Raw genomic sequence first — 178,191 nt, 5'->3', positions numbered from 1 at the left:
CGTTCGCTGGACTTCTCCGATCGATACGCCGGTGACTTCACCCTCAGTGAGCAGATCTCGCAACGGGATCGCGACGGCGTGCGGAAGACCTTCTCCGGCTTGATGAAGCTGATCCACCCCGGCGGCGGTACCGGTACCGGTGCTCCCGCGGGTGGTTTCCGCGGTCGTCCCGGTGGCGGCGGCGGTCGTGGCCGTCCCGGCGGCACCGCGGGTGCCTTCGGTCGTCCCGGTGGCGCCCCGCGTCGTGGCCGTAAGTCGAAGCGGGCGAAACGCGCCGAGTACGAAAGCATGCAGGCGCCGATCGCCGGTGGCGTCCGGTTGCCACGCGGCGCCGGTGAGACGATCCGTCTCGCCCGCGGCGCGTCGCTGAGCGACTTCGCCGAGAAGATCGACGCGAACCCGGCATCGCTGGTCCAGGCCCTGTTCAACCTGGGCGAGATGGTCACCGCCACCCAGTCGGTGAACGAGGAGACTCTCGTGCTGCTGGGCGAGGAGATGAACTACGTCGTCCAGGTCGTCAGCCCCGAGGACGAGGACCGCGAGCTGCTCGACAGCTTCGACCTCACCTACGGCGAGGACGAGGGCGGCGAGGACGATCTCGAGCAGCGTCCGCCGGTGGTCACCGTCATGGGCCACGTCGATCACGGTAAGACCCGACTGCTCGACACGATCCGCAAGGCCAATGTCCGCGAGGGCGAGGCCGGCGGCATCACGCAGCACATCGGCGCCTACCAGGTGCTCACCGAGCTCGAGGGCAACGAGCGCCTGATCACGTTCATCGACACCCCGGGTCACGAGGCGTTCACCGCCATGCGTGCCCGCGGTGCCAAGGCCACCGACCTCGCGATCCTCGTGGTCGCGGCCGACGACGGCGTCATGCCGCAGACGGTGGAGGCCATCAACCACGCGCAGGCGGCCGACGTGCCGATCGTCGTGGCGGTGAACAAGATCGACAAGGAGGGCGCGCAGCCGGAGAAGATCCGCGGCCAGCTCACCGAGTACGGCCTGGTTCCCGAGGAGTACGGCGGCGACACGATGTTCGTCGACATCTCCGCGAAGCAGGGCACGAACGTCGACACGCTGCTCGAAGCGGTGCTACTGACGGCCGACGCCTCGCTGGACCTGCGGGCGAACCCCGACATGGACGCGCAGGGCGTGGCCATCGAGGCGCACCTCGACCGCGGCCGCGGTCCCGTGGCCACCGTGCTCATCCAGCGCGGCACCCTGCGGGTCGGCGACTCGATCGTGGCCGGCGACGCGTACGGTCGCGTCCGCCGCATGGTCGACGAGAACGGCGATGACATCACCGAGGCGTTCCCGTCGCGTCCGGTGCAGGTCATCGGCTTCACGTCGGTGCCCGGCGCGGGCGACAACCTGCTCGTCGTCGACGAGGACCGCATCGCCCGGCAGATCGCCGACCGGCGCGCGGCGCGCAAGCGCAACGCCCTGGCGGCTCGGTCGCGCAAGCGTGTCTCGCTGGAGGACCTGGACGCCGCGCTCAAGGAGACGAGCCAGCTCAACCTCATCCTCAAGGGCGACAACTCGGGCACCGTCGAGGCGCTCGAGGAGGCCCTGCTGGGCATCGAGATCGACGACGAGGTGCAGCTGCGGGTCATCGACCGCGGTGTCGGTGGCGTCACCGAGACCAACGTCAACCTGGCGTCGGCGTCGAACGCGATCATCATCGCCTTCAACGTGCGGGCCGAGGGCAAGGCCACCGAGCTCGCCAACCGCGAGGGCGTGGAGATCCGGTACTACTCGGTGATCTACCAGGCGATCGACGAGGTCGAGGCCGCGCTCAAGGGCATGCTCAAGCCGGTCTACGAGGAGAAGGAGCTCGGCCAGGCCGAGATCCGCGCGATCTTCAAGTCGTCCAAGGTGGGCAACATCGCGGGTTGCATGGTCCAGTCCGGCATCATGCGCCGCAACGCCAAGGCGCGGCTGCTGCGCGACTCCACCGTCGTGGCCGAGAACCTCACCGTCACCTCGCTCAAGCGGGAGAAGGACGACGCGACCGAGGTGCGCGAGGGCTACGAATGCGGTCTCACGCTCTCGTACTCCGACATCAAGGTCGGCGACGTGATCGAGACCTACGAGCTGGTCGAGAGGGCCCGCGATTAGTCACGGGGTCACCGTCCGGGCGTCGAAGCGCCCGGACGGTGACTCCTCGAGCCCCTGGGCCGGGTGGCCCGCACGATGTTCATAGGAGCTCTGGAATTCGATCTCCTGCTGGGTGATGTCCATTCGCTCAAGCAGAAGCGATCCGTCATCAGGCCCGTCCTCGCCGAGCTGCGGAGGTTCTCCGTCAGCGCCGCCGAGGTGGGCGAACACGACCTGCACCGCCGGTCGATGCTCGGCGTCGGCGTGGTCGGACCCGACCACGAGCACGTCGTCGAGATCCTCGATCGCTGCGAGCGCACCGTCGCCGCACATCCTGAGACCCAACTGCTCTCGGTGCGCCGGAGACTGTTCGGCCCGGAGGATTAACGGGGCTCGGCGGGCTATGCTCGCAGTTCACCGATCGATGACGGAGCCGCTGCGCCGTCGTCGATCGTCAGATGTTTTCAAGGGAGGGAGTGGTCATGGCTGACCCGGCACGGGCCGCTCGGCTCGCCAAGCGGATCGGGACGATCGTCGCGACGGCGATCGAGCACGACATCAAGGATCCGCGGCTGGACCACGTGACCGTCACCGATACTCGGGTGACGAACGACCTGCACGACGCGACGGTGTTCTACACCGTGATGGGCCCGACGCTCGACGTCGAGCCGGACTACGAGGCCGCCGCGGCGGGCCTGGAGAAGGCCCGCGGCCAGCTCCGCAGCAAGGTCGGCGCGGGCACGGGCGTGCGATTCACGCCCACTCTCCGGTTCGAGCTCGACGGGGTGCCCGCCGCGGTCGCGAACATGGAGGCGCTGCTGGCGAAGGCCCGCGAGCAGGACGAGCGGGTGGCCGCCGTGGCGGCCACCGCGAAGCCGGCGGGCGACGCCGATCCGTACAAGCACGACGAGGACCCGGACGGCGAGCCGGACGAGGACCCGCGGTGAGCGGAGCCCTCGCGGCCGTCGCGGCGGCGCTCGACGGGGCGCCCCGCGTCGCGGTGTACTGCCACGTGCGGCCCGACGCCGACACGCTGGGCTCCGGCCTGGCGCTGGCGCGGGTGCTCCGTGCCCGCGGCGCCGAGGTCTCGGTGAGCCACCCCGGCCCGGACCTGCCGTCCGGCATCGGCGGCTTGGCCGGCGCCGACGGCTTCTCGGCCCCGATCGACGCCGGGGTCGCGGTCGCCGTCGACTGCGCCAGCGCGGAGCGGCTCGCCGGGCTGGAGGACTCGTTCCGGGCGCACCCGGTGCGGGTCGTGATCGACCACCACGCCACGAACGGCGGGTTCGGCACCGTCGACCTGATCGATGCGACGGCCAACAGCACCACGGAACTGGTGCTGGCGGTGATCGACGCGCTCGGTGCCGAGGTCGACGCGGGGACCGCGGACTGCCTGTACGCCGGCCTGGTCACCGACACCGGCTCGTTCCGCTGGGCCTCGCCCGCGGGACACCGGATGGCCGCCCGGCTGCTCGACGCGGGCGCCCGCGGCCGCGGCCTCTCGAGGGACCTGCTCGACAGTCATCCCCGTGCCTGGTTCCCGATGGTCGCGGCGGTGCTCGGCTCCGCGACGGCCGTGCCGGAGGCCTTCGGCGGCCGCGGCGCGGTCTACGCCGTGTGCCGGGCCGTCGACCGCGGCCCGCTCGGCTGGGACGCCGCCGAATCCCTCATCGACCTGCTCCGCACGGCCGACGACTGCGAGGTCGCCGCGCTGTTCAAGGAGGCCGACAACGGCGAGTGGTCCGCGTCGCTGCGGGCGCGCACCGATGTCGATGTCTCGGCCCTGGCCCGCGCCTTCGGCGGCGGCGGGCACCGGCTGGCGGCGGGCTACTCGGCCACCGGCACCGCCCAGGACGTGGTGTCCGCCTTCCTCGCCCGGGCATGACCGAGGCGGTCGGCGCCGTCCCGTCCGGCCTCGGCCGGCGGATCGTCGGGCAGGCATTGCCCGCGCTGGGCGTGCTCGCCGCGGAACCGCTGTACCTGCTGTGGGACACGGCGATCATCGGGCGACTGGGTGCGCTCCCGCTGGCGGGCCTCGCCGTGGGCGGGCTCATCCTGGCGACGGTGTCGACGCAGCTGACCTTCCTCTCGTACGGCACGACCTCGCGGTCGGCGCGCCGGTACGGAGCGGGGGATCCCGACGGTGCCGTCACCGAGGGGGTGCAGGCCACGTGGCTCGCGCTCGGGGGCGGCGGTGTCCTGCTGGCTCTGGTGCAGATCTTCGCGGCGCCGGTGACGCGGGCGCTCGCGGGTCGCGACGAGATCGCCGTCGCCGCCGAGTCGTGGCTGCGGGTGGCGGCGTTCGGCATCCCGCTCATCCTGGTCACGATGGCGGGCAACGGCTGGTTGCGCGGCGTGCAGCGGCCGCGGGCCCCGCTGGTGTTCGTGCTGGCGGGCCTGGGCTTGTCGACGGTGCTGTGCCCCGTGCTGGTGCACGGCTGGCTCGGTGCACCCGCCCTCGGCCTGGTCGGCTCGGCGTGGGCGAACCTCGCCGGGCAGGTCGTCAGTGGCCTGCTCTTCCTGGGCGCGGTGATCCGCGCCGCGCCGGCGGGCGGACTCCGGCTCCGGCCCGCCCTGGTGCGGGCGCAGCTCGTGCTGGGCCGCGACCTGATCGTGCGCAGCCTGTCCTTCCAGATCTGCTTCATCTCCGCCGGGGCGGTGGCGGCCCGCGCGGGTGCGCCGTTCGTGGGCGCGCATCAGATCGCCATGCAGCTGTGGAACTTCGTGGCCCTCGTCCTCGATTCGCTCGCGATCGCCGCGCAGACCTTGGTGGGTGCCGCGCTGGGCGCCGGGGACACGTCCGCCGCGCGGTCCCTGGGGCGCCGGGTCACGGCGTGGTCCACGGCCTTCGCGATCGGGATCGCCGCGCTCCTCGCGGCGCTGGCCGGCACCCTGCCGCACGCCTTCACCTCCGATGCGCAGGTCCTCGACGCGCTGACGGTGCCGTGGTGGTTCCTCGTCGGCATGGTGCCGGTCGCCGGGGTCGTCTTCGCCCTCGACGGCGTGCTGCTCGGCGCCTCGGACGCGGCCTACCTGCGCACGGCGACGATGGTGTCGGCGCTGGTCGGGTTCCTCCCGCTGATCTGGCTCGCCTACGCCTTCGGCTGGGGGCTCACGGGCATCTGGTCGGGTCTGGCGGTGTTCATGGCGCTGCGCTGTGCCGCCGTGGTGTCCCGGTTCCTGGGCCACCGGTGGGAGCGGGTGGGTACCGCACCCGGTTGATCGGGCGGATCGGGTGCCGGCCCCGCGATCCGGCTTGCAATGCGGCCGTGAATACGGTCCTATGTTGCATATGGCATTCACTGTGATTGCGCGCACGCCCGCGTTCCGCCGGATCCTGGCCGGTACGGCCGTCGTCGCCGGGCTCGGAGCGATGGTGGCGTGTGCACCGTCCGATTCGGGTTCGGTGCCGTCGTTCACCGTGAACCCGAGCGCGGGCTCGGGCCCGTCGTCGGCGCATTCCTCCGCGCCGTCCGCGAGCGGCTCGTCCTCGGCCGCCGCGACCACGACGACCGCGCCGGGCCAGGCCACCACGCCCGAGCAGCCCTATGTCGCCCCGTACACGCCCGACACCACCGCGGCGTACCCGACGACCACGACGACCTACCCGACGGGGACGCAGCAGCAGACGACGCAGCCCTACCCGACGACCGTCGTGATCCCGCCGGGCATCGACGTGCCGCCGGGCGTGCCGCGCACCATCACCATCCCGCCGAACCTGCCCTTCCCGCGCTGACCCGGGCCCCGGCACGGCCGGGCCCGGGGGCGCCGGTCAGCGCGCCGCGCGCGGCGCGCCCTGACCCGGATCGATCCGAACCGGTCCGTCCTTGCCGGGCGTCACGTCGAAGTCGAAGATCGACGTCGGGATGTACACGGTGGCACAGGAGTTCGGGATGTCGACGACGCCCGAGAGGCGGCCCTCGATCGGCGCGGCGCCGAGCAACAGGTAGGCCTGTTCCGGGCTGTAGCCGAACTTGGTGAGGTAGTCGATCGCGTGCAGGCAGGCCCGCTGGTAGGCGAGGTGGCTGTCCAGGTAGCGCTGCTCGTCGTCCAGGGTCACCGAGGTGCCCGAGAAGGCGAGGAACTGCTCGTACCGCGGGCCCACGTCGCCGCCGGGCAGGAAGATCGCGTTCTCGCTGACGCCGTAGGTCTCCATGCCGCCGGAGATGATGTCGACGTGCAGGTCGATGAAGCCGCCCATCTCGATGGCGCCGCAGAAGGTGATCTCGCCGTCGCCCTGGCTGAAATGCAGGTCGCCCACGGACAGGTTCGCCCCGTCCACGAACACCGGGTAGAACACGCGGGTGCCGCGGGTGAGGTTCTTGATGTCCTGGTTGCCGCCGTTCTCGCGCGGCGGTGCGGTGCGCGCGGCATCCGCCGCGGCGGCGGTGAAGGCGTCGCCGGTCAGGCTGCCGAGGATCGCGTCGTTCGGCTCGGGCGGCAGCGCGAGCGGCGGGACGCGGTCGGGATCGGTGGCGATGAGCGCGGCCTCGCGGGCGTTCCAGCGGGCCAACAGGTCCTTCGACGGTGCCGTGCCCATGAGCCCGGGATGGATGATGCCGGTGAAGCTCACGTGCGGGACGTGCCGTGAGGTGGCGGTGTGGCCGGTGAAGTCCCAGATGGCCTTGTAGGCGTCGGGGAACTGGTCGGTGAGGAAGCCGCCGCCGTTCTCCTTGGCGAAGATGCCCGTGTAGCCCCAGCCCTGGCCGGCCAGGGGGCCGGTGTCCTCCTGGGGGATCGGGCCCACGTCGACGATGTCGACGATGAGCAGGTCGCCCGGCTTCGCGCCCTCCACCGCGATCGGCCCGGACAGGGTGTGCACCGTGGTCAGCGGTGCGTTCAGGATGTCCTCGGCCGAATCGTCGTTGTGGATCGCACCGTCGAACCACTCCCGGCAGTGCACCCGGAAGGTGTCGCCCGGCTTGACGGTGACGGCCGGCGGGATGGCGTAGTGCCACCGGTTGTGGCCGATCTTCTCCTGATCGGTGAACTTCCTACTGGAATCGAGCGGAAAGACGACATCGGGCATGGAACTGGCCTTTCTTCTGCGGTGGACGATCGGGAGGATTCAGGGGCGGGGGAGTGCCGCGTGCCGGGGGTTCGACGGTGCGCCGCCCCCGCCGCCGCGCGCCCGCCCGGTCGGGGCGGAGACGACGGCCGGGTTCTCGGCGGTGGCCCTGGTGGCGTCCAGCAGCTTCATCGCGGCGGACGCGCCGCTGCCCAACCGGGGCGCGGTGATCCCGCGACGCGCCGGGGACCCGCAGCGGCACTCCGTCGACTCCGGGACCTCGCGCATGCTGAAGACGGCGTCGAAGGGTCCGCAACTGCTGCAGCGGAATTCATAGGTGGGCATGACTGGACCGTATTCCTTTCGTCCGGTTCCCGGGCGGAAACTACCGTATCGGTATCGCTTTTGATGGGTACCGTGTGCGCGTGCCCCCGAAGTCGACTGCGCCGCGCGCGCAGACCCGCAAGGCCCGGGTCGCCCGCCGCCGCGCGCGGCGCGTGGCCGCCGCCGACAACGACCTCACCGCCGCCGAGTGGACCGAGCTGGTGGACCTGTGGGGCGTGTGCGCGTACTGCGGCGGGCCCGGCCCGTTCCAGAAGGACTGCGTCCTGCCGATCTCGCGGGGCGGCCGGTACACGCAGACCAACGTGGTGCCCGCGTGCCGCTCGTGCAACGCCAGCAAGTGCAACTCCGAGGTCACGGGGTGGATGCGCCGCAAGAAGCTCGATGAGCGGGCCTTCCTGCAGGGGCACGCCGAGATCCTGCTGCACCTGCGGGAGCGGACCGCGGACGACGGCGCGCCGGCCCCTGAGGGCGGCGCACCGTCGGATCCGGTGGGGTGAGGGACGCGCCTACCGCACCGGCGGGTCCGCGGGCAGGAGGTGCGCGCCGGACTTGTCCGTCGACAGAGCCAGCGAGCTGATGTACCGCTTCTCGCCCTCGGGGCCGGGCACCGCGGAGGCGAGCATGTCGGGCCGCTCGAACTCGACGCCGGTCACGCAGCACAGGAGCTTCTCGCCCGACGGGTTGCCGTACTCGTCGAACATCGGCAGGTCGATGCCGTCGTCGGAGCGGCGCAGGTAGTACTTGCCCCGGGTGGCGACCGCGAGGACCGGCGGTAGCACGAGGGCGAGGACCAGGGCCACCAGCGGCGAGTAGGGCTGCAGGCCCGAGCCGAGGAGCCCGAAGAACGCGGCGATGGACAGGCCGGCCGCCACGATCACCGAGACGAAGCCGACGGGGTTGATGTCGTAGAGCATGCCGCGGCGGAACTCGGGGACCTTCGGCGAGATCTTGAGCAGGTACTTGTTGATCGCGATGTCGCTGGCCACGGCCACGATCCACGCGATGCCGCAGTTGGCGTAGAAGTTCAGCAGGTTGTTGAGGAAGCTGAACATGTCGGCCTCCATCAGCACGATCGCGATGACGACGTTGAACACCAGGAACACCAGGCGGCCCGGGTAGGTCTTGGTGACGCGGGTGAAGCTGTTGGTCCACGCGAGCGAGCCCGAGTAGGCGTTGGTGACGTTGATCTTGATCTGGCTGATCACCACGAGGATCACGGCGAGCGTGAGCGCGAGCCAGTGCGGCAGGAAGTCCTGGTAGATCTCCACGAACTGGTGCACCGGCTGGTTGGCGATGCCGGCGTTGTCGATCGTGATGCCGATCAGGTAGACGGCCAGGAAGAGGCCGACGATCTGCTTGACGGCGCCGAAGAAGACCCAGCCGGGGCCGGCCGTGATCACGGCGGTCCACCAGCGGCGCGAGTTCTCCGGCGTCTTGGGCGGCATGAAGCGCAGGTAGTCGATCTGCTCGGCGATCTGGGCGATGAGCGAGAGGCACACGCCCGCGGCCAGCATGGTGCCGGCGAAGCTGACGCCCTTGTGCAGGGGCTCACCGGTCGCGGTGTCGATGCCGCCGAAGGCGAAGAAGTCGCCGATCGCGTCGGGGTGCTTGAACAGCAGATATCCGAAGGGCAGCACCATCATCACCAGCCACAGCGGGGTCGTCCACACCTGCAGCTTGGCGAGCGTGTTCATGCCGTAGATCACCAGCGGGATGATCAGTACCGACGAGAGCAGGTATCCGAGCCACAGGTCGATGCCGAGGCCGAGCTTGAGGCCCTGCGCCATGATCGATCCCTCGAGGGCGAAGAAGATGAACGTGAAGGACGCGAAGATCACGTTCGTCAGCACCGAGCCGTAGTAGCCGAAGCCGCTGCCCCGGGTGATGAGGTCGAGGTCGATGTTGTACCGCGCGGCGTAGTAGGCGAGCGGGTAGCCGGTCAGCACGATGACCAGCGCGAAGAAGCCGATGCCCCAGAGCGCGTTTCCGGTGCCGTTCGCGATGCCGATGTTCGCGCCGATCGCGAAATCGGCGAGGTAGGCGATGCCGCCGAGGGCGGACGTCGCGACCACCGCGGGGCCCCACTTGCGGTAGCTGCGCGGCGCGAACCGCAGGGTGTAGTCCTCGAGCGTCTCGCGGGAGGCGCTGTCGCGGGGAGAGGTCGACGGTGCGCTCGTCGCCTCCGGGGGTTGCAATGCGGTCACGGGAGATTCCTTCCGGCCCGGCCGTGCGGCGCGGGGTTGGATGGAATCGTGCTGCGGGCGCGTTGGCGGGCGGTGTCCGCGCCGTAACGGGGCGGTTACGGGGCCGGGCGCGCTGTGACGGCCGTGTTGCCCGGCACCGTCGGCGCGGCGGCGTCCGCCTTGCGCCGCACCGAGTCTCGGATCTGGTCGATGTTCTCGCGCAGCATGTCGGAGACCAACTCGTCGGTCCGCTCGTCGGCGAGCACCTGCAGCACCATCCGGAACGAGGTGTCCACGATCAGCTGGATGATCTCGTCGTGGAAGGGGACGTACTTGACCGCCTTGGTCTGCGGATCGTTCTTGACCATCTCCAGGATCATCCCGCTCATCTCGGGGCGGTTCTCCTCCAGGGCCAGGGCGATGTTCTTGGTGTAGTGGCCGGACTTGAGGACCTCCGCCACCTCGTCGAGCACGGCGACGGTGATCGGCCGTTTCACGGCGTCGACCACGGCGTCCGTCGCACGTCCCACGATGACCGCGGTGATCCGGTCGCCGTAGGCGCGGTCGATCGCGGCGGCGAGCCGCGCGAGCACCAGCACCAGGCGGAGGAACTTGAAGCTGGACGGCAGCGCCATCGTGACCACGAACGCGGGCACCATGCCGAGCAGCTCGTACCAGTTGAGCAGCAGGAACCTGCGCGACCAATGGGTGGCGCGCCAGCGGGCCAGGAACTCCAGGATGAAGATCAGGCAGATCCCGGCGTCGATGCACAGCACGGTGATGTAGAGCTCGCGCGGCAGGTGCACGAAGGTCATCACCGTGATCAGGACGAGCGAGACGATCGCCAGGGCGATCATGGCCCAGTCCATCCAGTCGACGGGGCGACGGCGGCCGGTGGCCGCGGGGGCAGTGAGCTCAGTCATCGCCCTTGAGACTACTGAGCCGCGCCGGACGCACCCCGGATTCGGCCCTTCGGGGGCGGTGCGATCGCGGCCGCCCGGTAGCGTGGAGGGGTGGTGAACCTCTGGGCGATCAGTGACCTGCACGTCGGGCACCGGGGGAACGAGGGCGTCGTCGACAAGGTGCGGCCCACGTCCCCGGACGACTGGCTGATCCTGGCCGGCGATGTCTGCGAGCGCACGGACCAGCTCGACGAGGTGCTCAGCGCGCTCGTGCCGCAGTTCTCGACGGTGATCTGGGTCCCGGGCAACCACGAGCTGTACACCACCTCCAAGGACCCGATGCAGGTCTTCGGCGAGGCCCGCTACGACCACCTGGTGGAGATCTGCCGGCATCACGGCGTGCTCACCCCGGAGGACCCGTACCCGGTGTTCGAGGACCCGGACGACCCCGACACGGCGCCGGTCACGATCGTTCCCATGTTCCTGCTCTACGACTACAGCTTCCGCGACGAGGGCATGACCACGCTGCAGGCGCTGGCCCGCGCGAAGGAGAAGAGCGTCGTCGCCACCGACGAGTTCCTGCTCTCGCCCGAGCCCTACGCGACCCGCGACGCGTGGTGCCGGGCGCGCCTGGAGTACACGCGCCGCCGACTCGCCGCGCTGCCGGCCGGCACCCGGACGGTGCTCGTGAACCACTGGCCGCTGCGCCGCGAGCCCACCGAGGTGCTCTTCTACCCGGACTTCGCGCTGTGGTGCGGCACCGTCGAGACCCGCGACTGGCACGTGCGCTACAACGCCGAGGCCGCCGTGTACGGGCACCTGCACATTCCGCGCACCACCTGGTACGACGGCGTCCGGTTCGAGGAGGTGTCGGTGGGCTACCCGCGGGAGTGGCAGGAGCGGGGCCTGCCCGAGCCGCTGCTGCGGCGGATCCTCCCGGCGCCGGACTACACGGAGGAGTCGCTGGGGCACTACGGCGTCCACTTCGCGGTGGACCCGAAGTACCGGGACGATCCGGAGCGGTTCGCGGCGGAACGTGCTGCCGCGCAGGAGCGCCTGAGCGACCGGCGCGTCGCCGCGCGGGAACGCATCGCCGAGCGTCGTGCCGCTCGGGAGAAGGAGTCGGAGAAGTGATCCTGCAGTCCATGCTCCCGCGCGGACTGGTCGCGCGCGAGGCGCGCGGCGATGTCGACGCGCAGCTGCACCCGCGCGAGGCGGCGCAGATCGCGCGGGCCGTGCCCAAGCGACAGGCGGAGTACGCGACGGTGCGCCAGCTCGCGCGGGAGGCGCTGGGGGAGTTGGGCATCGACGATGCCGTGCTCGTCAAGGGCGAGAGCGGCGGGGTGGACTGGCCGCGCAACGTGGTGGGCGCGCTCACGCACTGCGACGGTTACCGCGGCGCGGTCGTGGGCTACCGGATGGGGGTGCGCACCGTCGGGATCGACGCCGAGCCGCACCTGCCCCTGCCGGACAAGGTCCTGCCCACCGTCTCGGTGGCGTCCGAGCGGGAGGTGCTCGCCTCCCGCGAGGAGGACGGGCTGCATTGGGACCGACTCCTGTTCTGCGCCAAGGAGGCGACGTACAAGGCGTGGAACCCGATCACGGGCCGGTGGCTCGGTTTCGAGGACGCGGAGATCGGCTTCGACCTCACCTCCCGCACGGACGATTCCGCCGAGGGCACCTTCCGATCGCGCATCCTCATCGACGGGAGGGCCACCGATGGCGGCCCGCCGGTCGCGTCCTTCGCCGGCCGGTGGCGGATCACCGGCGGCCTCATCGTGACCTCGATCGCGGAGGTGTGAGATGACCACTCCCCACAGGGGTTTCCTGGAGCCCGACGGGGCCGGGCTCGTCATCGTCGACAAGCCCGCCGGCCTGACCAGTCACGATGTCGTCGCGCGGTGCCGCCGCGCGATGGGCACCCGCAAGGTCGGCCACGCCGGCACGCTCGACCCGATGGCCACCGGCGTGCTGGTCATCGGGATCGAGCGCGCCACCAAGCTGCTCGGTCACCTCGCCCTGACGACGAAGGCCTATTCGGCCACCGTCCGGCTCGGCGCCGCCACGACGACCGACGACGCCGAGGGCGAGATCACCGGCGGCGCCTCCGCCGCAGGGCTTTCCGACGATGCCGTCCGCGCCGCCATGCTCCCCCTGACGGGGGCGATCGAGCAGGTCCCGTCGACGGTGAGCGCCATCAAGGTCGACGGTAAGCGCGCCCACCAGTTGGTCCGCGAGGGCGCCGAGGTCGCGCTCAAGGCGCGCCCGGTCACCGTCGACGAGTTCGCGGCGCACGCCTTCCGGCGCGAGGGCGAGTACCTCGACCTCGACGTGACCGTCGAGTGCTCGTCGGGCACGTACGTGCGCGCGCTGGCCCGGGACCTCGGCGCGGCGCTCGGCGTGGGCGGGCACCTGACGGCCCTGCGTCGCACGCGGGTCGGGCCCTACGGACTCGACCATGCGATCACGCTCGACGAGCTCTTCGAGAGTCCGCGCCTGTCGTACGGCATCGACGAGGCGATCGCGGCGGGTTTCACCACCCGCGAGGTGACCGCGGAACAGGCCGTCGACCTCTCGCTCGGCCGCTGGCTGGATCCGGTGGGGATCCCCGGCGTCTACGCCGCGGCCGCCCCGGACGGGCGCGTCTTCGCGCTCCTACGGGAGAACGGCAACCGCGCGAGCTCGGTCTTCGTGGTGCGGCCGTCGGCCTGAGCGGCGCTCACCACGCCAGGAGGCGGGTCCAGCTCTCGCGGGGCGTGGACTCGTCGCCGAGCGTCGGCAGGGCCGTGCCCTCGGACACGAAGCCCAGCGCGGTCAGATCGGCGACGGCGCCCGCGTGGCGGTCGGCCAGCGCGATCGTGAGCCGCCGGGTCTGCTGAGCGTCCGCGGCGGCCCGGCACGCGGCGACGACGGCTGCGGTCGCGGCGTCGGGGTCCGCATCGCGGTGCAGGCGCTCGATGATCTCGGTCGTCGAGCTGCCGCCGTCGACGTGCACGCCGATGGACCCGATGGGCCGGCCGGCGACGGTCACGGTGTCGACGGCGGTGTCCGCCGTCGGGGTGGCGCGCGCGGCACGCACCCGGGCGCGCACCCGGCGGACCCCGAGCCGGGCCAGCCCGAGGGCCGCGCCGGTGGACGGGCGGGCCGCGGGCCGCGGCGGCAGCGGTTCGGCGCCGATCGAGGCGATGACCGCGGCCAGTTCCGCCCGCGCCTCCTCGGTGTTGTGGCGGACGTGGATCGAGTGGTCGGCCGGCCGGCCCTCGTACTCGCGCAGTCCGCGGAGCGTCTGCTGGTAGGTGAAGCCGACCGACTCGGCGAGGGCGATCGGCGGCCGATTGTGCACGGCCATCGGCCCGACGGCGAAGGGCAGGTCGGGATGGGCGGTGAAGGCGTCGAGGAGACAGGCGGCGGTGAAGAACATGGCCACCTTCAACGATCGCGGCAGGCCCGCGATCCACGTGGAGGCCTCGGCGTGGCCGGTGCGCGGATCCCGGCCCGCCCACACCTGGTAGCCGACCACTCGTTCCTCCGCGCCGTCCTCGACCGTGAGCACGCGCGCGATCCGCACGTCGGGGTCGTGGGTCGCCGCCCACCAGGTCTCGGCCCAGGCGGCGAGGGAGTGCTCCGCGTCCCAATCGGTGTCGGGGCTGCCGAACGCGGGCCGCAGCCGGCTCTCGTGCTCGAGGTTGGTGCGGCGCCACGATTCGGCGTCGGCGAGCCGTGGTGCGCGCAGCTGCACGACGTGCTCCCCGATGCGGTAGCGGCCGGCGTTCGACGGTGTGGTCACCGATCCGATGCTACTGCAAAAGATCTCCGACGTAGCGCGCCGACGGTCGGATGATCTTGCCCTGGCGGACCTGCTCGAGGACGTTCGCCGACCAGCCGACGACGCGGGCCACGCCGAAAGTGGGCGTGAACATCGACGGGGGCAGTCCCACCTCGCTCATCAGCACGCCCGCGTAGTACTCGACGTTCGCGTACAGCCGCCGGCCCGGTTTGAGCTCGTTGATCGCCGCCTCGATCTCTGATTCCACCGCGAGCGCCTGCCGGACCAGCGGCGAGTCGTACCGCCGCGCAACACCCTTGAGCAGCTCCGACCGCGGGTCGTGGGTGCGGTACACCGCGTGCCCGAAGCCCATGATCTTCTCGTCGCGGGAGATCTTGCCGCGCACCCACTCCCGGGTGTTCGCCGGGTCGCCGATCTCCGCGAGGGCGGCCAGCGCCCGACTGGGCGCGCCGCCGTGCAGCGGCCCGAGGAAGGCGCCCAGGGCTCCGAGCAGGCACGAGGCCATGTCGGACCCGGTGGAGGCGATCACCCGGCCCGCGAAGGTCGAGGCGTTGAAGCCGTGGTCGATGGTCGCGACCAGATAGATCTGCAGCGCCGCGGCGTCGTCGGGATCGGTGTCGCCCGTGGCCATTCGGAGGTAGTCGGCGGCGTGACCGGCGTCCGGGTCGGCCTCGATGGGCGCCTCGCCCCGGGCCAGACGGTGCGCCGTCGCCAGGATGGTCGGGGTCACCGCCGCGGACCGCAGCGCCGCCGCGGTCCGCTCCTCCTCGGACAGGTCCATCAGCGGACGGTCGCCGACGCCCAGCGCGGCGAGCGCCACGCGCAGCGCGTGCATCGGCTCGGTCCCGGGCCGGACCGTCGCCCGCAGCAGGTCGACGGTCCGCCCGTCGAGGGCGCGGAGCGCGCCCACCCGCGCACGGAAGGCCGCGGCATCGTCGGCCCCGGGGAGCGAACCGAACAGCACGAGGTGCCAGGCGTCCTCGAAGCTCACGGTGGCGGCCAGGCGCGCGGCGTCGTGGCCGCGGTAGTGGTAGTAGCCCTCCTCACCTCGGACATCGCCGAGTTCGGTATCGGTCACGATGACGTTCTTGAGCCCCTCCGGGGCGACGAGCGGTGTGGTCATGACCCGAGTGTGAGCGATGTTGATCAATGTCCGCAATGTTGATTGAATCAAGTCGTGGACAGATGGATCACGACCTCCGAGGCGGCGGAACGGCTCGGCGTCAAACGCGGGACGCTCTACTCGTACGTCAGTCGGGGAGTGCTGCATTCGCGGCGCATGCCGGGGCGTGCCGAGTCGCTGTTCGACCGCACCCAGGTGGACTCCTTGGCGGCCGCCAAACACGACGGCCGGCGCGAGGCCGACCGTCTCCTCCGGTTCCGGGCGGTCACCACCCGCGTCTCGGTGCTCCGCGGCGACTCGCTGTTCGTGCGCGGCCGGTCGATCGCGGACCTGTGCGCCGAGATGGACTTCGCCGCCGCGGCGCGCTTCGCCCTCGAGGTCGACGGTGCCGTGCCCCCGCCCCGGGTCGACCTCGCCCCGGCGCGCGGCGTGGCGCTCGAGCGCCGGATCCCGCTCGCGATGGCGCTGCTCGCGGCGCAGGATCCGCTGCGCGCGGACCGATCCCACATCGGGGAGCGAGCGCTGGGGCTACTCCCGGTCCTCGCCGAGCTGGTGCCCGAGGTGCGGCTCGAGCACCCGTGGGTGCAGGCCCAGGCGACGTGCCTCATCGACAACGGGCTCGCCGCGTCGACCACCGCCGCGCGCGTCGCGGCGTCGGCGCGGGCCGGGCTTTACGACGCGCTGCTCGCCGGGTACGGCGCCCTCACCGGGCCGCTGCACGGCGGTGCTCCCGCGGCCGCGTACGAGCTGCTGGGCCGCGTGCTCGACGGGGTCGGTCTCGATCGCGCGATCGCCGACGCGTCCTCGGGCGGGTACCTCGCGGGCTTCGGGCACATCGTGTACACGGGCGAGGATCCGCGGGCCTCCGTCGTGCTGGGCCTCCTGCGCGCCGACCGTCCGGATGCGCCTGCGCTGCAAGCGGTGTCGGCGCTCGCCGACCGGGTCGGGCGGGCGGTGAACATCGACCTCGCCGGCGCCGCGGTCGCGCACGAGCTGGGGTTACCCGCCCGCGCGACGGAGGTGCTGTTCCAGTACGGGCGCACCGTCGGGATGGCGGCGCACATCGCCGAGGAGTACGAGGAGGCGCCGTTGCGCTGGCGCGGCGCGAACAGCGCAGCGGTGCGATGAGGGCCCTGGTCGACGGGATCCGGGCCCGTCAGCTCCTGACCCAGATCGCCTGCGCGGCCACGTCACCCAGGTCGAGCGGCGCACCGTCGTCGACGGTGACGGCGACGGTCCCGAGGAACCGGCGCAGCTCCACGACCTCGATCCGGGCGTCGGGTGCGATGCCGACCTCCTGGAAGTAGCGCAGCATCTCGGGGTCGGAGTCGGAGATCCGGGCGACGGTGCCGGACTGTCCGGCCTCGAGCTCGGAGAGCAGGCACGCGTCCGGAGCGGGGACGGTGCCGTCGGGCTGGGGGATCGGATCGCCGTGCGGATCGCGGTCGGGGAAGCCGAGCCGCTCGTCGAGGCGGGCCAGGAAGCGTTCGGAGACCGCGTGCTCGAGGACCTCCGCCTCGTCGTGCACCTCGTCCCAGCCGTAGCCGAGCTCGGAGACGAGGAAGGTCTCCAGGAGCCGGTGGCGGCGCACCATCGCGGTGGCGGCGGCGCGCCCGTCGTCGGTGAGCGTGACCGCGCCGTACTTCTCGTGGTCGACCAGGCCCTGGTCGGCGAGCTTGCGGATGGCCTCGGAGGCGGTGGACGCGGAGACGCCGAGCGCATCGGCGAGCGACTTCGTGGTGACCTTCACATCGGACCACTCCTGCGCGGTCCAGATCTGCTTGAGGTAGTCCTGCGTGACCGCGGACAGCTCGCTCACGGGGCGCGGCGAATCGGGCAGGGGAGGCTTACTCACGCACCCACCATAGGCCGTCCGATAGGGTGAGTGCGTGCTTCGCTGGCGAGGGCTCGATGACGTTCCCGCGGACTGGGGACGCTGTGTGGTGACGATCGGCGTGTTCGACGGTGTACACCGTGGACACGCCCAATTGATCGCACGCGCGACCGCGGAGGCCCATGAACGCGGGCTCCCCGCAGTCCTGATGACCTTCGATCCGCATCCCGCCGAGGTGGTGCGCCCCGGTTCGCATCCTCCGCAGCTCACGACGCTGACCCGGCGCGCCGAGCTGGCCGAGGAACTGGGCATCGACGTCTTCTGCGTGATGCCCTTCACCGCGACCGTGATGGCCCAGCCGGCCGAGGATTTCGTGCACTCCGTGCTGGTGGAGCGGCTGCACGCCGCCGCCGTCGTCGTGGGCGACAACTTCACCTTCGGCTACCGCGCCCTCGGCAATGTCGAGATGCTCGCGCAGCTCGGCCAGAAGTTCGGCTTCTCCGTGGACTCGGTGCCGCTGCTCACCGAGCACGCGGTCACGTACTCGTCGACCTACATCCGCTCGTGCGTGGACGCGGGCGATGTGAGCGCGGCCGCGGAGGCGCTCGGCCGGCCCCACCGGGTCGAGGGCGTCGTCGTGCGCGGCGACGGCCGCGGTCGTGAGCTGGGCTTCCCGACGGCGAACGTCGCGCCGCCGATGTTCGCCGCGATCCCCGCCGACGGCGTGTACGCCGCGTGGTTCACCGTCCTCGGTCCCGGTCCGGTCGTCGGGCAGGTGACGCCGGGGGAGCGGTACCCGGCCGCGGTCTCGGTGGGCAGCAACCCCACCTTCTCGGGCCGCACGCGCACCGTCGAGGCCTTCGTGCTCGACACCTCCGCCGATCTGTACGGCCAGCACGTGGCCGTGGACTTCGTCGACCGGGTGCGCGGGATGGAGCGGTTCGACTCGATCGAGGACCTGCTCAAGGCCATGGACGGCGACGTCGACAAGACCCGCGCGATTCTGGGAATCGCCTGACTCCTGGTAATGTGGCCTCTCGTGCCTGCTGCGGTTCGCGGCGGCGGCACGGATTCATGACCTCGCGATACTGAGAAGGAGCCTATCCATGTCGCTCACCACCGAGCAGAAGAAGTCCATCCTCGCCGAGTACGGCCTCCACGAGACCGACACGGGTTCGCCCGAGGCGCAGGTCGCGATGCTCACCAAGCGCATCACCGACCTCACCGAGCACCTCAAGCAGCACAAGCACGATCACCACAGCCGCCGCGGCCTGCTGCTGCTGGTCGGCCGCCGGCGTCGTCTGCTGAAGTACGTCGCCTCGGTCGACATCAACCGCTACCGTTCGCTCATCGAGCGCCTCGGCCTGCGTCGCTAAGAGCTTTCGCCAGCGGCCCGCTCCCGGACTTCCGGGGGCGGGCCGCTCGCGTTCGTCGGGGTTCGACGGTGCGCCGCCCGCCGGCGGGACTCGCGGGTGCGGGGTGTGTCGCCTCCGCGAGCGATGCGTGCGGCGCATACCCCTCTGAACTGCGACGATGATGCGGGGTTATGCGCCCCGCGTATACCCCGTCATCGTTCGAATGTCTCACGATATCGGGCGGGTCGCACGACGAGGTCTCCGAGGAGCTCAGCGGTCCTGGGGTTTGACGAAGGGGAAGGCGAGGGTGGCGCGGATGTTCACGCCGGCGAGCAGCATGATGATCCGATCCACGCCGATGCCGAGGCCGCCGGTGGGCGGCATGGCGTAGGACAGCGCGTCGAGGAAGGACTCGTCGAGCTCCATCGCCTCCGGGTCGCCCGCGGCCGCGGCCATGGACTGCTTCGTCAGCCGCTCGCGCTGATCGATCGGGTCGGTCAGCTCGGTGTACGCGGTCCCCAGCTCGGCGCCGAAGCCGACCAGGTCCCACTGCTCCGTCAGCCGCGGATCCGACCGGTGCCGCCGCGCCAGCGGTGAGACCTCGACCGGGAAATCGCAGTAGAACGTGGGGAACTCGGTCTGCTTCTCGACCAGCGCCTCGTACAGCTCCATCACCAGCTTGCCCGCCGTCGCACCGCGGGGAATGGCGACGTGCCACCGCTCGCACACCGCGGCGACCTCCTCGAGCGTCGACTCCGAGGTCAGCTCCACCCCCGCCGCCTTCGAGACCGCGGAGTGCACGGTGACCACCGGCCACTCGGCGGTGAGGTCGATCTCCCGGGTCCCCCCGGCACCGTCGGGCCGCACGGCCACCGGTCGACCGTTCACGGCGACCGCGGCGGACAGGATCACCTCGCGCGTGAGGGTCCGCATGGTGGTGTAGTCGCCGTAGGCCTCGTACGCCTCGAGCGCGGTGAACTCGGGGTTGTGCGTGGCGTCGGCGCCCTCGTTGCGGAAGTTCCGGTTGATCTCGAAGACGCGCCCCATGCCGCCCACGGCCAGCCGCTTGAGGTACAGCTCGGGTGCGATCCGCAGGTAGAGGTCCATGTCGTAGGCGTTGATGTGCGTGGTGAAGGGCCGCGCGGCGGCGCCGCCGTGCACCGACTGCAGCATCGGTGTCTCGACCTCGGTGTACCCGCGGCCCACGAAGGCCTCGCGCATCGCGGCGACGGCCCGGGAGCGCCGGTACAGGAGGTCGACGGCACCGTCGTCGGTGATGAGCTCGAGGACGCGGTTGCGGGCCCGCGTCTCGTCGCCCAGGCGCACCCAGCGCTTGGGAACGGGGGACAGGCACTTGCCGGCCATCGCCCAGGACGCGAGGAGCGCCGAGGGCTCGCCCGTGCGCGAGCGCACCAGCTCGCCGGTGACCGACACCAGGTCGCCCATGTCGATCGACGTGCGCCACAGGGCCCGGGCGTCGTCGGGGGTGCGCGAGCGTTCCGCGATGACCTGCAGCGTCGCGCCGTCCTCGTGCAGATCGACGAAGGTGACGCCGCCGTAATCGCGCATCGCGCGCACCCGGCCGGTCACGGAGACGACGGTGCCCGACGCACCGTCGGGCGGGAGGACGGAGCACTGCTCCCGGGCGGAGGCCAGGGTGCAGGTGCGCGGCACCGACGGGGGATAGCCGGGCATGCCCGCGGCCTCGAGGGCCTCGAGCTTGCGGCGGCGGACGCGCTGCTGCTCCGACAGGCGCACGGGCGGCGCCTTGCGGCGCAGCAGCCGTTCCTCGTCGGCCAGGAGGCGGTCGACGAACTCGGGGTCGCGGGGCGTCTGTTCGGGGATCGACGGTCCCGCCAAGAACTTCGGCCCGATCTGCGGTAGGAAGCCCTCGGCCGTGCCGACCGCGATGCCGGCTCGCACCGCGGTGAGCACGGGGTCGTAGCAGAGGATCCGGGGCACCCACTCCGGGCGGTACTTGTCGTTGGACCGGTAGAGCGTCTCGAGCTGGTAGAACTTCGACGCGAAGCTGAGCACGGAGTCGACGAGCCGGGTGATCGGGCCGGCGCCGACGCGGTCGGCCTCGGAGAACACCGAACGGAAGACCGCGAAGTTCAACGAGATCCGGCGGATGCCGACCTCGCCGCACTGCTCGATGAGCTTGGCGACCATGAACTCGTTGAGGCCGTTCTCGGCGTCGCGGTCGCGGCGCATGAGGTCGAGCGAGAGTCCGCGGGTGCCCCAGGGCACGAAGCTGAGCAGGCCGCGGACCACCCCCTCCGCGTCGTGCGCCGAGACGAGCACGCAGCGGCCGTCCACGGGATCGCCGATGCGGTTGAGCGCCATGGAGAAGCCGCGCTCGGTCTCCTCGCCGCGCCACTTCTCGGCGAGCTCGGCGAGGCGCTTGAGCTCCTCGGCGGTGAGATCGCCGTGGCGCCGTACCTGCAGCGTGTATCCGGCCCCGCTCACGCGCGTGACCGCCTGCCGGACCGCGCGCATGTCGCGGCCCTTGAGTGTGAACCGGTCGACGTGGATGATCGCCTCGTCGCCGATCGTCAGCGTGCGCAGGCCCGCCGCCTCGTAGACCTGCGCGCCGTCGGCGCTCGCGGCCAGCACGGCGGGGTACAGGCTGTGCCGGCGACAGTCCGCGATCCACGCGTCGACCGCCCCGGGCCAGGAGTCTCGCTGGCCGATGGGATCGGCGCTGGCCATCGACACCGGGCCGACGGCGCGGCAGGTCACCACCGCCTTGCGGTCGGGCGCGGCGATCACCGCCTTGTCGCGGCGGGTGGCGAAGTAGCCGAGCGAGTCGTCCTCGCCGTACTCGAGCAGCAGGCGCCGGACCTCGAGCTCCTCCGGCTCGGTCATCAGCTCGTCGCCGCGACCGGCCCGCCAGAACGCCATGAGGGCCAGGATCAGCACCGACGCCGACATCACGCCGGCGAGCGAGTAGATCCACAGCGGGCCGGAGTGGCCGCTGAGCGCCACGTCGATCTGGCGCGGCACCGCGACGCCGAAGGTCGAGCGCAGCGACCACAGCAGGATCTCGACGGTGCCGTGCAGCCGCGAGGCGCCTCGCCCCGGGAAGGTCGACGCGAGGCCCACCACGATCACGTACACGGCGACGAAGCCGCCGATGAGGACCCCGATCGCCGCGCGGCGCGAGCCGTGGGCGAGCCGGGCCGGGAACCGCGGGCGGGCGGCGATGACGAGCCCCAGCACCACGAGGCTGATCGCCGCCGCCAACGCCGCGCCGGCCATCGAGTAGCGGATGGAGACGTACGCCTCCATGAACGCCGGGAGGTGGCGCACGTCGTCGGGGTCGACCTGGTCGGTAGCGATGATCACCAGCGTGGAGGCGTTGACCAGCACCTGCAGCGACATCAGGATCACGGTGACGGTGTGTGCGGCGCGCAGCCGGCGGCGCAGCGCGCCGCTGAGCACCGTCAACGCCGCGACCAGCAGCAGGCTGGGATGCGAGGGGATGCCGAGGATGCCGAGCGCGTCGGAGACCAGCGGCAGCACGCGATCGCCGCGGATCACGGCCATGAGCAGCGACACGAACGCCGCCACCAGCATCATCCGTGCGATCCACACGGCGGTGTACCCCTGCGTCCGCTCCCGAGCGGTCTGCGACATCCCGTCCCCCTCCGCCTGAGTACGGCGTGTGCGAATGACCTGGAAAAGACTCCCGATGATAGCCTTGATGGCGGTCCGTCCGACGTCGGCGCCGGTAGATCCGGTGGCCGACATCTGCGGTGCGCCTTCTCGGTGTCACTCCCCGCGGGGTGGTCCTCGGTAGTGGTCGCCGGAACGTTGATCTGCGTGAGGCAGAGACGAGTCCGGCGGCTTCGATCGATGACCGCGCCAGAGCGCCCGCCGCCAACGTCGAACGACGGGGCCACGCGCAGTATGCGCGCCGCCCGGTGAGGACGAGCCGCACGACAGAGAAGGTCACTTCACACTTCATGACTGATAACAACCAGGTCGAGTTCGACGACGACATCACCGAAGCCGTCGCCGTCATAGACAACGGTTCCTTCGGCACGCGCACCATCCGGTTCGAGACCGGCCGGTTCGCGCAGCAGGCCGCGGGCTCCGTCGCCGCGTACCTCGACGACGAGACCATGCTGCTGTCGGCCACGTCGCACAGCAAGCACCCCAAGGAGCACTTCGACTTCTTCCCGCTGACGGTGGACGTCGAGGAGCGCATGTACGCCGCGGGCCGCATCCCCGGCTCGTTCTTCCGCCGCGAGGGCCGCCCGTCGACCGACGCGATCCTCACCTGCCGCCTGATCGACCGGCCGCTGCGCCCGTCGTTCGTCGACGGCCTCCGCAACGAGATCCAGGTCGTCGTGACCGTCCTCTCGCTCGATCCCAAGGACCTGTACGACGTGGTCGCGATCAACGCCGCCTCGGCGTCGACGCAGATCGCCGGTCTGCCCTTCTCCGGCCCCGTCGGCGGCGTGCGCGTCGCCCTGATCGACGGCCAGTGGGTCGCCTTCCCGACCGTCGAGCAGCTCGAGCGCGCCGTCTTCGACATGGTCGTCGCCGGCCGCATCGTCTCGGGCTCCGGCAAGGACGCCGATGTCGCGATCATGATGGTCGAGGCCGAGGCCACCGAGAACGTCATCGAGCTCATCGCGGGCGGCGCCACCGCGCCCACCGAGGCCGTCGTGGCCGAGGGCCTCGAGGCCGCCAAGCCCTTCATCGCCGTCCTCTGCGAGGCGCAGAAGCAGCTGGCCGCGGGCGCGGCGAAGCCGACCGGCGAGTTCCCGCTGTTCCCGGCCTACCAGGACGATGTCTTCGCCGCCGTCGAGGCCGCGGGTGCCGCGAAGCTGGGCGACGCGCTGTCGATCGCCGGCAAGCAGGAGCGCGACAACGCGACCGATGTCGTCAAGGCCGAGGTGCTCGAGGCCGTGGGCCCGCAGTTCGAGGGCCGCGAGGGCGAGATCGGCGCGGCGTTCCGCTCGCTGACCAAGAAGCTCGTGCGCCAGCGCATCCTCACCGACCACTTCCGCATCGACGGCCGTGGCATCACCGACATCCGCTCGCTCAGCGCCGAGATCGCCGTGATCCCGCGCGCCCACGGCAGCGCGCTGTTCGAGCGCGGGGAGACCCAGATCCTGGGCGTCACCACGCTGGACATGGTGAAGATGGCGCAGCAGATCGACTCGCTCGGACCCGAGAAGTCGAAGCGCTACATGCACCACTACAACTTCCCGCCGTACTCGACCGGTGAGACCGGCCGCGTCGGCTCGCCGAAGCGCCGCGAGATCGGCCACGGTGCGCTCGCCGAGCGTGCCCTCGTGCCGGTGCTGCCCTCGGTGGAGGAGTTCCCCTACGCCATCCGTCAGGTCTCGGAGGCGCTGAGCTCGAACGGCTCCACGTCCATGGGCTCGGTGTGCGCCTCGACGATGTCGCTGCTCAACGCCGGTGTCCCGCTCAAGGCCCCCGTCGCGGGCATCGCCATGGGCCTCGTCTCCGACGAGATCGACGGCCAGGCCCGCTACGTGGCCCTGACCGACATCCTCGGTGCCGAGGACGCCTTCGGCGACATGGACTTCAAGGTCGCCGGCACGTCCGACTTCGTCACCGCCCTGCAGCTGGACACCAAGCTCGACGGCATCCCGTCGCAGGTCCTGGCCGGCGCGCTGGGCCAGGCGAAGGACGCCCGCACCACGATCCTCGAGGTCATGGCCGAGGCGATCGACGCTCCCGACGAGATGAGCCCGTACGCCCCGCGGATCACCACCATCAAGGTGCCCGTGGACAAGATCGGCGAGGTCATCGGACCCAAGGGCAAGACGATCAACTCGATCACCGAGGAGACCGGCGCCAACATCTCGATCGAGGATGACGGCACGGTGTTCGTCGGTGCCGCCGACGGCCCGTCGGCGCAGGCGGCGATCGATCGCATCAATGCGATCGCGAACCCGCAGCTGCCCAAGGTGGGCGAGCGCTTCCTGGGCACCGTGGTCAAGACCACGGCGTTCGGCGCCTTCGTCTCGCTGGTTCCCGGCCGCGACGGCCTGGTGCACATCAGCAAGCTGGGCAACGGCAAGCGCGTGAACAAGGTCGAGGACGTGGTCAACGTCGGCAGCAAGCTGCAGGTCGAGATCGCCGACATCGACGAGCGCGGCAAGATCAGCCTGATCCCCGTCGTCGAGGAGAAGGCGGACGAGTCCGCCGCCGCTCCCGCGGGCGAGGAGTAGGAACTGAGCAGCCTGACATCCCGGGCTGCACGGACGGGGGCATCCGGATCGGGTGCCCCCGTTCGTCGTAGCGTGCTGCCGGGCGGCCTGCGGGTCGTCACGGAGACGGTGCCCGGTTCCCGGTCCGCGGCGGTCGGCCTGTGGGTCGCCGTCGGCTCGCGCGACGAGCACCCCGCCTCGGCGGGTTCCGCGCACTTCCTCGAGCACCTGCTGTTCAAGGCGACGCCCCACCGCGACGCGGCCTCCCTGGCCGCCGAGGTGGATGCCGTGGGCGGCGAGATCAACGCCTTCACGTCGAAGGAGCACACGTGCTACTACGCGCACGTGCTCGACGTCGATCTGGAGCTCGCCGTCGACGTGGTGACGGACGTGGTGCTCAGCGGCCTGTGCCGCCCCGAGGACGTCGATGTCGAGCGGGAGGTGGTGCTCGAAGAGCTCGCCATGCGCGACGACGATCCGGAGGACCTGGTCAACGAGGCGGCCACCGGGGCCCTGCTCGGCGATCATCCGCTCGCGCGACCGGTCCTGGGCACGGAGGAGTCCGTCTCCGCCATGACGGCGGCGCGCCTGCGGGGCTTCCATCGCCGGCGGTACACCCCGGAGCGGATGGTGCTCGCGGTCGCCGGGAACGTCACGCACGCGCAGGTGGTCAAGCTGGCGCGCAAGGCCTTCGCCGGCAGGCTCGACGGTGCCGCCGAGTCGGCTCCGATCCGGACCGGGATCCGGCGCGCCCCGGGCGCGCCGGCGCTTCAGGTCGTGAACCGCGACGGCGAGCAGTCGCACCTCGTCGCCGGCACCCGGGCGTACGGGCGGTTCCACCCGGACCGCTGGGCGCTGTCGGTGCTCAACACCGCGATCGGCGGCGGCCTGAGTTCGCGCCTGTTCCAGGAGATCCGGGAGCAGCGCGGCCTGGCGTACACCGTGTACTCGGCGGTCGACACCTACGCCGATACGGGACTGTTCTCCGTCTACGCGGGGTGCTCCCCGGAGCGGCTGGGCGAGGTAGCGACGGTCGCCCGGAAGGTGCTCGAGGACGTCCGGGATGACGGCCTCACCGGCGAGGAGCTGACGCGGGCCAAGGGCTCGCTCCGGGGCGGGTTGGTGCTCGGTCTCGAGGATGCGCAGTCCCGCATGCACCGGATCGGGCGGAGCGAGGTCAACTACCAGAACCAGCGGACGATCACGCGCACGCTCGCCGCGATCGACAAGGTCTCCGGGGCGGACGTGGACCGGGTCGCGCGGGATCTGCTGTCGCAGCCCTTCGGTGGTGCGGTCCTCGGCCCGCACCGTGGAAAACGCGGTGTCCCGGCCTCGGTGCGGAACTGGTTGGGCTGAGTCGGACGCGGTTTTGTCTCGTTTTGATATCGTTATAGAGTTTGCGAAGTCAAAACCTATCCGTCACGACCCAGAGGACCGCTCATGAACTCGTTCGCCCGTCGCGCGATCGCCGCCGCCGCCGTTGCCGGCGCCGCGATCACCTTCGTCCCGGCGGCGGCCAACGCCTCCGGTTCCGTGGTGTTCCGTGGCACCGTCACCGGCGGCACGTCCATCCGGACCGATGCCCCGAACGCCACGGCCACCTGGGTCGGCGACTACGACGACGCCGGCAACCTGGTGATCCGCACCAACTGCGTGATCGCGCGCCATGAGCTCGGGGTGATCGGTATCCCGCCGTCGCCGCTGCCCAAGGAGCGGTGCGAGTCGATCAAGGGCATCGACCTGTCCGACCGCCTCCTGGTGTGGGAGAACGCCACCACCGGCGCGCACGGCACCGCCCGCTCGGAGTACGACGGCACGTTCATCGTCAAGCCCGGCAAGGGCAGCGTCAACGTCGCCATCACCGGCATCGTCGGCACCGCGGTCGCGACCTACGTGGCCTGACGGCAACACGAGAGCGGCGGCCCACCGGATTCCCGGTGGGCCGCCGCTCTGCGTCTGCGGGTGCGGTACGGCTACTTCTTGTCCGCGTTCGGTGCGTCGTCGAGCGACCAGCTCGGGGCGAGGTCACCACCCGTGTGCTCGACGACCGCGGGCTTGACCGCGAACCAGCCGGCGACGAGGACGACGACGAAGACCGGGATACCGATCACGACCACGATGAAGTTGGTCTTGTCCCAGAACTCGGGCGCGCCCTTCCAGCCCGAGTACGCCATGCCGACGATGACGAGCAGCAGGAAGGCGAGTCCGACGTAGCTCATGAAGGGGGCGAGCGGGGCGCGGAACGGGCTCGTGCTGACGACGCCCGCATCGGAGAGGCGCCGGTAGCGGATGTGGCACAGGAAGATCAGCGACCACACGCCGACCACCGCGATGGCCGAGGCCTCCAGGGCGATGTCGAAGGCCTTGCCGGGCACGAGCACGTTGAGCACGGCGCCGAGGACGTAGAAGATCGACGTGACGAGGATGCCGTTCGCGGGGACGCCCGACTTGCTCATCTGCATGAACATCTTCGGTGCCTCGCGGCTGGCGGACAGGCTGCGCAGCATGCGGCCGGTGGTGTAGAGGCCGGCGTTGAGCGAACTCATGGCGGCCACGATCAGGACGGCGTTGATCAGGTTCGCCATCCACCCGATGCCCATCTTCTCGAAGACGGTCACGAACGGTGAGGTGTGGCCGGCCGCGTCGAACTCGGACGTCGGGAGCATGCACACCAGCAGGAAGATCGAGCCGCAGTAGAACACGCCGATACGCAGAATGACGGAGTTGACGGCCTTGGGGACCTCGCGCTGGGGGTTCTGCATCTCGCCCGCGGCGATGCCGACCATCTCGATGGCGGCGTAGGCGAAGACGACGCCGGACATCACGACGATCGGTGCGATCCAGCCGAAGGTGTCGCTGTGCGGCCAGAATCCGCCCGGGTTCTTCCACAGGTTGGAGATGCCGGCGCGGTGACCCTCGTCGCCGATCTTGATCTGGCCGACCACCATGACGATGCCGACGACGAGGAAGATCACGATGGCGGCGACCTTGAGCACCGAGGCCCAGAACTCGAACTCGCCGAAGGCGCGCGCCGAGAGCAGGTTGATCACCAGGACCACGGCGAGCGCGATGATCACGGACACGCCCTGCGGCAGGTCCCACCACTTGCGCACGTACAGCGCGACCGCGGAGAGCTCGGCGACGCCGGTGAGCGCCCAGAACACCCAGTACAGCCATCCGGCGGCGAACGCGGCGGCCTCGCCGAAGAATTCGCGGGCGTAGGAGACGAAGGCGCCCGAGCTCTGGCGGTAGAGCACCAGTTCGCCCAGGGCGCGCATGAGGAAGAAGGCGATGACGCCGACGAAGGCGTAGCTGAACAGCAGGGCGGGGCCGGTGCTGTGCAGGCGGCTGGCCGATCCGAGGAACAGGCCCGTGCCGATGGCGCCACCGATGGCGATCATCTGCACGTGTCGGCGTCCGAGGGTCTGCTTGTAGCCCTCCTGCTCGGCCGCGAACTTACTGGCGGGTTGAGTCATGGGTGAATCGTTCTCCTCAACGTGCTGGGGCGCGTGTGGGTTGTGCGCTGGATGGGAATGTAGACCTCGCAACGCTTCCGTGGACGTGTTACTGAGAGATGACTTGCGGATGTCGATCGGCGTGGACGTGTAAACATAGGTCCATGACCGACTTCTCGGACCTGGGGGAGCTGTTCACATTCCTGTCCGGCCACCCGCCCTTCGACGGCCTGCCCGACGATGTCCGTGCCCGTCTGGCTGCGGAATCGTCGGTCCGGGAGTTCGGCGAGGGCACCACGATCCTCGACGGTCTCTCCGCTTCTCCCGACCATGCCTTCGTCGTCCTGGCCGGCCGGGTCGGCGTCTGGAACTTCCCGGCCAAGGTCGTGACGGAACCCGGTGACGTCGACGAGGTGGTCGGTCCGGGTGGCGTGTTCGGGTACGTGGTGATCCTCGTGGGCGCGAAGGGCGGCCCCCGCGCGGTGGCGCTGACCGACGTGACGCTGCTGCGCCTTCCGGCGTGGGCCGTGGCCGACATGTTCTCCACTCCCGCGGGCGCCGCCTTCCTCGCGACGGAACTGGCGCGACCCGTCGCGCCGCTCGCGGCCGACGAGGTCCGCGAGCGCACCGCGGGGCAGATCGTGCGGCGCGCGCCGATCACGTGTCCGCCCACGGTCACGATCCAGGAGGCCGCCACCACGATGACGGAGGCGCGGGCCGGATACATCGTGGTGGAGAACGCCGCGCGCGAGCCCCTGGGCATCGTCACCGATCACGACCTGCGGGCCCGGGTGATCTCGATGGGGCGGCCGGTGACCGATCCGGTGTCGGCCGTGATGACCGCCCCGCTGGCGGCGGTGCCGGAGGCCGCGCTGTCGTCCGACGTGCTCATCGAGATGCTCGACCGCAAGCTGCACTACATGGCCGTGCTGGACGAGCAGGCGGCGGTGATGGGCGTGGTGCAGGACGTCGATTTCCTCACCGTCCCCACCACGTCCACCTTCGCGCTCCAGCGCCGGATCGAGCGCGCGGCCGCCTCCGAGCTGCCGGAGATCGGCGCGACGATCCGCTCGATCTTCCCCGTGCTGTGGGGGCAGCAGGCGCCGGTGCGGCACATCTCGGGCGTCGCGGCCGTCGCGATCGAGGGCATGGTGCGCCGGTGCATCGAACTCGAACTGCCGGTTCATCCGGAGCTGCACGAGGGCGACTTCACGTGGCTGTCGCTGGGCAGCGTGTCGCGTCGCGAGGTGGTGCCCAGTTCGGACGTCGACAGCGCGATCATCCTCAAGGACATGCCCGGTGCCTCGGCGGAGGAGATCGAGGTCCGACGGTCCGCCGCCCTCGCCCTTGCGGCCGCGGTCCATGCGCGCCTGGAGGAGTGCGGCATACCGTCGGACACCAACGGCGCGACGGCCGCCAAGCCGCGGTTCTGCCGGACCGAGTCCGAGTGGCTCTACGCGGCGAGCGAGTGGATCGACGCCCCGTTGTCGAACAACGCGATGATGATGGCCTCGCTGCTCGTCGACGGCCGCCCCGTGTGGGGCGACCTGACGCTGCAACCGGTGGCCGGTGTGTACCAGCATCTGTCGGAACATCCTCGGGCCTTCATCCTGATGCTGCGGGAGGCGCTCACGGCGAAGGCGCGGCTGCGCTCGGTGCGCGATGTCATCTCGCTGCGGGGCGGCACCTTCGACATCAAGGCGCACGCGCTGGTCCCGGTGGTCAACATCGCCCGGTGGGCGGCGCTGAGCCGGGGGTCGACGAAGCTGCAGACCCGCAACCGGCTCGCCGCCGGCGCGGATTCGCCCGTCCTGCCGGATGATTCGGCCGAGGTGCTGAGGGAGGCCTTCTCCGTCCTGGAGCGGATCCGGATGGAGCACCAGGTCGGGCAGATGGCGGCGGAGCGCCCCCCGAGCGATGTCGTCTCCATCCGGCGACTGTCGTCGCTGGACCGCGGCCTCCTCGAGCAGTGCGTGCGCGAGGTGGCCGCGGTGCAGCGGCGGATGGCCAACCTCGCCCAGTACCTCGACGCGGGCGAGTGGTGACGATCAGGCCAGGACGGAACCCGGCGCCTTCGACGGGATGTCCAGGGCGGCACCGACGCTGGCGTTGAGCAGCACGCCGTCGTGCGTGGACAGGCCGGCGGCGAGCGCGGGATCGGCGGCGCACGCGCCCTGCCAGCCCTGGTCGGCGATGCGCAGGACGTACGGCAGGGTCGCGCCGGTGAGCGCGAAGGTCGACGTGCGCGGCACGGCGCCGGGCATGTTCGCGACGCAGTAGAAGACGGTCTCGCCCACGGTGAAGGTCGGATCGTCGTGCGTGGTGGGGTGCGAGTCGGCGAAGCAGCCGCCCTGGTCGATGGCGATGTCGACGAGCACGGCGCCGGGGCGCATGCGGTGCACGAGCTCGGTCGAGACGAGCTTCGGTGCGGCGGCGCCGGGGATGAGGACGGCGCCGATCACCAGGTCGGACTCGACGATCGCCTCCTCGAGGGCGAGGGAGGTCGAGTAGCTGGTGTGCACGCGTCCGCCGAACTGCGCGTTGACGGCACGCATCTTGCGGACGTCGAGGTCGAAGACGGTGACGTCCGCCCCCATGCCCGCAGCGATCTGTGCGGCGTTGATGCCGGACACGCCGCCGCCGATCACCGTGACCTTCGCGGGCGAGGTTCCCGGGACGCCGCCCATGAGCACGCCGCGGCCGCCCTTGGAACGCATGAGGTGGTAGCTGCCGACCTGCGGGGCGAGGCGGCCCGCGACCTCGGACATCGGGGCGAGGAGGGGGAGCGAGCCGTCCTCGAGCTGGACCGTCTCGTAGGCGATCGAGGTGGTCTTCGACGCGAGGAGGGCGTCGGTGCACGGCCGCGAGGCGGCGAGGTGGAGGTAGGTGAAGATCGTCTGGTCGGCGCGCATGCGGCCGTACTCGGCCTCGATCGGCTCCTTCACCTTGAGCAGGAGATCGGCCTCGGCCCACACCTCGTCGGCGGTGGGGACGATGCGGGCGCCGGCGGCGACGAAGTCGTCGTTACTGATCGCGGAACCGACACCGGCGCCGTCCTCGATGAGGACGTCGTGGCCGCGGCGGGCGAGCTCGGCGACGCCGCCGGGCGTCATCGCGACGCGGTACTCGTTGTTCTTGATCTCGGTGGGGATTCCGACGCGCATCGTGTGCTCCTGTTCGGCGGTGGCTTGTGTCACATAGTGTGAAGAAACAGCGGAAGTCGATCAAGTCATCGGAAGAAGATTCTGTAGATTGACGATATGAATGTCGGAGATTCTGCAAAGTCGGCGTATCGGCCCGCGCCGACGAACGATCATCGCCCGTTGCTCGACGACGCCGACCGGCGCATCCTCCTGGTGCTGCAGCGCGACGGCCGCGTCTCGAACGCCGCGCTCGCGGAGGAGGTGGGGCTCGCACCGTCCACCGTGCACACCCGCGTGCGGCGCCTGACGGACGCCGGCGTGATCCGCGGGTTCTTCGCCGATGTCGATCCCGCGGCGGTCGGGCGGCCCCTGCGCGCGATGATCGCGGTCACGCTGCGTTCCACCGCGCGGCACCGGATCCGCCAGTTCGTGGAGTCGGTGATCGACCTGCCGCCCGTGATCGACGCGTACTTCCTGGCCGGTGGGGACGACTACCTGCTGCACATCGCCGCGATCGACACCGAGGACCTGCGGCACCTCGTCGAGTACCTCAGCGCGCGCGAGGAGGTCGCGGGCACCAACACCTCGCTCGTGTTCGAGCACGTGCGCGGCTCGGCGCCGCTGTAGTCGGGTCCCAGGCCGCCGGGGCGGTGCAACCCGCTGCAACGATGGTGGTGCAGGCGGACCGGGCCGACTGTGGGACAGGTCATACTCGTCCCACTCGGAGGATCCCATGCGCGCTGCCCGCTACTACGACCGCGAAGACGTTCGGATCGAAGACGTCCCGGAGCCCGAACTCGAGCCCGGCACCGTCGCGATCGATGTCGCCTGGTGCGGCATCTGCGGCACCGACCTGCACGAATACGTCGACGGCCCCATCTTCGTGCCGCCGCACGGCCACCCGAACCCCGTGAGCGGCGAGGCCGCGCCGCTGACCATCGGACATGAGATGTCCGGCGTCGTCGCCGCCGTGGGGGCGGGCGTCGACGACCTGGCCGTGGGCGATCACGTCGTGGTCGAGCCGTACATCATCGCCGACGATGTCGACACCGGGCCGGAGAGCCTGGACTACCACCTCTCGCCGAACATGAACTTCATCGGTCTCGGTGGCCGCGGCGGCGGGCTCGCGGAGAAGATCGTGGTGCAGCGCCGATGGGTGCATCGGATCTCCAAGGACGTGCCGCTCGATCAGGCTGCTCTCGTCGAGCCGCTCGCCGTCGGCTACCACGCGTTGCAGCGTTCCGGCGCGGGCGCGGGCGCCTTCGCGCTCATCACCGGCGCGGGCCCCATCGGCCTGCTGACCGCGGCGGTGTGCAAGGCGAAGGGCCTCACCGTGGCGATCAGCGAGCCCAGCTCCCTGCGGCGCGAGCGGGCCGCCGAGACGGGCGTGGCGGACCACGTCTTCGATCCGACCACGACGGATGTCATCGAATCGGTCCGTGCGCTGACCGGCGGCCGCGGCGCCGACGTCGGCTTCGAGTGCACCTCGGTGCAGCCCGCGCTGGACACCCTGTTCGACGCGCTGCGCCCGCAGGCCGTGCTGGTCGTCGTCTCGATCTGGGGGCACCCGGGCACCGTCGACATGCAGAAGCTCGTGCTCAAGGAGATCGACATGCGCGGCACCATCGCGTACGTCAACAACCACGCCGACACCATCGCGCTGGTCGAGAGCGGCACCGTCGACCTCGCCCCGTTCATCACGGGCAAGATCGGCCTGGACGACCTGGTCACCGTCGGCTACGACACGCTGCTGCACCACAACGAGACCGCGGTGAAGGTCCTCGTCTCGCCGTCCGGCGCGGGGCTGCCCACCGGAGTCTGACGGTGCGCCCCGGCCTACGCTGACCCCGTGAGCGAGAGCAGGATCATCCGGGCCGCGGATCGGACGCACTGGGAGGGCGAGGGGCTGTACACGCGGCAGTCCATGCCCTTCACCGGGAACTTCGACCTGGGTGCGAACGCGCACGGACAGCTGCTGGTGCACAACGACGACCTCATCGATCCCGGATCGGGCGTCGATCGGCACTTCCATCGCGACGCCGAGATCGTGACCTGGGTGATCGCGGGCGAGGTGCACCACGACGACTCGTCGGGGTCGACCGGCGTGGTGCGCGCGGGTCAGGTGCAGGCCATGAGCGCCGGCACCGGGGTGAACCACCGGGAGCAGAACCCGCGCGCCACGCGCACGCTCGCGCGGGTGATCCAGATGTGGCTCCCGCCCGACGAGCTCGGCGGCGAGCCCGAGTACCGCACCGCAGACGTGCCCCTCGACGGCCGCGGTGCGGTACTCGTGGCCTCGGGGGTCCCCGGTGATGAACCGGCGGTGGCGATCCGCAACGACGCGGCGGCCCTCTACGCCGCCCGCCTCGGCGCGGGCGAAGCCGTCACCCTCCCGGCGGCGCCCTACGGTCACCTGTTCGTCGTCACCGGCGCGATCGTCGCCGGCGCTCCCGGCTCCGACGGTGACTCGCTCGCCGAGGGCGACGCGCTGCGCACCGTCGGGCACGGGGAACTGCAGGTGCGCTCCGTGCAGGACGGCACCGAGATCCTGTACTGGGCGATGCGGGTGCAGGCGGCCTCTGCGCTGCGGCCGCCCGTATAGGAAGATTCTCGGGTGGAGCACACCGAGACGACAGCTGAACACCGCCGCCTCGCGGAGAGTCCGGGCCCCGACGGGGCCTGGCGCCTGTGGGGCCCGTACCTCTCGGGCCGGCAGTGGGGCACCGTCCGCGAGGACTACAGCGGCAACGGAGACGCGTGGGGGAGCTTCGGGTTCGAGCAGGCGCACCGTCGGGCCTACCGCTGGGGCGAGGACGGTCTCGGCGGCATCTGCGACCGGTACGGATTCCTCAATCTCTCGGTGGCGCTGTGGAATCACAACGACCCGATCCTCAAGGAGCGCCTGTTCGGTCTGACCAACGAGCAGGGCAACCACGGCGAGGACGTCAAGGAGTACTGGTGGCCCGTCGACGGCACCCCGACCCACAGCTGGATGCACTGGATGTACCGGTACCCGCAGGCGGAGTACCCCTACCAGCGGCTGCGTGAGGCGAACGCCGCCCGCGACCGTACCGAGCGCGAGTTCGAGCTCGCCGACACCGGCGTGCTCGCCGACAACCGGTTCTTCGACGTGCACGTGCGCTACGCCAAGGCCGCGCCCGACGATGTCTGCGTGGAGATCGAGGCGGTGAACAACGGGCCCTCGCCGGCGCCGCTGGATCTGCTGCCGCAGGTGTGGCTCCGGAACACGTGGGCCTGGGGCCACGACGGCCGCCGCGGCGCGATCACCCGGCTCGACGGTCCCGAGCTCGGCGCGGGCGGCATGCAGTCCGTGCGGGTGGACCACGCGTGGCTCGGCGAGTACCACCTGTCCGCGGAGGGATCCCCGGAGGTGCTGTTCTGCGACAACGAGACCGATGCGGTCGCGCTCTTCGGCAACGCCGAGAACGCCTCGCCCTACCCGAAGGACGGGATCGGCCGGCGCGTCGTGAACGGCGACGAGGCGGCGGTCAATCCGCAGGGGCGCGGCACGAAGGCCGCGTTCTGGTACCGGTTCGCGTCGGTGCCGGCTGGGGAGAGCGTCACCGTCCGGCTCCGGCTCTCGCGCCCCGCCCCGTCGCTCGACACCTTCGGCCCGGGCTTCGACGCGGTGTTCCGCGACCGGCGCGAGGAGGCGGATGAGTTCTACGGCACCGTCATTCACGAGGACGTGCCGGACGAGGACCGGACCGTGGCGCGGCGCGCCTACGCGGGCATGCTGTGGAACAAGCAGCTCTACCGCTACGACGTGGAGTCCTGGCTCGAGGGCGATCCCGCCGTGGACCCCGCGCCGCGCGAGCGTGCGGATCCGGGCCGGCGCAACACCACCTGGAAGCACTTCTCCCTGGCCGACGTGATCTCCATGCCCGACGAGTGGGAGTACCCCTGGTTCGCCGCCTGGGACCTCGCCTTCCACTGCATTCCGCTCGCGCGCGTGGACCCGGAGTTCGCCAAGGAGCAGCTCGTGCTCATGTGCCGGGAGTGGGCGATGCATCCGAACGGGCAGCTCCCCGCCTACGAGTGGGAGTTCAGTGATGTCAACCCGCCGGTGCACGCGTGGGCGGCGTGGCACGTGTACCGCATCGACGGCTGGCGCGACCAGGACTTCCTCATCCGCGTCTTCACCAAGCTCCTGCTCAACTTCTCGTGGTGGGTCAATCGCAAGGGCTCCGACGATGCCGGGGTGTTCGAGGGCGGCTTCCTCGGGATGGACAACATCGGCTTCTTCAACCGCTCGGCGCCGCTGCCGCCGGGCTATCGGCTCGAGCAGTCCGACGCCACCAGTTGGATGGCCTTCTACTGCCAGCAGATGTTCAAGATCGCCATCGAGCTGAGCCGGCACGACCCGGTGTGGCAGGACTGCGCGACCAAGTTCCTCGAGCACTTCCTCCAGATCTCCAAGGCCACCTACAACTTCGGCTCGCACAGCCTGTCGCTGTGGGACGAGCAGGACGGCTTCTTCTACGACGTCCTGGTGCGGCCCGACGGCAGCGCACAGCCGATGCGCGTGCGATCGATGGTGGGGCTACTGCCCCTGCTCGGTGCCACCGACGTGCCCGCCTGGGTCGCCGACAAGTGCCCCGACGTGACCGCCCGGCTGAACTGGTTGCGCTCGCGCCGCCCCGAGCTGGTCGAGCCCGTGCTCTCCGGCAGCGACGCCGACGGCGGGGGCCGTATGCTGCTCTCCCTGGTCGGTCCCGAGCGCCTGCGCCGCGTCCTGGAGCGGATGTTCGACCCCTCGGAGTTCCTGGCGCCCTACGGCATCCGTTCGCTGTCGAAGGCCGAGCAGCAGGTGACGGAGGACGTCGAGGGCAACACCGTCTCGATCCAGTACGAGCCCGGAGAGTCCACGACGGGCATGTTCGGCGGCAACTCCAATTGGCGTGGCCCCGTGTGGTTCCCGGTGAACGTGCTGCTCGCCGACAAGCTCCGCACCTACGGCCGGCACTTCGGCGACGACTTCACCATCGCCATCCCCACGGGCTCGGACAACCTGTGCACGCTGGAGGAGGCCGCGGACGTCATCGACGAGGGCCTCGTCGGGCTGTTCCGCCCGGTCTCCCGGCCCGACGGTGGCGGCACGCGCCGCCCGGCCGACGCCGCGCGGATCGAGGGCAGCGACAACCCGCTGTGGGCGCAGCACCCGACCTTCTACGAGTACTTCGACGGTGACACCGGCGAGGGCTTGGGCGCGACCCACCAGACCGGGTGGACCGGCCTCGTCGCGCACCTGCACAACCCGCGCCTGCCGCTGGAGCCGCCGGCGTAGGTCGGCGGTACCCGGTGCCGTTGTGGTCGGGGCCACGCGCGGATTCGCGAGCGTGAACCGGCGATCTCTGATCGTCAGCGATAGACCGCGCGGGTGAACCAGGAATCGCCGCTGATCAGCAGTCTCCGCGCCGCCGTGGCGGTGCGTCAGAGCCAGCCGCGGCGCTTGAACGCGGCGTACAGGCCGCCCGCGAGGGCGAGCATCATCAGCAGGCTCAACCAGAAGCCCCACTCCTTGCCGAACCCCGGGTACGGGACGTTCTGGCCGAAGTAGCCGGTGATCGCCGTGGGCACGGCGATGATCGCCGCCCAGCTGGTGAGCTTCTTCATCACCACGTTGAGCTGATTGTCGACGAGCGCGAGGTTGGTCGAGCGCACCGATTCCACTGCGTCGCGCAAGCCCTCGGTCCAGTCCGCGGCGCGCATCGTGTGGTCGTAGACGTCCTCGGCGTAGGGGAGCAGGTCGTGCTTCTCCATCGCCGCGGAGACGCGGCGCAGCAGCGAGCCCACCACATCGCGCATCGGGAGCACGATGCGGCGCAGCTCGCCGACGCTCTTGTGCAGCTCGAACGTGACCTGCGAGATGCGGTCGCTGGCGCGGTTGTCGAAGAGGATCGACTCCACGTCGTCGAGCTTCTCGTCGACCGCGGTGATGCGCGCGGTGTAGCCGTCGACCACCGCGTCGAGCAGCATGAGTTCCAGGGCGTGCGGGCCGAAGCGCAGCAGGTCGGCGTTCTCCTCGATGGCGTCGGCGACGCCGTCGACGTCGAAGCCGAGGCCCAGCCGGACGGTGAGCACGCCGTGCGCGAACAGGAACATCGAGATGCGGCTCGTCGAGCCGTCCTCCGTGATCGCGTAGGCCGTGACGAACAGGATCTCGCCGTAGCGCAGTGACTTCGGGCGCTCGTGTTCGGTGAGCGCGTCCTCCACGGCCAGTTTGTCCAGGCGCAGCGCCGAGGCGAGCGGCGCGAACTGCGCCTCCGTCGGATCCAGCACGTCCACCCAGGTCAGGCCGGAATCCCGCGCCAGCGCGTCCGCGGCGGTGCCGACCTCTGCGTGATCGGAGCGATCGAAGCAGGGCTCGTCGGTGGCGCCCTCGTTCCACGTGCGGATGGTCACGTCCATGCGGGCAACCCTAGGACCCGGCCACCGGCGGGCGCTCGACGCGTTCCGCGAGGGCCGCGGGCGCCTGCACGCAGTAGGAGTCGGTGAGGAGTTCGGCGACCTCGTCCCAGTCGGTGGACTCGTCGACGAGGATCCCGACGGTGCTCTCGCCCCAGTTCACCCGGAAGTACGGATCCCCGAGGTTCTCGAACGCCGGGACCTCGCCCGGTTCCGCGCGGAAGATCAGCCGGAACAGCTGGTCCTCCCCGCCGAAGACGTGGGCCACCGTCGAACCGCGGACGCGCCAGCGCGTGCCCACCCAGGCGCGGTCGGCGACGCACTCGGGGAAGGCCTCGAGGATGCCGGCGAGGCGGTCGATCCACGCGTCGGGAACGTCTGGTCGGGCGGTCACTGTGCCAGGGTATCGTCGGGCCCATGCTGAACGTGGGTGTGTTGGGGTCCGGTGGCAAGGTCGGGCGCGCGATGGTCGATGCAGTGGAGGCGGCCGACGATCTGTCGCTGAGCGCGGCGGTGGACGCCGGTGACATGCTCACCGGCCTCCTGGACTCGAACACGCAGGTCGTGATCGACTTCACCCACCCCGACGTGGTGATGGACAACCTGAAGTTCCTCATCGACAACGGGATCCACGCCGTGGTCGGCACCACCGGATTCACGGACGACCGCCTCGACACCGTGCGCGAGTGGCTCGCCGAGAAGCCCGAGGTGGGCGTGCTGATCGCCCCGAACTTCGCCATCGGCGCCGTGCTGTGCATGCGCTTCGCCGCGCAGGCCGCGAAGTACTTCGACTCCGTCGAGATCATCGAGCTGCACCATCCGCACAAGGCGGATGCCCCGTCGGGTACCGCCAGCCGCACCGCCGAGCTGATCGCCGAGGCGCGCGAGCAGGCGGGTCGCGGCAAGATGCCCGACGCCACCTCCGCCGAGTTCGACCGCGCGCGCGGCGCCCGGGTCGACGGTGTCCGGGTGCACTCCGTGCGTGTCGCCGGCCTCGTCGCCCACCAGGAGGTCCTGCTGGGCACCCAGGGCGAGACGCTGACCATCCGGCACGACTCGCTCGACCGCAGCTCGTTCGTCCCCGGCGTGCTGCTGGGCGTGCGCGGCATCTCGTCACGGCCCGGCCTCACGGTGGGCATCGAGCCGTTCATGGATCTGTGAGTGGCATGACGCAGCGCGAGCGCGGCAACCTGGGGCAGCTCCTGGTCATCGGGTTCCTGGCCGTCGCGATGCTCCTGTACATCGGGCTGATCGGCGTGTGGGCCTCGATGATCGCCGGCCGCGGCGGGGCGGCGAACATCGGCCTCGCGGTCGGGATGGTGCTCGTCGGCGTGATGGGCCTGTGGATCCTGTGGTCGGTGCTGCGCAACGGCTACGCGCACCAGCGACTGGCCGCGGCGGCGAAGGCTTTGGGGCGCGACCTGGACGTCTCGGACCTGCCGAAAATGCCCTCCGGCCGGGTCCAACGGGACGCCGCGGACGCGCTGTTCGCCGAGGTCAAGGCGGAGTACGAGGCCGATCCCGATTCCTGGGTGAACACCTACCGGCTGGCCCGCGCCTACGACTACGCCGGTGACCGGTCCCGGGCGCGGGACTGGATGACCAAGGCCGTCTCGCTGGAGAAGAAGTCCCGCTGATGCCGGTGCTCCTCGTGATCCACCACACGCCGTCTCCGCACTGCCAGGAGATGTTCGAGGCGGTGATCGCCGGGGCCACCGATCCCGAGATCGAGGGCGTGGAGGTGGTGCGCCGGGCGGCGCTATCCGTGACCGCGTCGGACGTGCTCGCGGCGGACGGGTTCGCACTCGGCACGCCCGCGAACCTCGGGTACATCTCGGGCGCGCTCAAGCACTTCAATGTCAAATACCCCTGTAATAGGGAGTCTGCCCATGTCAGCGCCTGATCCCGCCGCCCCACGCCGTCTCTTGATCGTGCACCACACGCCTTCGCCCCACTGCCAGGAGATGTTCGAGGCCGTGCTGGCGGGGGCGACCGATCCTGACATCGAGGGTGTGGAAGTCGTGCGGCGTGCCGCGCTCACGCTGTCGCCCGCCGACGCGCTGGAGGCCGACGGCTACGTGCTCGGCACCCCGGCGAACCTCGGGTACCTCAGCGGCGCGCTCAAGCACGGGCTCGACAACATCTACTACCCGTGCCTCGACTCCACGCGGGGGCGGCCGTGGGGCTTCTACGTCCACGGCAACGAGGGCACCGAGGGGGCCGAGCGGGCGGCCGATTCGATCACCGGCGGCCTCGGCTGGGAGAAGGTCACGCCCAACGTCGTCGTGTCCGGCAAGCCCTCGAAGGCCGATCTGGAGGCGTGCTGGAACCTCGGCGCGACGGTCGCTGCGCAGCTCATGGAGGGGTGATGCAGGGCGCGAGCGACGAGGGTATGAGCTGGAAGGCGAACTGGGCGGTGGAGCGGGAACAGCGGCTCGCCCACCTCGCGGCGTTGCCCGGCAGGGCGCACTTCGAGATGTTCGACTCGCTGAACCGCGTCTCGCGGCTGTTCTCGGCCAACGGCAACGAACTGGCGAACCACATCGGCCAGTTCGTCGGCAACCCCATGCACGTCAACGACCTGCCGGATGAGTTCGAGCACGAGGCAGTGCGGTACTTCCATAACTACATCGCCTCGGTCGCCACGCTGCGGGACGTTCAGCGATCCACCCACCGCCGCATCTGGCCGGAGCGGCTGCCGGAGGGGGAGAGGCGCGATAACGACGACCGTCGAACCGTGTGGGAGCGGGACGTGTACGAGTCGAAGGTGACCGAGCTGTTCGGTGACGACGACATCAAGTTCCTGTTCGATCTGCGGAACTTCACCGTCCACTACTCCGTCCCGGTCATGTCGATGGGAACCAAGATGCAGTGGTCAGGTGGCGGCCCCACGGTCTGGACCAACAGAGTCGAGTTGAAGCGTTCCGAGCTGGACAAGTACACGAGGTGGGGCGGCCCCGCCAAGCGGTTCCTGCGTACCCAGGACGACGACGTGGAGTTCCTGCCGCTGCTGGAGAAGTATGGCCAGCGGGCGGCCGTGTTCCACGATTGGTTCTGGCGGCAGGTTGAGGACGCTGTACGGATCGAACTGGGCGAGTACATCAGTAAGCGGAACGAGTTCGCCAGTTGGGAATACGAGGAGAACCCTCGTCCCGACTGGGACGAGAACGGCAATCCAGTGCCGGGCTCATACCGTCGCAAACGCTGCGAGGCGCATCGGCTCAGGGCCGAGCTCGGTACGACCGGGTGGGGCGGATTCACAGTCGATCCCGACGGTGTCGCGGTGGCAGGGGAGACCGACTGGCCCCCGTTGCCGTCGGTGAATAGGTACTAGCCGGAAGCGATCCAGTTGCGCCGTAGCTCAAGCGGCGTGAGGTCGTTCTAGCCCGACATGATGTTGCCGCCTGCGCCGCCGAGGGCTCCGATGGCGACCTGGTAGAGGGCGCCCTTGAGGGACATTCCGAGTTGCCGAGCTTTGCTCCGCTCCTCCTCCGGTTGGGCCTCGTCTGCCGCCACAGCCTCGATCGCAGCGATCAGCCGATCGAGCTGGGCCTCGGGCGTTGGCCATTGCCCGACTACGCGGAGGGCGTTCCCGGTCGGTGCCCCGACGATTACGTCTCCGCTGGCCACGTACATCACATCATCGAAGAACGGTTCGAGAGCGAGTGCTCGCAACGCTCGCTGCACGTCCTTCTCCTCGAACCCGGTTAGCTGTGCAAGCTCGTTCGCCATTGGGGAATGGCCGTGTTCGTCGTAGAACTCGACTGCTGCGCGAAGTACGGGAAGGTCTCGGGTGTTCCAGGTGTCAGCCATGCCCAGAGGGTATGGCCCACCACCGACACGCGATCTAGTCGCCGGTCTCGGGCTCGGCGTCGCGCAGGTCGCCGTACACCGTCCGGAACATCTCTCGGTGCGCGTAAGGGATGACCTTCCAGTGGAGATCCTGCGCGCTGTCCTCGGTCGCGGTGCCGAGGTCCTGCTTTCTGGTGTGGTCCTCGATCAAGGCCATCTCGGCGAGCTGTGCGACACGCTCCAGCTCGGCAGTCACGGGCTCCTTCTCGATGTCCAGCGGCGATGCGAATCCACCACCGTTGCGCTGCCTGTTCGCGACGTAGAACCCGGCTTGCTTGGCCTCGTCTACTTCCTTGGGGACGCGCGGCACGGGGCGCTCCTCGCCGGGTGCCCACCCGCTGTAGTCGCCCCAGAACGGCCCCAGGTTGAGCGCGTTCCGTTCCGCGTGCTCGATCTTGTCGCGGTGGGAGTTCGACACCGAAAGGTGCTTGCCGCCCTCCTCGGCGGGGGCGAGCTCCACGGTGTCCGCTTCGCCCTCCCAGGCCGTTAGGGATGCCCAGTACACGGCATCGGCGCGGGCCAACTCCTCCAGGGCGAGCACGAGCAGGGACTGTGCGCGGCCCGCCGAACCTGCGGCGAGCAGAGTCGCCGCGTCCTCGATGAGACCGACGGCGTTCGCCATCAGGGCGTGCCAGAACTCGCGAGCGCGCGCGGCGGACAACCTGAGCGTCATTCCGCCGACTCTGCCACCTCGCGGGGCGTGTCGTTAGCCCTTGTCGCGCAGCAACTCGAGCGGGTCGAGCTGGAGGGTGTCGGCGATCTTCTCGACGGAGCGCAAGGTGAGGTTCCGCTCGCCGCGCTCCAGCCCGCCCATGTAGGTCCGGTGGACGCCCAGCACGTCTGCGAAGGCTTCTTGGCTCAGCTCCCGCTCCGCGCGGTACGCACGCAAGTTACGCCCAAGCGCGCGCTGTAGTTCGCCTTCCATAGCGTCATCGACTCTGCCGACCTGCTACTTGTAGGTCTACAGACTGATAAGTAGCATCTCCGTCATGATCAAGAAGTCGGTTTTGTCCGCAGTCCTTGCCGTCGGCATCGCTGCCACAGTTGCCCCTGCTGCCAATGCGTTCACGCCAGCCGAGTCTGCATACCTCGGTGAGGTCAAGATGTTCGCCGGTCCGCTCCCCGCTGGTGCCAACGACGCCGCCCTCGTCCGTGTGGGCCACCAGGTGTGCACTGACATGCGTGGGGGCGCAACTGCGTGGGAGGCCGCATCGAAGTTCCAGGGCGGCAATCGGTTCCTGGTGACGATGGTCAGTTCGGCATCCGCGCGACTGTGTCCTGATCAGAAGGGCAAGACTGTGACTGAGGCACGACTGTCGTACTCGTTGTGGCAGGCGGCGGGCGGGCGGTAGAGCCCGCCTCGACACCAACCCACCAGACCAGCAGAGGACACCCATGAACACCAAGAACATCACCATCGCAGTGCTCACGGCGGGGATGGCCGCCGCGCTGACCGGTTGTGGCGACGGCACCGCCTCGGACACCGGGGCCACGTCAACCGCCCCGGTCCCGGCCGCTGCGTCAGAAGGTGCGCCGAACAAGAACGCTCGGGGCGCGATTGAGGCTGAATGGGGCCAACCGGTCGAGGTCAAGGATGCGAGCGGCAAGCGCATCGTCAAGATCACCCCGCTCAAGCTGGATGCGACTGGGTGCGACAGCATTTCAGCTTCCAAGCTCGCTGGCTCCGAAGGCCCCACAGACGTGATCGTCAACGCGGTCCGGTTCGTCGCGAAGGTCGAGACCGGCGACTACAAGAGTTCGCAGTGGCTCTGGCAGTCGAACATCGACCTGATTGCGAACAACGGCCAAGTGGTGACGAATCTTGACCTCTCCCAGGATCCTGCGCTCTCCGACATCGAATGCCACGGCGCAATGAATCCCCAGCTCATCGGGGTCCCGACGAACTCCAGCAAGGTGGGCGGACCGAACATCTACTTGCCAATCGGGAAGACGAACGGTGGACCGAAGGCAATCGGATACGCGGTGATGGCTGACGGCGTGCCGGAGGGGACGTACCGCGTCGAATGGACTCGTCCCGCTGACGGCTGGCAGCTCATCAAATAGGTACAAGTGAGCCCCGGGTGGGAGCGGACGGGCCTGTCATAGCTTCCACGCCGAGTCGCGAGAGATGACCTCGAAGGTGCCGGGCACCGACCCCGCGCGGATGGCGGCGAGGGCGTGCGCGCGTGCCTCAGGATCACGCTCGGCGTCGGGCAGCCCGAGGGCGGTGTCCACGTCGGGCTGGCCGATGGTGCCCTCGGTGTAGAGCTTCTTCGCGAGCCCATCAATCGACTGCCAGCAGGTCGAAATGATGCGCGGCACGTCGCTGGGCCGAGGGGCGCCAGCAGCGACGAGGGCGGCGTGGTCGCGAGTGTTCGCGAGCACGACGCGGCGCACGTGGGCCGGTGTCGGGGGGCCACCGTGGGCCGCGTAGGCCTCGGCGAAGCTGCCCCCATAGAAGTACGCCGCCTCCGCGTGCGGAGGGAGATTGGTGACATAGCACCGGCCGCCATCACTCGAAGGGTCGTCGTCAGGGAGCAGGTACGCCTTGGTCACGGTGCCACCGAGGACCGTGGCCACCACGGCGTGACCCGCCTCGTGATGAGCTAGGGCGCGCCGTCCAGGGTCGATCCTCGCCACCGTGGGTGCGGGTACCCCGCCGCTGTACTTTCGCGCCGTGGGGACGGTGCGCGCCGTGGTGCGAGGTGCAGCCCTGGTGCTCGACCCCGCCGCCGCGCTGGCGCGCAGGGACGCGCTACGGGGAGATGCGGCGCGGTAGGCGCGGCCAGTGGTGAATTGCATGATCTTCTCTCCTCATCGGGGCGATTGCGACACGTGACGTGCGATGCGGTGGCGGGTCGCTGTAGACGGGGAAGGGGTTGCGGGCGCGGGGGTCGGCGGTCGGTCCGAAACCAGCACCGCCCAGGTAGTGAGACCACCCCCGCGCCCGCTCTCGTCGGGCGCGCGCGAGCCGACCGGGTTTCCACGGGCCAGGCCGGTCGCGCGCTGCTCACGACAAGTCTGTGTGCGCCGTCCTACCCGACGGTGACCGCGCCGATGGCGTGCTCGTAGCCGATGAGCACGCTGCGTTCCGCGATGGCGGCGGCGATGTTGTCGCGCTGCACCTCCAGCGTCTTGAACTCGGCCGCCGCAGTGCGCCACCCCGCAGTGGGCGAGGTGGCCACGATGGTGTCGCCGAGCACCAGCGGGTAGCCCCCGCCGAACACCCAGGTGTGGCCCAGCGGGGTGACCAGCTTGGACCCGTTGCGGATGAGCAGGTTCTGCGATGCCGCATAGGCGGCCCAGCGCGGCGAGGCGTGCAGGTAGCCGAGGGTGTTGGTCGCGCCGAGAAGTTCCTCCAGCTTGCCGACAGCCTCCACGATGTTCGGGGCCGTGGTCGGCGTCCCCGCGTCGATCAGTGCCCGGCCCGCGAACTCGCGCTCGACCAGAAGTTCCTCGTGAAGCCGGAGGTTCTGGAGCACGCGCAGCTCGATCTCAGCCTGCGACTGCGCGGTCGGGTCGCACTCGTCGTAGGACCACACCACCACGGGGTCGTGGGGGTCGGGCTGCTCGGGCCGGTCGCCGTCCTTGAGTGCGTCGCCGGGGTCGCCACACCACGGAACATCCCACAGTCCGACGGCATCCCCGCCGCCGTAGTTGTGCTGGCGGAACCGGACACCAGACGCGAGCCAACGCGGTACGTCGGCGCTGGCGTCCGAAACCCACGTGGTCCCCGCGTAGAGGCCCGTGCTCGTCGGGTTGACCAGGGGCGCTTCGTACTCGACCGGGTTCAGGGTCTCGTTGGGGGCGGTCATCGGATACCTTCTCTCATTGAAAACTATTGGTGTACAACGTTATTCATGTCACGCGGTGAGGTCGTTGTGGGCGATTCCGAGGCGGTCGAGTTCGGCGATCACCCCGCTCATATCGCGACCTCGCGCGGCCTGGGACTGCTCGGGGTTCGGGCGGCTGGCGCGCCACCGGCGGGCGGCGGTGATCTTCCGTTCCAGTGACAGCACCGACCTATCGACCCCGCGCAGTGCGTCGATCACGGCATCGCTCTCGGCGGGCACCCGCGTGCGGTCCTGTGCGGCAGCGCCGAGGATGCGCGCGAGTGGTGCGGCCAGGGGTGCGACGAACTCGGTCAGCGCCCCCGCCCATGATCCGCCGCGCAGCTCGTCGTCGGTGATGGCGGGGACAGGGCGGCGAACCAGCTCGCGGACGGCGCTCCGAGCCGCGCCTCGGTCACCGACGGCGGCGGCACGGCTGCGGTGGTCGGCCACCATGTCGCCCACCTCGCGGGCGAGGGCGTCCACGGCGGCGGAGATGTTCTCCACCGCCTCGCGGGCCGCTCCGCTGGCGGGGTTCGGCTCGGCGGCGAGCGCGACGGCCACCGGTCCCACAACGGCGGCCACCTCGGTGCTCAGGTCGAACTCGCCGTCGAGCACGTGGAGCTGGTGGGTGCGGCGTCGTTGCCGCTGCTCGGTCTGTGTGAGCTTGGTGGGTGCGACCTTGAGCGGCATGGGTCGGCGGCGGCTGCCTCTGGTGATCTTCTTCATGGTGGTCCTCGTCTCTCGGGTCGGGGTGGGTCGTTACGCGACCAAGTACGCGCGGACGCGGGGCTGGTCCAGCGGCTTGACCAGCGGGTCTCCAACGATCACGGTCCTCGTGCCGACGTGGACGACCGAGAGGTGGCTGGCCCCGTGCAACCACGAGAGGGCCATGTCGAAGGCCGAGAACGCGCCGGGCTGTGCGGAAGCGGTCAACTCCTTCGAGAGCGTGCGGGCGAGGCAGGCGCGCTCGATGACGGACCCCGGCGCGGCGTCGAGGGCAGCGAGGACGGCGGCCTTCGCCTCGGTGACGAGGGCAGGGTCGGGATCGTTCAGGAACATCGAGGTGTCGATGTCGCTGGTGGTGTGGTTCGTGGTGCTGGTCATGGTGTTCTCCGAGTCTCCGAGGCCCAGAAAACGGAAGTGCTGGAACAGGTCGCGCAGTTGTGAACGCCACTGGCGGCCAGACACAAGGACGGCGGTCATGCTCGCCGCCTCGTGGGTTCTACCGCGATCATGAGAGCGTCGATGTCGGCCGTGCGGACGCGCAGATGCCCGGTGCCCCCACCCAACCGATAGCCGCAAAGGCGACCAGTTCGGATGTACTGCCGCACAGTCCATTCGCTCACGCGCGCACGTTCGGCGGCCTCGGCCGTCGTCAGCCAGACCGGTGGCGATTCTTGTGGGGAATCTTGGGCGTTCACGGGGCCATCGTTGCACGCGAGGGCGCGTTCACACTACTGGTAACAGTCGGTATTTTACTGTGGCGCAACGTGATTGCCTGCAACCGTCGGCCTTGTCGGTTCCCCGTTAAACGGGGCGCGAGGGCGCGGGTGTGGTGCCCCGCGCCCGAACCTGTGCCTACACGGCCTAGCTCTCCTTGAGTAAGCGGTACATCGTTGCCCGGCCGACGCCGAACGTCTTCGCGATCTCGGGCACCGGCTCGCCGCTCGCCTGCATGCGGGCCGCCATCGCGACCTGCTGCGGGGTCAGGGCCGGGGGACGACCGATGGGCAGGTTGCGGGCCTTACGCGCCGCCTTCGCAGCCGCCCGGCGTTCGCGCTGTATCTCCAGCTCCAGCTCAGCCAGCGAGGCCATGACGCCCATGACCATCCGGCCGGTCGCCGTGGAGCTGTCCACGCCCTCACGGAGCGCCTTGATCACCACCCCGCGCTGGTCGAGGTCGCGAATCGTGGTCATCACCTCGGCCACGCTGCGGCCGAGACGGTCGATGCCGATGACGACGATGGTGTCGCCCTCGCGCGCGTAGTCCAGCAGCGCGGACAGACCGGGCCGCTGCTCCTTAGTTGACGTACCGGTGAGCTTGTCGGTGTACACCCGGTCGGTCGGCACCCCCGCGTCTCGCAGGGCGTCGAGCTGCTGATCGAGCGACTGGTGGCCGGTGCTGACGCGGGCATATCCCAGCACCACGCCGGAGGTGGTGCCAGTGGTGGAGAGCGAGTCGGTGGTCATGGCCGAATACTATCCCGAAAGTCTCCCGCACGCCATTTCGATACAAGACAACTTTCGGGACTGGTGAGCTGGTGAGATGCTCGCGGTCCAGGTCGTGCGCTCGGGCATCCCAAAACTAAAGTTCTGAGACAGGGTGACAGGCGGCCATCATGGCGCGGTGGTGCCCAGGGTAACGCTCTACGACCTCAGCGCCCGCGCTGGTCGGTCAAATGCTCCGAGCTGCTGACGATCTCGATGGTGCCGCTGCCACGCGGTCGCCCCAGGGTGCCCATGAACCCCGCCCCGCGCCCATCGACGTAAGAATGCCCCTCGGGCATCCGGTACCGCGTCACCGACGGTGTGATCTGACCTACGACCTCGGGGCTGGGCTCGACTGCCTCGACCAGCTCGGCCTCGATCACCTCGACGCCGCCGTCGAAGGCGGCCGAGTCGCCGTCTGGCGCGTCGGTGCCGGTCAGGGGTCCGTGGGTAGCCCCCGCATCGGGATCGTCCAGCAGCGGCGCGCTGAGCGCCCGTGCGGGCGCGTAGGTGGTCGGTGTGCCGATATTGCTCCACTGAATCTTGTCGAGCAGTTCGATTTGCCCTCGCAGGTCGAGGGTTTCGAGATGGCGTCGGGCCACCTCGGCGTGCATCCGGCGAAGCCACCCGGGCCGGTCGGCACCGGTCGAGCCGAACAGTGCCGTCAGCTCTGTCGAGAGGTCGGTCTCGATCTGTTCGGGTGTCTGGGTACCCTCCGCGACGGCGATGTTCGACTCCAACCCCGCCGCAACCGTGTCCAATACCTGCTGCTCCAGGTCGCGTTCGGCTATCAATCGCGCGAGCCGGACGGCCTGCTGCATGACTGTCTTTCGCTGTTCGGTCGTCGTGCTCATTCGACGGTCCCTTCGATGACGTTGCTGAGTTCGTCCTGCAACCGGTCGAGCACGTCGCTCGTCGTGACCGCGACGAGGTGTTGGTGACGTTCGGGACTGTGCAATCCGTAGAGCCTCAAGGTGTCGACATCCTGCGTGGTCAGCGTCCGGTGCAAGCTCGCCCACCCCGCCAGGTCGCCCGACGCGGCCGCCCGCGCGAGCAGAGTTTCACCGTTGTGGGTTCGCCGCGCCCGCAGCGCCAAGATGTTGGTCAGGGTTTCCTCGGCGTCGGGAACCGGGTTTCGCGCCCGGTGTCGCTCAACTGCGCGTTGAACTGCGCCGTGAGATTTGTAGTCGAGCTTGCGTGCGATCTCGTTCCAGCTCAGGCCGCAGGCGCGCAGGACGTGTGCCTTCTCCGCGCGTTCACGGGAAAGTCGGGTCGGCATAACGGGAGCCATGCCGCAAGCTTGCCTCATGCACGTGTACATTTCCACATCGCCGACTCTGGTAGGCGTTGTGTTGCACGGGATTCCGCCACGCACGCTGACCCCGCCTCCACCACTGACCCCGCCATGCCAACTCGGGTCAGTGCCGCGTGCCACGGCGCGGATTACGGACTCCGAGCGGGGTAGATCACGACCACCTCCTGGCCGCCGTCGCTGTTCTTCGTCACCACCCACCGATGGGGGCTCTGTGACCGGTGCGGCACGTGTGCGGCAAGCGCGGTGTCCTATAGACACCGGACGCACTTGCTGCACTCACTTCCGATACTTGCCGCACTCGTGACGCACTTTCCCGAGAAACAGGTCTCTACCTGGTGGTTTAGTGCGGCAAGGTGATTTTTGCCGCACTCTGACGCACTGCCGCGTTGAATCCGGGAAGGAGCGATGCGAAAAGGGTGTTGGCGCAGGTAGAGCGGCATTTCCTGGGGAGCGCGCCAGTGCGGCAGCGATGCTTGCCGCACTGCGCCTCTGAGGGGGTGGCGCGGCAGGCGTGTTTGACACACTCTGACGCACGGCCGCAGCAGGACGTAGACCGTCTCCACAGGCTCGAACTCCTGGAGGTTCCGCCGGTGTGGACGGCGGCCGAGCGTGGGGTAGTACAACACCGACTCTGGTAGGGAATGTATGTCCCGCAACGGTATTCGGCGCGCCGGTGCTTGAACGAGAGCGGATGGGTCCTGTACGGTATTCAGTAGGTCGCCGGCTCCGCCCGGCATAGGGGTCCGCACCACGCGCCCCGGTTCCCGACCTCTTCACGCCACCGCTTCCGCCCACGTAGCAGCCCCGCGCCCGCTTCGAGGAACTCGTTTCCAGCGAGAGCGATTCATCGTGAGTTCTACTGCCCCCACCGAAGCGGCGAAGTCCGCGCTACCCGTCTACGAGACGATGGCCGAGGTCACCGCTCGCACCAAGCTCAGCCGCGACTTCTTCATGAACCGCGTGGCCGACGGCTCCCTGCGCGCATTCCGCGCCGGTCCCAGCTCCCGCGCGCCGATCCGGTTCCGGCCGGAGGACATCGACGGCCTCATGCGCCGGTACGACCCCGAGACCGTGCCCGAGGCGTTCACCGGGCCGCGACAGTGAGCGCGCCCGTGGCGGGGTCCACCCCGCTCCCTGCCAGCGACCGGGCCGGTTCCGCAGTGCGAGCGGGGGAGACCGGCTCGCGGGAGTGGCTGGCGGCCACCATGTCGGCGTTCACCGACGACGAGCTGCGCCGGGCCGGAGAACTGTTCCGCAGCCTCACGCGCCGGGCTGGCGCGGTGGGCGGCTGAGGCATCGGCCCCGGCCCACGCTCGCCCATCACGTGCCGCGCACCGTAGATCGCCCGTATGGCGTCGGTCGTGCGGAGCCGGAACACCTACCCCGACATGCAACAAGGCCCCGTTCTCGGGGAACGGGGCCTTGCTTCGGAGTTTCCAGCATCCGCGACCACTCGCCTCCACGACGAAGGAATGATCGTGTCTCAGAATACCAGCTCCACCACGGCCGATGGAGCCAGCGAGCCCGCCGAGTTTGTTCCCGGTGCGTTCGTGCGCGACCAGTACGACTCCGAGCTGGGGCTGTTCGACAACCGTGCGGCCGAGGCTCTCGGCGCGCTGGCCGCCGTGCGGGTCGCGGACCTGCGGCGTGCCGGGATGGACTTCCCGGCTCCGCCTACCAACGGTGAGGTGGTCGCGTGGTGTCGCGGACGTGGGCGCGTGTGGAATCCGCCGCAGCGGGCGGGGGCCGACCTGCACACCGTCCGCGCCGCGCTCGGCGGAGTGCACCCCGCTTACCGAGTCGCGCTGGTCGATCTGGTCGAGCACGAGCGGCACGGCGAGGCGTGGGAGGCAGTGGCCCGGGAACTCAACACCGTTGCGCGAGGGGCCAGGCGGGGCAGCGAGCGCCCGACCACGCTGACCCCCGGCCAGTTGATCGAGGCGGGCCTGACCGCCGACCAGATCAGGACCTTGCCACGGGCCACGAAGGCGGCGACGGCTCGCTCGGTCGAGCTGGTGGAGACCTGGGACGCCGAGGCCCGGCTCGTGGCCAGCGAGCGGGGGAGCGAGGCCAAGGCTGCCCGCGCGGCGTGCTCGCTGGCCATCCCCGAGCCGATCAACCTTGCCGAGTACGTCCGTCAGACACCCCGCCAGATCGTTCACGATCTGCTGCCGTACGGACTGGGGCTCGGTCTGTTCGCCGAGAAGAAGGCGGGCAAGTCCACCGCCGTCATGGAGCTGGTCCGCGCGCTGATCAGCGGCGACAAGTTCCTCGGCCAGTTCGACACCGAGCTGCCCGAGGACGCTCGCGTGGTGCTTCTGGACACCGAGATGGGCGTGGACCTGCTGCACGAGGAGTACGTCACGAACGGGGTGCTCGCGCCGGATGAGGCTGCGAGATTCGACGTGTTCGACCTGCTCGGTACTCCTGCGCTGGCCGACGTGCGTACCGAGGCTGTGCGGGCGCGCTGGCGCGAGCGGATCACGCCGGGGTCGTTCATCATCATCGACTGCTTGTACAAGGTGCTCGGTGCGCTCAGCATCGGGGAGAACGACGATGCAGTGGGCCGGGTCATCACGGGCTTCGAGCAGCTCGTCACCGACTGCGGCGCGGTCGGCTGGGTTCTCGTGCATCACCTGGGCAAAGACCCGACCAAGGGTGCTCGCGGCCACGGCTCCATCGAGGGTTCAATGGCGGTGCTGTCCTACCTGCGGCTGACCGGTTCGCTGACGGACCCGCGTGAGTTCTGGGCCTTCGGGCGCGGCGGGGTGAGCATCGAGCCTCTACTGCTGTCGTACGACGATCACCAACTCCGCGTGGACGAGTCCAGGTTGGTGCGAAAGGCCCGCGCCCGCGATGACAAGCAGCGCGACATCGACCTCAAGGTGCAGAAGCTCGTGCGCGAGAACCCCGGCATGTCGGTCAGGTTCTTCCAGGAACTGGAGAAGGACCAGCGTGGCGGCATCGGCAGCAAGGCGATTCGTGACTCCATCGCGCGGCAGCTACAGGCCACCCCGCCGACCATCAAGAACCTGGGAACCGAGCACAAGAGCGAGCTGCACCCTGCCGATCCGTACAACGCCTGATCTCCTCGCCGCCAGCGCGGACGGCGAGGAGGTTCACCCCGCGCCTGGGTGGCCCGCTTCGCCGACAACACACGGCCCCCTCGCCACGAACTGGGAGAGGGGGCCGTTCGGTGCGGTGCGTGCGAGCTGGCCGCCGCGCTCACCGACGCTGGGGCTCGATGGTGATTCCGGCGCGCTTGTCGTGCCACCGGCCGCGCCCGATCCGCTCGATGCGGATATGCAGGGTCGCCTTGATGAACTCGCGCTGGTCCGCCAGCGGCATACCGCGCCACTCTGCAACGGGGTCGGCGGCGGTGGCGAGGCTGCGCACGGCCGGGTCCGTGAACACCGGAGCTGCCGCCGCCTCGGCCTCCGCGATCAACGCCTCCAGCCGGGTCGCCGCACGCGCTCCGGTGGACGCGGGCATCCGCCCCTCGATGATCTCGGTCTCCACCGCGTCGAGCCTCGCGCGTAGCTCGGCCAGCCGGGCAGGGGCGGTGGTGTCGGCCTCGGGCGTCTCGGCCAGTGCGGCCAGGACGGCGGGGGAGGTCAGAATCTGTTCGACCACCTCGTGCACGGCCTCGTCCACCAGGTCCAGACGCCGGGCGGCGTGACGGCCGGGCCTGCACGTGTAGACCTCGTAGCGGCTGCCGTCCTTCTTGGTGCCGCCTCGGCCCCGCCACACCTTCTCGCCGCAGACCCCGCACTCAGCGATGCCGGACACCAGGTACTTGACCGGCACCCCGCGCGGGCCGCTCTGCCGGGCGGCGAACAGCGCCACCAGGTCGTTGTGCTGGTCCTCAGTGAGGATCGGCTCCCACGTGCCCCGGCCGTGGATCATGCGCGGCCCCCGCACGCCGTCCTTGACCTCGGTGTGCACGCGGAACCCCGCCAGCGTGGGGTTGATGAGCAGGCGGCGCAGCTTGGCCGCGTCCCAGCGCAACGAGTTGTCCTGCTCCGCGATCCATCGGACGACCGAGGCGAACGACTGGCCCGCGAGAACGCGCCGGGCCGCCTCCGCGATGAGCGGGGCCTGGCCGGGGTGCGGCTCGCGTCGTACGGGCTTGCCGGTCTCGGGGTCACGGATGATGCGGTACCCGTACGGCACGCGACCGTGCGGCTTGCCGTCAGCCAGGTTGGCGCGGTGTGCGCGGAGGATGCGGGTGCGGGTCTGTTCGGCCTCCTTCTCGGCCAGCAAGGCGTCCAGACCGGTGGAGAAGCGGTCGTCGCCGTCGCTGAGGTCGTAGAGGCGTCCGGAGTACGACCACCGCACTCCGCGACGGGCGCACAGATCGCGCAGTTCCACGTACCGCTTGAGGTCGCGTTGCGCGCGGCTCGCCTCCCACATCACGAGCACGTCGCCGGGCTGGAGCAGCGCCTGGAGCCGGGCGTACTCGGGCCGGTCCTTGGTGGCGTACCGGCTGGCGGATACGTCGTTGTCCACGAGCACGTCCGCGACCGGCCAGGCGTGCCGCTCGCACTCGGTCCGGCACTCGGAGACCTGCTCCTCGACCGAGCGCCCACCGGCGCGATCCGACGAGACGCGGGCGTAGATGACCGCCCGACCAGGGGCGGAGGCTGAGGTGCTCATAGTAGGGGAGTTTACGCCGAAATAACACGCCTTCGACACGGTCTACTACCCGTGCCTCGATGCCACCCGCGGCCGGCCCTTCGGGCTGTACCTGCATGCGAACGAGGGTGGCGAGGGTGCCGTGCGCGCCGTCGACTCCATCACCGCCGGACTCGGTTGGGAGAAGGCGACGCCGCACGTGGTGGTGTCGGGTAAGCCGGCGAAGACCGATCTCGAGGCGTGCTGGAATCTCGGTGCCACCGTCGCTGCACAGCTCATGCCGGTGTGACAACCGCTGGCTCGTACATTCGATGTGGGAATCGACATCGAAAACTTGTCGGTGGGTCCGGGTAGCGTCCTGGTATGGACGAAAAGCTTGCGGTAGAGGATGACCCGCCTCCTGATGGGGCGGTGGGTGTGGATGTGGTGGACCGGTTACGTTCGAGTGAACTCCGACGCTGCCGATTGGCGGTCGAGCAGTACGCACTCGCGGCGGACCTGCTCCGGCAACGGGTCTGCGAACGCGCCGCGGCGGGGGTGCCGCAGGACCGGTGGCAGCAGGGCGTCGCCGCCGAGGTCGCGCTCGCCCTGCACATCTCCCCGAACACCGCCGCCCGGTTCCTCGCCCGCGCGGTGCAGTTGGAGAAGTACATGCCGCACACCCGCGCCCGCCTCTACGACGGTGACCTGTCCCCGGAGGCGATCCCCACCCTCCTGGCCGGGCTATCGCATTTGGACCTCGCCCGCCGCCAGCAGGCCGACACGGAGCTGTGCGCCGACCCCGCTGTGTTGGCCGGGCTCGGGCTCAAGCAGTTGGCGGGGAAGGTGCAGCAGGTCGCCTACCGGCTCGATGCGCAGGCCACCGTGGACCGGAATGCGGCGGCGGAGAAGGACCGGTCGGTGACCCTCCGGCCCCTGCCGGAGGGCATGGCCCGGCTGTCGCTGCTGCTGCCGATGGCGCAGGCCGTCGGCGCCTACGCCGTGCTGCGCACCCACGCCGACACCCACGTCGGGCACGATCAGGAACTGCGGACCCGCCCGCAGCTCATGGCCGACACCGCGTTCACGCGTCTGACCGGCCGCGACACCGCCGACGGGCAACCCGTCACCGTCCACCTCACCGTCCCCGCCACGGTGCTCCTCGGTGACCGGCCCGGCACCGCCCACCTCGACGGCGGCGGCCCCCTGCCCGCGGAGATCGCCCGCAACCTCATCGGCAAAGCCACCGCCACCGGCGTCGCCTGGGTCAAACGACTCTTCGTCACGCCCGAGACGGGGGCCGTGGTCGCGATGGACTCCCGCCAACGCCTCTTCCCCGACGGACTGGCGGAGGTCATCCGGATACGGGACAGGTACTGCCGCACCCCCTACTGCGACGCGCCGATCGCGCACACCGACCACATCACCCCACACGCCGCCGGCGGCCCCACCAGCTACAGCAACGGGCAGGGCCTGTGCGCAGCATGCAACTACGCCAAAGAAGCCCCCGGCTGGCGCAGCGCAACCGTTGACGACCCGTCCGGGAGGCACACCGTCGAAACCCGAACCCCCACAGGGCATGTCCACCGATCCACCGCACCGAATCAAGCGGCGTAGTCGCGGGCGCGGATGCTGTGCGCAGGTCGCGACCAGTCCGCCGACGCGCCGGTGAGATCTCGGCCGTGAACGGACTTGTCGGTGGTCGCCTCTAGACTGAGGTTGTGATCGCGACGCCCTATGAAGACCTGCTCCGCGACGTGATGGAGAACGGCACGCACCGCCCGGACCGCACCGGCACCGGGACGCGCAGCGTGTTCGGTCGCCAGCTCCGGTACGACCTGTCCCAGGGCTTCCCGCTCATCACCACCAAGCGGGTGCACATGAAGTCCATCGCGTACGAGCTGTTGTGGTTCCTGCGCGGGGATTCGAACGTCAGGTGGCTCCAGGACAACGGCGTCACGATCTGGGACGAGTGGGCTGATGCGGATGGTGAGCTCGGCCCCGTCTACGGCGTGCAGTGGCGCAGCTGGCCCACCCCGGACGGCCGCCACATCGACCAGATCAGCACCGCGATCGAGACGCTCCGCACCAACCCGTCCAGCCGGCGCAACATCGTCTCGGCGTGGAACGTCGCGGAGATCGAGAACATGGCGCTGCCGCCCTGCCACGCCTTCTTCCAGTTCTACGCGGCGGACGGCAAGCTCAGCTGCCAGCTCTACCAGCGCAGCGCCGATCTGTTCCTCGGCGTGCCCTTCAACATCGCCAGCTACGCGCTGCTCACCCACATGGTCGCCGCGCAGGTGGGTCTCGAGCCGGGTGACTTCGTCTGGACCGGTGGTGACTGCCACATCTACGACAACCACGTCGAGCAGGTCACCGAGCAGCTGCGCCGCGAGCCGTACCCGTACCCGCGGCTCGAGCTCGCGGAGCGGCCCAGCATCTTCGACTACGAATACGGCGACATCACGGTTCACGACTACGTGCACCACCCCGCCATCAAGGCCCCGGTGGCCGTGTAGATGATCGGCCTCATCTGGGCGCAGGCACGCGGGGGAGTGATCGGCGCGGGCGGGGGGATCCCGTGGCACATCCCGGAGGACATGCGGTTCTTCCGCGAGACCACCGCGGGCGCCACGGTCCTCATGGGGCGCCGCACGTGGGACTCGCTCCCGCCGCGGTTCCGGCCCCTCCCGGGCCGCACGAACATCGTCGTCACTCGGGACCGGTCATGGCGGGCCGACGGTGCGGTGGTCCAGCACGATCTCACGCTCCCGGACGGTGACCTGTGGGTCATCGGCGGTGGCGAGATCTACACCGCCGCACTGCCTCTCGCCGATGTTCTGGCCGTCACCGAGGTCGACGCGACGATCGAAGGGGACACGAGGGCACCGTCGGTCCCGGAGGGATTCGCGCTCGACGACGAGCCGGGGTGGAGCGAGTCATCGTCGGGACTGCGTTACCGGCACCTGACCTACCGGCGCAAGCGCTAGCCAATAGCAGCTTTCGGCTACCGGGTGGGTAGCCTTAGCGCTTATGAGTGCGACCCCGGCGACCACAGCGCCCACCACCCCGTTCGGCACGATCTCCGTGGCGATGGTGACCCCGTTCAAGGCGGACGGCACGCTCGACCTCGAAGCCGGGCAGAAGCTGGCGTCGCACCTGGCCGATCAGGGCTGCGACGGACTGATCGTCGCGGGTACCACGGGCGAGTCGCCCACCACGCAGCCGTGGGAGAAGATCCAATTCCTCAAGGCCGTCATCGAGGCCGTCGGCGACCGCGTGAAGATCACCGCGGGCGTCGGCACGTACGACACCGACGAGTCCGCCGTCTTCGCGCGCGATGCCGCCGAGGCGGGCGCGCACGGCCTGCTCGTGGTGACCCCGTACTACTCGCGGCCGCCGCAGGCCGGGCTGCTCGCGCACTTCACCACGGTGGCCGACGCGACAGACCTGCCCGTGCTGCTCTACGACATCCCGCCGCGCTCCGTCGTCGCGATCGAGACCGATACGCTGCGGAAGCTGTCCGAGCACAAGAACATCATCGGCGTGAAGGACGCGAAGGGCGACCTCGGCGCCGGCGCGCGGCTCATCGCCGAGACCGATCTCCAGTTCCTCTCGGGCGACGACCCGCTGAACCTGCCGTGGCTGTCGGTGGGTGCGCTGGGCTTCGTCTCCGTCATCGGGCACGTCGTCGCGCCGCAGCTGCGCGCGATGCGCGACGCCTACTTCGCGGGCGACAACGCCCGCGCCAAGGACATCAACGCCTCCCTCGGGCCCGTCTACGAGGCCATGGCCGGCCTCGGCGGCGTGACCTTCTCGAAGGCGGCACTGGCCCTGCAGGGCCTTGATATGGGGGTACCGCGCCTGCCGCAGGTGCCGCCCACCGGTGAACAGCGCGACCGGCTCGCAGCGCTACTGACCCAAGCGGGGGTGCTCTAAACAATGACCGACGGTGCAGCAGGTGGAGCCAGACGGGGCCGTAAGGCCACCCGGCAGGCGGGTCCGCCTGCCGAGCCCAAGCCGGTGATCGCCACCTCGGCGGCGCGCGTCGTCGTCGAGGACAAGGCCCCGGCGGCGAAGGCCCAGGCCGGCCAGGCGTCCGAGGCGACGGCGGCGAAGGCCCCCGCGCAGCAGCCGCAGAAGGCCGCGGCGAAGGGCGGTGGCGGCCGGCGCGGTGGCGGGCGGCGCGGCAACGACCGGCAGAAGGCACCGTCGGCGCCCGTGGAGCGGTTGGGCGCCCCGCCCAAGCTGCCCAAGGGCGGCATGCGGATCGTCGCGCTCGGCGGCATCAAGGAGATCGGTCGCAACATGACCGTCTTCGAATACGACGGCAAGCTCCTCATCGTGGACTGCGGCGTGCTCTTCCCCGAGGACCAGCAGCCCGGCGTCGACCTGATCCTGCCGGACTTCCGGTACATCGAGGACCGGATCAAGGACGTCCAGGCGATCGTCCTCACGCACGGCCACGAGGACCACATCGGCGCCGTGCCCTTCCTGTTGCGGCTCCGCCCCGACATCCCCGTGGTCGGCGCGAAGTTCACGTTGGCGCTGGTCAAGGCCAAGTGCGACGAGCACCGTCTGCGGCCCAAGCTCGTCGAGGTCCGCGAGGGCGAGTCCACGAGCCACGGCCCCTTCGAGTGCGAGTACTTCGCGGTCAACCACTCGATCCCCGACGCGATCGCCGTCGCGATCCACGCCGGCGGCCAGGTGGCGCTGCACACCGGCGACATCAAGCTCGACCAGCTGCCGCTCGACGGCCGCCTCACCGACCTGGCGGGTTTCTCCCGACTCGGTGACGCCGGCGTCGACCTGTTCCTCGTGGACTCGACCAACGCCGAGGTGCCCGGCTTCGTGACCCCCGAGCGGGAGATCGGCCCCGTGCTCGACAACGTGATCGGCCGCGCGAAGGGACGCGTGATCGTGGCGTCCTTCGCCTCGCACGTGCACCGCATCCAGCAGATCGCCGAGGTGGCCGTCGCCCACAACCGGCGGATCGCGTTCGTCGGCCGCTCGATGGTCCGGAACATGGCGCTGGCGCAGGAGCTCGGCTACATGCACCTGCCGGAGGGCGTCGAGGTGGACCTCGACACCGCCGCGTCGCTGCCGGACGACCGGGTCGTGCTCATCTCCACGGGTTCGCAGGGCGAGCCGCTCGCGGCGCTGTCCCGGATGGCCCGCAGCGAGCACCGCAACATCACCATCTCGCCGAACGACCTGATCGTGCTCGCCAGCTCCCTGATCCCGGGCAACGAGAACTCGGTGTTCGCCGTGGTCAACGGGCTGTCGAAGCTGGGCGCCAAGGTGATCACCCAGCAGAACGCCAAGGTCCACGTGTCCGGCCACGCCAGCGCCGGTGAGCTGCTGTACCTGTACAACGCGGTGCGCCCGCGCAACGCCATGCCGGTGCACGGCGAGTGGCGGCATCTGCGCGCCAACGCCGCGCTGGCCGAGGCCACCGGTGTGCCGAAGGATCGCATCATGCTCGCCGAGGACGGCGTCGTGGTGGACCTGGTCAACGGTGTCGCGAAGATCGTCGGGCAGGTGCCCGTCGGCCACGTGTACGTGGACGGCAACTCGGTGGGCGACGTGGGCGAGTCCACGCTGTCCGACCGGCTGGTCCTGGGCGAGGGCGGCTTCATCTCGATCAGCGTCGCCATCGACAAGGAGGGCAACGCCGTCAGCAAGCCCGAGGTGTCGGGCCGCGGCTTCTCCGACGATCCGACCGCGCTCAAGGAGGCGGAGCAGCTCGTCGAGGACGTGCTCGCCGATCTGGCCGCCGAGGGTGTCAAGGAGGCCCACCGCATCGCCCAGGGTGTTCGACGGGCCGTGGGACGCTGGGTGGACAAGGCCTACCGTCGCCGGCCGATGATCGTGCCGACCGTGATGGTCGTGGGGGAGTAGCGAACATCTTCGTCAAGCGTTTGGTGCTAGGGCTGTTTCTCGACCTTGGCGATCTGCGCGCGGAACACCTGCCAGAACGTATCGAGGTTCAACGGCTTGTCATCCGGCGACGAGGCGATCACCCCCACCGTCGCACCGCGGACATCGGCCATGCCGGTGACTCGGTGGGCGTTCACCCGAAGGAGCACCGGATCGAGTCGTACCAGGTCGGCCGGGACCGGAAGTCTCGTGGCGTTGGCGGTCTCGCCGCACGCGGAATCCTGAGCTGTGAACTCCGCTGTCGCCGCGCGGCCGAACACGCTCGCGTAGAAGTGCGTGTCCCCGCGCCACGCGTCCGCCTCCACCGCTTGCGCACCCGCCACCGCTCTCTGCAGCGCGTAGGACGCCGTCTCGCACGGTGAGGACCTATTGGGACCGGGGCCGTTCGGGGCGGGCAATGCCGCGATCGGGAAGACCATGTAATCCTTGCTCCCGGAAGGGAGCTCCGCCGCGGTGAGCACGGCGCGGGCCGGGACGACGGGCGCAGCGGACGCGGTCGCCGGGAACGTCGACGCGATCACCGCGCCGACCACGACGGTTGCGAGGGCCCGGTGAGCGGTCATCGTTGCCTCTCGATCTTGGCGATCTGGGTGCGGAACAGTCGCCAGAACGTGTCGTAGTCAGGGGGATTCGGGCTCGCGTCCACCACCACCTGGACGGTGACCCCACGGACCTCGGCCCAGCCGTTCAGCTCTTTGCCGTGCGACGCCGCGCCGGCGATCAGCCGGTATCGGGTGAACTCCGCGGGTGTGCCGATCAATACCGGGATGTCGGCGTTCGGGGTGTTGCGGCAGGCGTCCATCGTGGCGCGGATGGGCGCCACCAGGGCACGGTCGGTCAGTTCCACCGATGCATAGGTCTTGCCCTGGAACGCCATCGCCTCGGTGGATCGCGATCCCGCGGCGGCGCTCATCATGCGCACACCGGCGAGTTCGCAGCCGTCGGTGGTGAGGCCCGATGCCCTGGTCGGCGCGCGATTGACGGTGTGCGTGACCCGGTACGACGCGTCGTTGCCGACGGGGAACTCGGCCGCGGACAGGATCGCTTGGGCCGGATCGACCGGCGCCGCGGCACTCAGTGCGGGAACGGCACCGGCGATCACGAGAGCGAGCGCGCCTGCGGCGGCGGACCGTCGGGCGATCACGGCTGCCGCTCGACCTTGGCAACCTGCGCACGCAGGGTCTGCCAGAAGGTCTCGGCATCGGCGGGACCGCGGTTCTTGGTGGTCGCCGTGACGTTGACGGAGATGCCCCGTAGGTCGACCCATGCCTGCATTTCGTCGGCGTCCCTGAAGACGAACGGACGCAGGCGCGTGAGATCACCTGGGGCGGCGAGCACCGTCGAACGAGCCCTCGGGTCGACCTGGGCCTCGCACGTGGGGAAGCCCTCGGCCATCAGCGCCGCCATGGGACGGTTCACCACGGCGACCTCGACCTCAGTCGTTCCGCGGGTCACTTGGGCGTTGGTCACCTGTGCGCCACCGAGTCGCTCGAACATCGTGCGGATGAATCGCGAGCATGGGGTGTTCGCGTTGTCGGGCTCGTCGAACGGCTTCAACGTCTCGGTCTCGACCTTGTAGCCGGTCGAACCGAGCGGGAATTCGTGGGCGGCAAGAATCGTCCGGGCGGTGTTCACCGGAGCCGCCTGGGCGACGCCGGGAACGACGGCCAGAGTCGCAAGGGCGACCGTGCCGATGACGGAAAGACGTCGCGCGATCACGGCTGCCGCTCCACCTTGGCGACCTGTGCACGGACGAGCTGCCAGAACGCGGCCGGGTCGGCGGGTGTGGCGGACGTGCCGCTGACCTGGACGCCGACGGACGCGCCGCGGACCTCGACGACGGCGATCAGAGTCTGGTTGTCGCCGGTGCTGACCGTGAAGCCCTGGTGGCGGCTCAGGTCGGCCGGAAGTGGCTTCACGATCGCGCGGGTGCCATAGCGCAGCTTCGCCGAACACGTCGTGATCACACCACGCATCACGGTGGCCATCGGACGCTCGATGACACTCGTCTCGAGGTCGAGTGCACCGCGGCGGGCCTTGGCGTCGGTGCTGTGGGCACCTGCGAGGGCCTTGTCGACGCGGTGTTCCGCAGCCCCGCACGCGGTGTCGGAGATCAGCTCTCCGGCCGGCTCGCCGACCTCTGACCGGACGGAGTACCCGGTCGAACCCGCCGGGAACTCGTTGGCGGCCAGAACGGCGCGGGCCGGAACCACCGGAGCCGCCTGCGCGACCGCAGGCAGGCCGGCGAGGGCGAGGAAGGTCACCGTCGAACCGACCAGAACGTGACGGGCGCGCATCAGCGGGCCGCCTGCACCTTCTGGATCTGCGCGCGGAACACCTGCCAGAACTTGCCGGCGTTGGCGGGGGTGTCGGACATGCCGCGGACGAGGACGTTGACCGTGCGGCCGTTGACGTCGGCGGCGCCCTCGATGGTGGAGTTGGTCTTGCCCCCGTACGTGATGACCGCGGGGTTGTAGCGCGCGAGGTCACCGGGGACGGCGAGCTCGGCGACCCGGCCGGAGCAGGCCTGCGCCATCGAGCGCCACAGGCCGCCCTGCATCGGGGAGATTACGATACTGACCATGGAGGAGTAGCCGTTGCGGGCGGCGGCGCCGGCGTTCTGTGCGGAAGCGGTCGCGGCGTTGAGCCGGTTCGCAGCGTCGACGCACGGCTGCGGAGCGCCCGCCTTGATGTTGATGGCGCTACCGGTGAGTCGACCGGCGCGGTAGTCGGTGGAGCCGGCCGGGAACTGCGCCTGCGTCAGCACCAGGTCGTTGTTCGTCGGGGCCGCGGAGGCGGCGGGGGCGGCGAGTGTCGCGCCCGCAGCGACGGTGGCGAGGATCGCGGTCGCCGAGGCGACCCGCGTACGGATTGAGGTCTGCGTGGTCTTCGCAATCATGCGCGAAGTATACGACAGTGCATCTTCATTTCACTACAGAAGCGTGTGTGTGCGGCGCGGTGCCGGCCGGTCGGGGGCGATAGGGTGGCGACGTGAAACCTGCTCGCTTGCAGCGCGCTGCACTCGTCGACGCGGCCCGTGCCGCCGGTCCCGACGCCCCCACGCTCTGTGGGGAGTGGACGGTGCGTGAGCTGCTCGCCCATCTCGTCCTGCGCGAGGGGAGGCTCGACGCCACGGCGGGCATCATGATCCCGCCGCTCGCGGGCCACACCGAGCGGGTCCAGGCGAGCATCGCCGCTCGACCCTTCGATGAGCTCCTGGCCACGGTCGCAGGCGGGCCACCCCGGTTCTCGCCGTTCCGGCTCGTCGACGAGCAGGCGAACCTCGGCGAGTACTTCGTGCACGCCGAGGACATCCGCCGTGCCGCGCCCGGCTGGACGCCGCGCCCCCTCGATGTGCGCGTCCAGCACGGTCTGACCTCCGTGGTCGCGCGGATCGCGCGGTTGACGCTGCGCGGCGCGCCGCTGCGGATCAGCCTCACGACGGAGACCGGCACGGTCGCGACCGTCGGGCGCGGACCCGAGGTGGCCGTCATCGGGGCGATCGGCGAGGTGACGATGTGGGCCTTCGGGCGCGACGAGGCGCTCGTCACCTTCGAGGGCGCCGATGCCGACATCGATCTGCTCGGCTCCGTCGTCCGTTCCATGTAGCGACCCGCCGTACTCGCTGCTGTTACATGTGTGGCACTTGATACAGATGGGGTTACTGTCGATAGACTGCCCCCATGGCATCGAAGACCACCAGCCGCGCGCAGTCGGGCAATCGCGCCGCCACCTCCCGCGGTTCCGCCCGTGGCGGCAGCCGCGCGGCGAGCCCGACGCGCAGCAGGCAGGCGGCTCCGCGTACCCGTGCCAAGCAGGGCGGCGCGGGGGCGACGAAGAGCTCCGGGGTCGCGTCGGCGGCCGGTAGGGGAGTGGGGCGCGGCCTCGGTGCCGGCTGGAGACTGCTGGCCAGGGGCGTCGGTGGGGCCGTCCGCACCGGACGCGGACCCGACGATGCCGCCGCTCCCGCTGTGACCGGGGAGACGCCCCGTCCGACCCATTCGCGCGACGGATTGGCGCTGGCGCTGTTCGCCGTCGCGATCATCCTCGGCGCGGCGGTGTACTTCGACGCCGGCGGGCCCGTCGGCTCCTTCTTCTCCACCGGCGTGCGCGCCGTCGTCGGCTGGTTCGCGCTGCTCGTGCCGCCGCTCGCGATCGCGCTCGGCGTGATCATGATGCGGCGCCCCGACAATCCGTCCGCACACGTGCGGCACCGCGTCGGCGGCGCGCTCATCGTGCTGTCCTTCCTCGGCCTGCTGCACATCGGCGCGGGCGGACCGTCGACCTTCGACGGCCGGTGCGCCGCCGGAGGATACCTCGGGTACGTCGTGGGCGGCCCGCTCACCGACGGCTTCACCGCGTGGATCTCGGTCCCGCTGCTCGTGCTGGTCGCCGCGTTCGGGCTGCTGCTGGTCAGCGGGATGACGGTGCGTGAAATCGTCGACCGGCTCAAGTTCTACTTCGGCGTCGACATGCACGCGCAGTACGGCGACGAGGAGCCGTGGGACGAGGGCAGGGCGACCTCCGACGACGATCTGGACTCGCCGTTCGCGTTCGACTCCGGCGCCGGAGACACGGCGACGCGAGCACTGTCGCCGTACGGCGATCCGTACGACAACTACCCGGCCGACCCCGAGCCGCCGACGCCCGGCCGAGGCCGTCGCCGGAAGGCGTCGGAGGCGGCACCGTCGGGCGAGGAGGCACCGTCGGACCAGGTGACCGCACCGATCACCCCCGAGCCCGCGCCGTCGGAGGAGCCGACGGTGGAGGTGCCCCCGGCACCGAAGCCGCGCCGCGCCGCGGCCGCGGTCAAGGACCACACGCCCCCGCCCGTGCCGAAGACGGAGGAGTTCACTGTCGCGCGGACGATCGACAGCGAGGACTACGTCCTGCCCCCGGCGGACCTGCTCATCGAGGGCGAGCCCGCCAAGGCCGGGACCAGCGCCAACGACGCGATGATCGACGCGATCACCGGCGTCATGGAGCAGTTCAAGATCGACGCGGCCGTCACGGGCTACACCCGCGGCCCGACGGTGACCCGGTACGAGCTCGAGCTCGGTCCCGGTGTGAAGGTGGAGAAGGTCACCCAGCTGCACCGCAACATCTCCTACGCCGTCGCGACCGACAACGTGCGGCTGCTCGCGCCGATCCCCGGCAAGTCCGCCGTGGGCATCGAGGTGCCGAACACCGACCGCGAGATGGTCCGGCTGGCGGACGTGCTCGCCGCGGACAACACGCGCAAGGACACGCACCCGCTGGTCATCGGGCTCGGCAAGGACATCGAGGGCGAGATGGTCAACGCCAACCTCGCCAAGATGCCCCACCTGCTCGTGGCGGGCTCGACGGGCTCCGGCAAGTCGAGCTTCGTCAACTCCATGCTGGTCTCGCTGCTCGCCCGCGCCACGCCGGACGAGGTGCGGATGATCCTCATCGACCCGAAGATGGTCGAGCTGACGCCCTACGAGGGCATCCCGCACCTGATCACGCCCATCATCACCGACCCCAAGAAGGCCGCCGCGGCGCTGTCCTGGCTGGTCGAGGAGATGGAGCAGCGGTACAAGGACATGCAGGCCTCGCGCGTGCGGCACATCGACGACTTCAACCGGAAGGTGAAGTCCGGCGAGATCACCACGCCGCTGGGGTCGGAGCGGGTCTACCGGCCCTACCCGTACATCGTCGCCATCGTCGACGAGCTCGCCGACCTGATGATGACCGCCCCGCGCGATGTCGAGGAGGCGATCGTCCGGATCACGCAGAAGGCCCGCGCCGCTGGCATCCACCTGGTGCTCGCGACGCAGCGCCCGTCAGTCGACGTCGTGACGGGCCTGATCAAGACCAACGTGCCCTCGCGCCTGGCGTTCGCGACCTCGTCACTCACGGACTCGCGGGTCATCCTCGATCAGCCCGGCGCGGAGAAGCTCATCGGTATGGGCGACGCGCTGTTCCTGCCCATGGGCGGCAAGACCACCCGCATGCAGGGCGCGTTCATCACCGACGAGGAGATCGCGTCGATCGTCGACTTCGTGCGCACGCAGGCGGAGCCCGAGTACGCGAACGGCGTCACCGAGACCAAGGTCGAGAAGAAGGACGTCGACCCGGACATCGGCGACGATCTGGACGTCTTCCTGCAGGCCGTCGAGCTGGTCGTGTCCTCGCAGTTCGGTTCGACCTCGATGCTGCAGCGCAAGCTCCGCGTCGGGTTCGCGAAGGCCGGGCGACTCATGGATCTCATGGAGACCCGCGACATCGTCGGGCCGTCCGAGGGGTCGAAGGCGCGCGACGTACTGGTCACGCCCGACGAGCTCCCCGGGCTGCTGCTCGTCCTGCGGGGCGGCGGCGATACCTCCGAGCCGATCGAGGACGAGCTGGACTTCTGATAGTCTCGGCATCGCATGCGTGAGGGGAGTATCCCGCTCGCGGCGTGAACGTCAACACGGTGGACCGATGTCCACCCGGGCACGCCGAACCTGCTCGGGCAGGTGGGGAGAGACCTCCGGATCTGTACCGGAGGTGTATGCAATGCACGTTTCTGCGCTCGTCTGGATCATCTCGATCCTGGTCGTCCTGGGATTGTTCGTCTTCGACTTCTACAGTCACGTCCGAACGCCGCACGAGCCCTCCCTCAAGGAATCCGGCTTCTGGTCGGCGGTGTACATCGGGCTGGCCGCACTGTTCGGGCTCGGTGTGTGGGCGGTGTCCGGCGCGAGGTACGGCGGGGAGTTCTTCGCGGGGTTCGTCACCGAGAAGGCGCTCTCGGTGGACAATCTGTTCGTCTTCGTCATCATCATGGCGAAGTTCGCGGTGCCTCGGATCTACCAGCAGAAGGTCCTGCTGATCGGCATCGTGCTGGCTCTCGTCATGCGCGCCGGTTTCATCGCCGTCGGCGCCGCCGCGATCTCCGCGTACTCCTGGGTGTTCTACATCTTCGGCGCGTTCCTGCTGTACACGGCGATCAAGCTGGTTCGCGAGGCGTCGTCCGACGAGGGGCCGATCGAGGACGAGAAGGAGCGCGAGGGCCGCGTCGCCGCGCTGTTCAAGAAGATCGTCCCCACCACCGAGCAGTACGACGGCGACCGCCTCGTGACCCGCATCGATGGCAAGAAGGTCGCGACGCCGCTGCTCCTGGCCCTGGTCGTCATCGGCTTCACCGACGTCCTCTTCGCCCTCGACTCGATTCCCGCGATCTACGGCCTGACTCAGGAGCCCTACCTGGTGTTCATGGCGAACGCCTTCGCGTTGATGGGTCTGCGCCAGCTGTACTTCCTCATCGGCGGCCTGCTCGACCGGCTGGTCTACCTCTCGTACGGTCTGTCGATCGTCCTCGGGTTCATCGGCGTCAAACTGGTGCTGCACGCCCTGCACGAGAACACGCTGCCCTTCATCAACGGCGGACAGCACATCGCGGTGCCGGAGATCTCCACCGGGCTGTCGCTGTGCGTGATCCTCGGCGTTCTCGTCATCACGACCGTCGCGTCGTTGGTGAAGTCGAAGGGGGACGAGCGGAAGGCGCTGTCGGGCGGCGGTTCGGGCACCGATTCGAACTGAGTGCGGCGGGACCATCGTCTCGCGGAATTCCTGTGCACCGTTGATCAACTCTCAGTTGATCAACGGTGCACACGTGCGCAGCCGGAACGCCGCAGGACCCTGGTGCGTCCAATTGATGTGGGGGAATCCGAGCTTCGACGGCTGATCGCGGATCAGGACGGCGTCGTCACGATCGCGCAGTGCCACGAACACGGTCTCACGGCGCAGGCCGTCCATGCCCGCGTGAAGTCCGAACGCTGGTCACCCCTGGCGCGCGGCGTGTACCTGTCCGCGGAGCACCATTTCACCGACGCGGCCCGGATCCGTGCGGCCGTCGCCCTGACCGGAGGCACGGTCGACGCGGCGACCGCCCTGTTCTGGCACGGACTGGTCCCTGAGGCACCGCTTCCGACCACGGTCTCCGTGCCGAGGTCGAGGCATCGCACGCCGACCTTCCTCGCACCGCTCGAACTGCACCGACGTGACCTCCTCGACGCCGACGTCGAGGAGCTTCGCGGCCTCCGGATCACGCGCCGACCGCTGACACTGCTCGACTGCGTGGGGGTGCGGAGCGATGCCACCGCACTCCTCGACAGGGCCCTGCAGACCGGCGACGTCACCGTGCCGAGTCTGCGCGCAGCGCTCGAGCGCAATGCCGGCCGACACGGCATGGCGGAGGCCCGGCGCGTCGTGGAGGTCGTCGAGTCCGACACGGAGTCGGAGGCGGAACGCGAGTTCGCCGACCTGATGCTCGCCGAGGGGATCAGCGGTTGGGAGACCCAGTTGCCGATCGGCCGGTACCGCGCCGATTTCACCTGGCCGGAGGAGCAGCTGGTGGTGGAGGTGGACGGGTGGGCCTTCCACAAGGACGCCGTCCGGTTCCAACGCGATCACGACAAGCGCAACGACTTCGCCCGCCGCGGCCTCACCGTCCTCGCCTTCACCTGGCACGACGTCGTCAACGATCCCGTCGGGACCGTCGAGGCCGTGGTCGCAGTGCTCCGCGAGCGCCGGGGCGCGGCGTCCTGACGGTGCGGATCAGGGCATGACGCCGACGGCCACCGTCGCCTGCCGCTCGTCGTCGATCTCGATGTGCGTCTGCAGGCCCACGGCCCGCATCGCCGCGATCGTGTACGTGGCCTGCTGTCGACCGGTCTCGATGACGACGCGCCCGCCGGAGCGGAGCCATCTCGGTGCGTCCCGCACGATCCGACGGTGCAGCGCGAGACCGTCCGGGCCGCCGTCCAGCGCGCGATGGGGCTCTCTGTCGCGGGCTTCCGCCGGCATCGTCGCGATCGCGGCGGTCGGCACGTACGGCGCGTTCGCCGCGATCACGTCGACGGTGCCGCGCAGTGCGCCCGGCAGGGGCGCGTACAGATCACCGACGAGGATCGTCGCCGTCGGTGCGTTGCGCGCCGCGTACTCGGCGGCGGTGCGGTCGATGTCCACGCCGTACGCCTTGGCCGAGGCCGCGGTCGACACGACGGGGCCCACACCGCAGCACAGGTCGACGAGCATTCCGGTGCCGTCCGCCAGTTCGGAGAGTAGTTCCGTGCGTCGCCGGGGGACGAACACGCCCGGACCGATCCGGAGCCGCCGCCCGCGGAACTCGACCCAGCCGAGGAGGTGCTCGAGCGGCTCGCCGGCGCACCGTCGGCGGACGAGGGCCTCCAGCTCGTCGCCGGACGCGGCGTCGGTCAGCAGCGCCGCTTCGCGTTCGGCGAACACGCACCCCGCCGCACGCAGTTCGCCGATGATATCCACCGGGGAAGTCAATCACGGCTGTGCGCGATTCACCACACTCCGCCGACCCGGGTACGGGCTGGTTCACGCCAGTGATATCCGTCGTCCGAACAGATGAATCCACATCCGCCGCGAGGCGTACACCGCGGTCCGGGGCTATCCTGCCGTCGGCGCCGGTGACGACCGGCGGGACGGGGATTCGCCGATGTACGGACAGCCACAGGGGCCGAGCATGCCGCCCTATGTTCCCGTGGGTTCTCCGGTCGGGCCGAGACCTCCGAAGCCCGGTCCGACGGGGACAGGGGTCGCCATCGCGTCCGCGGCGGTCCCGGTGGTGTTCGTTCTCGGGATCTGGCTGATCCGCTTCCTGTGGAAGCAGTGGTACCCGGGTCAATGGGTCGCGACGTTGTCGTATGTGGCATTGGACTTGCTTCTCGTCGGCTATCTGTTCGTCGCAGGCCGCGGCACCACCGGCAAGTTGCTCGGCGGTGGTCTAGCTGTTCTTGCGATGCTCATCGATCTCGTCGTGGAGGTCGTTTTCACCGCGACGTCGGGCTGGCCGAGCTGGTTCGACTACCTGGGATACGCGAGCGGCGTCCTCACCACGGTGTTGGTGGTGGCGGCATGGGGATGCGCACGGCGCATCGGCGTGCTGTGGACGATCTCCATCCCCATCAGTGCGATCATGTGGGCCGTGTGGACCTTCGGGATCATCAAGCTCCCGATGTTCGAGTTCAGCGCGGGGGACGACTCGTTCGCGCGGCTCTACGTGTGGTCGCCGCTCCGCGTCCTGATCGTGTGGGCGATCCCGATTCTCATCGGCTGGGGCCTCGAACTGCTGACCCGGACCGCCCCGTCGGCCGCCCCGCCGGGACCGGGAGCACCCCGGACGCCTCGCCCCGTCACACCGGCACCCCCGCAGCCCCAGCAGGGCCACTGGCAGTGGCACCCGGGACCACCGCAGGCACCACAGCAGCCGCCGAGTTACCCGCCTCGGCGCGACTAGAGAGTCACGAGCATGCGGGTGTTGCCGAGGGTGTTGGGCTTGACGTACGACAGGTCGAGGAACTCGGCGACGCCCTCGTCGTAGCTGCGGCACAGCTCGTTGTAGACCTCGGCGCTCACGGGCGTCCCGTCGATCTCCTGGAAGCCGTGCCGGCCGAAGAACTCGGTCTCGAAGGTCAGGACGAACACCCGGTGCAGTTCCAGCGACCGGGCCTCGTCGAGCAACCGCGCGACCATCTTGTGGCCGATCCCGTGCCCCTTCACGGTCGGGTTCACCGCGAGGGTGCGGATCTCGCCCAGGTCCGACCACAGCACGTGCAGCGCGCCGCAGCCGACGATCTCGCCGTCCACCTCGTACACCCAGAACTCCTGCACGGACTCGTACAGGGTGACCAGGTTCTTCTCGAGCAGGATCTTGCCGGCGTACACGTCGATGAGGCGCTTGATCCCGGGGACGTCGGAGGTCCGGGCGCGGCGTAGCACGTCGTCGTGGTCGGTGGTCACGGACGAAACTGTAGCGCGCACGGCCGCGGATTCCGCGTACCGATAGGGTGATCGTTGTGAGTGCAACGGACGGCGTGCAGCATCCCGCGAGCACACCCGTTTCGAACGTCAACATCGCGAACGGGTTGACGGTGCTCCGGATCGTACTCGTGCCGGTGTTCCTGGCGGCCCTGTTCGTCGACGGCGGCCATTCGACACCGTGGCGCTGGGTCGCCTTCGCAGTGTTCGCGGTCGCGATGATCACCGACCGCGTCGACGGCCAGATCGCGCGCCGCTACGGCCTGATCACCGACTTCGGCAAGCTCATGGACCCGATCGCCGACAAGGCGCTCACCGGTGCGGCCTTCGTCGGATTGTCCGTGCTCGGTGAGCTTCCCTGGTGGATCACGCTGGTGATCCTGGCCCGGGAGTTCGGCATCACCGCCTTCCGGTTCGCCGTCATCCGCGACGGCGTGATCCCGGCGAGCCGCGGCGGGAAGCTCAAGACCCTCCTGCAGACCATCGCGATCGGCCTCTACCTCATGCCCCTGCCGGACTGGATGGACCTCCCGAGCCAGATCGCGATGGGCGCGGCGCTGCTGGTGACCGTCGGGACGGGTGTCGACTACCTCGTGGGCTGGTGGCGTGCCCGGCGCTGATGCCGCAGGCCTCGTCGCGGCGCTCGCCGAGCGCGGCGAGACCGTCGCGTCCGCCGAGTCCCTCACCGCCGGGCTCTTCGCCGCCACGATCGCCGACGTGCCCGGCGCCAGCGCGGTGCTCCGCGGCGGACTCATCGTCTACGCGACCGACCTCAAGGCGAGCCTCGCGGGCGTACCGTCGGGCGACCTGGAACGCAACGGGCCCGTCCATCCCGACACCGCGCGTGCCCTGGCCGACGGTGCGCGCTCGCGCTGCGGTGCGGATTGGGGCGTCGGGCTGACCGGCGTGGCCGGACCGGCCGAGCAGGACGGCGTGCCCGTCGGCACCGTCTACCTGGGGATATCCGGGCCGACCGGCACGACCGTCACTCCACTCGCCCTCGACGGTGACCGCGCCGCGGTCCGGCGCGGGGCGGTCGACGCGGCCGTGCGGGAGCTGACCGAGCGTGTTTCGGCGATCCGGGAACCATCCGGACCGCTCCGGCGTTGACTGAACAAGATCAAGACGGAGGTGAGCATGGCTCTACTGCTTCGCGAGGCGATCGGGGAGAACCTGCGTAAGACGCGGGTCCGCCAGAGTCGCACGCTGCGCGACGTTTCGTCGTCGGCACAGGTCAGTCTCGGCTACCTGTCGGAGGTCGAGCGCGGCCAGAAGGAGGCGTCCAGCGAGCTGCTGGCCGCCATCTGCGGCGCGCTGGCCGTCGAGGTGGCCGACGTGGTGGCACAGGCGAGTGTGTCGATGCGTCCGATCCCCACGATGGTGATCCCGGCGCCCGCACTCGCCGCGGCCTGACCTTGAGATGGGGTATCCGCGGATTCGGGGAAATCCCCGGACCCGCGGATCAGGGCGGCGCGCCCGACCCAATACCCGATAGATTGGTGAACACGAGTCCGGCGTCGCCGGGCGGCCGGACGTTGATTCGGCGATGAACGCATCGAGGCGGAGGAGAACTGACGATGGCTAACCCGTTCGTCAAGGGGTGGCGCTACCTGATGGCGCTGTTCAACGCGAAGATCGACGAGAACGCCGATCCCAAGGTTCAGATCCAGCAGGCGATCGAGGACGCACAGCGGCAGCACCAGGCTCTCTCGCAGCAGGCCGCGGCGGTCATCGGCAATCAGCGCCAGCTGGAGATGAAGCTGAACCGGCAGCTGGCGGAGGTGGAGAAGCTCTCCGCCAACACGCGCCAGGCGGTGCAGCTGGCCGACCAGGCGACCGCTGCCGGTGACGCCGCCAAGGCCACCGAGTACACCAACGCTGCGGAGGCCTTCGCCGCACAGCTGGTCACGGCGGAGCAGAGCGTCGAGGACCTCAAGGGCTTGCACGACCAGTCTCTGCAGGCCGCCGGCCAGGCCAAGCGCGCCGTCGAGCAGAACGCGATGCAGCTGCAGCAGAAGCTCGCCGAGCGCACCAAGCTGCTCAGCCAGCTCGAGCAGGCCAAGATGCAGGAGCAGGTCTCGGCATCGCTGAACCAGATGGGCCAGCTCGCCGCGCCCGGCAATACCCCCAACCTGGACGAGGTCCGCGAGAAGATCGAGCGGCGCTACGCCAACGCCCTCGGCTCTACCGAGCTCGCGCAGAACTCGGTCCAGGGCCGCATGGCCGAGGTCCAGCAGGCCACCGTGCAGATGGCCGGCCACTCGCGCCTCGAGCAGATCCGCGCGTCCATGCAGGCCAGCGGTCAGATCGCCGGCGCTCCCGCGGCCCCGCAGGCAGCGCCCGCGCCGCAGGCCCCGCAGCAGGTGCCGAACCCGGACCTGCAGAATCCCTGAACCAGCGAGGAACCATGACTGACCAGCGAGGCCGCTACCGCACCGACTTCTCGGCGGTGGCGGCCTCCGCTGGTCGGATGGCGGCCTCCGCGATCACGGCGGCGTCCGCGGCGATGGACAACGCCGCCCGCGCCGCCGACGAGGCGCGCGACAGGGCGGCCCGCCGGAAGGACCCCAAGGCCGCCCACCAACGATCGATCACGCGGGCTCGGCACACCGTGAACGGATGGGCCGCCACCACCTCCACGTCGGCGGTGGTCGCCGTGGGCGGCTTCGCCACCGCGGCCCCCGTCGTCGGCGGTACCGCTACCGCGGTCACGGCGGCCATCGCCGTCCCCGCGGCCTACGCGGTCCGGAAGCTGCGACGCCTGCGCCGCACCCCGGCCCCGCCGCGCACCTACGCGCGGCGCGCGCTTCCCGCCCGTTCCTCGGCGCTGCACCAGCCCGTGCGCGCCCTCGCCGAGTCCGAGCAGGAGTTCCTCGCGTTGATGGCCGTGCTGTCGCGGTCCGGCGCCCTGCCGCCCGACGCGCTCAGCGAGCTCGACGACGACGCGGAGGCCTCGGCCGACGCCATCGCCTCCTACGCGGAGCAGCTGGCCGATCTCGAGCGGGTCGTCGCCGGTGGCGGCGCGTCCGCCGCGTACCTGCGCGAGACCTTCGACGAGGGGCGTGCCAGCCTCGACGAGGGCGTCGACGCGTATCGGGAGATGGTCCGGTCCGCCGCGACGACGGTGGCCGCCGCGCGCCGATCGCTCGGCTCGCCCGCCCGGTTCGACGAGCTCAGCATGGCCACGCCGCGCTTGCAGGAGACCGCGGAGCGGCTGCGGGCGTGGGCCTACGGCATCGCGGCACTGCCCGCCGTGCCGTCAGGGTATTCCCCCAAATCTCCCTGAAACCCCTGTTCAGAGGGTGACTTTCGATGCCGTCGGGAGCATGGTGGAAGAAGGAAGAACTCCACGGAAATCCTCGAAAGGTGCTCGCAATGTTCTGGAAGATCCTCGGCGCCATCGTCGTCATCTGGCTCGCCCTGATGGTGGCCTCGGCGATCATCAAGTCCCTGTTCCCGCTGGCGATCATCGCGCTCGTCGTCATCGGTATCGTCACTGTGGTCAAGTGGCTGGGATCCGGGAAGAAGACCACCAGCACGTTCTGACGTGCGGCGCGCCCGGCGCCCGCCGTCGCGGGAGGAGTGCGGGTGCGCGTAGCGATCGTCGCGGGATCGGAGGCCGGGCATGCGCTGCCCGGCCTCGCGCTCGCTCTTCGCCTGATCGACGCCGGACACGTACCCGTCGTGTTCACCGGCCGGCAGTGGTCGGAGGTCGGGGTCCGGTACGGCGTCGACACGCGCGAGCTGCCGGGCCTGGCGGCACGCCCCGGCGACGACGACGAGGACGCGGGTGCGAAGATCCACGCCCGCGCCGCGTACATCGGGACGCGCGTGCTGCCGGAGATCGAGGAGTTCGACGCCGACCTCGTGGTGGCGGACATCCTCACCCCGGGCGGCGGCATGGCCGCCGAGCTGCTGGGCCTGCCGTGGCTCGAACTCAGCCCGCACCCGCTGTACCTGTCCTCGAAGGGCCTGCCGCCGATCGGATCGGGTCTCGCCCCCGCGCAGACGCCCCGCGAACACCTGCGCGACGCCGTGCTCCGCGCGTTCACCGCCCGCGACCTGCGCAACGGCCGGCGCCAGCGGGAGGCCGCCCGCGCCGGGATCGGCCTGGCTCCGCTCGACCCCGGCCCGGACGGTCGTCTCGTCGCCACCATCCCCGCCCTCGAACTGCCCCGCCCGGACTGGCCCGCGCACACGCACCTCGTCGGACCGCTCACGCTGGAGCCGACCGACGCGCTGTGCCCCGTCCCCGAGGGATCCGGTCCCGTGGTGATGGTGGCACCGTCGACCGCGGCGACGGGGGAGCAGAACCTGGCGCAGGTGGCCGTCGACGGGCTCCGGGGGGCCGGCGTGCGGGTCGCGGTCAGCGGCCTGCACCCGCCCGTCTTCGACGGTGAGCCCTGGGTCGCCAGTGGATTCGGCCGGCAGGACCGGCTCGTCGCGCAGGCCGATGCCGTCATCTGCGGCGGCGGGCACGGCATGCTGACCAAGGCGCTCACCGCCGGGCGGCCCGTCGTGGTGGTCCCCGGCGGCGGCGACCAGTGGGAGCTCGCGAACCGTGTCGTGCGGCAGGGGAGCGGCGTGCTGGTCCGGCCCGCGACCCCGGAGAAGATCCGCGACGGGGTGCGCCGCGTCCTGGACGATCCGTCGTTCGCGCGCGCCGCCCGCGCGGCCGCGAGTAGCGCGCACCGCGTGGCCGACCCAGTGGTGGTGTGCGAGACGATCGCGCATCGGTAGCCTGGTCCGGTGCGTCTCACCGACTTCCGCGAATTGCTCTACGCCGAGTTCGGCACCCTCCGCGGCGACACCCTCATGAGCGACCACCGGCTGGCCGCCTTCGGCGCCACCGGCGACCAGGCCATCGAATCGGGAGTCGACCCGAAGGACGTGTGGCGGGCGCTCTGTTCCGAATTCGATGTACCGAAGTCCCGCTGGTAACTACTTCTGCTGCGGCGTCTTCCCCGGCGACCACAGGCCGGACCGGATGACGTCCGTGCGGCCCAGCTGCGCGGCAGGAGCGTCGACGTACGGCACGTACCGCTCCAGCGCGCCCCACTCCCGGCCCCAGTCGTCGTTCAGGTAGGTCGGCACCGTCTGCGCGGTGGCGAGCAGGAGTGCCCAGCCCAACGGGCCACCGGCGTCGCCGCCCTCCCACGTCGTCGTCGCCGCGGCGGCGAGGTCGCGCTCGGGCAGGATCCGCCACTTCGGCAGCTCCGCCACGCCGCCGTTCTCCCGCCACTGCCGCTGGCAGGGGAAGCCGATGCCGGCGCCCCAGTCGACGAGGGTCGGGTCGTCGCCGAGCAACTGCTGCATCGTCTCGAGCTTCGGGGCGCGCGGCGGCGTGTAGGCCACCCAGGTGTTCTCCGACGGCGCGGTGATGTTCGCGACCACGCGGACCGCGGTGGCGCCCCGCGGGATCATCGCCGACGGTACGCGCAGGTTGCGCCACGCGGGCGCGGGGCCGATGTCGATCGGGATCACCATCCCGGCGGGCGTGATCGTGCCACTGCCCGTGCCGAATTCGAGTTGCAGATCCGTGGGGCCGAACCGGCCGGCGACACTGATCGTGAGCAGCCGGTCGATCCCGCCCGCGGGCAGGGCGTACCAGCTCGAGGTGGCCTTCGCGGAGCGCTGGACGCCGGTCTGCCGGCTGCCGACCATCGGGACCCGCGCCGGGTCCAGGCCGAAGGGCAGGGCCGCCGTCGAGCCGTTGATGCCGGGCCGCTCGAGCGTTCCGCCGCCGGTGCCGCCGGTGTTCGACGGGGTGTTGTCGGCGTCGCCGGTGCGCACCAGGTCGGCCGCGCCGCGCGAGCTCGACGAGAAGCTGCTCGCGATGCCGTTCGGCGTGAAGTTCGCGTTCTGCTCGCCGACCAGCGGTTCGCGGGCGTCCCCGAGGGGGGTGAGGACGCCGGCGGTGGCGTCGCGTTCCACGAGCACCTCGTCGGCCATGCCGCACGGGTTTCCGGCGAGCGAGCGCAGGTTCTGCTGCCCGTACGAGTACGCGGGCCGCTGGATCATGATCGACGCGGCATTGGTGGCGCCGATCATCGCCAGGACGAGAACCGCGACCAGCGTGATCGGCGTGGCGAACCCGGGCAGGCGCCCGCCGAGGTCGGGCAGGCGCGGCGTCCATCCCGTCACGTGCACCACGAGAGCGGCGAGCAGCAGGACCACCGTGATCGCGCCGAACACGGTGGCCAGCTTGATGCCGGCCACCACGGGTTCGGTACCGCCCCACGGGATGCCGAAGTTGCCGGGGTAGAACCACCCGTTGGTCGACTCGAAGGCCAGCGTCGCGCAGCCGGCCGTCGCGGCGAGGACGAGCAGACTGAATTGGGGGCGCCGGATGGCCCGCGGTCGCACGGCGACCACCGCGATCGCGGCGGCCATGGCGCCGAGCGTCGCGAACGCCCCGAAGTGATGCGTCCACTTGGTCGGGTTGAACGCCATGACCAGCAGTGAGACCCCGATCGCGGCGACCACCCGCCGCGCGGGACCGGACGCGATGCCGGGGATCCGGCGGCGCCACAGCAGCAGCGTCGCCGTGAGCGCGGCGGAGAGGAGCATGGCGAGCATGGCGAACCGTCGGGCCACGGAACCGTTGGGGTTCTGCTGGAAGAGGGCCTCGTACCGGATGATCTCGCGGTGCCACTGCTCGCTTGGGCCGACATCGCCGAGCAGTGTCGTGGACTGCAGCATCTCGATCAGGCCGTGGTCGGCGAAGATCAGGTACAGCACGGACGCGCCGGCGGCGGCCAGCGGCAGCAGCGCGCCAGCCCAGCCGTCGACCTCCACGCGCGACCGGACCGCTCGCCACAGCGGCGCGGCGGCGACCAGGAAGACCACGAACGCGAAGCTGCCGGTGGGAGCGGCGGAGAGCGTCAGGCCCGCGACGATCAGCCCCGCGCCCGCGGGCGCCAGACGGCGGGTGGCGACGGTGCGCTCCACCAGGCACCAGGTGACGACGGTGCCGAGGGCGACGATCGGCTCCGGGCGCAGGCCCGGGTTGTAGGTCAGCCAGAACAGCGTGAACACCGCGGCGGCCGCCCACAGCGCACGGGAGTAGTCCTGCGGCGCGCGGCGCTTGCTCAGCCCCAGTCGGGGCAGGACCTCCCGCGAGAGCAGGAACCAGGCCAGGATGCCGGACAGCAGCGCGGGCAGGCGCAGCCACGGGCTGGACACGCTCAGCTCCGCCATCCACGAGACCACGTAGAAGGGCATGCCGAACGGGGCGTAGGGGGCGTCGTAGTACCGGAACACCTCGGGCATGTAGCCGGAGTGCGGCGCGGCCTTGATCATCCCCAGGATGTAGCCGTCGTCGGAGGTGGGCGCCCCGATGATGTGCCAGACCAGCAGACTGCCGACCACCGCCGCGTCCGCGAGCCGCACGTGCAGCCACCGTCGGGGGATCAGGTGCGTGCCGCGGCGCCCGTCGGCGCGGTCGAGCACCGCCAGCGCGAACAGCGAGATCAGCACGCACAGCACGCCGACCAGGATCGCGATGCCCTTGAGCATCGACGGTGACGAGGTGTAGCGCGAGTCCACGGCGATGTGGATCGAGGGCCTGGCGCCCTGCAGGTCCGCGGGGAGGTCGGAGAAGACACCGACCACCTGCGGGCGCAGGTCACCGGGCACCTCGGTCCGCTTCTCGTCGATGAGGGTGACCGCGCGATCAGCGTCGATCGAGACCGAGGCCTTCTGGCAGTGCGCGAGGTCGGCCCGGGGGACGGTGCCCACGAGCGCGCCCCGAGAGCGGACCGTCAGCGCCTGGCCGTCGACCGTCACGAACAGGCCGACGGTGCGCGCGCGGTCCCCGGCGGGCGGGGGCGTCGTGGCCGCGAGCACGGTCTCCTTGTCCGACGGTGCCGCCGCCGCGACCGCGCAGGGCACGCTCAGGTCGATCTCGAGCGGCTTGTACATCGTGAGCGGCGCGGTGACCGGCGCGAGCGAGCCGGACTGCGGCCAGTCGATCGTCACGGCGGTCTGCTTGATCGGCAGGAGCGGCGTGGCGATCGCCAGCACGAGGCCGAGCAGGCCGGTCACTACGGCGGCGATCCGGGCGGTTCGGAGGTTCACGATCACTGAGCGTATCGGCCCGTGCCCCGCGATCCGGTCCGCCCACGGCGAGTCTGCGGAGACGGCTGTGAAATCTGCCGCGTCAGACGTTAGGCTGTGACTACCGACACAGCCTGCGCTGCGTTCCGCCACCCCTGGAACGAGCGCATTGAGAGAAAGCATGGTGGTTTCAGTGACCCTTGACGCCAATTCGCCGATCGACAAGCTTCCCGGCTCGGCCGGTGAGGCAGCCGAAGGTCTGCACGACGCGGACCCCCGGGGCGGGCAATCGGCCGCCGTGCAGTCCTTCTCGCTGGATGATCGGTACACACGCGAAGAGGGCACGATCTACCTCACGGGCATTCAGGCGCTCGTCCGCATGGTGCGCGACCGGGCCCGCCTGGACCGCCGGCAGAATCTGAAGACGGGCTCCTTCATCTCGGGTTACGAGGGCTCGCCGCTGGCCGGCTACGACCTGGAGATCGCGAAGCGCGGGAAGTACCTCAAGGACTTCGACACCGTGCACCGGCCCGGGCTCAACGAGGAGCTCGCCGCCACCTCCGTGATGGGCTCCCAGATCGCCGCGCAGGTCGGGCACCTCGCTCGCGGCCTCGACGGTGTCACCGGCTACTGGTATGGCAAGGCGCCGGGCCTCGACCGCGCGACCGACGCGCTGCGGCACGCCAACATGATCGGCACCCACCCCACCGGTGGCGCCGTGGCCCTCGTCGGTGACGACCCGGGCGCCAAGAGCTCGACGGTGCCCTGCGCCTCCGAGATGGCCCTGGCCGATCTCTACATGCCGATCCTGTACCCCGCCGACTCGCAGGACATCCTGGATCTGGGCGTGCACGCCGCGATCATGTCCCGCGTCTCCGGGCTGTGGACCTCGCTGAAGATCTCCGCGCACGTCGCGGACGGCTCCTCGACCGCCGACGTGCACCCCGACCGCATCCTGCCCGTCTACGGCGACCTGGGCACCAGCCCGCACGTCCCGTCCGGTCAGCTGCTCGGGGCGAAGCTCATGGAGCTCGAGCAGAACCAGCTCACGGTCCGCATGCCGCGGGCCACGGAGTACGCCCGGATCAACCGGCTCAACCGGATCACGGTGCGCTCGAGCGACGACCGGATCGGCATCGTCTGCGCCGGCAAGACCTACCTGGACGTGCGGGAGTCGCTGCGGCTCATCGGCATCGAGGACGACGATCTGAACGGCCTCGGCATCCGCATCCTCAAGATGGGCATGGTCTATCCGTTCGAGCGGCAGATCATGCACGAGTTCATCGACGGTCTCGACGAGGTCATCGTGGTCGAGGAGAAGCGCGACTTCCTCGAGACGATGATGCGCGACATCCTCTTCCGGCACCCGGGCGCCCCGAACATCGTGGGTAAGACCCACGAGGACGGTTCCACCCTGTTCTCCCGCTTCGGCGAGCTGGACGTGGACTCGGTCTCCCGCGGTCTCGCCGCGCGGCTCTCGCGGGTGCACGGCGTGGCCGCCGCGACGGACTGGCTCGATCGGAAGGCGCAGGTGCGCACCCGGATCGAGCTGCCGCTGGCCGCGCGCAGCCCGTACTTCTGCTCCGGCTGCCCGCACAACACCTCCACCAAGGTCACCGACGACACGCTCGTCGGCGCCGGCATCGGCTGCCACGCGATGGTGCTGCTGATGGACCCGCAGCAGGTGGGCGAGGTGACCGGCGTCAGCCAGATGGGCGGCGAGGGCGCGCAGTGGGTCGGCATGGCGCCCTTCGTCGACGAGAAGCACTTCGTGCAGAACATCGGCGACGGCACGTTCATGCACTCGGGCTCGCTGGCGTTGCGCCAGTCCGTGGCCTCGGGCGAGCGGATCACCTACAAGCTGCTGTTCAACGGCACCGTCGCCATGACCGGCGGTCAGGACCCGGTCGGCCAGATGTCGCTGCCGCAGATCTGCGCGTTGCTGCAGGCCGAGCGGGTCACCAAGATCATCGTCACCTCCGACAATCCCAAGCAGACCGCGGTGGGTCTGCCGAAGGGCATCGAGGTGCGCGATCGCGCCGACATGCTCGACGTGCAGCGCGAGCTGGCCGAGGTGCCGGGCGTCACGGTCCTCGTGCACGACCAGTACTGCGCCGCCGAGAAGCGGCGCAAGCGCAAGCGCGACAAGTACCCCACGCCCAACCAGCGCGTCGTGATCAACGAGCGCATCTGCGAGGGCTGCGGCGACTGCGGTCAGAAGAGCAACTGCCTGTCGGTGCACCCGGTCGAGACGGAGTTCGGCCGCAAGACGCGGATCGACCAGAGCTCCTGCAACCTCGACTTCTCGTGCCTCAAGGGCGACTGCCCGTCGTTCGTGACGGTCACCCCGGGTACGGCGGGCAAGGTCCGCAAGTCGGTGCCCGACATCGCGGCCGAGTCGATCCCGCAGCCGAAGAAGGCCCGGCGGGAGGCGGACGGCATGGCCATCCGCGTGACCGGCATCGGCGGCACGGGCGTGGTCACGGTCTCGCAGATCATGGCCACCGCCGCGGTGCTCGACGGTCACTCGGCGCGCACCGTCGACATGACCGGCATGGCGCAGAAGGGCGGAGCCGTGGTGTCGGACATCAAGGTCTCCGCCACGTACGTCGACCAGGCGGCGAAGGTCGCCTCGGGTGACTGCGACGTGTACCTGTCCTGCGACAGCCTCGTCGGTGTCGACCCGGCGAACCTCAAGGTGGCCTCACCGGAGCGCACCACCTCGATCGTCTCGACCACCGAGGTGCCCACGGGCCAGATGGTGATCGACACGTCGGTCGGGTACCCGGATTCGCGGAGCATCCACGAGGCGATCGACCGGGCGTCGCTGCGTACCGTCTACCTCGACCCGGGCGATCTGACGCTGCAGCTGTTCGGTGACGAGCAGTACGCCAACCTGTTCATGGTGGGTGCCGCCTTCCAGACGGGTGCGCTGCCGATCAGCTCCTCGTCTCTCGAGCGGGCCATCGAGCTCAACGGCGTGGCCGTGGAGAAGAACCTGCAGGCCTTCCGCCGTGGCCGCCAGTCGGTCTCGGATCCGGCCGGCGTCCGGGCCGCGATCGATGCGCTGCATCCGCTGCCCGCTCCGGTCGCGGCGAGCGCGTACGCGTCGGCGCAGGCCGCCAAGCTCGACGGTGCCTCGCCCGAGGTGCTGCGCCAGGTGGCGCTGCGCGTCGACGAGCTGGTCGCGTACCAGGACAAGGCCTACGCCGAGCGCTACGTGGACGATGTCGCCCGCGTGTTCCGCGCCGAGAAGTCCTGGGGCTCGGAGGATCTCACTGCAGCGGTCGCGCACAACCTGCACAAGCTGATGGCCTACAAGGACGAGTACGAGGTCGCCCGTCTGTCGCAGGACGCCGGCTTCGCGGCGACGGTGGCGGACGAGTTCGGCGCCGATGCGAAGAAGGCCATCCGCCTGCATCCGCCGACGCTGCGCGAGATGGGCATGAAGAACAAGCTCGCGCTGGGTGAGTGGGTGAATCCGGGCATGAAGACGCTGGCGAAGATGAAGCGCCTGCGCGGTACCAAGCTCGACCTCTTCGGCATGACCGAGATCCGGAAGCTGGAGCGCACGCTCGTCGCCGAGTACCGCGCGCTGGTGGGCCTGATGATCGCCGCCGCCGAGGGCGGCCGGGTCGCCGAGGATCAGCGTGAGCAGGTCGTCGCGCTCGCCGAGCTGCCGGACATGGTCCGCGGCTACGAGTCGGTCAAGACCGGCAACGTCGAGAAGTACCGCGCCGCGGTCCAGGCGCAGTTGGAGACGCTGGGCTGGTAAGCCCCGGTTCTACTGGTTCGACGGTGACCGTCCCTCGTTTTCGAGGGGCGGTCACCGTCGTTCCGGGCTGCGAGCAGGCGTTCGCTGCTGGAGGCGCCCGGGGCGTCGGTGGTGGATACGACCGAACCCTTATGTGGAGGGTTGCTCTTCGGGGCGCGAACGGGAGAGGCATATGTGCTGGTCGGGGTCGAGTAGGGGCGCGGTGGCGTGCGCTCGGACGTGATCCGCGGCGTGTCGCACGCGAGATGCTTGCTTCGAACGGTCGTTCGCCTATAGTCGGTGGTGTTCGACGCGAGAGCGAGCCGGCAGGGCGCGCATCCGATGCGGGTGCGAAAACTTGTCAGTGGGTCCCTCTAACGTCCGTGGCAACTGAAGAACCCAGCGCCGGCAGCGTCTTCCCCGCTCCGGCCTTCAAGGACGGAGAGTCCCATGGCACCTGTGGCACCGGATCGCGACAAGGCCCTCGAGCTGGCCCTCGCGCAGATCGACAAGAACTACGGCAAGGGCTCCGTCATGCGCCTCGGTGACGAGGTGCGCCAGCCCATCGCGGTGATCCCCACGGGCTCCATCGCGCTGGACGTGGCGCTGGGCATCGGCGGTCTCCCGCGCGGCCGCGTCATCGAGATCTACGGCCCGGAGTCCTCGGGTAAGACCACGGTGGCGCTGCATGCGGTCGCGGAGGCGCAGGCCAACGGCGGCATTGCGGCGTTCATCGACGCCGAGCACGCGCTCGATCCCGATTACGCCGCGAAGTTGGGCGTCGATACCGATGCCCTGCTGGTCTCGCAGCCGGATACGGGTGAGCAGGCGCTCGAGATCGCGGACATGCTGATCCGCTCCGGCGCGCTCGACATCATCGTCATCGACTCGGTGGCGGCCCTGGTGCCCAAGGCCGAGATCGAGGGCGAGATGGGCGATAGCCACGTCGGTCTGCAGGCTCGCCTCATGAGCCAGGCGCTCCGCAAGATGACCGGCGCGCTGAGCAACTCCGGCACCACCGCCATCTTCATCAACCAGCTGCGCGAGAAGATCGGCGTCATGTTCGGCTCGCCCGAGACCACCACGGGTGGTAAGGCGCTGAAGTTCTACTCGTCGGTGCGCCTGGACGTGCGCCGCATCGAGACCCTCAAGGATGGGACCGACGCGGTCGGTAACCGCACTCGCGTCAAGGTCGTCAAGAACAAGGTCTCGCCGCCGTTCAAGCAGGCCGAGTTCGACATCATCTACGGCCAGGGCATCAGCCGCGAGGGCTCGATCATCGACATGGGCGTCAACGAGGGCTTCATCCGCAAGTCGGGCTCCTGGTACACCTACGACGGTGACCAGCTGGGCCAGGGCAAGGAGAACGCCCGCAAGTTCCTGCTCGAGAACCCCGACGTCCGCGATGAGATCGAGAAGCGGATCAAGGAGAAGCTCGGTGTGGGTGCGGACATCACCGTCGATGCCGACGAGATCGCGCCGGCGCCCGTCGACTTCTAGGCCGCCATGTCCGACTACTCGGACGACGAGGTCGTGTCCCGGGGCCGTCGGCGAGGTCGCCGCCCCCGGGACGACGGTGACGGAGATCAGCGGCGGCAGGAGGTCGAGCAGGATCCGGCGAAGCGTGAGGCGCTCGCCCGCGACCTGATCTACCGGGCGCTCGGCATGCGGGACCATTCCCGGGCTGAGCTGCGTGCGAAGCTCGCCAAGAAGGGATTCGACGAGGAACTGACCGAGCGCATGCTCGACAAGTTCGTCGCCGCCGGTCTCATCGACGACGCGGCCTTCGCGGAGCGCTGGGTGCAGTCTCGGCACCAGTTCTCCGGCCGCGGGCGGCGCGCGTTGGCGCAGGAGCTGCGCAGCAAGGGCGTCGGAGCGGAGGAGGCGTCGGCGGCCCTCGACACCGTCAGTCGCGAGGACGAGCGGGAGCGGGCCGCGGAGCTGGTGGAGCGCAAGCTCGCCCGGGTGGAGATCCCGGAAGACCGGGCGGAGCGGGACAAGCTCACGCAGCGGCTGGTGGGGATGCTCGGCCGCCGCGGCTACCACCCGTCGCTCGCCATGTCGGTGGTGCTGGACGCCGTCCGTGAGAAGGCCGACGCGGGCCGCGGCTGAGGCCGCGTCGAACAGACCAGGGGAGTGATCCCCAGCGAAGTGAAGCCCTCGGAGAACACTCCGGGGGCTTCGCTGTCCGATCTGTGGGAACCGATCTCGGGGCTGGTGCGTCCAATTCATAGGGACGTCTGTCAGAGCGGCGCGACGGTGAGGGGATGCCATGGCCGACGGGGAACTGACCGAGATCATCGCGGCGGCACGAGAGGGGATCGCTGATCGTCCCTCGATGGTGTCCGACGGCAACCCGCAGGAAGAATTGGCCCGCGCCCTTGAGCGGCATGCTGATCGGCTGGAGATGGCGGCGTTCGGCCTTCGGGATGTGGGTGCGCTGAACAACCTCGGCCCAACCGTGGAGGGGGAGGCGGCCACATACAACATTCGCCTCGGAGCGGTGGAACACGACAGATCGCTGCGCAATACATTCCTCGCCCAGTCAACCGAAGCCCGCTCGTTGGCCGAGACCTACCGCGAGATCGGCCGCTGGATCATGCGCACTGAGGGGGCGAGCGAGGAGCAAATCAATCGGGTCATCGGACCGTCATGAGATCAGGCGCGGTCGCCTTGATGCTGGTGACAGCCTTCGTCGGGTGCGGATGCACTGTCGCGGTGCCCGGCGAGCCCGTCGCGGCCAGGAACCCTCGTACTTCGCCGGTGCCGCTGCCATTCACGCCCACCATTAAGGACCGAACGAACGACCGGACTAATGGCACGAGCTTCGAGCCATGTAGTGCGTATTCCGATGCGGAACTCCGCGCACTCGAAATCAATCCAGCCACACTCGCTGACGCCGCGAAGGTGGATTCTGCGAACTACCGCGGCTGCCACTGGCGAGCGAACGACTACACTTCCGCCCGTGGTGGGGGGCAGTACTCGCAGATCGTCGGCCACAAGATGACCCTCGACGAGTACAAGCGCTATATGAGCACTCTTCGCTGGCGAGCTGATCGTGTCGCGCACGGTCGCCGTATCGCTGTCGCAGCGGAGTTCGACAACTGTGTGGCTGCCTTCTCCTCGGAGCAAGCGATCGTCGTGACGATTGCTGCCTGGACCAAACCCTCCCCGGACCTAACGGTGGAATGCGAGCGAGCCGTCGCGTTCGCTTCGCTGGCGATCAGCAAGGCGCCGTGACGGCGGTTCGAGTTCAGCGAGCTCAGCGGGCCGCGCAGGGGGAGTTGGTCGCGGAGAGGAAGGACAGATCGCCGATCCGGGCGAGGGACTCGTCGGCGCCACCGTCTCGCTCGAGGGTGCGCACGGCCTCCTCATCGCCGACCGCGCGCCGTAACGACCGCTCCCACTCGCCGCTCTCGATCATCATCCGCAGGGCAGCGTTGACGGCGTCGCGGGCCTGCGTGTCATCGCGGCCGAGCCCGATGCCGTAGCGCTCGACCGCGAACGGAGCGCCGGCGGTCCGCAGCCGCCCGTCGATGCAGCCGTCCTTGGGTACGCTCATGTCGACGAGCCGGAAGGCGGTGGGCCGCTGCGCGGCGAAGCCGGCCAGGATCACCTCGTCGGTCGTCATCGCGTCGACGGTCTTGCGGGCCAATGCGTCCACGCACGCCGAATCGGTGTCGAACTCGACGAGCCGCACTCCGGGGAGCAGCGTCTTCACCGCCCGCGCCGACGTCGTCCCGGTGACCGAACACAGGGACCGGTCGCGGCCCAGGTCCGAGACCGTGCTGATCGCCGACTCATCGCGCCGAACCAGCAGTCCCTGCCGCGTCACGAGGTACGGGCCGGCGAAGCCGACCTCGCCGGCCCGGGCACCGTCGATCGAGTACGCGGCGACGACGGCGTCCACCTCGCCGTGCTCGATGAGCTGCTCGCGCTGCGACGACGGCGTCTCACGCCAGGTGATCCTCGGCTCGGGCTTCCCCCGCGACGCGGCCACGGTCCGGATCACGTACCGCGCGACGTCGATGTCGAAGCCGGACAGCTCACCGTCGGGACCGCGGAGCCCGAGCCCGGGCTGGTCGGCCTTCACTCCGATGACGACGGCACCGTCGTCGATCGAGGACAGCAGGTTCCGCGGCGAGGGGCCCGAACACGCGCAGAGCGCGGCTACGAGCACCGTTACCAGTGCCGCGGCCGCGCTCCTGCGGGCGCCGGATCTCGGGAGCACGGCGATCAGTCGCCGTAGTCCTGCCGCAGATCCTTGTGCTTCGGATCGGGGTGCGTGGTCTCGATGACCTCCTTGGACATCAGCCCCGGCTCGGGCATCGGGAGCGGCGCGTCCACGATCAGCTTCTTCTTGCGGCCCTCACGTAGGTTCCGCTCGATGTTCGACGCCAGCGTGGAGAGGGCGAAGTTGATGGCGATCATGATGATCGCGACCATGATCAGCGAGGGGATCACATTGCCCCACTCGTTGCCGGCCTGAATGCCGGACTTCACGACCTCGACATAGCCGATCGTGTAACCGAGCGCGCTGTCCTTGAGCGCGATCACCATTTGTGAGATCAGTGCGGGCAGCATCGCCGCGACGGCCTGCGGGAGCAGGATCAGCCGCATGGTCTGCGACTTGCGCAGTCCCAATGCCTTCGCGGCCTCGAACTGACCTGTTGGGAGCGAGTTGATCCCCGACCGGAGGATCTCCGCGATCACCGAGCCGTTGTACAGCGTCAGACCGAAGACCACGGCGAAGAACGCCATGTAGTCGGAGTTGAAGACATGGTACGTGCCGAACACGATGTACAGGAAGGTGATCAGGATCAGCACCGGGATCGCGCGGAAGAACTCGACGAGCGCTCCGGTCACCCACCTCACGGAGCGGTGGTCCGAGAGGCGACCGATGCCGAGGAATGCGCCCATGATCATGGCCAGGATGATCGAGGCGAGCGCCGCCTTGAACGTGCCCCACAGGCCAGGGAGGATGTACGTGCCCCAGTAGTTCTTGTCGACGAAGGGCTCAAGCTTCTCCCGCTCGAACTGCCCGTTGCCGGCGAGCACGGTGACGACCCACGCGAGGATGGCGACGATCACGACAACGAAGACCAGCGCGATGATGTTGTTGCGCATCCGGGCCTTGGGGCCCGGCGCGTCGTAGAGGACCGTCGAGGTCGACTTGGCACTCATCGCTTCACCGCCAGTCGCTTGGCGAAGTAGCCGAACACGGCACCCTCCAACAGAGTGATGATCATGAAGCCCACCGCGAAGATCAGGAAGATCGGGATCAGCTGGTCACTGTGCAGTTCCTGCTGCTCTTTCATCAGCAGCGCGGCCTCGCCGACGCCGATGATTGAGGCGATCGTGGTGTTCTTCGTAAGGGCGATGAGGACGCTACCCATCGGGGCGATCACGGCGCGGCCGGCCTGCGGCAGCACGATCAGTCCGAAGACCTGCATGAAGTTCAGTCCCAGCGAGCGCGCCGCCTCCGCCTGGCCGAGCGGAACGGTGTTGAAACCCGACCGCAGGGTCTCGCAGACGAAGGTCGCCGTGTATGCCACGAAGCCGACCACCGCGAGCCAGAAGTTGTTGTTGTCCGTGAAGTTCGCGTTGTCAGGCGCTAGCGCGAGGCCCATGTTCTGGTAGAGGCCGAGCGACAGGAACAAGACGATGAGCGTCAGCGGCGTGTTACGGACGATGTTGACGTACCAGGTGCCGAAGATCCGCATGGCCGGCACAGGGGATACCCGCATGCCCGCCAGGATTGTGCCCCAGATGGTCGCGCCGATTGCGGACCAGAATGTCAATTTGATCGTCACCCAGAATGCCGGCCACAACTGTGGCCCGAGATCTTCCCACATGTTCTACGCACCTACCTTCGCGCACTGCGCCTGCGGATCGGTCTTGGGCACCGTCACGCTCTTACCGTCCACGGTGATCTTGACGTTTCCGTTCGTGTCGGGCAGCAGCCACGACTGGTCGCCGGGGATCGCGATGAGGACCGACTTCGGCTTGCCGCCGTCGACGGGCCGCCCCTGATCGATCATGGTGTCCGCGTACTCGCCGAGGTTCTTTCGCAGCGCGGTGAACAGCTCGTTGCCAGGGTTCGCGTAGGCGAGCTCCGTGTACTTGCTGACCATCGCCGCAGGGACAATGCATGTGGGCAGAGCCGGGGCCGCCTCCGCGTCGTAGGTTGCGGCCGCCTGGTCGCCGAGCATCATCTGGCGCAGCGCCTTGTTCGCCTCGCGGAGCGCGTCGGAGTCGCCCTTGCGTAAGCCGATGCCGTACCGCTCGGTGGAGAACTGGTCGCCCTTCTTCTTCGCCGTCTTCGCTCCCGTGCTGCTGGTCAGGGTCACGTCCGTCGGGTAGGTCATCGGGACGATGTCGAACTCCCCGGGGTACTTGGCCTGGAAGCCGGCGAGGATCGTCGCATCGGTGGTCAGCGCGTCCAGCACGCCGCGACGCACGCCCTCGACGCACGAGGCGTAGCCGTCGTACTGCTGCAACTGGACGTTGGGTAGGGCTGCCTTGACGTTGATGGCCGAGGTGGAACCCGACACCGAGCACAGCTTGCGGCCCGAGTTCAAGTCCTCGAGGCTGCGGATCGGGTTGGACGTCTTCCTACTGACCAGCAGTGCCTGGTAGGTCGTCAGGTAGGGCCCGGCGAAGTCGACCTTCTTGGCGCGGGCCGCGCTGATCGAGTAGGTCGCGGCGATCATGTCGACCTCGCCGTTCTCGATCATCCGTTCCCGTAGTGGAGACGGGGTCTCCTTCCAGATGATCTTGGGGGCGGCCCAGCCGTTGTTCTTCGCGATCTGATTGACGACGAACTCGGAGACGGCCACGTCTGAGCCGGAGTGCGACTTGTCCGGGTTGCGGTTGGCGAGGCCGGGCTGGTCGTACTTGGTGCCGAGTACCACTTGACCGCTCTTGATGGAGGTCAGCAGGCTGCGCGGAGTAGTCGTGCCGCAGGCCGCGACGAGGGGGAGTGTGACGGCGACTGCGGCTGCGGCGGCGATCACTCCCCGCCACCGCCGGGATCGAGTGTTCTGCTTCTGTGTCATCAGTGCCCCAGGATCTTGCCGAGGAAGTCCTTCGCCCGGTCGGACTTCGGCGCGGTGAAGAAGGACTCGGGGTCGGTGTCCTCGACGATCTGGCCGTCCGCGAGGAACAGGATCCGGTCCGCGGCCTTGCGGGCGAAGCCCATCTCGTGGGTCACGCAGACCATCGTCATGCCGTCCTTGGCGAGGCCGACCATGACGTCGAGGACCTCGTTGACCATCTCGGGGTCGAGCGCCGAGGTCGGCTCGTCGAACAACATGACCTTCGGCCCCATGGCGAGAGCGCGCGCGATCGCGACGCGCTGCTGCTGCCCGCCGGACAGTTGGGCCGGGTACTTGTCCTTCTGCGCGACGATGCCCACCCGGTCGAGCAGCTCGAGTGCCCGCTTCTCCGCGTCGGCCTTGTTCATCTTGCGGACCTTGAGCGGGCCCAGCGTCACGTTGTCGAGGATCGTCTTGTGCGCGAACAGGTTGAACGACTGGAACACCATGCCGACCTCGGCACGGAGGTTCGCCAGGCCCCGTCCCTCGGAGGGCAGCAGCGCACCGTCGATCTTGATGGTGCCGGAGTCGATGGGCTCGAGCCGGTTGATGGTGCGGCACAGCGTGGACTTGCCGGAGCCGGACGGGCCCAGCATGACCACGACCTGCCCCTTCGGGACCGTGAGGTTGATGTCCTTCAGTACGTGCAGGGCGCCGAAGTGTTTGTCGACGGACTCGATATCGATCATCGGGACCGCGCCGGTGGGCCCGGTCGCTGCGGGAGTAGTCATGGGTAAGACCCTATGTTTGATCAGGTTTCGTCCGAGTAAAGTCCGCAGTATTGGTACCGGAAATCTACCTTCGGGCCGGATTTGCGGTCGCCGATATCCTGGAGAGGTGATCGAAGCAGCTCCCGCCAGCCGAACGTACGAGGTCCGCACCTACGGGTGTCAGATGAACGTGCACGACTCCGAGCGCCTCTCGGGCCTGCTCGAGGACGCCGGGTACGTGCGCGCGGACGGCGACGAGCAGGCCGATCTGGTGGTGTTCAACACCTGCGCGGTCCGCGAGAACGCCGACAACAAGCTGTACGGCAACCTCAGTCACCTGGCGCCGATCAAGAAGGAGCGCCCGGGGATGCAGATCGCCGTCGGCGGCTGCCTCGCCCAGAAGGACCGCGGCACCGTCGTCAAGAAGGCCCCGTGGGTCGACGTGGTCTTCGGTACGCACAACATCGGCTCGCTCCCGACCCTGCTCGAGCGCGCCCGGCACAACGAGAAGGCCGAGGTCGAGATCAAGGAGGCGCTGGACGCCTTCCCGTCGACGCTGCCCGCCCGCCGCGAGAGCGCGTACGCCGGATGGGTCTCCATCTCGGTCGGCTGCAACAACACCTGCACCTTCTGCATCGTGCCGAGCCTGCGCGGCAAGGAGGTCGACCGCCGTCCGGGCGACATCCTCGCCGAGGTGCAGGCCCTCGTCGACCAGGGCGTCTCCGAGGTCACGCTGCTCGGCCAGAACGTCAACGCCTACGGCGTGAACTTCGCCGACCCCGAGCTCCCGCGCGACCGCGGCGCCTTCGCCGACCTCCTGCGCGCCTGCGGCCGCATCGAGGGCCTGGAGCGCGTGCGGTTCACCAGCCCGCACCCCGCCGAGTTCACCGACGATGTCATCGACGCGATGGCCGAGACCCCCACCATCTGCCCCCAGCTGCACATGCCGCTGCAATCCGGCTCGGACCGCGTGCTCAAGGAGATGCGTCGCAGCTACCGCAGCGCCAAGTTCCTCGGCATCCTCGACCGCGTGCGCGAGAAGATCCCGCACGCCGCCATCACCACCGACATCATCGTCGGCTTCCCGGGGGAGACGGAGGAGGACTTCCAGGCCACCCTCGACGTGGTCGAGAAGGCCCGGTTCTCCAGCGCCTTCACCTTCCAGTACTCGATCCGGCCCGGCACCCCCGCCGCGGACCTGCCCGATCAGCTGCCGAAGGCCGTCGTGCAGGAGCGGTACATGCGGCTGATCGAGCTGCAGGAGCGGATCACGCTCGAGGAGAACGCCAAGCAGGTGGGGCGCACCGTCGAACTGCTCGTCGCGCTCGGTGAGGGTCGCAAGGACGCGGAGACCAAGCGCATGTCCGGGCGCGCCCGCGACGGCCGGCTCGTGCACTTCGTCGGGCGGGAGGGTGTGCGCCCCGGCGATGTCGTCGAGGTCGAGATCACCGGTGCCGCGCCGCACCACCTGATCGCCGACGCCGGCGTGCTGACCCATCGGCGCACCCGCGCGGGCGACAACGTCGAGGCGGAGATCACGCCCGTGACGGCGCCCGTCGGGGTCGGGCTCGGATTGCCGCCCGTGGGTCGCCCGGAGGTGGCCTCCGCCCCGGCCCCGTCGGGCTGTTCGACCTGCTGACCGGCGGTCCGACGGTGCGCTACGACGACCTGTAGGAGACAAGTCCGGGCGCGGGGTGGACAATGGGGTTCATGAACGCCGACAGCGAGAACCCCCGGAGCGCCGACGAGCTGGAGGGTCTGCGCACGCAGGTCGAGTCGGTCGAGCGCAAGCTGGCCGGCGAGTTCCAGGTCGGCCCGCGCATCCTGGTCGCCGCGATCGCGGTGGTCGCGGTGATCGGTTCCCTCGCGCTCCCGCACACCGGGTCCGTCACGGGTATCGAGATCATCACGGGCGACCCGCGCGTCGCGGGCAGTTCGCTGGTGATCGTGTCGAAGGTGTTCGTGTGGCTCGAGGTGGTGTTCGGCGTCTTCGCCTCCGGCGCCGCGCTGCTCACCCGCCGGTGGGTGCTCTCGGTGATCGCGGGCGCGGGCAGCGGCGTCGCCGTGGTCTTCGGCCTGCTGTCGGTCTGGTCCCGGCAGACCAACGGCCTGCACGGCGAGCCGCCGAGCGGTGCGGGCATCGGCCTCTACCTGGGCTGGCTGGCGATGATCGTGCTCGCCGTCGTGTGGATCAAGACCATCTGGGCCCGGTCGCCGTTCCAGCTCGCCGCGGAGCAGGAGCGACGGGACGCCGCGCAGGAGTGGGAGGACTTCGCACGGTCCAACCGCATCGGCAACGGTGTGCCGCGCGCGCAGCGACCCACCGACGAGTCCTGATCGCTCAGTCGTCCCCGTAGATCCGGGCACGTACGCGCCGGATCAGTTCGAGCTCGTCCTCGGCGGACGCGGCGCGCTCCGGTTCGGTGTCCGGTTCGACGGTGCGCGTGACCAGCTCGTCGAGATAGGTCTCGGGATGGTCGAGGAAGCGCTGCCAGTGTCGGACCAGCTCGAGGTCGCGCCATGAGGTCGGTATCGGCCCGGTCGGCGTCATCTCGACGATCTGCGCGCCGGGCAGTGCGGTCAGGATCGGGGAGTGCGTGGCGCAGAGGATCTGCGAGCCGCTGTCGCGCAGCTGCTCGAACAGTGCCACGAGCCGCAGGCACGAGTGGAACGACAGAGCCGACTCGGGCTCGTCGAAGACGTAGAATCCGGGCTCGGTCAGCATCGTGTCGAAGATGGTGAAGAAGCCCTCGCCGTGGCTCTGGACGTCGACATCGCTCCAGTAGCCGTACCTCCCGCCGAACCGCTCGTTCATCTCGAGGACCGTTTCGGCGCGGAGGAAGAACCCGTGCCGGCCGGTCCGCGGGCCTCGGCGCATCGCCAGTCCGCGATGCGTCAGGTCGAGGCGCAACGATTCACCGAGAGGCGTCTTCTCGGTGTCGAGGTTGCCGCCCAGGACTGCGGCCCGGCCACCACGCGCATCGAGCCCGAACTGTTCCGCGACCGCCTCGACGAGCGTCGACTTGCCCGAACCGTTCTCCCCGACGAGGAAGGTCACCGGCGCCGTCAACGCCAGCCGCGCACCGTCGATCAGGGGCTTGAGCGCGGGTACCCCCCGGACCCAGCGGGGGAGCCCGGCGCCCGACGAGCCGACGGAGATGCCATCGACGAACATCGTCGCCTCGCGGCTACCGGCTCTCGACCGCACCCTCCGCGGCATCCGCCCACTCGCGCCACTGGTCGGCCTGCTCGCGCAGCCGCACGGCGTCCTTGGTCTTGCCGGCCTTCTCGGCCTTGTCCGCCTGGTCCTCGAACTGGGCGACGCGGTCACGGAACTGTGCCGCGCGGGCCGTGGCCTCGGGGTCGGTGCGCCGCCACTGGGTGTCGTCGGCGGCCTTGATCTTCTTCTCCAGCGCGCGGATACCGGCCTCGAGCGAGCCCATCTGGTCGCGCGGGACCTTGCCGATGGCCTCCCACTTGTCCTGCAGCTCGCGCAGGGCGGACTTCTGCGCGGCGAGATTCGCCGCGGACTCGATCCGCGGGGTGTACTCGTCGAGCAGCGCCTTCTTCGCCTTGCCGTTCTCGGTGAACTCCGCGTCCCGCTCGTCGGCGGCGGCGTTGCGCGCCGCGAAGAACTCGTCCTGAATGCCCTTGAACCGTGCCCACAGGGCATCGTCGGTGTCGCGTGGTGCGCGGCCGGCGGCCTTCCACTTGGCGAGCAGGTCGCGGAACTTCGCGGAGGTCTCGCCCCACGAGGTGTCGTTCTTGAGCTTCTCGGCTTCGGCGATCAGCTCCTCCTTGCGCGCCTTCGCGCCGGCGCGATCCCGGTCGAGCTCGGCGAAGTGCGCGCCGCGCCGCTTGTTGAAGGCGTCGCGCGCCTTCGAGTAGCGCTTCCACAGCGCATCGTCGGTCTTGCGGTCGACGCCCTTGATCGTCTTCCACTCGTCGAGCAGCGCCCGCATCCGGTCGCCGGCGGTCTTCCACTGGGTGGCCTCGGCGGCGATCGTCTCGGCCTCGGCGGCGAGCGCCTCCTTGCGGGCGATGCCCTCGGCGCGGTTCTTCTCGCGATCGGCCTGCGCCGTGACGATCGCGGTGTCGGCGCCGGTCAACAGTGCGCCCACCCGGGCCGCCAGGCCGTCGAGATCGCCGACCACGGCCGCGGTCGGCAGCGTGTCCGCCACCTGCTGCGCGGCGGCGCGGATCTTCTTCGGGTCGCTCGTGCCGCTGGCGAGGCGCTCTTCGAGCACCTCGACCTCGGTGGCGAGCTCGTCGTACTTGCGGCCGTAGTGGGCGAGGCCCTCGGCGCCCTCGCCGGCCTGCCACGACCCGACGGCGCGTTCGCCCCCGGAGGTGATCACGTAGACGGTGCCGTCCTCGTCGACCCGGCCGTGCTTGGTCGGGTCGGAGGCCGGGCGGGTCCGCGGCGCGGCCTGCGTCGCCGCGGGAGCGTGCGGGCGCGCACCGCCGGGGCGGGGTCCCGGGTGCGGCTTGGGGCCGGGCCGGGCGCCCGGAACGGGCTTCGGAGCGGCGCTCTCGATCGGAGTGGTCTCGGCGATCGGGTCGTTCTCGGCCACGGGGTTCCCCTTCGTCTGCGCCGCGCGTCACGGCTGCCGTCGTCATGGACCCGCGCCGTACGCGGACCCTCCGATCCATTGAAGCACTCCGCGGGCCCGTCGGCGCGATCGATTAGCGTTCTTCTCGTGCACTCGTCTCAGCGTCACCGGCCCGTTGCCGTGATCCCCGGCGCCCCGCTGCTCGTTCCCGAGCTGGTCGGGCTGCCCGGTGACGGGGATGCGGACCGCCTCCGGGAGCGCGTCCTCGCGGCCGGGCATTGGCTCGGCGAGCGCGCACGCACCTGGCGTGTCGTCAGTGCCGAGCCGCTGACCAGCGCCGACGGTGCCGACCTGCCCGCCTCCGGGACCTTCGTCGGGTTCGGTGCCGACGTGCTCGTGACGACCGGGCCCGGCGCACCGTCGAACGACCTGCCGCCGAGCCCGGACCTGCCGCTCCCGCTGCTCATCGCCGCGTGGCTGCGGGGGAGCGCCGCGCCGTCGGCGCGGATCGTCGCCGCGGACGACCAGGCCGAGGGCCTGCTGTTCGTGCTCGACGGCCCGAACACGCTCACCGCCCGCGCGCCCGGCGGCCACCGTCCCGAGGACGCGGCGCTCTTCGACGCGCAGGTCGCGGCCGTGACGGACGGCGCACCGTCGGACGGGCTCGGCGGCGCGTGGCGCGCCCTCGCGGAGGCCGTGGGCGGCCGCGCCGACGTGCTCTACCGGGGTGCGCCCTTCGGCGTCGGCTACCTGGTCGCGACCGGCGGAGCCGAGTGAGCACCGCGAGACCGGTCGCCGTCGTCGGCCCCACGGCGACCGGCAAGTCCGATCTCGCGCTCGACCTCGCGGAGCGGCTCGACGGCGAGATCATCAACATCGATGCGATGCAGATGTACCGCGGCATGGACATCGGCACGGCGAAGTTGCCGGTCGCCGAGCGTCGCGGCATCGAACACCACCAGCTCGACGTGCTGGAGGTGACCGAGACCGCCACCGTCGCCGCCTACCAGGAGCGGGCGCGGGCGGACGTCGAGGCACTGCTCGCCGCCGGCCGGACCCCCGTGATCGTCGGCGGCTCGATGATGTACTTCCAGGCCCTCCTCGACGAGTGGAGTTTCCCGGCCACCGACCCCGCCGTGCGCGCCCGGTTCGAGGATCGGTTGGCCGAGGTCGGCGCGCTCGCCCTCCACCGTGAGCTGGCCGCGCTCGACCCCGCGGCGGGCGCCAAGATCCTCCCCACCGACGGCCGCCGGATCGTCCGGGCGCTCGAGGTCGTGACGATCACCGGCGCGCCCTTCGCCGCCTCGGCGCCGCAGATCGGTCCCGCCCGCTGGGACACGGCGATCGTCGCGCTGGACCGCGACACCGAGCTGCTCGACGCCCGCATCGACCTGCGCACCCGTCGCATGTTCGAGGGCGGCCTCGTCGACGAGGTCCGCGTCCTCGAGGCGCGGGGACTGCGCGACGGCGTGACCGCGTCCCGGGCGATCGGGTACGCGCAGGTGCTCGCCGCCCTCGACGGCGAGTACGACCTGGACCACGCCCGCGAGCTGACCTTCATCGGCACGCGGCGCTACGTCCGGCGGCAGCGGTCCTGGTTCCGGCGCGACCCGCGGGTGACCTGGCTCGACGGTGCCGCACCCGACCTGCTCGACGCGGCGCTGGCCGCGCACGCCGCAGCCGTCCGCCGCCCGTAGACTGGGCGTCATGACGGGCGCGATGACGGCTGTGGACTTCCTCAAGGGGCACGGCACGGAGAACGACTTCGTGATCCTGCCGGATCCGGGCGTCGACATCGACCTCACGCCGGAGCTGGTCGCGGCCCTGTGCGACCGCCGGGCGGGGATCGGGGCCGACGGCGTGCTGCGCGTCGCCCGCGCCGGTGATCTGCTCGACGCGGGTGTCCTCGATGCGCTGCCCGACGACGTCGCCCGCGACGACTGGTTCATGGACTACCGCAACGCCGACGGCTCCATCGCCGAGATGTGCGGCAACGGCGTTCGGGTGTTCGCGCACTTCCTCGCGGCGTCCGCGCTGGTCGCCGGTGACGAGTTCGTCGTCGGCTCGCGGTCGGGCGCCAAGCCCGTACACGTGCACCACGCGGATCCGGAGGTGGCGGAGGTGTCCGTCTCGATGGGTGTGGCGCGCGTCTTCGGAACGTCCTCGGCGGGGGTCGACGGGCGGGACCTGGCGGGGATCGCCGTCGACGTGGGCAACCCGCACATCGCGTGCGTCGTGCCCGGACTCACCGTCGAGGGCCTCGCGGCCCTCGACGTGGCGAGCCGGCCCACCTTCGATCACGGACTGTTCCCGCACGGCACCAATGTCGAGATCATCACCCCGCCCGCCGACGGCGCGATCCACATGCGGGTGCACGAGCGCGGCTCCGGGGAGACCCGGTCCTGCGGGACGGGCACCGTCGCCGCGGCGGTCGCGGCGTTGCGCGCCGACGGTGCCGAGACCGGCGAGGTGGACGTGCACGTGCCGGGCGGGGTCGTCACCGTCACCGTCGAGGCCGACGGTGCCGTGCTGCGCGGCCCCAGCCGCATCGTCGCCTCCGGTACGGCGCGCCTGTCCGCACTGTGAGCGGTTTCGCCCTGCGAAAACTCGCGTGACCCGCATCGCCCCGACGTGCGAGAATGGGTCTCATATGACACAGACAGATACCTGGGAACCGACCGACGCGCATCAGCCGACCGTCGGTGAACTCCAACTCCAGGAGCGGTCCTCGCTCCGCCGCGTCGTCGGCCTGTCCACCGAGCTCGATGACGTCACCGAGGTCGAGTACCGGCAGCTGCGCCTCGAGCAGGTCGTGCTCGTGGGCGTGTGGACCGAGGGGTCCGCGGCGGAGGCGGACTCGTCCCTGGCCGAGCTGAAGGCCCTCGCGGAGACGGCGGGCTCCGTCGTCCTCGACGGTGTGATCCAGCGCCGCGACCGTCCCGATCCGGCGACCTACATCGGCTCCGGCAAGGCGCACGAGCTGCGCGAGGTCGTTCTCGCCACGGGCGCCGACACGGTGATCTGCGACGGCGAGCTCACGCCCGCGCAGCTCAACGCGTTGGAGAAGGTGGTCAAGGTCAAGGTCATCGACCGCACGGCCCTGATCCTCGACATCTTCGCCCAGCACGCCACCTCCCGCGAGGGCAAGGCGCAGGTCAGCCTCGCGCAGATGGAGTACATGCTGCCGCGGCTGCGTGGCTGGGGCGAGGCGCTGTCCCGGCAGGCCGGCGGCCGCGCCGGCAGCAACGGCGGCGTGGGACTGCGCGGCCCCGGTGAGACGAAGATCGAGACCGATCGTCGCCGGATCCGCGAGCGGATGGCCAAGCTGCGCCGGGAGATCAAGGGCATGAAGCAGGCCCGCGACACCAAGCGCGGGCAGCGCCGCCGCTCCGGCGTGCCGTCGGTGGCCATCGCCGGGTACACCAACGCGGGCAAGTCGAGCCTGCTCAACGCGCTCACCGATGCCGGTGTGCTGGTGCAGAACGCGCTGTTCGCGACTCTCGACCCGACCACCCGGCAGAGCACGCTGGCCGACGGCCGCGACGTGGTCTTCACCGACACCGTCGGGTTCGTGCGGCACCTTCCCACGCAGCTCGTCGAGGCCTTCCGGTCCACGCTGGAGGAGGTGGTCGACGCCGATCTGCTCCTGCACGTGGTGGACGGCAGCGACCCGATGCCGCAGCGCCAGATCGACGCGGTGCGGCACGTGCTGCGCGAGGTCGCGGGCGAGCGGGAGGCGACGCTGCCGCGGGAGTTGCTCGTGGTCAACAAGATCGACGCCGCCGACCCGGTGGTGCTCGCGCAGCTGCGCGTCGCGCTGCCCGATGCGGTGTTCGTCTCCGCGCACACCCGCGAGGGCATCGACGAGCTGCTCGACGAGCTGACCGGGCTGATCACCGCGGGTGATGTCGAGGTGGCCGCGCTGCTGCCGTACGAGCGGGGAGACCTGGTCGCCCGGATCCACGCCGAGGGCACGGTGGTCAGTGCGGACCACGAGGCCGACGGTACGCGGATCGTCGCGCGGGTGCCGGGCGCGCTCGCGGGGCTGCTGGCGCGCTTCGCGCAGTAGTCGCGCACAATCGAAACCATGACTCGTCGGGCCCCGGGGCCACTGCTGTCCGTCTCCGCGCGTGCGGTGATCGCGCTGGTCGTCGGCGCGATCGCCGCGGTGATCGCGGGTGCGCTGCTCGACGGCACGTTGGGCGTCCTGGTCGGGATCGGCGCGGCCGCCGCGGTGTTCGTGGTCACGGGGTGGGCGGTGCTCTGGCCCCTCGACGCGGAGGCGACCCGGGCGACGGTGCAGCGGGAGAACTTCCGGCCGCGGATCGCCGAGATCGCCGTCGCGGTGATCGCCCTGAGCGGCCTCGCCGCCATCGTGGCGCTCCTCGTCGCGGGCAAGTCCGCCAACAAGGACGCGGGTGCGGCCGCCGCATTGCTCGCGGCGTTCGCGGTGTGGGCCGCGCTGCACCTGACCTACGCGACGCAGTACGCCGCGGAGTACTACGGCGACCCCGGTGATCGGCCCGGTGGGATCGACTGGAACGCCGACATCGCCCCCACGTACCGCGACTTCTTCTATTTCAGCTACAACCTCGGCATGACCTATCAGGTCTCCGACACGTCCGTCTCGTCGCAGACGATCCGCAGCCTGGTGCTGCGCCAGTGCCTGCTGTCCTACGTGTTCGGCACGCTGATCCTGGCCACCGCGATCAACCTGGTCGTGGGCATCGTCTCCGGCTGATCCGCCGCGTCGATGCCGGCCGGGCCGTGTCCGGCGGCACCGTCGAGCAGGAGGGCGACGAGGGCCGTCGCGGTGTCGGGCTGCGGCGGGGTGCCGATGATCATGTCCGACCACAGGAAGGACTCGGCGAGTCGCACGATCGCGTAGGCCAGGTCGGCGCGGGTGACATTGCGCGCACCGTCGGGCCGCGGGACCCCGAGGTCCGTCAGCCAGGCCGCCACCCACGCGATGAGCCGCTCCTGGACCACGCTGCCCGGCGCCTGCAGTACCCGCATCGCGAATTCCGGTTCCTCCGTGGCGAATCCGGTGAGTGGGGGATAGGTGCGTACCTCGTGCGCCAGGCGCCCGAAGGCACGGAGGAAGGCTGCGCGGTCGCGCTCGGGCTCGGTGGCTTCGACGCGCTCGATCGCCTGGGCGATGCCGAGCCAGACCGCCTCGCCGACCACCTGTTCCCGCCCTCCGAACCAGCGGTACAGCGTGGCCCGGCCGATGCCGCTGGCCTGCGCCAGCCGGCCCAGGTCCACTCGGCGGCCGTCGCGGAACCACTCGGCAGCGCGACGGATCACGGCCGACTGGTTGTCAGGACGCGCTGGGTGAGACATACTCCTATTTTGTCTCGCTAGGGCGAGGTGTGTCAACGAGGGGAATCCCGGATGGATGTGACGTTCACGGCGGCCGAGGAGGCGTTCCGCGACGAGGTGCGGGAGTTCCTGGACGCGCACCTGACCGATGATCTGCGCGCTGCGGGCGATCTCGCCACCAGCGTGTACTCCGACCACGAGGCGAGCCTTCGGTGGCAGGCGATCCTGCACGAGCGGGGATGGGCCGCGCCGGCGTGGCCGGTGGAATGGGGAGGCTGCGACTGGACGGTGGCGCAGCACTACATCTTCGCCCGTGAGTCCGTGCTCGCCGGTGCGCCCTTCCTCTCGCCGATGGGGATCCGGATGGTGGCGCACGCGATCGTGAAGTTCGGCACCGAGGAGCAGAAGCGCTTCTTCCTGCCGGGGATCCTCGACGCCTCGGTGTTCTTCTGCCAGGGCTACTCCGAGCCGGAATCGGGTTCCGACCTGGCCTCGCTCTCGATGCGTGCGGAGTCGGACGGCGACGATCTCGTTCTCACCGGCTCCAAGATCTGGACCACCCACGCCCGGGAGGCCAATTGGATGTTCGCGCTGGTGCGTACCTCCAAGCGGGAGCGCAAGCAGCAGGGCATCACCTTCCTACTGCTGGACATGACGGTGCCCGGCATCGAGATCCAGCCCCTCGTCATGGCCTCCGGCGAGGAGGTGCAGAACGTGGTCTTCTTCGACAAGGTGCGCGTGCCGAAGGCGAACGTGCTCGGGACGATCGACGACGGCTGGACCGTCGCCAAGTACCTCCTCGAGTTCGAACGCGGGGGTGGCGCGTCCGCACCGTGGCTGCAGGTCTCGCTGGACCGATTGGCGCAGCGCGCGACGACGGTGCCCGGCCGGGGCGGCCGCCCGCTCGCGGAGGACGACGACTTCCGGCTCGGCCTCGCCGAGTTGCGCGCCCGCGTCGACGTGCTCGAGATCCTCGAGCACCGCTCGCTCGCCGTGCTGTCCGAGGGCGGCAACCCGGGCCCGGCATCGTCGATGCTCAAGATCCTGGGGACCGAGCTCAGTCAGGCGGTCACCGAGTTCGTGCACAAGTGTGCGGGGCCCCGCGGCCGCGTCTACCAGCCGCACGTCACCCGGCCGGGCGGTCCGGTGGTCGAGTACCTGCCACCCGCGGGTGGGGCGCACAGCGGCGAACTCTGGCAGGCCGTGGCGCCGCTGCGCTACTTCAACGATCGTGCGGGCTCGATCTACGCGGGCTCCAACGAGATTCAACGCAACATCCTGGCGAAGGCGGCATTGGGGCTGTAGATGGACTTCACACTCACCGACGAACAGAGCATGCTGCGCGACGCCGTGCGGTCCTATCTCGCGGGCCGGTACCCGCTGGTCGAATCGCGCAGTGCCGCGCGCTCCGAGGCCGGATGGCAACCCGCGGTCTGGGAGGCCTTCGCTTCCGACCTGGGGATTCTCGCCGCGACAGTGCCCGAGTCCGTGGGCGGCCTCGGCGGCGGGCCCGAGGAGATGATGGTGATCACCGAGGAACTCGGCCGCGCCCTCGTGGTGGAGCCGTACACCGGCACCGTCGTCGTCGGGGCCGGCCTGCTGGGCCGGGCCGGCGGACCGCGGGCCGAGCAGGTGTGCGCGGCGATCGTCGCGGGTGACGCCCGGATCGCGCTCGCCCTCACCGAACCCGAGTCGGGGCGCGAGCCCTGGGACGTGCAGGCCACCGCGATCCGCGACGGCGGCGACTACGTGCTGACCGGCGCCAAGATCGTGGTCGCCGACCTCCCGCTCGCCACGCACCTGCTCGTGGTCGCCCGGACCGCGGGGGACCGGCTCGACCGGGACGGGCTCTCGCTGTTCCTGCTCGAGTTCGACCCGCAGGCGCCACCCGCCGGGATCGACGCCCGGTACTTCCGCACGATCGACGATCACCACACGGGTGACCTGGTGCTCACCGACGTCCGCGTGCCCGCCGCGGCGCTGCTCGGGACCGAGGGGCGGGCCTGGGAGCTCGTCGAACGCTCCCTGGACGACGGTGCCGCGGCCGTCTGCAGCGAGGCGGTCGGGATCATGCGCCGGGTGCTCGAGGACACCGTCGAATATACCCGCAACCGCCGCCAGTTCGGCGTACCGATCGGCTCCTTCCAGGTGTTGCAGCACCGCATGGTCGATATGGCGCTGGAGGTGGAGCAGTCCGTGGCCGCGACCTACCTGGCCGTGCTCAACCTCGATGCCGAGCCGCGGCTGCGCCGGCGCGCCGTGTCCGCGGCGAAGATCACGATCGCGCGGGCGGCGCGGTTCGTCGGCCAGAACGCGGTGCAGTTGCACGGCGGCATGGGGCTCACCGAGGAGCTCGCGATCGGGCACTGCTTCAAGCGGCTCACCGCGATCGAGACCGAGTTCGGTTCCGCCACCGACCATCTACGCCGGTACGCGGAGGCGACCCGCAGCTAGTCGGAGGACGGCGAACGCCGGCCCCCGACCCTGTGGTCGACGAGCCGGCGCCCTCGGGAACGGCGGGGTTCAGATCCGCCGCATGACCGTGACGACCTTGCCGAGGATCACCGCGTCGTTGCCGTGGATCGGGTCGAACGCCGGGTTGTGCGGCATCAGCCATACGTCGCGACCCGTGCGGCGGAAGGTCTTCACCGTGGCCTCGCCGTCGAGCATCGCGGCCACGATGTCACCGTTCTCGGCCACGGACTGCTGCCGGACGACCACCCAGTCCCCATCGCAGATCGCCGCGTCGGTCATTGACTCGCCGACCACCTTGAGCAGGAACAGCGAGCCCTCACCCACCAGCTCGCGCGGCAGCGGGAAGATCTCCTCCACCGCCTCCTCCGCGAGGATGGGGCCGCCCGCGGCGATGCGGCCCAGCACCGGCACGAACGCCGGCTCCGGCATCCTGTCCTCGTCCTCCATGACCTTCTGGATGACCTGCGCCGTACGCTCCTCGGCGCCCTGCACGTTGACCGCGCGCGGGCGGTTCGGGTCACGATGCAGGAAGCCCAGCCGCTCGAGGGTGCGCAACTGATGCGCGACCGACGAGGTGGAGGTCAGACCCACCTCGTCCCCGATCTCGCGGATGCTGGGCGGATACCCGCGATCGCGCACCGACCGCCGAATGACCTCGAGCACCTGCTTCTGCCGGCGCGTGAGGTGATCCTCCGAGACATTGCCCTGCGCATCGCGGAAGCGCTTGTCCCGATGTTGGACCTGTCGTTCCTCTGTCATGTGCCGCTCCTCACGCCCGTTCGGTTCTGCACCCCACTGTAGTCGAGCCGGTAGGTCATGACAAACATCTGTTCGAGAAATTTGCCCGCGTGTCTTCCGCTCCACTCGGCGGTGTGGTAGAAATCGAACAGAAGTTCTTTCGAACACGTGCACGCACTCCGGTGTGACGGGTGGGGCTGGATGGAAAAACTTGTCAGTCCCCTCCGATAGACCTGTAGGTGAGCGAGAAGGACCCGCTACCGACGTAGGGAGAGATCATGACCGCGATCATCGATCGGGATGTCATCACCGCAGCGCAGGAGCCCGCCTCCGAGGCGCAGGCACTGGCGCGGCACGGCTCCGCCGCCGCTGATCGACGCGGCGCCACCCGGGCGCGCGGCGTGTCGCCACGGCTCGCTCGGAGTCGTTCGCAGGAGGTCTCGGCCGAGTCGATCACCCCGTCGAACGAGGTTTCCGAGGGCGCTGTTCGAACGGTTCCCGGGGCGGTCCGGGTGACCGGCGCGCGGGGCGCGGCGCGGCGCACCGTCGAACGTCCGCGCGTGCGTTCGGTCGGCCGCCGGGCACCCCGCGGCGTCTCGCGGGTGGACGGCTGCGCGCGGCGCACCGCGGGCCCGTCCCTGGCCGTGTGCCTGCTGTTCGCGGTCGGTGCGTTCGTGGGCCTGCTGGTCCTGTTCGGCGGCGCGCAGCAGCCGGATCCCGCCCCGGTCGGCGCCGCGCAGCCCGCGCTCACGTCGATCGTCACGGTGCGGACGGGTCAGAGCCTCGAGCAGATCGCCCGCGAGATCGCGCCCGATCGTGCGCCGGCGTCGGTGATCGCGGAGATCGAGGAGATCAACGGACTCCGCGACGGCCGGGTCCACGCAGGACAGACGCTGGTCACCCCGCGGTACTGACGGCACGCAACGAGCGAAGGAGAAGCGGATGAGCACTCGAATGGCCATAGTGGATTCCCGGCAGGGTGGGCGCGTGAGGGACCTCGATAACGTGGTGCCGTTGCCGCGCCGAGTATTCTCGGTGTCGAGATCGCGGGGCACGGCCGTGGCAGGGGCCACGGTGCTGCAGTTGCCCCTCCGTGCATCCGAGCGCGCACGCGCAGGAGGTGAACCCATGCATTGCCCGTTCTGTAAGAACGAGGACACCCGAGTGGTCGACTCGCGGGTGTTCGACGACGGGCAGGGCATCCGCCGGCGCCGCTCGTGCAACGAGTGCGGGCGCCGGTTCACCACGGTCGAGAGCGCGGTCATGGCCGTGGTCAAGCGCAACGGCGTCACGGAGCCCTTCAGTCGCGAGAAGGTGATGAAGGGGGTGCGCCGGGCCTGCCAGGGGCGGGACGTCGCCGAGGACGATCTGCACAAGCTCGCCCAGCAGGTCGAGGAGGCCATCCGCGCCACCGGCGTCGCCGAGGTCCCCGCCAACGAGGTGGGCTTGGCCATTCTCGGGCCGCTGCGCGATCTCGATGAGGTCGCCTACCTGCGGTTCGCCTCCGTCTACCAGGGCTTCTCGTCCATCGAGGATTTCGAGGCCGCGATCCGCGACCTCCGCACCCGCGCCGCCGCGGACCCGACCGACGCCGCGTAGCGCAGGTCAGGTCAGGGCCGCGATCGCGGCCAGTACCTTCTTCTCGGAGATCGATCCCGCGGTGCCGAGCGACTGTGCGAACAGGCTCACGCGGAGCTCCTCGATCAACCAGTTCGCCTGGTCCAGCGCCGCATCACGCCGGTGCTGGGGCAGCGTGTCGAGCTTGGCCGTCAGCGCGCCGTACACGCGGTCGAGCGTCGCCGTTCCGCGGTCGTCCCGGTCGATCGCCGCAGGCAGCGCCGCCCATCGCGCGGCGGCGCCGGCCGTGTACCGCGGCAGGTGCCGCAGGTGCACGCCCGGCGTGGCGGCCACGAACCCGGGGAACAAGAGCCCGTCCAACTGCTCGGCGATGTCGTCCGCGGCGTCCCGGAGCGCGGGCGGTGCGGAGGCGATCGCGCCGCGCACCTCCGTCGCGGTCGCGACGGCCGCCGCGACATCGGCGAAGTACTGCTGCACCGTGGCGCCCAGGCCCGCACGCACGGACGCGGTCAAGGCCGTGAACTCCTCAGGCGTCCAGGCGAGGCCCGCACGCCCCCGGAGATCGGTGATGGCGCGCCGGCGGCAGTCGGCGACCAGGTCCATCGGCGTCGGGTACGGGCTCTGCGACAGTGCCAGCCGGTCCCGCTGCCCGACCGACTGCAGCACCGACCTGTGCGCCGCGGGAAGCACGTTCGACAGCAGCACGTCGAGGCCCGCCCCCATCAGCGCCAGCTGATCGGGCTCGTTCGCGACCACCCGGACGCCGGCTCGGTCACCGTCGGGATAGAGGGTCCCGAACCCGGTCACCCGGCTGCCACGCACCTCCGTGTCGATGGTGCGCGGCACGTCGCCGAGGGTGGCCGCGGTCCACTCCCGGGCGGGGGCGCGCTCGTAGGCGCCCGCGCGGCTCGACAGGTCCTCCTGCACCGCCGCGCCGAGCCGCCGCTTGAGCGCGTCGAGGTCCTTGCCGGAACCGAGCTCGCGGCCGTCGTCGCCGATCACCACGAAGGTCACCCGCAGGTGATCCGGCAATGCGGCGGGGGAGAAGTCCTCGGCACGGATCACCGTGCCGGACAACTGGGTCAGCTCCCGCGCGAGCCCGTCGGCCAGCGGCTCCGCGCGCGGAGTGAGCCGTGCGAGTGCGGCCGCGGCGAAGTCGGGCGCGGGCACGACCTCACGGCGAAGCTGCTTCGGCAGCGACTTGATCAGCGCCGTCGCGAGTTCTTCGCGCATCGCCGGCACCAGCCACTCGAAGCCGTCCGCGCGCACCGTCGCCAGGTCTTTGACGGGGATCCGCGCGGTCACCCCGTCGTCGGTGGCGCCCGGCTCGAACCGGTACTTCAGTGGCACCTCGACGCGGCCCTGCAGCCACGTGGTGGGGTACGCGTCCGCGGTGACCTCGGCGGCACCGTCGGCGAGCAGGTCCTCCGCGGTGAAGTCCAGCAGCGTCGGCTCCCCGCGGGAGGCCTTCTTCCACCAGGCGTCGAAGTGCCGAGCGGAGACGATGCCCTCGGGGACCCTGCGGTCGTAGAAGGCGAACAGCCCGTCCTCGTCGACGACGAGATCGCGCCGGCGGGCCTTGTCCTCGAGGTACTCGGCGTCGTCGAGCAGGGCGCGGTTGCGCGCGAAGAACGCGTGCCGGGTGCGCCATTCGCCCTGCACCAGCGCGTGGCGCAGGAACAGATCGCGGGCGACCACCGGGTCGATCCGGCCGTAGTTCACGGTGCGTTCCGCCACGAGGGGCACCCCGAACAGCGTGACCCGCTCCTTGGCGAGGACGGCCTCGCGCTTGGTGGACCAGTGCGGTTCCGAGTAGTGGTGCTTGGCGAGCGGGCCCGCAAGCTTCTCCGCCCACTCCGGCTCGATCTTCGCGACGGTCCGCGCGAACAGCCGCGAGGTCTCCACCAGCTCCCCGGCCATGACCAGTCGCGGCGGCTTCTTGTACAGGGCCGAGCCGGGGAAGACCATGAACTTCGCGCCCCGCGCGCCGAGGAACTCCCGCCCGTCGGGCTCGCGCAGGCCGATCTGGGACAGCAGCCCGGCCAGCATGGCCTGGTGGATGAGATCGGCGGACGGTGCCGGTTCCCGGCCGAGCGATTCGAGCTTCCACCCGAGGTCCCGGCAGATCTGTCGGAGCTGGCCCTGCAGGTCCTGCCATTCGCGGATCCGCACGTAGTGCAGGAACTCGCGCTGGCACTCGCGGCGGAAGGCGCTCGAGCTCAGCTCGGCGCGGCGCTCGCCGAGATGGCGCCACAGGTTCAGGTAGGACAGGAAATCGGAGGTGGGATCGGCGAAGCGGGCGTGCTGGGCGTCCGCGGCCTGACGGTGCTCGGCGGGCCGTTCCCGCACGTCCTGGATGGACAGGCCCGCGACGATGACGAGGACCTCCGGCAGTACACCGAACTCGCGGGCCGCCACCAGCATCCTGGCCATCCGCGGATCGACGGGGAGGTCGGCGAGCTGCCGGCCGACCGGGGTCAGCTTCTTGTGTCCCGGGGCGGCGTCCTCGAGGGCGCCCAGCTCCTCGAGCAGGGCCGTCCCGTCGCGGACCGCGCGCTCGTCGGGCGGCTGCACGAACGGGAAGGCGGAGACCTCCCCGAGGTCGAGCGCCGTCATCGAGAGGATGACCGAGGCGAGGTTGGTGCGCAGGATCTCGGGATCGGTGTAGACGGGGCGCGCGTCGAAGTCGTCCTCGGAGTAGAGGCGGATCGCGATGCCGTCGGAGGTGCGACCGCATCGGCCCGAGCGCTGCTGCGCCGACGCCTGCGAGATCGGCTCGATCGGCAGCCGCTGGACCTTGGTGCGCGTCGAGTAGCGCGAGATGCGTGCGGTGCCCGTGTCCACCACGTACTTGATCCCCGGCACCGTGAGCGAGGTCTCGGCGACATTGGTGGACAGCACGATCCGGCGCCCGGTGTGCGGGGCGAACACCCGGTGCTGCTCGGCGGAGGACAGGCGCGCGTAGAGCGGGAGGATCTCCGTGCCGGGCTTGACGTGCGCGGCCAGCGCCTCGGCGGCGTCGCGGATCTCGCGCTCGCCGGAGAGGAAGACCAGCACGTCGCCCGGAGCCTCGCGGGACAGCTCGTTCACGGCGTGCACGATGCCCGTGACCTGGTCGAGCGGTTCGGTGTCATCGGTCATCTCGTCGAGCGGGCGGTACCGGACCTCCACGGGATAGGTGCGACCGCTGACCTCGATGACCGGGGCCGGCGTACCGTCGGGCCGCGCGAAGTGCGCCGCGAACCGTTCCGGCTCGATGGTCGCGGAGGTGACGATCACCTTGAGATCGGGTCGCCGGGAGAGGATCTGCCGCAGGTAGCCGAGCAGGAAGTCGATGTTGAGGCTGCGCTCGTGCGCCTCGTCGATGATGATCGTGTCGTAGTCGCGCAGCAGCCGGTCGCGAGTGAGCTCACGCAGCAGGATGCCGTCGGTCATGAGTTTGACGGAGGTCTTCGGTGAGACCTTGTCGGTGAACCGAACGGCGTACCCGACGGTGTCGCCCAGCTCGGTACCGGTCTCCTCCGCGATGCGCTCGGCGACGGAGCGGGCGGCGAGGCGCCGCGGCTGGGTGTGGCCGATCATGCCGCGCACGCCCCGACCGAGTTCGAGGCAGATCTTCGGCAGCTGAGTGGTCTTCCCCGAGCCGGTCTCGCCGGCGAGGATGATGACCTGGTTCTCGGCGATGGCCCTCGCGATCTCGTCGCGGCGAGCGCTGACCGGCAGGTTCTCCGGGTACACGATCGCGGGCACGGCGGCGGCGCGCACCGCGAACCGTTCCCGCGCGGCGTCGACATCGCGGGCCAGTCGTGGGAGGTCGGAATCCTTGGCGCGCTTGAGCCTGCCCCGCAGCCGCGTCTCGTCCCGGAGGGTGACGGCGGGTGCGGTGTCGGTACCGAGGGCGGCGTACAGGTCGCGCTTGGCCGTGCGCGTCGGGGCGGCTCCGTTCTGCGCCGTTGCGACGGTGCGCGTCTCCTGTTCACTCATTTGCTCTAGTTTATGCCTATGAGCGGACAGCGACCCACGACCTCATCGGCACTCTGGCACGGCTTCGCCGACATGGGCGCCGTACAGCGCGACGGCGCCTTCGTCTTCGCCCGCGGCGACGGCCCGTACGTCTTCGACGCCGACGGCAATCGCTACCTCGACGCGACGGCGGGGCTGTGGTTCGCCAACATCGGTCACGGCCGCGCCGAGGTGGCCGACGCGGTGCGTGATCAGTTGCTCAAGGTCGCGCACGTGACCGGCTTCGGCGACGCCGCCACGGACACGACGGTGGCGCTGGCCGACCGCCTGCAGGGCATCGCGCCCGTGCCGGACAGCAAGGTCTTCTTCACCTCCGGCGGCTCCGACTCGGTGGACTCGGCGATCAAGCTCGCCCGACGCTACTGGCAGGAGGAGGGCAGGCCCGAGAAGAAGCTCATCGTAGGACGGTCGAACGCCTATCACGGCATGCACGTCGGAGGCACCTCACTCGGCGGCATCCCGGTGAACGCCGAGGGCTACGGCGGCGTGCTGTTCGACGACACCGCCACGATCGCGTGGGACGACGCGAAGGCACTGCTCGGGCTCATCGAGCGAGTGGGTGCGGACACGATCGCGGCCTTCGTCGCAGAGCCGGTGATCGGCGCGGGTGGCCTGCTCCCGCCGCCGGAGGGCTACCTGCGGGAGGTCCGTGACATCTGCCGCGAGCACGACGTGCTGTTCATCGCCGACGAGGTGATCACGGGCTTCGGTCGCATCGGCGGCGCGTGGTTCGCATCGAGCCGGTTCGACCTGCAGCCGGACCTGATGACCACCGCGAAGGGACTCACCAGCGGTTACATTCCGATGGGTGCGCTGTTCGTCGCTCCGCACGTCGCGGAGCCCTTCTACGCCGGTGGGGTGTGGTGGCGCCACGGGTACACCTACGGCGGGCACGCGGCCGCCGCGGCCGCTTCGATGGCGGTCCTCGACATCATGGAGCGGGAGAACCTCGTGGCCGAGGCGCTGCGGCTGCAGGACACGTTGCTCCGGGAGCTCTCGGCGCTGGCCGATCATCCGAAGGTCAAGCAGGTCCGCGGCGGCGTCGGCGCGGTAGCGGGGGTGCAGTTGCACGAGCCCGCCGAGGCGATGGCGATGGTGAAGAAGCTTCGTGCCCAAGGTGTGTCGGGACGCGCGGCCGGGCTCGGCACGCTCCAGTACTCGCCCCCGTTCGTCACCACCGACGAGCAGGTCGCCGAGATCGCCGCCGCGACGCGCAGGGCGCTCGACGCCTGACGAAGCGGTGGTCCGCCGATGGCGGGTTGCAGGGGGTTGCATTGCGGTTTGTTGACGATTCAAACCCCTCGCGCGTGTGGTCCGTGACACACTTCCGCTCGTGAACGAAGAGGAAACGGCCGCGGTCTATCAGCGCGCCTACGACAGTAAGGAATTCCACGAACTCCGCCGTAGGCTGGCGTCGTTCGTGATCCCGATCTCCGTTGCCTTCCTGCTCTGGTACCTCCTGTACGTGCTGCTCGCCACCTACGCGCATGACTTCATGAGCCAGCGTCTGTTCGGCAACATCAATGTCGCGCTCGTGCTGGGCCTCGGCCAGTTCGTCAGCACGTTCGCCATCACCTGGGCGTACGTGCGGTTCGCGAACAACACGATCGATCCGATGGCGACGGATCTCCGCGAGAGTATCGAAGCGGAACTCAAGGGTGACGGCGGCGACGTCGCGCTGGGCAAGGGGGAGCCGAAGTGACCGACATCCGCGCGTTCTCGTTCGATCCCCGGACGATCCAGGTGGGCGAGCAGGTCGGCTCGACCACGCTCAACATCGTCATCTTCCTCCTGTTCATCGGCCTCACCATGGGCCTGGTGATCCGTGCCAGCCGGACCACCCAGAAGGCCACCGACTTCTACACCGGCGGCGCCACGTTCACCGGCCCGCAGAACGGCTTCGCCATCGCGGGCGACTACCTCTCGGCCGCCAGCTTCCTCGGCATCTGCGGCGCCATCGCCGTACAGGGCTACGACGGCTTCCTCTACTCGATCGGCTTCCTCGTGGCGTGGCTCGTGGCCCTGCTGCTGGTCGCCGAGCGGCTGCGCAATGTCGGCAAGTTCACCATGGCCGATGTCCTGAGCTTCCGGCTCAAGCAGCGCCCGGTCCGGATGGCCGCCGCCCTCGCGACGCTGACGGTGTCGCTGTTCTACCTGATCGCCCAGATGGCGGGCGCGGGTGGCCTCGTCGCGCTGCTGCTCAACATCAAGGGGCACACCGGCCAGGCGATCGTGGTCGCGGTGGTCGGCGTGTTGATGATCGTCTACGTCCTGGTGGGCGGCATGAAGGGCACCACCTATGTGCAGATGGTCAAGGCCGTCCTGCTCGTCGGTGGCGCACTGCTGATGACACTCATGGTGCTGGCGGCGGTGAAGGGCAACTTCTCCGATCTGCTGCAGAAGGCGATGGACGGCACGGTCACCAATGCCAAGACCGGTGCGAAGGAGGTCGTGGGCGAGAAGATCATCGAGCCGGGCCTCAAGTACGGCAAGAACGAGACCACCAAGTTGGACTTCCTCTCGCTGGCGCTCGCGCTCGTCCTGGGTACCGCCGGCCTGCCGCACGTGCTCATGCGCTTCTACACCGTCCCCACCGCGAAGGAGGCGCGCCGCTCGGTCACCTGGGCGATCGGCCTGATCGGCGCGTTCTACATCTTCACGCTGGTGCTGGGCTTCGGCGCTGCGGCCTACGTCGGCGCCGATGTCATCGCCAAGGCTCCGGGCGGGGTGAACTCGGCCGCTCCGCTGCTGGCGTTCTCGCTCGGCGGCACCATCTTGATGGCGGTCATCTCGGCGGTCGCGTTCGCGACCATCCTCGCGGTCGTCGCCGGCCTCGCGATCACGGCGTCCGCGAGCCTTGCGCACGACATCTACAACGGTGTCATCAAGCGCGGCAAGGCATCCGAGGAGGCGCAGGTGCGCGTCTCGCGCATCACGGTGGTCGTCATCGGTATCGCGTCGATCATCCTGGGCATCGGCGCGATGGGGCAGAACATCGCCTTCCTCGTGGCGCTCGCGTTCGCCGTTGCGGCATCGGCCAACCTGCCGACCATCATCTTCTCGCTGTTCTGGCGGAGGTTCAACACGACTGGGGCGGTGCTCTCGATGTACGGCGGCCTGATCTCGGCCATCGTCCTGATCATCTTCTCCCCGGCCGTCTCGGGTAAGTCCACGTCGATGTTCAAGTCGCTGGACTTCCATTGGTTCCCGCTGGAGAACCCGGGCCTGATCTCCATTCCGATCGGCTTCGGCCTCGCGATCATCGGCACGCTGATCGGCAAGCCCGACGCCGATCTGGCGGAAAAGGCGGTCGAGATGGAGGTGCGCTCGCTCACCGGTGTCGGCGTCGAGAAGGCGATCGACCACTAGATCCCACGCGTTCGACGGTGCCCGTCCCCGGCCTTCGGGGGCGGGCACCGTCGTCTGCGGGTCAGAGTGGGACGACCTCGCTGCCCGCCACCTCGTCGGCGCGCAGCGTGACGTCGAGGGCGGCGATGCGGCCGTCAGGGCTGAAGGTCACGTCGCCGAGCAGGAGGTAGCCGGGCGCGCCGGGCAGCCGCACGGTGTACCCGAGCAGGCCGTCCACCAGCGCGACCAGCGCCGTCTTCGCCTTGAACAGGAAGGCCTCGGCGATCGCGGGCGCGCCCGACAGCACCGTCGAGGGAGCGTCGTCGGCGTGCGTCCGGAACACGGCGTCCGGGTCCAACAGGTCGACGAGCGCGGTGAAGTCCCCGTCGCGCGAGGCCGCGAGGAAGGCGCGGATGGCGTCGGCGCGGGCGGCGTCGGGCCGGGGTGCGCCGGCCACCCGGCGGCGCGCTCGGCTGGCCAGCTGACGGGTTCCCGCCGGGCTCTTGCGGAGAATCGCCGCGACATCGTCGAAGGGCACGGCGAACACGTCGTGCAGGACGAAGGCGACCCGCTCGGCGGGAGCGAGGTCGTCGAGGACGGCGCCCAGGGCGGCGCCGACGGACTCCGCGAGCTCCGCCTGTGTGTCGGGGCCCGGCGCGGGATCCGCCGGCTCCACGTCGTCGAGCGGCGCCGTGTCGCGCCGGGCCCGCAGGCGGTCGAGGCAGATCCGGGAGACCACGGTGGTCAGCCATGCGGTCGGATTGTCGACGGTGCCCTCGGCGCGGTCGGTCCGGAGCCACGCCTCCTGCACGGCGTCCTCGGCGTCGGCTGCCGAGCCGAGCATCCGGGTGGCCACCGCCAGGAGCCTCGGCCGTGCGGTTTCGAAGTCGTCGGCGTCCATCTGTCACATCCTTCGTGGTCGATTCGTCAGAGGGATGACGGGGCGATCGCCCCGATTGTGACGGACCGAAGGAGAACATCATGACCGCACGGATGACGAACCCCGCGATGGCACTGCCCGGAGCGATGGACGCGCTGATGAAGCTGGGCGCCGTGGTGGCCGACACGGGGCTGTCTCCCGAGCTGCTGGAGCTGGTCAACATGCGGGCCAGCCAGCTCAACGGCTGCAGCACCTGCCTCGACGGGCACTGGCGCACGGCGCGCAAGCACGGCGCCTCGGACGACAAGCTGTTCGCCGTCGGCGCGTGGCGGCACACGCCGTACTTCTCGGACGCCGAGCGGATCGCGCTGGCGATGACCGAGGAGCTCACGGCGCTCGCGGGGGCGCCCGAGGCGGTCTCGGACGCGCTCTGGGAGGCCGCGGCCGACGAGTTCGACGCCGCCCAGCTCGCGGGTCTCGTGCTCGCGATCGGACAGATCAACCTCTGGAACCGGCTCAACCACGCGACCCGCCAGCAGGCGGGCGCCTGGCGGCCGTGACGTCAGGGCGCCGCTGCGCCGGGCGTGAAGGCAAAGGCGATGGATAGACGTAGACTGATAGGTATGTCCGATCATCCGTATCAGCCGACCCTCGCGCAGCTGCGCGCCTTCGTCGCGGTGGCGCGCTCGCGCCATTTCGGTACGGCTGCCACCTCGCTGGGCGTGAGCCAGCCCTCGCTGTCGCAGGCGCTGGCCTCGCTGGAGGCGGGTCTCGGGGTGCAGCTGGTCGAGCGCAGTACCCGCAAGGTGCTCATCACCGAGGCCGGCATGGCACTGCTGGAGCAGGCCTCCGGGATCGTCTCCTCCGCCGCGGAGTTGGTGAGCTCGGCGGCGGGGCTCACCGGGGAACTGCGCGGCACGCTGCGCATCGGCATGATCCCGACGGTGGCGCCCTACCGTCTGCCGCGCCTGCTGCCCCGGTTGCGCGCGGAGACCGACGAGTTGGCGGTCACCGTCGTCGAGGATCAGACGGCCCGGCTGCTGGACGCGCTGCGGTCCGGGCGCATCGATGTGGCCGTGGTGGCGCTCCCCGTGCACAGTGCGTCGATCGCCGAGATCCCCCTCTACGACGAGGAGTTCGTCCTCGTCGTGCCGCCCGGGCATCCGCTCGCGGGCCGCGACGATCTCACGGCCGACGACCTCTCCGGCCTCCCGCTGCTACTGCTCGACGAGGGGCACTGCCTGCGCGATCAGGCGCTCGACCTGTGCCGGCAGGCCGAGTCCGGCGTCGGCGTCATGGGCGATACCCGGGCCGCGTCGCTGGCGACGATCGTGCAGTGCGTGTCCGGCGGCCTGGGCGTCACCCTGCTGCCGGAGCCCGCGGTCACCGTCGAGCTGCGGGGAACGGATCTGGCCGTCGCACGGTTCGCCGCGCCGGCGCCGGGGCGGCGCATCGGCCTCGCCTACCGGGCCTCCAGCGCCAAGACCGAGGGCTTCACGCGGCTCGCCGAGATCGCCCGCTCGGCCGCGGAATCCGACCTGTGACCTCATACGTCTGGGCGTAGGATCGGACCATGACCGCTGCGACCCGCCCGCACCTCCTCTCGTTGGAGGAGTGGGACGCCTTGGGGGAGGACTCGACGTCGCACGCGGAGCTTCAGGAGGGGGTCCTGATCGTGTCGCCGAAGCCGGTACCCGCCCATCAACGTGCTGGGCTGCGGATCGCGGCGGCTCTGGACGCCGCCGCTACGGAGGAGTTCGACGTCTACCCGGAGGTGGATGTGGTGCTCGATGCACGCACGCCGGCCACGGTGCGCGCCCCCGACGTGGTCGTCGTCCGCGCCGGGACCTCGACCAGGATCTTCGCCACGGACGTGGTGCTCGCCGTCGAGGTGCTCTCGCCGGGCACGCGGCGCACCGACCTGGTGATGAAGCGGCACGAATACGCCGAGGCGGGTATCGCGCACTACTGGATCGTCGATCTCGACGGTGACGAGGTCCGGCTCGAGGCCCTCGCCCTGGTCGATGGGGCCTACGAATCCGCCTCGTGCACCGGTGTGTTCGGCGCGGCAGTGCCGTTCCCGGTCACCGTCGACCTCGGCGCGCTGCGCTGAGCGCTAGCCTTGGGGCATGGTGAACCGGCGCTCCGTCCTCGTGCTCATGGACTTCCAGAAGGGCATCGTCGACGGTGCCGAGCGTGCCGGGCGGAGGGCGCTCGCGGCCGCCGCGCAGGCCCTGTCCGCCGCGCGGGACCGGGGAGTCCCGGTGGTCCACGTGCGGGTCGCCTTCCGGCCCGACTATCCCGAGATCCCGCCGACCAACCGGGCGTTCGCGATGATCCGCGAGGGCGGCGACTCCATGACGGAGGTGTCGCCGCTCACGGCGATCGTCCCCGAGGTGGCGCCGCTGCCGGGGGAGCCGGTGGTGATCAAGCGACGGTTCGGCGCCTTCAGCGGTAGCGACCTCGACGTGGTGCTGCGCGGCCTGCAGGCCGATCACCTGGTGCTGGCGGGGATCTCGACCAGCGGCGTCGTGCTCTCGACGGTCCGCTACGCCGGGGATCTGGACTACGGACTGACGGTGTTGTTCGACGCCTGCGCCGACCATGACCCGGAGGTGCACCGGGTGCTCATGCGCAAGGTGTTCCCGCGGCAGGCCGAGGTGATCACCGTCGACGAGTGGGTCGAGGCCCTGGGCTGAGTCAGCGGCGGGTTCGTTTGCCGGGCTTGCCCTTCGACCCCGTCGACTTCTTCCCGGCGGCTGCGCGCGCCGCCTGCTTGGCCAGAGTCTTCTCCCGCGCGGTGCGTTTGGGGGCCGGTTCCGCCTGTCCCCGTGAGGAACCGGCCTTCCTGCCGCGGACGACCCCGATGAACTCCGCGACCGCGTCGGACTGTTCCCCGGAGGGGAAGGCCAGCACGACGGGGGAGGGCGGGGCGTCCGTGATGGGCCGGTAGGTCAGGTCCTTGCGGTGATGCAGGCGCGCCAGTGACTGCGGCGCGATCAGTACGCCCAGCCCGGCCGCGACGAGTTCGACGGCGTCCGCGGTGGTCTCGGGCCGGTGCTCGATCGGTGCGCCGGGGGCATCGTCCCAGTGCAGCGCGTCGTCGCGCGGCGCGATGGTGGGCTCACCGTCGAGGTCGGCGGTCGTCAGTTCGTCGGCCGCGGTGGCGTGGTGCTCCTGTGGAACGACGGCGACCACCTGCTCCTCGTACAGGGCGATGACGGCCAGGTCGTCGGTCTGGGCGGGCAGGCGCAGCAGCGCCACGTCGACGGTGCCCTCCCGCAGCGCGTCCGCCGCGCTCTCCGCCTCGACGGGCACGAGCTCGAGCCGGACGTCCGGGCGGCGCTCGCCCCAGATGCGGGCCCACTTGGCGGGGGTGGCGCCGGGGACGTAGCCGAGCCGCAGGACGGGCGGGAGCGAGGAGGTCACTCCTGGAGGTTACCGATAGGCTGACGGTCATGAGCAGGCAGAACGCGCAGTCCATGAAACCGGCGACCGCGGCGAAGAAGTTGGACGTGTACCTGCCCGCGACGCCGCCGGCGTTCCAGGAGTCCGCCATCACCCGTGCGGAGCTCGCTGCGCTGCAGGCGGATCCGCCGCAGTGGCTCACCGATCTGCGCAAGCACGGCCCGCACCCCAAGAACCTGGTCGCGGCCAAGCTGGGTGTCTCGATCTCCGGCCTGGCACGGGGCGGGATCGACGAGGCGCTGACCACCGAGCAGATCGACGCGATCATCGCGGAGGCCCCGGACTGGCTGGCCACGGAGCGCGCGAGCTACCAGGTGGTCCTGCGCGAGGAGCGGCGCGTGAGGTCCCTGCATCAGGAGCGCGCCCGCCGCGACTGAACCCGTGATCATCGGATCGTGACGGTCCGTACGCGAACGCGGCGAGGTATGTGTACGCTGTGAACATGATGCGCGGGGCCGCCGAGCGTCGTGAAGACACCGGAGAGAGTGAGTCGTCATGCCCGAGCGAATGTCCACCACCCGAGTCATCGCCGCGAGCCCCGATCGGGTCTTCGCCGTCCTCGCCGATCCCGCGCGTCACGTGGACATCGAGCCCACCGATTGGGTGCGCGATGCCATCGACGCCGCCCCGCTCGATCACGTCGGGCAGATGTTCTCGGTGAACATGTACATGGAGCAGGTGGGCGGCGACTACGTGATGGAGAACAAGGTCACCGAATTCGAACGCGACCGGGTCATCGGCTGGCTGCCGGGCACGCGCCGGGCGGGGGAGTGGCGGGCCGGCGGCTGGTGGTGGCGGTACGACCTCGCACCGTCGGGCGACGGCACGCAGGTCACGCTGACCTACGACTGGACCGACACCCCGCAGTCCTTCCGGGACTCCGTCGGCGCCATGCCGCCGTTCCCGCCGGAGTACCTCGACCAGTCCCTCGCGAGCCTGGACACGGCCGTTCGCGGCTGACTCAGCCCGAGACGACCTCGACGTCCACGAGCACGACATCGCCGCGCTCGTCGGAGGCCGGCAGGTCGACGACGGCGGTGATCGCCCAACCGTGGTCGCCGTCGGGATCGGCGATCGTCTGCCGCACCTTCCACGCGCGGGGCAGGGATGTGTCGAGTGAGAACAGCTGTGGCCCACGGGCGTCGGCGCCCGTCTCGATGTCGTCGTAGTCCTCGTAGTAGTCGTCGAAGGCGGCGTACCAGTCGACGCCCGGATCCATCGCGTCGAGTAGGTCGTACTCCTCCTCGGCGACGAGCTGCACGCGCCGGAACATCGCGTTGCGCACCATGACCGCGAAGGCGCGCTCGTCGGAGGTCAGCGAGGTGGACCGCCCGATCTCCGGCGCCGAGGCGTGCGCCTGCACCGGATCCGGCGAGGTCATCTCCTCCCACTCGTCCACGAGCGAGCTGTCCACGTACCGCACCAGGGCGCCCAACCAGGCGATGTAGTCCTCGAGCTCCGGCGTGCGCGCCGACTCCGGGACGGTGTGGCGCAGCGTCTTGAAGGCGTCCGAGAGGTACCGCAGCACGGCCCCCTCGGAGCGGCCGAGCTGGTACTTCGAGACCAGATCGTTGAAGGTCATCGCGCGCTCGATCATCTCGCGCACCACGGACTTCGGGGACAGCTCGAACTGCGTCACCCACGCGTGGCCCGCGGCATAGGTCGCGAACGCGGGCACGAGCACGTCCTCCAGGGGCTTCGGGTAGGTCACGTCCTCGAGCAGCGCCATCCGCTCGTCGTAGTCGATCCCGTCCGCCTTCATCTCCGCGACCGCCGCGCCGCGTGCGGCGTTCTGCTGCGCTCGCAGTACGGGCCGCGGATCGTCGAGCACCGACTCGATCACCGAGATGACATCGAGCGCGTAGTCGGGTTCCTCGGGGTCGAGCAGTTCCAGCGCGGCCAGCGCGAAGGGTGCCAGGGGCTGGTTGAGGGCGAAATCGGGCTGCAGGTCGACGGTGAGCCGTACGTGCCGGCCGAACTCGTCGGGCTCGTCGAGCTTCTCCACCACGCCGCCGGACTCGAGACCGCGGAACAGGGTGATCGCGGTGCGGATGTGCCGCAGCTGGTTCCGCCGCGACTCGTGGTTGTCCTCCAGCAGGTGCCGCATCGAGGACAAGCAGTTCTCCGGCCGGGCGATCACGTTGAGCAGCATCGAGTTGGTCACGACGAACCGGGACGTGAGCGGCTCCGGGTCCGCGGCGACCAGCTTCTCGAAGGTGGCCTTGCCCCAGGAGACGAATCCCTCCGGCGGCTTGCGGCGTTGGACGCGCTTGAGCTTCGCCGGGTCGCCGCCCGCCTTCGCCTCCCGGCGCGCGTTCTCGATCTCGTGGTCCGGCGCCGCGACCACGACGGTGCCCATCGTGTCGAAACCGGCGCGGCCCGCGCGGCCGGCGATCTGGTGGAACTCGCGGGCGCGCAGGTGTCGGGTCCGCGTGCCGTCGAACTTGGTCAGGCCCGTGAGGTAGACGGTGCGGATGGGCACGTTGATGCCGACGCCGAGCGTGTCGGTGCCGCAGATGACCTTGAGCAGGCCCTCCTGGGCGAGCTTCTCGACGAGGCGCCGGTAGCGGGGGAGCATGCCCGCGTGGTGCACGCCGATACCCGATCGGATCAGGCGGGAGAGGGTCTTGCCGAAGCCCGTGGTGAACTGGAAATCGCCGATCGCCTCGGCGATCTCCGCCTTCTGCTCCTTGGAGGTCAGCGGCAACGACATCAGCGCCTGCGCGCGTTCGGCAGCGGCCTGCTGCGTGAAGTGAACCACGTAGACGGGTGCCTGGTGGGTGGTGACCAGCTCCACGATCTGGTCCTGGACGGCAGAAGTCGAATACGAGAAGTGCAGCGGCACGGGGCGTTCCGCGCCCGCCACGAGTACGGTTTCCCGACCCGTGCGGCGGGTGAGATCCTCCTCGAAGAAGGTCGTGTCGCCGAGCGTGGCCGACATGAGCACGAACTGCGCGTGCGGCAGTTCGATCAGCGGCACCTGCCACGCCCAGCCGCGGTCGGGCTCGGAGTAGTAGTGGAACTCGTCCATGACCACCTGGGCGATGTCCGAGTCCGCGCCCTCACGCAGTGCGAGGTTCGCGACGATCTCGGCGGTGGCGCACACGATGGGCGCGTCGGCGTTCACCGCGGCGTCGCCGGTCACCATACCCACGTTCGCGGTGCCGAAGACCTCGCACAGCGCGAAGAACTTCTCGCTGACCAGGGCCTTGATCGGCGCGGTGTAGTAGGTGCGCCGGCCCTGCGCCAGCGCCGCGAACTGGGCGCCCATCGCCACCAGGGACTTCCCGGAACCGGTCGGAGTGGCGACGATGACGTTCGCGCCGGAGCACGCCGCGATCAGCGCCTCCTCCTGGGCGGGGTAGAGCTCGATTCCACGGCCGGTGGTCCAGTCGAGGAAGGCCTCGAAGACCGCATCCGCCGTCGGGTCGGCCGGGAGCAGGTCGGTGAGGTTCACTCATCTGATCCTACGGACCGTCATCGCGGCTGTTCAGCCCAGCTCCCGCGCGGGAGGGACGACGGTGACGCCGGCCGCCGCGCGCAGACCGTCGCGGAGGTGCGTCCGCGCCAGGCGCGCCGGTTCGGTCGACGCGAGGAAGTCGGTGAGCAGCTCGAGGAACCGGTCCGGTGCCTCCGTCATCGGGAAGTGCCCGACACCGTCGAACACCTCCACCCGCGCCTCGGGCAGCGCCGCGCGCAGCACCTCGGCGTGGGCCGAGGGGATGATCGAATCGTCCGCGCCCCACGCGATCAGGGTGGGCACCCGTGCCGTCAGGTAGCAGCGATCGCGCATGGTGACGACCTGACCGCGGAGGTCGACCACTGATCGCAGTGTGCGCGAGAAGGCGTGCGGCGAGGCAGTGTTCGGCATCCGGTCGAGGGCGCGACGCAACTGCACCGCGTCGGCGCGCAGCGGACCCGGTAGTGCGGCGGTCGCGAGCAGCGCGCCTGCGAGGATCTGCTTCGCGCCCGGAAGGGCCGTGAGCGCGACGACCTGCTCGGCGAACGGGAGCGACAGCAGGCGCAACAGCGGTGCGACATCGTGATCCACGCCGCCGGGCGCCACGAACGCGATCCGCTCGACCATTTCCGGGTACTGGTACGAGAATTGGCCCGCCACTCCGCCGCCGAGGGAATGGCCCACGATCGACGCGCGGTCGATGCCGAGGTAGCACAGCAGGTCCCGCATTCCGTTGGTGAACGCGGCGATCGAGTAGTCGGCGCGCGGTCGGTCGGACAGGCCGTGCCCCAACAGGTCCGGCGCGATCACGGTGTACCGGTCGGTCAATCGCTCCATCACCGGTTCCCAGACCAGGGAGTTGTCCCCGATGCCGTGCAGCAGGAGCAGGGCGGGTCCGCTGCCGCCGATCCGGTAGGCCCGGCGGTGTCCATGGATCGTGGCGAAGCACAGGTCGGGTGTGTACGGGCGCGCCCGGAACGGCAGGATCTCGGGACTCATCACGGCCTCCTCACAGCGTCTTCACTCCGCTGTGAAGTGTGCGTGGGCCGCGTTACGCGCGGTGGCGTCGCCGGTTACGCGGGGGTTTCGACCTCGACGTCGAGTTCGAGGTCGACCTCGGTGTCCAGGTCGAGGTCTCGGCGAAGCGCGATCTGCAGGTCGTCCTGCGTCAGGCGGGCGGGCTCCGTCGATTCGACGAACTCGGTGAGGACGCGCAGGAAGCGCTCCGGATCCGTACGGAACGGGAAGTGACCGGCACCGTCGAACACCTCCAGGCGGGAGGCGGGCAGCGCGGCGTGCAGCAGGTGGGCGTGGTCGACGGGGATGATCGGATCGTCGGATCCCCACACCACGAGGACGGGCACGGAGTCGGCGATGTACGTGCGGTCCAGCATCGTCACGACCTGGCCCGACGGATCCACGACGGCCCGCAGGGTGCGCGCGAACGCGCGCGGTGTGCCCGCGTGCGGCAGGCCCGTGAGGACCCGGGCGCACTCGGCGTTGTCGACGAACAGTTTCAGCGGGACCTGGCCGAGGAGTCCCAGGGCCGCGTTCGTGGCCGGTAGCACGCCCGGCAGCGCCAATGAGCGGATCGCCAGCTCCGAGAACGGCAGCGAGACCGCCCGCAGCACAGGGGAGACCGATCGGGTCACGCCGCCCGTGTTCACGAAGACGAGCCGCTCGACCATCTCGGGGAACTGGTAGGTGAACTGGCCGGCGATGCCACCGCCGAGGGAGTGGCCGACCAGCGTGGCCCGCTCGACGCCCAGGTAGAGCAGGAGATCACGCATGGCGTTGGCGAACGCGGGCAGCGAGTAGTCGGCGCGGGGACGGTCGGAGTCCCCGTGGCCGAGGAGGTCGGGCGCGATCACCGTGTAGTGCTCGGCGAGCCGCTCGAACAGCGGCTCGAAGGTCGAGGAGTTGTCGGCCATGCCGTGGATCAGCAGGAGCGCGGGCCCGCTGCCGCCCGTCCGGTACGCCCGACGGTGACCGTGGATCAGCGCCGTCCGCCGGCGCACCGCGGTCACGAATTCTCGCCGTTCTCACCATCGTCGCCGGCCTGCTCCGCGAGGAAGGCCTCGAACTCGCTCGCCAGATCGTCGCCGGTCGGGATCGCCTCGCCGTCGGCGATGAGCAGCTCGCGCGGCTGCTGGGCGGCCTCGTCGTACTGCTGCTCGAGGGTCTCCACGACCGAGGAGATCTCGGCGCTGGACGAGACCTGCGCGTCGATCTGTTCGCGCAGCTCGGCGGCCTCGACGGGGAGCTCACCGTCGGGCAGGTCGAGCCCGACCGTACTGCGCAGCGCGCCCAGAATGCCGAGCACGGCCTCGGGGTAGTCGTTCTGCGCCAGGTAGTGCGGCACCTGGACCGACAGGCCGACGGTGTCGTAGCCCTTGTCGGCCATCCGCAGCTCGAGCATCCCCGCCGCGCTGCCGGGCAGGCGCATCGCGCCGTCCCAGGACCGCAGGCCCTGGCGCAGATCCGGATTGTTGCCGTGCGCGGTGACCGGCACCGGCCGGGTGTGCGGGACCGCCATGGGGATCGCGTGCAACCCGACGACGGTGCGCACGCCGAACCGCTCGGCGAGGCCCGCGACCGCGCTGACGAAACCGTTCCAGCGCAGGTCCGGCTCGGCGCCGGCGAGCAGCAGGAAGGGCTTTCCCGCGGTGTCGCGGATCGCGTAGAGATTGAGCTCGGGCTCCTCGACGCCGGTGAAACCGTCCTCGAAGGTCATGGAGGGGCGGCGTGAGCGGTAGTCGATGAGCTCGTCGACGTCGAAGGACGCGACCAGCTCCGCGGAGAGGTTCTGCTTGAGGTGCTTGCGCAGCAGGCCCACGGCGTGCCCGGCGTCGGCGTAGCCGTCCAGCGCGTGCACCAGCACCGGCCCGTTGCCTTCGGTGTCCGACACCGTGGGGCCCGGGAACTCCAGCTCGTACATGTGGGACTGCTCGTCCATGCCACTACCTCCGTCACCGTGCTCCTCCGCGAGGAGGGGCCATCAGCTTGTCACAGAGGACAACTTCCCGGTGCTTGTCCCGATTCCCCGGAACCGCGTGTTTCTGCTCACGGCGGATTCGTCGACGCGAGGAAACGTGCCACCACCTCGGCGTCCGCGGCGGAGAGCGCGGCGGCAGCGGCCCTGATCGGGCCGAGGAAGGCTCCGAAGAATCCCTCGCCGAGCTCCCGGGCGCGGTCGGTCACGGCGAGCCGCACGCGCCGCCGGTCCGTCGGGTCCGGCGCGCGTTCGACCAGGCCCGCCGCGGCGAGCCGGTCGATCAGCGCCGTGCACGCCGCCGAGCTCAGGGCCAGCTCGCCGGCGAGGACGCCCGGCGATGCGGGCGCGCCGGCCCGCTCGAGGTCGAGCAGGGCGATCAGCGCCCGCACGTCGGTGCCGCCCAACGCGTGCCGGGCGCCGAAGGCCGAGATCTCGTCGTCCCAGCGCACTGCCGCGGCGCGGAGGGCGTGCACGAGGTGCTCGTTGTCGCTCACGGTCCGAACCTATCAGGTAGCTTTGTCATAGAGTATCTTGACGATCGAGAGGAATGATATGGACGACATCGCGACCGCGTACGACGCGGTGGTGCGGGACTGGGGAGTGCCCGTGCGGCGGGTCACCGTCGACGGTGCGCGGGCCCGCACCCGGGTGCTGACCTGCGGGCCCGACGACGCCCCGCCGCTGCTGTGCCTGCCGGGTGGCGGGGACACCGCCGCGGTCTGGTTCGCGCAGGCAGCGGAACTCGCCCGCCGATTCCGGGTGATCGCCCCGGATCTCCCCGGGGACGCCGGCGGCAGCGAGCGGCTGGGACTGCGGACACGCGATGACCTGCCGGGCTGGGTCGACGAGGTGCTCGACGGCGTCGGTGCCGGGGAAGTCCGGGTGCTCGCGCACTCGTACGGCGCGCAGATCGCCGTCGCCCACGCCGTGGCGCGTCCGGGAAGGGTCGTCGGGCTCACCCTGCTCGATCCGACCGGCGTGTTGGTCCCGCTCAAGCCCACCACGGTGCTCCGAGCGCTCCCGCTGCTCGCGGCACCGTCGGGTGGGCGACTACGGGCGTACCGGCGCTGGGAGACGCGCGGGCACTGGCCGCCGAACCCCGCGTTCGGGGAACTGGCCGAACGCGCCGCCGGCGGGCCGCGCCCGCGGCTGCTCGTGCCGAAGCGGCCGCGCCCCGTCGACCTGGACGCGCTGCGCGGGCTCCCCGGCGGGGTCACCGTCGTCGTCGCGCTGCGCAGTCGATACCACGACGGCGCGGCACTGGCGCGCACCGTCGAACGGCGGTACCCGTGGATGCGGGTCGAGACGCTGCCCGTGTCCCACCACGAACTGCCCTTCGCCTACCGGCCCTGACGCGCCGGTCCGCCTACGAGACGTGCACCGTCGGGCGGCGTTTGGCGTCGTGTTCGGCCTGCCGGAGCACCTCGTGGCAGACCGCGGCGACCTCGCCCGAGCCCTCGACGAGATACTTGCCCATGTTCAGCACGGGATTCATCTCCGACCACTGGAAGTAGGCCTCGGGCACCACGCCGGTCTCGTCCCGGATGTAGAGGAGCACGGAGGCGACCGTGTTCGCGATGCTGCCCGAACGGACCTTGAGCAGGCGGTACCCGAATTTCTCGATGCCCCGGACTTCCAGGTCCTCCTCGAAGTCCGAGGAGTCGCGCGGCCACACCTCGAGCAGGATCACCCGCGACCGACCCGGGATGTGTCCGAACTTGCGCTCGGCCCGGACCTTGTCGCGGTACTCCTTCTTGGTGTCGACGTCGGGCTCGTGGCAGACGATCCGGATCGCGTGCTGGGCGGCGGCGTCGTCGCGGATGAACTCCAGTGCCTTCTCGTCGAAGGTGATCGACGAGGCGCGGAGCTCGAACGAGCGGCGCACGCGCGAGCCGATGGAGACCACCGCGATGGCGAGGATGAACAGCGCCGCGATCCGCACGCCGTCGGGCCGCTCGATGATGTTGTCGATGGTGGTGTAGACGAAGACCGCGGAGATGAGCCCGAACGCCCACGTCGCGACGGCCTGCCGCTTGCGCCGGGCGGAGATGGTCACCGCGATCGCGGCGGAGGTCATCAGCACGAGGACGCCGGTCGCGTAGGCGCCGCCCTGGGCGTTCACATCGGCCTCGAAGATCAGGACGATGACCAGGGCGATCACCGTGAGCACCACGACCAGCGGCCGGACGGCGGAGGCCCACCGCGGCGCCATGCCGTAGCGCGGCAGATAGCGCGGGACCAGGTTGAGCAGACCGGCCATCGCGGACGCGCCCGCGAACCACAGGATGGCCACCGTCGAGATGTCGTAGACGGTGCCGAAGCCGTTTCCGAGGTACTCGTGCGCGAGCCACGCGAGGGCACGGCCGTTGGCCTTGCCGTCGGGCTCGAACTCCTTCGCCGGGATGAGGACCGTGGTCGCGAAACTGGAGGTCGCGAGCAGCACGCTCATGATGACGGCCGCCGTGGTGAGCAGGCGGCCGGTGTCCCGGATCCGCTTCGCCGGGTATTCGGGCGGGTCGTTCGGGTCGCCCTTGATCTGCGGCATCACGGCGACGCCGGTCTCGAAGCCGGACAGGCCGAGCGCGAGCTTCGGGAACACCACCAGGGCGACCGCGATCACCATGAGCGGGTTCGAGTGCTGTGCCCACAGCAGGTTCTGCCAGTCGACGATCCGCTGCGGCCGCTCGGCGACGTGCACCAGCGCGACGACGATCGTCACGACGTTGAGCGTCAGGTAGATGGTCACCAGCACGACCGCGGTGCCGATCGCCTCGCGGAACCCCTTGAGGAAGACCAGCCCGAGCAGGAGCACCAGCCCCAGCGTGATCGGGATGTTCGCGCCGTGGACGAACGAGGGAACCAGTGGGTTCTCGACGATGTGCTCGGCGGCGTCCGAGGACGAGAGCGTGATGGTGATGATGAAGTCCGTGGCCGCGAAGCCCAGGAGGACCAGCACGAACAGCTTCCCGCCCCACCAGGGCAGGAGTCGCTCGAACATCGCCAGCGAGCCGGAACCGTTGAAGCTCTCCCGCGACACCCGCTTGTAGACCGGGAGGGCGCCGAGCAGCGTCAGGGCGATCAGTACGAGCGTCGCGATCGGCGAGACGACGCCGGCCGCGATGAACGCGATGGCCGGTTGGTAGCCGAGGGTCGAGAAGTAGTCGACGCCGGTCAAGCACATGACCTTCCACCACGGCTGCGGATGCTCCGCGTCGCTCGCGTGGGGGCCGACGTGCGTTCCCGCCCGTTCGGACATGCCGCTGAGGAACCAGTCCCGGGTGCGGTCCGAGAACCGCGGTAAGCCGATCACGCGGTTCACAGTAGCCCGCGCGGATGCGGTGTGTCGGCCACCCGTCCGGTGGTGTCCGGTACGGGCGGTCCTGTGGACGAACCGCAGCGCACAGAACGTTTCATAACCACAGTGGGGAGCAACGCCGCGCGGGCGCCGGAACCCGTCGCCGGTCTCCGCGAGCATTCCCCGCATGACGAATCAACGCACGACCACGGCCATGAAGATCGACTCCGTCGGCGACCTGCTCGCCGCCATCCCCGCGTTGCTGGGGTTCTATCCGGACCGCTCGGTCGTGCTGCTCGCGCACGACGAGGTGACGGGGCGGATCGGTGCCACCGCGCGCATCGACCTGGGACTCACCAAGGCCGGCGATCTGCGCAAGGACTGTCGCCGGCACCTCGGCGAGGCGGTACGCCTGCTCCGGATCCAGGGCGCCGACCGGGTGTTCTGCGTCGTGGTCGACGACCGCCCGCTGGTCCGGGCCACCCCTGCGCTCCTGCAGGTGCTGCAGCAGTACGCCCGATCCCGCAGCCTCGCGGAGCCCGACCTCGAGATCGAGGACGTGATGTTGCTGCCCCGGGTGGCCGCGGGGGAGCGCTGGGTGTGCCGGCACGGGGAGAGCGGCGCCGTCCCGGACCCGGAGACCTCACCGGTGATGCTCGCGGCGCTGGTCGAGGGGCGCACCGTCCACCGCTCCAGGTCGGCGCTCACCGACCTGCTCGCCGAGGAGGGGGCGGGCATCGTCGCCGATCGGTGCCGGGACGCCGCCGCGTTCGAGGCGGATGACGATCCCGGGGAGTTGCTCGCGGCGCTCGTCGCGACGGCCACGGGTCAACGATCGGCGGAGCTCACCGACGCCGATGTCGCGCTGCTCGGTGGTGCGCTGCTCGACCTGCAGGTGCGCGACGCCGCAATGGCGTTGGCGCTCACCGTGATCGCCGACGAGGCGCGACTGCTGTTCGCGGAACTCGCGCGGCGGCTGCGCGGCACGCCGCGGGCGGCCGCGGCCACTCTCGTCGCGGCATCGGGCTATCTGCGCGGCGACGGTCCGCTGACGGGCATAGCGCTCGACGCCGCGCTGGCCGCGGACCCCGGCTACCGGGCCGCACGGCTCCTGGCGACGGCGTTCGGAGCCGGGCTGCACCCCTCCGAGATGTCCGAGACGGCCGAGCTGGGGGTCGCGATGGCCCGCCGGCTCGGCGTCGAGCTGCCGCCGCGGGACGCGGAGTTCCCGCTCGCGGGATGACGGTCAGGCGCGGCGGGCCGCGTGCGCGCGGTCGCCCAGGGCCTGGGTGTACGCCCACGCATCGGCGACGATGCCGCGCAGGTCGGTGTGCTCGGGACGCCAGCCCAACTCGTCGATCGCGCGCTGCGACGACGCCACGAGCACCGCCGGATCACCCGCACGCCGATCCGCCGCGACCTCGGGGATGTCCCGGCCCGTGACCTCGCGGCAGGTGTCGATCACCTGGCGCACCGAGAAGCCCTCGCCCGAACCGAGGTTGAACACGTCGTGCGCGCCCGGCCGGGCGTGCTCCAGCGCCAGCAGGTGCGCCTCGGCCAGGTCCTTGACGTGCACGTAGTCGCGGACCGCCGTGCCATCGGCGGTCGGATAGTCCGCGCCGAACACCGCGATGTCCTTGCGCTGGCCCAGTGCGGTCTGCAGCACCAGCGGGATCAGATGCGTCTCCACCTCGCGGTTCTCGCCGAAACCCCCGTAGCTGCCGGCCACGTTGAAGTACCGCAGCGATACCGCCGCCAGGCCGTACGCGGTGGCGTACGAGGTGATCGCCGCGTCGATCGCGAGCTTCGTCGCGCCATAGGTGTTGGTGGGTGCGGTACGGGCGTCCTCCGTGATCGGCACCGACTCCGGCTCGCCGTAGGTGGCCGCCGTCGACGAGAACACCAACCGGGGCACGCCGGCGGCCAGCATGGCGTCGAGCAGCGACAAGGTGGTCACCACGTTGCCCTGCCAGTACATGTGCGGATGTGACACGGACTCACCCACCAGCGATTTGGCGGCGAAGTGCAGCACACCGTCGAACTCGCCGTCGGCGAGCAGCGGGCGCGCGGCATGCGCCACCTCGCCCTCGACGAAGGTCGCGCCCGCCGGGACCGCGTCGCGGTTGCCGGTGCTCAGGTCGTCGATCACCGTGACCTCGTGGCCCCGCTCGAGCAGCACCTGCGTGCACACGCTGCCCACGTAGCCGGCGCCGCCGGTCACCAGGAGCTGCACGGCGGCCTAGACCGACTCGACGAAGACGGCGTGGGCCATCTCGTCGGGCAGCTCGAAGTCCTCGTGGCCCGCCACCGAGATGATGACCGCACCGCGCTGGACGGTGACGGAGACGCGCGCGTCCGGCACCACGCCGGCCTCACGGAAACGAGCGATGAGATCGGTGTCCGCCTGCACGTGCTCCGCGAGCCGCTTGATCACCACCGCGGTCGGGCCGCCCTGGGGCAGGTCGGTCAGGCGCGCGGGACGCACGGGCTCGCGGCCGATGGTGACGCCCAGTTCGGCCAGACCGGGGATCGGGTTGCCGTAGGGGGAGGTGGTGGGGTTGCCCAGCACGTCGAGCAGGCGGCGCTCCACGTCCTCGCTCATCACGTGCTCCCAGCGGCACGCCTCGGCGTGCACGTTCTCCCACTGCAGCCCGATGACGTCGACCAGCAGCCGCTCGGCGAGCCGGTGCTTGCGCATGACCGCGATCGCGAGCTGCCGCCCCTTCTCGCTGAGCTCGAGGTGGCGGTCGCCCGCGACGCGGACGAGCCCGTCGCGCTCCATGCGCTGCACGGTCTGCGACACCGTGGGACCACTCTGCTCGAGACGCTCCGCGATCCGCGCCCGCAGAGGAACGACGCCCTCCTCCTCGAGCTCGTAGATGGTCCGCAGGTACATCTCGGTGGTGTCCACCAGATCGTTCACGTATCCAGCTCCTTATCGTCACCGCAAGCTTAACCGAGGCGGCGTCCCGGCAGTCCGACTAAAGGTTACCTAACTTCAGCGCGTCCCAAGGCGCAACGACTAGGGTCGTCAGCCATGGCACGGTTCCCCGACTCCCAGGTGGTCTGGGACCCCTCGGTCCTCGACTACCGCTTCTCGCACTCGCACCCCATGGACCCGGTCCGGCTGCGCCTGACGATGGAGCTCGCGCGGATGCTCGGGGTGCTCGACGGGGTGGAGGTGGTGGCCCCGCGCGGGTTCGACGCCATCGAGCTCGGGCGCGCCCACACAGACGACTACCAGGCGGCCGTTCGGGTCGCCGGATCCGGCCGCTCGCGGATCGACCTCACCGGGTACGGCCTCGGCAACGACGACAACCCCGTGTTCCTGCACATGCACGAGGCGGCGGCCAGCCTCGTGGGGTCCACCCTCACGGGGGCCAAGGCGATCGCCGCCGGTACCGCGACGCGGGCCGTCAACATCGCGGGCGGCATGCACCACGCGATGCGCACGCACGCCTCCGGGTTCTGCATCTACAACGATGCGGCCGTCGCGATCTCATGGCTGCTGGACAACGGCTTCGACCGGATCGCGTACATCGACATCGACGCCCACCACGGCGACGGGGTGCAGGCGCAGTTCTGGAACGACCCGCGGGTGCTCACCGTGTCTCTGCACGAGGACCCGCAACACCTGTGGCCGAACACCGGCTACCCGACCGAACTCGGCGGCCCCGAGGCGCGCGGCACGGCGATCAACGTCCCGGTGCCCGCCTTCTGCCCCGACGGCCTGTGGCTGCGCGCCTTCCACGCGGTCGTCCCCTCGGTGGTTCGTGAGTTCCGGCCGCAGCTGATCGTCAGTCAGTGCGGCTGCGACTCCCACGCCAGTGATCCGCTCACCGATCTCTCGCTCACCATCGACGGCCAGCTCGCGGCCATCCTCGCGATGCGCGACCTGGCCGACGAGGTGTGCGACGGCCGCTGGCTCGCTGTCGGGGGCGGCGGATACCAGCTCGTGCAGGTGGTGCCCCGCACGTGGACGCACCTGATCGGGGCGGTCGTGGGCGTCGACATCGCGCCGGAGACCCCCATCCCCGACGAGTGGCGCGACCTCGCGGCGAGCCTGCCGACCGACCAGGTCGGCGCGGTCGGGCCGTTGCCCGAGACGATGGGCGAGGGTGGAGATACCTCGTTCACGCCGTGGGAGCCCTCGTCGTTCGACCCGACGGCGCCCACGATGGACGCGACCGCCGACCGCTTCATCGCCCGCGCCCGCACCGCGGTATTTCCTCTCCACGGACTCGACCCGGAGGATCCCCGTGACTGACGTGTTCCCTGCCGCACTTCGCACTCCAGGACTCGACCCGGAGGATCCCCGTGACTGACGAATCCCCCCTGCACCCGTCCGGCCCCGCGACCGATCCGTTCCCCGCGCCGGCCCAGCAGCCGCACTCCGGTCCCTACGAGTTCCCGGTGCACTGGGTGGCGGACGTCCTCGCCTCCGACGGCGGCGTCGTGCACCTGCGGCCCGTGGTTCCCGACGACGCCGACGCGATGGTGGAGTTCCACGCCGGCCTGTCCGAGCGCACGCGGTACCTGCGCTACTTCGGCCCCTATCCGGTGATGCCGCCGCGCGACGTGGCGAGGATGACCACCGTCGACCACGAGCAGCGGGTGTGCCTGCTCGCGATCCTCGGCGGGAAGATCATCGCCGTCGGTCTCTACGAGGGCCTCGCGGATTCGGGCAAGCCGACCTCCGCGGAGGTCGCGTTCGTCGTCGCGGACGAGCACCAGGGGCGGGGCCTCGGGCCGATCCTGCTCGAGCACCTCGCCGGCGCCGCCGCGGAGAACGGCTTCCACCGGTTCGAGGCGGAGGTGCTCGCCGAGAACCGGTACATGGTGGGCGTGTTCAAGGCCGCCGGCTACGAGTTGCGGCGCAGCTTCGACGGCAGCGTCGTGCACGTGGAGTTCGGAATCGATCCGACGGAGGCGCTGGTCGCCGTCCGCAACGCCCGCGAGCTCGCGTCCGAGGCGCGCAGCGTGAGCAACGCCCTGCAGCCCACCTCGATCGCCGTCATCGGCGCGTCGACGACGCCCGGCAAGGTCGGACACGCGGTGCTGCGCAACATCATCGCCGGTGACTTCGCCGGCCCCGTCTACCCCGTGCACCCGGACCGGCGCTCCGTGGCCGGGATTCGGGCCTACGAATCGGTGCGCGACATCCCCGACCAGGTCGACCTCGCCGTGGTCGCGGTGCCCGCGGACAACATGGACCAGGTGCTCGACGATTGCCTCGCCAAGGACGTCCGGACCCTGCTGGTCGTCTCGTCGGGCTTCTCGGACGCCGGAGGGCGGGGCAAGGAGTCCGAGCAGCGGCTGCTGTCGGCGGTGCGCTCGCACGGTATGCGCCTCATCGGACCGAACGCGCTCGGCGTCGTCAACACCGACGGCGAGGTCCGGCTCAACGCGACGCTGGCCCCCGTCGTCCCCGGCCGCGGCAATGTCGGGTTCTTCTGCCAGTCCGGCGCGCTGGGGATCGCGATCCTCGACACCGCCGCCACTCGCGGCGTGGGCCTGACGACCTTCGTCTCCGCCGGCAACCGCGCCGATGTCTCCGGCAACGACGTGCTGCAGTACTGGGACACCGACGACGCCACCGAGGTCGTGCTGCTCTACCTCGAGAGCTTCGGCAACCCGCGCAAGTTCGGTCGGATCGCGCGCCGCCTCGCGCGGCAGAAGCCGATCGTCGCGGTGCACCGGGGCGGCATCGACGTCGACCGGCGGCGCCGCGGATCGGAGGCGCTGTTCGAGAACTCCGGTGTGGTACAGGTCGATTCGATCCCGGAGCTGTTCGACTGCGCGACCTTCTTCAGCTATCAGCCACTGCCGGCGGGGCCGCGGGTCGCGGTCATCGGCAACTCGACGGCGCTGGGGATCCTCGCGACGCACACGGGGATCCGCAAGGGCCTCGACGTCGCGCAGCCCGTCGACCTCGGTGCCGCCGCGACGCCGGAGGAGTTCGGGGCCGCGATCGACGCCGCCCTCACCGATCCGGAGGTCGACGCGATCATCGCGGTCTTCGTGCCGCCGGTCGAGGCGCCGCCCGAGGCCCACGCCGCCGTCCTGCTCGAGGCGTCGAAGAAGCAGATCAAGCCGATCGTCTCGACCTTCCTGGCCTTCGACGGCGTCACGGAGTTGCTCGCCGCCACCGACGAACACGGGGTGCGGGTGCGCGGCTCGGTGCCCTCGTACCCCGAGCCGGAGCGGGCGGCGCGCGTCCTGGCCCACGGCTGGCGGTACGCGCAGTGGCGCGCCCGCCCCGCCTCGGACACCACCCGGCCCGAGGGCACCGATGTGGAGACGGCCCGTACCCGGGTACGGGAGTGGCTCGCGCCGTTGGAATCCGACGGTGCCTCCGCGCCGTCGGGCGGATCCGTCACGCTGAGCTTCGAGCGGAGCGCGGAACTGCTGCGGCTCTACGGGATCGACGTGGTGCCCTTCGAGGTCGCGTCGTCCTCCGAGGATGCGGTCGCCGCCGCGGAGCGCCTCGGCTACCCGGTCGCGGTCAAGGCGATGGGGGAGCGCTGGCGCCTGCGTGCCGACCTCGCCGCGGTCCGGTTGGACCTCGCCGGACCGCAGGCCGTGGCCGACGCGTTCCGGGAACTGACGGACGCCACCGGCGAGACCACGCTGCACGTGCAGCGCATGGCGCACAAGGGGATCGGCTGCGCCGTCGGGTACGAGAACGACCGGCGCATCGGCCCGCTGCTGTCCTTCGGGCTCAGCGGGGCGGTCCCGGAGCTCCTGGGGGACAGGGCGTACCGTCTGCTCCCGCTGACGGACGCGGCGGCGCAGGACCTGCTCACCGCCACCCGCTCGGCGCCTCTGCTCGACGGCTTCGCGGGCGAGGCGGGCGTCGACCGCGCCGCGCTCACCGAGGTCGTGACGCGGATCGCCGCGCTGGCGTACGAGGTCCCGGAGATCGCGTCCATCGATTGCCAGCCGATCCTCGCGACCACGGACGGGGCGTCCGTGCTGTCGACGGTGATCCGGATCGGGCACGCCGACGATGTCCTCGCCCAACAGGTGGAACCGCGCCGGCTGTAACAGCCGACGCGGTTCCTTCGGAAGGGGTGGTCCCTAGCTCGCGTACGCGCGCAGGCGGTCCGCCCGCTCGCCGTTGCGGAGCTTGCTCATGACCTCGCGCTCGATCTGGCGCACCCGCTCGCGGGAGAGGCCGAACAGCTTGCCGATCTGGTCGAGCGTGCGCGGCTGACCGTCCTCGAGGCCGTAGCGCAGGCGGATGACCTGCTGCTCCCGCTCGTCGAGCGTGGCCAGCACCGAGCGCACGTCGCTGTGCATGAGCCGTGAGATCACGGCCGACTCGGCGGAGGCGGCCTCGGCGTCCTCGATGAAGTCGCCCAGCGGCGCCTCCTCGTCGGAGCCGACGGGCATGTCGAGGCTCACCGGATCCCGCGAGTGGTCCATCAGGTCGGCGATCTTCTCGGCCGGGATGCCCGACTCGGCGGCCAGCTCGGCGTCGGTGGCCTCGCGGCCCAGCTGCTGGTGCAGCTCACGCCGGATGCGGGCCAGCTTGTTCACCTGCTCCACGAGGTGGACGGGCAGCCGGATGGTGCGCGACTGGTCGGCCATGCCGCGCGTGATGGCCTGGCGGATCCACCAGGTGGCGTAGGTCGAGAACTTGAAGCCCTTGGCGTAGTCGAACTTCTCCATCGCGCGGATGAGCCCGAGGTTGCCCTCCTGGATCAGGTCCAGCAGCGGCATGCCGCGGCCCGTGTAGCGCTTGGCCAGCGACACCACCAGGCGCAGGTTCGCCTCCAGCAGGTGCTGCCGCGCGGCCTGTCCGTCGCGGACGATGAACGCCAGGTCACGCTTCTTCGACGCGGCCATCCGCTTCTTGGTGGCCAGTAGATGCTGGGCGTAGAGCCCCGCCTCGATCCGCTTGGCCAGCTCGACCTCGTCCTCCGCGGTCAGCAGAGCGGTGCGGCCGATGCCGTTCAGGTACACCCGCACCAGATCCGCGGCGGGGCTCTGGGCATCGAGATCGGCCTCGGTCAGCGGGGGCCGCACCCGATCAGCGGGGCGGGCGGTGCTAGCGGTGTTGACGCGGTGTGCCATGTGGCTGCCTCCTGTTCGCCGGTACATGAGGTTCAACGGACGGCGGGCGCGCAGAGTTCCCGAGCCCGGATCGTCTGACCTGCGAAAACGCGGAGACGTTCTGAGAAGTTGCTTAGAGGAAGGTTACAAATCCGTGCCGGTGGAGATCCGCGAGCAGGCGGCGGGCCGGTTCGGTCAGATCGTCCGCGCCGGTCGCGGCCTCGAGCAGGATCACCAGGTCCTCGGTCGTGAGCTCCCCGCGGCATCCCGCGAGCAGCCGGGCGCCGGCGTCGTCGATCTCGTGGGTCCACCGCGGGCCGGACATCCGGGTCGCCCGCACCGCCACCTCGTCCCAGCCCTCGTCGCCGTCGCGCACCGACACCCGCTCGAGCGCGATGTCGTCGCCGAGCAGCGGTCGCGCGGCGTCCAGGTCGAGGTCGCGAAGCCGGGTCATCCGGGCGAAGTGCTCGGGCACCTCGTCGCCGAGCGGGTCGTCGAAGGGATGCGAGAGCTCCTCGCAGACCACCTCGGACGGGCCGTCGATCGACCGCAGGAACACGAACCCGAAGCCGATGCCGGTCACCGCCGCGTCGGCGAGGTGCGCGAGCCACCGATCGGACTTCGCACGGCCCTCGCCGACGCGCGGGTCGAGTCCCTCGTCCCGCAGCCACGTGCCGACGTACAGCGCGGGGTCGGCCACGTCGCGCTGGAGCACCCACGCCGCGATGCCCTCGGACGGGAGCCAGGACGCCACGCGCGCCTGCCAGGCCTCGTCGTCGCGGTGCACCCAGGAGGCGAGCAGCGCGGCGGTCCCGCCGTCCGCCAGGTGCGCCGGCGCGCCGCGCACCACCAGCTCCGAGGCGCCGTCGAGGTCGAGGCCCGAGTCGCGGTAGGTGTGGTCGACGCGGCCCTCACCCACGACGAAGGGCGGGTTCGCGAGCAGGAGGTCGAAGGTGCGCCCCGCGACCGGCGCGAACCAGTCACCGGTCAGGACCTCGACATCGACGCCGTTCAGTGCCGCCGACGCCGCGGCGAACCCCGCGGCCCGGTCGCTGACATCGGTGGCCGTCACGACGCCCGCGAACCTCGCGGCGGCACACGCGTGCACGCCGCAGCCCGTTCCCAGGTCGAGGACGCTGCCCACCGGCTGGCGGGGTGTGGCCCGCAGCAGCGACTGGGAGGCGTGGCCCACGCCGAGCACGTGCTCGCGGTGTTGCGGGTGCGGCCGCATGAGGCCGTCGAGGTCGGAGACGAACCACTGCGGCCCGTCCGGCAGGTCCAGCGGTCGCAGGCTCAGCGCCGCGCGCACGCGCGACGGATCGTCCGGATCGGGCTCGAGCAGCCCCGCCGCGACCGCCTCGTCGACGGTGACCGGGGCGAGCGCACCGTCGACCTGGGAACGGGGCACGGGCGCTGCGGCCAGGAACAACCTGATCATGACGTCGAGCGGCGCGCCGCCGGGCGCCGCGGCCTCGACGGGGCCGGGCTCGCCCCGCGACAGGCAGCCGTAGGCCTCACCCAGACGGTGGGCGACAGACGATTCCGCGAAGTCGGCGGCGGCCAGCACGGGGCCGAGCCGCCGGCACAAAGGTGCCAGGGCGGGGGAGAGACGCACCTACTCGCCGTGTCCCGGGAGCGTCGTGATCGGGTGGCCCTGCAGCGCGAGGCGATCCAGCTTGCGGCGGGTGAACCGGTCCGGCGCGCCCTTGCGCTTGCGGGGCCGGTCGTTCGCGCGGATCACCGCGATCCACGGGATCGGGATGGACCCGGCCAGCACAGCCAGCGCGACGACCCAGTTGCCGGTCGCCGTGTAGATCCAGGCGGAGATGACGAGCGCGGGAATGCGGATGGCCATGATCAGCAGGTATCGCCGCACACGGCGCCGGTACTGCTCCTCGTACGACTCCTCCGCGTCGGTGATGACGTACGTGCCGTCTTCCTCCTGATTTCCCACCCTTCGATCGTCCCACTGCGCCTGGCAGAATGAAAGTCATGAGCACGAAGACCCTGGAGAAGCCGGACGTCGATGTCGACGCCGACACCGGCAACGACGACGACACCCCCAAGTTCTTCCACTACGTGCGGAAGAACAAGATCGCGGAGTCGGCCGTGATGGGCAACTACGTGGTGGCGCTGTGCGGGGAGACCTTCCCGGTCACCAAGTCGGCGAAGCCCGGCTCGCCCGTGTGCCCCGAGTGCAAGAAGATCTACGACCGCATGAAGAAGTAGTCAGCGGGGCCCGACCCGCGGTGCGGGGCGGGGCGGCGCGGACCGCTCGGGCTCGGGCTCGGGGCGCTGCCGCCGCCGGATCGGGTCGGTGGCGCGGCGCAGCCCCTCCGCCGCGGCCTTGCCGGGGTCGGAGATGCCGACCTCCTTGATCTGCTCGACCACCCAGTCGCGCAGCTGGTCGGTGCGGATCTCCCGCGCGGGCCAGCGGGCCTGCAGCGCGGCGTTGAACTCGGCGCCCACCATCACGGCGAAGCCCAGGAAGAACGTGAACAGCAGGAACGCGATCGGGGTCGCGAGCGCGCCGTAGGAGATCCCCCGCCCCGACGCGATGAAGGACAGGTAGACCCGCAGCCCCGTCGACGCGACCAGGAAGATGAGCGCGGCGAGCGCGGCACCGGGCAGGTGGCGATACCAGGGCAGCGGGTGCGGCAGCGCCTGCCGGTAGAGCAGCGCCAGTCCGCCGACCAGCATGAGCACGACGAAGGGCAGGTACCCGAAGTCGATGAGCTGCGCGACGGCCGGATGCCACGACGTGGGGATGTACTTGACCAGGAAGGTCGGTCCCAGCGCTACCAGCGGGAGCGTGAACACCGCGATCACCAGGAACTCGACGTAGAGCACCAGGGCGAACAGTCGTTGGAACACGGGATTGCGCACCGTGTGCTGGTCGTGCGCCATGTTGATCGAGTCGACGTACGAGGACAACGCGGACGACCCGGCCCACAGCGCCAGGATGAAGCCGACCGACGCGACATCGCCGCGGCCCTGTTGGAGCACCCCGTCGACCATGGGGCGGATGATCTCGTCCACCACGTTCGGCGTGAACACCCGGAGCCCGAAGGAGATGATCCGGTCGTGGATCACGCCGATGGTGTCGGGGCCGAACCAGTTCGCGACGTAGCCGATGAGGCCCATCAGCGCCAGTAGCAGCGGCGCCAGCGACAGGGTGGTCCAGAAGGCGGCCTGGGCGCTGTGCCCGACGATCGAATCGTCCCAGGACTTGACGACGGTGCGCCACAGCACGGCGGGCATGTCCCGCACCACGGCCCACGCGCGCAGGTGCAGCGGGGCGCGCCGGGGGCGGTCCAGGTCACGCGTGTGCGGGCCCGGATCGACCGGCCCCGCATCCTTCGCGGGACTCTGCTGCCGGCCCGGAGCCGGTCCCTCTGCGTCGTCCATCGCGGTCCAGTCTTCCGCACCGGGGCCGATCACGTCGGAACCGGGATCGGCGCGTGTTGCGAGTAGACTCTTCCAGGGTTCACGATCGACCCGCCCGCGCTCGCAACACCTGCCGGGTGGGCTTCTCTTCGCGGTATAGGGGTGCGTTTCTCGATGGCGGTTTCACTTCGTGTCTGGCAGCGCCGTGCGCTCACGAAGTACCTGACCGCGAAGCCGCAGGACTTCCTCGCGGTGGCGACGCCGGGTGCCGGTAAGACGACCTTCGCGCTGCGGGTGGCCTCCGAGCTGCTCGCCGACCGCACCGTCGAACGCGTCACGGTGGTCGCGCCCACGGAGCACCTGAAGTACCAGTGGGCCGAGGCCGCCGCGCGCAGCGGTATCAACCTCGACCCGAACTTCACCAATTCGGGCGGTAGCACGTCGTCGGATTTCGACGGGGTCGTGATCACCTACGCCCAGGTCGGCATGCACCCGTACAAGCACCACGCGCGCACCACCGCCTACAAGACCCTGGTCATCCTCGATGAGATCCACCACGCGGGCGACGCCAAGAGCTGGGGCGAGGGCGTGCGCGAGGCCTTCGAGGGCGCCACTCGACGGCTCGCTCTGACCGGCACCCCGTTCCGCAGCGACGACAACCCGATCCCGTTCGTGACCTATGAGCCGGAGTTCGGCGGCGGCCAGCGGTCGAAGGCGGACCACGTGTACGGCTACTCGGACGCGCTGGCCGACGGGGTCGTGCGTCCCGTGGTCTTCCTGGCCTACTCGGGCCAGGCCAGCTGGCGCACCAGCGCCGGCGAGGAGTTCACGGCGCGGCTCGGCGAGCCGCTCAGCAAGGAGCAGACGGGGCGCGCGTGGCGAACTGCGCTCGACCCGCACGGCGACTGGATCCCCGCGGTGCTGCAGGCCGCGAACACCCGGCTCGATCAGCTCCGTCGGGCGATGCCCGACGCGGGCGGCCTCGTCATCGCCACCGATCAGTCCACCGCGCGCGACTACGCCGAACTCCTCGAGGAGATCAGCGGCGAGAAGGTCACCGTGGTGCTCTCCGACGATCCGACGGCGTCGAAGCGGATCTCGGCCTTCGCCGAGGGCACCGACAAGTGGATGGTCGCCGTGCGCATGGTGTCCGAGGGCGTCGACGTCCCGCGGCTCGCCGTCGGTGTGTATGCGACGAGCGCGTCCACGCCGCTGTTCTTCGCCCAGGCGATCGGGCGCTTCGTGCGACTGCGCGTGCCCGGCGAGACGGCGAGCGTCTTCCTGCCCTCGGTGCCCGTCCTGCTCGACCTCGCGGCGAAGCTGGAGGAGCAGCGCGACCACGTGCTCGGCAAGCCGCACCGCGAGTCCGACGGGCTCGAGGACGCGCTGCTCATCGACGCCAACAAGCAGAAGGACGAGCCGGGCGAGGAGGAGAAGGCCTTCGTCTCGCTGCATGCCGACGCCGAGCTCGACCAGCTCATCTACGACGGATCCTCGTACGGCACCGCGACTTTCGCGGGCAGCGAGGAGGAGGCCGACTACCTGGGCCTCCCGGGTCTGCTCGACGCCGAGCAGATGCGCGCGCTGCTGCAGCAGCGGCAGAAGGAACAGGTCGGCGGTCGGTCGGCGGCCGAGGAACGGCCCGCGCCGCCGCCCGAGGTCGAGGAGCGCGCCACCGCCGGCGCGCAGCTCTCGGCGCTGCGGCGCGAGCTCAATTCACTGGTCGCGATGCATCACCACCGCACGGGCAAACCGCACGGCGTGGTGCACAACGAGCTGCGCAGCAGGCTCGGTGGCCCGGTCACCGCGATGGCCTCGGCCGATCAATTGCGCGAACGCATCGCCGCGCTCCGTACCTGGAAGTGACCGGGAGACGAAGGCGCCGCGCATCCGGAAGTAGGGCGGATGCGCGGCGCCTTCGGCCGGGATCGGAGACTTACACGGTGAGGGGCTCGGTCACGACCGTCGCACCCTGGGCGTCGAGCTTGTCCCGATGCTCGGAGAAGTGATGGCCGCAGAAGAGCAACTCGAAGCCCGAGGGGAGAACCGCTCGGACCTGGGCGGCCGCCGCGCAGCGATCACAGCGATCGGACGCGGTGAGGGGAGCGAAGGCATCGCCCGCGGGGGCCTCTGAAGTGACAGTGTTCGTCATGATTCCTCCGTTCCTAGGTGAACCGTTCTTACATCTCTTTATACGTTCGAGGATACCGATTTGTTCCACCGCATCCGGGAGGCGGGCGGCATGTTCTCGGAGGGTGAACAAAACCGGTTGAGCGGGCCCTTAGGCTGGGCAACGTGATGCCGCTGATGATCCCCGCGATGTTCGTGATCGGGGCGATCAGCCAGTACGTGGGCGCATCGCTCGGCGTCGGCCTATTCGAGTCGCTCTCGCCCGTCGCGGTGGCGTGGTTGCGGGGCGCGGGAGCCGGCCTGATCCTGATCCTGGCGCTGCGGCCGCGCCGCAGGAACTGGTCCGCCGCGCGGCTGCGCGTCGCGGCCCTGTTCGGCACCGTGACGGTGCTCATGAACATGGCCTTCTACGAGGCGATCGCGCACATCGACCTCGGCACCGCCGTCGCGATCGAGTTCCTCGGGCCGATCACCGTCGCGGTCGCGGGGTCGCGGCGCACCGTCGACCTGCTCGCCGCCGCCGCGGCGCTGGTCGGGGTGGTGTGCGTGGCGGGCGTGAACATCACTGCGGTGTCCGGGTACGACGGTGCCGTCGGCGTCGGATTCGCACTGCTCGCAGCGGGCCTGTGGGCCGGGTACATCGTGATCGGCAAGCGCGTCGCCGACGCGGGCGGCGGCATCGAGGGCCTCGGCGTGGGGCTGGCGGCCGGCGCGCTGGTGCTGGCGGTGCCCGCCCTGGCCCCCGATCTGGTCGCTCGCCCCGGGGCCTTCCTGCAGTGGGAGGTGTGGATTCTCGGGCTCGGGCTCGGCCTGCTCAGCTCGGTGATCCCGTACGTGCTGGACCAGGTGGTGCTGGGCCGGGTCGGCCGTGCGCGGTTCGCGCTGCTGCTCGCTCTCCTGCCGGTCACGGCGACCGGCGTCGGCGCGGTGATGCTGGGCCAGCGCCCCGGCTGGATCGAGGCGGTCGGGATCGCGCTCATCGTGATCGCGATCGTCGTCACCTCGCGGGATACGACGAACCCCGACCCGGGTAGTTAGTACATCGCACGGTCGACCCGGCGATCGGGTTAGATGCGGATATGGACTCTGGCTCAGTACACCCGTCGGCATCCGGCTCCGTGCACCCGCCGCGCGACCGGGACCCCTTCGGCGGCCCCTCATCGGCCGGTTTCAACCGTCGGCGCTTCCTCGCCGGGTTCGGCGTCCTGGCGGGTGCCGGCGTGCTCGCGGCCTGCGGCGTCTCGGGGCCGGGCGGCGGACCGTCGACCTCCGCCGCCCCGCCGCGCCCCCTGACCGGCCCGGACCTCTCGGGCGTCGCCCCGGGCGTGCGGCCGCAGGACGACCTGTTCCGGCACGTCAACGGCGCGTGGTACGAGGGCTTCACGATCCCCGCCGACAAGGCCTCGTTCAACACCTTCACCGATCTGTCCGACCGGGCGCTCGACCAGCTCAAGGTCATCATCGAGAGCATCAAGGATCCCCGGACGCGCAGTGCCGAGGCGAAGATCCGGGACGTGTACGACTCGTTCATGGACACGGCGCGGATCGATGCGGCGGGCGCCGACCCGATCAAGCCCGATCTCGAGGCGATCGACAAGGCGGCCGACAAGGACGCGCTGCTCGACGTGACCGGCGCGCATCAGAAGCAGGGTGTGAGCGGGCTCGTCGGCTACTACGTCGACACCGACCAGAAGGATTCGTCGAAGTACGTGCTCAATCTGGTGCAGTCGGGCATCGGCCTGCCCGACGAGGCGTACTACCGGGACGCCAAGTACGCCGACGTGCGCGACAAGTACCGCGCCTACCTCGAGAAGGTCGCCTCGCTCGCGGGGCTGTCGGACCCGCCCGCCGTCGCCGCCCGGGTGCTCGCGTTCGAGACCTCCGTCGCGAAGGGCCACTGGGACCGGGTGCGCTCGCGCGATGCGACCAACACCTACAACCCGTACCCGTGGTCGGAGCTGGGCAAGCTGGCGCCCGGCTACGACTGGAACCGCTGGCAGAAGGCCGTGGGGATCAAGGCCGAGGATGCGAAGAACATCGTCGTGGCGCAGCCGAGTTTCCTGACCTCCGCGGCCAAGCTGTGGGCGGACACCGATCTGGACACTCTCAAGGACCACGCCCGGATCCAGGTGGTGCGGGCCTACGCCGCGTACCTCGCGGCGCCGATCGTGACCGCCAACTTCGAGTTCTACTCGAAGACGCTCAGCGGCGTGGAGCAGCAGCGCGATCGGTGGAAGCGCGGCGTCGCGGTCGTCGAGGGGGCACTGGGCGAGGCGCTGGGGGAGCTGTACGTCAAGAAGCACTTCCCCGCCGACGCCAAGAAGCAGGCCGAGCAGCTGGTGAACAACCTGCGCAGCGCCTACCGCGCGAGCTTCGAGGACCTCGACTGGATGACGCCCGCCACCCGGCGGGCGGCCGCGGCGAAGCTGGAGAAGATCCGCACCAAGATCGGCTACCCCGATCAGTGGCGCGACTACTCGGACCTGAAGACCGACTCGAAGTCGATCGTCGACAACGTCCGCGCGTCCGGCGAGTTCGACAACGCCTACCAGCTCGCGAAGCTCGCCAAGCCCGTGGACAAGGGCGAGTGGCTGATGACTCCGCAGACGGTCAACGCCTACTACAACCCCGGCATGAACGAGATCGTCTTCCCGGCGGCGATCCTGCAGTCGCCGTTCTTCTCCCCGGACGCGCAGTCCGCGGTCAACTACGGCGGGATCGGCGCGGTGATCGGGCACGAGATCGGCCACGCCTTCGACGACCAGGGGGCCAAGTACGACGGTGACGGCAACCTCAAGGACTGGTGGGAGCCCGCCGACCGGGCCGAGTTCGAGAAGCGGACGAAGGCGCTCATCGCCCAGTACGACGTGCTGGTGCCCGCGGGACTCCCGCCGGAGAACAAGGTCAACGGCGGCCTCACGGTGGGGGAGAACCTCGCCGATCTCGGCGGGCTGTCGATCGCCGTGGCCGCCTACCGGATCGCCGTCGCCAACCGCGACCCCGGTACCGAGGGGGCGGGGCGGGCGAGCGCCGCGCCGTCGGCGAGTACGAGTGCCGGGGCGAGCGCGGCACCGTCGGGCAGCGCGGCACCGGCGTCCGGGCCGGACCTGACGCCCCTGTTCCTGAGCTGGGGACGGATCTGGCGCAACAAGGCCCGGCAGGCCGCCGCGATCCAGTCCCTGGCGACGGATCCGCACGCGCCCAACGAGTTCCGTGCGAACCAGGTGGTCAAGAATGTCGGTTCCTTCGCCGACACCTTCGGCGTCAAGCCCGGCGACGGCGAGTGGCTGGACCCGAAGGACCGGGTCAGGGTGTGGTGACCCGGAACCGCCAGGTCCAGTTCGCGGCGCGGCGGCGGATCGACGGGATCCGGGTCACGGGGTAGAGCAGGTAGCCGAGCAGGACCGCGCGCAAGTGCCCGAGCGTGGAGTAGAGCCCGAAGAAGGGCATGCTCAGCTGCACCAGGATCGGCAGGGCCAGCATCGCCGCGACGCGCCAGCGCCACGACGTGATCAGGTAGACCATGAGCCCCGCGAGGCACAGACTGCCGTAGCTCACGCCCACGTCGATCATGCCCTGCACGTCGAGGTCGTCGGTGAGGATCCCGTGCGCGAGGAGGCGATTCGCCGACAGCACCGAGATCAGCGAGGCGGTGGCGCTGCCCGCGAAGTACACCATGGGCATGCCCGCGTGGCCCAGCCACCGCTCGGCCGGTCCGAGCACCAGCAGGGTCATCAGCGTGACGAACGGGATGTCGACCGGTTCGATCCACAGCGCGGACGTGATCAGCGACTGCAACGGGTGGGAGCCGAACTGCTCGAGGTTGGTGCTGTGCGCCTCGAGCACCTGCTCGCCGAGGCTGTGCGGCAGCCCGAGCAGCATCACGGTGTTCGACATCACGACCAGCCACATCAGGGCGGCGACGGGGCTCGCTCGGACCCATGCGCGTGCGTACCGGGCGATGCCGAGTATCCGCTCGGAGCCCGGCCCCGCACGCCGCACGTTCCAGGCCGCGGCGCCGCAGAGCGCGACCGCGACCAGGCCGATCAGCAGGTCCATCCGCTCAGTCAATCACCGCGGCGCACGGCGGTCGCTACAGCCCCATGTCCTTGGCGATGATCGACTTCATGACCTCGGAGGTGCCGCCGTAGATGCGGTTGACGCGGTTGTCGGCGTAGAGGCGGGCGATCGGGTACTCGTTCATGTAGCCGTAGCCGCCGTGCAGCTGCAGGCAGCGGTCGATGACATCGGAGGCGGCCTCGGTGCAGAACAGCTTGAGCGAGGCGGCGTCGGCGGCGGTCAGCTTGCCGGCGTCGTGCAGCTCGATGCCGCGGTCCACGCTGGACTCCATCGCGTCGAGCTTCGCCTTGCACGCCGCGAGCTCGAACTTGGTGTTCTGGAACGAGGCGACGGGCTTGCCGAAGATGTTGCGCTGCTCGGTGTACTCCTGAGCGAACGCGATCGCGGCCTTGGCCTGCGCGTACGCGCCGTTGGCGATCGACAGGCGCTCCTGCGGGAGGTTCTGGCCGAGGTAGCCGAAGCCCTTGTTCTCCTCGCCGAGCAGGTCCTCGACGGGGACCTTGACATCGGTGAAGGACAGCTCCGCCGTGTCCGAGATCTTCAGGCCGAGCTTGTCGAGCTTGCGGCCCACCTCGTAGCCGGGGAGCGTGGTGTCCACGACGAGGAGGGAGATGCCGAACCGGCGGTCCTCCGCCGTGGCGGGGGAGGTCCGTGCGCACACGATGACCCGGTCGGCGTTCACGCCGCCCGTGATGAAGGTCTTCGACCCGTTGAGCACGTAATGCGTGCCGTCGTCGGAGAGCTTGGCGGTGGTCTTCATGCCGGCCAGGTCGGAGCCGGTACCCGGCTCGGTCATGGCGATGGCGAACATGTTCGTGCCGTCGACGAAGCCGGGCAGCCAGCGCTGCTTCTGCTCGTCGGTGCCGTACTTCATCAGGTAGGGCAGGCACAGGTTGACGTGCACGCCGCTGCCGCCGAAGGACACGCCCGCGCGGGCGCACTCCTCGGCGATGATCGCCTCGTACTTGAAGGTCTCCTCGCCGGCGCCGCCGAACTCCTCGGGGACCTCGATCCCGAAGATGCCCAGTTCGCCGAGCTTGCGGTAGAAGTCCTTCGGGACGATGCCGTTCGCGTACCACTCCTCGAAGTGCGGAACGACCTCCGCCTCGATGAAGGAGCGGAGGGTGTCGCGGAAGGCCTCGTGGTCCTCGGTGTAGATGGTGCGCAGCATGGTGTTCTCCTTCGGTTCTACTGCTGGGGGTCCGGTGTGGTCGCGCCGACGGTGCGCAGGGCCAGGTCCGCGTAGAAGTCGCCGATCCGCTCCGGGGTGATCTCTCCGCCGTCGTGGTACCAGCGGCCGATGTCGATGCCGCTGGACAGGACGGCGATCGTCGCCATCCGCGGATCGGGCGTGTCGAACGAACCGTCGGCCACTCCGGCGTCGACGATCGCGCGCATGCGCCGGGTGATCTCGCGACGCAGGGCGCCGATCTCGGAGCGGTGCTCCGGGGTCAGGGCGTCGAGCTCGTAGTTCACCACGCGCACGCTGGTGTGCGCCGTCGCGTGGTGACCGGCGAACGCGCGGACGGCGCGGGCCAGCCGATCGGCGGGGGAGTCCGCGGCGTCATCGACGGCGTCGATCGCGTCGATGATCCGCTGGTGTCCGAACTTCGAGAGGTGGTGTAGCAGTTGCTCTTTCGATTTGTAGTGCACATAGACGGCGGCGGGACTCATGCCTGCGGCCGCGGCGATGTCGCGGGTGGTGGTGCCGTGGAAGCCGCGCTCGGCGAAGGCGGCCGCGGCAGCGGCCAGCAAACGGGCCCTGGTCGCGTCCGCGCGGGACGGCGCGTCGGGATCGGTCATCGTCTCCCCTTCCGGGTGCGCCAACGCACGGCGGTCTGCCTATTGTGAACGGGACCACAGCGGCGGGCGGATTGACGCTCGCGCCGCAGTGGTGCAGAGTGGATGGTACACCGCTAAGCGAGCGCTTAGTAAATTGTGGTTCGAACTCGGAGGTCTCTCATGCCCGAAGCCGTCATCGTCTCCACCGCGCGGTCGCCCATCGGTCGCGCCGCGAAGGGCTCGCTCAAGGACGTCCGTCCGGACGACCTGTCGGTCCAGATGGTGCGTGCCGCGCTGGCCAAGGTCCCCGAGCTGGACCCGCGCGACATCGACGATCTGATGTTCGGCTGCGGCCAGCCGGCCGGCGAGTCGGGCTTCAACATCGCCCGCGTCGTCGCCGTCGAGTCCGGCCTCGACCACCTGCCCGGGGTCACCGTCAACCGGTACTGCAGCTCGAGCCTGCAGACCACCCGAATGGCCTTCCACGCCATCAAGGCGGGCGAGGGTGAGGTCTTCCTCTCGGGCGGCGTCGAGACCGTCAGTCGCTACATCAAGGGCAATGCCGACGGCCTGCCGGACACCAAGAATGCCCTGTTCGCCGACGCCGAGGCGCGCACCGCGACCTTCGCCGCGGGTGGGCAGACCTGGGTCGACCCGCGCGAGAACGGCCTCCTGCCCGATGTCTACATCGCCATGGGCCAGACCGCGGAGAACGTCGCGCAGTTCAAGAACGTCAGCCGCCAGGACCAGGACGAGTGGGGCGTGCGGAGCCAGAACCGCGCCGAGGCCGCCATCGCCTCGGGCTTCTGGGCCAAGGACATCACCCCGGTCACGCTCGCCGACGGCACCGTCGTCTCCCAGGACGACGGTCCGCGCGCGGGCGTCACCTATGAGGGCATCGCCGGGCTCAAGCCCGTCTTCCGTCCGGACGGCACCGTCACGGCCGGCAACTGCTGCCCCCTCAACGACGGTGCCGCCGCCGTGGTGATCATGTCCGACACCAAGGCCAAGGCGCTCGGCCTCACGCCGCTCGCCCGCATCGTCTCGACCGGCGTCACGGGCCTCTCGCCCGAGATCATGGGGCTGGGCCCCGTCGAGGCGTCGAAGCAGGCGCTGCAGCGCGCGGGCCTGTCCATCGGCGACATCGACCTCATGGAGGTCAACGAGGCCTTCGCGGCGCAGGTGATCCCGTCGGTCCGTGACCTGGGTATCGATGCGGACAAGGTGAACGTCAACGGCGGCGCGATCGCCATCGGCCACCCGTTCGGCATGACGGGCGCGCGGATCACCAGCACTCTGATCAACTCGCTGCAGTGGCACGACAAGCAGTTCGGCCTGGAGACCATGTGCGTCGGCGGCGGCCAGGGCATGGCGATGATCATCGAGCGGCTGAGCTGACGGTTCCGTCCCGCCCGGCGATCGGAGCGGCCCGCGCCTGTGCGCGCGGGCCGCTCCGTCGTTTCCGGGGGCCTGCGACGGGTGGGTTCAGTACTGTGTGAGAAGAGTCACAGGGCTGCGTACTCCGGAGGGGTCGTCACGGCGCGGGGTGTGTCCTAAGCTACAAAATAAGCGAGCGCTTAGTCAGTTTGAACGGAAGGTGTGCAGCATGACCCGATTCGCCGGGAAGACCGCGATCGTCACGGGAGCCAGCCGGGGCATCGGCCTGGCCATCGCCCAGCGGCTGGTGGCCGACGGTGCGAAGGTCGTCATCACGGCCCGCAAGCAGGAGGCGCTCGATGCCGCGGTCGCCGAGCTCGGTGGCCCGGAGTCCGCGGTGGCCGTCGCCGGCTCGGGCGACGACACGGCGCACCAGGACGAAGCGATCGCGACCGCGATCGAGACCTTCGGCAGCGCTGACTTCTTCGTCAACAACACCGGTATCAACCCGGTGTACGGCCCGCTGATGGACCTGGACATCGACGCCGCACGCAAGATCTTCGAGGTCAACGTGCTCTCCACCCTGTCCTGGACCAAGAAGGTCCACGCCGCGTGGCAGTCCGAGCACGGCGGGGCCATCGTCAACGTGGCCTCCGTCGCCGGCCTGCGCCCGGCGCCCGGTATCGCCTTCTACGGCGTCACCAAGGCGGCGGTCATCCATCTCACCGAGGAGCTGGCCGTCGAGCTCGGCCCGAACATCCGCGTCAACGCCGTCGCGCCCGCCGTCGTGAAGACCCGCTTCGCCACCGCGCTGTACGAGGGCCGCGAGGAGCAGGTCTCCGCGGCCTACCCTCTCAAGCGGCTCGGCGTGCCGGACGACATCGGCTCGGTCGTCGCGTTCCTGCTGTCCGACGATGCCGCCTGGATGACCGGCCAGACGCTCACCGTCGACGGCGGCGTCCTGCTCACCGGCGGGGTCTAGGCCGTGCCCGCCTTCGAACCGAACGGCCGGGGCGTCGTCGTCACCGGCGCCGGGAACGGCATCGGTGCCGCGCTGGCCCGGGAGCTGGGTTCCCGCGGGGCCCGCGTCGTCGTCTCCGATCTCGATGCCGACGGTGCCGCCCGCGTCGCGGCGGAGATCACCGCTGCGGGCGGTACCGCCGTCGCGGTGCCGGGTGACGCGGCCTCGGAGGAGGGCGTGACGGCACTCGTCGAGACCGCCCGCCGCGAGCTCGGCACGATCGACGCCTGGTACGCCAACGCCGGCGTCGACCGGGGCCGTGGCCTCGCGGCGCCCGAATCCGACTGGGACATCTCGCTGCAGGTCAACGTCATGGCTCACGTGCGCGCCGCGCGGCTGCTGGTCCCGCAGTGGGTGGCCGACGGCGGTGGCCGGTTCGTCGTCACCGCCTCGGCGGCGGGACTGCTCACGATGATCGGTGCGCCCGCCTACTCGGTCTCCAAGCACGCCGCCGTCGCCTTCGCGGAGTGGTTGTCCGTGACCTACCGGCATCGCGGGGTCGTGGTCCAGGCCATCTGTCCGCAGGGCGTGCAGACCCGCATGCTCGAGCAGTCGGGCGACCTCGAGGAACTCCTGAGCCGGGACACGGCGCTCACCCCCGAGCAGGTCGCGACGCAGGCGGTGGACGCTCTCGCCGGTGACGAGTTCCTGATCCTCCCGCACCCCGAGGTGGCGGGCTACTACGCGGCCCGTGCGGGCGCCACCGACAAGTGGCTGCACGGCATGAACAAGCTCCAGCAGCGGCTGGAAGACAAGGAGAGCACACGATGAGGGCATGGCAGGTCCCCGAACTGGGCGAGCCGCTCGCGGTGCTGCGGGAGGCGGACCTCCCCACACCCGAGCCCGCCGCGGGCCAGGTCGTGGTGCGCACCCGCGCGACCGCGGCGAACTTCCCCGATGTGCTCATGTGTCGCGGCCTCTACCAGGTCAAGCCGGACCTCCCGTTCACGCCGGGCGTCGAGCTGTGCGGCGAGATCACCGCGATCGGCGAGGGTGTCGAGGGCTTCGCCGTGGGCGACCGGGTGCTCGGCGGCGCGGCGCTCCCCGCCGGCGGATTCGCCGAGTACGCCGTCCTGAACGCCGCGCAGACCTTCCCCGCACCGGCCTCGCTGGACGACGCGCAGGCCTCCTCACTGTTCATCGGCTACCAGACCGGCTGGTTCGGGCTGCACCGCCGGGCGCACCTGCAGCCCGGTGAGACGCTGCTGGTGCACGCCGCCGCCGGCGGGGTCGGCAGCGCCGCCATCCAGCTCGGTAAGGCCGCCGGCGCCAGGGTGATCGGCGTCGTCGGCGGCGAGGCGAAGGCGGAGGTGGCCCGAGCGCTCGGCGCGGACGTCGTGATCGACCGGCACACACAGGATTTCGTCGAGGTCGTCAAGGCCGAGACCGGCGGCCGCGGCGCCGACGTGATCTACGATCCGGTCGGCGGCGAGACCTACCAGCGATCGACCAAGTGCATCGCCTTCGAGGGCCGGATCCTCATCATCGGGTTCGCCGGCGGCACCATCCAGGAGGCCGCCCTCAACCACGCCCTGATCAAGAACTACTCGATCGTGGGCTTGCACTGGGGCCTGTACAACGCGTACGACCCCGCCGCCATCCAGCAGTGCCATGCCGAGTTGACCGCGCTCGCGGACCAGGGATCGGTGAATCCGCTGGTGAGTGAACGGCTCTCCTTCGACGAGGTCCCCGACGGGTTGCAGCGCCTCGCCGACGGCAGCACGGTGGGTCGCGTGGTCTACCAGGCGGACCGGTGACGGCACCGTCGGGCGCGGCGGGCCGTGACATCGATCCCGCGGCGCACCGCGAGGTGGACGCTGTGCTGTTCGACTACGGCGGCGTCCTCACCGAGCCGATGCGCCACAGCATCGAGGCGTGGATCGCGGACGAGGGCATCGAGCGGGCCGGGTTCACCGCCACGCTCAAGTCCTGGCTCGGCCGCGGCGCCGCCGCCGGGAGCCCGATCCACCGGCTCGAGACCGGCGAGCTCCCCGAGGCCGCGTTCGACGCCGAGTTCGCCGCGGCGCTGCGCACGACCTCGGGGGAGCCGGTGAATCCCGACGGCGTGCTGCGCCGCATGTTCGCGCGGATCCAGGAGGATCCGGCGATGTGGGAGCTCGCGGAGGACCTGCACGCCGCGGGCGTGCCCGTCGCCATCGTCTCCAACAGCTGGGGCGGCGGGAACCTCTATCCCCGTGCGCGTCTCGCCGCACTCTTCGCGCCCGTGATCATCTCGGAGGAGGTGGGGCTGCGCAAGCCCGACCCCGCGATCTTCACGCTCGCGCTCGATCGGCTCGGTGTCCCGCCGGAGCGCGCGGCGTTCATCGACGACGCGATCCCCAATGTCGACGGCGCCGCCGCCCTCGGCATCCGCGCCGTGCACCACACCGACCCCACCACCACCCGGGCCGCGCTGACCGACCTCGTTCCCGCGCTCGCCCGCCGTACGTCCCCACAGAAGGAGTTCTCATGACCCAGCGCATCGCCATCGTGACCGGAGCCGCCCGCGGCATCGGCGCCGAGGTCGCCGCCCGCCTCGCCTCCGACGGCCACGCCGTCGCCGTGCTCGACCTCGACGAGGCCGCCTGCCAGGAGGTCGCCGACCGGATCACCGCCGCCGGCGGCCGCGCGATCGGCGTCGGCGTCGATGTCTCGGACGAGGAGAAGGTGACCAGCGCGGTCTCCCGCGTCGCCGAGGAACTGGGCCCGCCCACCATTCTGATCAACAACGCCGGCATCATCCGCGACAACCTGATCTTCAAGATGACCGTCTCCGACTGGGATTCGGTGATGGGCGTGCACCTGCGCGGTGCCTTCCTGATGTCGCGCGAGGTGCAGAAGTACCAGACCAAGGAGGGCTGGGGCCGTATCGTCAACCTGTCGTCGACCTCGGCGCTCGGCAACCGCGGGCAGGCCAACTACTCGGCGGCCAAGGCCGGCATGCAGGGCCTGACGAAGACCCTCGCCCTCGAGCTGGGCCGGTTCGGCGTCACCGCCAACGCGATCGCCCCCGGCTTCATCGCCACCGATATGACCGCCGCCACCGCAGAGCGCATGGGCATCTCCTTCGAGGACTTCAAAACCGCTGCGGCCAAGGAGATCCCCGTGCAGCGCGTCGGCCTGCCCGCGGACATCGCCCACACGGCCAGCTTCTTCGCGAGCGAGGGTGCCGGCTTCGTCTCCGGTCAGGTGGTCTACGTCGCCGGCGGACCGAAGGACTAGGGGCACAGCATCATGCGCGTACTCAAGGGACTCGAGGAGCTGCAGGCCGCCGTCGGCGAGCACCTCGGCTACAGCGACTGGGTCGAGATCGACCAGCAGCGCATCGACATGTTCGCCGAGGCGACCGGGGATCACCAGTGGATCCACGTCGACCCGGAGAAGGCGAAGGCCGGGCCGTTCGGCACGACCATCGCCCACGGCTACCTCACCCTCTCGCTGATCCCCATGCTGACGTGGCAGATCTACACCGTCGAGGGAACGAAGATGGGGGTGAACTACGGCAGCAACAAGGTTCGCTTCCCTGCGCCCGTCCCCGTGGGCTCGCGCGTGCGGGCCGGCGTCGAGCTGGTGTCCGTCACCCCGGGCGGCGGCGGACAGCAGGTGATCGCGAAGGTGACTATCGAGATCGAGGGCAGTGAGCGCCCCGCGTGCGTCGGCGAGATCGTCTCGGTGGTGGTGTTCTGATGACCGAGCGGCATCCGGGCCTCGACCTCGATGTCCTCGGCGCCTGGCTTCCGCAGCACGTGCAGGGCGCGGGCACCGACCTCGAGGCGGTCCTCATCGCGGGGGGCAAGTCCAATCTCACCTACCGAATCTCCGACGGTGCCTCCCGGTGGATCCTGCGCCGCCCGCCGGTCGGCAAGCTGCTGGCCACGGCGCACGACATGGGTCGCGAGTACCGCATGATGTCGGCGCTCGCGGGCACCGCCGTGCCGGTGCCCGTGATGTACGCCTTCTGCGACGATCCCGCGGTGCTCGGTGCGCCGTTCTACGTCATGAGCGAGATCGACGGCGTGCCCTACCGGCGCGCCTCCGAGCTCGTGGCGCTCGGCGCCGACCGCACCCGCGCGATCTCCGAGCGACTCGTGGACACCCTGATCGAGCTGCACCACGTCGATCCCGCGAGCGTCGGCCTCGCCGACTACGGCCGCCCCGAGGGCTTCCTGGGCCGTCAGGTGCAGCGCTGGCGCAAGCAGTTCGCCGCCGCGCACACCCGTGACCTGCCGAAGGTCGACGAGCTCTTCGCGGCACTGGAGAAGCGGGTCCCCGCGGACGCCGCGCCCGGGATCGTGCACGGCGACTACCGCCTCGACAACGTGCTCGTCTCACCGCAGGACGTGCCGGCGGCCGTCGTCGACTGGGAACTGGCCACCATCGGCGACTCGCTCACCGACCTGGCGCTGATGCTGGTGTACGGCCGTCTCGCGAAGATCTCCGCGGGCACCGTCAGCGATGTGACGGAGGCCCCGGGCTTCCTGAGCGAGCAGCAGATCATCGACCGGTACGCCGCCGGGTCCAACCGCGACCTCGGCGACCTCGGCTTCTACATCGCCCTCTCCTGCTTCAAGTTGGCGGGGATCGTCGAGGGCATCCACTACCGCTACGTGGGCGGCCAGACGGTGGGCGAGGGCTTCGCCGAGGCCGGCCAGGCCGTGAACCCGCTGCTCGACGCCGGTATCTCGGCACTGAAGGAGAACTGACACATGGAATTCGCGTACGACGCCACGACGACCGAGCTGATCGGTCGGGTCAACGACTTCATGGACGCCCACGTCTATCCGGCGGAGGAGACCTTCCACCGCCAGCTGGCCGAGCTGGACGACCGTTGGGCCTGGGACAGCGTCCCGGTGCTCGCGGAGCTCCGCGCCGAGGCCCGCAGCCGCGGCTTCTGGAACTTCTTCCTGCCCGGGGAGAACGGCGCGGGCCTGAGCAACCTGCAGTACGCGCCGCTCGCCGAGATCTCCGGCCGCAGCCTGCATCTCGCGCCCGCCGTGTTCAACTGCGCCGCGCCGGACACCGGGAACATGGAGGTGCTCAACGAGTTCGGCACCGCGGAGCAGAAGGAGCAGTGGCTCAAGCCGCTCCTGAACGGGGAGATCCGCTCCGCCTTCGCGATGACCGAGCCCGATGTCGCCAGCTCCGACGCCACCAACATCGGCCTGTCCATCGTCCGCGACGGGGATGACTACGTCATCAACGGCCGCAAGTGGTGGATCACGGGCGCGATGAACCCGAACTGCAAGGTCTTCATCGTCATGGGCAAGACCGCCCCCGACGCCGAGCGGCACCGTCAGCAGTCGCAGATCCTCGTGCCGCGGGACACCCCCGGCCTCGAGGTACTGCGCGGCATGGAGGTCTTCGGCTACGACGACCACAGCCACGGCGGCCACGCCGAGATGCGGTTCACCGACGTCCGCGTGCCCGCGAGCAACCTGATCGGCGAGGAGGGCGACGGCTTCGCCATCGCGCAGGCCCGCCTCGGGCCCGGCCGCATCCACCACTGCATGCGGTCGATCGGCGTCGCGGAGCGCGCGGTCGAGGCGATGTGCGACCGGGTCTCGGAGCGCACCGCCTTCGGCAAGCCGCTGTCCGAGCAAGGCGTCATCCGCGACTGGATCGCCGAGTCCCGCGTGCGGATCGAGCAGCTGCGCCTGCTCGTGCTCAAGACCGCGTGGCTGATGGACACCGTGGGCAACCGCGGCGCCCACACGGAGATCCAGGCGATCAAGATCGCCACGCCGCAGACCGTGCAGTGGATCCTGGACAAGGCGATCCAGGCGCACGGCGCGGGCGGCCTGTCGCAGGACTTCCCGCTCGCCGAGTACTACGCCGGCATCCGGACCCTGCGGTTCGCCGACGGGCCCGACGAGGTGCACAAGAACTCCCTCGCCCGCGCGGAGCTGAAGAAGCGCGCGGCGGCCCGGGCGCAGCGATGACGGCGCCGGGGCCGGACGAGCTCGCCCGGCGGGTCGACGAGTTCCTCGCGGCGCATCCGCCGGCCGAGACGGACCCGCTGGAGTTCCTGCGGGCCCGCTACGACGCCGGCCTCGCGTGGGTGGCGTACCCGGAGGGACGCGGCGGGCTGGGCCTCTCGCGGTCCCTGCAGCAGGCGGTCGACGCACGGTTCGCCGCGGCGGGCGCCCCCGACAACCGCAGTCATGTCAACGGCATCGGCCTGGGCATGGCCGCCCCCACGATCCTGTCCTTCGGCACGCCCGAGCAGATCGACCGCTTCCTGCGCCCGCTGTGGACGGGCGAGGAGATCTGGTGCCAGCTCTTCAGCGAGCCCGGCGCCGGCTCCGACCTCGCGGGCCTCGCGACCCGCGCGGTGCGCGACGGCGACGACTGGGTGGTCACGGGCCAGAAGGTCTGGACCTCGGGCGCGCACAACGCGCAGTGGGCGATCCTGGTCGCCCGTACCGATCCGGATCTGCCCAAGCACAAGGGCCTGACGTACTTCCTGTGCGACATGTCCGACCCGGGGATCGATGTGCGGCCGCTGCGGCAGATCACCGGCGAGGCCGAGTTCAACGAGGTCTTCCTCGAGGGCGTGCGCATCCCGGACGCCCACCGCCTCGGTGCGGTGGGCCAGGGCTGGCAGGTCGCCAATGCCACGCTCAACAACGAGCGGGTCGCGATCGGCGGTCGCGCCGCACAGCGCGAGGACGGCATGATCGGCGTCGTCGCCAGGACCTGGCGCGAGCGCCCGGAGCTGCGCACGCCGGACCTGCACGACGACCTGCTCCGCCTGTGGGTGGACAGCGAGGTCGCCCGGGTGACGGCGCAGCGACTGGGGCAGAAGCTTGCGTCCGGGCAACCCGGGCCGGAGGGCGCGGCGATGAAGCTGTCCTTCGCGCGGCTCAACCAGAAGCTGTCGGGACTCGAACTGGAGCTGCTCGCGGAAGACGGCCTGCGGTACGCGGATTGGACGATGGTCCGTCCGGACCGGGTCGACTTCTACGGCCGGGACGCCGGGTACCGCTATCTGCGGGCCAAGGGCAACTCGATCGAGGGCGGCACCTCGGAGATCCTCAAGAACATCGTGGCGGAGCGCGTGCTGGGGCTGCCGCCGGAGCACCGGGTCGACAAGGACCTGCCGTGGAAGGACGTGCCCAAGTGAGCTTCTCACCGCAGCTACTGAACACCGACGTCGAGGACGACCTGCGCGCGGCGGTGCGCGACCTGCTCGGGCGCCGCACGGCACCGGCGGACCTCATCGCTGCCTACGACGGAACCCCGGCCCCCGGGATCGACGGCGAGCTCGCCGAGATGGGGGTCGCGGGCCTGCTCGTCCCCGAGGACCTGGGCGGCGCCGGGGCAGGTGCGGCGGTGGCCGGGGTCGTCGCCGAGGAGCTCGGGGCGGCCTGCGCGGCAACGGACTTCCTCACCTCCGCGGGGATCGCCACCGCGACGGCGCTGGCCGCCGGCGCATCGGCCCTGCCGTCCCGGCTCGCCACCGGCGAGCGGTCGGCGGCCCTGGTGGTGCCCTTCTCCGTGAACCCGCACGGGCCGGTCCCGACGGTTCCCGTCGTCGACGGTGCGCTGTCGGGCACCGTGCGGTCCGTCGCCGGGGCGATCGGTGCCGATGTCCTCCTCGTCCCGGGCTCCGACGGTGCGCTGTACGCCGTCCCGGCGGCCGACACCCGGATCGAGCCGGTGTCCTCGCTGGACATGACGCGGCAGCTCGCCGACATCACCCTCGACGGCGCCCGGGGCGATGTCCTCACCGCCGACGGTGCCACCGCGGTCCGCGCGGGGCTCCTGACCGGGGCCGCGCTCCTGGCCGCCGAGCAGGCCGGTCTCGCGCGCTGGTGCGTGCTCACCACGGTCGTGTACCTCAAGGAGCGCAGGCAGTTCGGTCGGATCGTCGGCGGCTTCCAGGCGCTCAAGCATCGTCTCGCCGAGTTGTACGCCGATGCGGAATCCGCGGCGGCGGCGGCCCGGTCGGCCGCCGTCACGCTGGCGGAGCTGGGGCCGGAAGATCCCGAGAGCGTCATCGCGGTCGCCGTGGCCGCCGCATACTGTTCGGACCTCGCGGTCCGTGCCGCGGAGGAGGCGGTGCAGCTGCACGGCGGCATCGGGATGACCTGGGAGGCGCCGGTGCACCTGTACCTCAAGCGCGCCAAGGCCGACCAGATCGCGCTGGGGGCGGCCGGCCGGCACCGCACCGCACTCGCGGGCCTGATCGACCTGCCCGCCTGACAGAACCGCCCCGCCCATCACGAGTCACCGTCGGAAAGTAGGAACCATGGGAGCCGTACACACCGTCACCGGAGACGTCGACGCCGCCGACCTGGGCGTCACGCTCATGCACGAGCACGTCTTCGTGCTCACGCCGGACATCCAGCAGAACTACCCGGAGGACTTCGGCGACGAGGACGCCCGGGCGGACGACGCGGTCGCGCAGTTGCAGCGGGCGTACGACGCCGGCGTGCGGACCATCGTCGATCCGACGGTGGTCGGCCTCGGCCGCTACATCCCGCGGATCCAGCGGATCGCGGAGCGGACGCCGGTGCGGATCGTCGCGGCCACCGGCGTCTACACCTACCGGGACGTGCCGCGGTACTTCATGTACCGCGGGCCGGCCCTGACCGCGATGACGGGTATCGACTTCCCGGATCCCATGGCGGACATGTTCGTCCGGGACATCGAGCAGGGCATCGGCGACACGGGCGTGAAGGCGGGCATGCTCAAGTGCGCCATCGACCACCACGGCCTGACCGAGGGCGTGGAACGGGTGATGCGAGCAGTGGCGAAGGCGCACAACGCCACCGGCGTGCCGATCACCGTGCACACCCACCCCGGCTCGGAGACGGGCCTGTTGGTCAAGCGGGTGATGTGTGACGAGGAGGGCGTGGATCCGGCGCGGATCGTCCTGGGGCACAGTGGCGATTCCACGGACGTCGACCACCTCTCCGCGCTCGCCGATGCCGGCTTCACCCTGGGCTTCGACCGGTTCGGCATCAACCTGGAGACCACCTTCGAGGCGCGCAACGACACGCTCATCGAGATGGTGCGCCGCGGATACACCGACAAGATCGTGCTGTCGCAGGACGCGTCCTGCTACATCGACTGGATCGACCCGAATGTCAAGGCGGGCATGCTCCAGTGGCACTACACGCACGTCTTCGAGGACGTCTTCCCGTACGTGCTCGAGCGCGGTGTGACGCAGGCGCAGATCGACACCATGCTGGTCGACGTCCCGCGTCGCGTGCTGGCGGGGGAGTAGCGCATGTCGTTCAACCTGGCCGTGATGCTGCGCGAGTCCGCCGATGCGCGCCCGGGTGCGCCGATGCTGTACTTCGGGGATCGCGAGATCGACTACCGCGAGGTCGACGAGCAGTCGGGGCGGATCGCCGCCGCGCTGCTGGTGCGCGGCCTCGCGCCGGGCGACAAGGTGGCCGTGCAGCTGCCGAACCTGCCGGAGTTCGTGCTGGTCTACTTCGGCATCCTCAAGGCAGGCCTGACGATGGTGCCGCTGAACCCCTTGTTCACCGCGCGTGAGGTGGCCTACCACCTGGGCGACAGCGACGCGAAGCTGCTCATCGCCTCCGACTTCTCCGCCGAGGCCGCCCTCGCGGGCGCGGCGGAGGCGGGGGTGGACGACGTGGCGGTCGTGTCGCTCGGGGCGCCGACACCGTCGGGCGCCGTGCCCTTCGCCGAGCTCCTGACGGAGTCGGACACCGGGGAGATCCACCCCACGAGCTCGGACGACACCGCGGTCCTGCTGTACACCTCGGGTACGACGGGGCGGCCCAAGGGCGCCGAGCTGACCCATTTCGAGCTCTACATGAACTGCACCGTCGCGCCGCAGTTGTTCGGCATGCGCGACGACGACGTCGCCCTCGGCGCGTTGCCGCTCTTCCACGTCTTCGGGCTGTCGAGCGTCCTCAACGCCGCTGTGCGGTACGGCGGTTCGGTCGCACTGGTGCCGCGATTCGAAGCGGGTGCGGTCATCGACGTGATCGAGCGGCGCCGGGTCACGGTGCTGTCCGGCGTCCCGACCATGTACGTGGCGTTGCTCGGCGAGGACATCGCCGGCCGTGACCTGGGCAGCCTGCGCGCGGCCGTCTCCGGCGGCGCGTCGATCCCCGGTGGCGTGATCCGCGCCTTCGAGGAGAAGTTCCCGGGCCTGGTGATCCTGGAGGGCTACGGCCTCTCCGAGACCGCGTCGACCGCGACCTTCAACATCAGCGCCGAGCAGCGCAAGGTGCTCTCGATCGGCAAGCCCATCTGGGGCGTGGAGCTACGGGCCGTCGATCTCGACGGTGCGGAGCTCCCGCCCGGCGCTGACAACGTCGGTGAGATCGTGGTCCGCGGCCACAACGTGATGAAGGGTTACTACAAGCGGCCCGACGCGACGGCCGAGGCACTGCGAAACGGCTGGCTGCACACCGGCGACCTGGGCTACCGCGACGAGGACGGCTACTTCTTCATCGTCGACCGCCTCAAGGACCTGGTGATCCGCGGCGGCTACAACGTCTATCCCCGCGAGGTCGAGGAGGTGCTCTACACCCACCCCGATGTCGTCGAGGCCGCGGTCGTCGGGCGGCCCGACGACCGGCTGGGGGAGGAGGTCGTCGCGTTCGTCGTGCTCCGCCCGGGTGCGACGGCCGACGCGGAGGCGCTGACGGACTTCAGTCGCGAGCGCCTGGCGGCGTACAAGTACCCGCGCGAGGTCCATCTCCTCGCCGAGCTGCCCAAGGGTGGCACCGGCAAGATCCTCAAGCGGGAGCTGCGTACGCAGTAGGGCACGGACGGGGCGCCCCGGCGGTGACCGCCGGGGCGCCGCGTGCGTTCTCCGTCAGGCGATCACGCGCTCGACGAAGCCGATGAGCTCGGCGGTCACGTCGTCGCGGGTGTCGGGCTCGTTGTGCACCTCGTGCCGCACTCCGGGGTAGACGCGCGTCCGTACATCGGGATGGCCGGATGCGACGAGGGCGTTCGCCACGTGATACGCCCCCTCGCCGTAGTTGGTCACCGGGTCCTGGTCGCCGGCGAGGATCAACACGGGCGTCTCCGGCCGGAGGGCGGCGTAGAAGGCGTCGCCGTTCGCGGCGTCGTACAGCTCGATGAAGCCACGCAGGAACCGGGTCGACAGCGGGGCGCCGAAGTTGTTGAACGGGTCGACGGCGTGGTCGCGCACGACGTCCGCGTCCCGCGCGACCCAATCGGTCGGGCCCGCTCCCGCGCCGAACCGGGACACGAAGCCGTCGAACAGCTCTCCGACGTAGTGCGCGGGCACGGGTCCGGCCTGATCGGGCTCCGCGGCGAGCGCCGCGCGGTCGACGACACCGTCGATGCCGGCGATCTGCGCGGCGATCCCGCACAGCACCAGGCCGTCGATCCCGTCCGGCTGCGCGGTGACCAGCCCGCGGGCGATCATCGAGCCCATCGAGTGTCCGAAGGCGACGTAGGGCAGTCCGGGGTGGAGCTCGCGGACCTTCGCGCGGAGCGCGGCGGCATCGGCGACCAGGACCTGCGCCGCGTCCTCGCCCGCATCGCCCCACACGCCCGAGGCCATCGCGGTCGCCCCGTGCCCTGCGTGGTCCTCGGCGGCCACCACGAAGCCGGCGTCGAGGAGCGCCGTGATCAGGCGCAGGTACCGGCGCGAGTGCTCGCCGAGGCCGTGGACGACCTGCACGATCGCGCGCGGCTCGCGGGCCGGCGTGTAGATCCAGGCGCGGACGGTGTCGCGGCCGTTGACGGACGGGAAATCGGGTTCGAGGAGTGCCATGTGCTCTTTGTACGTGATCGAGGCCGGAGCCGGTGTCGATCTCCGTCAGAGTCCTGGAAACAGGCCCCCATCTGCGTAAGCAAACGCTCAGTTATTTCCCGGGATCGGTTGACACGAACGTCAACGTCAAGCATTCTCTGTGTCGGGGATCACACACTTCCACGAAGGGTCGTTCATGACACAGATCAGCGAGTCCGGCGCCGCCGCGCCGGTGCAGAAGAAGTCGCACGGCAAGCTGCTCACCGCCGGACTGGTGAGCAGCTCGATCGAGTGGTACGACTTCTTCGTCTACGGCACCGCTGCCGCCCTGGTGTTCGACAAGGTCTTCTTCCCGGGCCTGTCGCCGCTGATGGGGACGCTCATGGCCTTCGCCACCTTCTCGGTGGGCTTCATCGCCCGTCCGCTCGGCGGAATCCTGGCCGGGCATTTCGGTGACCGGATCGGCCGCAAGCCGATGCTCCTGTGGTGCCTGTCCGCGATGGGCGCGGCCACCTTCCTCATCGGCTGCCTGCCGACCGCCTCGGCGATCGGCTCGCTCGCGCCGATCCTGCTGGTCTCGCTGCGGTTCATCCAGGGCCTCGCATGCGGCGGTCAATGGGGCGGTGTGGTGCTGCTGCTCACCGAGTCCGCGGGCCCGAAGAAGCGTGGATTCGCCGGCACCTTCGGTCAGATGGGCGTCCCGCTCGGCCTGCTCCTGGGCAACCTGATGATGATCCTGATGAACACCGTGCTCGACGACGCCGCCTTCCTCAGCTGGGGCTGGCGCGTGCCGTTCTGGGCCAGTGCGGTGCTGGTGCCCGTCGTGATGTACATCCACAAGAAGATCGAGGACTCACCCGAGTTCCTCGCCCTGCAGCGCGAGGTCGCGGCCAAGAACGCCGGCAAGGAGACCGTCGCGGCGGCGCCGCTGTCCGAGGCGATCCGTGGGCACTGGGGCAAGATCCTGCTCGGTGCCGGCCTGCTGGCCGGAACGAACTCCGCGTTCTACGTCTCCATCGCCGGCTTCGTGAGCTACGGCAGCAAGAAGCCCTCCGCGGGCGGCCTCGGCATGAGCAGCAATTCGATCCTGGCCTGCGTGCTGGTCACCTCGCTCGTGATGCCCCTGGTGATCATGGCGGCGGGCGCCGTGTCCGACCGGGTGGGCCGCCGGCCGCTGATCCTGCTCGGTGCCGCGATGCTCATCGTGTGGGCGTTCCCGTTCTTCTGGCTCGCGGAGACCACGAACGTGGGACTGCTCCTGGTCGCGATGTTCGTCTCGAGCTTCGGCCAGGCGCTGACCTACGGCCCGCTCGCGGCGTTCATGGCCGAGCTGTTCGAGCCCCGTATCCGCTACTCCGGCGCCTCGCTCGCGTACCAGCTCGCGGCGGTCGGCGTCTCGGGCGTCGCACCGCTCATCATGACCGCCATCATCGCGGAGACGCAGTCCACCACCCTCGTGTCGGTGTACCTCGCCGCGATGGGGCTGGTCACCCTGGCCAGCGCGTACTTCCTCAAGGAGACGAACGGCAGGGCCGTGCGCGAGGACCCGGAGGCCGTCCCGGGCGTCCCGGCGTCCGCGTGACGCGCGCGCTGGCGTTGTTGAAGGTCCGGTCTCGGCCGAGCACACTCGTGAGCGTGACGATCAGCGAATCGCAGGAGCGGGCCCGCGCGAACCGCAAGGACGCCGGCGGCGCCCGCCGGGAGGAGCTCCTCCGGGCGGCGGCGGAGTGCTTCGACGACCTCGGCTACGCCGCCACCACCGTCGAGCTCATCGCGGCCCGCGCACAGACCTCGCGCCCCACGTTCTACGCCTACTTCCGGTCCAAGGACGAGATCCTGCTGGCCCTCGTGGACCGGGTGGCGGACGAGCTCGAGGCGACGCAGTCCCTCGCGGGGATCGAAACCACGGACCCGCGCGAGGTGATCGCCGCGACGATGCGGGCCTACGCCGACGGGGTGTTCGCGAACGGCGGCCTCGTCGCGCTGTTCGACGCGATGGCGCCGGTCCGCGACGACGTGGCGGTGATCTGGGAGCGGATGATCCGGCGTACGCACCGCCGCTACACCGCCTACCTGGCGGCGCTCGATCCCGGCACCGTCGACCTGTGCCTGGAGCCCGCGGCCCTGGTCCGCATCCTCAACGACATCATCCACCACGGCGCGAAGCGCGTGGCCCGCGACAGCGCGGCCGAGCGCGAGCGCTTCATCGCGGACCAGATCCGCGTGGCACAGCGATTGATCGGCATCCGAGAGGTTCCGGTCGGCTAAGGAGCATCATGTCCGACGCGATCACCGACCGGGCCGCCGCGCTCGCCGCCGCCGCCGAGGAGATCCACGCGCTGCGCCTGCGGAACTGGCCCGCGCAGGTGCCGCGCACCGTCGAATACCCCGCCGGCACACCGGCGATGGTCGAGCACCTGCGGCACTGGGCGCGGCAGCGGCCGGAGACGGTCGCGATCGCCTTCTACGGGCGGGAGTTGACCTACGCCGAGTACGACGACCTCTCCGATCGGTTCGCCGGACTGCTGGCCGAGCACGGCGTGCGGCCGGGCGACGCGGTGGGCGTGTACCTGGGGAACTGTCCGCAGTTCTCCATTGCCATGCTCGGGATCCTCAAGCTCGGCGCCGTTCACGTGCCGGTCAATCCGTTGCTCAAGGGGCGCGAACTGCAGCACGAACTGGAGGACGCCGGCGTGGGCGTGCTCCTCGCCCAGACGGACCTGCTGGACCTGGTGCGGTCCGTGCGGGCGGAGACGGCCGTGCACACCGTGATCGCGACGGCCCTGGGCGACCTCCTCTACGGCACAACGCCGTTCGCCGATGCGCCGCCGCCCTTCGACACCGCGCCGGACCCGCGAAGCGACTGGCGCCGGGTGGTGGCCGCCGCTCCCGCACCGATCCGCGAATCCGACCCGGATGCGCTCGCCGCCCTGAACTACACCGGAGGCACCACCGGCCTGCCGAAGGGGTGCGAGCACACGCAGCGGCACATGGCCTACACCGCCGCCACCGCGACGCTCGCGGGCGGCGGCCCGGTGGGGGACCCGGGCGCGGTCGGCCTGAACTTCCTGCCCGTGTTCTGGATCGCCGGAGAGGATTTCGGCATCCTCAAGCCGCTCGTCAACGGCCAGACGGTGGTCCTCCTCACTCGCTGGGACCCGGTGGCCGTCGCGGCGCTCGTCGCGCGGTACGCCGTGACCGACCTGGTGGGCACCGTCGACAACTACGTCGAGTTGATGGAACTCCCGGGATTCGACGGCGCCGGGTTCGGCACCGTCGTCAGCCCTTTCGCGGTCTCCTTCGTCCTCAAGCTGACTCCGGAGCTGCGCGCCCGCTGGCGCGCACTGACCGGTGGGACGCTCCGCGAGGCCTCCTACGGCATGACCGAGACGCACACCGCCGACACCTTCACCCTGGGCTTCCAGGACGGCGACCTGGACCTCACCGCCGACCCCGTGTTCTGCGGACTTCCCGTGCCCGGCACGGACATCCTGATCGTGGACGCCGACGGTGCGCCCGTCCCCGTCGGCGAGTCCGGCGAGATCGTCGTGCGCAGCCCGTCGATCCTCACCGCCTACCACCGCCGGCCCGAGGCCACCGCGGAGGCGATCCGCGACGGCTGGCTGCACACCGGCGATGTCGGCCGGCTCGACGAGTGGGGCGCGGTGCACTACCTCGCTCGCACCAAGGAGATGATCAAGGTGAACGGCATGTCGGTGTTCCCGTCCGAGGTCGAGGGCCTGCTCAAGGCGCACCCGTCCATCGGTACCGTCTCGGTCGTCCCACGTCCGGACGCGCGGAAGGGGCAGGTACCGCTCGCCTTCGTCGTCTCCGCGGAGCCACTCGATGTCGCCGAGCTGACCGCCTGGGCCCGCGCGAACATGGCGGGGTACAAGGTCCCCGACTTCGTCGTGGTCGACGCGCTGCCGATGACCGCGACCGGCAAGGTGCGCAAGGGCGATCTGTTCGCCAGGGCCGCGCAGATCGCGGTGGAGACGGGGGAGTCGGAGTGAAACTGCTCATCGCGAACCGCGGCGAGATCGCGCTGCGGATCATCCGCACGGCACAGGAGCTGGGCGTTCCCACCGTGGCGGTCTACGCCGCCGACGACGCCGACACCCCGCACGTCGCCGCGGCCGACGATGCCGTGGCGTTGAACGGATCCGGACCCGCGTCGTACCTCGACGCCGATGCGGTCCTCGCGGCCGCCGCGCGGACCGGGGCCGATGCGGTGCACCCGGGCTACGGATTCCTAGCCGAGAACGCCGATTTCGCTGCCGCGTGCGCCGCAGCCGGCCTGGCCTTCGTCGGCCCCGCTCCGGAGGTCCTGCGTGCCTTCGGCGATAAGGCCGCCGCCCGCGCGGCCGCCGTCGCCGTGGGCGTCCCGGTGCCCGCGGCCACCGAGGGCGGCGCCGACCTCGCGACCGTGCGGGCCTTCGCCGCCGGCCGCCCGAGCGGCGTCATGATCAAGGCCCTCGCCGGCGGCGGCGGGCGCGGCATGCGGGCAGTGCTGCCCGGGCCGCGGTTCGAGGAGGACCTCGAATCCGCCTACCGCGCCTGTGTCTCCGAGGCGGAGCTCGGGTTCGGCGACGGCCGGGTCTTCGCGGAGGAACTGCAGACCGGGGCCCGGCACATCGAGGTGCAGATCGCCGGCGACGGGGACAGCGCCCTCGCGCTCGGCGATCGGGACTGCAGCGTGCAGCGCCGCAACCAGAAGCTGATCGAGCTCGCGCCGGCGCCCGCGCTGACCGACGAGCTGCGGACCGCGCTGCACGGCCACGCCGCCCGGCTGTGCGCCGCCGCCGGCTACCGCGGCCTGGCCACCGTCGAGTTCCTGGTCCGCGAGAACACCGCGGTCTTCCTGGAGGTCAATCCTCGGATCCAGGTGGAGCACACCGTGACCGAGGAGGTCACCGGCATCGACCTGGTCGCCGTGCAACTCGCCCTCGCGGAGGGCGCCGCGCTCGCATCGCTGGACCTACCCGTCGGCATCGCCTGCCGCGACGGCGTCATCACCGGCGCACCGGCGATCGCCCGCGGCACCGCGGTGCAGGCACGCGTCAACCTCGAGGTACCGCAACCGGACGGGACCGTCCTCCCGTCCGCGGGTCGGCTCACCGCGTACACGCCCCCGACGGGGCGCGGGGTGCGGGTGGACGGCTACGGCCGGCCCGGCCTGACCACCTCCGCCCGGTACGATTCGCTGCTCGCGAAGGTGATCGTGCGCGCGGCGACCGCGGAACGCGCCTTCGCCAAGCTCGACGCGGCGCTGGGCGAGTTCGTCATCGACGGCCCCGGGACCACCATCGGACTGCTGCGTGCCGTTCTTGCGGACCCCGAATTCCGTTCGGGCCCCGTCGATACGGGGTACCTCACCCGCCGGATCGCGGAACTCGCACCCGCGGCGGAGGCGGGAGACACGCCGTCGGCCGATCTCGACGGTGACGTCCTGGTCGCGACGATGACGGGCACCGTCGTCGCGGTGGCGGAGCAGGGCGAGACCGCCGAGCCGGGCACCGCGCTGGTCGTCCTCGAGGCGATGAAGATGGAGCACGAGCAGGTGCTGACGGTGCCGGTCACCGTCGGCGAGGTGCTGGTGCGGCCCGGGCGCACGGTGACGGCGGGGACGCCGCTCCTGACCTATGCACCCGCGGGCGGCGCGCTCGACGGACACGACGGAGCGGACGAGGGCGATCTCGACCGGCGCCGCGCGGACCTCGACGAGGTGCGCGAGCGGCACCGCGTGACCCGCGACGAGGGCCGCCCGGACGCCGTGGCCAAGCGGCGCCGGATCGGTCGGCGCACCGCGCGTGAGAACATCGACGACCTCGTGGACGCGGGGAGCTTCACCGAGTACGGCGCGCTGGTCCTGCCGGCGCAGCGCGCCCGCCGGTCGGAGGAGGACCTCATCGCCACCGGCGCCGCGGACGGACTGATCGGCGGACTCGCGACGATCGACGGCACCGAGGCGATGGTGATCTCCTACGACTACACGGTGCTGGCCGGCACGCAGGGCTGGCGCAACCACGCCAAGACGGACCGCCTCATCGACGTGGCGGAGCGCCGCGGCGTCCCGATCGTGCTCTTCGCCGAGGGCGGCGGCGGTCGCCCCGGCGACACGGACATCGACATCGTGGCGGGCCTCGACGTCCCCACCTTCCGGTCGCTCGGCGCGCTGCGCGGACGGGTGCCGCTGATCGCCGTCGTCTCGGGACGGTGCTTCGCCGGCAACGCCGCGCTCGCAGGTGTCTGCGATGTGATCATCGCGACGTCCGATGCGAACATCGGCATGGGCGGCCCCGCGATGATCTCCGGCGGCGGGCTGGGGGAGTTCCCGCCCGAGGCGATCGGCCCGATCGACGTGCAGCGCCGCAACGGCGTGGTGCACGTCGTCGCGGACGACGAGGTGCAGGCGGTGCAGCAGGCGCGGAGGTACCTCGGCTATTTCGCGGGAGCCGTCGACGACTGGACCGCCCCCGATCCGCGCGGGGTTCGACATGTGGTGCCGGAGAACCGGTTGCGCGCCTACGACGTCCGTGCCGCGATCGCGGCGATCGTCGACGAGGACTCGACGCTGGAACTGCGCCGCGACTACGGGGTCGGCGTGATCACCGCGCTGGTGCGGGTGGAGGGCGTGCCCTACGCGCTCATCGCCAACAGCACCCGGCACCTGGGCGGCGCCATCGATGCCGAGGCCGCCGACAAGCTCGCGGACTTCCTGGAACTGGCGCAGGCGCACGGGCTTCCGGTGGTCTCGCTGTGTGACACCCCGGGGTTCATGGTGGGCCCGGACGCGGAGGAGCAGGCGACGGTGCGGCGCTTCTCCCGGCTGTTCGTGCTCGGCGCCCGGCTCACCGTGCCGGTCGGAGTCTTCCTCCTGCGCAAGGGCTACGGTCTCGGCGCCATGGCGATGGCGGCGGGGAGCTTCCACGCACCCCAGTTCACCGTCGCGTGGCCGACCGGCGAGATCGGCGGTATGGGCCTCGAGGGCGCGGTGCGGCTGGGCTTCAGCAAGGAACTCGCCGCGGCACCGGACGAGGCCGCTCGCGCCGAGCTCTTCGACCAGTTGCTGGCACTGGCGTACCAGCGCGGCCGGGCCCTGCACGCCGCCACCACCTTCGAACTGGACGACGTGATCGACCCCGCCGCCACTCGAGACTGGATCCGTACCCTCGCCCGGTGAGGGGGTGAGGGTACGGATCCGCCGCGGGCCGTCCCGCCGGTGATGGTGGACGGCGCGCGGTCAGCCCCGACGGCGTGCTCGCGGGAGTGACCGGTACCAGGGGGACGATGGATTTGAGTCCGACGAGGTCGTCAGTGTTGCTCGTGAACAGGGGGAGACCGTTTGCGGACGCGATCGCCGCGATCATCAGGTCCACCTTACGCGGCTTCGGGCTGCGGCCGGCCGCGACGATCAGCGTCCCAGCTCGGCGAGGGTGATGGCGCTGATCCTGGAGGAGGCCGGGAGCTCCGATTCAGCAACGCGTACGTGCCGACGAATCCGGCGAAGCGGCGCTTCACTTCAGCCGTGGAGACCTCTCGGGGCGCCCGGATCGGCCGGAGTTCGCCGACTGGTCGGCCGTTGTGCGTGATGATGAAGGCGTCGCCGGCCTCAAGTGCGTCCATGACACCGGCGCTGCCGTTCCGCAACTCCGCCTGGCTGATCGTTCTGGTCATGGTGCCGGGACAGCGATTGATGCTATGTGGCGCTATCAGTCGTTCCGGACTGCGCGGCGATCACCGCGGCCTGCACGCGCGACTGCACGCCGAGCTTCATCAGCACGCGGGAGACGTGGGTCTTCACCGTCGCCTCCCCGATGTCCAGACGACGGGCGATCTGCTGGTTGGAGAGCCCGTCGCCCAGCCCCGCCAGCACGTCGCGTTCGCGATCGGTGAGCGCGGACAGGTCCACCGGCGCGGGCTCGTCGGCGGGGCGGGGCAGCGCGCCGATCACGGCGCGGGTCACCTTCGGGTCCAGCACCGCGTCGCCGTCCGCGACCGCCCGCACGGCGCGGATCAGCTCGTCGCCACCCGCGGACTTGAGCAGGAAGCCGCTCGCCCCCGCGCGGAGGGCGCCGAGCACGTACTCGTCGAGGTCGAAGGTCGTGAGGACCAGTACGGCACAGTCGGTCTCCGCGACCACGGACGCGGTCGCGGCGAGTCCGTCCACCCGCGGCATCCGTACATCCATGACCACCACATCGGGCTTGAGCGCCCGTGCCTGCCGCAGCGCGGCGGCACCGTCGGCCGCCTCGCCGAGCACCCGCACCTCGCCCGTCGACTCCAGGAGCAGCCGCAGGCCCGCCCGGATCGCCGCATGGTCGTCCGCCAGGACGACGGTGACCGTCACCGCGCGACCTCCATCGGCACGCTCGCCCGTACGACCCAGGCCCCCTCGTGCGGGCCGGCGGTCGCGGAGCCGCCGACGGACTCGGCGCGGAAGGCGATGTTGCGCAGGCCGTCGCCGGAGCCCTCCGACCACGCGGTGGAGGGCAGGGGATTGGTCGCGGTCATGGTGAGCTCATCCCGGTCGGTGTCCACGACGATCTCCAGCGGAGCGCCCGGCGCGTGTTTGGTGGCGTTCGTGATGACCTCCCCGAGGATGCGCGTGAGCACGGCCTCGGCGGCGGTGGGCAGCGGCGTATCGGGCACGCGCAGCCGGACGGCGACATCCGCCGCGCTCGCGGTCGCGATGAGCGGTTCGAGCGAGGCGAGGGTGGTGCGGACCGCCGCGTCGTCCGGGGAGGTGAGCAGATTGATGGTCGCCCGCATCTCCTCGAGCGCGGCCAGGCTGCCGGACCGGATCGACTGCAGGACCGCGGGATTCTGCGGTGTGCGCTGCGCGGCGTCGGCCAGGATCGCGACCGCCGAGAGGTGCCCGGCGACGGTGTCGTGCAGTTCTCGGGCGAGCCGGCGACGCTCCTGCGCGATCGTGTTCGCCCGCCGTGCCTCGCTCTCCTGGCGTTCCATCGCGGCGAGCTTCCGGTACGCGCGCAGTGCTCGCGCGTAGCCGATCGGGGACCAGGTCAGGGCCACCAGGATCAACGTGGCGTACACGCCGGCCTTGACCCCTTCGAGCGCGGTGGCGGCCACCGCGGCGCCGACCGTGAGCGCCAACGACACTCCCGCGACCACTCGGACCAGTCGCTCGGAGCCGAGGGCCGTGGCGAGGTAGATGAGGTCGGACAGCGCGATCCACAGCGGCACCGACGGCCCGAACGGGAGATCCGCGAGCACCAGAGCCAGTGTGAGAGTGAACCCCACGGCGGGGCGCCGGCGGGCCAGGATCTGCAGGGCGAGAGCGGCGCACAGCAGGCCGGCCTTCACCGGCCACGGATAGACGTCCTCGTTCACGGCCCACGCGGACCAGCCGCCCGCGGCCCACAGCAGCGCGCCCACCATGGCGGCGCCCAACGCGGGGACGGCGACGAATACCCTCGACGCGTCGCGTTCGTCCCCCGTCATGCCTTCATTCCAACACACGACACCGCCGGTGGAGGTCCGCCGATCGGGGGATGCCCCGTGCTCCGTCGGGGGGACGACGACGATGCACGGACCCGGCACAGTGGTGCGCATGAGCGAGCTGACCAGTCCGGTGCTGTGGACGATCGCCGCGTGCGAGATCGGGTTCTGGATCCTCGTGCTCGGCGGGCTGACGCTGCGGTACGTGCTGCGGGCGCGCCGGGCGGGGACGGTCGCGCTGGCCCTGGTGCCGGTCCTCGACGTGGTGCTCATCGCCGCCGTCGCGATCGACCTGCACCGCGGCGGCGAGGTCGGCACCGCGCACCGGCTCGCGGGCATCTACCTCGGCTGCACCCTCATGTTCGGGCACCGCATGATCACCTGGGCCGACGAGCGGTTCGCCCACCGGTTCGCCGGCGGACCCGCGCCGCGCCGGGTCCCGAAGCTGGGACCCGAGCGGACCCGCAAGGAGTGGGCGGACTTCTACCGCTGGCTGGGCGCGGTCGCGATCGCCGTGGCGGTGTCGTCGGGGCTCGGCTACACCGTGGCGGACGAGACGCAGCGCGCGGCGCTGACGCGCGGGTTCGGGATGCTGGGCGTGGTCACGGTGATCTGGCTGCTCACCGGGCCGCTGTGGGTCATGGGACGCCGGGAGCGCAGGTCGGCCTGAGGCCGGGGCCGCCGGACGTCCCGGGCACTGAGACGCCGAACGCCCGACGGCGCACCGTCGGGCGTTCGGAAACGGAACCTAGTCCAGGTAGTCCCGGAGGACCTGCGAGCGCGACGGGTGTCGCAGCTTGCTCATCGTCTTCGACTCGATCTGCCGGATGCGCTCTCGCGTGACGCCGTAGACCTGACCGATCTCGTCTAAAGTCCGCGGCTGGCCGTCGGTCAGACCGAACCGCAGGCGCACGACGCCCGCCTCGCGCTCGGACAGCGTGTCGAGCACGGACTGGAGCTGGTCCTGCAGCAGCGTGAACGACACCGCGTCCACCGCGACGACGGCCTCGGAATCCTCGATGAAATCGCCGAGCTGGCTGTCGCCCTCGTCGCCGATCGTCTGGTCCAGGGAGATGGGCTCACGCGCGTACTGCTGGATCTCCAGCACCTTCTCCGGCGTGATGTCCATCTCCTTCGCCAGCTCCTCCGGCGTGGGCTCGCGGCCCAGGTCCTGGAGCAGCTCGCGCTGGATGCGGCCGAGCTTGTTGATGACCTCGACCATGTGCACCGGGATGCGGATGGTGCGGGCCTGATCGGCCATGGCGCGGGTGATGGCCTGACGGATCCACCACGTGGCGTAGGTCGAGAACTTGTAGCCCTTGGTGTAGTCGAACTTCTCCACCGCGCGGATCAGGCCCAGGTTGCCCTCCTGGATCAGGTCCAGGAAGGCCATGCCGCGGCCCGTGTAGCGCTTGGCGAGCGAGACCACGAGGCGGAGGTTGGCCTCGAGCAGGTGGTTCTTCGCGCGGTTGCCGTCGCGCGAGATCCAGTTCATATCGCGCCGGACGCCGATCGCGGGCTTCTCGCCGCGCTCGAGCCAGCGGCCGATCATCTGCTCGGCGAACAGGCCGGCCTCGATCCGCTTGGCGAGCTCGACCTCCTCCTCGGCGTTGAGGAGCGCGACCTTGCCGATCTGCTTGAGGTAGGCGCGCACGGAGTCCGCCGAGGCGGTGAGCTCGGCGTCCTTGCGGGCCTGGCGGAGCGCTTCCGACTCCTCCTCGTCCCAGACGAAGTCGCCGGACGCCTTGTCGGCCTCGGACGGCTCGTCCTCCTCCGAATCGGCGGGGGCGGGCTTGGTGACGGCGCTCTTGCCCTTGGTCGTGTCGGCGGACTCGCCCGCCTCGTCGGCGTCGTCGTCGATCGCGACGTCCTCGTCCGACAGCTCGGTGAGATCGGGGTCGCCGTCGAGCTCGACCTCCTCCTCGTCCTCGGGGCCGCCCTCGGCACCGGCCGCCGAAGCGTCCTTCTTGCCCGCGGCCTTCTTGGCCGTGCGCTTCACGGGACCTGCGGCCTTCTTGGCCGCCGCCTTCTTCGCGGGTGCCTTCTTGGCCGGGGCCTTCTTCGCCGCCGCCTTCTTGGCCGGGGCCTTCTTCGCGGGTGCCTTCTTGGCGGTGGTCTTCTTGGCGGGGGTCTCCGCCGAGGTGGCCGAACCGTCCACGCCGTCCGCCGACGGTGCGTTGGAGCTGGTCTGCGTCGCTGCCACGTACGCCCTTTCCTACTGTGCCTGCGTGCGCCGGAACCGCTTCCCGGGCGCGACAACAGCACCGGTCCCGTGCCTACGGGGCGTCGGTGGTGGCTGCGGCGTCCGGAGGCGAGGAGGTCCGGCGTCTGGTCCGGCGCATCGACGCCGGGACCCCATTGTAACGATTCGGTAGCTCCGCCCGCATTCACCTGCGGTCAAAGCGTCGAGAGCGTGCGGAATCACACCTGCCGCGATGCCATCGCCGCGCCGACGATGCCCGCGGTGTTCAGCAGCTCCGCGGGAATCACCGGCGTCTTCACCTCAAGCAACGGCACCCACTTGTCGGCCTTGCGACTGATGCCGCCGCCCACGATGATCAGGTCCGGCCACAGCAGCTTCTCGTATTCGCGGAACACCCGGCTGACCTGTCCGGCCCACTTCTCGTAACTCCAGCCGCGGCGATCCTTGACCGAGCTCGCGGCGCGGTGCTCGGCCTCCTTGCCCTCGACCTCGAGGTGCCCGAACTCCGTGTTCGGCACCAGGGTTCCCCGGTAGATCAGCGCGGAGCCGATCCCGGTACCCATGGTCAGCAGCAGGATCACGCCGTCGAAATCCCGGCCGGCGCCGTAGCGGTCCTCCGCGAGGCCGGCGGCGTCGGCGTCGTTGAGCACCGTGACCGTGCGGCCGAGGGTCGAGGAGAACAGCTCGTTCGCGTCGGTACCGATCCAGCCCGGGTCGATGTTCGCGGCACTGCGCACCATGCCGCTGGTGACGACCGCGGGCACCGTGATGCCCACCGGACCCTCCCATCCGAAGTGGGTGATCACCTCCCGCACCGCACCCGCACAGGCGCCCGGCGTGGACGGCTGGGGAGTGAGCACCTTGAATCGTTCGCCGACCAGCTCGCCGGTGTCCAGGTCCACGATCCCGCCCTTGATCCCGCTGCCGCCGATGTCGACGCCGAACCCCAGATTCTCCGCCATTGCCTGCTCCGCACTCCTCGATGTGTCGGACGTCCCGTCCGTCGGCCGGGGGTGGCCCGGCGCTGTCAAACTACCGTGGATTGTGGTTCTGTGGAGGACGTGCAACACAACCGGTGGGAGTTGTCCGAGATCGCCGTGACCGTCGTGCGGGAAGCCGCGCAGCGCGTAACCGCGCGACGAGCGGAGGTGTTCGGCGCCAACGCATTCGACCCGCCCGAGGATGCGCTTCCCGGGGCCGTGACGACCAAGTCGACCCCGACCGACCCGGTCACCGTCGTCGACACCGAGACCGAGCGGTTCGTCCGGGACCGCCTCGCGCAGCTCCGCCCCGACGACACCGTCCTCGGCGAGGAGTTCGGCGGCGAGGGGGCCGGACGGGCCGCCGCGCAGGACGCGGTGCGGTGGATCGTCGACCCGATCGACGGCACCGTCAACTTCCTCTACGGGGTGCCCGCCTACGCGGTCTCGCTCGGGGCGCAGATCGACGGGGTGTCCGTCGCGGGCGCCGTCGCCGACGTCGTCCACGGCACCGTCTACACCGCGGTGCTCGGGGGCGGGGCGCGGGAGATCGCCTCCGACGGCGCCGTCCGCGAACTGCGGGCCAATCCGATCACCGACCCCGCGCTCGCGCTCGTGGCGACCGGGTTCGGCTATGCCCGCGAGCGCCGGGAGAGGCAGGGCCGCGTGCTCGCGGAGCTGCTGCCGCAGGTGCGTGACGTGCGTCGGATCGGCTCCGCCGCGCTCGACCTGTGCATGGTCGCGGCCGGCCGCGCGGACGCCCACTACGAGCACGGCCTGAGCCCGTGGGACTGGGCCGCAGGGGCGCTCATCGCGCAGGAGGCCGGCGCCCGGGTCATCGTGCCGCGCCCCGACTCGTCCAGCGCCGACGGTGCGCTCACCCTCGCTGCGGCACCCGGGATCGCCGATCGGCTGATCGCGGCACTCGAGGCCGCGGGCGGGCTGGGGAACCTGTAGCCGCGGGCGTACCCGCAGCGGCGACCGTCAGCGGTCGCAGGACTGCGTGTGCACCGCCGACACCAGCGCGGGGTTCGCGCCGCCGTCCGCAGCCCCGGCCGGCGCGGCCCGGAGGATCCGCAGGATCTCCTGCGCGTCGGTGCTGGGCTCGAGATCGGTGAAGAAGGTGCCGAGCACCAGGTCGACGGTGTTGTCGCGGCGGCCGTCGTTGATCAGCTCCGCACACGGGGCGATGATCCACGCCGCCGCGGCGGCGGCCCGGCCCGAGTCGCCGAACCGCAGCTGCGCCTGGCACTCCATCTGGGTGTACAGCGGGTCGTTGCCGTAGCCGCCGGTCTTGGGGGCCTGGAAGCCGTAGTCGGCCAGCTTGTTCAGCGTGGTCTCGGCGCGCCCCGCCTGGCCCGAGGCGTTGAGGACGCGCACCGTCGACGAGGCGAGCGGCGCCGGACGCACGGAGACGAGGTCATCGGGCGCGACCACCTCGAACCGGGCGGGCGCGGCGCGCGGGGGCGTGGTACCGGCCGGAGCGGTGGTCCCGCCGGTGGCAGTGGCCGAGGCCGACGCCGCCGCGGCGGTGGGGGAAGGGCAGGACACCGGCGCGGCGACCTCCTCCTGGGACGACATGGCCCGCGCCCAGGTGGCGATGGCGATGACGGCGAGAACCGCGATCACGATGAGGATCGGCAGCATGCTGCGCCGACGGAACGGTTCACCGTTCCGGTCGAATCGCCGGCCTGCACCGGTGAGCTGGGAAACCACGGCCCCGACTGTACGGGAGCACGCCGTCGGAGCAGGGGAGGCGACGCGGACGCGGCGCGGGAATCATCCCGGCCCGCCATGCGTTAGACGGGCTGCAAGCGGTGGATTCGAGGCGCGGGGATTAACCCCGTGACATCGATCCGGGAGTGAGCTACACTCTGGGCCGCTCGCGCGGGACAGCGCGCCCGGCGGTCTCGGAAACCCCGAGACCGGGGGCACGAGCAAGGATGGGGATGACACGGTATGGCAACTGATTACGATGCGCCACGGCGGTCCGAGGCCGACGAGGTCTCGGAGGATTCGCTGGAGGAGCTCAAGGCCCGCCGCAACGAGGGCCAGTCCGGCACGGTGGACGTGGACGAGGGCGAGACCGCCGAGTCCTTCGAGCTTCCCGGCGCCGATCTCTCGGGCGAGGAACTGAGCGTCCGAGTGGTGCCCAAGCAGGCTGATGAATTCACGTGCACCAGCTGTTTCCTGGTGTACCACCGCAGCCGACTCGCTGACCCGAACGGCAGCGAGCTGATCTGCGTCGACTGCGCCTGACCAGCAGGGCCACCGCGGCGGCCTCGCCGCGCGCGGCGGCCCGGAATCGGCCCGGTCGGCCCGCGGTCAGTCCAGGGTGGTGGCGGCCGGGATGTGCGCCAGCATCTTCTCGGGGTGCCGCGTGGACACCATCCAGTACGGCGTCGGGTCCTCGGGATCGTCGAGTACCACGACGATCATGGTCTTGACCCACCCCCGGTGGTAGAGGAAGGCGGCGGGATCCAGCTGTCGGCCGAGGGCCGCGCTCTTGGCGGCCGCGGGCACGGCAGCGGCCCGCGAGACCAGCTCCAGCGGGAGGTGGGCGTTGCCCGCCCACAGCTCACCGTCGCGCACGGCGACCGAGCCGCGCCCCATCGACCACAGCAACACGGCGATCACCGCCACGACCACCACGAAGACGCCGATCATCCAGTCGCCCCAGCGCGCGGCCAAGGTCACCTCGAAGCAGAGCAGACCGGCCACGATCGCGCCTGCGAGCCACCAGTACCACGGCACCGTGAGCCTCTCGAAGTACCCGGTTCCCGGCTTCGAGGTCTTCACTGCTCGATCTTCCGACACGCCTTCAGCGTAGTCTGCATCCCATGGTGAGCCAGATACCCCTACTGCGGCTGGACGAGGGCCTCCCACTTCCCAAGCGCGCACATCCCGGCGACGCGGGCGTGGATCTGTACTCGACGATGGACGTCCGGATCGAGCCCGGTGCCCGCACTCTGGTCCCCACCGGCATCGCGATGTCCCTTCCGTACGGCACCGTCGGGCTGATCCATCCGCGCTCCGGGCTCGCCGCGAAGCACGGTCTCACGGTGGTGAACGCGCCCGGCACGATCGACGCCGGGTACCGCGGCGAGATCAAGGTGTGCCTGCTCAACACCGACCGTGAGAGCGCGGTCGACATCCAGCGGGGCGACCGGATCGCCCAGTTGCTCGTCCAGCGGGTCGAACTGCCCGACTTCATCGAGGTCACCTTCCTCGACGATTCGGTGCGCGGCGCCGGCGGCTACGGCTCGTCCGGCGGCCACGCCAGCCTCGAGCCCTCGCCGTAGGCCCGCCCGGCCCGACCCCGTCCCACCCGATCCACACACCTCAGGAGCGAGTTCCCATGGCCCTCGGCCGCCGCAAGTCCAAGCCGCGCAGCACCTCGAGCGTCGACCCGTACGCCACGATCGGCCAGCCGGAGCACCACACCGCCCCCGCGCCCGCCGGCGAGGACGAGGCGCAGGAGCTGGGCAGCGGTGCCGGCCCGTACGACCTCTCCCAGCTGAGCAGCGAGGAGGGCCTCGACGAGGGCCGGCTCGACCTGGGCTCGATCATCCTGGCGATGCCGCCGGAGGCGCAACTGCAGGTGGAGATGAGCCCGGAGGGCGTGCCCATCGGCGTGCATCTCGACACGCCCGTCGGTCGCGTGACGCCCGGCGTCTTCGCCGCTCCGAAATCGGGCGGCCAGTGGCGCGAGGTGGTCACCGAGCTCGCGGACTCGCTGCGCGAGAACGGTGCGCAGGTCACGATCGAGGACGGGCACTGGGGCCGCGAGGTCGTCGGTGTCCAGCCCGACGGCGTGCTGCGGTTCATCGGTGTCGACGGTCCGCGGTGGATGGTCCGGTTCGTCGTGACGGCGCCCCCCGAGGGCGCCGATCAGGCGGCGCAGGTGGCGCGGGCGATGCTCGCGGAGACCGTGGTCCGGCGCGGCACCGACCCGCGCCCGGCCCGCGATCACCTCGAGATCGAGCTGCCGGCGGAGCTGGTGCAGCAGCTGCAGCAGGCCATGGCGCAGCAGCAGGCCCAGCAGGAGGAGGCCGCCGCGGCGATCGCGGCGCAGGTCGCGCAGCGCGCCGCCGCCGACGGCCCCGCCGCGCTGCGTCAGGCCAACCAGGACCGGCTCACTCAGGGCTCGGCCCTGAGCAGGCTCAACAACCAGCGGTAATCGCCGCGAGACCCGCCCGGCCCAGGACCTCCGGGTCCGGGCCGAGGTCGGCCAGGTCGACGACCGTCGTCGCCGCCCCCGGTATCGCCGCCCCCCAGGCCCGCGCGACGGCGACCGGATGGATCAGGTCGCCCTCGGCACCGATGACGACGGTGCGCGCGGCCAGCCTCCCGAACTCCGCCACCGTCGGGGCGACGCAGGCGGCCGCCTCCCGGAGCGCGGGCGCGAGGAAGTCGCCGTGCGCGGCCCACGATCGGCTCAGCTCGCGCGCGAGCCACGGCGGACTGCCCGCCCGCATCCGCGCGATGGCCTCGGTCGCGCCGACCTCGTCGACGACGTCCGCGGTCACCCGCGCCGACATCGCGGCCGGTACCTCCGGGCCCGCGGCGCCCGTCCACGGCGGCAGGCTGAGCACCAGCGTGATGTCCGCGTCGGGGTTCTCCAGCGCCCAGACCGCCGCGACCGCAGAGCCCAGGGACACGCCGCAGGCCAGCAGCGGACCGTCGGACGCGGCGGCGGTGAGGGCCGCGCGATACCCGGCCACCACCGACGGCGGCGTCGCGTCCACGGCGACGGTCCGCGCGCACAGCCGGGTCAACGGGGCGAAGGCGCGGAGCACGAAGTCGGCGTCCGAGCCCGAACCGGGCAGGAGCACGGCGGTGGTCCGCTCGAGGAACTGCATGGGACGAGCATGCCAGTGCTGCCACGTAGGGTGAACGCGTGACGGACGGTGCGCACGAGGAGCCGACGGCGGAGCCCGCCGAGCCCTCGATCAAGGATCAGGTGCTCGAGCAGATGGGCGGCTGGCAGGGCATGGTGTACTCCGCCCTGCCCATCGTGGCCTTCGTGCCGGCGAACTCGTTCTGGGGACTCAAGGGCGGTGTCATCGCCGCGCTCGTCGTGGCCGCGCTGGTCGCCGTGGTCCGGCTCGTGACCCGCAGCTCGATCCAGCCCGCGATCTCGGGATTCTTCGGGGTGGCGGTCTGCGTCGTGATCGCGCTGCTGGTGGGCGGGAACGGCAAGGGCTTCTTCCTCTACGGCATCGTGATGCAGGCCGTGCTCGCGCTCGCGTGCCTGGTGTCGATCCTGGTCCGGCGGCCCCTCGTCGGGGTGCTGTGGCACCTGTTGTCCGAGCGGCAGGAAGGTCCGGGGGCCGCGGACGGCGGTGCGCCCGCGGCGCCGCAGGACTGGCGTGCGGACCGCCCGCAGTTCCGGGCGTTCACCTGGCTGACGCTCATGTGGACGGCCATGTTCGCGGTCCGCTTCGTGGTCCAGTTCTCCCTGTACGTCACCGACAACGTCGGCGGGCTCGGCGTCGCGCGGATCCTCATGGGCTGGCCGATGTTCGCGGCCGGCCTGCTCATCGTCTTCCTCGTCGCCCGGAGGTTCACGCATGCTCGCGCCGAATGACCTCCTCGACCTGACCTGTGGCGCGCCCGGGCACGGCGGCTTCGTCATCGCCAGGCACGAGGGCCGCGCCGTCTTCGTGCGCGGCGCCCTGCCGGGGGAGACGGTGCGGGCACTGTCACGTTGTTGAACGCGGCAAACTGGGAGAATGTGGCGTGCCCACCCCAACGCCGTCGTACAAAGGCCACCGCTACCCGGTCCAGATCATCAACCAGTGCGTGTGGTTGTATTTCCGGT

The 178,191-nt window shown here is 70.4% G+C and carries 173 protein-coding genes and 3 pseudogenes; 108 read left to right on the top strand and 68 right to left on the bottom strand.

What is annotated here, in order from left to right:
• The 6 genes from infB to HF999_RS07485 all read left to right on the top strand — a co-directional run.
• The coding region (infB, locus tag HF999_RS07510) for a translation initiation factor IF-2 (RefSeq protein ID WP_210733549.1) at window positions 1–2,121 on the top strand (2,121 nt) is incomplete at its 5' end.
• Between the two features lie 75 nt (window positions 2,122–2,196).
• Window positions 2,197–2,487 carry a DUF503 domain-containing protein gene (locus HF999_RS07505; protein WP_168545260.1) on the top strand — a complete coding sequence of 97 codons (291 nt, stop codon included), beginning with the start codon at window positions 2,197–2,199 and terminating at the stop codon, window positions 2,485–2,487.
• A gap of 95 nt (window positions 2,488–2,582) precedes the next feature.
• Window positions 2,583–3,047: a 30S ribosome-binding factor RbfA gene (rbfA, locus tag HF999_RS07500; RefSeq protein ID WP_168545259.1), complete on the top strand. Its 465-nt coding sequence runs from the start codon at window positions 2,583–2,585 to the stop codon at window positions 3,045–3,047.
• Window positions 3,044–3,985: a DHH family phosphoesterase gene (locus HF999_RS07495; protein ID WP_168545258.1), complete on the top strand. Its 942-nt coding sequence runs from the start codon at window positions 3,044–3,046 to the stop codon at window positions 3,983–3,985. Before rbfA ends, HF999_RS07495 begins: the two co-directional genes overlap by 4 nt.
• Window positions 3,982–5,322, top strand: a complete 1,341-nt coding sequence (locus HF999_RS07490; protein ID WP_168545257.1) for an MATE family efflux transporter — start codon at window positions 3,982–3,984, stop codon at window positions 5,320–5,322. Before HF999_RS07495 ends, HF999_RS07490 begins: the two co-directional genes overlap by 4 nt.
• Before the next feature lie 70 nt (window positions 5,323–5,392).
• The gene (locus HF999_RS07485; RefSeq protein WP_168545256.1) at window positions 5,393–5,836 is read left to right on the top strand and encodes a hypothetical protein; all 444 of its coding nucleotides are present in this window, start codon (window positions 5,393–5,395) and stop codon (window positions 5,834–5,836) included.
• A 36-nt stretch (window positions 5,837–5,872) separates the two neighbouring features.
• Here HF999_RS07485 and fmdA read toward each other — a convergent pair whose 3' ends face one another.
• Both fmdA and HF999_RS07475 read right to left on the bottom strand, forming a co-directional pair.
• Window positions 5,873–7,129 (bottom strand): formamidase, encoded by a 1,257-nt coding sequence (gene fmdA, locus HF999_RS07480; protein ID WP_168545255.1) that lies wholly within the window; start codon window positions 7,127–7,129, stop codon window positions 5,873–5,875.
• 39 nt (window positions 7,130–7,168) lie between these two features.
• Complete coding sequence (locus HF999_RS07475) at window positions 7,169–7,453, bottom strand: FmdB family zinc ribbon protein (RefSeq protein ID WP_168545254.1); 285 nt, start codon at window positions 7,451–7,453, stop codon at window positions 7,169–7,171.
• Between the two features lie 80 nt (window positions 7,454–7,533).
• Here HF999_RS07475 and HF999_RS22455 point away from each other — a divergent pair, with 80 nt between their 5' ends.
• Window positions 7,534–7,950: an HNH endonuclease gene (locus tag HF999_RS22455; protein ID WP_312854055.1), complete on the top strand. Its 417-nt coding sequence runs from the start codon at window positions 7,534–7,536 to the stop codon at window positions 7,948–7,950.
• A gap of 9 nt (window positions 7,951–7,959) precedes the next feature.
• Here the strand turns inward: HF999_RS22455 and HF999_RS07465 are convergent, their stop codons facing one another.
• Window positions 7,960–9,657: a purine-cytosine permease family protein gene (locus tag HF999_RS07465; RefSeq protein ID WP_168545253.1), complete on the bottom strand. Its 1,698-nt coding sequence runs from the start codon at window positions 9,655–9,657 to the stop codon at window positions 7,960–7,962.
• 95 nt (window positions 9,658–9,752) lie between these two features.
• Entirely contained in the window at window positions 9,753–10,559 is an 807-nt protein-coding gene (locus tag HF999_RS07460) for an ion transporter (protein WP_168545252.1), read from the bottom strand.
• Window positions 10,560–10,649: 90 nt separating this feature from the next.
• Here HF999_RS07460 and HF999_RS07455 point away from each other — a divergent pair, with 90 nt between their 5' ends.
• From HF999_RS07455 to truB, 3 genes are read left to right on the top strand one after another with little or no spacing between them, the layout of a single operon-like run.
• The gene (locus HF999_RS07455) at window positions 10,650–11,672 is read left to right on the top strand and encodes a metallophosphoesterase family protein (protein ID WP_168545251.1); all 1,023 of its coding nucleotides are present in this window, start codon (window positions 10,650–10,652) and stop codon (window positions 11,670–11,672) included.
• Window positions 11,672–12,340 (top strand): 4'-phosphopantetheinyl transferase family protein, encoded by a 669-nt coding sequence (locus tag HF999_RS07450; RefSeq protein ID WP_168545276.1) that lies wholly within the window; start codon window positions 11,672–11,674, stop codon window positions 12,338–12,340. Before HF999_RS07455 ends, HF999_RS07450 begins: the two co-directional genes overlap by 1 nt.
• Before the next feature lies 1 nt (window position 12,341).
• Entirely contained in the window at window positions 12,342–13,250 is a 909-nt protein-coding gene (gene truB, locus HF999_RS07445) for a tRNA pseudouridine(55) synthase TruB (RefSeq protein WP_168545250.1), read from the top strand.
• A 7-nt stretch (window positions 13,251–13,257) separates the two neighbouring features.
• On the opposite strand, the gene HF999_RS07440 is transcribed toward truB, so the two are convergent.
• Both HF999_RS07440 and HF999_RS07435 read right to left on the bottom strand, forming a co-directional pair.
• Window positions 13,258–14,325, bottom strand: a complete 1,068-nt coding sequence (locus HF999_RS07440; protein ID WP_168545249.1) for a GNAT family N-acetyltransferase — start codon at window positions 14,323–14,325, stop codon at window positions 13,258–13,260.
• Between the two features lie 10 nt (window positions 14,326–14,335).
• Window positions 14,336–15,448: a citrate/2-methylcitrate synthase gene (locus HF999_RS07435; protein ID WP_168545248.1), complete on the bottom strand. Its 1,113-nt coding sequence runs from the start codon at window positions 15,446–15,448 to the stop codon at window positions 14,336–14,338.
• A gap of 54 nt (window positions 15,449–15,502) precedes the next feature.
• On the opposite strand from HF999_RS07435, the gene HF999_RS07430 reads away from it, so the two are divergent.
• Entirely contained in the window at window positions 15,503–16,576 is a 1,074-nt protein-coding gene (locus HF999_RS07430; RefSeq protein WP_168545247.1) for a citrate synthase, read from the top strand.
• A 28-nt stretch (window positions 16,577–16,604) separates the two neighbouring features.
• Here the strand turns inward: HF999_RS07430 and HF999_RS07425 are convergent, their stop codons facing one another.
• Entirely contained in the window at window positions 16,605–17,267 is a 663-nt protein-coding gene (locus tag HF999_RS07425) for a metal-dependent transcriptional regulator (RefSeq protein ID WP_168545275.1), read from the bottom strand.
• Window positions 17,268–17,337: 70 nt separating this feature from the next.
• Here HF999_RS07425 and HF999_RS07420 point away from each other — a divergent pair, with 70 nt between their 5' ends.
• Window positions 17,338–18,300, top strand: a complete 963-nt coding sequence (locus tag HF999_RS07420) for a bifunctional riboflavin kinase/FAD synthetase (RefSeq protein ID WP_168545246.1) — start codon at window positions 17,338–17,340, stop codon at window positions 18,298–18,300.
• A gap of 88 nt (window positions 18,301–18,388) precedes the next feature.
• Window positions 18,389–18,658, top strand: coding sequence for a 30S ribosomal protein S15 (rpsO, locus tag HF999_RS07415; RefSeq protein WP_068535417.1), 270 nt, complete (start codon window positions 18,389–18,391; stop codon window positions 18,656–18,658).
• Between the two features lie 249 nt (window positions 18,659–18,907).
• On the opposite strand, the gene lysX is transcribed toward rpsO, so the two are convergent.
• A complete protein-coding gene (lysX, locus tag HF999_RS07410; RefSeq protein ID WP_168545245.1) occupies window positions 18,908–22,276 on the bottom strand; it encodes a bifunctional lysylphosphatidylglycerol synthetase/lysine--tRNA ligase LysX in 3,369 nt (1,122 codons plus the stop codon).
• A 329-nt stretch (window positions 22,277–22,605) separates the two neighbouring features.
• On the opposite strand from lysX, the gene HF999_RS07405 reads away from it, so the two are divergent.
• The 3 genes from HF999_RS07405 (at window position 22,606) to HF999_RS07395 (ending at window position 26,733) form a co-directional block, all read left to right on the top strand.
• The gene (locus HF999_RS07405) at window positions 22,606–24,852 is read left to right on the top strand and encodes a polyribonucleotide nucleotidyltransferase (RefSeq protein WP_168545244.1); all 2,247 of its coding nucleotides are present in this window, start codon (window positions 22,606–22,608) and stop codon (window positions 24,850–24,852) included.
• 3 nt (window positions 24,853–24,855) lie between these two features.
• Complete coding sequence (locus HF999_RS07400; RefSeq protein WP_168545274.1) at window positions 24,856–26,187, top strand: M16 family metallopeptidase; 1,332 nt, start codon at window positions 24,856–24,858, stop codon at window positions 26,185–26,187.
• A gap of 84 nt (window positions 26,188–26,271) precedes the next feature.
• Window positions 26,272–26,733 (top strand): hypothetical protein, encoded by a 462-nt coding sequence (locus tag HF999_RS07395; protein WP_168545243.1) that lies wholly within the window; start codon window positions 26,272–26,274, stop codon window positions 26,731–26,733.
• Window positions 26,734–26,804: 71 nt separating this feature from the next.
• On the opposite strand, the gene HF999_RS07390 is transcribed toward HF999_RS07395, so the two are convergent.
• Window positions 26,805–28,307 (bottom strand): amino acid permease, encoded by a 1,503-nt coding sequence (locus tag HF999_RS07390; RefSeq protein WP_168545242.1) that lies wholly within the window; start codon window positions 28,305–28,307, stop codon window positions 26,805–26,807.
• 143 nt (window positions 28,308–28,450) lie between these two features.
• On the opposite strand from HF999_RS07390, the gene HF999_RS07385 reads away from it, so the two are divergent.
• Window positions 28,451–30,331, top strand: a complete 1,881-nt coding sequence (locus HF999_RS07385; protein WP_168545241.1) for a putative nucleotidyltransferase substrate binding domain-containing protein — start codon at window positions 28,451–28,453, stop codon at window positions 30,329–30,331.
• 3 nt (window positions 30,332–30,334) lie between these two features.
• On the opposite strand, the gene ald is transcribed toward HF999_RS07385, so the two are convergent.
• A complete protein-coding gene (gene ald / locus HF999_RS07380) occupies window positions 30,335–31,450 on the bottom strand; it encodes an alanine dehydrogenase (protein WP_168545240.1) in 1,116 nt (371 codons plus the stop codon).
• 96 nt (window positions 31,451–31,546) lie between these two features.
• Here ald and HF999_RS07375 point away from each other — a divergent pair, with 96 nt between their 5' ends.
• From HF999_RS07375 to HF999_RS07360, 4 genes are all read left to right on the top strand, one after another.
• Window positions 31,547–32,056: an Lrp/AsnC family transcriptional regulator gene (locus tag HF999_RS07375; RefSeq protein WP_168545239.1), complete on the top strand. Its 510-nt coding sequence runs from the start codon at window positions 31,547–31,549 to the stop codon at window positions 32,054–32,056.
• Between the two features lie 106 nt (window positions 32,057–32,162).
• Entirely contained in the window at window positions 32,163–33,251 is a 1,089-nt protein-coding gene (locus tag HF999_RS07370; RefSeq protein ID WP_168545238.1) for a 2,3-butanediol dehydrogenase, read from the top strand.
• A 27-nt stretch (window positions 33,252–33,278) separates the two neighbouring features.
• Entirely contained in the window at window positions 33,279–34,031 is a 753-nt protein-coding gene (locus HF999_RS07365) for a pirin family protein (RefSeq protein WP_168545237.1), read from the top strand.
• 12 nt (window positions 34,032–34,043) lie between these two features.
• Window positions 34,044–36,737, top strand: coding sequence for an MGH1-like glycoside hydrolase domain-containing protein (locus tag HF999_RS07360; RefSeq protein ID WP_168545236.1), 2,694 nt, complete (start codon window positions 34,044–34,046; stop codon window positions 36,735–36,737).
• 146 nt (window positions 36,738–36,883) lie between these two features.
• Here the strand turns inward: HF999_RS07360 and HF999_RS07355 are convergent, their stop codons facing one another.
• Both HF999_RS07355 and HF999_RS07350 read right to left on the bottom strand, forming a co-directional pair.
• Window positions 36,884–37,861, bottom strand: a complete 978-nt coding sequence (locus HF999_RS07355; protein ID WP_168545235.1) for a magnesium transporter CorA family protein — start codon at window positions 37,859–37,861, stop codon at window positions 36,884–36,886.
• Window positions 37,862–37,871: 10 nt separating this feature from the next.
• Entirely contained in the window at window positions 37,872–38,252 is a 381-nt protein-coding gene (locus tag HF999_RS07350) for an MmcQ/YjbR family DNA-binding protein (RefSeq protein WP_168545234.1), read from the bottom strand.
• A 23-nt stretch (window positions 38,253–38,275) separates the two neighbouring features.
• Here HF999_RS07350 and dapB point away from each other — a divergent pair, with 23 nt between their 5' ends.
• The 5 genes and pseudogenes from dapB to HF999_RS07325 all read left to right on the top strand — a co-directional run bounded on the left by dapB (window position 38,276) and on the right by HF999_RS07325 (window position 41,192).
• Window positions 38,276–39,019: a 4-hydroxy-tetrahydrodipicolinate reductase gene (dapB, locus tag HF999_RS07345; RefSeq protein ID WP_168545233.1), complete on the top strand. Its 744-nt coding sequence runs from the start codon at window positions 38,276–38,278 to the stop codon at window positions 39,017–39,019.
• Between the two features lie 5 nt (window positions 39,020–39,024).
• The gene (locus HF999_RS07340; protein ID WP_168545232.1) at window positions 39,025–39,495 is read left to right on the top strand and encodes a hypothetical protein; all 471 of its coding nucleotides are present in this window, start codon (window positions 39,025–39,027) and stop codon (window positions 39,493–39,495) included.
• Window positions 39,495–39,725, top strand: a pseudogene (locus tag HF999_RS07335) (flavodoxin family protein); the annotation flags it as partial. The gene HF999_RS07340 and the pseudogene HF999_RS07335, both read left to right, overlap by 1 nt.
• A 22-nt stretch (window positions 39,726–39,747) precedes the next feature.
• A complete protein-coding gene (locus HF999_RS07330) occupies window positions 39,748–40,227 on the top strand; it encodes a flavodoxin family protein (RefSeq protein WP_168545230.1) in 480 nt (159 codons plus the stop codon).
• Window positions 40,227–41,192, top strand: a complete 966-nt coding sequence (locus tag HF999_RS07325) for a hypothetical protein (protein ID WP_168545229.1) — start codon at window positions 40,227–40,229, stop codon at window positions 41,190–41,192. Before HF999_RS07330 ends, HF999_RS07325 begins: the two co-directional genes overlap by 1 nt.
• Before the next feature lie 47 nt (window positions 41,193–41,239).
• On the opposite strand, the gene HF999_RS07320 is transcribed toward HF999_RS07325, so the two are convergent.
• The 3 genes from HF999_RS07320 to HF999_RS07310 are packed head-to-tail and all read right to left on the bottom strand — an operon-like array spanning window position 41,240 to window position 42,635.
• Window positions 41,240–41,671 carry a hypothetical protein gene (locus HF999_RS07320; RefSeq protein WP_126198316.1) on the bottom strand — a complete coding sequence of 144 codons (432 nt, stop codon included), beginning with the start codon at window positions 41,669–41,671 and terminating at the stop codon, window positions 41,240–41,242.
• 34 nt (window positions 41,672–41,705) lie between these two features.
• Window positions 41,706–42,383, bottom strand: coding sequence for an AbiV family abortive infection protein (locus tag HF999_RS07315; RefSeq protein WP_168545228.1), 678 nt, complete (start codon window positions 42,381–42,383; stop codon window positions 41,706–41,708).
• A 33-nt stretch (window positions 42,384–42,416) separates the two neighbouring features.
• Window positions 42,417–42,635 (bottom strand): helix-turn-helix domain-containing protein, encoded by a 219-nt coding sequence (locus tag HF999_RS07310; protein WP_126198314.1) that lies wholly within the window; start codon window positions 42,633–42,635, stop codon window positions 42,417–42,419.
• A gap of 64 nt (window positions 42,636–42,699) precedes the next feature.
• On the opposite strand from HF999_RS07310, the gene HF999_RS07305 reads away from it, so the two are divergent.
• Both HF999_RS07305 and HF999_RS07300 read left to right on the top strand, forming a co-directional pair.
• Window positions 42,700–43,062, top strand: a complete 363-nt coding sequence (locus HF999_RS07305) for a DUF732 domain-containing protein (RefSeq protein ID WP_126198313.1) — start codon at window positions 42,700–42,702, stop codon at window positions 43,060–43,062.
• A gap of 43 nt (window positions 43,063–43,105) precedes the next feature.
• A complete protein-coding gene (locus tag HF999_RS07300) occupies window positions 43,106–43,774 on the top strand; it encodes a hypothetical protein (protein WP_126198312.1) in 669 nt (222 codons plus the stop codon).
• Window positions 43,775–43,810: 36 nt separating this feature from the next.
• Here the strand turns inward: HF999_RS07300 and HF999_RS07295 are convergent, their stop codons facing one another.
• The 8 genes from HF999_RS07295 to HF999_RS07260 all read right to left on the bottom strand — a co-directional run bounded on the left by HF999_RS07295 (window position 43,811) and on the right by HF999_RS07260 (window position 49,042).
• On the bottom strand, window positions 43,811–44,512 hold the full coding sequence (locus HF999_RS07295) for a hypothetical protein (RefSeq protein WP_168545227.1): 702 nt from the start codon (window positions 44,510–44,512) through the stop codon (window positions 43,811–43,813).
• Between the two features lie 233 nt (window positions 44,513–44,745).
• Complete coding sequence (locus HF999_RS07290; protein WP_126198310.1) at window positions 44,746–45,525, bottom strand: hypothetical protein; 780 nt, start codon at window positions 45,523–45,525, stop codon at window positions 44,746–44,748.
• Window positions 45,526–45,573: 48 nt separating this feature from the next.
• Window positions 45,574–46,269 (bottom strand): hypothetical protein, encoded by a 696-nt coding sequence (locus HF999_RS07285; RefSeq protein WP_126198309.1) that lies wholly within the window; start codon window positions 46,267–46,269, stop codon window positions 45,574–45,576.
• A 33-nt stretch (window positions 46,270–46,302) separates the two neighbouring features.
• Window positions 46,303–46,746: a hypothetical protein gene (locus HF999_RS07280; RefSeq protein ID WP_168545226.1), complete on the bottom strand. Its 444-nt coding sequence runs from the start codon at window positions 46,744–46,746 to the stop codon at window positions 46,303–46,305.
• Window positions 46,743–46,964 (bottom strand): helix-turn-helix domain-containing protein, encoded by a 222-nt coding sequence (locus HF999_RS23155; protein ID WP_126198307.1) that lies wholly within the window; start codon window positions 46,962–46,964, stop codon window positions 46,743–46,745. The genes HF999_RS07280 and HF999_RS23155 overlap by 4 nt, the downstream gene beginning before the upstream one ends.
• A 166-nt stretch (window positions 46,965–47,130) precedes the next feature.
• Window positions 47,131–47,733, bottom strand: coding sequence for a recombinase family protein (locus tag HF999_RS07270; protein ID WP_168545225.1), 603 nt, complete (start codon window positions 47,731–47,733; stop codon window positions 47,131–47,133).
• 185 nt (window positions 47,734–47,918) lie between these two features.
• Window positions 47,919–48,605 (bottom strand): hypothetical protein, encoded by a 687-nt coding sequence (locus tag HF999_RS07265; RefSeq protein ID WP_126198305.1) that lies wholly within the window; start codon window positions 48,603–48,605, stop codon window positions 47,919–47,921.
• Window positions 48,602–49,042 carry a hypothetical protein gene (locus HF999_RS07260; protein ID WP_126198304.1) on the bottom strand — a complete coding sequence of 147 codons (441 nt, stop codon included), beginning with the start codon at window positions 49,040–49,042 and terminating at the stop codon, window positions 48,602–48,604. Before HF999_RS07260 ends, HF999_RS07265 begins: the two co-directional genes overlap by 4 nt.
• A gap of 873 nt (window positions 49,043–49,915) precedes the next feature.
• Between HF999_RS07260 and HF999_RS07255 the strand changes: the two genes are divergently transcribed.
• The 3 genes from HF999_RS07255 (at window position 49,916) to HF999_RS07245 (ending at window position 52,152) form a co-directional block, all read left to right on the top strand.
• Complete coding sequence (locus HF999_RS07255) at window positions 49,916–50,170, top strand: hypothetical protein (RefSeq protein ID WP_126198303.1); 255 nt, start codon at window positions 49,916–49,918, stop codon at window positions 50,168–50,170.
• An 8-nt stretch (window positions 50,171–50,178) separates the two neighbouring features.
• Entirely contained in the window at window positions 50,179–50,358 is a 180-nt protein-coding gene (locus HF999_RS07250; protein WP_126198302.1) for a hypothetical protein, read from the top strand.
• 186 nt (window positions 50,359–50,544) lie between these two features.
• Window positions 50,545–52,152, top strand: a complete 1,608-nt coding sequence (locus HF999_RS07245) for an AAA family ATPase (RefSeq protein WP_168545224.1) — start codon at window positions 50,545–50,547, stop codon at window positions 52,150–52,152.
• 139 nt (window positions 52,153–52,291) lie between these two features.
• Here HF999_RS07245 and HF999_RS07240 read toward each other — a convergent pair whose 3' ends face one another.
• On the bottom strand, window positions 52,292–53,722 hold the full coding sequence (locus HF999_RS07240) for a recombinase family protein (protein WP_168545223.1): 1,431 nt from the start codon (window positions 53,720–53,722) through the stop codon (window positions 52,292–52,294).
• A 25-nt stretch (window positions 53,723–53,747) separates the two neighbouring features.
• On the opposite strand from HF999_RS07240, the pseudogene HF999_RS07235 reads away from it, so the two are divergent.
• The 6 genes and pseudogenes from HF999_RS07235 to HF999_RS07210 form a co-directional block, all read left to right on the top strand.
• Window positions 53,748–53,990 (top strand): annotated as a pseudogene (locus HF999_RS07235) (flavodoxin family protein); the annotation flags it as partial.
• Window positions 53,991–54,064: 74 nt separating this feature from the next.
• Window positions 54,065–55,297: an HNH endonuclease gene (locus HF999_RS07230; RefSeq protein WP_168545222.1), complete on the top strand. Its 1,233-nt coding sequence runs from the start codon at window positions 54,065–54,067 to the stop codon at window positions 55,295–55,297.
• Between the two features lie 104 nt (window positions 55,298–55,401).
• Window positions 55,402–56,199, top strand: a complete 798-nt coding sequence (locus HF999_RS07225) for a thymidylate synthase (RefSeq protein ID WP_168545221.1) — start codon at window positions 55,402–55,404, stop codon at window positions 56,197–56,199.
• Window positions 56,200–56,670, top strand: a complete 471-nt coding sequence (locus HF999_RS07220; RefSeq protein WP_168545220.1) for a dihydrofolate reductase — start codon at window positions 56,200–56,202, stop codon at window positions 56,668–56,670.
• 43 nt (window positions 56,671–56,713) lie between these two features.
• On the top strand, window positions 56,714–57,619 hold the full coding sequence (dapA, locus tag HF999_RS07215; protein ID WP_168545219.1) for a 4-hydroxy-tetrahydrodipicolinate synthase: 906 nt from the start codon (window positions 56,714–56,716) through the stop codon (window positions 57,617–57,619).
• Between the two features lie 3 nt (window positions 57,620–57,622).
• Window positions 57,623–59,581, top strand: a complete 1,959-nt coding sequence (locus tag HF999_RS07210; RefSeq protein ID WP_281347324.1) for a ribonuclease J — start codon at window positions 57,623–57,625, stop codon at window positions 59,579–59,581.
• Between the two features lie 26 nt (window positions 59,582–59,607).
• Here HF999_RS07210 and HF999_RS07205 read toward each other — a convergent pair whose 3' ends face one another.
• Genes HF999_RS07205 through HF999_RS07185 form a run of 5 tightly spaced genes read right to left on the bottom strand, consistent with a single transcriptional unit; the run spans window position 59,608 to window position 62,519 of the window.
• Complete coding sequence (locus HF999_RS07205) at window positions 59,608–60,183, bottom strand: hypothetical protein (RefSeq protein ID WP_168545218.1); 576 nt, start codon at window positions 60,181–60,183, stop codon at window positions 59,608–59,610.
• Window positions 60,180–60,764, bottom strand: a complete 585-nt coding sequence (locus HF999_RS07200) for a hypothetical protein (protein ID WP_168545217.1) — start codon at window positions 60,762–60,764, stop codon at window positions 60,180–60,182. The genes HF999_RS07205 and HF999_RS07200 overlap by 4 nt, the downstream gene beginning before the upstream one ends.
• Window positions 60,761–61,339 carry a hypothetical protein gene (locus HF999_RS07195; RefSeq protein WP_168545216.1) on the bottom strand — a complete coding sequence of 193 codons (579 nt, stop codon included), beginning with the start codon at window positions 61,337–61,339 and terminating at the stop codon, window positions 60,761–60,763. The genes HF999_RS07200 and HF999_RS07195 overlap by 4 nt, the downstream gene beginning before the upstream one ends.
• The gene (locus tag HF999_RS07190; RefSeq protein WP_168545215.1) at window positions 61,336–61,917 is read right to left on the bottom strand and encodes a hypothetical protein; all 582 of its coding nucleotides are present in this window, start codon (window positions 61,915–61,917) and stop codon (window positions 61,336–61,338) included. The genes HF999_RS07195 and HF999_RS07190 overlap by 4 nt, the downstream gene beginning before the upstream one ends.
• Window positions 61,917–62,519, bottom strand: a complete 603-nt coding sequence (locus HF999_RS07185) for a hypothetical protein (protein WP_168545214.1) — start codon at window positions 62,517–62,519, stop codon at window positions 61,917–61,919. Before HF999_RS07185 ends, HF999_RS07190 begins: the two co-directional genes overlap by 1 nt.
• Before the next feature lie 92 nt (window positions 62,520–62,611).
• Between HF999_RS07185 and HF999_RS07180 the strand changes: the two genes are divergently transcribed.
• From HF999_RS07180 to HF999_RS07165, 4 genes are all read left to right on the top strand, one after another.
• Window positions 62,612–63,229: a TIGR03085 family metal-binding protein gene (locus tag HF999_RS07180; protein WP_168545213.1), complete on the top strand. Its 618-nt coding sequence runs from the start codon at window positions 62,612–62,614 to the stop codon at window positions 63,227–63,229.
• A gap of 74 nt (window positions 63,230–63,303) precedes the next feature.
• Entirely contained in the window at window positions 63,304–65,997 is a 2,694-nt protein-coding gene (locus HF999_RS07175) for an FtsK/SpoIIIE family DNA translocase (protein WP_210733547.1), read from the top strand.
• Window positions 65,998–66,139: 142 nt separating this feature from the next.
• Window positions 66,140–67,165: a TerC family protein gene (locus HF999_RS07170; protein WP_168545212.1), complete on the top strand. Its 1,026-nt coding sequence runs from the start codon at window positions 66,140–66,142 to the stop codon at window positions 67,163–67,165.
• 117 nt (window positions 67,166–67,282) lie between these two features.
• The gene (locus tag HF999_RS07165; RefSeq protein ID WP_168545211.1) at window positions 67,283–68,173 is read left to right on the top strand and encodes a DUF559 domain-containing protein; all 891 of its coding nucleotides are present in this window, start codon (window positions 67,283–67,285) and stop codon (window positions 68,171–68,173) included.
• Window positions 68,174–68,182: 9 nt separating this feature from the next.
• On the opposite strand, the gene HF999_RS07160 is transcribed toward HF999_RS07165, so the two are convergent.
• A complete protein-coding gene (locus HF999_RS07160; protein WP_168545210.1) occupies window positions 68,183–68,908 on the bottom strand; it encodes a putative protein N(5)-glutamine methyltransferase in 726 nt (241 codons plus the stop codon).
• 394 nt (window positions 68,909–69,302) lie between these two features.
• Between HF999_RS07160 and HF999_RS07155 the strand changes: the two genes are divergently transcribed.
• A complete protein-coding gene (locus HF999_RS07155) occupies window positions 69,303–69,893 on the top strand; it encodes a hypothetical protein (RefSeq protein WP_168545209.1) in 591 nt (196 codons plus the stop codon).
• Here the strand turns inward: HF999_RS07155 and HF999_RS07150 are convergent.
• Complete coding sequence (locus HF999_RS07150; RefSeq protein ID WP_231855582.1) at window positions 69,890–70,396, bottom strand: amino-acid N-acetyltransferase; 507 nt, start codon at window positions 70,394–70,396, stop codon at window positions 69,890–69,892. The two genes, HF999_RS07155 and HF999_RS07150, sit on opposite strands and share 4 nt — an antisense overlap.
• 56 nt (window positions 70,397–70,452) lie before the next feature.
• On the opposite strand from HF999_RS07150, the gene pgsA reads away from it, so the two are divergent.
• From pgsA to HF999_RS07110, 8 genes are all read left to right on the top strand, one after another.
• Window positions 70,453–71,034, top strand: coding sequence for a CDP-diacylglycerol--glycerol-3-phosphate 3-phosphatidyltransferase (gene pgsA / locus HF999_RS07145; protein ID WP_168545208.1), 582 nt, complete (start codon window positions 70,453–70,455; stop codon window positions 71,032–71,034).
• The gene (locus HF999_RS07140) at window positions 71,021–71,524 is read left to right on the top strand and encodes a CinA family protein (RefSeq protein WP_168545207.1); all 504 of its coding nucleotides are present in this window, start codon (window positions 71,021–71,023) and stop codon (window positions 71,522–71,524) included. The genes pgsA and HF999_RS07140 overlap by 14 nt, the downstream gene beginning before the upstream one ends.
• 27 nt (window positions 71,525–71,551) lie before the next feature.
• Window positions 71,552–71,827 carry a helix-turn-helix domain-containing protein gene (locus HF999_RS07135; protein ID WP_068570541.1) on the top strand — a complete coding sequence of 92 codons (276 nt, stop codon included), beginning with the start codon at window positions 71,552–71,554 and terminating at the stop codon, window positions 71,825–71,827.
• Between the two features lie 164 nt (window positions 71,828–71,991).
• Window positions 71,992–72,807 carry a phage shock protein PspA gene (gene pspA / locus HF999_RS07130; protein ID WP_168545206.1) on the top strand — a complete coding sequence of 272 codons (816 nt, stop codon included), beginning with the start codon at window positions 71,992–71,994 and terminating at the stop codon, window positions 72,805–72,807.
• Between the two features lie 14 nt (window positions 72,808–72,821).
• On the top strand, window positions 72,822–73,700 hold the full coding sequence (gene pspM / locus HF999_RS07125) for a phage shock envelope stress response protein PspM (protein ID WP_168545205.1): 879 nt from the start codon (window positions 72,822–72,824) through the stop codon (window positions 73,698–73,700).
• 89 nt (window positions 73,701–73,789) lie between these two features.
• On the top strand, window positions 73,790–73,960 hold the full coding sequence (locus tag HF999_RS07120; RefSeq protein ID WP_168545204.1) for a hypothetical protein: 171 nt from the start codon (window positions 73,790–73,792) through the stop codon (window positions 73,958–73,960).
• Between the two features lie 42 nt (window positions 73,961–74,002).
• Window positions 74,003–75,154 carry a glycosyltransferase gene (locus tag HF999_RS07115; RefSeq protein ID WP_168545203.1) on the top strand — a complete coding sequence of 384 codons (1,152 nt, stop codon included), beginning with the start codon at window positions 74,003–74,005 and terminating at the stop codon, window positions 75,152–75,154.
• 9 nt (window positions 75,155–75,163) lie between these two features.
• A complete protein-coding gene (locus tag HF999_RS07110) occupies window positions 75,164–75,355 on the top strand; it encodes a DUF3046 domain-containing protein (protein WP_168545202.1) in 192 nt (63 codons plus the stop codon).
• Here the strand turns inward: HF999_RS07110 and HF999_RS07105 are convergent, their stop codons facing one another.
• Window positions 75,356–78,493 carry an arabinosyltransferase domain-containing protein gene (locus HF999_RS07105; protein WP_312854054.1) on the bottom strand — a complete coding sequence of 1,046 codons (3,138 nt, stop codon included), beginning with the start codon at window positions 78,491–78,493 and terminating at the stop codon, window positions 75,356–75,358. It abuts the gene before it with no gap.
• A 172-nt stretch (window positions 78,494–78,665) separates the two neighbouring features.
• On the opposite strand from HF999_RS07105, the gene HF999_RS07100 reads away from it, so the two are divergent.
• The 5 genes from HF999_RS07100 to HF999_RS07080 all read left to right on the top strand — a co-directional run bounded on the left by HF999_RS07100 (window position 78,666) and on the right by HF999_RS07080 (window position 85,466).
• Window positions 78,666–82,247, top strand: coding sequence for an indolepyruvate ferredoxin oxidoreductase family protein (locus tag HF999_RS07100; RefSeq protein ID WP_312854053.1), 3,582 nt, complete (start codon window positions 78,666–78,668; stop codon window positions 82,245–82,247).
• A gap of 429 nt (window positions 82,248–82,676) precedes the next feature.
• Window positions 82,677–83,726 carry a recombinase RecA gene (gene recA / locus HF999_RS07095; protein ID WP_168545199.1) on the top strand — a complete coding sequence of 350 codons (1,050 nt, stop codon included), beginning with the start codon at window positions 82,677–82,679 and terminating at the stop codon, window positions 83,724–83,726.
• A 6-nt stretch (window positions 83,727–83,732) separates the two neighbouring features.
• A complete protein-coding gene (locus HF999_RS07090; protein ID WP_168545198.1) occupies window positions 83,733–84,338 on the top strand; it encodes a regulatory protein RecX in 606 nt (201 codons plus the stop codon).
• Window positions 84,339–84,498: 160 nt separating this feature from the next.
• Window positions 84,499–84,882, top strand: coding sequence for a hypothetical protein (locus HF999_RS07085; RefSeq protein WP_168545197.1), 384 nt, complete (start codon window positions 84,499–84,501; stop codon window positions 84,880–84,882).
• Entirely contained in the window at window positions 84,879–85,466 is a 588-nt protein-coding gene (locus HF999_RS07080; RefSeq protein WP_168545196.1) for a DUF3558 domain-containing protein, read from the top strand. The genes HF999_RS07085 and HF999_RS07080 overlap by 4 nt, the downstream gene beginning before the upstream one ends.
• Before the next feature lie 22 nt (window positions 85,467–85,488).
• On the opposite strand, the gene HF999_RS07075 is transcribed toward HF999_RS07080, so the two are convergent.
• From HF999_RS07075 to HF999_RS07055, 5 genes are read right to left on the bottom strand one after another with little or no spacing between them, the layout of a single operon-like run.
• Entirely contained in the window at window positions 85,489–86,406 is a 918-nt protein-coding gene (locus tag HF999_RS07075) for a glutamate ABC transporter substrate-binding protein (protein ID WP_168545195.1), read from the bottom strand.
• Between the two features lie 56 nt (window positions 86,407–86,462).
• Window positions 86,463–87,410, bottom strand: coding sequence for an amino acid ABC transporter permease (locus tag HF999_RS07070; RefSeq protein ID WP_168545194.1), 948 nt, complete (start codon window positions 87,408–87,410; stop codon window positions 86,463–86,465).
• Window positions 87,407–88,081, bottom strand: a complete 675-nt coding sequence (locus HF999_RS07065; RefSeq protein WP_168545193.1) for an amino acid ABC transporter permease — start codon at window positions 88,079–88,081, stop codon at window positions 87,407–87,409. The genes HF999_RS07070 and HF999_RS07065 overlap by 4 nt, the downstream gene beginning before the upstream one ends.
• A gap of 3 nt (window positions 88,082–88,084) precedes the next feature.
• Complete coding sequence (locus HF999_RS07060) at window positions 88,085–89,284, bottom strand: transporter substrate-binding domain-containing protein (protein WP_168545192.1); 1,200 nt, start codon at window positions 89,282–89,284, stop codon at window positions 88,085–88,087.
• The gene (locus HF999_RS07055; RefSeq protein ID WP_168545270.1) at window positions 89,284–90,012 is read right to left on the bottom strand and encodes an amino acid ABC transporter ATP-binding protein; all 729 of its coding nucleotides are present in this window, start codon (window positions 90,010–90,012) and stop codon (window positions 89,284–89,286) included. Before HF999_RS07055 ends, HF999_RS07060 begins: the two co-directional genes overlap by 1 nt.
• Window positions 90,013–90,160: 148 nt before the next feature.
• Here HF999_RS07055 and miaB point away from each other — a divergent pair, with 148 nt between their 5' ends.
• Together miaB and HF999_RS07045 are read left to right on the top strand one after the other, a co-directional pair.
• Complete coding sequence (gene miaB, locus HF999_RS07050; protein ID WP_168545191.1) at window positions 90,161–91,672, top strand: tRNA (N6-isopentenyl adenosine(37)-C2)-methylthiotransferase MiaB; 1,512 nt, start codon at window positions 90,161–90,163, stop codon at window positions 91,670–91,672.
• Between the two features lie 71 nt (window positions 91,673–91,743).
• Window positions 91,744–92,370: an Rv2732c family membrane protein gene (locus HF999_RS07045; protein ID WP_168545190.1), complete on the top strand. Its 627-nt coding sequence runs from the start codon at window positions 91,744–91,746 to the stop codon at window positions 92,368–92,370.
• 4 nt (window positions 92,371–92,374) lie between these two features.
• Here HF999_RS07045 and HF999_RS07040 read toward each other — a convergent pair whose 3' ends face one another.
• Both HF999_RS07040 and HF999_RS07035 read right to left on the bottom strand, forming a co-directional pair.
• Window positions 92,375–93,208, bottom strand: a complete 834-nt coding sequence (locus tag HF999_RS07040; protein WP_168545189.1) for an AAA family ATPase — start codon at window positions 93,206–93,208, stop codon at window positions 92,375–92,377.
• Between the two features lie 13 nt (window positions 93,209–93,221).
• Window positions 93,222–94,607: a DUF349 domain-containing protein gene (locus tag HF999_RS07035; RefSeq protein ID WP_312854052.1), complete on the bottom strand. Its 1,386-nt coding sequence runs from the start codon at window positions 94,605–94,607 to the stop codon at window positions 93,222–93,224.
• A 126-nt stretch (window positions 94,608–94,733) separates the two neighbouring features.
• Between HF999_RS07035 and HF999_RS07030 the strand changes: the two genes are divergently transcribed.
• From HF999_RS07030 to HF999_RS07010, 5 genes are all read left to right on the top strand, one after another.
• Complete coding sequence (locus HF999_RS07030; RefSeq protein WP_168545188.1) at window positions 94,734–95,363, top strand: class III extradiol ring-cleavage dioxygenase family protein; 630 nt, start codon at window positions 94,734–94,736, stop codon at window positions 95,361–95,363.
• Window positions 95,360–96,283 carry a tRNA (adenosine(37)-N6)-dimethylallyltransferase MiaA gene (gene miaA / locus HF999_RS07025; RefSeq protein ID WP_168545187.1) on the top strand — a complete coding sequence of 308 codons (924 nt, stop codon included), beginning with the start codon at window positions 95,360–95,362 and terminating at the stop codon, window positions 96,281–96,283. Before HF999_RS07030 ends, miaA begins: the two co-directional genes overlap by 4 nt.
• 31 nt (window positions 96,284–96,314) lie before the next feature.
• Window positions 96,315–97,172, top strand: coding sequence for a diaminopimelate epimerase (gene dapF, locus HF999_RS07020; RefSeq protein ID WP_168545268.1), 858 nt, complete (start codon window positions 96,315–96,317; stop codon window positions 97,170–97,172).
• 64 nt (window positions 97,173–97,236) lie between these two features.
• Entirely contained in the window at window positions 97,237–98,655 is a 1,419-nt protein-coding gene (gene hflX / locus HF999_RS07015) for a GTPase HflX (protein ID WP_168545186.1), read from the top strand.
• A gap of 18 nt (window positions 98,656–98,673) precedes the next feature.
• A complete protein-coding gene (locus HF999_RS07010) occupies window positions 98,674–99,327 on the top strand; it encodes a DUF1345 domain-containing protein (RefSeq protein ID WP_168545185.1) in 654 nt (217 codons plus the stop codon).
• Here HF999_RS07010 and HF999_RS07005 read toward each other — a convergent pair.
• Window positions 99,261–99,893 carry a TetR/AcrR family transcriptional regulator gene (locus tag HF999_RS07005; RefSeq protein ID WP_168545184.1) on the bottom strand — a complete coding sequence of 211 codons (633 nt, stop codon included), beginning with the start codon at window positions 99,891–99,893 and terminating at the stop codon, window positions 99,261–99,263. The genes HF999_RS07010 and HF999_RS07005 overlap by 67 nt on opposite strands.
• A gap of 87 nt (window positions 99,894–99,980) precedes the next feature.
• On the opposite strand from HF999_RS07005, the gene HF999_RS07000 reads away from it, so the two are divergent.
• Both HF999_RS07000 and HF999_RS06995 read left to right on the top strand, forming a co-directional pair.
• Window positions 99,981–101,213: an acyl-CoA dehydrogenase family protein gene (locus HF999_RS07000; RefSeq protein WP_168545183.1), complete on the top strand. Its 1,233-nt coding sequence runs from the start codon at window positions 99,981–99,983 to the stop codon at window positions 101,211–101,213.
• Window positions 101,214–102,362 (top strand): acyl-CoA dehydrogenase family protein, encoded by a 1,149-nt coding sequence (locus HF999_RS06995; RefSeq protein WP_168545182.1) that lies wholly within the window; start codon window positions 101,214–101,216, stop codon window positions 102,360–102,362.
• A gap of 69 nt (window positions 102,363–102,431) precedes the next feature.
• Here the strand turns inward: HF999_RS06995 and lexA are convergent, their stop codons facing one another.
• The gene (gene lexA, locus HF999_RS06990) at window positions 102,432–103,142 is read right to left on the bottom strand and encodes a transcriptional repressor LexA (RefSeq protein WP_168545181.1); all 711 of its coding nucleotides are present in this window, start codon (window positions 103,140–103,142) and stop codon (window positions 102,432–102,434) included.
• A gap of 257 nt (window positions 103,143–103,399) precedes the next feature.
• On the opposite strand from lexA, the gene HF999_RS06985 reads away from it, so the two are divergent.
• Window positions 103,400–104,035 (top strand): LysM peptidoglycan-binding domain-containing protein, encoded by a 636-nt coding sequence (locus HF999_RS06985; protein WP_168545180.1) that lies wholly within the window; start codon window positions 103,400–103,402, stop codon window positions 104,033–104,035.
• Between the two features lie 214 nt (window positions 104,036–104,249).
• Window positions 104,250–104,720: a transcriptional regulator NrdR gene (gene nrdR / locus HF999_RS06980; RefSeq protein ID WP_168545179.1), complete on the top strand. Its 471-nt coding sequence runs from the start codon at window positions 104,250–104,252 to the stop codon at window positions 104,718–104,720.
• Between the two features lie 6 nt (window positions 104,721–104,726).
• Here nrdR and hrpA read toward each other — a convergent pair whose 3' ends face one another.
• Window positions 104,727–108,683, bottom strand: a complete 3,957-nt coding sequence (hrpA, locus tag HF999_RS06975) for an ATP-dependent RNA helicase HrpA (RefSeq protein WP_168545178.1) — start codon at window positions 108,681–108,683, stop codon at window positions 104,727–104,729.
• An 18-nt stretch (window positions 108,684–108,701) separates the two neighbouring features.
• Here hrpA and HF999_RS06970 point away from each other — a divergent pair, with 18 nt between their 5' ends.
• The 3 genes from HF999_RS06970 (at window position 108,702) to HF999_RS06960 (ending at window position 112,091) form a co-directional block, all read left to right on the top strand.
• Complete coding sequence (locus HF999_RS06970; protein ID WP_168545177.1) at window positions 108,702–109,955, top strand: aminotransferase family protein; 1,254 nt, start codon at window positions 108,702–108,704, stop codon at window positions 109,953–109,955.
• A 100-nt stretch (window positions 109,956–110,055) separates the two neighbouring features.
• Complete coding sequence (locus HF999_RS06965) at window positions 110,056–110,424, top strand: DUF485 domain-containing protein (protein WP_168545176.1); 369 nt, start codon at window positions 110,056–110,058, stop codon at window positions 110,422–110,424.
• Window positions 110,425–110,459: 35 nt separating this feature from the next.
• Window positions 110,460–112,091, top strand: a complete 1,632-nt coding sequence (locus HF999_RS06960) for a monocarboxylic acid transporter (RefSeq protein ID WP_168545267.1) — start codon at window positions 110,460–110,462, stop codon at window positions 112,089–112,091.
• A gap of 61 nt (window positions 112,092–112,152) precedes the next feature.
• Here the strand turns inward: HF999_RS06960 and HF999_RS06955 are convergent, their stop codons facing one another.
• A complete protein-coding gene (locus HF999_RS06955; protein ID WP_168545175.1) occupies window positions 112,153–112,971 on the bottom strand; it encodes a sigma-70 family RNA polymerase sigma factor in 819 nt (272 codons plus the stop codon).
• 80 nt (window positions 112,972–113,051) lie between these two features.
• Between HF999_RS06955 and HF999_RS06950 the strand changes: the two genes are divergently transcribed.
• From HF999_RS06950 to HF999_RS06935, 4 genes are all read left to right on the top strand, one after another.
• On the top strand, window positions 113,052–113,510 hold the full coding sequence (locus HF999_RS06950) for a carboxymuconolactone decarboxylase family protein (RefSeq protein ID WP_168545174.1): 459 nt from the start codon (window positions 113,052–113,054) through the stop codon (window positions 113,508–113,510).
• Between the two features lie 63 nt (window positions 113,511–113,573).
• Entirely contained in the window at window positions 113,574–114,494 is a 921-nt protein-coding gene (locus tag HF999_RS06945; RefSeq protein ID WP_168545173.1) for a hydrogen peroxide-inducible genes activator, read from the top strand.
• 29 nt (window positions 114,495–114,523) lie between these two features.
• Window positions 114,524–115,063, top strand: coding sequence for a Uma2 family endonuclease (locus HF999_RS06940; protein WP_168545172.1), 540 nt, complete (start codon window positions 114,524–114,526; stop codon window positions 115,061–115,063).
• Between the two features lie 16 nt (window positions 115,064–115,079).
• Window positions 115,080–115,649: a cysteine hydrolase family protein gene (locus HF999_RS06935; RefSeq protein WP_168545171.1), complete on the top strand. Its 570-nt coding sequence runs from the start codon at window positions 115,080–115,082 to the stop codon at window positions 115,647–115,649.
• A gap of 1 nt (window position 115,650) precedes the next feature.
• Here HF999_RS06935 and HF999_RS06930 read toward each other — a convergent pair whose 3' ends face one another.
• A complete protein-coding gene (locus HF999_RS06930; protein WP_168545170.1) occupies window positions 115,651–116,379 on the bottom strand; it encodes a LysR family substrate-binding domain-containing protein in 729 nt (242 codons plus the stop codon).
• Window positions 116,380–116,408: 29 nt separating this feature from the next.
• On the opposite strand from HF999_RS06930, the gene HF999_RS06925 reads away from it, so the two are divergent.
• Both HF999_RS06925 and HF999_RS06920 read left to right on the top strand, forming a co-directional pair.
• A complete protein-coding gene (locus tag HF999_RS06925) occupies window positions 116,409–116,795 on the top strand; it encodes a DUF5997 family protein (RefSeq protein ID WP_168545169.1) in 387 nt (128 codons plus the stop codon).
• A 130-nt stretch (window positions 116,796–116,925) separates the two neighbouring features.
• Entirely contained in the window at window positions 116,926–117,378 is a 453-nt protein-coding gene (locus HF999_RS06920; protein WP_246207429.1) for an SRPBCC domain-containing protein, read from the top strand.
• Window position 117,379: 1 nt separating this feature from the next.
• Here the strand turns inward: HF999_RS06920 and HF999_RS06915 are convergent, their stop codons facing one another.
• The 5 genes from HF999_RS06915 to HF999_RS06895 all read right to left on the bottom strand — a co-directional run bounded on the left by HF999_RS06915 (window position 117,380) and on the right by HF999_RS06895 (window position 123,367).
• A complete protein-coding gene (locus HF999_RS06915; protein ID WP_168545167.1) occupies window positions 117,380–119,875 on the bottom strand; it encodes a DEAD/DEAH box helicase in 2,496 nt (831 codons plus the stop codon).
• A 33-nt stretch (window positions 119,876–119,908) separates the two neighbouring features.
• On the bottom strand, window positions 119,909–120,877 hold the full coding sequence (locus tag HF999_RS06910) for an alpha/beta fold hydrolase (protein ID WP_168545166.1): 969 nt from the start codon (window positions 120,875–120,877) through the stop codon (window positions 119,909–119,911).
• Window positions 120,878–120,951: 74 nt separating this feature from the next.
• On the bottom strand, window positions 120,952–121,905 hold the full coding sequence (locus HF999_RS06905) for an alpha/beta fold hydrolase (RefSeq protein ID WP_312854050.1): 954 nt from the start codon (window positions 121,903–121,905) through the stop codon (window positions 120,952–120,954).
• Window positions 121,902–122,834, bottom strand: a complete 933-nt coding sequence (locus HF999_RS06900; protein WP_168545165.1) for a proteasome assembly chaperone family protein — start codon at window positions 122,832–122,834, stop codon at window positions 121,902–121,904. The genes HF999_RS06905 and HF999_RS06900 overlap by 4 nt, the downstream gene beginning before the upstream one ends.
• A gap of 107 nt (window positions 122,835–122,941) precedes the next feature.
• Window positions 122,942–123,367, bottom strand: a complete 426-nt coding sequence (locus HF999_RS06895; RefSeq protein WP_168545164.1) for a MarR family winged helix-turn-helix transcriptional regulator — start codon at window positions 123,365–123,367, stop codon at window positions 122,942–122,944.
• 58 nt (window positions 123,368–123,425) lie between these two features.
• On the opposite strand from HF999_RS06895, the gene HF999_RS06890 reads away from it, so the two are divergent.
• Window positions 123,426–124,226 carry an alpha/beta fold hydrolase gene (locus HF999_RS06890; protein WP_168545163.1) on the top strand — a complete coding sequence of 267 codons (801 nt, stop codon included), beginning with the start codon at window positions 123,426–123,428 and terminating at the stop codon, window positions 124,224–124,226.
• A 13-nt stretch (window positions 124,227–124,239) separates the two neighbouring features.
• On the opposite strand, the gene HF999_RS06885 is transcribed toward HF999_RS06890, so the two are convergent.
• Window positions 124,240–126,129: an APC family permease gene (locus tag HF999_RS06885; RefSeq protein WP_210733561.1), complete on the bottom strand. Its 1,890-nt coding sequence runs from the start codon at window positions 126,127–126,129 to the stop codon at window positions 124,240–124,242.
• Between the two features lie 226 nt (window positions 126,130–126,355).
• Between HF999_RS06885 and HF999_RS06880 the strand changes: the two genes are divergently transcribed.
• On the top strand, window positions 126,356–127,411 hold the full coding sequence (locus tag HF999_RS06880) for a DUF4192 domain-containing protein (protein WP_168545161.1): 1,056 nt from the start codon (window positions 126,356–126,358) through the stop codon (window positions 127,409–127,411).
• Window positions 127,412–127,414: 3 nt separating this feature from the next.
• Here the strand turns inward: HF999_RS06880 and galE are convergent, their stop codons facing one another.
• Window positions 127,415–128,401 (bottom strand): UDP-glucose 4-epimerase GalE, encoded by a 987-nt coding sequence (gene galE, locus HF999_RS06875; protein WP_168545160.1) that lies wholly within the window; start codon window positions 128,399–128,401, stop codon window positions 127,415–127,417.
• 6 nt (window positions 128,402–128,407) lie between these two features.
• Window positions 128,408–129,091 carry an iron-dependent transcriptional repressor DtxR gene (locus HF999_RS06870; RefSeq protein ID WP_168545159.1) on the bottom strand — a complete coding sequence of 228 codons (684 nt, stop codon included), beginning with the start codon at window positions 129,089–129,091 and terminating at the stop codon, window positions 128,408–128,410.
• A gap of 114 nt (window positions 129,092–129,205) precedes the next feature.
• On the opposite strand from HF999_RS06870, the gene HF999_RS06865 reads away from it, so the two are divergent.
• Window positions 129,206–130,435, top strand: coding sequence for an acetoin utilization protein AcuC (locus HF999_RS06865; protein WP_168545158.1), 1,230 nt, complete (start codon window positions 129,206–129,208; stop codon window positions 130,433–130,435).
• Between the two features lie 50 nt (window positions 130,436–130,485).
• Window positions 130,486–133,215 (top strand): bifunctional acetate--CoA ligase family protein/GNAT family N-acetyltransferase, encoded by a 2,730-nt coding sequence (locus HF999_RS06860; protein WP_168545157.1) that lies wholly within the window; start codon window positions 130,486–130,488, stop codon window positions 133,213–133,215.
• Between the two features lie 33 nt (window positions 133,216–133,248).
• Here HF999_RS06860 and HF999_RS06855 read toward each other — a convergent pair whose 3' ends face one another.
• From HF999_RS06855 to HF999_RS06845, 3 genes are all read right to left on the bottom strand, one after another.
• Window positions 133,249–134,247, bottom strand: a complete 999-nt coding sequence (locus HF999_RS06855) for a sigma-70 family RNA polymerase sigma factor (protein WP_210733544.1) — start codon at window positions 134,245–134,247, stop codon at window positions 133,249–133,251.
• 112 nt (window positions 134,248–134,359) lie between these two features.
• The gene (locus tag HF999_RS06850) at window positions 134,360–135,841 is read right to left on the bottom strand and encodes a DUF7782 domain-containing protein (RefSeq protein WP_168545156.1); all 1,482 of its coding nucleotides are present in this window, start codon (window positions 135,839–135,841) and stop codon (window positions 134,360–134,362) included.
• Window positions 135,842–136,180: a DUF3099 domain-containing protein gene (locus HF999_RS06845; RefSeq protein ID WP_168545155.1), complete on the bottom strand. Its 339-nt coding sequence runs from the start codon at window positions 136,178–136,180 to the stop codon at window positions 135,842–135,844.
• A gap of 38 nt (window positions 136,181–136,218) precedes the next feature.
• Between HF999_RS06845 and HF999_RS06840 the strand changes: the two genes are divergently transcribed.
• Window positions 136,219–136,455 (top strand): DUF3039 domain-containing protein, encoded by a 237-nt coding sequence (locus tag HF999_RS06840; RefSeq protein WP_068535230.1) that lies wholly within the window; start codon window positions 136,219–136,221, stop codon window positions 136,453–136,455.
• Here HF999_RS06840 and HF999_RS06835 read toward each other — a convergent pair whose 3' ends face one another.
• Entirely contained in the window at window positions 136,456–137,634 is a 1,179-nt protein-coding gene (locus HF999_RS06835) for a YihY/virulence factor BrkB family protein (RefSeq protein ID WP_168545154.1), read from the bottom strand.
• A gap of 153 nt (window positions 137,635–137,787) precedes the next feature.
• Here HF999_RS06835 and HF999_RS06830 point away from each other — a divergent pair, with 153 nt between their 5' ends.
• Window positions 137,788–139,479 (top strand): DEAD/DEAH box helicase, encoded by a 1,692-nt coding sequence (locus HF999_RS06830; RefSeq protein ID WP_168545153.1) that lies wholly within the window; start codon window positions 137,788–137,790, stop codon window positions 139,477–139,479.
• Window positions 139,480–139,549: 70 nt separating this feature from the next.
• Here HF999_RS06830 and HF999_RS06825 read toward each other — a convergent pair whose 3' ends face one another.
• Entirely contained in the window at window positions 139,550–139,765 is a 216-nt protein-coding gene (locus HF999_RS06825; RefSeq protein WP_168545152.1) for a DUF7455 domain-containing protein, read from the bottom strand.
• Between the two features lie 146 nt (window positions 139,766–139,911).
• On the opposite strand from HF999_RS06825, the gene HF999_RS06820 reads away from it, so the two are divergent.
• Window positions 139,912–140,781: an EamA family transporter gene (locus HF999_RS06820; RefSeq protein WP_168545264.1), complete on the top strand. Its 870-nt coding sequence runs from the start codon at window positions 139,912–139,914 to the stop codon at window positions 140,779–140,781.
• Window positions 140,782–140,822: 41 nt separating this feature from the next.
• Window positions 140,823–143,063 carry a M13 family metallopeptidase gene (locus tag HF999_RS06815; RefSeq protein ID WP_246207428.1) on the top strand — a complete coding sequence of 747 codons (2,241 nt, stop codon included), beginning with the start codon at window positions 140,823–140,825 and terminating at the stop codon, window positions 143,061–143,063.
• Here the strand turns inward: HF999_RS06815 and HF999_RS06810 are convergent.
• From HF999_RS06810 to HF999_RS06800, 3 genes are read right to left on the bottom strand one after another with little or no spacing between them, the layout of a single operon-like run.
• The gene (locus HF999_RS06810; RefSeq protein ID WP_168545151.1) at window positions 143,050–143,802 is read right to left on the bottom strand and encodes a rhomboid-like protein; all 753 of its coding nucleotides are present in this window, start codon (window positions 143,800–143,802) and stop codon (window positions 143,050–143,052) included. The genes HF999_RS06815 and HF999_RS06810 overlap by 14 nt on opposite strands.
• Before the next feature lie 34 nt (window positions 143,803–143,836).
• Window positions 143,837–144,994 (bottom strand): acyl-CoA dehydrogenase family protein, encoded by a 1,158-nt coding sequence (locus HF999_RS06805; protein WP_168545150.1) that lies wholly within the window; start codon window positions 144,992–144,994, stop codon window positions 143,837–143,839.
• Between the two features lie 17 nt (window positions 144,995–145,011).
• Window positions 145,012–145,626 carry a TetR/AcrR family transcriptional regulator gene (locus HF999_RS06800; RefSeq protein ID WP_168545149.1) on the bottom strand — a complete coding sequence of 205 codons (615 nt, stop codon included), beginning with the start codon at window positions 145,624–145,626 and terminating at the stop codon, window positions 145,012–145,014.
• 159 nt (window positions 145,627–145,785) lie between these two features.
• On the opposite strand from HF999_RS06800, the gene HF999_RS06795 reads away from it, so the two are divergent.
• The 13 genes from HF999_RS06795 (at window position 145,786) to HF999_RS06735 (ending at window position 158,756) form a co-directional block, all read left to right on the top strand.
• The gene (locus tag HF999_RS06795; RefSeq protein ID WP_168545148.1) at window positions 145,786–147,003 is read left to right on the top strand and encodes an acetyl-CoA C-acetyltransferase; all 1,218 of its coding nucleotides are present in this window, start codon (window positions 145,786–145,788) and stop codon (window positions 147,001–147,003) included.
• Between the two features lie 208 nt (window positions 147,004–147,211).
• Window positions 147,212–147,964 (top strand): SDR family oxidoreductase, encoded by a 753-nt coding sequence (locus HF999_RS06790; protein WP_168545147.1) that lies wholly within the window; start codon window positions 147,212–147,214, stop codon window positions 147,962–147,964.
• A 3-nt stretch (window positions 147,965–147,967) separates the two neighbouring features.
• Window positions 147,968–148,774 (top strand): SDR family NAD(P)-dependent oxidoreductase, encoded by an 807-nt coding sequence (locus tag HF999_RS06785; RefSeq protein ID WP_168545146.1) that lies wholly within the window; start codon window positions 147,968–147,970, stop codon window positions 148,772–148,774.
• Window positions 148,771–149,760 (top strand): NADPH:quinone oxidoreductase family protein, encoded by a 990-nt coding sequence (locus HF999_RS06780; RefSeq protein WP_168545145.1) that lies wholly within the window; start codon window positions 148,771–148,773, stop codon window positions 149,758–149,760. Before HF999_RS06785 ends, HF999_RS06780 begins: the two co-directional genes overlap by 4 nt.
• Window positions 149,757–150,476, top strand: coding sequence for an HAD family hydrolase (locus HF999_RS06775; RefSeq protein ID WP_312854049.1), 720 nt, complete (start codon window positions 149,757–149,759; stop codon window positions 150,474–150,476). The genes HF999_RS06780 and HF999_RS06775 overlap by 4 nt, the downstream gene beginning before the upstream one ends.
• Entirely contained in the window at window positions 150,473–151,225 is a 753-nt protein-coding gene (locus HF999_RS06770; RefSeq protein WP_168545144.1) for an SDR family oxidoreductase, read from the top strand. Before HF999_RS06775 ends, HF999_RS06770 begins: the two co-directional genes overlap by 4 nt.
• A 12-nt stretch (window positions 151,226–151,237) precedes the next feature.
• Complete coding sequence (locus HF999_RS06765; protein ID WP_168545143.1) at window positions 151,238–151,690, top strand: MaoC family dehydratase; 453 nt, start codon at window positions 151,238–151,240, stop codon at window positions 151,688–151,690.
• Window positions 151,690–152,706 carry a phosphotransferase family protein gene (locus HF999_RS06760; protein ID WP_168545142.1) on the top strand — a complete coding sequence of 339 codons (1,017 nt, stop codon included), beginning with the start codon at window positions 151,690–151,692 and terminating at the stop codon, window positions 152,704–152,706. The genes HF999_RS06765 and HF999_RS06760 overlap by 1 nt, the downstream gene beginning before the upstream one ends.
• Before the next feature lie 3 nt (window positions 152,707–152,709).
• Window positions 152,710–153,942: an acyl-CoA dehydrogenase family protein gene (locus tag HF999_RS06755; RefSeq protein WP_168545141.1), complete on the top strand. Its 1,233-nt coding sequence runs from the start codon at window positions 152,710–152,712 to the stop codon at window positions 153,940–153,942.
• Window positions 153,939–155,126: an acyl-CoA dehydrogenase family protein gene (locus tag HF999_RS06750; protein ID WP_168545140.1), complete on the top strand. Its 1,188-nt coding sequence runs from the start codon at window positions 153,939–153,941 to the stop codon at window positions 155,124–155,126. The genes HF999_RS06755 and HF999_RS06750 overlap by 4 nt, the downstream gene beginning before the upstream one ends.
• On the top strand, window positions 155,123–156,208 hold the full coding sequence (locus tag HF999_RS06745) for an acyl-CoA dehydrogenase family protein (RefSeq protein WP_168545139.1): 1,086 nt from the start codon (window positions 155,123–155,125) through the stop codon (window positions 156,206–156,208). The genes HF999_RS06750 and HF999_RS06745 overlap by 4 nt, the downstream gene beginning before the upstream one ends.
• A gap of 46 nt (window positions 156,209–156,254) precedes the next feature.
• On the top strand, window positions 156,255–157,235 hold the full coding sequence (locus HF999_RS06740; protein WP_168545138.1) for a phosphotriesterase family protein: 981 nt from the start codon (window positions 156,255–156,257) through the stop codon (window positions 157,233–157,235).
• A 3-nt stretch (window positions 157,236–157,238) separates the two neighbouring features.
• Window positions 157,239–158,756 (top strand): long-chain-fatty-acid--CoA ligase, encoded by a 1,518-nt coding sequence (locus HF999_RS06735; RefSeq protein WP_168545137.1) that lies wholly within the window; start codon window positions 157,239–157,241, stop codon window positions 158,754–158,756.
• 54 nt (window positions 158,757–158,810) lie between these two features.
• Here HF999_RS06735 and HF999_RS06730 read toward each other — a convergent pair whose 3' ends face one another.
• Window positions 158,811–159,743 (bottom strand): alpha/beta fold hydrolase, encoded by a 933-nt coding sequence (locus tag HF999_RS06730; RefSeq protein ID WP_168545136.1) that lies wholly within the window; start codon window positions 159,741–159,743, stop codon window positions 158,811–158,813.
• A gap of 175 nt (window positions 159,744–159,918) precedes the next feature.
• Between HF999_RS06730 and HF999_RS06725 the strand changes: the two genes are divergently transcribed.
• From HF999_RS06725 to HF999_RS06710, 4 genes are read left to right on the top strand one after another with little or no spacing between them, the layout of a single operon-like run.
• Window positions 159,919–161,304: an MFS transporter gene (locus tag HF999_RS06725; RefSeq protein ID WP_168545135.1), complete on the top strand. Its 1,386-nt coding sequence runs from the start codon at window positions 159,919–159,921 to the stop codon at window positions 161,302–161,304.
• Window positions 161,305–161,357: 53 nt separating this feature from the next.
• Window positions 161,358–161,990: a TetR/AcrR family transcriptional regulator gene (locus HF999_RS06720; RefSeq protein WP_312854048.1), complete on the top strand. Its 633-nt coding sequence runs from the start codon at window positions 161,358–161,360 to the stop codon at window positions 161,988–161,990.
• A gap of 8 nt (window positions 161,991–161,998) precedes the next feature.
• Entirely contained in the window at window positions 161,999–163,735 is a 1,737-nt protein-coding gene (locus tag HF999_RS06715; RefSeq protein WP_168545133.1) for an AMP-binding protein, read from the top strand.
• Window positions 163,732–166,905: an acetyl-CoA carboxylase family protein gene (locus HF999_RS06710; protein WP_168545132.1), complete on the top strand. Its 3,174-nt coding sequence runs from the start codon at window positions 163,732–163,734 to the stop codon at window positions 166,903–166,905. Before HF999_RS06715 ends, HF999_RS06710 begins: the two co-directional genes overlap by 4 nt.
• A gap of 516 nt (window positions 166,906–167,421) precedes the next feature.
• On the opposite strand, the gene HF999_RS06705 is transcribed toward HF999_RS06710, so the two are convergent.
• Together HF999_RS06705 and HF999_RS06700 are read right to left on the bottom strand one after the other, a co-directional pair.
• On the bottom strand, window positions 167,422–168,072 hold the full coding sequence (locus HF999_RS06705; RefSeq protein WP_168545131.1) for a response regulator: 651 nt from the start codon (window positions 168,070–168,072) through the stop codon (window positions 167,422–167,424).
• Window positions 168,069–169,187, bottom strand: a complete 1,119-nt coding sequence (locus HF999_RS06700; protein ID WP_168545130.1) for a sensor histidine kinase — start codon at window positions 169,185–169,187, stop codon at window positions 168,069–168,071. Before HF999_RS06700 ends, HF999_RS06705 begins: the two co-directional genes overlap by 4 nt.
• A gap of 109 nt (window positions 169,188–169,296) precedes the next feature.
• Here HF999_RS06700 and HF999_RS06695 point away from each other — a divergent pair, with 109 nt between their 5' ends.
• The gene (locus tag HF999_RS06695; protein ID WP_168545129.1) at window positions 169,297–169,854 is read left to right on the top strand and encodes a hypothetical protein; all 558 of its coding nucleotides are present in this window, start codon (window positions 169,297–169,299) and stop codon (window positions 169,852–169,854) included.
• A 78-nt stretch (window positions 169,855–169,932) separates the two neighbouring features.
• Here the strand turns inward: HF999_RS06695 and HF999_RS06690 are convergent, their stop codons facing one another.
• Complete coding sequence (locus tag HF999_RS06690; RefSeq protein WP_168545128.1) at window positions 169,933–171,387, bottom strand: RNA polymerase sigma factor; 1,455 nt, start codon at window positions 171,385–171,387, stop codon at window positions 169,933–169,935.
• Window positions 171,388–171,605: 218 nt separating this feature from the next.
• Window positions 171,606–172,349, bottom strand: a complete 744-nt coding sequence (gene ppgK / locus HF999_RS06685; protein ID WP_168545127.1) for a polyphosphate--glucose phosphotransferase — start codon at window positions 172,347–172,349, stop codon at window positions 171,606–171,608.
• 90 nt (window positions 172,350–172,439) lie between these two features.
• Between ppgK and HF999_RS06680 the strand changes: the two genes are divergently transcribed.
• Window positions 172,440–173,324, top strand: a complete 885-nt coding sequence (locus HF999_RS06680; protein ID WP_312854047.1) for an inositol monophosphatase family protein — start codon at window positions 172,440–172,442, stop codon at window positions 173,322–173,324.
• 27 nt (window positions 173,325–173,351) lie between these two features.
• Here the strand turns inward: HF999_RS06680 and cei are convergent, their stop codons facing one another.
• Window positions 173,352–174,083, bottom strand: coding sequence for an envelope integrity protein Cei (gene cei / locus HF999_RS06675; protein WP_168545126.1), 732 nt, complete (start codon window positions 174,081–174,083; stop codon window positions 173,352–173,354).
• 243 nt (window positions 174,084–174,326) lie between these two features.
• On the opposite strand from cei, the gene HF999_RS06670 reads away from it, so the two are divergent.
• Window positions 174,327–174,626, top strand: coding sequence for a DUF4193 domain-containing protein (locus HF999_RS06670; RefSeq protein WP_068572678.1), 300 nt, complete (start codon window positions 174,327–174,329; stop codon window positions 174,624–174,626).
• Window positions 174,627–174,692: 66 nt separating this feature from the next.
• Here HF999_RS06670 and HF999_RS06665 read toward each other — a convergent pair whose 3' ends face one another.
• Window positions 174,693–175,184: a DUF3093 domain-containing protein gene (locus HF999_RS06665; protein ID WP_168545125.1), complete on the bottom strand. Its 492-nt coding sequence runs from the start codon at window positions 175,182–175,184 to the stop codon at window positions 174,693–174,695.
• A 23-nt stretch (window positions 175,185–175,207) separates the two neighbouring features.
• On the opposite strand from HF999_RS06665, the gene dut reads away from it, so the two are divergent.
• Window positions 175,208–175,669, top strand: a complete 462-nt coding sequence (gene dut, locus HF999_RS06660; protein ID WP_168545124.1) for a dUTP diphosphatase — start codon at window positions 175,208–175,210, stop codon at window positions 175,667–175,669.
• Between the two features lie 56 nt (window positions 175,670–175,725).
• Window positions 175,726–176,547: a DUF3710 domain-containing protein gene (locus HF999_RS06655; RefSeq protein ID WP_168545123.1), complete on the top strand. Its 822-nt coding sequence runs from the start codon at window positions 175,726–175,728 to the stop codon at window positions 176,545–176,547.
• Here HF999_RS06655 and HF999_RS06650 read toward each other — a convergent pair.
• Window positions 176,531–177,229: an alpha/beta fold hydrolase gene (locus HF999_RS06650; protein WP_168545122.1), complete on the bottom strand. Its 699-nt coding sequence runs from the start codon at window positions 177,227–177,229 to the stop codon at window positions 176,531–176,533. The genes HF999_RS06655 and HF999_RS06650 overlap by 17 nt on opposite strands.
• A 38-nt stretch (window positions 177,230–177,267) precedes the next feature.
• Between HF999_RS06650 and HF999_RS06645 the strand changes: the two genes are divergently transcribed.
• The 3 genes and pseudogenes from HF999_RS06645 to HF999_RS23225 all read left to right on the top strand — a co-directional run.
• On the top strand, window positions 177,268–177,957 hold the full coding sequence (locus HF999_RS06645) for a DUF3159 domain-containing protein (RefSeq protein ID WP_168545121.1): 690 nt from the start codon (window positions 177,268–177,270) through the stop codon (window positions 177,955–177,957).
• Window positions 177,941–178,084 (top strand): TRAM domain-containing protein, encoded by a 144-nt coding sequence (locus HF999_RS06640; RefSeq protein WP_168545120.1) that lies wholly within the window; start codon window positions 177,941–177,943, stop codon window positions 178,082–178,084. The genes HF999_RS06645 and HF999_RS06640 overlap by 17 nt, the downstream gene beginning before the upstream one ends.
• Before the next feature lie 25 nt (window positions 178,085–178,109).
• A pseudogene (locus HF999_RS23225) lies at window positions 178,110–178,191 on the top strand (IS6 family transposase); the annotation flags it as partial.

This window comes from Tsukamurella spumae, assembly GCF_012396015.1.
GTDB classification, from domain to species: Bacteria; Actinomycetota; Actinomycetes; order Mycobacteriales; family Mycobacteriaceae; genus Tsukamurella; species Tsukamurella spumae.
Note: the sequence above shows the minus strand (reverse complement) of the source record. Positions and strands in the feature narration are given on the sequence as shown.

Excerpts from the sequence above, each read along its gene's own strand:
- hflX (WP_168545186.1), top strand. The coding sequence starts at position 97,237 with ATGACACAGACAGATACCTGGGAACCGACCGACGCGCATCAGCCGACC.
- HF999_RS06865 (WP_168545158.1), top strand. The coding sequence starts at position 129,206 with ATGGCACGGTTCCCCGACTCCCAGGTGGTCTGGGACCCCTCGGTCCTC.
- HF999_RS07045 (WP_168545190.1), top strand. The coding sequence starts at position 91,744 with ATGAACGCCGACAGCGAGAACCCCCGGAGCGCCGACGAGCTGGAGGGT.
- HF999_RS06695 (WP_168545129.1), top strand. The coding sequence starts at position 169,297 with ATGAGCGAGCTGACCAGTCCGGTGCTGTGGACGATCGCCGCGTGCGAG.
- ppgK (WP_168545127.1), bottom strand. The coding sequence starts at position 172,349 with ATGGCGGAGAATCTGGGGTTCGGCGTCGACATCGGCGGCAGCGGGATC.
- HF999_RS07375 (WP_168545239.1), top strand. The coding sequence starts at position 31,547 with ATGAATGTCGGAGATTCTGCAAAGTCGGCGTATCGGCCCGCGCCGACG.
- HF999_RS06920 (WP_246207429.1), top strand. The coding sequence starts at position 116,926 with ATGTCCACCACCCGAGTCATCGCCGCGAGCCCCGATCGGGTCTTCGCC.
- HF999_RS06810 (WP_168545151.1), bottom strand. The coding sequence starts at position 143,802 with ATGGACCTGCTGATCGGCCTGGTCGCGGTCGCGCTCTGCGGCGCCGCG.
- HF999_RS07060 (WP_168545192.1), bottom strand. The coding sequence starts at position 89,284 with ATGACACAGAAGCAGAACACTCGATCCCGGCGGTGGCGGGGAGTGATC.
- rpsO (WP_068535417.1), top strand. The coding sequence starts at position 18,389 with ATGTCGCTCACCACCGAGCAGAAGAAGTCCATCCTCGCCGAGTACGGC.
- HF999_RS06725 (WP_168545135.1), top strand. The coding sequence starts at position 159,919 with ATGACACAGATCAGCGAGTCCGGCGCCGCCGCGCCGGTGCAGAAGAAG.
- HF999_RS06780 (WP_168545145.1), top strand. The coding sequence starts at position 148,771 with ATGAGGGCATGGCAGGTCCCCGAACTGGGCGAGCCGCTCGCGGTGCTG.
- HF999_RS07190 (WP_168545215.1), bottom strand. The coding sequence starts at position 61,917 with ATGCGCGCCCGTCACGTTCTGGTCGGTTCGACGGTGACCTTCCTCGCC.
- HF999_RS06820 (WP_168545264.1), top strand. The coding sequence starts at position 139,912 with ATGCCGCTGATGATCCCCGCGATGTTCGTGATCGGGGCGATCAGCCAG.
- HF999_RS06805 (WP_168545150.1), bottom strand. The coding sequence starts at position 144,994 with ATGCTGCGCACCATCTACACCGAGGACCACGAGGCCTTCCGCGACACC.
- HF999_RS06735 (WP_168545137.1), top strand. The coding sequence starts at position 157,239 with ATGTCGTTCAACCTGGCCGTGATGCTGCGCGAGTCCGCCGATGCGCGC.
- HF999_RS06670 (WP_068572678.1), top strand. The coding sequence starts at position 174,327 with ATGGCAACTGATTACGATGCGCCACGGCGGTCCGAGGCCGACGAGGTC.
- pspA (WP_168545206.1), top strand. The coding sequence starts at position 71,992 with ATGGCTAACCCGTTCGTCAAGGGGTGGCGCTACCTGATGGCGCTGTTC.
- HF999_RS07435 (WP_168545248.1), bottom strand. The coding sequence starts at position 15,448 with ATGACCACACCGCTCGTCGCCCCGGAGGGGCTCAAGAACGTCATCGTG.
- HF999_RS07390 (WP_168545242.1), bottom strand. The coding sequence starts at position 28,307 with ATGACTCAACCCGCCAGTAAGTTCGCGGCCGAGCAGGAGGGCTACAAG.
- HF999_RS06825 (WP_168545152.1), bottom strand. The coding sequence starts at position 139,765 with ATGACGAACACTGTCACTTCAGAGGCCCCCGCGGGCGATGCCTTCGCT.
- HF999_RS07485 (WP_168545256.1), top strand. The coding sequence starts at position 5,393 with ATGGCATTCACTGTGATTGCGCGCACGCCCGCGTTCCGCCGGATCCTG.
- HF999_RS06840 (WP_068535230.1), top strand. The coding sequence starts at position 136,219 with ATGAGCACGAAGACCCTGGAGAAGCCGGACGTCGATGTCGACGCCGAC.
- HF999_RS06730 (WP_168545136.1), bottom strand. The coding sequence starts at position 159,743 with ATGGCACTCCTCGAACCCGATTTCCCGTCCGTCAACGGCCGCGACACC.
- HF999_RS06855 (WP_210733544.1), bottom strand. The coding sequence starts at position 134,247 with ATGGCACACCGCGTCAACACCGCTAGCACCGCCCGCCCCGCTGATCGG.
- HF999_RS07460 (WP_168545252.1), bottom strand. The coding sequence starts at position 10,559 with ATGACTGAGCTCACTGCCCCCGCGGCCACCGGCCGCCGTCGCCCCGTC.
- HF999_RS07085 (WP_168545197.1), top strand. The coding sequence starts at position 84,499 with ATGGCCGACGGGGAACTGACCGAGATCATCGCGGCGGCACGAGAGGGG.
- HF999_RS06715 (WP_168545133.1), top strand. The coding sequence starts at position 161,999 with ATGTCCGACGCGATCACCGACCGGGCCGCCGCGCTCGCCGCCGCCGCC.
- HF999_RS07010 (WP_168545185.1), top strand. The coding sequence starts at position 98,674 with ATGACTCGTCGGGCCCCGGGGCCACTGCTGTCCGTCTCCGCGCGTGCG.
- HF999_RS06655 (WP_168545123.1), top strand. The coding sequence starts at position 175,726 with ATGGCCCTCGGCCGCCGCAAGTCCAAGCCGCGCAGCACCTCGAGCGTC.
- HF999_RS07120 (WP_168545204.1), top strand. The coding sequence starts at position 73,790 with ATGTTCTGGAAGATCCTCGGCGCCATCGTCGTCATCTGGCTCGCCCTG.
- HF999_RS06885 (WP_210733561.1), bottom strand. The coding sequence starts at position 126,129 with ATGTCCGAACGGGCGGGAACGCACGTCGGCCCCCACGCGAGCGACGCG.
- HF999_RS07505 (WP_168545260.1), top strand. The coding sequence starts at position 2,197 with ATGTTCATAGGAGCTCTGGAATTCGATCTCCTGCTGGGTGATGTCCAT.
- HF999_RS07475 (WP_168545254.1), bottom strand. The coding sequence starts at position 7,453 with ATGCCCACCTATGAATTCCGCTGCAGCAGTTGCGGACCCTTCGACGCC.
- HF999_RS07090 (WP_168545198.1), top strand. The coding sequence starts at position 83,733 with ATGTCCGACTACTCGGACGACGAGGTCGTGTCCCGGGGCCGTCGGCGA.
- HF999_RS07220 (WP_168545220.1), top strand. The coding sequence starts at position 56,200 with ATGATCGGCCTCATCTGGGCGCAGGCACGCGGGGGAGTGATCGGCGCG.
- lexA (WP_168545181.1), bottom strand. The coding sequence starts at position 103,142 with ATGACAGAGGAACGACAGGTCCAACATCGGGACAAGCGCTTCCGCGAT.
- HF999_RS07355 (WP_168545235.1), bottom strand. The coding sequence starts at position 37,861 with ATGGACGTGACCATCCGCACGTGGAACGAGGGCGCCACCGACGAGCCC.
- HF999_RS06835 (WP_168545154.1), bottom strand. The coding sequence starts at position 137,634 with ATGGACGACGCAGAGGGACCGGCTCCGGGCCGGCAGCAGAGTCCCGCG.
- HF999_RS06765 (WP_168545143.1), top strand. The coding sequence starts at position 151,238 with ATGCGCGTACTCAAGGGACTCGAGGAGCTGCAGGCCGCCGTCGGCGAG.
- ald (WP_168545240.1), bottom strand. The coding sequence starts at position 31,450 with ATGCGCGTCGGAATCCCCACCGAGATCAAGAACAACGAGTACCGCGTC.
- HF999_RS06935 (WP_168545171.1), top strand. The coding sequence starts at position 115,080 with ATGGTGAACCGGCGCTCCGTCCTCGTGCTCATGGACTTCCAGAAGGGC.
- HF999_RS07310 (WP_126198314.1), bottom strand. The coding sequence starts at position 42,635 with ATGGAAGGCGAACTACAGCGCGCGCTTGGGCGTAACTTGCGTGCGTAC.
- HF999_RS06925 (WP_168545169.1), top strand. The coding sequence starts at position 116,409 with ATGAGCAGGCAGAACGCGCAGTCCATGAAACCGGCGACCGCGGCGAAG.
- HF999_RS06760 (WP_168545142.1), top strand. The coding sequence starts at position 151,690 with ATGACCGAGCGGCATCCGGGCCTCGACCTCGATGTCCTCGGCGCCTGG.
- HF999_RS07135 (WP_068570541.1), top strand. The coding sequence starts at position 71,552 with ATGGCTCTACTGCTTCGCGAGGCGATCGGGGAGAACCTGCGTAAGACG.
- HF999_RS07205 (WP_168545218.1), bottom strand. The coding sequence starts at position 60,183 with ATGACCGCTCACCGGGCCCTCGCAACCGTCGTGGTCGGCGCGGTGATC.
- pspM (WP_168545205.1), top strand. The coding sequence starts at position 72,822 with ATGACTGACCAGCGAGGCCGCTACCGCACCGACTTCTCGGCGGTGGCG.
- HF999_RS06890 (WP_168545163.1), top strand. The coding sequence starts at position 123,426 with ATGGACGACATCGCGACCGCGTACGACGCGGTGGTGCGGGACTGGGGA.
- HF999_RS06700 (WP_168545130.1), bottom strand. The coding sequence starts at position 169,187 with ATGACGGGGGACGAACGCGACGCGTCGAGGGTATTCGTCGCCGTCCCC.
- HF999_RS07340 (WP_168545232.1), top strand. The coding sequence starts at position 39,025 with ATGACGCAGCGCGAGCGCGGCAACCTGGGGCAGCTCCTGGTCATCGGG.
- recA (WP_168545199.1), top strand. The coding sequence starts at position 82,677 with ATGGCACCTGTGGCACCGGATCGCGACAAGGCCCTCGAGCTGGCCCTC.
- HF999_RS07300 (WP_126198312.1), top strand. The coding sequence starts at position 43,106 with ATGAACACCAAGAACATCACCATCGCAGTGCTCACGGCGGGGATGGCC.
- HF999_RS06950 (WP_168545174.1), top strand. The coding sequence starts at position 113,052 with ATGACCGCACGGATGACGAACCCCGCGATGGCACTGCCCGGAGCGATG.
- HF999_RS06945 (WP_168545173.1), top strand. The coding sequence starts at position 113,574 with ATGTCCGATCATCCGTATCAGCCGACCCTCGCGCAGCTGCGCGCCTTC.
- HF999_RS06985 (WP_168545180.1), top strand. The coding sequence starts at position 103,400 with ATGACCGCGATCATCGATCGGGATGTCATCACCGCAGCGCAGGAGCCC.
- HF999_RS07065 (WP_168545193.1), bottom strand. The coding sequence starts at position 88,081 with ATGTGGGAAGATCTCGGGCCACAGTTGTGGCCGGCATTCTGGGTGACG.
- HF999_RS07260 (WP_126198304.1), bottom strand. The coding sequence starts at position 49,042 with ATGGCTCCCGTTATGCCGACCCGACTTTCCCGTGAACGCGCGGAGAAG.
- HF999_RS07280 (WP_168545226.1), bottom strand. The coding sequence starts at position 46,746 with ATGACCGCCGTCCTTGTGTCTGGCCGCCAGTGGCGTTCACAACTGCGC.
- HF999_RS06910 (WP_168545166.1), bottom strand. The coding sequence starts at position 120,877 with ATGAGTCCCGAGATCCTGCCGTTCCGGGCGCGCCCGTACACACCCGAC.
- lysX (WP_168545245.1), bottom strand. The coding sequence starts at position 22,276 with ATGTCGCAGACCGCTCGGGAGCGGACGCAGGGGTACACCGCCGTGTGG.
- HF999_RS07210 (WP_281347324.1), top strand. The coding sequence starts at position 57,623 with ATGACCGACGGTGCAGCAGGTGGAGCCAGACGGGGCCGTAAGGCCACC.
- HF999_RS07330 (WP_168545230.1), top strand. The coding sequence starts at position 39,748 with ATGTCAGCGCCTGATCCCGCCGCCCCACGCCGTCTCTTGATCGTGCAC.
- HF999_RS07295 (WP_168545227.1), bottom strand. The coding sequence starts at position 44,512 with ATGCAATTCACCACTGGCCGCGCCTACCGCGCCGCATCTCCCCGTAGC.
- HF999_RS06740 (WP_168545138.1), top strand. The coding sequence starts at position 156,255 with ATGGGAGCCGTACACACCGTCACCGGAGACGTCGACGCCGCCGACCTG.
- HF999_RS06640 (WP_168545120.1), top strand. The coding sequence starts at position 177,941 with ATGCTCGCGCCGAATGACCTCCTCGACCTGACCTGTGGCGCGCCCGGG.
- dapB (WP_168545233.1), top strand. The coding sequence starts at position 38,276 with ATGCTGAACGTGGGTGTGTTGGGGTCCGGTGGCAAGGTCGGGCGCGCG.
- HF999_RS07040 (WP_168545189.1), bottom strand. The coding sequence starts at position 93,208 with ATGTTCGTCGATGGCATCTCCGTCGGCTCGTCGGGCGCCGGGCTCCCC.
- HF999_RS06995 (WP_168545182.1), top strand. The coding sequence starts at position 101,214 with ATGGACTTCACACTCACCGACGAACAGAGCATGCTGCGCGACGCCGTG.
- HF999_RS07370 (WP_168545238.1), top strand. The coding sequence starts at position 32,163 with ATGCGCGCTGCCCGCTACTACGACCGCGAAGACGTTCGGATCGAAGAC.
- HF999_RS07320 (WP_126198316.1), bottom strand. The coding sequence starts at position 41,671 with ATGGCTGACACCTGGAACACCCGAGACCTTCCCGTACTTCGCGCAGCA.
- HF999_RS06755 (WP_168545141.1), top strand. The coding sequence starts at position 152,710 with ATGGAATTCGCGTACGACGCCACGACGACCGAGCTGATCGGTCGGGTC.
- HF999_RS07055 (WP_168545270.1), bottom strand. The coding sequence starts at position 90,012 with ATGATCGATATCGAGTCCGTCGACAAACACTTCGGCGCCCTGCACGTA.
- HF999_RS06900 (WP_168545165.1), bottom strand. The coding sequence starts at position 122,834 with ATGGACGAGCAGTCCCACATGTACGAGCTGGAGTTCCCGGGCCCCACG.
- HF999_RS07305 (WP_126198313.1), top strand. The coding sequence starts at position 42,700 with ATGATCAAGAAGTCGGTTTTGTCCGCAGTCCTTGCCGTCGGCATCGCT.
- HF999_RS07185 (WP_168545214.1), bottom strand. The coding sequence starts at position 62,519 with ATGATTGCGAAGACCACGCAGACCTCAATCCGTACGCGGGTCGCCTCG.
- HF999_RS07070 (WP_168545194.1), bottom strand. The coding sequence starts at position 87,410 with ATGAGTGCCAAGTCGACCTCGACGGTCCTCTACGACGCGCCGGGCCCC.
- HF999_RS07315 (WP_168545228.1), bottom strand. The coding sequence starts at position 42,383 with ATGACGCTCAGGTTGTCCGCCGCGCGCGCTCGCGAGTTCTGGCACGCC.
- HF999_RS07170 (WP_168545212.1), top strand. The coding sequence starts at position 66,140 with ATGCACGTTTCTGCGCTCGTCTGGATCATCTCGATCCTGGTCGTCCTG.
- HF999_RS07490 (WP_168545257.1), top strand. The coding sequence starts at position 3,982 with ATGACCGAGGCGGTCGGCGCCGTCCCGTCCGGCCTCGGCCGGCGGATC.
- HF999_RS06830 (WP_168545153.1), top strand. The coding sequence starts at position 137,788 with ATGGCGGTTTCACTTCGTGTCTGGCAGCGCCGTGCGCTCACGAAGTAC.
- HF999_RS06650 (WP_168545122.1), bottom strand. The coding sequence starts at position 177,229 with ATGCAGTTCCTCGAGCGGACCACCGCCGTGCTCCTGCCCGGTTCGGGC.
- nrdR (WP_168545179.1), top strand. The coding sequence starts at position 104,250 with ATGCATTGCCCGTTCTGTAAGAACGAGGACACCCGAGTGGTCGACTCG.
- HF999_RS07265 (WP_126198305.1), bottom strand. The coding sequence starts at position 48,605 with ATGAGCACGACGACCGAACAGCGAAAGACAGTCATGCAGCAGGCCGTC.
- HF999_RS07270 (WP_168545225.1), bottom strand. The coding sequence starts at position 47,733 with ATGACCACCGACTCGCTCTCCACCACTGGCACCACCTCCGGCGTGGTG.
- HF999_RS07325 (WP_168545229.1), top strand. The coding sequence starts at position 40,227 with ATGCAGGGCGCGAGCGACGAGGGTATGAGCTGGAAGGCGAACTGGGCG.
- HF999_RS06770 (WP_168545144.1), top strand. The coding sequence starts at position 150,473 with ATGACCCAGCGCATCGCCATCGTGACCGGAGCCGCCCGCGGCATCGGC.
- HF999_RS07230 (WP_168545222.1), top strand. The coding sequence starts at position 54,065 with ATGGACGAAAAGCTTGCGGTAGAGGATGACCCGCCTCCTGATGGGGCG.
- hrpA (WP_168545178.1), bottom strand. The coding sequence starts at position 108,683 with ATGAGTGAACAGGAGACGCGCACCGTCGCAACGGCGCAGAACGGAGCC.
- rbfA (WP_168545259.1), top strand. The coding sequence starts at position 2,583 with ATGGCTGACCCGGCACGGGCCGCTCGGCTCGCCAAGCGGATCGGGACG.
- HF999_RS06970 (WP_168545177.1), top strand. The coding sequence starts at position 108,702 with ATGAGCGGACAGCGACCCACGACCTCATCGGCACTCTGGCACGGCTTC.
- HF999_RS07395 (WP_168545243.1), top strand. The coding sequence starts at position 26,272 with ATGAACTCGTTCGCCCGTCGCGCGATCGCCGCCGCCGCCGTTGCCGGC.
- HF999_RS06815 (WP_246207428.1), top strand. The coding sequence starts at position 140,823 with ATGGACTCTGGCTCAGTACACCCGTCGGCATCCGGCTCCGTGCACCCG.
- truB (WP_168545250.1), top strand. The coding sequence starts at position 12,342 with ATGACCACTCCCCACAGGGGTTTCCTGGAGCCCGACGGGGCCGGGCTC.
- HF999_RS06795 (WP_168545148.1), top strand. The coding sequence starts at position 145,786 with ATGCCCGAAGCCGTCATCGTCTCCACCGCGCGGTCGCCCATCGGTCGC.
- dut (WP_168545124.1), top strand. The coding sequence starts at position 175,208 with ATGGTGAGCCAGATACCCCTACTGCGGCTGGACGAGGGCCTCCCACTT.
- HF999_RS06955 (WP_168545175.1), bottom strand. The coding sequence starts at position 112,971 with ATGGACGCCGACGACTTCGAAACCGCACGGCCGAGGCTCCTGGCGGTG.
- HF999_RS07385 (WP_168545241.1), top strand. The coding sequence starts at position 28,451 with ATGACCGACTTCTCGGACCTGGGGGAGCTGTTCACATTCCTGTCCGGC.
- HF999_RS06940 (WP_168545172.1), top strand. The coding sequence starts at position 114,524 with ATGACCGCTGCGACCCGCCCGCACCTCCTCTCGTTGGAGGAGTGGGAC.
- HF999_RS07240 (WP_168545223.1), bottom strand. The coding sequence starts at position 53,722 with ATGAGCACCTCAGCCTCCGCCCCTGGTCGGGCGGTCATCTACGCCCGC.
- HF999_RS07290 (WP_126198310.1), bottom strand. The coding sequence starts at position 45,525 with ATGACCGCCCCCAACGAGACCCTGAACCCGGTCGAGTACGAAGCGCCC.
- fmdA (WP_168545255.1), bottom strand. The coding sequence starts at position 7,129 with ATGCCCGATGTCGTCTTTCCGCTCGATTCCAGTAGGAAGTTCACCGAT.
- HF999_RS06750 (WP_168545140.1), top strand. The coding sequence starts at position 153,939 with ATGACGGCGCCGGGGCCGGACGAGCTCGCCCGGCGGGTCGACGAGTTC.
- HF999_RS07405 (WP_168545244.1), top strand. The coding sequence starts at position 22,606 with ATGACTGATAACAACCAGGTCGAGTTCGACGACGACATCACCGAAGCC.
- HF999_RS06880 (WP_168545161.1), top strand. The coding sequence starts at position 126,356 with ATGACGAATCAACGCACGACCACGGCCATGAAGATCGACTCCGTCGGC.
- dapA (WP_168545219.1), top strand. The coding sequence starts at position 56,714 with ATGAGTGCGACCCCGGCGACCACAGCGCCCACCACCCCGTTCGGCACG.
- HF999_RS07285 (WP_126198309.1), bottom strand. The coding sequence starts at position 46,269 with ATGAAGAAGATCACCAGAGGCAGCCGCCGCCGACCCATGCCGCTCAAG.
- HF999_RS07000 (WP_168545183.1), top strand. The coding sequence starts at position 99,981 with ATGGATGTGACGTTCACGGCGGCCGAGGAGGCGTTCCGCGACGAGGTG.
- HF999_RS06800 (WP_168545149.1), bottom strand. The coding sequence starts at position 145,626 with ATGACCGATCCCGACGCGCCGTCCCGCGCGGACGCGACCAGGGCCCGT.
- HF999_RS07080 (WP_168545196.1), top strand. The coding sequence starts at position 84,879 with ATGAGATCAGGCGCGGTCGCCTTGATGCTGGTGACAGCCTTCGTCGGG.
- HF999_RS06790 (WP_168545147.1), top strand. The coding sequence starts at position 147,212 with ATGACCCGATTCGCCGGGAAGACCGCGATCGTCACGGGAGCCAGCCGG.
- HF999_RS07175 (WP_210733547.1), top strand. The coding sequence starts at position 63,304 with ATGGCATCGAAGACCACCAGCCGCGCGCAGTCGGGCAATCGCGCCGCC.